This window comes from Mesorhizobium sp. CNPSo 4661 (assembly GCF_057784215.1).
In genome coordinates this window covers 1-184,982 of sequence record NZ_JBWGIO010000016.1, presented here as the reverse complement: position 1 = coordinate 184,982, position 184,982 = coordinate 1, and the positions used below count along the sequence as shown (strand labels likewise).

At 62.1% G+C, this 184,982-nt stretch carries 236 protein-coding genes, 4 tRNA genes and 1 pseudogene; 144 read left to right on the top strand and 97 right to left on the bottom strand.

Annotated elements, in window-relative coordinates:
* Nucleotides 1–317 precede the first annotated feature (317 nt).
* Together AC0YKC_RS24550 and AC0YKC_RS24545 are read right to left on the bottom strand one after the other, a co-directional pair.
* Nucleotides 318–992, bottom strand: a complete 675-nt coding sequence (locus AC0YKC_RS24550) for an HAD family hydrolase (RefSeq protein ID WP_488512927.1) — start codon at nt 990–992, stop codon at nt 318–320.
* Nucleotides 993–1,081: 89 nt separating this feature from the next.
* The gene (locus tag AC0YKC_RS24545) at nt 1,082–1,723 is read right to left on the bottom strand and encodes a hypothetical protein (RefSeq protein ID WP_488512926.1); all 642 of its coding nucleotides are present in this window, start codon (nt 1,721–1,723) and stop codon (nt 1,082–1,084) included.
* A 189-nt stretch (nt 1,724–1,912) separates the two neighbouring features.
* Here AC0YKC_RS24545 and AC0YKC_RS24540 point away from each other — a divergent pair, with 189 nt between their 5' ends.
* Genes AC0YKC_RS24540 through ptsP form a run of 5 tightly spaced genes read left to right on the top strand, consistent with a single transcriptional unit; the run spans nt 1,913 to nt 6,625 of the window.
* Nucleotides 1,913–2,350: a transcriptional regulator GutM gene (locus AC0YKC_RS24540; RefSeq protein ID WP_488512925.1), complete on the top strand. Its 438-nt coding sequence runs from the start codon at nt 1,913–1,915 to the stop codon at nt 2,348–2,350.
* A 52-nt stretch (nt 2,351–2,402) separates the two neighbouring features.
* Nucleotides 2,403–3,170 (top strand): PTS glucitol/sorbitol transporter subunit IIC, encoded by a 768-nt coding sequence (gene srlA, locus AC0YKC_RS24535; RefSeq protein ID WP_320298072.1) that lies wholly within the window; start codon nt 2,403–2,405, stop codon nt 3,168–3,170.
* A gap of 15 nt (nt 3,171–3,185) precedes the next feature.
* Complete coding sequence (srlE, locus tag AC0YKC_RS24530) at nt 3,186–4,190, top strand: PTS glucitol/sorbitol transporter subunit IIB (RefSeq protein WP_320298071.1); 1,005 nt, start codon at nt 3,186–3,188, stop codon at nt 4,188–4,190.
* Nucleotides 4,191–4,217: 27 nt separating this feature from the next.
* Complete coding sequence (locus tag AC0YKC_RS24525; protein ID WP_320298070.1) at nt 4,218–4,598, top strand: PTS glucitol/sorbitol transporter subunit IIA; 381 nt, start codon at nt 4,218–4,220, stop codon at nt 4,596–4,598.
* A gap of 47 nt (nt 4,599–4,645) precedes the next feature.
* Nucleotides 4,646–6,625: a phosphoenolpyruvate--protein phosphotransferase gene (ptsP, locus tag AC0YKC_RS24520; protein ID WP_488512924.1), complete on the top strand. Its 1,980-nt coding sequence runs from the start codon at nt 4,646–4,648 to the stop codon at nt 6,623–6,625.
* 18 nt (nt 6,626–6,643) lie between these two features.
* On the opposite strand, the gene AC0YKC_RS24515 is transcribed toward ptsP, so the two are convergent.
* Entirely contained in the window at nt 6,644–7,426 is a 783-nt protein-coding gene (locus tag AC0YKC_RS24515; RefSeq protein WP_488512923.1) for a hypothetical protein, read from the bottom strand.
* A gap of 152 nt (nt 7,427–7,578) precedes the next feature.
* On the opposite strand from AC0YKC_RS24515, the gene AC0YKC_RS24510 reads away from it, so the two are divergent.
* Nucleotides 7,579–8,589, top strand: a complete 1,011-nt coding sequence (locus tag AC0YKC_RS24510) for a sugar-binding transcriptional regulator (RefSeq protein WP_488512922.1) — start codon at nt 7,579–7,581, stop codon at nt 8,587–8,589.
* Nucleotides 8,590–9,006: 417 nt separating this feature from the next.
* On the opposite strand, the gene AC0YKC_RS24505 is transcribed toward AC0YKC_RS24510, so the two are convergent.
* On the bottom strand, nt 9,007–10,248 hold the full coding sequence (locus tag AC0YKC_RS24505) for an FAD-dependent oxidoreductase (protein WP_320298066.1): 1,242 nt from the start codon (nt 10,246–10,248) through the stop codon (nt 9,007–9,009).
* Nucleotides 10,249–10,404: 156 nt separating this feature from the next.
* Between AC0YKC_RS24505 and AC0YKC_RS24500 the strand changes: the two are divergent.
* The 14 genes and pseudogenes from AC0YKC_RS24500 to AC0YKC_RS24435 all read left to right on the top strand — a co-directional run.
* Nucleotides 10,405–10,602, top strand: a pseudogene (locus tag AC0YKC_RS24500) (sugar-binding domain-containing protein); the annotation flags it as partial.
* Nucleotides 10,603–10,880: 278 nt separating this feature from the next.
* Nucleotides 10,881–12,185: a tyrosine-type recombinase/integrase gene (locus tag AC0YKC_RS24495; RefSeq protein WP_488512921.1), complete on the top strand. Its 1,305-nt coding sequence runs from the start codon at nt 10,881–10,883 to the stop codon at nt 12,183–12,185.
* Nucleotides 12,182–12,874, top strand: a complete 693-nt coding sequence (locus AC0YKC_RS24490) for a hypothetical protein (protein WP_488512920.1) — start codon at nt 12,182–12,184, stop codon at nt 12,872–12,874. Before AC0YKC_RS24495 ends, AC0YKC_RS24490 begins: the two co-directional genes overlap by 4 nt.
* A gap of 133 nt (nt 12,875–13,007) precedes the next feature.
* Complete coding sequence (locus AC0YKC_RS24485; RefSeq protein ID WP_488512919.1) at nt 13,008–13,199, top strand: DNA-binding protein; 192 nt, start codon at nt 13,008–13,010, stop codon at nt 13,197–13,199.
* A complete protein-coding gene (locus AC0YKC_RS24480) occupies nt 13,196–13,393 on the top strand; it encodes a hypothetical protein (RefSeq protein ID WP_488512918.1) in 198 nt (65 codons plus the stop codon). The genes AC0YKC_RS24485 and AC0YKC_RS24480 overlap by 4 nt, the downstream gene beginning before the upstream one ends.
* On the top strand, nt 13,390–14,139 hold the full coding sequence (locus AC0YKC_RS24475; RefSeq protein ID WP_488512917.1) for a hypothetical protein: 750 nt from the start codon (nt 13,390–13,392) through the stop codon (nt 14,137–14,139). Before AC0YKC_RS24480 ends, AC0YKC_RS24475 begins: the two co-directional genes overlap by 4 nt.
* Nucleotides 14,136–14,315, top strand: coding sequence for a hypothetical protein (locus tag AC0YKC_RS24470; protein ID WP_488512916.1), 180 nt, complete (start codon nt 14,136–14,138; stop codon nt 14,313–14,315). Before AC0YKC_RS24475 ends, AC0YKC_RS24470 begins: the two co-directional genes overlap by 4 nt.
* A complete protein-coding gene (locus tag AC0YKC_RS24465) occupies nt 14,312–14,521 on the top strand; it encodes a hypothetical protein (protein ID WP_488512915.1) in 210 nt (69 codons plus the stop codon). The genes AC0YKC_RS24470 and AC0YKC_RS24465 overlap by 4 nt, the downstream gene beginning before the upstream one ends.
* Before the next feature lie 640 nt (nt 14,522–15,161).
* A complete protein-coding gene (locus AC0YKC_RS24460) occupies nt 15,162–15,479 on the top strand; it encodes a hypothetical protein (RefSeq protein WP_488512914.1) in 318 nt (105 codons plus the stop codon).
* Nucleotides 15,480–15,576: 97 nt separating this feature from the next.
* Nucleotides 15,577–16,497 (top strand): hypothetical protein, encoded by a 921-nt coding sequence (locus AC0YKC_RS24455; RefSeq protein WP_488512913.1) that lies wholly within the window; start codon nt 15,577–15,579, stop codon nt 16,495–16,497.
* A 562-nt stretch (nt 16,498–17,059) separates the two neighbouring features.
* Complete coding sequence (locus AC0YKC_RS24450; protein WP_488512912.1) at nt 17,060–17,536, top strand: hypothetical protein; 477 nt, start codon at nt 17,060–17,062, stop codon at nt 17,534–17,536.
* Nucleotides 17,537–17,539: 3 nt separating this feature from the next.
* Entirely contained in the window at nt 17,540–17,935 is a 396-nt protein-coding gene (locus AC0YKC_RS24445) for a hypothetical protein (protein WP_488512911.1), read from the top strand.
* 4 nt (nt 17,936–17,939) lie between these two features.
* Nucleotides 17,940–20,897 (top strand): phage tail tape measure protein, encoded by a 2,958-nt coding sequence (locus tag AC0YKC_RS24440; RefSeq protein ID WP_488512909.1) that lies wholly within the window; start codon nt 17,940–17,942, stop codon nt 20,895–20,897.
* Nucleotides 20,894–21,214 (top strand): hypothetical protein, encoded by a 321-nt coding sequence (locus tag AC0YKC_RS24435; protein ID WP_488512908.1) that lies wholly within the window; start codon nt 20,894–20,896, stop codon nt 21,212–21,214. Before AC0YKC_RS24440 ends, AC0YKC_RS24435 begins: the two co-directional genes overlap by 4 nt.
* Nucleotides 21,215–21,269: 55 nt before the next feature.
* Here AC0YKC_RS24435 and AC0YKC_RS24430 read toward each other — a convergent pair whose 3' ends face one another.
* From AC0YKC_RS24430 to AC0YKC_RS24410, 5 genes are all read right to left on the bottom strand, one after another.
* Nucleotides 21,270–21,719, bottom strand: a complete 450-nt coding sequence (locus tag AC0YKC_RS24430) for a hypothetical protein (protein WP_488512907.1) — start codon at nt 21,717–21,719, stop codon at nt 21,270–21,272.
* A 75-nt stretch (nt 21,720–21,794) separates the two neighbouring features.
* Nucleotides 21,795–22,046 (bottom strand): hypothetical protein, encoded by a 252-nt coding sequence (locus AC0YKC_RS24425; RefSeq protein ID WP_488512906.1) that lies wholly within the window; start codon nt 22,044–22,046, stop codon nt 21,795–21,797.
* Nucleotides 22,047–22,215: 169 nt separating this feature from the next.
* Nucleotides 22,216–22,443: a hypothetical protein gene (locus AC0YKC_RS24420; protein ID WP_488512905.1), complete on the bottom strand. Its 228-nt coding sequence runs from the start codon at nt 22,441–22,443 to the stop codon at nt 22,216–22,218.
* A complete protein-coding gene (locus AC0YKC_RS24415; protein WP_488512904.1) occupies nt 22,440–22,745 on the bottom strand; it encodes a hypothetical protein in 306 nt (101 codons plus the stop codon). The genes AC0YKC_RS24420 and AC0YKC_RS24415 overlap by 4 nt, the downstream gene beginning before the upstream one ends.
* 38 nt (nt 22,746–22,783) lie before the next feature.
* Nucleotides 22,784–23,281 (bottom strand): hypothetical protein, encoded by a 498-nt coding sequence (locus AC0YKC_RS24410; protein ID WP_488512903.1) that lies wholly within the window; start codon nt 23,279–23,281, stop codon nt 22,784–22,786.
* A 298-nt stretch (nt 23,282–23,579) separates the two neighbouring features.
* Between AC0YKC_RS24410 and AC0YKC_RS24405 the strand changes: the two genes are divergently transcribed.
* Nucleotides 23,580–23,777, top strand: coding sequence for a DUF6894 family protein (locus AC0YKC_RS24405; RefSeq protein ID WP_488512902.1), 198 nt, complete (start codon nt 23,580–23,582; stop codon nt 23,775–23,777).
* Between the two features lie 43 nt (nt 23,778–23,820).
* Here the strand turns inward: AC0YKC_RS24405 and AC0YKC_RS24400 are convergent, their stop codons facing one another.
* Nucleotides 23,821–24,102, bottom strand: a complete 282-nt coding sequence (locus AC0YKC_RS24400) for a hypothetical protein (RefSeq protein WP_488512901.1) — start codon at nt 24,100–24,102, stop codon at nt 23,821–23,823.
* A 232-nt stretch (nt 24,103–24,334) separates the two neighbouring features.
* Between AC0YKC_RS24400 and AC0YKC_RS24395 the strand changes: the two genes are divergently transcribed.
* Nucleotides 24,335–24,517: a hypothetical protein gene (locus AC0YKC_RS24395; RefSeq protein ID WP_488512900.1), complete on the top strand. Its 183-nt coding sequence runs from the start codon at nt 24,335–24,337 to the stop codon at nt 24,515–24,517.
* 331 nt (nt 24,518–24,848) lie between these two features.
* On the opposite strand, the gene AC0YKC_RS24390 is transcribed toward AC0YKC_RS24395, so the two are convergent.
* Nucleotides 24,849–25,178 (bottom strand): hypothetical protein, encoded by a 330-nt coding sequence (locus AC0YKC_RS24390; protein WP_488512899.1) that lies wholly within the window; start codon nt 25,176–25,178, stop codon nt 24,849–24,851.
* A gap of 435 nt (nt 25,179–25,613) precedes the next feature.
* Nucleotides 25,614–25,928, bottom strand: a complete 315-nt coding sequence (locus AC0YKC_RS24385) for a hypothetical protein (protein ID WP_488512898.1) — start codon at nt 25,926–25,928, stop codon at nt 25,614–25,616.
* Between the two features lie 90 nt (nt 25,929–26,018).
* On the opposite strand from AC0YKC_RS24385, the gene AC0YKC_RS24380 reads away from it, so the two are divergent.
* The 3 genes from AC0YKC_RS24380 (at nt 26,019) to AC0YKC_RS24370 (ending at nt 28,224) form a co-directional block, all read left to right on the top strand.
* Nucleotides 26,019–26,321: a hypothetical protein gene (locus AC0YKC_RS24380; protein ID WP_488512897.1), complete on the top strand. Its 303-nt coding sequence runs from the start codon at nt 26,019–26,021 to the stop codon at nt 26,319–26,321.
* A 124-nt stretch (nt 26,322–26,445) separates the two neighbouring features.
* Nucleotides 26,446–26,727: a hypothetical protein gene (locus AC0YKC_RS24375; RefSeq protein WP_488512896.1), complete on the top strand. Its 282-nt coding sequence runs from the start codon at nt 26,446–26,448 to the stop codon at nt 26,725–26,727.
* Between the two features lie 996 nt (nt 26,728–27,723).
* Entirely contained in the window at nt 27,724–28,224 is a 501-nt protein-coding gene (locus tag AC0YKC_RS24370; RefSeq protein WP_488512895.1) for a DUF3102 domain-containing protein, read from the top strand.
* Between the two features lie 455 nt (nt 28,225–28,679).
* Here the strand turns inward: AC0YKC_RS24370 and AC0YKC_RS24365 are convergent, their stop codons facing one another.
* Together AC0YKC_RS24365 and AC0YKC_RS24360 are read right to left on the bottom strand one after the other, a co-directional pair.
* Nucleotides 28,680–28,850: a hypothetical protein gene (locus AC0YKC_RS24365; protein ID WP_488512894.1), complete on the bottom strand. Its 171-nt coding sequence runs from the start codon at nt 28,848–28,850 to the stop codon at nt 28,680–28,682.
* Nucleotides 28,851–29,134: 284 nt separating this feature from the next.
* Entirely contained in the window at nt 29,135–29,338 is a 204-nt protein-coding gene (locus AC0YKC_RS24360; protein WP_488512931.1) for a helix-turn-helix domain-containing protein, read from the bottom strand.
* A gap of 218 nt (nt 29,339–29,556) precedes the next feature.
* On the opposite strand from AC0YKC_RS24360, the gene AC0YKC_RS24355 reads away from it, so the two are divergent.
* Entirely contained in the window at nt 29,557–30,354 is a 798-nt protein-coding gene (locus tag AC0YKC_RS24355; RefSeq protein WP_488512893.1) for a hypothetical protein, read from the top strand.
* Nucleotides 30,355–30,411: 57 nt separating this feature from the next.
* Here AC0YKC_RS24355 and AC0YKC_RS24350 read toward each other — a convergent pair whose 3' ends face one another.
* The 3 genes from AC0YKC_RS24350 to AC0YKC_RS24340 all read right to left on the bottom strand — a co-directional run bounded on the left by AC0YKC_RS24350 (nt 30,412) and on the right by AC0YKC_RS24340 (nt 31,770).
* Nucleotides 30,412–30,942 carry a hypothetical protein gene (locus tag AC0YKC_RS24350; RefSeq protein ID WP_488512892.1) on the bottom strand — a complete coding sequence of 177 codons (531 nt, stop codon included), beginning with the start codon at nt 30,940–30,942 and terminating at the stop codon, nt 30,412–30,414.
* A 16-nt stretch (nt 30,943–30,958) separates the two neighbouring features.
* On the bottom strand, nt 30,959–31,579 hold the full coding sequence (locus AC0YKC_RS24345) for a hypothetical protein (RefSeq protein ID WP_488512891.1): 621 nt from the start codon (nt 31,577–31,579) through the stop codon (nt 30,959–30,961).
* 114 nt (nt 31,580–31,693) lie between these two features.
* Nucleotides 31,694–31,770, bottom strand: a tRNA-Pro gene (locus tag AC0YKC_RS24340).
* A gap of 148 nt (nt 31,771–31,918) precedes the next feature.
* On the opposite strand from AC0YKC_RS24340, the gene AC0YKC_RS24335 reads away from it, so the two are divergent.
* The 6 genes from AC0YKC_RS24335 to AC0YKC_RS24310 all read left to right on the top strand — a co-directional run bounded on the left by AC0YKC_RS24335 (nt 31,919) and on the right by AC0YKC_RS24310 (nt 39,037).
* Nucleotides 31,919–33,133, top strand: a complete 1,215-nt coding sequence (locus AC0YKC_RS24335) for a YcaO-like family protein (RefSeq protein ID WP_488512890.1) — start codon at nt 31,919–31,921, stop codon at nt 33,131–33,133.
* Nucleotides 33,130–34,452: a TfuA-like protein gene (locus tag AC0YKC_RS24330; protein ID WP_488512889.1), complete on the top strand. Its 1,323-nt coding sequence runs from the start codon at nt 33,130–33,132 to the stop codon at nt 34,450–34,452. The genes AC0YKC_RS24335 and AC0YKC_RS24330 overlap by 4 nt, the downstream gene beginning before the upstream one ends.
* Before the next feature lie 68 nt (nt 34,453–34,520).
* Nucleotides 34,521–35,909: a gluzincin family metallopeptidase gene (locus tag AC0YKC_RS24325; protein WP_488512888.1), complete on the top strand. Its 1,389-nt coding sequence runs from the start codon at nt 34,521–34,523 to the stop codon at nt 35,907–35,909.
* Nucleotides 35,910–35,931: 22 nt separating this feature from the next.
* The gene (locus tag AC0YKC_RS24320; RefSeq protein WP_320298062.1) at nt 35,932–36,114 is read left to right on the top strand and encodes a hypothetical protein; all 183 of its coding nucleotides are present in this window, start codon (nt 35,932–35,934) and stop codon (nt 36,112–36,114) included.
* Nucleotides 36,115–36,175: 61 nt separating this feature from the next.
* Nucleotides 36,176–37,021, top strand: a complete 846-nt coding sequence (locus AC0YKC_RS24315) for a hypothetical protein (protein WP_320298061.1) — start codon at nt 36,176–36,178, stop codon at nt 37,019–37,021.
* A gap of 249 nt (nt 37,022–37,270) precedes the next feature.
* Nucleotides 37,271–39,037 (top strand): tetratricopeptide repeat protein, encoded by a 1,767-nt coding sequence (locus AC0YKC_RS24310; RefSeq protein WP_488512887.1) that lies wholly within the window; start codon nt 37,271–37,273, stop codon nt 39,035–39,037.
* Here AC0YKC_RS24310 and AC0YKC_RS24305 read toward each other — a convergent pair.
* The 4 genes from AC0YKC_RS24305 to AC0YKC_RS24290 all read right to left on the bottom strand — a co-directional run bounded on the left by AC0YKC_RS24305 (nt 39,029) and on the right by AC0YKC_RS24290 (nt 43,663).
* A complete protein-coding gene (locus AC0YKC_RS24305) occupies nt 39,029–40,327 on the bottom strand; it encodes an O-antigen ligase family protein (protein WP_320298059.1) in 1,299 nt (432 codons plus the stop codon). The two genes, AC0YKC_RS24310 and AC0YKC_RS24305, sit on opposite strands and share 9 nt — an antisense overlap.
* Nucleotides 40,324–41,859, bottom strand: a complete 1,536-nt coding sequence (locus tag AC0YKC_RS24300; protein ID WP_488512886.1) for an undecaprenyl-phosphate glucose phosphotransferase — start codon at nt 41,857–41,859, stop codon at nt 40,324–40,326. The genes AC0YKC_RS24305 and AC0YKC_RS24300 overlap by 4 nt, the downstream gene beginning before the upstream one ends.
* Nucleotides 41,860–41,958: 99 nt before the next feature.
* Nucleotides 41,959–43,089 carry a glycosyltransferase gene (locus AC0YKC_RS24295; RefSeq protein WP_488512885.1) on the bottom strand — a complete coding sequence of 377 codons (1,131 nt, stop codon included), beginning with the start codon at nt 43,087–43,089 and terminating at the stop codon, nt 41,959–41,961.
* Nucleotides 43,090–43,099: 10 nt separating this feature from the next.
* Nucleotides 43,100–43,663: a polysaccharide biosynthesis/export family protein gene (locus AC0YKC_RS24290; protein ID WP_320298056.1), complete on the bottom strand. Its 564-nt coding sequence runs from the start codon at nt 43,661–43,663 to the stop codon at nt 43,100–43,102.
* Nucleotides 43,664–43,925: 262 nt separating this feature from the next.
* Between AC0YKC_RS24290 and AC0YKC_RS24285 the strand changes: the two genes are divergently transcribed.
* Entirely contained in the window at nt 43,926–46,166 is a 2,241-nt protein-coding gene (locus tag AC0YKC_RS24285; RefSeq protein ID WP_488512884.1) for a GumC family protein, read from the top strand.
* A 61-nt stretch (nt 46,167–46,227) separates the two neighbouring features.
* On the opposite strand, the gene AC0YKC_RS24280 is transcribed toward AC0YKC_RS24285, so the two are convergent.
* Entirely contained in the window at nt 46,228–47,457 is a 1,230-nt protein-coding gene (locus AC0YKC_RS24280) for a GNAT family N-acetyltransferase (protein ID WP_488512883.1), read from the bottom strand.
* 91 nt (nt 47,458–47,548) lie between these two features.
* Here AC0YKC_RS24280 and AC0YKC_RS24275 point away from each other — a divergent pair, with 91 nt between their 5' ends.
* Entirely contained in the window at nt 47,549–48,607 is a 1,059-nt protein-coding gene (locus AC0YKC_RS24275) for a polysaccharide deacetylase family protein (RefSeq protein WP_488512930.1), read from the top strand.
* Nucleotides 48,608–48,614: 7 nt separating this feature from the next.
* Here AC0YKC_RS24275 and AC0YKC_RS24270 read toward each other — a convergent pair whose 3' ends face one another.
* Nucleotides 48,615–48,830, bottom strand: coding sequence for a DUF2842 domain-containing protein (locus AC0YKC_RS24270; RefSeq protein WP_320298053.1), 216 nt, complete (start codon nt 48,828–48,830; stop codon nt 48,615–48,617).
* Between the two features lie 151 nt (nt 48,831–48,981).
* Here AC0YKC_RS24270 and AC0YKC_RS24265 point away from each other — a divergent pair, with 151 nt between their 5' ends.
* Nucleotides 48,982–50,073 (top strand): COX15/CtaA family protein, encoded by a 1,092-nt coding sequence (locus AC0YKC_RS24265; RefSeq protein ID WP_488512882.1) that lies wholly within the window; start codon nt 48,982–48,984, stop codon nt 50,071–50,073.
* On the opposite strand, the gene AC0YKC_RS24260 is transcribed toward AC0YKC_RS24265, so the two are convergent.
* Genes AC0YKC_RS24260 through speB form a run of 3 tightly spaced genes read right to left on the bottom strand, consistent with a single transcriptional unit; the run spans nt 50,063 to nt 52,866 of the window.
* Nucleotides 50,063–50,896: an aminoglycoside phosphotransferase family protein gene (locus AC0YKC_RS24260; RefSeq protein ID WP_320298051.1), complete on the bottom strand. Its 834-nt coding sequence runs from the start codon at nt 50,894–50,896 to the stop codon at nt 50,063–50,065. The two genes, AC0YKC_RS24265 and AC0YKC_RS24260, sit on opposite strands and share 11 nt — an antisense overlap.
* A gap of 6 nt (nt 50,897–50,902) precedes the next feature.
* A complete protein-coding gene (gene argC, locus AC0YKC_RS24255; protein WP_320298050.1) occupies nt 50,903–51,835 on the bottom strand; it encodes an N-acetyl-gamma-glutamyl-phosphate reductase in 933 nt (310 codons plus the stop codon).
* A 29-nt stretch (nt 51,836–51,864) separates the two neighbouring features.
* A complete protein-coding gene (gene speB, locus AC0YKC_RS24250; protein WP_488512881.1) occupies nt 51,865–52,866 on the bottom strand; it encodes an agmatinase in 1,002 nt (333 codons plus the stop codon).
* Nucleotides 52,867–52,991: 125 nt separating this feature from the next.
* Here speB and AC0YKC_RS24245 point away from each other — a divergent pair, with 125 nt between their 5' ends.
* Both AC0YKC_RS24245 and AC0YKC_RS24240 read left to right on the top strand, forming a co-directional pair.
* Nucleotides 52,992–54,206 carry an acyltransferase family protein gene (locus AC0YKC_RS24245; RefSeq protein WP_434722518.1) on the top strand — a complete coding sequence of 405 codons (1,215 nt, stop codon included), beginning with the start codon at nt 52,992–52,994 and terminating at the stop codon, nt 54,204–54,206.
* Between the two features lie 95 nt (nt 54,207–54,301).
* The gene (locus tag AC0YKC_RS24240) at nt 54,302–55,360 is read left to right on the top strand and encodes a glycerophosphodiester phosphodiesterase family protein (protein ID WP_488512880.1); all 1,059 of its coding nucleotides are present in this window, start codon (nt 54,302–54,304) and stop codon (nt 55,358–55,360) included.
* A gap of 49 nt (nt 55,361–55,409) precedes the next feature.
* On the opposite strand, the gene AC0YKC_RS24235 is transcribed toward AC0YKC_RS24240, so the two are convergent.
* Nucleotides 55,410–56,282 carry an aldo/keto reductase family oxidoreductase gene (locus tag AC0YKC_RS24235; RefSeq protein ID WP_434722519.1) on the bottom strand — a complete coding sequence of 291 codons (873 nt, stop codon included), beginning with the start codon at nt 56,280–56,282 and terminating at the stop codon, nt 55,410–55,412.
* Between the two features lie 95 nt (nt 56,283–56,377).
* Here AC0YKC_RS24235 and AC0YKC_RS24230 point away from each other — a divergent pair, with 95 nt between their 5' ends.
* Nucleotides 56,378–57,286 carry a LysR family transcriptional regulator gene (locus AC0YKC_RS24230; RefSeq protein WP_320298045.1) on the top strand — a complete coding sequence of 303 codons (909 nt, stop codon included), beginning with the start codon at nt 56,378–56,380 and terminating at the stop codon, nt 57,284–57,286.
* A 56-nt stretch (nt 57,287–57,342) separates the two neighbouring features.
* Here the strand turns inward: AC0YKC_RS24230 and rpsI are convergent, their stop codons facing one another.
* The 5 genes from rpsI to AC0YKC_RS24205 all read right to left on the bottom strand — a co-directional run bounded on the left by rpsI (nt 57,343) and on the right by AC0YKC_RS24205 (nt 59,654).
* Entirely contained in the window at nt 57,343–57,813 is a 471-nt protein-coding gene (gene rpsI / locus AC0YKC_RS24225) for a 30S ribosomal protein S9 (RefSeq protein ID WP_040983171.1), read from the bottom strand.
* Nucleotides 57,813–58,277 (bottom strand): 50S ribosomal protein L13, encoded by a 465-nt coding sequence (gene rplM / locus AC0YKC_RS24220; protein ID WP_040983169.1) that lies wholly within the window; start codon nt 58,275–58,277, stop codon nt 57,813–57,815. The genes rpsI and rplM overlap by 1 nt, the downstream gene beginning before the upstream one ends.
* A gap of 260 nt (nt 58,278–58,537) precedes the next feature.
* The gene (locus AC0YKC_RS24215; protein WP_488512879.1) at nt 58,538–58,936 is read right to left on the bottom strand and encodes a type II toxin-antitoxin system HicB family antitoxin; all 399 of its coding nucleotides are present in this window, start codon (nt 58,934–58,936) and stop codon (nt 58,538–58,540) included.
* Nucleotides 58,937–58,962: 26 nt separating this feature from the next.
* Nucleotides 58,963–59,154, bottom strand: coding sequence for a type II toxin-antitoxin system HicA family toxin (locus AC0YKC_RS24210; RefSeq protein ID WP_488512929.1), 192 nt, complete (start codon nt 59,152–59,154; stop codon nt 58,963–58,965).
* Nucleotides 59,155–59,198: 44 nt separating this feature from the next.
* Entirely contained in the window at nt 59,199–59,654 is a 456-nt protein-coding gene (locus AC0YKC_RS24205; RefSeq protein WP_488512878.1) for a PaaI family thioesterase, read from the bottom strand.
* Between the two features lie 136 nt (nt 59,655–59,790).
* Between AC0YKC_RS24205 and AC0YKC_RS24200 the strand changes: the two genes are divergently transcribed.
* The 5 genes from AC0YKC_RS24200 (at nt 59,791) to AC0YKC_RS24180 (ending at nt 63,743) form a co-directional block, all read left to right on the top strand.
* On the top strand, nt 59,791–60,612 hold the full coding sequence (locus AC0YKC_RS24200; protein ID WP_488512877.1) for an enoyl-CoA hydratase: 822 nt from the start codon (nt 59,791–59,793) through the stop codon (nt 60,610–60,612).
* Between the two features lie 44 nt (nt 60,613–60,656).
* Nucleotides 60,657–61,439 carry an AAA family ATPase gene (locus AC0YKC_RS24195; protein ID WP_488512876.1) on the top strand — a complete coding sequence of 261 codons (783 nt, stop codon included), beginning with the start codon at nt 60,657–60,659 and terminating at the stop codon, nt 61,437–61,439.
* On the top strand, nt 61,436–61,957 hold the full coding sequence (locus tag AC0YKC_RS24190) for a CoA-binding protein (RefSeq protein ID WP_488512875.1): 522 nt from the start codon (nt 61,436–61,438) through the stop codon (nt 61,955–61,957). The genes AC0YKC_RS24195 and AC0YKC_RS24190 overlap by 4 nt, the downstream gene beginning before the upstream one ends.
* A gap of 159 nt (nt 61,958–62,116) precedes the next feature.
* Nucleotides 62,117–63,397 carry an O-acetylhomoserine aminocarboxypropyltransferase gene (locus AC0YKC_RS24185; protein WP_488512874.1) on the top strand — a complete coding sequence of 427 codons (1,281 nt, stop codon included), beginning with the start codon at nt 62,117–62,119 and terminating at the stop codon, nt 63,395–63,397.
* A 1-nt stretch (nt 63,398) separates the two neighbouring features.
* Complete coding sequence (locus AC0YKC_RS24180) at nt 63,399–63,743, top strand: cupin domain-containing protein (RefSeq protein WP_488512873.1); 345 nt, start codon at nt 63,399–63,401, stop codon at nt 63,741–63,743.
* A 14-nt stretch (nt 63,744–63,757) separates the two neighbouring features.
* Here the strand turns inward: AC0YKC_RS24180 and AC0YKC_RS24175 are convergent, their stop codons facing one another.
* The 3 genes from AC0YKC_RS24175 to AC0YKC_RS24165 form a co-directional block, all read right to left on the bottom strand.
* Nucleotides 63,758–64,465 carry a transporter substrate-binding domain-containing protein gene (locus AC0YKC_RS24175; protein WP_488512872.1) on the bottom strand — a complete coding sequence of 236 codons (708 nt, stop codon included), beginning with the start codon at nt 64,463–64,465 and terminating at the stop codon, nt 63,758–63,760.
* A complete protein-coding gene (locus AC0YKC_RS24170) occupies nt 64,462–65,715 on the bottom strand; it encodes a cytochrome P450 (protein WP_320298037.1) in 1,254 nt (417 codons plus the stop codon). Before AC0YKC_RS24170 ends, AC0YKC_RS24175 begins: the two co-directional genes overlap by 4 nt.
* A gap of 127 nt (nt 65,716–65,842) precedes the next feature.
* Nucleotides 65,843–66,571, bottom strand: a complete 729-nt coding sequence (locus tag AC0YKC_RS24165) for a hypothetical protein (protein ID WP_488512871.1) — start codon at nt 66,569–66,571, stop codon at nt 65,843–65,845.
* A gap of 109 nt (nt 66,572–66,680) precedes the next feature.
* Between AC0YKC_RS24165 and AC0YKC_RS24160 the strand changes: the two genes are divergently transcribed.
* Both AC0YKC_RS24160 and AC0YKC_RS24155 read left to right on the top strand, forming a co-directional pair.
* A complete protein-coding gene (locus AC0YKC_RS24160; RefSeq protein WP_320298081.1) occupies nt 66,681–67,025 on the top strand; it encodes a DUF6949 family protein in 345 nt (114 codons plus the stop codon).
* A gap of 19 nt (nt 67,026–67,044) precedes the next feature.
* Nucleotides 67,045–67,572 (top strand): gamma carbonic anhydrase family protein, encoded by a 528-nt coding sequence (locus AC0YKC_RS24155; RefSeq protein WP_488512870.1) that lies wholly within the window; start codon nt 67,045–67,047, stop codon nt 67,570–67,572.
* 24 nt (nt 67,573–67,596) lie between these two features.
* Here the strand turns inward: AC0YKC_RS24155 and AC0YKC_RS24150 are convergent, their stop codons facing one another.
* The 4 genes from AC0YKC_RS24150 to AC0YKC_RS24135 form a co-directional block, all read right to left on the bottom strand.
* Entirely contained in the window at nt 67,597–68,175 is a 579-nt protein-coding gene (locus AC0YKC_RS24150) for an ankyrin repeat domain-containing protein (protein WP_488512869.1), read from the bottom strand.
* A gap of 201 nt (nt 68,176–68,376) precedes the next feature.
* Complete coding sequence (locus AC0YKC_RS24145; protein WP_488512868.1) at nt 68,377–68,982, bottom strand: transglutaminase-like cysteine peptidase; 606 nt, start codon at nt 68,980–68,982, stop codon at nt 68,377–68,379.
* A gap of 247 nt (nt 68,983–69,229) precedes the next feature.
* Nucleotides 69,230–69,847 (bottom strand): PilZ domain-containing protein, encoded by a 618-nt coding sequence (locus AC0YKC_RS24140; RefSeq protein WP_320298032.1) that lies wholly within the window; start codon nt 69,845–69,847, stop codon nt 69,230–69,232.
* A gap of 174 nt (nt 69,848–70,021) precedes the next feature.
* Nucleotides 70,022–70,660, bottom strand: a complete 639-nt coding sequence (locus AC0YKC_RS24135) for a PAS domain-containing protein (protein ID WP_488512867.1) — start codon at nt 70,658–70,660, stop codon at nt 70,022–70,024.
* 425 nt (nt 70,661–71,085) lie between these two features.
* Between AC0YKC_RS24135 and AC0YKC_RS24130 the strand changes: the two genes are divergently transcribed.
* Both AC0YKC_RS24130 and AC0YKC_RS24125 read left to right on the top strand, forming a co-directional pair.
* Nucleotides 71,086–71,823, top strand: coding sequence for a rhomboid family intramembrane serine protease (locus tag AC0YKC_RS24130; RefSeq protein WP_488512866.1), 738 nt, complete (start codon nt 71,086–71,088; stop codon nt 71,821–71,823).
* Between the two features lie 133 nt (nt 71,824–71,956).
* Nucleotides 71,957–72,388: a CBS domain-containing protein gene (locus AC0YKC_RS24125; protein ID WP_434722534.1), complete on the top strand. Its 432-nt coding sequence runs from the start codon at nt 71,957–71,959 to the stop codon at nt 72,386–72,388.
* 179 nt (nt 72,389–72,567) lie between these two features.
* On the opposite strand, the gene AC0YKC_RS24120 is transcribed toward AC0YKC_RS24125, so the two are convergent.
* Complete coding sequence (locus tag AC0YKC_RS24120) at nt 72,568–72,825, bottom strand: YjhX family toxin (protein WP_127305754.1); 258 nt, start codon at nt 72,823–72,825, stop codon at nt 72,568–72,570.
* 284 nt (nt 72,826–73,109) lie between these two features.
* Between AC0YKC_RS24120 and gatB the strand changes: the two genes are divergently transcribed.
* From gatB to AC0YKC_RS24105, 3 genes are all read left to right on the top strand, one after another.
* A complete protein-coding gene (gene gatB, locus AC0YKC_RS24115; RefSeq protein ID WP_434722536.1) occupies nt 73,110–74,609 on the top strand; it encodes an Asp-tRNA(Asn)/Glu-tRNA(Gln) amidotransferase subunit GatB in 1,500 nt (499 codons plus the stop codon).
* Nucleotides 74,610–74,613: 4 nt separating this feature from the next.
* On the top strand, nt 74,614–75,102 hold the full coding sequence (locus AC0YKC_RS24110) for a GNAT family N-acetyltransferase (protein WP_488512865.1): 489 nt from the start codon (nt 74,614–74,616) through the stop codon (nt 75,100–75,102).
* Nucleotides 75,103–75,229: 127 nt separating this feature from the next.
* Entirely contained in the window at nt 75,230–75,928 is a 699-nt protein-coding gene (locus tag AC0YKC_RS24105; RefSeq protein ID WP_140646928.1) for an AIM24 family protein, read from the top strand.
* A gap of 27 nt (nt 75,929–75,955) precedes the next feature.
* Here AC0YKC_RS24105 and panC read toward each other — a convergent pair whose 3' ends face one another.
* The gene (gene panC / locus AC0YKC_RS24100; RefSeq protein ID WP_488512864.1) at nt 75,956–76,807 is read right to left on the bottom strand and encodes a pantoate--beta-alanine ligase; all 852 of its coding nucleotides are present in this window, start codon (nt 76,805–76,807) and stop codon (nt 75,956–75,958) included.
* Nucleotides 76,804–77,643 carry a 3-methyl-2-oxobutanoate hydroxymethyltransferase gene (gene panB, locus AC0YKC_RS24095; protein ID WP_488512863.1) on the bottom strand — a complete coding sequence of 280 codons (840 nt, stop codon included), beginning with the start codon at nt 77,641–77,643 and terminating at the stop codon, nt 76,804–76,806. The genes panC and panB overlap by 4 nt, the downstream gene beginning before the upstream one ends.
* 321 nt (nt 77,644–77,964) lie before the next feature.
* Between panB and AC0YKC_RS24090 the strand changes: the two genes are divergently transcribed.
* The 3 genes from AC0YKC_RS24090 to AC0YKC_RS24080 all read left to right on the top strand — a co-directional run bounded on the left by AC0YKC_RS24090 (nt 77,965) and on the right by AC0YKC_RS24080 (nt 79,491).
* Nucleotides 77,965–78,363: an NADH:ubiquinone oxidoreductase subunit NDUFA12 gene (locus AC0YKC_RS24090; RefSeq protein WP_320298024.1), complete on the top strand. Its 399-nt coding sequence runs from the start codon at nt 77,965–77,967 to the stop codon at nt 78,361–78,363.
* Nucleotides 78,364–78,489: 126 nt separating this feature from the next.
* Nucleotides 78,490–79,041: a DUF2155 domain-containing protein gene (locus AC0YKC_RS24085; RefSeq protein WP_488512862.1), complete on the top strand. Its 552-nt coding sequence runs from the start codon at nt 78,490–78,492 to the stop codon at nt 79,039–79,041.
* Between the two features lie 60 nt (nt 79,042–79,101).
* Complete coding sequence (locus AC0YKC_RS24080; protein ID WP_320298022.1) at nt 79,102–79,491, top strand: hypothetical protein; 390 nt, start codon at nt 79,102–79,104, stop codon at nt 79,489–79,491.
* Here the strand turns inward: AC0YKC_RS24080 and aat are convergent.
* The 6 genes from aat to AC0YKC_RS24050 form a co-directional block, all read right to left on the bottom strand.
* Nucleotides 79,482–80,099, bottom strand: coding sequence for a leucyl/phenylalanyl-tRNA--protein transferase (gene aat, locus AC0YKC_RS24075; protein ID WP_140829649.1), 618 nt, complete (start codon nt 80,097–80,099; stop codon nt 79,482–79,484). The two genes, AC0YKC_RS24080 and aat, sit on opposite strands and share 10 nt — an antisense overlap.
* Nucleotides 80,100–80,111: 12 nt before the next feature.
* The gene (accC, locus tag AC0YKC_RS24070; RefSeq protein ID WP_320298021.1) at nt 80,112–81,455 is read right to left on the bottom strand and encodes an acetyl-CoA carboxylase biotin carboxylase subunit; all 1,344 of its coding nucleotides are present in this window, start codon (nt 81,453–81,455) and stop codon (nt 80,112–80,114) included.
* A gap of 16 nt (nt 81,456–81,471) precedes the next feature.
* Nucleotides 81,472–81,933, bottom strand: a complete 462-nt coding sequence (accB, locus tag AC0YKC_RS24065) for an acetyl-CoA carboxylase biotin carboxyl carrier protein (protein ID WP_320298020.1) — start codon at nt 81,931–81,933, stop codon at nt 81,472–81,474.
* A 26-nt stretch (nt 81,934–81,959) separates the two neighbouring features.
* Nucleotides 81,960–82,394 (bottom strand): type II 3-dehydroquinate dehydratase, encoded by a 435-nt coding sequence (gene aroQ, locus AC0YKC_RS24060; protein ID WP_140820230.1) that lies wholly within the window; start codon nt 82,392–82,394, stop codon nt 81,960–81,962.
* A gap of 132 nt (nt 82,395–82,526) precedes the next feature.
* Nucleotides 82,527–83,354 (bottom strand): DsbA family protein, encoded by an 828-nt coding sequence (locus tag AC0YKC_RS24055; RefSeq protein ID WP_320298018.1) that lies wholly within the window; start codon nt 83,352–83,354, stop codon nt 82,527–82,529.
* A gap of 58 nt (nt 83,355–83,412) precedes the next feature.
* Nucleotides 83,413–84,825 (bottom strand): M48 family metalloprotease, encoded by a 1,413-nt coding sequence (locus AC0YKC_RS24050; protein WP_320298017.1) that lies wholly within the window; start codon nt 84,823–84,825, stop codon nt 83,413–83,415.
* A 183-nt stretch (nt 84,826–85,008) separates the two neighbouring features.
* On the opposite strand from AC0YKC_RS24050, the gene AC0YKC_RS24045 reads away from it, so the two are divergent.
* Together AC0YKC_RS24045 and AC0YKC_RS24040 are read left to right on the top strand one after the other, a co-directional pair.
* Nucleotides 85,009–86,157 (top strand): pyridoxal phosphate-dependent aminotransferase, encoded by a 1,149-nt coding sequence (locus tag AC0YKC_RS24045; RefSeq protein WP_434722544.1) that lies wholly within the window; start codon nt 85,009–85,011, stop codon nt 86,155–86,157.
* A 5-nt stretch (nt 86,158–86,162) separates the two neighbouring features.
* Entirely contained in the window at nt 86,163–87,092 is a 930-nt protein-coding gene (locus AC0YKC_RS24040) for a glutaminase (protein ID WP_434722545.1), read from the top strand.
* Between the two features lie 67 nt (nt 87,093–87,159).
* Here AC0YKC_RS24040 and AC0YKC_RS24035 read toward each other — a convergent pair whose 3' ends face one another.
* Nucleotides 87,160–90,087 (bottom strand): Rne/Rng family ribonuclease, encoded by a 2,928-nt coding sequence (locus tag AC0YKC_RS24035; RefSeq protein ID WP_488512861.1) that lies wholly within the window; start codon nt 90,085–90,087, stop codon nt 87,160–87,162.
* A 647-nt stretch (nt 90,088–90,734) separates the two neighbouring features.
* On the opposite strand from AC0YKC_RS24035, the gene AC0YKC_RS24030 reads away from it, so the two are divergent.
* The 8 genes from AC0YKC_RS24030 to AC0YKC_RS23995 all read left to right on the top strand — a co-directional run bounded on the left by AC0YKC_RS24030 (nt 90,735) and on the right by AC0YKC_RS23995 (nt 99,209).
* Nucleotides 90,735–91,991, top strand: coding sequence for an N-acetylmuramoyl-L-alanine amidase (locus tag AC0YKC_RS24030; protein WP_320298013.1), 1,257 nt, complete (start codon nt 90,735–90,737; stop codon nt 91,989–91,991).
* A gap of 226 nt (nt 91,992–92,217) precedes the next feature.
* Nucleotides 92,218–94,674 (top strand): penicillin-binding protein 1A, encoded by a 2,457-nt coding sequence (locus AC0YKC_RS24025; protein WP_488512860.1) that lies wholly within the window; start codon nt 92,218–92,220, stop codon nt 94,672–94,674.
* 125 nt (nt 94,675–94,799) lie between these two features.
* Nucleotides 94,800–95,931, top strand: a protein-coding gene (gene prfB, locus AC0YKC_RS24020) for a peptide chain release factor 2 (RefSeq protein WP_488512859.1) whose coding sequence is annotated in 2 segments (ribosomal slippage) — nt 94,800–94,865 and nt 94,867–95,931 — 1,131 coding nt in all. Because the reading frame shifts where the segments join, the coding sequence is not laid out codon by codon here.
* A gap of 31 nt (nt 95,932–95,962) precedes the next feature.
* On the top strand, nt 95,963–96,367 hold the full coding sequence (locus AC0YKC_RS24015; protein WP_488512858.1) for a GFA family protein: 405 nt from the start codon (nt 95,963–95,965) through the stop codon (nt 96,365–96,367).
* A 295-nt stretch (nt 96,368–96,662) separates the two neighbouring features.
* Nucleotides 96,663–97,040 carry a hypothetical protein gene (locus AC0YKC_RS24010; protein ID WP_488512857.1) on the top strand — a complete coding sequence of 126 codons (378 nt, stop codon included), beginning with the start codon at nt 96,663–96,665 and terminating at the stop codon, nt 97,038–97,040.
* 152 nt (nt 97,041–97,192) lie between these two features.
* Entirely contained in the window at nt 97,193–97,561 is a 369-nt protein-coding gene (locus AC0YKC_RS24005; RefSeq protein WP_140829676.1) for a GFA family protein, read from the top strand.
* Between the two features lie 136 nt (nt 97,562–97,697).
* A complete protein-coding gene (locus AC0YKC_RS24000; RefSeq protein WP_320298008.1) occupies nt 97,698–98,348 on the top strand; it encodes a YiaD family glycine zipper/OmpA-like lipoprotein in 651 nt (216 codons plus the stop codon).
* A 252-nt stretch (nt 98,349–98,600) separates the two neighbouring features.
* The gene (locus tag AC0YKC_RS23995; protein WP_434722551.1) at nt 98,601–99,209 is read left to right on the top strand and encodes a hypothetical protein; all 609 of its coding nucleotides are present in this window, start codon (nt 98,601–98,603) and stop codon (nt 99,207–99,209) included.
* Nucleotides 99,210–99,285: 76 nt separating this feature from the next.
* Here the strand turns inward: AC0YKC_RS23995 and AC0YKC_RS23990 are convergent, their stop codons facing one another.
* The 7 genes from AC0YKC_RS23990 to AC0YKC_RS23960 all read right to left on the bottom strand — a co-directional run bounded on the left by AC0YKC_RS23990 (nt 99,286) and on the right by AC0YKC_RS23960 (nt 106,779).
* Nucleotides 99,286–100,839, bottom strand: a complete 1,554-nt coding sequence (locus tag AC0YKC_RS23990) for a DEAD/DEAH box helicase (RefSeq protein WP_434722552.1) — start codon at nt 100,837–100,839, stop codon at nt 99,286–99,288.
* A gap of 190 nt (nt 100,840–101,029) precedes the next feature.
* Nucleotides 101,030–101,803, bottom strand: coding sequence for an NAD kinase (locus AC0YKC_RS23985; RefSeq protein WP_320298005.1), 774 nt, complete (start codon nt 101,801–101,803; stop codon nt 101,030–101,032).
* Nucleotides 101,804–102,234: 431 nt separating this feature from the next.
* A complete protein-coding gene (locus tag AC0YKC_RS23980) occupies nt 102,235–102,993 on the bottom strand; it encodes an MBL fold metallo-hydrolase (RefSeq protein ID WP_488512856.1) in 759 nt (252 codons plus the stop codon).
* A gap of 3 nt (nt 102,994–102,996) precedes the next feature.
* Nucleotides 102,997–104,061: an ABC transporter ATP-binding protein gene (locus AC0YKC_RS23975; RefSeq protein ID WP_488512855.1), complete on the bottom strand. Its 1,065-nt coding sequence runs from the start codon at nt 104,059–104,061 to the stop codon at nt 102,997–102,999.
* Nucleotides 104,058–104,840: an ABC transporter permease gene (locus tag AC0YKC_RS23970; RefSeq protein ID WP_140829687.1), complete on the bottom strand. Its 783-nt coding sequence runs from the start codon at nt 104,838–104,840 to the stop codon at nt 104,058–104,060. The genes AC0YKC_RS23975 and AC0YKC_RS23970 overlap by 4 nt, the downstream gene beginning before the upstream one ends.
* 2 nt (nt 104,841–104,842) lie before the next feature.
* A complete protein-coding gene (locus AC0YKC_RS23965) occupies nt 104,843–105,688 on the bottom strand; it encodes an ABC transporter permease (RefSeq protein ID WP_488512854.1) in 846 nt (281 codons plus the stop codon).
* Nucleotides 105,689–105,696: 8 nt separating this feature from the next.
* A complete protein-coding gene (locus tag AC0YKC_RS23960) occupies nt 105,697–106,779 on the bottom strand; it encodes a polyamine ABC transporter substrate-binding protein (RefSeq protein WP_488512853.1) in 1,083 nt (360 codons plus the stop codon).
* Between the two features lie 93 nt (nt 106,780–106,872).
* Here AC0YKC_RS23960 and AC0YKC_RS23955 point away from each other — a divergent pair, with 93 nt between their 5' ends.
* Nucleotides 106,873–107,487, top strand: a complete 615-nt coding sequence (locus tag AC0YKC_RS23955) for a TetR/AcrR family transcriptional regulator (protein ID WP_320297999.1) — start codon at nt 106,873–106,875, stop codon at nt 107,485–107,487.
* 69 nt (nt 107,488–107,556) lie between these two features.
* Here the strand turns inward: AC0YKC_RS23955 and AC0YKC_RS23950 are convergent, their stop codons facing one another.
* From AC0YKC_RS23950 to AC0YKC_RS23940, 3 genes are all read right to left on the bottom strand, one after another.
* Nucleotides 107,557–107,982, bottom strand: a complete 426-nt coding sequence (locus AC0YKC_RS23950; protein WP_488512852.1) for a hypothetical protein — start codon at nt 107,980–107,982, stop codon at nt 107,557–107,559.
* Nucleotides 107,983–108,015: 33 nt separating this feature from the next.
* Nucleotides 108,016–108,783: a glycosyltransferase family 87 protein gene (locus AC0YKC_RS23945; protein WP_488512851.1), complete on the bottom strand. Its 768-nt coding sequence runs from the start codon at nt 108,781–108,783 to the stop codon at nt 108,016–108,018.
* A 182-nt stretch (nt 108,784–108,965) separates the two neighbouring features.
* Nucleotides 108,966–109,041 (bottom strand) — tRNA-Thr (locus tag AC0YKC_RS23940).
* 150 nt (nt 109,042–109,191) lie between these two features.
* On the opposite strand from AC0YKC_RS23940, the gene AC0YKC_RS23935 reads away from it, so the two are divergent.
* Both AC0YKC_RS23935 and AC0YKC_RS23930 read left to right on the top strand, forming a co-directional pair.
* Complete coding sequence (locus AC0YKC_RS23935; protein ID WP_278202583.1) at nt 109,192–109,359, top strand: hypothetical protein; 168 nt, start codon at nt 109,192–109,194, stop codon at nt 109,357–109,359.
* Nucleotides 109,360–109,650: 291 nt separating this feature from the next.
* On the top strand, nt 109,651–110,019 hold the full coding sequence (locus AC0YKC_RS23930) for a BA14K family protein (protein ID WP_320297997.1): 369 nt from the start codon (nt 109,651–109,653) through the stop codon (nt 110,017–110,019).
* Nucleotides 110,020–110,133: 114 nt separating this feature from the next.
* Here AC0YKC_RS23930 and AC0YKC_RS23925 read toward each other — a convergent pair whose 3' ends face one another.
* On the bottom strand, nt 110,134–110,598 hold the full coding sequence (locus tag AC0YKC_RS23925; RefSeq protein ID WP_488512850.1) for a hypothetical protein: 465 nt from the start codon (nt 110,596–110,598) through the stop codon (nt 110,134–110,136).
* 106 nt (nt 110,599–110,704) lie between these two features.
* Between AC0YKC_RS23925 and AC0YKC_RS23920 the strand changes: the two genes are divergently transcribed.
* Complete coding sequence (locus AC0YKC_RS23920) at nt 110,705–111,064, top strand: hypothetical protein (protein ID WP_320297995.1); 360 nt, start codon at nt 110,705–110,707, stop codon at nt 111,062–111,064.
* Here AC0YKC_RS23920 and bhcR read toward each other — a convergent pair.
* On the bottom strand, nt 111,061–111,882 hold the full coding sequence (gene bhcR, locus AC0YKC_RS23915; protein ID WP_434722564.1) for an HTH-type transcriptional regulator BhcR: 822 nt from the start codon (nt 111,880–111,882) through the stop codon (nt 111,061–111,063). The two genes, AC0YKC_RS23920 and bhcR, sit on opposite strands and share 4 nt — an antisense overlap.
* A 203-nt stretch (nt 111,883–112,085) precedes the next feature.
* Between bhcR and gcl the strand changes: the two genes are divergently transcribed.
* From gcl to AC0YKC_RS23900, 3 genes are all read left to right on the top strand, one after another.
* Entirely contained in the window at nt 112,086–113,867 is a 1,782-nt protein-coding gene (gene gcl, locus AC0YKC_RS23910; RefSeq protein ID WP_488512849.1) for a glyoxylate carboligase, read from the top strand.
* A 23-nt stretch (nt 113,868–113,890) separates the two neighbouring features.
* A complete protein-coding gene (gene otnI / locus AC0YKC_RS23905) occupies nt 113,891–114,688 on the top strand; it encodes a 2-oxo-tetronate isomerase (RefSeq protein ID WP_488512848.1) in 798 nt (265 codons plus the stop codon).
* A 111-nt stretch (nt 114,689–114,799) separates the two neighbouring features.
* A complete protein-coding gene (locus AC0YKC_RS23900; RefSeq protein WP_488512847.1) occupies nt 114,800–115,717 on the top strand; it encodes a 2-hydroxy-3-oxopropionate reductase in 918 nt (305 codons plus the stop codon).
* 117 nt (nt 115,718–115,834) lie between these two features.
* Here AC0YKC_RS23900 and rlmB read toward each other — a convergent pair whose 3' ends face one another.
* Nucleotides 115,835–116,692, bottom strand: a complete 858-nt coding sequence (gene rlmB / locus AC0YKC_RS23895; protein WP_320297990.1) for a 23S rRNA (guanosine(2251)-2'-O)-methyltransferase RlmB — start codon at nt 116,690–116,692, stop codon at nt 115,835–115,837.
* A 199-nt stretch (nt 116,693–116,891) separates the two neighbouring features.
* On the opposite strand from rlmB, the gene AC0YKC_RS23890 reads away from it, so the two are divergent.
* Together AC0YKC_RS23890 and AC0YKC_RS23885 are read left to right on the top strand one after the other, a co-directional pair.
* Nucleotides 116,892–116,976, top strand: a tRNA-Tyr gene (locus AC0YKC_RS23890).
* 87 nt (nt 116,977–117,063) lie between these two features.
* Nucleotides 117,064–117,137: transfer RNA gene (locus AC0YKC_RS23885), tRNA-Gly, on the top strand.
* Nucleotides 117,138–117,216: 79 nt separating this feature from the next.
* Here AC0YKC_RS23885 and AC0YKC_RS23880 read toward each other — a convergent pair.
* From AC0YKC_RS23880 to AC0YKC_RS23765, 24 genes are all read right to left on the bottom strand, one after another.
* The gene (locus AC0YKC_RS23880) at nt 117,217–118,224 is read right to left on the bottom strand and encodes a tyrosine-type recombinase/integrase (RefSeq protein ID WP_488512846.1); all 1,008 of its coding nucleotides are present in this window, start codon (nt 118,222–118,224) and stop codon (nt 117,217–117,219) included.
* Nucleotides 118,211–118,426 carry a hypothetical protein gene (locus AC0YKC_RS23875; RefSeq protein ID WP_488512845.1) on the bottom strand — a complete coding sequence of 72 codons (216 nt, stop codon included), beginning with the start codon at nt 118,424–118,426 and terminating at the stop codon, nt 118,211–118,213. The genes AC0YKC_RS23880 and AC0YKC_RS23875 overlap by 14 nt, the downstream gene beginning before the upstream one ends.
* Nucleotides 118,423–118,836 carry a hypothetical protein gene (locus tag AC0YKC_RS23870; protein ID WP_488512844.1) on the bottom strand — a complete coding sequence of 138 codons (414 nt, stop codon included), beginning with the start codon at nt 118,834–118,836 and terminating at the stop codon, nt 118,423–118,425. The genes AC0YKC_RS23875 and AC0YKC_RS23870 overlap by 4 nt, the downstream gene beginning before the upstream one ends.
* Nucleotides 118,833–119,069 carry a hypothetical protein gene (locus AC0YKC_RS23865; protein ID WP_488512843.1) on the bottom strand — a complete coding sequence of 79 codons (237 nt, stop codon included), beginning with the start codon at nt 119,067–119,069 and terminating at the stop codon, nt 118,833–118,835. The genes AC0YKC_RS23870 and AC0YKC_RS23865 overlap by 4 nt, the downstream gene beginning before the upstream one ends.
* Nucleotides 119,059–119,496 (bottom strand): hypothetical protein, encoded by a 438-nt coding sequence (locus AC0YKC_RS23860; RefSeq protein WP_488512842.1) that lies wholly within the window; start codon nt 119,494–119,496, stop codon nt 119,059–119,061. Before AC0YKC_RS23860 ends, AC0YKC_RS23865 begins: the two co-directional genes overlap by 11 nt.
* Nucleotides 119,489–119,716, bottom strand: coding sequence for a hypothetical protein (locus AC0YKC_RS23855; RefSeq protein ID WP_488512841.1), 228 nt, complete (start codon nt 119,714–119,716; stop codon nt 119,489–119,491). The genes AC0YKC_RS23860 and AC0YKC_RS23855 overlap by 8 nt, the downstream gene beginning before the upstream one ends.
* A complete protein-coding gene (locus AC0YKC_RS23850; RefSeq protein WP_488512840.1) occupies nt 119,713–120,249 on the bottom strand; it encodes a hypothetical protein in 537 nt (178 codons plus the stop codon). Before AC0YKC_RS23850 ends, AC0YKC_RS23855 begins: the two co-directional genes overlap by 4 nt.
* Nucleotides 120,250–120,342: 93 nt before the next feature.
* Complete coding sequence (locus tag AC0YKC_RS23845; RefSeq protein WP_488512839.1) at nt 120,343–120,915, bottom strand: hypothetical protein; 573 nt, start codon at nt 120,913–120,915, stop codon at nt 120,343–120,345.
* Nucleotides 120,912–121,601 carry a hypothetical protein gene (locus AC0YKC_RS23840; RefSeq protein WP_488512838.1) on the bottom strand — a complete coding sequence of 230 codons (690 nt, stop codon included), beginning with the start codon at nt 121,599–121,601 and terminating at the stop codon, nt 120,912–120,914. The genes AC0YKC_RS23845 and AC0YKC_RS23840 overlap by 4 nt, the downstream gene beginning before the upstream one ends.
* Nucleotides 121,598–122,431: a 5' nucleotidase, NT5C type gene (locus AC0YKC_RS23835; protein WP_488512837.1), complete on the bottom strand. Its 834-nt coding sequence runs from the start codon at nt 122,429–122,431 to the stop codon at nt 121,598–121,600. The genes AC0YKC_RS23840 and AC0YKC_RS23835 overlap by 4 nt, the downstream gene beginning before the upstream one ends.
* A 71-nt stretch (nt 122,432–122,502) precedes the next feature.
* Nucleotides 122,503–122,925 carry a hypothetical protein gene (locus tag AC0YKC_RS23830; protein WP_488512836.1) on the bottom strand — a complete coding sequence of 141 codons (423 nt, stop codon included), beginning with the start codon at nt 122,923–122,925 and terminating at the stop codon, nt 122,503–122,505.
* A gap of 23 nt (nt 122,926–122,948) precedes the next feature.
* Nucleotides 122,949–124,946 carry a DUF2135 domain-containing protein gene (locus tag AC0YKC_RS23825; protein WP_488512835.1) on the bottom strand — a complete coding sequence of 666 codons (1,998 nt, stop codon included), beginning with the start codon at nt 124,944–124,946 and terminating at the stop codon, nt 122,949–122,951.
* Nucleotides 124,943–125,173: an HTH domain-containing protein gene (locus AC0YKC_RS23820; protein ID WP_488512834.1), complete on the bottom strand. Its 231-nt coding sequence runs from the start codon at nt 125,171–125,173 to the stop codon at nt 124,943–124,945. The genes AC0YKC_RS23825 and AC0YKC_RS23820 overlap by 4 nt, the downstream gene beginning before the upstream one ends.
* Nucleotides 125,173–125,553, bottom strand: a complete 381-nt coding sequence (locus AC0YKC_RS23815; RefSeq protein WP_488512833.1) for a hypothetical protein — start codon at nt 125,551–125,553, stop codon at nt 125,173–125,175. Before AC0YKC_RS23815 ends, AC0YKC_RS23820 begins: the two co-directional genes overlap by 1 nt.
* Nucleotides 125,537–125,971, bottom strand: coding sequence for an HNH endonuclease (locus AC0YKC_RS23810; RefSeq protein WP_488512832.1), 435 nt, complete (start codon nt 125,969–125,971; stop codon nt 125,537–125,539). Before AC0YKC_RS23810 ends, AC0YKC_RS23815 begins: the two co-directional genes overlap by 17 nt.
* A complete protein-coding gene (locus tag AC0YKC_RS23805; protein ID WP_488512831.1) occupies nt 125,971–126,762 on the bottom strand; it encodes a recombination protein NinB in 792 nt (263 codons plus the stop codon). Before AC0YKC_RS23805 ends, AC0YKC_RS23810 begins: the two co-directional genes overlap by 1 nt.
* A 2-nt stretch (nt 126,763–126,764) precedes the next feature.
* Nucleotides 126,765–127,421 (bottom strand): lambda exonuclease family protein, encoded by a 657-nt coding sequence (locus AC0YKC_RS23800; RefSeq protein WP_488512830.1) that lies wholly within the window; start codon nt 127,419–127,421, stop codon nt 126,765–126,767.
* Nucleotides 127,421–128,239: an ERF family protein gene (locus tag AC0YKC_RS23795; RefSeq protein WP_488512829.1), complete on the bottom strand. Its 819-nt coding sequence runs from the start codon at nt 128,237–128,239 to the stop codon at nt 127,421–127,423. The genes AC0YKC_RS23800 and AC0YKC_RS23795 overlap by 1 nt, the downstream gene beginning before the upstream one ends.
* Before the next feature lie 186 nt (nt 128,240–128,425).
* Nucleotides 128,426–128,680 (bottom strand): hypothetical protein, encoded by a 255-nt coding sequence (locus AC0YKC_RS23790; protein WP_488512828.1) that lies wholly within the window; start codon nt 128,678–128,680, stop codon nt 128,426–128,428.
* Nucleotides 128,680–129,090, bottom strand: a complete 411-nt coding sequence (locus tag AC0YKC_RS23785) for a hypothetical protein (protein ID WP_488512827.1) — start codon at nt 129,088–129,090, stop codon at nt 128,680–128,682. The genes AC0YKC_RS23790 and AC0YKC_RS23785 overlap by 1 nt, the downstream gene beginning before the upstream one ends.
* Entirely contained in the window at nt 129,087–129,653 is a 567-nt protein-coding gene (locus AC0YKC_RS23780; RefSeq protein ID WP_488512826.1) for a hypothetical protein, read from the bottom strand. Before AC0YKC_RS23780 ends, AC0YKC_RS23785 begins: the two co-directional genes overlap by 4 nt.
* Before the next feature lie 26 nt (nt 129,654–129,679).
* On the bottom strand, nt 129,680–129,922 hold the full coding sequence (locus tag AC0YKC_RS23775) for a hypothetical protein (protein WP_488512825.1): 243 nt from the start codon (nt 129,920–129,922) through the stop codon (nt 129,680–129,682).
* Between the two features lie 4 nt (nt 129,923–129,926).
* Nucleotides 129,927–130,133 (bottom strand): hypothetical protein, encoded by a 207-nt coding sequence (locus AC0YKC_RS23770; protein ID WP_488512824.1) that lies wholly within the window; start codon nt 130,131–130,133, stop codon nt 129,927–129,929.
* 52 nt (nt 130,134–130,185) lie between these two features.
* Nucleotides 130,186–130,377 carry a Lar family restriction alleviation protein gene (locus AC0YKC_RS23765; RefSeq protein ID WP_488512823.1) on the bottom strand — a complete coding sequence of 64 codons (192 nt, stop codon included), beginning with the start codon at nt 130,375–130,377 and terminating at the stop codon, nt 130,186–130,188.
* Between the two features lie 148 nt (nt 130,378–130,525).
* Between AC0YKC_RS23765 and AC0YKC_RS23760 the strand changes: the two genes are divergently transcribed.
* Nucleotides 130,526–130,987, top strand: a complete 462-nt coding sequence (locus tag AC0YKC_RS23760) for a hypothetical protein (protein ID WP_488512822.1) — start codon at nt 130,526–130,528, stop codon at nt 130,985–130,987.
* Nucleotides 130,988–131,130: 143 nt separating this feature from the next.
* On the opposite strand, the gene AC0YKC_RS23755 is transcribed toward AC0YKC_RS23760, so the two are convergent.
* On the bottom strand, nt 131,131–131,784 hold the full coding sequence (locus AC0YKC_RS23755; protein WP_488512821.1) for a LexA family protein: 654 nt from the start codon (nt 131,782–131,784) through the stop codon (nt 131,131–131,133).
* A 156-nt stretch (nt 131,785–131,940) separates the two neighbouring features.
* Between AC0YKC_RS23755 and AC0YKC_RS23750 the strand changes: the two genes are divergently transcribed.
* From AC0YKC_RS23750 to AC0YKC_RS23635, 24 genes are all read left to right on the top strand, one after another.
* On the top strand, nt 131,941–132,102 hold the full coding sequence (locus AC0YKC_RS23750) for a hypothetical protein (RefSeq protein ID WP_488512820.1): 162 nt from the start codon (nt 131,941–131,943) through the stop codon (nt 132,100–132,102).
* A gap of 20 nt (nt 132,103–132,122) precedes the next feature.
* Entirely contained in the window at nt 132,123–132,290 is a 168-nt protein-coding gene (locus AC0YKC_RS23745) for a hypothetical protein (protein ID WP_488512819.1), read from the top strand.
* Nucleotides 132,287–132,655 carry a hypothetical protein gene (locus AC0YKC_RS23740; protein WP_488512818.1) on the top strand — a complete coding sequence of 123 codons (369 nt, stop codon included), beginning with the start codon at nt 132,287–132,289 and terminating at the stop codon, nt 132,653–132,655. Before AC0YKC_RS23745 ends, AC0YKC_RS23740 begins: the two co-directional genes overlap by 4 nt.
* Before the next feature lie 82 nt (nt 132,656–132,737).
* Nucleotides 132,738–132,875 (top strand): hypothetical protein, encoded by a 138-nt coding sequence (locus tag AC0YKC_RS23735; protein WP_488512817.1) that lies wholly within the window; start codon nt 132,738–132,740, stop codon nt 132,873–132,875.
* Between the two features lie 121 nt (nt 132,876–132,996).
* Complete coding sequence (locus AC0YKC_RS23730; RefSeq protein ID WP_488512816.1) at nt 132,997–133,254, top strand: hypothetical protein; 258 nt, start codon at nt 132,997–132,999, stop codon at nt 133,252–133,254.
* Nucleotides 133,251–133,421 (top strand): hypothetical protein, encoded by a 171-nt coding sequence (locus tag AC0YKC_RS23725; RefSeq protein ID WP_488512815.1) that lies wholly within the window; start codon nt 133,251–133,253, stop codon nt 133,419–133,421. The genes AC0YKC_RS23730 and AC0YKC_RS23725 overlap by 4 nt, the downstream gene beginning before the upstream one ends.
* A gap of 253 nt (nt 133,422–133,674) precedes the next feature.
* A complete protein-coding gene (locus AC0YKC_RS23720) occupies nt 133,675–134,019 on the top strand; it encodes a hypothetical protein (RefSeq protein ID WP_488512814.1) in 345 nt (114 codons plus the stop codon).
* Nucleotides 134,020–134,046: 27 nt separating this feature from the next.
* Nucleotides 134,047–134,292 carry an acyl carrier protein gene (gene acpP / locus AC0YKC_RS23715; protein WP_488512813.1) on the top strand — a complete coding sequence of 82 codons (246 nt, stop codon included), beginning with the start codon at nt 134,047–134,049 and terminating at the stop codon, nt 134,290–134,292.
* The gene (locus tag AC0YKC_RS23710) at nt 134,289–134,585 is read left to right on the top strand and encodes a hypothetical protein (RefSeq protein ID WP_488512812.1); all 297 of its coding nucleotides are present in this window, start codon (nt 134,289–134,291) and stop codon (nt 134,583–134,585) included. The genes acpP and AC0YKC_RS23710 overlap by 4 nt, the downstream gene beginning before the upstream one ends.
* Nucleotides 134,585–135,526, top strand: coding sequence for a DNA cytosine methyltransferase (locus AC0YKC_RS23705; protein ID WP_488512811.1), 942 nt, complete (start codon nt 134,585–134,587; stop codon nt 135,524–135,526). The genes AC0YKC_RS23710 and AC0YKC_RS23705 overlap by 1 nt, the downstream gene beginning before the upstream one ends.
* 23 nt (nt 135,527–135,549) lie before the next feature.
* Nucleotides 135,550–136,155: a ribosome modulation factor gene (locus tag AC0YKC_RS23700; protein WP_488512810.1), complete on the top strand. Its 606-nt coding sequence runs from the start codon at nt 135,550–135,552 to the stop codon at nt 136,153–136,155.
* Nucleotides 136,156–136,158: 3 nt separating this feature from the next.
* Entirely contained in the window at nt 136,159–136,752 is a 594-nt protein-coding gene (locus AC0YKC_RS23695; protein ID WP_488512809.1) for a hypothetical protein, read from the top strand.
* A complete protein-coding gene (locus AC0YKC_RS23690; protein WP_488512808.1) occupies nt 136,749–138,266 on the top strand; it encodes a DnaB-like helicase C-terminal domain-containing protein in 1,518 nt (505 codons plus the stop codon). Before AC0YKC_RS23695 ends, AC0YKC_RS23690 begins: the two co-directional genes overlap by 4 nt.
* Nucleotides 138,266–138,439: an NrdR family transcriptional regulator gene (locus tag AC0YKC_RS23685; protein ID WP_488512807.1), complete on the top strand. Its 174-nt coding sequence runs from the start codon at nt 138,266–138,268 to the stop codon at nt 138,437–138,439. The genes AC0YKC_RS23690 and AC0YKC_RS23685 overlap by 1 nt, the downstream gene beginning before the upstream one ends.
* On the top strand, nt 138,436–138,777 hold the full coding sequence (locus AC0YKC_RS23680) for a hypothetical protein (protein WP_488512806.1): 342 nt from the start codon (nt 138,436–138,438) through the stop codon (nt 138,775–138,777). The genes AC0YKC_RS23685 and AC0YKC_RS23680 overlap by 4 nt, the downstream gene beginning before the upstream one ends.
* Nucleotides 138,777–139,112, top strand: a complete 336-nt coding sequence (locus AC0YKC_RS23675; RefSeq protein WP_488512805.1) for a hypothetical protein — start codon at nt 138,777–138,779, stop codon at nt 139,110–139,112. Before AC0YKC_RS23680 ends, AC0YKC_RS23675 begins: the two co-directional genes overlap by 1 nt.
* The gene (locus AC0YKC_RS23670) at nt 139,112–139,594 is read left to right on the top strand and encodes a hypothetical protein (RefSeq protein WP_488512804.1); all 483 of its coding nucleotides are present in this window, start codon (nt 139,112–139,114) and stop codon (nt 139,592–139,594) included. The genes AC0YKC_RS23675 and AC0YKC_RS23670 overlap by 1 nt, the downstream gene beginning before the upstream one ends.
* On the top strand, nt 139,591–139,734 hold the full coding sequence (locus AC0YKC_RS23665) for a hypothetical protein (protein WP_488512803.1): 144 nt from the start codon (nt 139,591–139,593) through the stop codon (nt 139,732–139,734). Before AC0YKC_RS23670 ends, AC0YKC_RS23665 begins: the two co-directional genes overlap by 4 nt.
* Nucleotides 139,731–140,186: a hypothetical protein gene (locus AC0YKC_RS23660; RefSeq protein ID WP_488512802.1), complete on the top strand. Its 456-nt coding sequence runs from the start codon at nt 139,731–139,733 to the stop codon at nt 140,184–140,186. Before AC0YKC_RS23665 ends, AC0YKC_RS23660 begins: the two co-directional genes overlap by 4 nt.
* Complete coding sequence (locus AC0YKC_RS23655) at nt 140,183–140,761, top strand: hypothetical protein (RefSeq protein WP_488512801.1); 579 nt, start codon at nt 140,183–140,185, stop codon at nt 140,759–140,761. The genes AC0YKC_RS23660 and AC0YKC_RS23655 overlap by 4 nt, the downstream gene beginning before the upstream one ends.
* Nucleotides 140,749–141,450, top strand: a complete 702-nt coding sequence (locus tag AC0YKC_RS23650) for a hypothetical protein (RefSeq protein WP_488512800.1) — start codon at nt 140,749–140,751, stop codon at nt 141,448–141,450. Before AC0YKC_RS23655 ends, AC0YKC_RS23650 begins: the two co-directional genes overlap by 13 nt.
* On the top strand, nt 141,447–141,677 hold the full coding sequence (locus AC0YKC_RS23645; RefSeq protein ID WP_488512799.1) for a hypothetical protein: 231 nt from the start codon (nt 141,447–141,449) through the stop codon (nt 141,675–141,677). Before AC0YKC_RS23650 ends, AC0YKC_RS23645 begins: the two co-directional genes overlap by 4 nt.
* 112 nt (nt 141,678–141,789) lie before the next feature.
* Complete coding sequence (locus AC0YKC_RS23640; RefSeq protein ID WP_488512798.1) at nt 141,790–142,017, top strand: hypothetical protein; 228 nt, start codon at nt 141,790–141,792, stop codon at nt 142,015–142,017.
* A complete protein-coding gene (locus AC0YKC_RS23635) occupies nt 142,017–142,139 on the top strand; it encodes a hypothetical protein (protein WP_488512797.1) in 123 nt (40 codons plus the stop codon). The genes AC0YKC_RS23640 and AC0YKC_RS23635 overlap by 1 nt, the downstream gene beginning before the upstream one ends.
* Nucleotides 142,140–142,207: 68 nt before the next feature.
* On the opposite strand, the gene AC0YKC_RS23630 is transcribed toward AC0YKC_RS23635, so the two are convergent.
* Nucleotides 142,208–142,447, bottom strand: a complete 240-nt coding sequence (locus AC0YKC_RS23630) for a BrnA antitoxin family protein (protein WP_488512796.1) — start codon at nt 142,445–142,447, stop codon at nt 142,208–142,210.
* A gap of 200 nt (nt 142,448–142,647) precedes the next feature.
* Here AC0YKC_RS23630 and AC0YKC_RS23625 point away from each other — a divergent pair, with 200 nt between their 5' ends.
* The 30 genes from AC0YKC_RS23625 (at nt 142,648) to AC0YKC_RS23480 (ending at nt 164,403) form a co-directional block, all read left to right on the top strand.
* Nucleotides 142,648–142,908 carry a hypothetical protein gene (locus AC0YKC_RS23625; protein ID WP_488512795.1) on the top strand — a complete coding sequence of 87 codons (261 nt, stop codon included), beginning with the start codon at nt 142,648–142,650 and terminating at the stop codon, nt 142,906–142,908.
* Between the two features lie 216 nt (nt 142,909–143,124).
* Nucleotides 143,125–144,360: a phage terminase large subunit gene (gene terL / locus AC0YKC_RS23620; RefSeq protein ID WP_488512794.1), complete on the top strand. Its 1,236-nt coding sequence runs from the start codon at nt 143,125–143,127 to the stop codon at nt 144,358–144,360.
* Complete coding sequence (locus tag AC0YKC_RS23615) at nt 144,353–145,801, top strand: phage portal protein family protein (protein ID WP_488512793.1); 1,449 nt, start codon at nt 144,353–144,355, stop codon at nt 145,799–145,801. The genes terL and AC0YKC_RS23615 overlap by 8 nt, the downstream gene beginning before the upstream one ends.
* A gap of 3 nt (nt 145,802–145,804) precedes the next feature.
* On the top strand, nt 145,805–146,734 hold the full coding sequence (locus AC0YKC_RS23610; protein WP_488512792.1) for a hypothetical protein: 930 nt from the start codon (nt 145,805–145,807) through the stop codon (nt 146,732–146,734).
* Complete coding sequence (locus AC0YKC_RS23605; RefSeq protein ID WP_488512791.1) at nt 146,731–147,669, top strand: hypothetical protein; 939 nt, start codon at nt 146,731–146,733, stop codon at nt 147,667–147,669. Before AC0YKC_RS23610 ends, AC0YKC_RS23605 begins: the two co-directional genes overlap by 4 nt.
* Nucleotides 147,670–147,672: 3 nt before the next feature.
* Nucleotides 147,673–149,400 carry a hypothetical protein gene (locus tag AC0YKC_RS23600; RefSeq protein ID WP_488512790.1) on the top strand — a complete coding sequence of 576 codons (1,728 nt, stop codon included), beginning with the start codon at nt 147,673–147,675 and terminating at the stop codon, nt 149,398–149,400.
* A gap of 215 nt (nt 149,401–149,615) precedes the next feature.
* Nucleotides 149,616–149,900, top strand: a complete 285-nt coding sequence (locus AC0YKC_RS23595) for a phage fiber-tail adaptor protein (protein WP_488512789.1) — start codon at nt 149,616–149,618, stop codon at nt 149,898–149,900.
* Between the two features lies 1 nt (nt 149,901).
* Nucleotides 149,902–150,402 carry a DnaT-like ssDNA-binding protein gene (locus AC0YKC_RS23590; protein WP_488512788.1) on the top strand — a complete coding sequence of 167 codons (501 nt, stop codon included), beginning with the start codon at nt 149,902–149,904 and terminating at the stop codon, nt 150,400–150,402.
* Nucleotides 150,402–150,722, top strand: a complete 321-nt coding sequence (locus tag AC0YKC_RS23585) for a hypothetical protein (protein WP_488512787.1) — start codon at nt 150,402–150,404, stop codon at nt 150,720–150,722. Before AC0YKC_RS23590 ends, AC0YKC_RS23585 begins: the two co-directional genes overlap by 1 nt.
* Entirely contained in the window at nt 150,723–151,712 is a 990-nt protein-coding gene (locus tag AC0YKC_RS23580; RefSeq protein WP_488512786.1) for a phage minor head protein, read from the top strand. It abuts the gene before it with no gap.
* Nucleotides 151,709–152,563 (top strand): XkdF-like putative serine protease domain-containing protein, encoded by an 855-nt coding sequence (locus AC0YKC_RS23575; RefSeq protein ID WP_488512785.1) that lies wholly within the window; start codon nt 151,709–151,711, stop codon nt 152,561–152,563. The genes AC0YKC_RS23580 and AC0YKC_RS23575 overlap by 4 nt, the downstream gene beginning before the upstream one ends.
* Entirely contained in the window at nt 152,563–152,910 is a 348-nt protein-coding gene (locus tag AC0YKC_RS23570) for a hypothetical protein (protein ID WP_488512784.1), read from the top strand. Before AC0YKC_RS23575 ends, AC0YKC_RS23570 begins: the two co-directional genes overlap by 1 nt.
* 11 nt (nt 152,911–152,921) lie before the next feature.
* Nucleotides 152,922–154,214: a hypothetical protein gene (locus tag AC0YKC_RS23565; RefSeq protein ID WP_488512783.1), complete on the top strand. Its 1,293-nt coding sequence runs from the start codon at nt 152,922–152,924 to the stop codon at nt 154,212–154,214.
* Nucleotides 154,215–154,274: 60 nt separating this feature from the next.
* On the top strand, nt 154,275–154,631 hold the full coding sequence (locus tag AC0YKC_RS23560; protein WP_488512782.1) for a capsid cement protein: 357 nt from the start codon (nt 154,275–154,277) through the stop codon (nt 154,629–154,631).
* A 67-nt stretch (nt 154,632–154,698) separates the two neighbouring features.
* Nucleotides 154,699–155,721, top strand: a complete 1,023-nt coding sequence (locus AC0YKC_RS23555; RefSeq protein WP_488512781.1) for a hypothetical protein — start codon at nt 154,699–154,701, stop codon at nt 155,719–155,721.
* Nucleotides 155,722–155,751: 30 nt separating this feature from the next.
* A complete protein-coding gene (locus tag AC0YKC_RS23550; protein WP_488512780.1) occupies nt 155,752–156,057 on the top strand; it encodes a hypothetical protein in 306 nt (101 codons plus the stop codon).
* Between the two features lie 64 nt (nt 156,058–156,121).
* On the top strand, nt 156,122–156,703 hold the full coding sequence (locus tag AC0YKC_RS23545; protein ID WP_488512779.1) for a hypothetical protein: 582 nt from the start codon (nt 156,122–156,124) through the stop codon (nt 156,701–156,703).
* The gene (locus tag AC0YKC_RS23540; protein ID WP_488512778.1) at nt 156,700–157,431 is read left to right on the top strand and encodes a hypothetical protein; all 732 of its coding nucleotides are present in this window, start codon (nt 156,700–156,702) and stop codon (nt 157,429–157,431) included. The genes AC0YKC_RS23545 and AC0YKC_RS23540 overlap by 4 nt, the downstream gene beginning before the upstream one ends.
* 20 nt (nt 157,432–157,451) lie before the next feature.
* A complete protein-coding gene (locus tag AC0YKC_RS23535; RefSeq protein WP_488512777.1) occupies nt 157,452–158,792 on the top strand; it encodes a glycosyltransferase family 9 protein in 1,341 nt (446 codons plus the stop codon).
* Nucleotides 158,789–159,346: a class I SAM-dependent methyltransferase gene (locus AC0YKC_RS23530; RefSeq protein WP_488512776.1), complete on the top strand. Its 558-nt coding sequence runs from the start codon at nt 158,789–158,791 to the stop codon at nt 159,344–159,346. The genes AC0YKC_RS23535 and AC0YKC_RS23530 overlap by 4 nt, the downstream gene beginning before the upstream one ends.
* 79 nt (nt 159,347–159,425) lie before the next feature.
* On the top strand, nt 159,426–160,328 hold the full coding sequence (locus AC0YKC_RS23525) for an LEM-3-like GIY-YIG domain-containing protein (protein ID WP_488512775.1): 903 nt from the start codon (nt 159,426–159,428) through the stop codon (nt 160,326–160,328).
* 56 nt (nt 160,329–160,384) lie between these two features.
* Nucleotides 160,385–160,951 (top strand): hypothetical protein, encoded by a 567-nt coding sequence (locus AC0YKC_RS23520; protein ID WP_488512774.1) that lies wholly within the window; start codon nt 160,385–160,387, stop codon nt 160,949–160,951.
* Nucleotides 160,948–161,751: a hypothetical protein gene (locus AC0YKC_RS23515; RefSeq protein ID WP_488512773.1), complete on the top strand. Its 804-nt coding sequence runs from the start codon at nt 160,948–160,950 to the stop codon at nt 161,749–161,751. The genes AC0YKC_RS23520 and AC0YKC_RS23515 overlap by 4 nt, the downstream gene beginning before the upstream one ends.
* Nucleotides 161,751–162,110, top strand: a complete 360-nt coding sequence (locus tag AC0YKC_RS23510; protein ID WP_488512772.1) for a hypothetical protein — start codon at nt 161,751–161,753, stop codon at nt 162,108–162,110. The genes AC0YKC_RS23515 and AC0YKC_RS23510 overlap by 1 nt, the downstream gene beginning before the upstream one ends.
* Nucleotides 162,107–162,355: a hypothetical protein gene (locus tag AC0YKC_RS23505; protein WP_488512771.1), complete on the top strand. Its 249-nt coding sequence runs from the start codon at nt 162,107–162,109 to the stop codon at nt 162,353–162,355. Before AC0YKC_RS23510 ends, AC0YKC_RS23505 begins: the two co-directional genes overlap by 4 nt.
* A 2-nt stretch (nt 162,356–162,357) precedes the next feature.
* A complete protein-coding gene (locus tag AC0YKC_RS23500) occupies nt 162,358–162,744 on the top strand; it encodes an HK97-gp10 family putative phage morphogenesis protein (RefSeq protein WP_488512928.1) in 387 nt (128 codons plus the stop codon).
* A gap of 1 nt (nt 162,745) precedes the next feature.
* Nucleotides 162,746–163,177, top strand: a complete 432-nt coding sequence (locus tag AC0YKC_RS23495; protein WP_488512770.1) for a hypothetical protein — start codon at nt 162,746–162,748, stop codon at nt 163,175–163,177.
* A gap of 118 nt (nt 163,178–163,295) precedes the next feature.
* On the top strand, nt 163,296–163,763 hold the full coding sequence (locus AC0YKC_RS23490; RefSeq protein WP_488512769.1) for a hypothetical protein: 468 nt from the start codon (nt 163,296–163,298) through the stop codon (nt 163,761–163,763).
* 44 nt (nt 163,764–163,807) lie between these two features.
* Nucleotides 163,808–164,170: a hypothetical protein gene (locus AC0YKC_RS23485; protein ID WP_488512768.1), complete on the top strand. Its 363-nt coding sequence runs from the start codon at nt 163,808–163,810 to the stop codon at nt 164,168–164,170.
* Between the two features lie 71 nt (nt 164,171–164,241).
* A complete protein-coding gene (locus AC0YKC_RS23480; RefSeq protein WP_488512767.1) occupies nt 164,242–164,403 on the top strand; it encodes a hypothetical protein in 162 nt (53 codons plus the stop codon).
* On the opposite strand, the gene AC0YKC_RS23475 is transcribed toward AC0YKC_RS23480, so the two are convergent.
* A complete protein-coding gene (locus AC0YKC_RS23475; RefSeq protein ID WP_488512766.1) occupies nt 164,400–164,804 on the bottom strand; it encodes a TM2 domain-containing protein in 405 nt (134 codons plus the stop codon). The two genes, AC0YKC_RS23480 and AC0YKC_RS23475, sit on opposite strands and share 4 nt — an antisense overlap.
* A gap of 59 nt (nt 164,805–164,863) precedes the next feature.
* On the opposite strand from AC0YKC_RS23475, the gene AC0YKC_RS23470 reads away from it, so the two are divergent.
* Genes AC0YKC_RS23470 through AC0YKC_RS23445 form a run of 6 tightly spaced genes read left to right on the top strand, consistent with a single transcriptional unit; the run spans nt 164,864 to nt 174,499 of the window.
* Nucleotides 164,864–168,481 carry a hypothetical protein gene (locus AC0YKC_RS23470; protein WP_488512765.1) on the top strand — a complete coding sequence of 1,206 codons (3,618 nt, stop codon included), beginning with the start codon at nt 164,864–164,866 and terminating at the stop codon, nt 168,479–168,481.
* A complete protein-coding gene (locus AC0YKC_RS23465) occupies nt 168,471–169,085 on the top strand; it encodes a DUF2460 domain-containing protein (RefSeq protein ID WP_488512764.1) in 615 nt (204 codons plus the stop codon). Before AC0YKC_RS23470 ends, AC0YKC_RS23465 begins: the two co-directional genes overlap by 11 nt.
* Nucleotides 169,082–169,921: a baseplate hub domain-containing protein gene (locus tag AC0YKC_RS23460; RefSeq protein ID WP_488512763.1), complete on the top strand. Its 840-nt coding sequence runs from the start codon at nt 169,082–169,084 to the stop codon at nt 169,919–169,921. Before AC0YKC_RS23465 ends, AC0YKC_RS23460 begins: the two co-directional genes overlap by 4 nt.
* Nucleotides 169,921–173,427, top strand: a complete 3,507-nt coding sequence (locus AC0YKC_RS23455) for a phage tail protein (RefSeq protein WP_488512762.1) — start codon at nt 169,921–169,923, stop codon at nt 173,425–173,427. Before AC0YKC_RS23460 ends, AC0YKC_RS23455 begins: the two co-directional genes overlap by 1 nt.
* A gap of 2 nt (nt 173,428–173,429) precedes the next feature.
* Nucleotides 173,430–173,858, top strand: coding sequence for a hypothetical protein (locus AC0YKC_RS23450; protein WP_488512761.1), 429 nt, complete (start codon nt 173,430–173,432; stop codon nt 173,856–173,858).
* A gap of 59 nt (nt 173,859–173,917) precedes the next feature.
* Nucleotides 173,918–174,499 carry a hypothetical protein gene (locus AC0YKC_RS23445; RefSeq protein ID WP_488512760.1) on the top strand — a complete coding sequence of 194 codons (582 nt, stop codon included), beginning with the start codon at nt 173,918–173,920 and terminating at the stop codon, nt 174,497–174,499.
* On the opposite strand, the gene AC0YKC_RS23440 is transcribed toward AC0YKC_RS23445, so the two are convergent.
* Entirely contained in the window at nt 174,496–175,998 is a 1,503-nt protein-coding gene (locus AC0YKC_RS23440; protein ID WP_488512759.1) for a TadE/TadG family type IV pilus assembly protein, read from the bottom strand. The genes AC0YKC_RS23445 and AC0YKC_RS23440 overlap by 4 nt on opposite strands.
* A 142-nt stretch (nt 175,999–176,140) precedes the next feature.
* Between AC0YKC_RS23440 and AC0YKC_RS23435 the strand changes: the two genes are divergently transcribed.
* The 8 genes from AC0YKC_RS23435 (at nt 176,141) to AC0YKC_RS23400 (ending at nt 179,500) form a co-directional block, all read left to right on the top strand.
* Entirely contained in the window at nt 176,141–176,632 is a 492-nt protein-coding gene (locus AC0YKC_RS23435) for a carboxypeptidase (RefSeq protein ID WP_488512758.1), read from the top strand.
* Nucleotides 176,632–176,970 (top strand): hypothetical protein, encoded by a 339-nt coding sequence (locus AC0YKC_RS23430; RefSeq protein ID WP_488512757.1) that lies wholly within the window; start codon nt 176,632–176,634, stop codon nt 176,968–176,970. Before AC0YKC_RS23435 ends, AC0YKC_RS23430 begins: the two co-directional genes overlap by 1 nt.
* Before the next feature lie 233 nt (nt 176,971–177,203).
* A complete protein-coding gene (locus AC0YKC_RS23425; RefSeq protein ID WP_488512756.1) occupies nt 177,204–177,491 on the top strand; it encodes a hypothetical protein in 288 nt (95 codons plus the stop codon).
* A complete protein-coding gene (locus AC0YKC_RS23420; protein ID WP_488512755.1) occupies nt 177,488–177,874 on the top strand; it encodes a hypothetical protein in 387 nt (128 codons plus the stop codon). Before AC0YKC_RS23425 ends, AC0YKC_RS23420 begins: the two co-directional genes overlap by 4 nt.
* Before the next feature lie 248 nt (nt 177,875–178,122).
* Nucleotides 178,123–178,272, top strand: coding sequence for a hypothetical protein (locus AC0YKC_RS23415; RefSeq protein WP_488512754.1), 150 nt, complete (start codon nt 178,123–178,125; stop codon nt 178,270–178,272).
* Between the two features lie 47 nt (nt 178,273–178,319).
* Nucleotides 178,320–178,964, top strand: a complete 645-nt coding sequence (locus tag AC0YKC_RS23410; RefSeq protein WP_488512753.1) for a hypothetical protein — start codon at nt 178,320–178,322, stop codon at nt 178,962–178,964.
* A gap of 99 nt (nt 178,965–179,063) precedes the next feature.
* Nucleotides 179,064–179,249, top strand: coding sequence for a hypothetical protein (locus AC0YKC_RS23405; RefSeq protein WP_488512752.1), 186 nt, complete (start codon nt 179,064–179,066; stop codon nt 179,247–179,249).
* Nucleotides 179,246–179,500, top strand: coding sequence for a hypothetical protein (locus AC0YKC_RS23400; RefSeq protein ID WP_488512751.1), 255 nt, complete (start codon nt 179,246–179,248; stop codon nt 179,498–179,500). Before AC0YKC_RS23405 ends, AC0YKC_RS23400 begins: the two co-directional genes overlap by 4 nt.
* Here AC0YKC_RS23400 and AC0YKC_RS23395 read toward each other — a convergent pair.
* The 6 genes from AC0YKC_RS23395 to AC0YKC_RS23370 all read right to left on the bottom strand — a co-directional run bounded on the left by AC0YKC_RS23395 (nt 179,490) and on the right by AC0YKC_RS23370 (nt 182,389).
* Nucleotides 179,490–180,272 carry a tRNA(His) guanylyltransferase Thg1 family protein gene (locus AC0YKC_RS23395; protein ID WP_488512750.1) on the bottom strand — a complete coding sequence of 261 codons (783 nt, stop codon included), beginning with the start codon at nt 180,270–180,272 and terminating at the stop codon, nt 179,490–179,492. The two genes, AC0YKC_RS23400 and AC0YKC_RS23395, sit on opposite strands and share 11 nt — an antisense overlap.
* 116 nt (nt 180,273–180,388) lie before the next feature.
* Nucleotides 180,389–180,613, bottom strand: a complete 225-nt coding sequence (locus AC0YKC_RS23390; protein WP_488512749.1) for a hypothetical protein — start codon at nt 180,611–180,613, stop codon at nt 180,389–180,391.
* Nucleotides 180,614–180,631: 18 nt separating this feature from the next.
* A complete protein-coding gene (locus tag AC0YKC_RS23385; protein ID WP_488512748.1) occupies nt 180,632–180,898 on the bottom strand; it encodes a hypothetical protein in 267 nt (88 codons plus the stop codon).
* A gap of 3 nt (nt 180,899–180,901) precedes the next feature.
* On the bottom strand, nt 180,902–181,147 hold the full coding sequence (locus tag AC0YKC_RS23380; protein ID WP_488512747.1) for a hypothetical protein: 246 nt from the start codon (nt 181,145–181,147) through the stop codon (nt 180,902–180,904).
* A gap of 34 nt (nt 181,148–181,181) precedes the next feature.
* Nucleotides 181,182–181,751 carry a GIY-YIG nuclease family protein gene (locus AC0YKC_RS23375; RefSeq protein WP_488512746.1) on the bottom strand — a complete coding sequence of 190 codons (570 nt, stop codon included), beginning with the start codon at nt 181,749–181,751 and terminating at the stop codon, nt 181,182–181,184.
* 182 nt (nt 181,752–181,933) lie between these two features.
* Nucleotides 181,934–182,389: a YidB family protein gene (locus AC0YKC_RS23370; protein ID WP_320297989.1), complete on the bottom strand. Its 456-nt coding sequence runs from the start codon at nt 182,387–182,389 to the stop codon at nt 181,934–181,936.
* A gap of 128 nt (nt 182,390–182,517) precedes the next feature.
* Here AC0YKC_RS23370 and AC0YKC_RS23365 point away from each other — a divergent pair, with 128 nt between their 5' ends.
* Both AC0YKC_RS23365 and AC0YKC_RS23360 read left to right on the top strand, forming a co-directional pair.
* Complete coding sequence (locus tag AC0YKC_RS23365) at nt 182,518–182,775, top strand: GlsB/YeaQ/YmgE family stress response membrane protein (protein ID WP_320297988.1); 258 nt, start codon at nt 182,518–182,520, stop codon at nt 182,773–182,775.
* A gap of 35 nt (nt 182,776–182,810) precedes the next feature.
* On the top strand, nt 182,811–183,707 hold the full coding sequence (locus AC0YKC_RS23360; protein ID WP_488512745.1) for a sulfotransferase family 2 domain-containing protein: 897 nt from the start codon (nt 182,811–182,813) through the stop codon (nt 183,705–183,707).
* Between the two features lie 11 nt (nt 183,708–183,718).
* On the opposite strand, the gene AC0YKC_RS23355 is transcribed toward AC0YKC_RS23360, so the two are convergent.
* The gene (locus AC0YKC_RS23355) at nt 183,719–184,606 is read right to left on the bottom strand and encodes a DMT family transporter (protein ID WP_488512744.1); all 888 of its coding nucleotides are present in this window, start codon (nt 184,604–184,606) and stop codon (nt 183,719–183,721) included.
* A gap of 227 nt (nt 184,607–184,833) precedes the next feature.
* On the opposite strand from AC0YKC_RS23355, the gene AC0YKC_RS23350 reads away from it, so the two are divergent.
* On the top strand, nt 184,834–184,982 hold a 149-nt coding region (locus AC0YKC_RS23350), incomplete at its 3' end, for a GTP-binding protein (RefSeq protein WP_232375805.1).

Genomic DNA, 184,982 nt, shown 5'->3' with positions numbered 1-184,982 from the left:
TTCAACCTTGACCGCCGCGACAACCCGCTCGCGCAAATCCATCGAATATCCAGCCATCGATGCTGGCCTCCTGCCCAGCATCGATGTTGAATCAGATCATTGCTGATTTGGGAATCCAACGACTCCTACAAATCTCATCCCGCTCTAGAGCATGATCCCGAAAAGTGGGAACCGGTTTTCGGAAAGGATCATGCTCCAACAAACATGATCCCGAAAAGTGGGAACCGGTTTTCGGAGAAGATCATGCTCCAACAAACATGATCCCGAAAAGTGGGAACCGGTTTTCGGGGAAGATCATGCTCCAACAACAAGTTAGCTCAGGCCGGCACGCCAAGCCCCGCCAATTGCCGCCCGACTTCGTGCCAGTCGGCGCAGACGAAATCGGCGCCGGCCGCCTTCAGCCGTGCGCCGTGCTCGGGGTAAGTGTGACCGCCGCCAGTATAGCCGATCGCGATCATGCCGGCCGCCACCGCGCCCTGGATGCCGAAGGGAGAATCCTCGATGACGATGCAATCGGCCGGCTTTGCGCCCATCTTTTCGGCGGCGTAGAGGAAGATGTCCGGCGCCGGCTTGCCGTTCTTCACCATCGATGAGGAGAAGATCGCCTCGCCGAAGAAGCGCGACAGCCCGGTCACCGACAGGCTGTGGTTGATGCGTTCGACCGAGGATGACGAGGCGACGCAGCGGTCGCCGGCAAGCGCGCTGAGGAACGGCGCGATCCCCGGCGTCGGCTTCAGTTCCTCGGAAAACAGCAGCTTGGTCTCGGCCCAGATGTCGCCGTCAGCGGCGGATGGGAATTGATGGCCGGTCAGTTCCTTGATTTTGACGATGATGTCGGACTGCTTCATGCCGATGCATTGGGCGATGATGCCGCCATGGACGCCGGGCATGCCGTGCTTCTCATAGACGCGCTCATAGGCCTTGGCGGCCAGCGGCTCGCTGTCGACGAGAACGCCGTCGCAATCGAAAATCATCAGTCTAGGTTGCGCCACGCGCTTCTCCCGGCTCCTGTGCCAATGCGCACATCGCTATCGATAAAAAGTCAGATGTTCAATAGCAGGGCGGCTAGGTCCCCAACGCTTCAAAGCTGGCGCAGCGCCTCGCTGACCGGCGTGGATCCAAGCGCGCGCTGCATGGCCTGGCGCGACTGCGCGCGGTCGGGCGTGATCCAGTTGGGCTCGGCGCCGAGGAAGCGGTCGAGGAAGGCCACGGCATAGGCGGGAATTTCCGTGGCGTTCTCGCGGTAGGACCACCAGATGCGCAGGTCGTCGGCGCATTTGTCGATGCTGGGCGCCGTGCCGAATTCCTGCTCGTGCACGGCCAGGATCGCCGACACGCAGTAGTTGGTATAGAGGAAACCTTCCGGCCAGAAGCGCACGATTTCCGCCGTGCCGGCATTGGCCTCCGTCTCGATCATTTCGGTGAGGCCGGAAATCTCGCGCGCCGGTGCCTGCCGGATCAGCTCGCGCAGCACCAGCCCGGCGGCGAAGACGATGAAGTCCGCGCGGTCTATCGCCGCGAATCGCTTCTGCGCTTCCATGACTTCGATCCAGTCGAGGAAGGCGCGTGTCAGCTTGGCCTCGTCGATCTCGAAACGAACGCCGAACGTCTCGGACACCACCTTCGCGCTGCTGCGGAAGGTGGCGCGAAACCAGCGCAGCTGCCGCAGCCGGTGACGAAGGTCCGGCATAAGCGCGAGTTCGTGCCTGAAAGGCAGATCCATGTCTCATATCCCGTTTGGCGACAGGCTAGCACAGGCGCTGCCGATGCCGAAATCGGCCAGCCGCCTGTGGAGCGTTATGGCGGCTAATATAATACATGTTGACATTCGAGGAAACAAATGTTCTCACTTTCGGGTCATCTCGCCTCCGTCCAATATGTGCCGGAGAAAGAGACTCGGGAGGAAACCGAAATGGCGATCTGGCAGTGGGCGCTGCTTCTGCTTTTTGTTGTCTGGGCGCTGCAATCGCTCGGTGTCTGGCTGCAGATGCGGCATTATTCGGACGTCTTCAAAGGTGTCACCGGAGAGTTCGAGGACGGCTTCGTCGGCGCGGGCAATTTCCGCGGACGGCTGGCCAAGGGCACGATTGCGCTCGTCGTCGTGACGCCGGATCTCATCGTGCGCCGCATGATGGTCATGAGCGGACGCTCGGTGCTGACCAAGTTCAAGCGACATGAAGAATTCGAGGGCATCCCCCTCGATCGACTCCGGTCCAACCCTGCGATCATGGGGGAGGGGGAACCCGGTGTGGCCGAGGCCGTGAAACGGGCGATCGAGCAGATCGACCGCGCGCGGTCGGAGCCGGGGAAGAAGCCGGGCCTGTCCGGCTTGAACGTAGCAAGGGCTTAAACGACACCGGCGGCCGGCTGGGAATGACCGGCAGGGGTCATAAGGAGGAGAAATGTCTGTAATTACATTATTGGCGCAGCATGCCGACCTGGCGGTGCACAACCTGCATGTGGCAGGCACCATGGTCTCGGACGCTGCCTGGCACGGCAAGCTCGGCGTCGGGCATGCCACCGATCATCTCGTGGTCCTCGCGCAGGCGACGACCGACAGCGCGCCGGTCACCGCCGACCAGCTGAAGGAACAGCTGAAGAACGTGCAGCAGGAAGAGCAGCTCGGCTGGCTGACCGCGATCGGCAAGTATTTCATCGGCATCTTCCAGAAGGGCGGCGAGGTGTTCGCCGGCTTCGTCACCGGCATCATTCCGACGCTGGTGGTGCTGATGACCGCCTTCTATGCCGTCACCGAACTGGTCGGCGAAGAGCGCGTCCACGGCCTGGCGCGCGGCGCCGGCCGCATCGCCCTGACCCGCTATACCGTGCTGCCGGTCCTGTCGGTGTTCTTCCTCACCAACCCGATGGCATACACCTTCGGCTCCTTCCTGGAAGAAAAGCACAAGCCTGCCTTCTACGACGCGGCAGTGTCCTATGTGCATCCGCCGCTCGGCCTGTTCCCGCACATCAATCCCGGCGAATATTTCGTGTGGGGCGGCATGCTGGTCGCGCTGCTCGACCTCGAGAAGCGGGGCGTCATCGCCAACGGCTATCACGTCAAGGTGGCCATCTGGTACGCCATCGTCGGCCTCGTCGTCATCCTGCTGAAGGGCATCCTGACCGAGCGCATCACGGCCATCATGGCACGCCGCCAGGGCGTCGAGCTCTAAGGGCGGGAGGACACCATGGCCAAGACATACAAGGCAGTAAAGATTTCGAAGGGGTCCACCGGTTGGGGCGGCCCACTGGTCATCGAACCGACCGAACAGCGCAGCAAGGTCGTGTCGGTAACCGGCGGCGGCATCCATCCAGTGGCGCAGCTCATCGCCGACATGACCGGCGCCGAGGCCGTCGACGGGTTCAAGGCGCCGCCGATCGAAAGCGAGATGGCGGTCGTCGTCGTCGACTGCGGCGGCACCGCGCGCTGCGGCGTCTATCCGCGCAAGCGCATCCCGACCGTCAACCTGACGCCGGTCGGCCAGGCGGGTCCGCTCGCCCAGTTCATCACGGAAGACATCTACGTTTCGGGCGTGAAGCCGGCCAACGTCACGATGGCGGACGGATCCGAAGCGGTCACCACTGCGGGGGGAGCAGCATCGATGAGTTCAAACAACAACACTGCATCCAGGGCGGCCGAGCCGCTGCCGAGCGAAGGCGGGATGATCGGCCTGATCAGCTCGATCGGCCGTGTCATGGGCCGTGTCGTCGGCATCTTCTTCAACTCCGGCCGCCGCACCATCGATCAGGTGATCCGCAACGTGCTGCCCTTCATGGCCTTCGTGACCATGCTGATCGGCCTCATCCTCTATACCGGCATCGGTGACGTGCTGGCACAACCGATGGGTCCGCTGGCCAACAACATCGTCGGCCTGCTGGTCATCTCGGCCATCTGTGGCCTGCCGTTCCTGTCGCCCATCCTGGGACCAGGCGCGGTCATCGCGCAGGTCATCGGCGTTGCCATCATCGGCCCGCAGATCGCCAACGGCACCATCTCGCCCGCAATGGCTCTGCCGGCGCTGTTTGCCTACAACACCCAGGTCGGCTGCGACTTCGTTCCCGTCGGTCTGGCGCTCGGTGAGGCCAAGCCGAAGACGATCGAGATCGGCGTGCCGGCGGTGCTCATCAGCCGCCAGATCATGGGTCCCGTCTCCGTGCTGATCGCATGGGTCGTCTCCCTGATCGTGTTCTAAGCCATCAAAAGTATCGAGGTTCGCCATATGTCGGTTCTTCTCAAGACACGGGTCACAGCAATAGGACCCGAAGTGGCGGACCTCGCCGAGGGCGGCGTGGTCATCCTGTTCGCGGATGGCTCGCCTCCCGAGCTGGCCGAGGTTTCCGTGCTTCACCTGACAGAGCAGGAGCCTAGTGAAGACGCGCCGCAAAAGGGCGCATCGATCACCCTCGGACCAGTGTCAGCGACGATAACGGCGGTCGGCTCCACCGCATGGAGCAAGGTCCGCGAGATGGGCCATGTCGTGATCTCCTTCAACGGAGCGACCGAGGCCGAAAGGCCGGGCGAGGTTTGCGCATCCGAAGTCGATACCGGAGCGCTTGTGGCCGCCCTTACACCGGGCGCTGTCATCACCATCGCCGCCTGATAATATCCGCGCTGTCTGTCGACGGCGCCCAAACCTAGAGTATTGCCATGGAACGCTCGACCATCGTCAGAGTGCACGAAGGTTTGCACGCCCGTCCCGCGACTCGGTTCGTGAAGCTCGCCAAGGCTTTCGAGTCCGATGTAGAGCTGGTCAAGGACGGCAAGGCGGTCAGCGCCAAGAGCTCGGTCAAGCTGATGCTATTGGCGGTCAAGGAGAACCAGGAAGTCACCGTGCGCGCCAATGGCGCCGACGCCATCGAAGCGATCGAGGCGCTGATAGGCTATCTGGAGAACCCGCGCGCCGGCCTCGACGATGAGGGCGACGCGGGCGAGGGTGGCCCGCAAGCAGCCGCGCCTGCGCCGGAGGCGACGCTCGTGGCAGCCGCGCCGACGGATGGAACACCCAAGCTCCAAGGTGTTGCCGCCAGCGAGGGCGTGGCGATCGGGCCGGCCTTTGCGCATTTTCCGCCGGAGATCGAGGGGCCGGGCAGGCGCCTGCAGGCCGACGAGATCGAAGGTGAGCTCCAGCGCTTCCGCGGCGCTGTCGCCAGCGTCCAGGCGCGCATGGACCGCACGCTAGCCGAGAACAATCTCTCCGCCGGCGACCGTGGCATTGTCGCGGCCCTGCGCGACATCGCCGCCGACGACAGCCTTACCGGCGAGGTCGAAAGGCTGATCCGTGGCGGTGACGACGCGGTCTCGGCGGTCATCGCGGCCGCGGCCACCATCGCCGCCGATTTCAGCGCGGTCGACGATCACTATCTCAACGCCCGGGCCGACGACGTCCATGCCGTCGGCCGGCAGATCTGCCTGGTGCTGCTCGGCCAGGACGAGGTCAGCCTGGAGACCATCCCGCAGGGCGCGATCCTGATCGCCGACGACATCGGCGCCTGGGATCTGGCGCGCGCGCCGCTGAAGCGCATCGGCGGCGTGATCTGCGGCCATGGCGGCGCCACCTCGCACATTGCCATCATTGCCCGCTCGCACGGCATCCCGGCGGTACTGGGTCTCGGCGACAAGGTCAACGAGTTACGCACCGCCAAGGAAGTGGCGATCGACGGTAATGCCGGGCATGTGATCGTCGATCCGGACGAGGCCGCGCGGGCAGACTTCACCCGCCGCGTCGAGGCTGCGGCGCAGGAGCGCGCCGGCCTCAAAGTGTTCAAGGGCGTGACCCCGAAACGCGCCGACGGCACGGTGATCGAGGTCGCGGCCAATATCGGCTCGCTGGAGGAGATCGAGGCGGCGCAGGAAGCCGGCGCCATGGGCGTCGGCCTGTTCCGCACCGAGCTGCTCTTCATGCGCCACATGCATCTGCCGTCGGAGGACATGCAGGCCGAGACCTACAGCGCCTTGGCCAAGGCGTTTGCGCCGCATCCGGTCATCGTGCGCACGCTCGACATCGGCGGCGACAAGCCGATCGCCGGCATCGAATTTCCCGACGAGGAAAATCCCTTCCTCGGCTGGCGCGGCATCCGCATGTGCCTCGACCGTCCCGACATTTTCAAAAAGCAGTTGCGGGCGCTGCTGCGCGCCGCCGTCCATGGCAACATCAAGGTGATGCTGCCGATGGTTTCGGAAATCGCCGAAGTGACGCGCACGCGCGCGCTGGTCGATGAATGCGCGTCCGAATTGAAGGCCGAAGGCGTGCCGCATGCAAGTTTTGACCTCGGCGTGATGATCGAGACGCCAGCCGCCGTGCTGATCGCGCCGGCGTTGGCAAAAGAAGTGGCGTTCTTCTCGATCGGCACCAACGACCTCACCCAGTACATCATGGCCGCCGACCGCCTCAATCCGACGGTCGCCAAGCTCAATGACGTCACCAATCCTGCGGTGATGTCGGCGATCGAGCTGACGGCCAAGGCGGGTGTCGCCGCTGGCATCATGGTGGGCATGTGCGGCGAGGCCGCCGGCCGTCCGGACCTGATCCCGGCCTTCGTCGGGATGGGCCTGACCGAGCTCAGCATGAGCCCTGCCTCGATCCAGCGCGCCAAGAAAACCATCGCGACCATGGTGGCCGAACGATAGCGGATTCCCTCGCGGCGGTTACGTCAGATGCGCAAGCAGGGTGGCGAGAACCGGCGTCAGTTCCTGGACGGCATTGGTCTGGGCGCAGGCCTGCCGGATGCGATCCTCCCGCACTTCGGCGGCCAGCACCGCGATCTCGAGAATGTCGGGCTCGGGCGCGCCGTCCGCCTTGGTCGCCAGTCCACAGGCAAGCACCACCGGCGCAAGGCATCTGATGTCGAGAGACCGGTCGCCGGCGATCGCCGGACCTGTCCCGACCTCGCCAGGCTGGACCGGACGGTGGTTGAGGCATTCGACGAGCAGAGCCGCGCAAGCCGCGGCGACCTGATCCGTGGATGCCGCGTCCGCCGTCGCGCCGGCCAGAAGATCCGCGTGACGCTTGCGCATCGCGGCGTGCACGGCCGAAAAGCTCGCCTCGTGAACGCGCGGATTGTCGATGCCGTAACCGGCGAGAACCGCGCGGGTCAGATAATACATGTCACGCCTGAACTGACGTTCGCCGCCGATCTGCCGGTCTTCATCGCCTTGCGGGAAATAAGCCCGCAGGCTTTTTACGGTCGTGCCGTCGACCTTGAGCGGCCGGGAATGCGGAACGAAGGATTCGGCGATCGTCAGCGCCTCGTCGACGGCGCTCGCGGCATGACCAAGCAGGCTGCGGCCCGGAAAGGGCGGCCAATTACCGGCGATATCGCGCAACGGATCGCCGGCGCTGTCGTGGCGGTTTTGGCGGATCGCGTCGCGCAACTCCCGAAGCCGATCCTTCAGGTTGGCGCGGACATCTTCGGAAATTTGTCGCAACATCGCCAATTGCCTCGAAATGCTGAAGCCGATCACGGCTTGGGGCGCCAGTCGCCCTCTCTAGATTGTTCGTCTCGATTGGTAGATCAATAGGCGATATTTAACCAGCATGCAGAATCGGCGAGGCAGCATCATCGCCGGACTTGGAGGGGAAATTGGGCAGGCGGCGGCAGGGCGAATCCGAAAACGGCAGGGCGGCTGAAGCCTCCGAGCAGGTCGTCAGCGAAAGCCGGACCGACCGTCTCAGGATCCGCGCCGCCTGGATGTATTTCGTCGAGCAGATGACGCAAAACGAGATAGCCGACGTGCTCGGCGTCGGTCGCGTCACCATCGTGCGCATGCTTGCCGAGGCGCGGGCGCGCAACGAGGTGAAGATCACTATCGAAAGCGAGCTTTTGGAGATCGTGCGGCTGGAGCGGGCGCTGGAGAAAACCTTCGGGCTGCAGCAGGCGCTGGTCGCGCCGCTCACCGACCCCAACGCCGATCCGATCCCGGCAATCGCCGCCAAGACCGGCATGTTCCTGTCCGACGCGATGAAATCGGGCATGCGGGTCGGCGTCGGCTGGGGTGTCACGCTGTTCCACACCTTGCCCTTCATCAGCGCCAAATCGCTGGCCGATTTCAGCGTGATCTCGCTGCTTGGCGGCGTCGGCGTCGCGCGGCGGGTCAACCCGGCCGAGTTCGCCTGGCGCTTCGCCCAGATCTTCCAGGGTGACGGCTATCTGATGCCGACGCCGGCCGTCGTCGACAGCGTCGAGACCAAGATCGCGCTGGTAGAGCGTTGCGGCCTGCAGGAGATCTTCGAGATGGCCGACGCGCTCGATGCCGTCCTGCTGAGCGTCGGCGGCATCGCTTCGGCCACCACCTTCTCGCGCGGCGGCTTCCTCAAGGAAGCGGACCGCGAGGCCCTGCTGGCGCGCGGCGCCGTCGGCGACCTTCTGTTCCATTTCTACGACCGCAATGGCGATCTGGTCGACCATCCCGTCAACAGCCACGTGATGTCGGTCGATGTCGATCGCCTGCGCAAGGCGCCGATCCGCATCCTCACCTCCGGCGGCGCCGAGAAGACCGAGGCGCTGCTCGGCGCCATGAGCCTGATAGCGCCGACCATCCTGATCACCGACGAGGAAAGCGCGAGGCGCATGCTGGCCGCGCATGAGGCTTAGCCAGCGAGCATAGATTCGCCGCGGACGGTTCGTGCTGCCTTCGCGCGGGATTTCGAGGATATAGATGGTCGGAGTGGCCGGATTCGAGCTTCATCCGGAGTCCGGATTCGTGACTCCTCGGTGGGAGGCCGCCTAAAGCATGTCTCCCGAAAGTGGGCCCGGTTTCGGGACAAAGACATGCTTAAAATCAAACACTTAAAGCAGGTCGCGTGAATCCTTTTTCACGCGACCTGCTTTAAGGATTCCCGCTTGGGGCATTTTCGGGGCTTTAGACCCACAGGGGATCAGGCATAGGTTCCGCAAACTCGCCAGTCACTTGGGTTCGACGAAGGCATAGTGCCGGGTCGTTACCTCTCCCCTGTCGACACGCCGCGGATGAACGCCGTCGCACTCAAGTGGCTGACATGCGGCCCAATCTCATATCTCCCCGAAGTAGCGGGCGCGGGCATGATCGTCTGACGGAGCTTCGGGGCCTAAGCCCAATGCATCCGGAATGCGTGAGGAATCGCGGGCAAAGAGCGCGAAGGCGTGGTCGCGCCGCCGGTCAGCCGCATCTCCGCGTTCGAACAGTAGCGTGGTTTGCATCTCCTCCAATCGTCGCATCCTGCCGTAAAAATCATCGTGGTCGCTCGCGTATGCCTCCGCGGCCAATCGCCAATCGGAACTCTCCAGCAATCGGTCTCTCAGCAGCCGAACGTCCCGAAGCGTCCGCGACAGGCCCCTGCCCCAGGCGGGGTCGGTAGCAGCCGCCGCATCACCGATGAGGACGACGCCATCTCGATAAGGGCTGCCGACCCATCGATGCGAACCGTCGAAACTGGCGAATGGACCTGCCTGCCTTGCTCCGTCGAACCAATGGCTGGGTGCCCCCACCTCCTGAAGTTGCCGTATCATCTCCTCAACAGAATGGCGACCTGACAGGCGCTTCGGCAGGACATCTTTGTGGTAGACGAGATAGACGCGATTGCGCTTGGGCGCGATGCGCATCGCGATCACCATGCGCCCGCCCTTGGGGTCATAGAAGAGATTGACCGTGTTTGCCGGTGTCCGCGCCTCGTCGGCGAGGAACTCCGAATAGTTGATGTCACCCTCCATGATCATGCCCGCCGTGAACAGCTGGCACTCGTCGTGCCGCACCTCGAAGCCGAGAAGCGAGCGCAGCCGTGAATCTCGGCCGTCCGCTAGAACGACCAGGCGGGCAGAGAGTCCTCTGATGTCGTCGCCTATGTGGACCCGTGGCACCTCTCCAGAAGTCACACCAGACGCCAAATGTCCGCGCCTGACCTCGGCTCCGAGCGCCTCGGCTTGCTTCAAGAGAACCGCTTGCATTTCCGAATGGGGAAACGTCATGCAGCAGGTGGCAGCCGGGGTCGTCGCGCGCAGATCCCGAATCGCAGGTGGCGAGCCATTGGTAAATGTCGAAAAGTAGGCTGTCTCGATGGCGCAGTCCTTAAGAAGCAGATCGTAAATACCCAAGCCCTTCGCCTCGAGGCTGCCCCATGGCATGAGGACTTCGCCGCGAATGCGGTCCCTGAACTCCTCTTGCTGCTCGAGAATGAGGGTTCGGATGCCGCGGCCCGCAAGGGCGATGGCCAGCGACGAACCTGCAAGCCCGCCACCAACGACGATCAGATCGTAGTCAGCACCGCCGTTTGACAATAGAGTCCCGCTGGTTTTCCCGTGTGACGTGGCTCGCAGTCGATGAATATTTGTATTTTCTAATATAATGAGCTTACATCGGTCTTAAGTCAAATCCCGGGACTTGGTGCGGTGGCTGTTGCTGATTGGCACGGAGCCGCTTCATTGCCGGCGCCGTTGGTCGACCATCCCGTCAACAGCCATGTGATGTCGGTCGATGTCGATCGCCTGCGCAAGGCGCCGATCCGCATCCTCACCTCCGGCGGCGCCGAGAAGACCGAGGCGTTGCTCGGCGCCATGAACCTGATCGCGCCGACCATCCTGATCACCGACGAGGAAAGCGCGAGGCGCATGCTGGCCGGGCACGCAGGTTAGGCAGCGGGCATAAATTCGCCGCGCACGCTTCGTGATGCCTTCGCGGGGGATTTCAAGGATTTAATGGTCGGAGTGGCCGGATTCGAACCGACGACCCCTTGACCCCCAGTCAAAAATCTCGGCCTAACGCCGCCTCACAAGTCAAAACGTTCACGCCTGCCAGACCCCTTGGTTTTCCTAGAAAGTGAGCCTATGTTAGGATGTGTTGATAACATAGGGTAACGGGCCATAACGCGTCCATTCTGTTACCCCGGTGTTACCCAGACAGGGGAAAGCAGATGGCAAAGGCATTGACGGGCGCGACGCTCACCAAGCTGAAGGCGGACCCGGAGAAGCGTCTGGAGATCCCGGATGCGGTACTTCCTGGCCTGTTTTTCATCGTGCAGCCGACGGGCCGGAAGGCTTGGGCACTGCGCTACAGACACCGAGGCAAGCCGCGGAAACTGACCCTCGGCAACTATTTGGCCGGGAGCGACGAGAAGAAGGCCGGCGAGGAACTGAAGAAGATCCGCCTTGATGCCAGCGGGACGCTCGAACGAATCCGCGCGGGCGCCGATCCAGCGGCCGAGAAGCAGGAAACCCGAAAGGCCGCAAAGGCCGAGGCCGAAGACCAGTCGCTCCTGTTCAAGAACGTCGTGGCGGACTTCATCGACAAATACCACCGGCACAAGAAAAAGAACCGCTATGCCGATTGGGTCGAAACTCTGTTCGCGAACCATGTGACGCCGAAGTGGGGCGTCAAGCACATTTCGGAAATCACAGACACCGACGTCCGCAACCTCATCAACAAGATCGACGCGGCCGGCAAGCATGTGATGGCCAATCGGGTCTTCACCGCGTTGAGCACGTTCTTCGACTGGTGCGCAAAGCCGAAGAACGGAATTCCCGTCACGGCTTCACCGATGGAAGGAATGGAGAAGTCCTACGACGAGACGCCGCGCGATCGTGTCCTGACCGACGATGAAATCAGATGGTTCTGGCACGCCGCGACGAAGCACGGCCAGCCGTTCGGCCATATGTTCAAGGTGCTGCTCTTGACCGGCCAACGCCGCACCGAAGTCGCCGCCATGACTACGAAAGAGGTCGACGGCAACGACTGGGTTATCCCTGGATCTCGGACGAAGAACGGACGCGACAACGTGGTGCCGATCTCGACCGCAGTCCAAGAGGTTCTTGACGATATGAAGGCTATTCGGACCAAGGCCGGCTACGTCTTCACCACCACCGGCGATACCTACGCAACGGGGTGGTCGCGCGCTACGAAGGCCATCGCCAAGTCGATGCTGGAAATCGCCCAGGAAGAAACCAGCGACCCGGAATTCAAGATCGAACACTGGACCCTTCACGATCTACGCCGGACAGCTGCCAGCGGCATGGCACGGCTGCGCATCCGGCCTCACGTGATTGAAGCCGTGCTCAATCATTCGAGCGGCATCATCCGCGGCATCGCAGCCATCTACAACCGCTACGACTACTACGAGGAGAAACAGGCCGCTCTGGATGCGTGGGGCAGATACGTCGAGGAATTGGTCACTGGCAAAGCGGCTGGCAATGTCGTGCCGATGAAGGCGGTGTCCAAATGAGGCGCGATAGGTTCGCCGAAAAGGACGTCGCGGCGCTTCGCCAAATGCTGGAGCAGAACGGGTTCGAGCCGGAGGAAGGGTGGATCGAGGTTCGTCTGCAGGACATGGCATTCAGGTTCGACGAGGATTTGAAAAGGCGCGACATTGATACGCTTGCGGCAAGGATTGCCGCCGCCCGTTCAGAGCTTGATGGAATAACCAGCACCATCAAGTTCCTCGACCGGTGGGTGCATGAGCTCACAGCGGAAAAGATCAACAAAGAAGCGCCGTTCGTATACGGGGCCTGGGACGAACCGCGGCATGGGCCAACCACGGCCGAGGAAGTCGCGGCGTACATCGTGCCGGCCGACTTTACGGCGGAGGAGATAAGCTCAACCAGGCGTGTCCTTGAACAACTCGCAATGTACGCAGCGTCGGTCCATGGCTATCACGTGGGAAACCGTTCGATGAGCCCGAACCGCAACGAGCGGCCGGAGATCGATGGCCTTGTGAGAGGCCTCGCAAAGCTATGGTGCGCGGCGTTCAAGATCCCTGTGGGACACATCAAAATCTCGGAGAGCACCGGCAGTCCGGCGGCCAATTTCATTGAGGCTGGCGTGGAGATATTCCTAGGAAAGTCGCTTTCCCGCAAATCGATCGTGACGCGTGTATGTGCCTATCGTGACGAGGAAAAGAACAAACTATCCTGATTTGCCGCCCGGTTTTGTTTTTAAAATGGGATGAAGGTTTGCTCGCGAAATAATCTCTCAAAGGGGCATATTCTCGCGAGTCCCGATCCATATACTGAGAGGCCTAACGTTAATAACGGAAGGCCACTTTCCAATGTCAACCGAGGTCTACATTCCCGCACCGAAGGTGCTGGACCGATATCATATTAGCGATATGAGCCTTCACCGGTGGCTCAAAAATCCGGAACTCAATTTCCCCCGGCCGATCGTAATCAACCGTCGGCGCTACTTCCTCGAAGCCGATCTCGTCGCCTGGGAGCGCGCCCGTGCTGCGAAGGCAGCATGACCGCCCTCGATCACTCCCCGCCAGAGCACGAGCACTCGGCCATCGTCGACCAGGCGATCGAGTTCTATGTCGCCAACTACGGCAACATCGAGCGGCCGATCGTGCCGGCGCTACAGCGCCGATTTGGCCTCACGCCTCACCAGGCCGTTGTCGTGATCCGCGAAACCACGTTGCGGAGGGCACGCGCGGCATGAGCGATGACGACGACGAAAAACCGAAAGCGGCTTCGCTCGCCAGTCGGAAATTCGACTTCGAGGACATGATCAACGCCGATCCGAAATGTCCGATCGCGGCATTGAAAATCGTTCGCGCCTACCTTCGGTTCATATCCGATTTCGAGAAGGATTCCGCCTACGTGTCGATCATCGATCTTCAGGTGGCAACCGGTCTTAGCACGCGCGCCATCATCGACAATCGCAACGCGCTGGTGGCGCTTGGCTACTTCGAAGTCGACAGCAAGACAGGCGCCGGCGCCGTCCGCTACAAGTTGAAATTTGCCCGCGAGAATATGGTCCTAGACCACATGATTATCGCTCGGGAAACGCTTAGGCGGATCGATGCCGAGCGGAAAGAACGGCAACGGGAGAAGCGTCAGGCGGCATCTTCTGTGATTGAGCCAAATACAGGCCCTGACACCGCGCGGGCCTGTAATTCGCGCAGGGGCGTGATTGAGCCAAATGCAGGCAACTACCTAGAATATAACCTAGAAGGTATTAGCTCTGAAGAAGGGAAAGACCTTTCAAGGGTTGGCTCTGCCCACTCCCCTGATGATGTTCCATACCCTGTTCCCGACAACGAGGACGATGCGGCCGCGATCCTGGAAAGGCTCCGAGCCGGCCGGAAGCTGTCGCCTGGCGTGATGCAGGTGTTCCGTCGCCGCATGATGGAAGGCACTTTAACGCCTGCCATGGTCGAAGCGCAGATGAGGTTCGTCGCATGAGCACGCGCAAGAAAACTCATCCCGACCAACTCGACCTATTCGCCTGGGCGGCCGCTCGACCGACGGCCAAGGTCATCAGCGCTATCCCCGGTATCGCCAAGCGGATGTGGCGTGAGCGGCATATGGTCCAGCCGAACAATCCACCGCACGTCGTACCGATGCGGAGGCGCGCATGAGCCCGGCCGCCTACCGCTCCGCCGCGACATGGATAGACCAGGCTCTCGGATGCCTTGCCGAGGCGGTAGAGAGGATGCCCGAGCCGCAGTTCCTCGCCGAGCACCAGGCAGCGCATAACGCACCGCGGACGCCGTCGGGCGATCTGGTGGCAGGCGTGCTTGAGCGCGAATGGTGGCGCAGATTTCCCTGCGGGCGCGACGAATGAGCGCCGCGTTACATGTTGCTGCAGGGGCGGATCGGCGGCTTCGGCTTGAACGGAACTGTTTGGCGCCTGAGAGGAACGTCGGCGAGCGACGTTCGGATCGGCTTGACGGTAGCGGTGGTGGACTGAGCGGCGGCCGCACGCCTAGCGAGCAGCGCCGCCGACATTTTGGCGAGCTTCGATTTCATATCCAAAGGACGGAACTCCTCCCAAGAGACATCCAGCCTTTCGCCTCTACCACAACCGCCGACGCGCCCACATTAAGCTTTGACGTGTGGGGAGGAATATATCGATTAACCCGACCATCAGACCGGGACCGACCTTGCGCCGCGAGCTCGTCAATGCGCGGTTGTCGGCGGCACGATCTTCAGCAGCCGGCGCCTGGCAGCCTTCGCTCTCGCCTGGCCGGCTCGTATTCGGCTGCAGAGGGCAAGGCTAACAGCGAGACCGTGGTCCTCGTCGAGCAGATCTGTGGCCTGTTTCAAGGAGCGCTCGGCACGCTTCGCGCGTCGCCTTGCGGCTGCCATCTCCAAGACCGTAAGCTCAAACATTGTTCGGCATCCTTTCGGGTTGCCGTCCCTTCCCGAAATCAATGGGCACCATCATTTTTTGTTCCTGCGACGGAACGTCCGGGGAGGTGCGCATGACCTCCGCTCCCGATCCGCAACTCGAGGCTTACATCGCCACGGCAGAAGCGGCCTTGGCCGATCTGCGCCGGTACATCGGCCAGCAGCCGAGGCCCCAGACGGCGACGCCAGCGCCGATATCAGCCGAGCCGGAAAGGAGAGTCGACCTGATCGGGATAGAGTGGTTCGAGACTGCGGCCGCGGCGCAGCGTTTTGGCAAATCAAAAGAACTGATCCTGTCCTGGTGCCAGCGATACGACGGCTTCGGTTGGAAACATGGGGGTCGCTGGCTTGTCTCCGTCACCAAGATGCAGGCGCGGCTCGGCATCGACTGATCTTGTCGTGTTTGTCGTGTTTGTCGTGTTTTGCACTCTTCGGTTGTCGTGTTTCGCCCGCCATCCTCTGGTCATAAACCCGACCCGGAGACCGACTGTGAACATCCAGACCATCGTCAAATCGCTGCGCGGCCAGGCGAACACGGTCGACCAGCTGCAGCAGACGCTCGACCAGATCGATATTCCCGGATTGGAAGCCGCTGCAGAGAAACTTGAGGCCGAACGGCGCCGCGTGCTGCTCGACGGCAGCGACAAGGATCTCGAAGCGATCGAGGCGAAGATCGCAAGTGCCAACCGTGACGTCGAGCGCGCCTATGCCGCTCAAGCCGAACTCACCAAGCGGATCGAGATTGCCAAGGCTGCCGCCACTGAAAGCGAACTGCGGGCGCGCTACGACGAGGCCAAGGCAAAGTCGGACGCTGCCGCAAAGATGCTGCGCAAGGAATACCCTGAACTCGCCAAGCGCCTGGTCGGACTGATCCGCATCCTCGCCGAGGCCGATGTCGCCGTCGAAGAGGCCAACAGGCAGTTGCCGGCCGACGTGCCTCCGCTGCTCCCGGCAGAGATCGAGGTCCGCCGGCGCCCTGGTTCAGAGGAGAAGACGATCAGCGAGGAGGAGGTGGCGCTCTGGACCCATGCCGGCAGTTGGACTCTCTTCGCCGAGGACAGGCAGTCAGAAGCAGATGCTCGCGCTAAGGAATACGCCTCCAATTACAGCGGCATGCCGCCCAACGGTGTCATCCAGGTGGGCAACAGTCGCGTAGTGAAGCGCCGCTTCATCCGCAGAACCTACATCCCTCGTGGCATGGCACTGCCACAGCCGCCGCTCGCCTCAATCGAACTGCCCGGCCTCGTCGGTGGCGATCCTCCTTTCTGGGATCAGTCTCGCGTCGGCGTCCACAGCTCGCGCTCCATACTGGCGCGATTGCAGGAGCTTGCGGCACTCAAGCCGGTGCCGCCTGCAGAAGCTGCCCAGCCTGTCGTGCAGTTGCTTCCTCTCGAAGAGGCCGCCGCATAATGAATACGCTGACCAACCCCGCGTTGGCTGGCGTCGCTCCCCGGAAGGCCAAGCGGGCGCGCGGTCTCCGGGGGGCAATCAATCCTTTGGCTGCCGATGACATACCCGGCACCCACCCCCGCGTAAGGTTCCTCACCCAGCGCGGCGGACGGATACGGGGCGGCGCAGCCCGCTCAACGCGTGTTTTTCCGACTTCGAAAATTCCACTTTCCTTTCCATTTGGCGGGTCCGATCCACTCGCTCACCAATTGCCAAGCCCTCCTGCTGTCGGGGTAGTGGCAAAGAGCCAGCGGACTTCTCAGCGGTGGTCCGCCGGCTCAACAGATTTCACCAAAGGCGCGGTCGCGGTGTTCCTTTCCCGCATCTCGCCGCGACCAGGGTTGACTGAAGCAGCCTTGGTCTCCGAGCGGGTCGGGCACTGGAGGGTCCGGCCCGCCCATCGTCCCGGCCGACGGCAATCACCGGGTCCTTGGAAAACCGCTCTGACCATGCGGGGCGGCTGTGCGCATGCCTCTCCTAGAGACAGAAATTTGCATCGTGCTCCACCACAGGAGGCCCCGACGTGGCAATGACGCGGCAGCTTTTCTCAATTTCAGGCCTCGCGGTCGAGCTTGATCGTGACAGGCGCACCATCGCCAAGGCACTTGAGCGGGTGCCGGCCGAAGGCACCGTCTCTGGCGGACACCAGGCCTGGTATCTGTCCACGGCCATTCGCGCAATGAAGAGTGGCCGCGGCGACGTTTCCACGCTCGACCACTATCTCGACCGGCTGGTTGATTGGGAGGAGCTTTCGGCACGGGAGCCTGTCGATCTGCCGATCGACGAGGCGAGCGCTGCATTCAGCATCCCGCGCGAAACGCTGCTCACCTGGCTTCGTTGCGGCATGCCCTATGCCGGCGCTGCGGGTGACTTCACCACCGGCAACGGATTCGTGCTGCGGTCGAAGTGGCTTTTCGACTGGCAAATTTCTCTCACCGTCATCGCCTCGGCCGCTGGCTGGCCGCCGGCCGCGCGCACCCTCAAGATTCCGGAGGCTTGAACCATGACTACCCCCGCCAACTTCCCCGTTCACTGGCGCCAGGCTCTGGCCACCGGCGATGCTTCCGGTTTCCGGGATCCGTCCGACATGGTCTCATTCTTCCATCAGGCAAGGCGCGTCACCGCGCTTTATTCGGAGGAAGAGAGGAATTACCTCGACCTCGCCGATCGGCATCCCCAGCAGTACGAAGCTGGGCTGGCCATAGCGCGCGCCGAAGATCGAGCGAAGCGCGACGCCGAGGCGCCAAAGGACGCCACCTTCAACGATGGGCCTGCGGCGCCATTCCAGGAAACTAGGTCCAGCGGCGCTGCCTCATGGGATCGAGTGATTGCCAAGGCCAACCGCGACTTCGCTGCAATGGCTCCAGCGATCTACGCTAGGCGCAACCGGAGGGCATGAACCCATGGCCGAACGCAACGCAATTGCCGTCCTGATCAAGCTGCTCGGCGGCGAAGCCATGACTGCCGAACTTGAAAAGCTTGGCAAAACCGGTGAAGCGGCTATGGCCAGCATCGAGGAGTCGGCCAGGAAGGTCCAGTTCGCTGGCATAGGCGAGAACGTCGCCAACGTGATCGCGCAGGCCGAACTCGTCGCCAAGCGCTCGATTATCGCCTTCACGGTGCTGAAGGGTGCCGCTGACGCCGTTGGAGCCAGCCTGTTCTTCCTCGCTAAATCCGGCGCCGAAGCCGCTGATGCTGCCGGCAAAGCCGCTCAAGCCGCGGGCCTATCGGCAAAAAGCTATCAAGAATGGGCGTTTGCGGCAGATTCCGTCGGCGTCAGCCAGGCGCAGGTCAGCACCGCGCTCAACACCTTCAACAAACAGGTCATCAAGACAGCGGACGAAACCAGCAAGGCCGGCAAGGCCGGCGCGCAGATGGGGCGCGATATCCAGCAGGGCATCGGTTTCACGGTCGAAAGCTTCAAGGATCTCAATGTCGAGGTGACGCGCTTCGGCGACAACGTGAAAGGCTCCGGCGACAAGGCCAAGGCCGGCGCGGCAAAAGCTAAAACCGGCTTCGATGAACTCGGAATCGCGGTCAAGAACTCCGACGGCACGCTAAAGACTAATGAGCAGCTGCTGATCGAGGTCGCAAACGCCTTCCAGAAATTGCCGGACGGCGCGCTCAAGTCGCAGATCGCCCTGAAGCTGTTTGGTCTGGAAGGCGCGAAGCTTATCCCGCTGCTCGATCAGGGCGCGGCCGGGATTGATGAATTCAAGGCCAAGGCGGCGGAGCTCGGCATCGTCTTCACCGACGACCAGATCAGGCAGGCGGCCAAGTTCAACGACGCGCTCAACGAATTGCAGAAGGCCATTGGTGGCGTTCTGCGTGGCATCGGTTTGATCTTCGTTCCAGCTTTCGCGACCGGGGCCAACGCCTTCCGTGATTTGATCTTGCGTAACCGTGCCGTCGTTCTCGACTTCGCCAACAATGCCTTGGCGCGTGCGAAAGTGATCATCGCTGATTTCTTCGCCGCGCTGTCAGGCCGCGACTCCGACGTCACCTCAAATCGCTGGATCCTCACTTTGCGAGACGGCATTGTCGGCTTTGGCCAAGACGTCAGTCGGGTCATCACCGGCTTGGTCATCCCGGCGATCGAGAAGATCAAAGCCGGCACCGACCTGGCGGCCAAGGGTATCAACGCGCTCAGCGGTGCCGGCCTCACCGGCGGCGAGCTTCTGATAACGTTCGCCATCGCTCGCGCTGCCGGCGCCATCCAGCTGATTATCCAGTCTGGCGCTGTTGCCATCAAAACGCTGTCGGCGTTGAGCACATTCCTGCTCGCCAATCCGTGGGTTGCCGCCATAACCGCGGTTGCGGCAGGTATCACGCTCTGGGCCACGCGCACTGACGCAGCTACGGCGGCTCTACAGCGGCATGAAGGCCTGGTTGAGGGTGTGGCTGGCGCCTATGCGAAGGCCGGAAACAACGTCAAGAACATGACTGATGAGATCAAAAATGGTCTCCTCATTCAGGAGCGAGCAGCCCTTCAGGATCTCGTCCCGGCGTTCGAAGCCGAGCTTAAGCGACTGCGCGACCTGGCAGCAGCACCGGCGAAGGAAAATCCATTCTCGCAAGCGCTCCGCGACTTCGCCGCGGGCGGTTCGCTCGATGATTATCTGAAGGCGGTCAAGGCCATCGGCGCAGCCAATCCCGAGCTCAACGCGGCCGCCGATGCCTTTGTGCACCTCACCGACAAAGCCACCGAACTGGAAACGAAAATCAGGCCCGCATCCGATTTCGTCGATCTTCTGACCGGGAAGATCAGCGATGCGACGTTTCAGGCGCGACAGGCAGGCGCAGGGTTCCAGGCGCTCGGTGCAGACGCCGAAGCCGGCTTGAGCAAGGCTGGCGCTACCGCTGACACGACGAAGGGCAAAGTCGAGGCCTTAGGCCAGACCATCACAGTGTTCCGTGGTGGTGCCAACGGGATATCGAAGGAAGTCTTCGACGTGGTCAACGGCGTCGCGCAACGTGCCGACCAGGGCAAGCAGGCGGTCGACGGTCTTTCCCGATCTGTCGACGAGACCAGCAAGTCGGTGGACGGCGTTAGCAGCGAGATCACCAACTCGATCGGCACCATCGCGCCGGCGGCGCAGCAAGCCGCCGACGGCTTCAATAGCTCCCTCGGCAGTCTCGACGCTGGGGCGGCCAAGGCAGCTGCCGAGGCCATCGTTGCACCGTTCAACGTGCTACCGGGGCAGTTCTCGACGATCCTTGGCGGCATTCGCGCGCTACTGCAGGGCGGCTTCTCGGGCCTTCAGGCGGTTGTCTCGAGCTTGGCTAGTCAGATCGAGTCCGCCATCAGCCAGATTCTTGCATCCCTGCGCGCCGCGGCCGATGCAGCGGCACAGTTGCGCTCGCAAGCGAACGGCTCGACGGCAGCCGATTCCGGTGGATCGCATGGCGGATTCAAAGACGGTGGCATGATCCGCGGCGCCGGCGGGCCGAAGACCGATAGCATTCTGGCCTGGGTTTCGAGCGGTGAATTCATAAACCAGGCCGCATCTGTGGCCTACTATGGTCCCGACATATTCCATGCTCTGAACAATATGCTGCTGCCGCGCGATTTCCTGAAAGGGCTTCGCGGATTCAGCCTCGGCGGCGTCGTCGACAACTTCAGCCGCTCGATGGCAATCCCGCGCTTTGCGGCTGGCGGGCTGGCAACGGCAAGCCTCGCGCCTGCTTCACCCTTCGGCGGCGCGGAGAAACTGGTGCGCGTGCAGCTGCAGTACGGGGTCAGCGCGGATGAGGTTGTGGAGATGATCGCGGCCGACAACAGCGGCCTCATGAAGCTTCAGAGGTACGCACTCAATCATGCGCGCACCAGCGCAGGGCGCTCTCCCAGGAGGGGTACATGATCAATATGCCCAACTTCGACCCGAACACGATCCCGCAGCTCGGCGACCCTCAGAATCCCCGCGTGAAGGCAAATCAGGCCGAGTTCCAAGAGCAGTTCGGCGACTTCAAGAGCCGCCACATAATGGGCTTTCGCATGGGGCCGGCGCCGAAAGGCGAGTGGGTCGGGATACGGTTCGACATGGAAGACGGCTCGACCGTCGACGTGTCGGTGCCGTTCACGCTGTGGCAGCAGTTCGGCAACGAATGGGTGCTGGCGATGATGTCGGCGGCCGAGCTGGTGGAAGCGGCCTATGGCAAACCCGGGGGCAAGGCATGATGCCCTTGCTCGCCTTCCTCGCCTCATGCGCCGTCGTCGCGGCGCTGCTGCTGCATTAGCGACGTCGAGCGAGCGGCGATGGCGGTACAGCGGTTCCGGTGATCTTGCCGTATACAGCACAACCGCCGAAAACGATCACTAGCGCGACAGGGCAGCACACTATGAAGAAGGTGCCCAAACCCAGCGACAGATGCATAAGCAGGATTCCATAGCCAGCTAGCGTCAGCACCAAGCAGGCGACGAACACCCCCAAGACCACAGGCGCCCCGTACTTGACCATGTTGAGCGTCTTAGAGGCCGGATGCGCGATTGCGTATACGCTTAGCATCAACGGCACCACCATCGAGAAGCAGACGATGGCCCAAAGGACGTAATTATCGAACGTCGCGCTTGTGTAGGCGGTCAAAATTCCCGCCAAGCTGGCGCCCGCCAAGCCAAGTGTCATGGACTGTTCAATATCCCAGGTGGCGGCTGCCTCCGCTTCGGTTTGAAAGTCGCTGCTCATTGGAAACCCCACATCTTAATCCCTAACCCGTTTTACCCGTTGAGGCATAGAGAAAATGGGCAGCAGCAGGCCGCGTTAGCCTGGCGGCGGGCCGCAAACAGCCATGAACGCGAGTGCGCCCTTCGCATCCATGGTCTTCTCCGCCAGCACGCTTTGGTTCGCAGCCGACACGGTGTCGATATTCTTCTGCAGCCGATCGGTTATCGGATGCATCTTGTCGGCGCCCCCAAGCTGCTCCAACTCGAATTTAAGCGTGGCGAGGTCCAGCAAGGCGAGTTGGATGTCTTTGAGCGCTTCGTGGGCGCGCTTCAAGGCCGTGGTGCTCACGACAAGCTCCGAACGGATGCTCTCGCACTGCTCTCGCGAAATCTCCATTGCTTGGGCGCCGCTTACCGCACCAACAAACATCGCGAAAGCTGCGGCAGCCCTCGATGCTAACATCCTGAAATCCCCAATTGCCGGGCCGCTGCACATCTCATCGCGACGCCGCATCCTTTCAATGAAAGACCGCGTTATTGCAGGTTGCGGTGATTGTGCCGTCGCCAAGACGGCGTGCGTCGACAACTGTGGGCAGGCATCTGACGGGGAAATTGTTCTGGATGACTTGCTGCGCGACCTCGGCCGGTTCCCCGTCGGGCGCGCGGCTGAACTGCGCATAGGCAACCGACGACGTCATCAGCGCAACACTGATGGTGGCACCTATCCTTCGGCCGATCGCGTTCATTGGCCTCCTGGACGGCTCTCAGCGGAACGTTTGCCGCATCGAGAATTGTCGGTTGCCCGGCTTTCATCAGTAGGACAACTGCCTGTGTAGCCGCCACCGCCGCCGCCCGACTTGTATTGCTGGATAACAGCAACGCTCCGGGCTCCATCGCCTTCGATATGGGTGTTGTTGCTGTTCGGATTGAAAGGGGCGACGGTCTGCAAAAGCTGGTTGGTGTGGTTAGCGTCACCCGCGGCAAGCGTCGTCGTGTCGTAGTTGTTGAGATAGTCAGCCGCGCAACCGCTCAGCGTCAGGGCGATCACAAGGCATAGGCTAATCCCTCGTTGCATCAGGTCGACCCTCAACTCGACGGATTCATGCCGACTGCCCTCAGCTTCGCGCCGAGTTGCGCGCGAGTGGCGCAAGCACCCTTGTCGCCAGCGATGCACTTCTTGTTTGCGTCGGACCAATCCAGCAGAGCCGTGTTGATCCAACTGCCAGGCGCCCGCGCGATGCCGTAGGGCGTTGGCGATTTGCCGGCGGCTTCCGCAGCCACAGCCGCCGCGCCCTGACCACGCGGCGCTCGTTTCCATCCATTCAGGATGAGGCAGTTTTTCATGTATTGATCTTCAAGGGCCAAGTTGCCAAGCGCATTGCCGATGCCGGCGCCCGCAACAAAGCCAGGCGACCCGATAGCAAGATAGCCTTGGTCAACTGAGCCCTTTTGCATCTCGCATTGAGCATGAGCGACGTCGAAACTCGGCCCGTACCCAATCTGAACGTAGTCTGCTTGATTGCTTGTTTGACAGCCGCACAGCGCGGCAGTGGCACACAGTGCCATCAACGCCTTTACTCTCATACCCCCAGCCCTCCCACGGCTTGGGGTTAAGCATCTCTTAAAGTGAATATTTGCGCAAGGGGGAGCGTATTTCTCGGTAATCGCCGCTGCGTTTCGGCAAGACCAAGTCGTCGACCAGATATAGGCCGCTATTACTTTTCTCATCTACGTGGCTTTGTCGGCCAGCGGCATCTTCTCCTTCGGCGCCACATGGCCGGTGACGAGCCGCACGGGACTGCGCTTGGTACTTAGTCAAGCATCTTCTAATGGACGCGATTTTTTGGAATAAAACCTTTTGCGAGGTGCTATTGTCACTTGCATGCCTCGCTTTTTCTTCGATCTATCGCATGGCGGTGATGTCTATCACGATGCACGTGGGGACAGCTTCAAAAGCTCTGTGGAAGCCAATGCACGGGCACTCCGCATCCTCCGCAGTTTCCCGAGCAGCGGGCACGATCTAACCTGTACGATCCGCGACGCTTTCGGCCACTCGGTCGCAAAAGTTAGCATCAAATAAGGCATTTCGGGCCTGGCGCCTCTCACGGCAGGCGAATGAAGCTTTATGGAACGTCCGGCAGCACGTAGCTGGTGACCAACCGCACTACATCGATGTCCACCGTCACCGGCGGGGATAGGTTCACCGTCACAGTATTCTCGTCGACCCGCAGGACATCACCGGTGAGTTCAATCGGCTGGCCTTTCTTCAGCGTCGATGTCCGGTCAACTATTGAATGTGGAAACCCATAGTTCGGGATCGAGACGCTGACCCTGTCTTCGGTGACGCGCTTGCGCACCGTCGCGGTGATCGCCACCTCGTCGCCGACCTTAATGCCCTTCGCCATGCGATGATTCTGCCGTGGTCTGGGGCTTAGTCAAGCAGTTGCTAATTTATGTGGGATGCTGCCGGAACCAAATCTAACAGTCGCCGTTTTTTGGCCTAGCCGGGGATGCCCGTCCCGAAATCCTATCGGCTTCCCGGTGTGTCAAAGGCCCGCTGCTAACGCCTGGCAGCGGGCTTTTGTTCTGCGACGGGCTTTCTTATCGGAACCCAGCGTTTGTGCTATGATTCGCCTCATGGGAAAGAAGGCGAAACAGAAGGCTCGGCAGGCGATTGAAGCCCCGTTGGAAGCCGACCTTGAAACGGAAGCCGCCTACTATGCTCGCAAGGTCGGCATTACCGTATTCGAGGCCGCCAAGATCATTCGGGAAGCCCGCGCGCCGAAGCTCTCGATTGTCCGCAAGGACAAGGCCAGGTAGATCATCAGCGTTCGCCGATAGCCCGCCGCTGGCGTGCCCCCACGCCTAGCGGCGGGGTGTAAGCCCTTGGCAAGCGATCTGCGATTTGCCACGAGTGCCGCGGCGCCGGTCGAGACGACCGGCGGCCGACGCATACAGTTGGGGGGGCGGTTGGGTACATGAAAACGTCGGCCGCCGTCTTTGGGCGGGGGCGCGGTTGGAACGCCTCATGCTGCCGGCAGAGATGGCGCTTGCCAGTCTCAACGTTTCGTTTGGAGCACTTGTCGAGGCTGCTAAAGAGAGAGCCGCCAGCGCATCGTGACCCGTGAGGGGACCAACGTCTCCGCGCTACCTAATTTCCCTTATGAGCGGCCGGTCTGCCCCTGCGGTCTGATCCCGGCAAGATATTGTCGCCTACTAGCTGATCGTCATGTGATAGCTTGGGCGGCCTGAAGTGGCCGGTTGCGCCGATCTCACCCAGCCATTCCTCATAACCAGAATTCATCTTGGCTTTCAGGTGCTCTGGGTCGGTCACTCCGGACTGAAACAACCCCATGAGCCGCCGCCCGAAATGTGCTCTGGCCGGGTGCCATTCCGGAATACCCGCTTCGTCGCAATAGGCATTAAGTACCTTGGCGAGCATAGATAGCTGTTCGGAATCGATTGATGTTTTGGGCAACATTCGCTTCTCCCATGGAGGGCGAAAGCGTGATCTACTCTTCCAAGCGCCCGTTGCCTTGCCAGATCGAGCGACGAAACAACCGTACTCTTTCGAACAGGATTAGCGAGTCAATTCGACGGGAACCGGTGACAAGCAAGGTGCGTTGTGCGGCCTAAAAGGAGGTCGGCTTTAGTAGGCGACGCGAAAGCGAAAGCACACACCGAGACCGAGATGCCCGTTCGCACCTTCCCAGCGATAGTAAACTGGGCCACACAGAAAACGGGCTGCCGGCACCGATACCCCGTTGACGCGCGTCCATTGTCGCTATTGCGCCCGACGCGGCGAGCAGTATCAGCCAGACCGCCATGAAGCCCCAGGACGCGCGTTCTTGCTTACTGCGGTGGCGGCCCGCACACGTTTATAAACGCAAGAGCGCCTTCTGCATCCATTTTGCAATTACGTTGCCTTGTCTACCAGAGGCGTTTTCCGCTTCGGCGGCACATAGCGCGTGACCAGGCGCGCGGTGTTGGCATCGACGGTGACTGGAATGCCAAGGTTGATTGTGACCTTTCCCGCCTCATGATCGACATGAGTGACGTCGCCGACAAGCTCGATCGGCTGGCCCTGCTTCACCTTTGTCGTTCGGTCGACGATCGAATGCGGCTGGCCATAGGATTGTATGGACACGCTCACCCGATCTTCGGTGACGCGTCTGCGCACCTTGGCTGTAATGGCGACTTCATCGCCAATGTTAAATGAGCCCTTCGCCATAGGAGGAGTCTGGCGCTGCAACCGGCTTAGTCAAGCGGTTGCTAATGTAGTTATGGTCTGCCAGCATCCGCATGCTAAATCTAAGCGGACATGAAGCTGCTTTTGATCGCGCTCATTGTCGCTCACAGCTGGTATACCGGCTACCATGATCCGGTCACCGGCTATGAATGCTGTGACGACAAGAAAGATTGTGGTGTCATCAATCCGCGCTTTGTCGAGCCGCTGCCTGGCGGTGGGTTCAATGTCCGCACGGGATCGGGGCCTAAAAACCGATATTTCATCCCCAAGAACCGCGTCATCGAGAGTGAAGACAGCCAGTATCACATCTGCTTGTCCCCGCCGTTTTCGTATATCCGTTGCTTCTTTGCACCCCGCACAGAGGCGAGGCGATGAACTTTCTTAGGCGTGAGAGCGCGCCAAGCGCGGCATCGAAAGATTTTCGTGACGAATCGGCTTGAAGGCAGACGCAGGCACCAATAGATCAACCACGGATGGGGCGACCTCTTTGGAGATCGCCATGGGCAAGGAATATCCGTTTTCAGAAGGCACGCTCGGCGGCAAGCTCAAGGCAGGCACAGGCTTGTCCGTGTACTGCCTCGGCTGCCGGCGCCGCGCGGTACTTGATGTCGCCGAGCTGGTCAAGCGGTTCGGGCCGGATCAGCCCTGCCTCCACTGGGACTTGCTCAAGATCATCTATTGCCACGAATGCCGCGGCGCCGGCCGAGACGATCGGAACCTGCAGTTCACCAACCACGCGATGACGCCAGAGCAGCGCGAGGGCTGGACACCCTGTCCCTGACGCGGGAGCGGCCCGGCAGGCTGGCGGGTGTAGGCCAGCAAATGCCGGGCCTAACCGGCAGGAGACTCGGGGGACGAGAGACGGCGCCGGCTGACCCTGAATATACACCCCCTGCCGAGATGATCGGCACCATCCATAAGGATGACGGTGGGAGTAGGGCGTTATGGTCTGAGCGCGACAGCCGTGACCCTGGATGCGCCCGATAAGCGGAAGGGCTGGACGCCATGGCCCATCAGATGGGCGCCAATCGTAAGTGATCTGTCGGACCAATGCCTTTGATGTTTGCGACCTCAGTCACCGGCTCAGGTTCTGGCGTATCCAAGGACCGAGGCGCAGAATGACCAGCGCGGTGCGTTGGGGCAGGCCCGTTGCCGAAGCGGCTTTGCGGCAACGGGCCTTCCGGCCGCTAGTGCTCATCTTCCTCAGCTTGGTCCGTAGAGGCGGCCCGACAGTTCCGCAAGTTGGGGTGCGTTGGGTTGAACCGCCGGGCCTAACCGACTCGGTAGGGGAGAGTCGGCTGGAGCGGAGGTTACATTAGCGAGGCTGCATGAATATCACGGTTCATTACGTTCCACCGGTTTCGCTGAAACTCGCCGGGCGAGGCCCCCAACAACTGCCTCGAGCCCGACGAGCTGCCGGGGATCAACCCGGCAATCATGCCCTTGCAAGGCCGATGCCAGCGCTGCCGTCCTTAAATGATACAGCTTGCCGATAAACGCCAATTCACGCCTGAGAAGCGGCGGGGCTGGATGTAACCTTTCAGCAACCGGAGTACATTAGTATCCACTAATGCGCTTCACCATGATGCTCTTCTGCTGGGTCGCATTCTTTGGCTGGGATCTCGCGGCCAATCATGGTGCATTTGTCGAAGCGGTTGGCACCCGCATTTTTCATTTATTCCATCTGATAGGGCTCGTTTGAGGCACCATTGTCAGGGCCTTGCCTATAAGCCGCGACTTATGCAATATCCGCCTCGTTCTCCAAGCGAGGCGCGGCATGCTGGCACGAACTCCCTTCACCGAAGTCGAGATCGAGGGCGTCGGCACCTATCGCCTGCCCAATGACTGGCAGTACATGCGGCTTCGGCGCCTCAAGGGCTATGCCAGGCACATCGCAATGCTGGCTTTTGGATGCGGGATGACGGTCCAGCAATTCCAGAAGCTCCCGATCGAGAAGCAGCAGGAGGTGCATCGCGCCTACCTCACCCTGACGTCGCCAAGCTTCGGCCAGCCCAAGCCCGAGCCCGTCGATCCCAATGTGATGGTCCTACCGAAGGGACACTGGTCGGCCGAGTTCAAGCTCAAGGTCGGGTGCTGGCTGATGCACAACAAGGAAACGCTCCCGCACGGCCATTTCGGACCGTGGCTGGATAAGCAGAACGGGCTTTCCCGCGGCATGGCTTCGCAGTGCATGGCGCTGGCGAGGGACTATGCGGCGGATAGGGCCAGCGCGGCCACAGGGACGCGCCAGGAAGCGATCGGCACTCCGGCGCTGTAGGATGGTGGCGACGGGAAGCGTGCGGTGTTCGCTACAGAACCGGGCGGCCTGGCCTCCTCGGTTCCGGCAAGCTGTCACACGGATTTGCGGCCAATGCGGCGAAGCGCAAATCTCTTAGGCATAGGGACGACTTCATCTCACTTGCCCGTATCTCAATGTGATCATCATCAGCGGTCGCTCGGCTTTTCTTCGCGGCAAGCAGATAGTCGGCTCTGTTCGTTCGATAGTCTTCTTTTTTCGCAGACATCGTTTCCTCCCGGAAATTCGTAGGCGTTGCCCTCCTTTGGCCTAGCGGGGGGACACTAACTGCCGATGCGTCGCACGAGTCCACCAATTGGGGATTGTGTAGAACGATATATCCCAGTGTCACCGGGCCACAGGCAGGCGCCAGAGCGGGGGAGAGGTTGCGGCGGTGTAGGAGAGCGGCGAGAGCAAACGCGCGCTAGCGGGCCTGCTTACGGTTCCGGATCGTCCCTCGGCTCTTTAGCGTGAGGGCCGAATTTGGCCTTGAACATCGCAGCCAGTTCTTCCGGCTTTTTCCTTTTTGATTTCGGGCCAAGCACATCGACAAGCGCTTTACGAGCGCTATCTCGAATCGACCTTTCGGCGGCGGTCAAACGCTTCATTTCAACAATCTCCCCCTAAGCCGGCAAAGCATTGCGCACCTGCAGCGGACGCGCAAGCGGGCTCCCGGAAGCGGGTTGACGATTTCAGCAGGGGCAGCGGGGATCGATCCTGCTATAATCCCCTATGGCCGTTCGAATAGCGGTTGTCCTGGCGCTTCTTTTCGCCTTCGCTTACGGATTCGCAAAACTCGTGGAACGTTATGGCGGCGTTGGCGGTAGACCCTCTCCATGTGCGGAATGGTCAAACCCGAATTGCGCAGAGCCGAACGCACCGCCTCCGAAGCCTAAGCCTTCCTGAGCCTCACCCCGGCGCCGCCGCCGTTCTCGGGGATGAACTCGACGCCGGCCGCTTCGAGGGCGGCGCGCAGCGAAGCGACGGTCGATTGCTTTGCATCTGAACCGTTTTCGATACGCGTCACCGTGTTAGCGGTCACGCCTGCCTTTTCGGCAAGATCCCTGACTCCCCAGCCAAGAGCCGCCCGAGCCATCCGCATTTGAACTGGCGTCATTTGTACATTGTACCTATGCAAGTTGACGGAAAGTCGTTTAGTCGCTATCTGTTGGTACGTTGTACACTTAGATAGCTACAGGAGCAACCAATGCCGAACACCCATGTTCCGGCAGCTGGCGGAGCTATGCCCGCTGCCAAGATAGCCATCGTCGGAAGGTTTTCCGGCCACATCCTGCTTGTCCAGCGGAGGCCGTCATGACCTTCGCCGCGGATCCCGAAACCCTGCTTGTGCCGCTCACCAATCGGAAGACGATCGCCGATTCGATAGAACGCCTGATCGACATGCTCGACGCCATGTCGCCGGATCCAGACCTCGAGGACGGCGCCGACGATGAACCATGGCTGGGCAGGCCGGAGCAAGGCGCCGCCGCTCCTGCGTGCTTCAACCCCGACGTTCGCGGAAATCCCCACGACGACCGGGAAGACGAAAACGAGCACGGCGGCGACATCAACGACGAGCCCCAGGCCGGCGGTAGCGGCGGCACGTGGGAAGGCGACGACGAGCATTCCCTGGGCTGGTCCGAGGACGCCTCGCTCACCGGCGACCTCAAATGCTACGGCAGTCAGGGCGATCTCGAGCCGGAGCTCGGCTGGACCGAGCACGTAAACCAAGCAAGCCTGTCGCGCTTCGCTCGGCCGGTTCCGTGGGCGGTAGAGGATGGCGAGCCATACCTTGGATGGCGGGAGAAGACCGGCTTCGGAGTCGTCGGCCAACAGAACTTCGATGACCGCGAGCATGATGACGAACGCGAGCCGAACGGGGACGAGGGCGACACGAGCTACACCGACGACGAGCCCTATGGCTCAATAGGCGGCGGCGACGGTTCCGGCGCCGCCTTGGCCTCAAGGCTGCTGGAGAAGGCCAGACGCCTTCGGAGCGGCGAAATCGTGAGGGAGGTCAGCCCGATGGTCGTGCCGCAGATCGATCCGAGGAAGTTCGATCCCGACAGGCTCGACGCCCGCGCGCACTACTGGGCGGCAAAGGGATTCTGATAAGCGCCAACGTTGGCGGATTTGGCCCGGCTGCTATGTGGCCGGGCTCTCAATCTGTTAGCTGCTGCCTTTTAGACGCTTAGCCATCTTTTCATGCTCGGGACTTAGTTGCATTCCGTATCTTGCACGGAGCTTGGACGCGATCTCCAACGCCCGACGGCCTAGCATTCTCGTAGAATCATCGAAATCGAACGGGTTGCCCTCGAAAGTGCGCGCGTAGGCTGCTTCTGATTCCGCGATCTTGCTGGACGTCATGAAGGACATGATCTCGTCCGCCAAAGTTGGATCCAACGAGCGCCAATCAATGTCATCCGGAATGACAGGTGCCGGTGGAAGTGATTCCGAGTAGGCCTCCTCGACCATTTGGAAATGCCCCTCGCTCATATTGGCGTTGTTCCAGCAATCGGCGGCATAATGCTCAAAAGCGACCGCGCACCGCATGGCGCCGTACCTCGCCGACCGCCTTTCAGCCCAACTTTCCTTCACAAAATCGGCCGCCCATCCGGCCAAAGCCGAAATCAACCCAGTCGCAATGATCGCTAGTACGATGTCTTTGCTCGTCCAAACCGCCTCTGGAGCTGCCGGCATCGGAACGCTGCCCCTCTCAATATTTCTCGAATGTTGGATTGTAAAAACGATCTGCAAGCTCTTCGAGCGTTTCCATCACTTCGCGAATAGCCCTGGGAGCCGCGTCTTGCGACGACATCTCAGCCAGCTTGAAGCGACCGACTTGGAGTTCGATGATGATACGCGCGATAACCGCCATGAATGCCCGCATCCGATCAAGGGCATAGTCCTCAGCCCAAAAGTCCGAGAAGTCTTTCCTGCGCAGTTCGCCATGCCATTGAGGGTTCCTGTTGAAGACGACCGTATTGCCTGCCTTCGCCGGCAGGCCGTGAACGATGTCGTTTCTTACCTCAAAGGCAAGACGAGCGGCCTTGCACCAGGTCTCTAGGAAATGACGCTCATTGACCGACGTCAATGTCGCCGCGTGCCGCTCGAGCATCCCGATCATATCGGTGATTTTCATTAGATCCGTTTTGGGCCGGACGCCTTTGTAGGGAATCTTGAGCGCGTGCCAGATGTAGCGTTCGATGTGATACTCGATTGCCGAACCGAAGGTTACGATCGCCGCGATCTTTGCGCCTATTTCCGGCGATATGCCTTGCATCTCCTGCAATCGATCGGGTTGGCCATACTGCTCGTAGATTGGTGGCTTGATCATCGTGTGGCCATCTGCCGATGGTGGCGGGCTTTCGTTACCCAGAACGTTACCCAGAACGATTTTTTAGAAGATTTTCAGAGATCGGACTTTGGGGGTAAGTCCTTGTTTTTATAATGGTCGGAGTGGCCGGATTCGAACCGACGACCCCTTGACCCCCAGTCAAGTGCGCTACCGGGCTGCGCTACACTCCGGACCGCGCAAAGCCCTATATTCTCAAAGGTTGGAGTGCAAGGGCCAGTCGGGCAAAATCCTCGAAATTGTAGACCGACCCGCGAGACCTGCCCTGTTGGGCGTCGGTGGAAATCGGTAAGCTTTCCTGATCTCTCGGAGAAAACCTCAGTGTCGTTGGCGAATGGCGCCGTACCGGGAATTCCTGATCGCGCAGACGGCGCTCAGAGCGTGATTGCTCGGTTTCGCCCGCACTGGGCGCGGATGGGGATTACCAGGGTCGCCAATGTGACCGGGCTTGATCGCATAGGCATACCGGTGGTGATGGTGTGCCGCCCCAACGCCCGATCGCTGGCTGTTTCACAAGGCAAGGGCATCGACCTGGAATCGGCAACGGCTTCGGGCCTTATGGAAGCGGCGGAACTTTACCATGCGGAGCACATCGAGCGCCCGCTGAAACTCGGCAGCATGGCTGAGCTCTCCCAATCGCATCGGTTCGCCGAGATTGGGAGGCTGGCTCGCATCACCGGCAGGGCATTCACGAAGGACATTGTGACGCTGTGGATTGAAGGCCAGGAGATGATCTCCGGCGGGAAGCGCTGGCTGCCATACGAGTCGGTGCGGGCCAACTTCACTGTGCCACCGCCCCCTGGAAGCGGCTTCTTCGATTGCAGCAGCAATGGGCTCGCCTCTGGAAATACAGCCGATGAAGCGATCCACCACGGGGTTTGCGAAATCATCGAACGCGACGCGACTGCCTTGTGGAACCGGATACCGTCCGCCAGCCGCCGGCGCACCGGCGTCGACCTCGGCAGTGCGCCGGACGGCCCGTGTCGCGAAGTGTTGAAGAAACTGGAAGGCGCGGACTTCGACGTCGCGGCGTGGGAAACGACCTCCGACATCGGCGTGCCGGCCTTTTTCTGCCTGATCGCGGATCGCCGGGACCGCAACAGCCACTACGGCATAGGCGCGGCAGCGCACCCGCTGCCGGAGACCGCCTTGCTGAAGGCGCTTATCGAGGCCGCTCAGGTGCGAACGACCTACGTATCGGCGGCACGAGACGATCTGACCGCCGAGGAATATAGCGAAGCCTACCGGGACAAACGCCGCCGGCAGGCAGAGCGATTGCTGGCCGAACGATCCAGCACGAGGCGACTTGGCTCTGCCGCGGAGAGAGCTGCACACGGGATTGCCCGCAATGTGGCCTGGCTGGTCGAAAGGCTGCAGGCGGCAGGCGTAAGCGAGATCATCGCCGTCGATCTGTCCAAGGAGGATATCGGGCTGCCTGTGGTTCGCGTTGTGATACCTGGCCTCGAAGGCCCCGACGACCATGACGCCTATATGCCGGGCGAGCGAGCCCGCCGAATGTCGGATGGCGGACCGTGAATCCGATCGTCTTTTGCGGCCCAAGCCTGCGCGCGCATGACATCGCGTCTTACGACGGATTCGAATTCCGCCCTCCCGTGCGACAGGGAGATCTTTATGCCGCCACGCGCGACTGCCCCAGGGCAATCGGCGTCATCGACGGTTATTTCGACGGTCAGCCGGCTGTCTTGCACAAGGAGATACTTTGGGCCTTGACGCAAGGGATCGCCATATTCGGCGCGTCCAGCATGGGCGCGCTCCGCGCCGCAGAATTGCACTCGTTCGGCATGCGCGGCGTCGGGCGTATTTTCGAAGCCTATCGCGACGGCGAGCTCACCGACGACGACGAGGTCGCGCTCATTCATGGTCCGCCGGAGACCGGCTACATCCATCTGAGCGAGCCGATGGTCAATATCCGCGCGACGCTCGAGCAGGCGGTTGCAGAAGGTATCATCGACAGACCGACAGGGGCGCGCCTTGCGGCTTCGTCAAAGGCACGCTTCTACCGGGAAAGAACCTGGCCCGACGTGCTGGCGGACATCGGCGATCACCGTACGGAGCAGGAATTGGCGACCTGGCTGCGAACGGGCAAGGTCGACAGGAAGCGCCAAGACGGGCTGGAGCTGCTGAAGGAGATGGACGCATTTATCCGCAGTGGGGCTGCGCAGGGGCCTCCCGACTTCCATTTCGAATGGACGGAGAATTGGCACAATGCGTCCTGGCGCAACGAAACCGCGCAGCCGGGCGGAACGGCTGAAGAGGGTGCCATTCTCGATGAGCTTCGGTTGCGTGGCGACTATGCGCAATTGCGCCGCGAGGCGCTGCTTCGTCTGCTGGCCCGCGGCGAGCAGGCGGCACCGGATCGCCAGGCGGTCAAGCGTGCCATGGGCGATTTTCGCTCGCGGCGCGGGCTTATGCGGCAGACGGACGTCGTCGACTGGGCGCGCGACAATGGAATGGATCTTCCCGGTCTTGATCGCATGATCGAGGATGATGCGGCCGTCGAGACGCTCGCACGAGATCGCGATGCCGAACTGCACCGAGCCATCCTAGACAGACTGCGCGAACTGGGTCTCTACCCCGACTATCGAGACAAGGCTCTGGCCAGGCAGCGGGCACCGTCGCTGTCCGCGCCGGTGCCGCGTGCCCTGCTCGCAGCCTGGTTTTTCGAGAAACGACTCGGCCGCGCCGTGCCTCGAGACATTGACGACTATGCCATCTCCATCGGATTGCCTGGCATCGAGGAATTCTACGACCTGCTGGCGCATGAGTATGCTTTCATGGTCGGCCGCGGCTCGTCCGATGACTCTGGCCTGACCGATGAAAACGGGCTAACTTGAAACCGCATTCGCCGACGATATCGCAGCCAGTTTGACGTGCATGCCTTTGTCCATGCGAGGGGACAAGCGTGACATCTGGAGAGGAAGGCTCTGTATTCAAGAACGGGACGCGCTTCCGGCTATTCGCCCAGGCGCCGTTCCTGGAAGCTTTTCGTCGGCCCGAAATCGTGCTCGTGTCGTCGCCGGCGGGGTCGGTCGGCCCTGGCCCGGGCGACGGGCGCATGTATGTCGTCGACCCTATTGGCAAGGCGTTTGCCTACGGTCTTGCGGAAAATGTCCGCGGCGACCCGCTCTATCTGACGCCGCCTTGGCGTGGCGACGTCTTTCCCCCGGCGTTTCCCGATCTCGACGGGCATTTCGATCACATCGGCCCGGACGATCCGACATTCGAGGCGGCGCATCTGTTCGGCTCGGTGCGTTTCACGCTGGACGTGTGGGAGAAATATTTCGGCCATCCCATCAGATGGCATTTCCGGCGCGACCTCGACCGCCTGGAACTGGTGATACAGCGCAATCTGCACGAAAACGCCTTCATGGGTTACGGCTTTCTGGAGGTCGGCATCCACGAGACGCCGGATGGCCAGGTGGAGCCGTTCACCCTCAACTTCGACGTTGTCGCCCACGAGGTCGGCCACTGCGTCATCTATTCCATCATCGGCGTGCCCGACCTCGGGACGGCCAGCGCGGAATATTACGGCTTTCACGAATCCTCGGCCGACCTCGCTGCGCTCATCACCGCCCTGCATTTCGATTCAGTCATAGATGAGCTGTTGGAAACCAGTCACGGCAATCTCTACACGCACAATCTCGTCAACCGCATCGCCGAGTTATCCTCCAACAGCCAGATCAGGCTCGCGGCCAACCCGCTGTCGATGCTGGATTTCGTCCAGGGCTGGAGCGACGAGCATGCTCTCGCCCAGCCGCTCACTGGCGCGATGTTCGACATTTTTGTCGACCTTTTCCACGAAGAGCTGGTCGCGAGGGGTCTGATCACCCAAAGCCAGGAAGATCTGTCCGACCGGCTGGAGGACAGTCCCGACTATTTTCGCGCCATCCAGCCGATGTTCGACGAAGCCTATGCGGCGTCGCCTTTGGCGTTTCGCGAAGCACTGGTCGCCTCGCGCGACGAGCTCGGCATGCTTCTCGCCGAAACCTGGCGGCGGCTTTCGCCGGACGATCTCAGCTACGCGGAAGTCGGATACACGTTGCGCGCCGTTGACAGGCTGATGACAGGCGGACGCTGGCGCACGATCATCGACGTCAACCTCAACCGTCGCGCGATCGGTTTTGTAAGCGCCGGCCCCAAGATCAAGCCGTTTGGGCCCAAAAGCCACTTCGGTTTGCCGAGGGTGTTCGTGCCGGCACGTCATGGCGCTTGTTGTGCACGGCATCTGCGTGTTGCGAGACAGACGGGAACGCGAGACAGACTGGCAAGAAGCAGGGCCGGCGTTCTTTGAGTCAGATGAGGAGGAATGCTCAATGCCTTACGTCGTGACGGAAATCATGGACGACATTGAATTGTTGCAGGCTCATGTAGACAGCATATCCAAAAAGCGAGGCAGGATCGTAAGCGTATTATGGCGTGAAAGCGATCGCACTTATGTTGTGACGCATGAGGTGGAAGGGACTGAGAAACAAAATAGAAGCCAAAAGGCCGCATGATGCCAAGAAATCATACTGTTTGACACTAGATATATGATCCAGGAACCGGAGGGTTGCGGCTATGGTAGAGAGCCTTCTTAGCGTGTCGGGTATTAATCTATTCGGCCATTTTGTAATCGATCTGCAGGTTGTGAACCCACTTCTGAATCCTATCGTGGCGCAGGTGGCGACCGCCAAGAACATACCGGCATTGACTGGCAACAAGGTCGTGAATGGTGTGCGTCTGGCGGATAAGAGCAAGATTGTTGTCTGGAAACAGAAGGTCCTGGATCAGATCGGCGTGTACACGGTAGGCGGCGCTGACGGTCGGTGGACCAAGGATGACACGCCGGCCGGTGCAATAATCCAGGTGACCGGCGGGAATAGCTTCGTCGGCTATTTCATGAAGCTTGAGGGCGGGTTCGAATTCATCGGGCGCCGCCCGGGCGCCGCAAACCGAAGCGGGAAGAACAGGCTCCTTGAGGACCAACTGCAAAACGGCAGGTTTGCAAGGATATATGGCTTCAGTTTTGAGGGCAGCTACTACGACCTGCCAAGGCCCATAATATTCCTTGTGCACGGTGATGGAGAACTCGTCGCGGAGGATCTCGGCACGTTCAGTCCCGCCCGTTCACCCAGTCCGACCGGACTGACGGGCCTCGCGGCAGCCGACTTCGATTTCGCCGATGGCTTGCGCGTCTGGTCCTACGACAAGGCCGACTACACAGTCCGCATGGATGTCGAGACAGGCATGTTCGAGGATGTGCTGCTTGCAGCGACACTCGGCGGCGGCGGACCGGGCGGCATGGACAGTGCCGGCATGAGCGCGCGCGGAATGAGTGCAAGGGGAATGAGCGCGCGTGGCATGAGCGCAAGGGGAATGAGCGCGCGCGGCATGAGCGCCCGCGGCGGTGGCAACAGCGATTGACCTGCATGCAATGAGTGCCTGACGGGGCGGGGCTTCTTCACGATGCCGAGGGTTGGCCGCGGCTAGCGATCAACCAGGCGGAGCTTTTCCACTCCCAGATCGCGCGCGCGTTGCATTAGAAGCAGCTAATTCCTTTAAATCTCAGCAATATTCCTTTGAGCACGTCCTTCTTTCTCGGCTGCTGTTAGCGATTTCAGCGTGCTATGCTGCAGTGCCCGGTGGTTGCTGGGAACGCCGGCGGGAAGAGCAATGGTCACAAGCCGATTCGAGCTGCTTAATCGAAAGCTGTCGGCGATCGTCTATGCGGACGTGCACGGCTACAGCCGCCTTATGGATCAGGATGAGGCAGGGACGGTTGTCCGCCTGACCCAATCGCTCAGCTTCATCCGCGGCCTGGTTGGCGATTATGGCGGTTCAGTTGTCGATACTGCCGGCGACGGCGTGGTGGCTTTGTTCCCTAGCCCGACCCTGGCATTGCATTTCGCGGTCGAGATGCAGCGGGAACTGTCCAACGAGACCGTGTGGTCAGGCGGCGAGGATCCCATCGCCTACCGGATCGGCATTAACGTTGGAGACACGATCGCAAGCGATGGTGAGATCTATGGCCACAGCATCAATTTGGCCGCTCGAATCCAGTCGCTGGCGGAGCCGCGCGGCATATGCATCGCCGAATCCGTTCGCCAATTCGTTCGCGGTGAGGCGGAGTGTTCGTTCCGGTCGCTGGGCAAGCAAAAGCTGAAGAACATTGCTGAAGAGGTCGAGGTCTTCGCGGTCGACTTCGAATTGGCACATGCGGAGCCAAGGGAGTCGGCGCCACACTTTGTCCCTGCGACTGAGCGTTTCGTGCCGGAGAGTTCACTGGCGGTCTTGCCGCTTGAGAACGTTTCGGGTGACCCAGCGGACCTTCATTTGTGCCAGGGTGTCGTCGCGGACCTCATTTCCAACCTGTGCCGGTTCCGTAACTTGATGGTGATTGCTCGGCACTCGACATTGGCCGTCGTCACGCAGACACGATCGCTGCGCGAGATCGCCAATCAACTGGGTGTTCGCTATCTCCTGACGGGAAGCCTGCGCCGTGCGGGCACTCGTCTCCGGGTTGCGATGGACCTGGTTGAGGCGCAAACCGAGCATACAATCTGGTCGGAACGCTACGACGGTAGCATTGAGGATATCTTCGCCTTCCAGGACGACGTTACCGCGACGACCGCTTCGCGGCTGGCCGTGCATATCGACATGGCTGAGAGACGGCGGCTGATGTCGCAAAATCATCCCAACATTCATGCCTACGGCATGATCCTGCGCGGGCAGGATCTCAGCTTCCGCTTCCGACCGGAGAGCAATTGGCATGCCAGGCGGCTTTATGAGCAGGCGAGGAATCTCGATCCTCGCTATGCCCGCAGCTATGCAGCGCTGTCACGGACGTTCAACGTCGAATGGCGCTATGCGTGGACCAATGATCCGGAAGCTGCGCTGAACGAGGCGTTGAAGCTCGCGAGTCTGGCCGTGCTGCACGATGACCTCGATGCACGCGGTTACTCGGAGATGGGCCTGGCCCACCTCTACAAGAAAGAGCACGATCCAGCGATCGCCGCCTACGAACGTGCTCTGCAGCTCAATCCCAACGACGCCGACCTGCTGGCCGAGATGGGCGACTGCCTTGTCTATGTTCGGCAGGCGGAGCGGTCCGTGAAGCTGCTGGAGCGGGCGATGCGGCTGAACCCTTACTACCCCGACGCTTATCTTTGGTATCTGGGCGACGCCTATTTTCAGCTGGGCGAATATGAAAAAACGATAGAGACGCTGCAAAAGATGCGGGATGGCTCCGAGAGCCATCGGCTTATGGCGGCGAGCCATGCCTATCTCGGGAACACCCAGGAAGCGGAAAGGCATGCCCGTGCGCTGCTGGAGGTGCACCCGAATTTCACCACCGAGCAATGGCGGAAAGTTCCTCCGCACAAATATCCCGAGGACACTGAGCTGCTTGTCGATGGCCTGCGCAAAGCAGGGTTAAAATAGCGCGGCGACAGGAGCGTGCCGCGCGATAGACGCCGCGGCCGCTGCCGGAACGGGAACTCGCGCCAGCCTCAATTCCCGTTGGTGCCGATACTCCAGAGCGATGGCGCCCCAGACCAGCCCGAGCAGCAGGTAGAGATGGCGCCAGTGGTCGATGTCGATGAAGGTGCCTAGCCCGATATTGCCGAGATAGGCGACATAGGCGCAAAGCAGATAGGGCTGCCATGGCCGGTCGCGCAACAGGATGCGGAAGCCGGCGCCGATCGTCCAGAGCGTCAGCGTCAGGAACGAGACGAAGCCAAGCCAGCCGTAATCCATCAGCGCCTTCAGCCAGATGTCGTGCGTGTCCTCGCCGTAGATCGTGCCGAAAACCAGCGGACCGATGCCGAACGGGTGTTCCATCGCCAGCTGGAAGCCGATCGCGTAGCGGGCGAAGCGACCGAGCCGTGCCGAGTCGTAGCTCTGCTCGAGCTGCGCGCGCTGGGTGAACATATCCGACACGCCGGGCAGTTGCAGGATGACCAGGAAGGCGATGATCAGCAGCGCCACGGCCGCGATCGTCATCACCACGACCCGCAACCGGAACTTGCCGCTGGCGCTCTGCAGGAAGAGGCACGCGGTGAGCAGCACCGCCGACACCGCGAACATGCCCCAGGCGCCGCGCGAGAAGGAGAAGAAGATGCCGGCGGTGATGATGAGCAGCGGCAAGGCGAGCAGCGGCATGCGCGACACCGGGCCGGTCAAGAGCAGGTAGAGCAGGTAAGTGCCGGGCAGCACCAGGAACGGCCCGAACACGTTCGGGTCCTGGAAGGCGCCGGCGGCTCGGTCGTATTTGGTGAACATTTCCGCGCCGGGAAAGGCATGGAAATAACCGGCGATGCCAAGCAGCGACGTCGCCACCGCCGATACGACATAGGCGATGAAGATCAGCCGGTAGAGGCTCGGTTGAACCGAGGTCACCGAGGCAAAGAACACCGCGCTGAAGGCGAGAAACAGCGAGACGGCGAGATAGAGCGGCGTGTTGGCGAGATCCGCCATCTGCGTCATGGCAATCATGCCGCCGATGTTCATCGCCACCAGCAGCACCAGCAGCGGAACGATCGCGCGCGAGATTCGAAGACCGAAGAGCGCCCAGACCGCGATCAGCCCGGCCATGTAGATTTCGTAAGGCGCGGGTTCACTGATGACGAAGCCGGAGAGCAGGATGCCGATGCCGATCGCGGCCGACGCGATCAGAGAAATCAGCTTGGCGTTGACCGCTGACGCCGGCAACTCATGGGCGATGGCGCTCAATAGGCATTTTCCGTGTTGAGCAGGCGGATCGGCGTGAGGAACAGGATGCGCAGGTCGAACAGCATCGACCAGTTCTCGATGTAATAGAGGTCGTATTCGGTGCGCATGCGGATCTTTTCGTTGGTGTCCATCTCGCCGCGCCAGCCGTTGATCTGCGCCCAGCCGGTGACGCCGGGCTTGACCTTGTGGCGGGCGAAGTAGCCGTCGACCACCTCGTTGTAGAGCAGATTGTGCGACTGCGCGGCGATGGCATGCGGGCGCGGCCCGACCAGCGACAGCGAGCCGAGCAACGAATTGAAGAACTGCGGCAGCTCGTCGATCGAGGTCTTGCGGATGAAGCGGCCGACACGGGTGACGCGCGGATCGTTCTTGGTCACCGTCTGCTTGGCGGTCGGATCCGACCGGTCGGCATACATCGAGCGGAACTTGTAGACCTCGATGATCTCGTTGTTGAAGCCGTGCCGCTTCTGCTTGAACAGCACCGGGCCCTTGCTGTCGAGCTTGATGGCGATCGCGGTGGCGAGCATCACCGGCGAAAAGAGGATGATGCCGACGAGCGAGAAGACGATGTCGAAGGCGCGCTTGGCGACCGAATCCCAGTCGTTGATCGGCTTGTCGAAGATGTCGAGCATCGGCACCGAGCCGATATAGGAGTAGGCGCGCGGCCGGAACTGTAGCGCGTTGGAATGCGCCGAAAGCCGGATGTCGACCGGCAGCACCCAGAGTTTCTTCAGAAGCTGCAAGACGCGCGATTCGGCGGTCAGCGGCAGCGACACGATCAGCATGTCGATGCGAGCGATGCGGGCGAATTCGATGAGCTCCGAGATCGTGCCGAGCTTGGGATAGCCGGCGACGATCGGCGGCGAGCGCTTGTCGTTGCGGTCGTCGAAGATGCCGCAGATGCGGATGTCGTTGTAGGGCTGCTTCTCGACCGAGCGTATCAGTTGTTCGGCCGCCTTGCCGCCGCCGACTATCAAGGCGCGGCGCTCCATCCGGCCGTCGCGCGCCCAGCGCCGGATCAGGCTGGACATCACGAGTCTCAGGCCGAAGATCAACACGAAGCCGACCGCGAACCAGGTGCCGAACAGCAGGCGCGAATAGTCTTCCGACGCCTTGATGGCGAAGGCGGTGAGCGCCATCAGCGCGAAGCTGCCGGCCCAGACCAGCAGCACGCGGCCGAAATTGGCGAGCGGGCGCATCAGCGCCGCGATCTGATAGCAGTCGGTCACGTCGAGCAGCACCACGGCCAGGAACGACGTCGCCGCGATCGCCAGCGGATATTGCCAGGCCAGATAGTTGAAGAAACCGACATAGTAGAAATAGACGCCGAGACCCGACAGGAACAGCATGGCGAACTCGACCATGCGCAGCACGCCGCTGACCATGATCGGCGACATGGTATCGCGCCGGTATTGCGAGGCGACCTGGCGCGCCACATCATTGATGCCGCCAGGCTTTTCGCTTCCGGCGGGAGCGTCGTAGTTGCGCACCGCATCTATGGAAAAGCGGTGCGCGGGGTCGATTTCATTCATGGGAACTGTCCGCGAGCTTCGCGCAACTGCATAGCAAAAGAGAGCTAAGAAAGCCTTGAAACAACCGGTGGTTTTGGAGCCGTTCGGGCGGCCGCAAGCCTATCTGTTCAGCGCGGAGAAATAGGCCTTCTCGATTTCGGCCGCCATCACATCGGCTCCGAAGCGGGCTTTGAGCTCGTCCGTCTGCGGCATCTGTCCGCGATAGGCGTCGAAATCGCCGAGCGCCGTCTGCATCTTGGCCGCGAGTTGCGAGGGGTCGGGGCGGATCAGGGCAGGGGAGTTTTCGCCGAAGATTTCCGGAATGCCGCCGACCGCGGTCGCGATCATCGGCATGCCGGCAGCGAGAGCCTCGAGCACGATGTAGGGCATCGCCTCCGCGCGAGACGGCACGACGATCGACTCGGCCAGCGCGAAAGCGTCTCTTGCCGGCATGGGCGGCAGGAATCGGACGTGGTTTTTGAGGCCGAGCCGCTCGACCTGCGCATGGTAGCGCGGCAGGTCGTCGCCGTCGCCGACCATCACGGCGCTCAGCGGACGGCCCGACTCGCTGCCGGCCAAAGCCAGCGAATCGATGAAGATATCGGGACCTTTCAGGTCGCGCATCATGCCGATGTACAGGAAATCTGCGGCATTCGCCGCGGTCGCCACCGGTTCGAATTCGGCGGCGCGCAGGCCGTTATAGACCAGCCGGTTGGGTATGGGCGGCTCGCCGACCTTGCGGCGATAGGTTTTGCGCTCGTAGTCGGAAACGAACAGCAGGCAGTCGGTGAAGCGCGCCATGAAGCGCTCCAGGCCGAAGAACAGTTTTCCTGTCGCCGTCGTCTCGTCATAGTGGAGGGAGCCGCCATGCGGCGAATAGAGGCGGGCAACGCGAAACCTTGATACCCGCAACAATGAGCCGAACAGCCGGGCATAGGCGCCACCCTTGGCGCCATGTCCGTGCAGCACGTCCGGCCGCAATTCCTGGATGATTCGATAGGTGCGCCAGGCCGAGGCGAGGTCGCCCGGCCCGACATGCCGTTGCATCGGCGTGCGATGGATGCCAAGCGCGAGGCTGTCCTTCATCGCCTCGAACAAGCGTTCCTCATAGTCGCCGCCGGTGGTCGAGTCGCAGACGATTCCCACCGCGTGGCCGGCGGCGACCTGCGCCTCGGCCAGGTCGCGCACGTGCCGGAAGATTCCTCCGACAGGTGAGCGAAAGCAGTGGACGATCCTGAGGTTCACCGCCACGACGGGTTTTTCAGAACAGGCGTTCGCGAACGTAGATGGTGTCGCCGGGCAGGAGCGGATCGGATGTCAGCACCCGTCCGGTCATCACCTTGCCGTTGATGTCGCGGGTGATGTCGACGCTCCCCTGATTGGCGCGCGGCGTGAAGCCGCCGGCGATGGCGACCGCCTTTTGCACCGTGAGTCCCGGCACATAGGAATACTGGCCGGCAGCGCCCACTTCGCCCATGACGAAGATCGGCCGGTAGCGGTCGATCTCGACCGAGACGTCGGGATCGCGCAGATAGCCTTGGCGCAGCTTGTCGGCGATCTCCTTTTCCAACTGCTGCGCGGTGTGGCCGCGCGCCGGCACCGAGCCGACCAGCGGGAAGGAGAGATAGCCGGACTGGTCGACGCTGTAGGTGTTGGTCAATCCATCTTGCTCGAACACCGTGACACGGACGCGGTCGCCGGCGCCGAGCCGATAGGGCTGGTCGAGCACTTCATGGAAGGCGGCGGGTGTCGGGCGGTAGCTCGAGCAGCCGGTGAGCAGCGACAGGGCAAGCAAAGCGCGAAAGAGGGAAGCATTGCTTTTCATGACCGGCCAGGAACCTTCATCGCTCTTGCCGCAAGTCGCGGCCAACCCCAGGAAAGTGCGACCGTTATCATCCTGTTAGGGTTAATGGGCGGTAAAGGAGCGTGCTGCGGGAGAGCGGAGATCGGCAAAAAGCCCAATTGTTCTATTGCTTTCGCCCAATCTTCTTTGAGTGCTCTCTAATAAGCATCCATTCTGATCTTAACGGGTGAGTTACCATAGTTGTTTACGGTCCGTCCTCGACTCAAAGTTCGGAGCAGGATGCATGTCCGTTCAGTCCGCGGCCGCAGACGTCGATGTCGATCTGAGACAGCTCTTCGCCAGTCTGGCGAGGAACTGGGTGCGCATTGTCTTCGTGACGCTTCTGGTCACCGGGCTGGCCTTTGCCTTCGCCTGGCTCGCGACGCCCTATTACAAGGCGACAGCCAAGCTGGAGATCGGCTCGCGCGAATCGGAATACACCCGGCCGCCAGGCACCAACGATGACGAAAAGCCGATTCTCGACGAGCAGGGCGTCGCGACCCAGGTCCAGATCATTTCCTCGCCCGACATCCTCAAGCAGGTGGCGACCAAGCTCAACCTGGACAAGCTGCCGGAGTTCGACGAAACGCTGAAGATGTCGACGCTCGGGCGCATGCTCGTTCTTGTCGGCTTGAAAAGCGATCCCTTCGATATTCCGCCGGAAGAGCGCGTGCTGAATGCCATGCACGACAAGCTCAACGTCTACGCCGTTGAGAAGACGCGCGCGATCGCCATCGAGTTCGCCTCGAAGGATCCCAAGCTTGCCGCCGACATCGCGAACGGCATCGCCAACGCCTATATCGCCTCGAAGGGCGACGCCAAGCTCGAATCGAATGCCGCCGCTACCGACTTCCTGGCGCCGGAAATCGCGGACCTGCAGAATCGCGTCAAGGACGCCGAGGCCAAGGTCGCGGCGTTCCGCGCCCAGTCCGACCTTTTGATGGGTGGCAACAATGCGGTGCTTCCGACCCAGCAGCTCGCCGAACTGTCGAGCGAGTTGTCGCGCGTGCGCGCCAGCCGCGCCGCCGCCGAAGCGAGCGCCGAAAGCGTGCGCCGGGCGCTGCAGAATGGCGGTTCGCTGGACAGCGTGCCGGAAGTCCTGTCTTCCGATCTGATCCAGCGCCTGCGTGAGCGCCAGGTGGAACTCAGGGCTAATATCGCCGACCTTTCCACGACCCTGCTGGACAACCACCCGCGCATCCGGGCGCTGAAGTCGCAACTGGCCGATCTCGACGGCCAGATTGGCAACGAGGCGCAAAAGATCATCCGTGGCCTGGCCGCCCAGGCCCAGACGGCCAAGGCCCGCGAGGATCAGCTGGTCGCGGACGTCAACACGCTGAAAGCCGCGTCGGCCCGCGCCGGCGAGCAGCAGGTGCAGCTGGACGCCTTGCAGCGCGACGCGAATGTTCAGCGCCAACAGCTTGAATCCTATATGACAAGCTACAATGCGGTGGCCTCGCGCAAGGATCGCAAATACTCGCCTGTCGCGGCGAGCCTGATTGCCAGCGCCCAGGTGCCGTCCCAGCCCTATTTCCCGAAGATTGGGCCGATCACCGGTGCCGCCGCCGCCGCTTCGCTGCTGCTGATGGCGATCGGCACGCTGCTTGGCGAGCTGTTCTCGGGCCGCGCCATGCGTCCGGCCGCCGGTGCTCGCTTTACCGATATCGAGCAGGTGGCGATGCCCGTGGCCAGGGTGGAACCGACGGTCGTTGAGGCTCACGACGGAGGTCGGGCCTTTGCGCCTTACGAGGAAGCCGCGGCGGGGCATTCGATTGCGGAATCGGAACTCCCGAGGCCGGCCGAGCGCGAGCTGGCGGAGGCTCGCGCTGCGGCTGTCAAGCAGGCTGGGCCAAGCGAATCGACCCCGGAACCAAGGCAATCCAGGCTCGGCGAGATCGATGTCGACAAGGCCGCGGAGAAGCTGATCGCTTCCGGCGCCGCGCGCGCGATCTTCGTGTCGCCGGAGGGCGACGAGGCGGCCGCGTCCGCCGTGCTCGTGGCGCGCGAAGTATCCGATGCCGGTCTGCGTGTGCTGCTGCTCGATCTCACCGCATCGGGCGCGGCGTCGCTGCCGATGCTGGACACGAGCCTGTTCCCCGGCATCACCAATCTGCTTGCGTCCGAAGCGCAGTTCAGCGACGTCATCCATCCCGATCTCTATTCGGATGCGCATGTCATTCCGGTCGGCACCGCCGACCCTGTCCGCGCCATGCGCGCCGCCGACCGGCTGCCGATCATCATGCAGTCGCTCACCACGGCCTATGATCTCGTCGTGGTCGAGTGCGGCCCGGCCGACGCGCAAGGCATTGGCCGCCTGGTCGGCGACGGGACCGAAGTCTTCCTGTCGATGCTGGAGGCCGACGACCAGGTGACGCAGGCCGCGGTGAAGCTGATCGAGAACGGCTACCCCAACTTGACGCTGGTCACGCCGGTCGGCCACGAACCGCCGGGAACCCCGGTGCCGGGACGCCGCTCGGCGGCTTGAACGCCGCGCGAAAACGCGACGGGGTGTCGAAGCAACCGTGCGTCCGATTAAAGCGTGGTGATCAGTTATCGTCTTCGGCTGGAACGGGCGCGGCCTGACCGGCCGCCTTGCGGCGCAGCATCTTGGTCAGCTTCCAGACCGTCGGATTGTTCTTGATGAAGGCCTTGGCGCGCGCGCCTTGCCGCATCGTCGTCGCCAATGCGCGGCCTTTCAGCGTCAACGGCGCAAGCACCTCGAAATGCTGGATCTCGATATCGCACCAGAGCCGTTTGTAAGGCTCGTCGCCGACCGAGAAGTCATACACCTCGAAGCCGAGCTCGGAGGCTTCCTGGATGTTGTCGAAGAACAGGAAATCGCCGGGGCTGGCGAAGGCGAGGTCGTCCTCGGCGATGGCGCCGAACTCGCAGATCAGCCGCTTGCCAGAGCGGCTGGAGCCAGTGACCGCACGCAGTTTTCCCGCCACGTCCAGGCCGTGCAGCAGGAAGGAGGGATTTTCCTCGCTCAGCGCATCGGTAAACAGCGCCCGGAAGAAGTCGCGCACTTGCCTGTCGCCGAAGACATCGGCGATGCCCATCTTGGCGAAGCGTACTTCCTTCATATCGAGGAAGGCGTCGAGCAGCCTGTCGACCTCCTCGCTGGTGCCTGCCTCGATCCGGCGGAAGGGGCCGACAGCCTCGAACTTGCGTGTCTGCGAGCGGTGCTTCTTGCGCTTGCGCTTACCGCTCGCGCGCGACAAGAGCGCGTCGAACCCGCCGTCGAGGTCGACCGCGAGCGCGAGGTTCGGACTTGGAAAGCCGGGCAGCGCGGCGAGCGGGTTGGCAACGCCATCGAGGTCGGGCAGCAGCCTTTCCAGCGAGATCAGGTCGATGTCCGGCCGCGTTTGCACGATCGCCTTGAACGCCGAGCGGATCGCCTGGCCGTCGATAGCAGGCAGGAAACGTGGATCGGCGGCGGCGAAATTGCCGTTGGCGTGGCGCCCGCCGGCGAAACGGGCAACTTTGAACGGGCCGCGTCTTACGATCTCCAGGGCCAGGGATAGCGCCGGGCGGCCATCGCAGGCCAGCGTCGCAAAAACCATGTCGGCGCCGGTTGCGGTCGCCCAGTTGCCCACCCAGGATGCGCTTTGCGCCGGCGCGAACAGCGCCGAGGTGCAGAATTGAACATAGTCGGCAAGCCCGGCGCCGTCCCTTGCGGTCGCAGTCCACCGACCCTGATCGGCTCGCATGGCGCGCGCGGAAATCTCATTGGTCGCGACCCGGTTGCCGTCAAATGACGCGGTGGCGTCAACCATACCTCAATCCTTAAGACGTATTGGTTCCGGCTTGGGGGTTCGCATAGGCGCAATTCGTGCTTGCATGAGCCTAGGCGCAAAAGGTGAAGGAATGATCGACGGGGGCGAGGCAATCCGGAAACTGGCGTTGAACCTTGCCCGCTACTCCGGTCTCGCGCCTCTGGCGCGGCCGTTTGTTGGCGGCATCGGCGCTATCCTGATGCTGCACCGTGTCACCGCGACGCCGGAAAAGCCGAACAGCGTCAATCGGCACCTGAACATCGCTCCGGCCTTCCTCGACAGGCTGATCGCTGACATGAAGGGGCGGGGTTATACCTTTGTTTCCCTTGATGAAGCGATCGAACGCATCAAGACGGGCGGCAAGGGCCGCCAGTTCGCCACGATCACCGCCGACGACGCCTATCGCGACAACATGACCGAGGCGCTTCCGGTGCTGCAAAAGCACGCCGCGCCGATCACCATCTATGTCGCCCCCGGCTTGATCGACGGCGCCGTCGATCTCTGGTGGGACGTGATCGAGGACATTGTCGACACCAGTTCGCGCCTGACGCTGACCAGGGCGGGCAAGCCGACGCTGATCGATTGCTCGACGCCAGGCAGGAAGATCCAAGCCATTGCCCGGCTGAACGCCTGGCTGACCCTGGAAGTCTCCGAGGAAAAGCAGGGAGCCGCGCTGCGCGAGCTAGCCCGTTCGAACGGGCTCGAATTCGGCTCGGGCCGCCCATGCGCCTTGATGAATTGGGATGAACTTCGCAGCATGGCAGCGCACCCGCTGGTGACCATCGGCGCGCACACCATCAACCATCGGAACTTGAAGCGACTGTCCGAAGCCGATGCGCGCCATGAGATCGGCGACGTCCGCCGCATCCTTAAGGAAAGGCTCGGCGAGGAGCCGCGTCATCTGGCTTACCCGTATGGCTATGCGAGCGCCGTCGGCTGCCGCGAGGTGGGCTTCGCCCGCGACGCAGGCTATGCCTCGGCGGTGACCACGCGGCATGGTGTGCTGCGCGCCGAGCATGCCGGCTTCCTGCACGCGCTGCCGCGCATCTCCGTCAATGGCCGCTATCAGAGCGTGGCGCATATCCGCACGATGCTGTCCGGCATCACGACGCCGCTCGCCAATGCGGGCAAGATGGTGGTGACCATCTAAGGCTGCGTCAGCCCTTCGGGCCGGGCTCTAGTATCAGCCATTTGATGATGCCCATGGCAGGCAGCACCCACAACAGGCCGCTGAACAGGAAGAACAACAGATGCGCGACAGGGCCGTATTCGGCGAGCCTGGTGACCGCGACGGCCGACGCGATCAGCGCGTAGATGATGACCAGCGCCACCAGCAATATGGTTCCGATCAGCTTTTTCAGGCGAATGGGCATGTCGAGGTTCCGTTGACCCGCTTCGCTTAGGCCGAATGAAGAGGGCGCGCAACCGTCGCGGCCCGGCGCGACGGCGTGCCGCGCTGTCCAGTCTTGCCAGTTGGGCGACCTTGGTCCACCAATCGCGCGTTTCAACCGCCGGGAAAGCGAAATGGCTGCCATCACCGCCACGGCCCCCTATGCCGCACGCGACCGCGACCTGCATAACCGCGCCCTGCTGCGCGGCTGGCTCTACGCCGTGCTGCTTGTGCTGTTCGCTCTGGTGCTGGTCGGCGGTTCCACGCGTCTCACCGGCTCGGGGCTGTCTATCACTGAGTGGCAGCCGATACACGGCGTCATCCCGCCGCTCAACGACGCCGAATGGCAGGAAGAGTTCCAGCGTTACCAGCAGATCCCGCAATATACCGAGATCAACAAGGGTATGAGCGTCGACGACTTCAAGTCGATCTTCTGGTGGGAGTGGGCGCACCGCATCCTGGCGCGCAGCGTCGGCGTCGTCTTTGCCTTGCCGCTGCTGTTCTTCTGGGCGACACGCCGCATCGAACGCGGCCTCGGGCTGAAGCTCGTCGGCATCCTGGCGCTCGGCGGGTTGCAAGGCGCCATCGGCTGGTGGATGGTGGCTTCCGGCCTGGCGGACCGCGTCTCGGTCAGTCAATACCGGCTGGCGACACACCTGACGCTTGCCGCGCTCATCTTCACAGCCACCATGGTGGTCGCGCGCGGGCTGGCGCCGCATTCGGAGCCCGCCGCCGACCGGCCGACGCAGCGGCTTGCCGGCTTCATCGTGCTTTTGGCGCTGGTCCAGATCTATCTTGGCGGATTGGTCGCCGGGCTCCACGCGGGGCTTAGCTACAACACATGGCCGCTGATGGACGGAAAGCTGATCCCGTCCGACCTGCTTCTCCTGAAACCCGCCTGGCTGAACTTCTTCGAAAATCCGAAAACGGTTCAGTTCGTCCACCGGCTCGGCGCCTATACGGTCCTTGTCGTGGCGCTCTGGCACATGATCGCGACGTGGCGGCGCCAGCCCGGCACCACCCATGCCCGCCGGGCCACGCTTCTGTTCGCGCTGGTGGTCGTCCAGGCCTCGATCGGCATCGGCACGCTCTTGATGCAGGTGCCGCTGCACATGGCGTTGACGCATCAGGCGATCGCGCTTGTGTTGCTCGGCTTCGCTGCCGCGCACTGGCGCGGCACCAAGGGCGCCTATCCGCTTCCGACCGAAATTGCCGTCAGAGGCTGAGGCGAACCTTTCGAACTGCTTCAGCGACGGCTAGCTCGCGTTTTTCGTCGACCGCGTTCTTGTCCTCGCGATGCCAAGCGGCCGACAGGCAGCCATAGGCGATCGCATGGTCGAGGATGGCGCGTGGCGACTGTCCGAGCGTCTTTCCAAACACGTCGGCCATATGCGCGATCCGGCGCGGATCGAGGCAGAGGTCGTCGCGGTCGAGCGGGTTGTAGAAGATGTTCGCCGCGTCGAAGCCGGGATCGCCGAGCACGCCCTTTGGGTCGATCGCCAGCCAGCCGCGCGGCCCGAACAGGATGTTGTCGTGGTGCAGGTCGCCATGCAGCGGGCGCACGGCATGCGGGTCGGCAAGCAACCGCTCGGCTATATTGGCAGCGTCGACATAGAGGCTGTGCCGCCCGGCTTCCTGATCGGTCTTGGCCGCTCGAAACAAGCTGACGTACCGTTCCCGCAAGGGCTGCAGGTCGGCCGGAGGCGTGTGCTCGGAGGGCGACAGCAGCTTCCCCATAATGTCGGCGGCAATCGCCGTCGCGACATCGTCGCCATATTCCGCAAGATGTTCGGAAAGCAGTCGGTCGCCGGCATATTCGAGCAGCATGCGATTGCCGTCACGGCCGAGCAGGCGCACGGCGCCTTCGCCGCCCCGCCAGGCAAGGTAATGCTCGCCGCGCAGCTCGTCGGCGACGTCGTCGAAGGGTTTCAGGTCCTTGACGATTGCCGGCGAACCATCCTCGCGCGTCACCTTCCAGATCCGGCTGGAAAACGTCTCTTCAATGAGTTCGGGAGCGCTGAGCTTCCAGCGCTCGGGAAACGCTTGCATTGCCGCTCAGTGCTTGATGCCGAGCATCAGGTCGAGGTTCTGCACCGCGGCGCCCGACGCGCCCTTGCCGAGATTGTCGTAGACGGCCATCAGCAGCGCCTGCGCCCGCTCGTCATTGGCGAACACGTAGACCTTCATCCGGTTGGTGCCGTTGTAGACCTCCGGGTCGATCTCCGGCATGCGCTCCATGTGCGTGTAGGGCGCGACCTCGACCACGCCGCCGTCGATCGACGCATAGTGATCGGCGATCGCCGCATGAAGCTCAGCCCCTGTCGGGACGCGGTCGAGACCGCCGAGCTGCAGCGGCACCACGGTGATCATGCCTTGCGCGAAATTGCCCACTGCCGGCTGCATGATCGGGTCGTGCGACAGCTTCGCGTAGGTGCGGAGCTCCGGCACGTGCTTGTGCTGCAGCGTCAGCCCGTAGGGCAGGAATTCGGGTGCGTCCTCGCCCTTGCCGACATAATCCTCGATCATCGGCCGGCCACCGCCGGAATAGCCGGAGATGCCGTTGACGGTGACCGGGAAGTCGGCAGGCAGCAGGCCGGCCGCAACCAGCGGCCGCAGCGTCGCGATCGGCCCTTGCGGCCAGCAGCCGGGATTGGCGATGCGCTTCGCGCTGGCTATCTTCTTCGCCTGGTCCTTGTCCATTTCGGCGAAGCCATATTCCCAGCCCTCCGCCACGCGATGCGCGGTCGAGGCGTCAATCACCTTCGTGGTGTCGTTCGTGATCAGCGACACGCTTTCCTTGGCCGCCGCATCCGGCAGGCAAAGGATCGCGACATCGGCCGCGTTGAGGAACTCGGCGCGGGCGGCGGCCTCTTTGCGGCGCTCCGTCGGGATGGAGATGATCTCCAGGTCGCCGCGGTCGGCCAGCAGCGCCCTGATCTGCAGGCCCGTCGTGCCGTGTTCGCCGTCAATGAAGATTTTCGGTTTCATCGCTTGCCTAATTCCCTGCGATTCCAATGTCATATGCCGTTGGCATGATTTATTGCAGCATGATTGCCGTTGCTCAGTTCGTCGAGCCGTGCCTTTCGCTCCGCCAGCAGGCCGAGATAATGCATGGCGATGATCGATCCGGCGATCGCCGTTATATCGGCATGATCATAGGCCGGCGCAACCTCGACGACGTCGGCGCCGACGATGTCGATCTGGCCGAGCTGGCGCAGCGTCGACAGCATCTTGGCCGAAGACGGGCCGCCTGCCACCGGCGTGCCGGTGCCGGGCGCGAAAGCCGGATCGAGGCAGTCGATATCGAAGGTGAGATAGGTCTTCTTGCCGCCGGTGCGCTCGACGATCGCGTAGGCGATGTCGGAGGCGCGCATTTCCTCGACCTCGTGGCCATAGAGGATTTTTATGCCGAACGTGTCCGGCGCATGGGTGCGGATGCCGATCTGGATCGAGCGATCGGGGTCGATGATGCCTTCATTCACCGCGCGGGCGACGAAGGAGCCATGGTCGATGCGCTTGCCGTCGTCCGGCCAGGTGTCCTGGTGCGCGTCGAACTGCACCAGCGCCATCGGCCCGTGGATCGCGGCATGCGCCTTGAGCAGCGGCCAGGTGACGAAATGGTCGCCGCCGAGCGTCAAAAGGAACGCGCCTGATTTCAGGATCTTGGCCGCCTCGCGCTCGATCGTGCCGGGGGTCTTCTGGTGATTGCCGCTGTCGAGCAGGCAATCGCCATAGTCCACTACTGAAAGGTGCTCGAACAGGTCGCGCGAGAACGGGTACTGCGGGTCGTTGTCGAGGATCGCAGAGGCGCGGCGAATAGCCTGCGGCCCGAAGCGGGCGCCGGGCCGGTTGGTGACGGCGGCGTCGAAGGGAATGCCCCACACGACGGCGTCCGCGCCCTTCACGTCCTTCGCGTATTTGCGCCGCATGAACGACAGCGCGCCGGCATAGGTCGGCTCGAGCGACGCGCCCGTTTTGGAACGGGCGGTGAAGGCGTGGTCGATCTCATTGTTCGCCATTAGGAATCCTCGGTTTTCATCGGGGCAGCCACAACTACAGAACCGGCACGCAACATGCCAGTCACAGCTTGCGGAATGGAAGCGGCGCTCGGCGAGTGCCACGCCAACACAGGATCTGTATCATTATGGCTGAGACGGCTCTGCTCAATCTTGCGTCCGCACCCACGGCGACCCGTGTCGGCACGACCGCCGGCGAGCGCTTCCTGGTGCTGGATTCCTGGCGCGGCATCTGCGCGCTGCTGGTGGCGCTGTTCCACTTCCCGACGACCTCGATGATTTCGCAGAGCGCCTTTGTCGGGGGCTCCTACCTGTTCGTCGATTTCTTCTTCGTGCTGTCCGGCTTCGTCATCGCCAGCGCCTACGGCAGTCGCTTGAACAAGGAGGACGACCTTGCCCGCTTCGCGCTGGTGCGCTTCGGCCGCATCTATCCGTTGCATCTCCTGATGCTTGCCGCTTTCGCAGGCTTCGAGGCGCTCCGGCTCGTGCTGCCGGCACTGCACGGAACCGGTCCCGCGCCCTTCACCGCCGGTTTCGACCTGAAAAGCCTCATCGCCAACCTCTTCCTTGTGCAGGGCATGGGCGTCGAGGATCATCTGAGCTGGAACGCGCCGAGCTGGAGCATCTCGGCCGAGTTCTTCACCTATCTGCTTTTTGCCGCCGTCGTCTTCACCACCGGCCAGCGCGCCTGGATATGGTTCGTCGCCGCCGCGGTGACGGCGCCCCTTTTCCTGCTTGCGGTCTCGACGCGTCATATGGACGTGTCCTTCGATTTCGGCTTCATCCGCTGCCTTTACGGCTTCTCGCTCGGTGCGTTGCTTGCCTGGTTTCAGCACGATTCCATTGCAGAGGCGCGACAGGCGCTGAGCGGCGGGGCAGGGCGCCTCGCCTGGACGCTGGCCGAACTGGCGATGATCGCGGGGATCGCCTTGTTCGTCTCCACTGCCGGCACCAACGACCTTGGCATTGCGGCGCCGGTCGTCTTCGCGCTGGCGCTTTATCTTTTTGCCCATGAAGGCGGCTTGGTCAGCGCCGTGCTGCGCAGCCGGCCGATGCTGCTGCTCGGCTCGCTCTCCTATTCGATCTACATGGTCCACATCTTCGTCCAGGCGCGCATGATCAATGTCGGCGGCCTGATCGAACGCAAGCTCGGGCTCGGCATCGTCGGCGACCTGATGCTGCGCGGCGACCATGCGACCGGCTTCGGCGCCGGCTCGCCCTGGATCGGCTTCGCGGCCCTGATCGCCATGTTGATCGCGGTCATCGTCGCGTCGTGGTTCACCTGGCGCTTCGTCGAAATGCCTGCGCTTGCCTGGTTCCGCCGCCTTTCCAGGCGGATTTGACGAACTTTGATGCGAAACAGCTAGCCGGCTTCGTTCACCGCCCTGTCATGGGCATCGCTTAACCGGGTCGCGACCCGGAACGGAGCGATTCCCCGATGCGAACACTCTGGATGAGCCTTGCCTTTTCCGCCGCCCTTGCCACCATTGCCGGACAAAGCTTAGCCGGCGAGACGCGCGCTGCCCAAATCCTCGACCGCTTCGAGCATGCCAACCAGTGGCGCGATCATGTGATGATCGCTGCGCACCGGGCCGGCAGCATGCAGGCCGGCAAGACGCTTTACGCAGAGAATTCGCTTGCCGCGGTCGAAGGCTCGATCGCGATCGGCGCCGAGATCGTCGAGGTCGACGTCCGGCGCGCGAAAGACGGCGAATTCGTCATCATGCATGACAGCTGGCTCGACCGCACGACCACCTGCACTGGCGAGGTGGTGAAATACACGCTTGCCGAGCTGAAGAAATGCCGGCTGGTCATCGAGGGCACGGGCGTCGTCACCAACGAGACGGTGTCGACGCTGCGCGAGATGCTGCTGACGACCAGGGACAGGATCCTGATCAACCTCGACAACAAGCTGGAGGTGACCGACCTGCCGGGCATGATCGCCGAGGCGCGCGATCTCGGCATGGCCGATCAGGTCATCGTCAAGGAGAACCTCTGGAACCGGCAGCGCATCGATGCCGCGAGCGCAGCACTTGCCAAGGCCGGCGGCGGCTTCCAGTTCATGCCGATCCTCGCCGACGACGCCGTCCACGATGCGGGCTTCGCCGGCGAGGTCGACAAGGCTTTCGCGCCCCGCGCCATCGAATTGATCAATTGGCGCAACGGCGCCGAGACGCTGACGTCGACCGGCGGCCCGCTGTTCAGCAACCATATGCGGGCGGAAGCGGCCAGAGGCGACTGGCATCTCTGGGCCGACACTTACGCCATCGTCAACAAGCCGGGTGGATTCCTCGCCGGCGGCCGCGGCGACGAGCTCGCCGTCGCCGCCAGCCTGCCGCGCGAAGCCTGGGGCTTTTGGGTCGACCGCGGCGCGACGATCATCCAGACGGATGAGCCGAAAGCGGCGATCGAGTGGCTGGCGAGCAATGGTTTTCGCGTGCCTTACACGACGGACATCAAGCAGGCCGAGCCGGCGCATACCGCAAGCATTAATTAGAGTGCGGCGCTGGAACTGCGATCTCCCCCCTTGTGGGGAGATCACCCAATCACGCCGCCTTCGCGACCCCATCCAACTCGTTCAGCACATCCCCCGACAGCTCCAACTCCGCAGCCGCAAGATTCTCCCGCAAATGCCCGACCGACGATGTGCCCGGGATCAGCAGGATGTTCGGCGAGCGCTGCAGCAGCCACGCCAGCGCCACCTGCATCGGCGTCGCGCCAAGCCGTTCGGCGACACCGGATAACGTCGACGATTGCAGCGGGCTGAAGCCGCCGAGCGGAAAGAACGGCACATAGGCGATGCCATCGCGCGCTAGTTCGTCGATCAGCGCGTCGTCGTCGCGATGCGCCAGATTGTACTGGTTCTGCACGCAGACAATGTCGCAGATCTTGCGGCCTTCCGCGATCTGGGCGCGGGTGACGTTGCTTAGGCCGATATGGCGCACCAGGCCTTTGCGCTGAAGCTCGGCTAGCTTGGTGACTTGCGCCTCGATGGAGCCCTCCGCTGGACCATGCACCCCGAACATGATGCGCAGATTGACGACGTCCATCACCTCGAGGCCAAGATTGCGAAGATTGTCGTGTACGGCCTGTTCGAGCTCATCGGCTGTGAAGGCCGGCAGCCAGGAGGCGTCTTCGCCACGACGGGCGCCGATCTTGGTGACGATGGTGAGATCGTCGGGATAGGGCGATAGCGCCTCGCGGATCAGCTTGTTGGTGACGTACGGCCCGTAATAGTCACTGGTGTCGATATGATTCACGCCTTGCGCCACCGCCTCGCGCAGCACCGCGATCGCCGCGTCATGGTCCTTCGGCGGACCGAACACGCCTTTGCCAGCAAGCTGCATGGCGCCATAGCCGATGCGATGAACCGTGCGGTTGCCGAGTTTATAGGTGCCGGATTTGTCTACGCTGGACATTGCAGTTCTCCTTCGTTGTCGGTGAGGGAGATAGGACATAGCTGCTGTCCCGATAACCGGATATAATTGGCACAGCTTGTACGGAATTTAGAACAATGGCGGCTGACCTCAACGATCTTCAGGCGTTCATGGCCGTGGCGCGCGCCGGCGGTTTTCGCGAAGGAGCCCGTGTGACGGCGGGCAGTGCGTCCGCGCTCAGCGAAGCCATCCGCCGTCTGGAAACGCAGCTTGGTGTCAGGCTCTTCAACCGCACCACGCGCAGCGTCGCTTTGACCGAGGCTGGTGCCGGCCTGCTGGCGCGGCTCGGCCCCGCATTGGGCGAGGTGGAAGCCGCACTCGATGTGGTGAACGGCTTTCGCGACCGGCCCGCCGGAACCTTGCGGCTCAACGTGCCGATAAGCGCCTCGCGGCTGGTGCTGCCAAGAATCGTTCCGGGATTTCTGGCGGCCTATCCTGCCATTCGCCTGGAGGTGATTGCCGAGGAGAACTTTGTCGATCTGCTGGTGGCGGGCTGCGATGCCGGCATCCGCTATGACGAGCGGCTGGAGCAGGACATGATCGCCGTGCCGATCGGGCCGCGCACGCAGCGCTTCACGACCTCCGCCGCGCCGGCCTACCTTGATCGGTACGGTCGGCCGCAGCATCCCCGTGACCTGCTTGGCCATGCCTGTGTGCGCGGCCGCTTCCCGAGCGGAGTCATGACGCCCTGGGAGTTCGAGCGGGATGGTGAGGTGGTGCGAGTCGATCCCACGGGACCATTGGTCGTCAGCATCGGTGGAGGCGTCGATCTCGCCGTCGATGCGGCGATCGCCGGCGTCGGCATCCTTTGGCTCTTCGAGGACTGGGTGCGCCCATATTTCGAGAGCGGCGTGCTGGAGCCGGTACTGGAGCCGTGGTGGCAAAACTTCTCGGGGCCGTTCCTCTATTATCCCGGCCGCCGTCTGGTACCGGCGCCGCTGCGTGCCTTCATCGACTACATCAAATCGACGGCCGGGCACTGGTAATGGAAACAAAAAGGCCGCCCGGAGGCGGCCTTTCGAAAGCTTGGAACCCGTAAAGCTTAGCGCTTGGAGAACTGGAAGCTGCGGCGGGCCTTCGCCTTGCCGTACTTCTTGCGTTCGACCACGCGGCTGTCGCGGGTCAGGAAGCCGCCCTTCTTGAGCACCGAGCGCAGGCCCGGCTCATAGTAGGTCAGCGCCTTGGAGATGCCGTGACGCACCGCACCCGCCTGGCCCGAGAGGCCGCCGCCGATGACGGTGGCGACGATGTCGTACTGGCCGGCGCGGTTGGCCGCGACGATCGGCTGGTTGAGGATCATCTGCAGCACGGGACGCGCGAAATAGCTCGCGAATTCCTTGTCGTTGACGGTGATCTTGCCGGAGCCCGGCTTCACCCAGACGCGCGCGATGGCGTTCTTGCGCTTGCCGGTGGCGTAGGCGCGGCCCGACTTGTCGAGCTTCTGGACATGCACGGGCGCGGCCGGCTGCGCGGCGACGGTGCCGAGTTCTGCGAGCGAGGAAAGCTCAGCCATTACGAAGCCCTCTTGTTCTTGGAGTTCAGCTTGGCCACGTCGAGCGTGACGGGCTGCTGGGCGGTGTGCGGATGCTCGGCGCCAGCGTAGACGCGGAGATTCTTCATCTGGCGGCGGCCAAGCGGGCCGCGCGGGATCATGCGCTCGACGGCCTTCTCGACGACGCGCTCGGGGAACCGGCCCTCGAGCAGCTGGCGCGCGGTGCGCTCCTTGATGCCGCCGGGATGGCCGGTGTGCCAGTAGTAGACCTTGTCGGTGTACTTCTTGCCGGTGAACACCACCTTGTCGGCATTGATGACGATGACGTTGTCGCCATCATCGACATGCGGGGTGAAGGTGGGCTTGTGCTTGCCGCGCAGATGGTTGGCGATGACGGTGGCCAGACGACCGACGACGAGACCTTCGGCGTCGATCAGCACCCACTTCTTCACCACATCCGCAGGCTTCTGCGAAAAGGTAGCCATGGTTTTGCTCTCACGTTGACCTTTCCAATCAGGAAAGGCGTTTCTTGTTGCTTGGATTGACGGAAGAGCCGGAGCCGACCCGCCAATAACAAAACGGCGGCCTTTGCGGGCCGCTGCTTCGGGTCGGCTTATAGGCGAGGGCGCTTAACGCGTCAAGGCGATCAAAAACCAGCCGGGCGGATAAAATGATGCAAAAACAATGGTTTGGTAAGGTGGTATTATTTTACCACAAGTGTGGCCGGCGCTAATCCGCTCGGGGGCTAGTGCTTAGCTTCGATTTCCTTGCGGGCTGCGCTTGAGAGAAACGCCGATCTGGTAATGCCGCGCTGACGCGCGGCGGCATCGATCGCGCGCAAGACACCGCGTTCGAATGTCACGTTCGCCCTCACCACGGCGCTATCATTATCGATCAGCGGCACCGAGACCAGATAGGCGCCTTCGGACAGCGCGGCGCGGATTTCGGGAAGCGAGACAATAGCCTCGTGGCTGGATGGCTCAGGAACAGACATATCCTCGGCCCAAAGCTGCAGGGCCTCGACCGCATTTGGCACGATATCTTCCGGTGCGTCCGCAGCTGAAAAGCAGCCCGGAATGTCGGGGAAGCGAACACCAAACGCGCTGTCGGCATCCTTCTCAACCAGCGCGAAGTAGTTCTTCATTGCAGTCTCCTGATTGCACGCGTGATTTAAATCGCTCGAATCCAGCCTGCCTGCTTGGCGATCGCGCGAGCGGTGCCGACTGGCAGATCTTTCTCCGGGTGCGGAACGACAAGCACAATGGTGCCTTTGCGGAATTTGTGATGCGAGCCCCGAACCGAGACCAATTCAAAGCCGTCGTCCCTCAGCCGTTTTATGATGCGGCGACTGTCACGCTCGATCAAATGCCACCTATGCGTATATATATACACATCACATTGAGGTATCAAGCTGGGGAGGACTTTCGCGGAATCGAATAGGTGCCGGTGGCATGCGCGACGGTGTGCCCGTCCGGGCCGGCGACAATGTCGATATCGAACACCATCAGGCTTTTGCCGAGCTTCAGGATGCGGCAATGGCCGTCGATCGGACCGGCCCCTGCCTTGCGCATGAAGTTGATGTCGAGGTTGACCGTCACCGATAGCGCGTCCGGTCCGGCATGGCTGAGCACGCAGACGTAACCGCCGATGTCGGCCAGGGTGAACAGCGACGGACCGGACACCGTGCCGCCGGGGCGCAAATGCCGCTCGTCGGCGTTGAGCCGCACCGTGCAGCCGCCTGGAAACACGTCGATCGCCTCGTAGGAGGTGAAATTGTCGTTGAGCTGCGGATAGACGCTTGCCATCAGCGCATTGACTTCCGCCGCGGTGAGCACTGGCTTCACATTGCTTTGGGCTGGCATCGGCGCGTCCTATATGAATGAGCAGCTCCGGGCGGTGCGCCTGGACCAAACGGTGCGACGGAGAAAACACGTCTCGCGGCTGTTCTTCAACCGGCAGCGTGCTAGTTCTGTTGCTCCATAAGCACGAGGATTAGAAGTGGCCGAAGTCGTCGCCATCAAGCCCGCCGTCGCTGACGGCCCCGTTCTTGTCAGCCAGGACAAGGGCATCTTGCGCCTCACGCTGGCCAGCCCGCCGGCCAATGCGCTGTCGCTGGCGACGATGGCGGCGCTGCAGGCCGAGTTCGATCGCGTCAGGGCCGACAGATCCGTGCGCGTCATCATCCTCGCGGCGTCGGGAAAAGTGTTCTGCGCCGGTCACGACCTCAAGGAAATGACGGCGCATCGCGCCGAAGCGGACCGCGGCAAGGCCTTTTTCGAAAAGACCTTCGCGGCCTGCGCAACCTTGATGCAAACGATCGTGCGCCACCCGAAGCCGGTGATCGCCGAGGTCGACGGTCTCGCCACCGCCGCCGGCCTGCAACTGGTCGCCAGCTGCGACCTTGCCATTGCCTCGCACGAGGCGAGTTTCTGCACGCCTGGCGTCAACATCGGCCTGTTCTGCTCGACGCCGATGGTGGCGCTGTCGCGCAACGTCTCGCGCAAGCAGGCGATGGAAATGCTGCTCACCGGCGAGACGATCGACGCCGCGACCGCCAAGGAATTCGGCCTGATCAACCGCATCGTGCCGCGCGAATATCTGAATCAGGTTGTCAACAAATACGCGCAAACCATTGCATCCAAATCCTCTTTGGTGGTCAAGACCGGCAAGGAAGCATTCTACGCCCAGGCCGAGATGGGGCTGGCCGACGCCTATGCCCATACCGGCCGCGTGATGGTCGAGAACATGCTGGCGCGAGATGCGGAGGAAGGCATCGGCGCCTTCATCGGCAAGCGCAAGCCCGAATGGACCGACGAGTAGCCAACTTGAATGGAGCCGTGCCAATCAATCGCTGAAGGTTCGACGTGGCTGCCCGCAAGCAACTGACGCGGCTGAAAACGCCTTATCTCAAGCGCATCCTGCTTGAGCCATCGCGCGTCACGGATTGGGAAAAATATCCCTGGAACCTGCCGATCTTCCACGGCCGCGAATTCGAGTTTGAATTCACGAGCGCCATCACCATCATTGTCGGCGAGAACGGCACCGGCAAATCGACGCTGCTGGAAGCGATCGGCGCGTTGGCTGGTTACGACGAAGCCGGCGGTGGCAAGGGCTACCGCCCGGTCGACCATTCCATTGCGATCGACAAAAGCGGCGCGTCCCTTGCCGACACGCTGCGCGGCCATTGGCTGCCGAAGGTCACCGCCGGTTGGTTCTTCCGGGCTGAATCCTTCTATTCCGTCGCACGCTATCTCGACCGGGCGGCTCTCGAAGATCCGTTCAAGCCACCGCCGCCCGATTTCCTCTCCTGGTCGCATGGCGAGGGCTTTATCCGTTTCTTCGAGGAGCGTTGCCGCCGGCAAGGCATCTATATCCTCGACGAGCCCGAAAGCGCGCTGTCGCCCACGCGCCAGATCGAACTCTTGAAACTGCTCCGGCGCATGGAGCAGTCGGGCAGCGCGCAGGTGATCATGGCCACGCACTCGCCTTTGTTGATGGCTTGTCCGAACGCGCGGCTCTTCCGCGTCAGGCGCTCCGGGCTGGACCTCGTCGATTTTCAGGACACCGATCATTTTCGCATGATGCGCGACTTCTGCAGCGATCCGGCTGCCTTTCTCGCCGAAGCGCTGTATGAGGACGAACCATGAACCACGATACCTACGACAACAGCTATATCGCCGGCATCCTGAATTCGGTGAAGACGATCGCCATGGTCGGCGCTTCGCCCAACGATGTGCGGCCAAGCTACTTCGTGCTGAAATATCTTTTGGCCAAGGGCTTTTCGGTAGTGCCGATCAATCCCGGTCATGCCGGCAAGCAGATCCTCGGACAGACGGTTTATGCCAGCCTCGCCGACCTGCCGCTGCCGGTCGACATGGTGGACATCTTTCGCGCTTCCTCAGCGGTGCCGGGCATCGTCGACCAGGTGCTGAAGCTTGACCCGCTGCCCAAGGTCGTCTGGATGCAACTTGGCGTGCGCCACGACGAGGCGGCGGCCCGTGCCGAAGCCGCCGGCATCAAGGTGGTGATGAACCGCTGCCCGAAGATCGAATACGGCAAGCTGTCCGGCGAGATCGGATGGACCGGGGTCAACTCCGGCGTGCTCTCATCGAAAAAACCCTTGATGCGCCAGGGGTTTCAGAGCTTCGGCGTAAGGCAGAAATAGGCGCGCGGTAATTCGCGCAAAATTATTCCGGGAAGAATTGGATTTTTCCTGGCGTTCGTCGCAGATCGCACGCCGAAAGGTATTTTCTTCTTTGCATTCCCATTCGGGCTTCGGCATGAATGCCCGGCGATTTTCGAAAGATTTGAGAGGGAGGTTTCGATGACCCGTACGCCTGGTTTCAACACGCTCGCTGTTCATGCCGGCGCAAAGCCCGATCCGGCAACCGGCGCACGCGCCACGCCGATCTACCAGACCACCTCCTTTGTCTTCGACGATGCCGACCATGCCGCCTCGCTGTTCGGGCTGAAGGCCTTCGGCAACATCTACACCCGCATCATGAATCCGACGCAGGCGGTTCTCGAGGAACGCGTCGCGGCACTGGAAGGCGGCACGGCGGCGCTCGCCGTCGCCTCGGGCCACGCCGCCCAGGTCATCGTCTTCCACAATCTGATGCAGCCGGGTGACAACTTCGTCGCCGCCAACAAGCTCTATGGCGGTTCGATCAACCAGTTCGGCCATGCCTTCAAGAATTTCGGCTGGGAAGTTCGCTGGGCCGAAGCAAACGATCCGGCGACTTTCGAAAGCCAGATCGACGACAGGACCAAGGCGATCTTCATCGAGAGCCTTGCCAACCCCGGCGGCGTCTTCGTCGATATCGAGAAGATCGGCGACATCGCCCGCAAGCACGGCCTGCCGTTGATCGTCGACAACACGTTGGCCTCGCCCTATCTGGTCCGGCCGATCGAGCACGGCGCCGATATCGTCGTGCATTCGCTGACCAAGTTCATCGGCGGCCATGGCAATTCCATCGGCGGCGTCATCGTCGATGGTGGCACCTTCGACTGGTCGAAGTCCGGCAAATACCCGATGCTGTCGGAGCCGCGGCCCGAATATGGCGGCCTCGTCCTGCACGAGACCTTCGGCAATTTCGCCTTCGCCATTGCCGCGCGCGTGCTCGGCCTGCGAGACATCGGCCCGGCGATCTCGCCGTTCAACGCCTTCCTGATCCTGACCGGCTTGGAAACACTGCCGCTGCGCATGCAGCGCCATTGTGACAACGCGGTGAGCATCGCGGCTTGGCTTTCGAACCATCCGAAAGTCGCGTGGGTGAACTATCCCGGACTGCCGAGCGACAAGAACAATGCCTTGCAGAAGAAGTACTCGCCGCAAGGCGCCGGCGCTGTGTTCACCTTCGGCCTCAAGGGCGGCTACGAAGCCGGCATCAAATTCGTCGAGGCGCTGGAGCTGTTCTCGCATCTCGCCAATGTCGGTGACACCAAGTCGCTGGTCATCCATCCGGCTTCGACCACGCACCGCCAGCTGTCCGACGAGCAGAAGGTCAAGGCCGGCGCCGGGCCGGACACGGTGCGGCTGTCGATCGGCATCGAAGACGTCAACGACATCGTCGCCGATCTCGAGCAAGCGCTCGGCAAGGTCTGATATGTCGGCCTTCCTTGCGGTCAATGTCGACAGCGTCGAACCGGAGGCCGGCGCGCCGGCCCCGGATCGCGTGCTGTCGGGCGATCCGAAATTCCGCACCTGGAATGTCGAGGAGCGCGACGGCGGCCTCTATGCCGGCATCTGGGAAGCGACGCCGGGCAAGTGGCGCATCGTCTATGACGAATGGGAATTCTGCCACATCCTGTCCGGCGTCTCGGTGATCGCCGAGGACGGCGGCGAGGCTCGCACCGTGCGCGCCGGCGACAGTTTCTTGCTGAGGCCGGGCTTCAAGGGCACGTGGGAGGTGCTGGAGACGACGCGCAAGGAATATGTGATCCGGCTTTGACGGCTTCGGCCGGCTCACAGCAGTCGGTCGACATCGTCGTCGGAAAAACCATATTCGCTCATCATCTTCCGGTGCCAGGGACCGCCGAGTAGATCGCTCAGGCATCGATCGATCCGCTGGCGCAGCGCACCACTGCTTCTGGCCAACGCGAACGCACCGGCGGCGGGCAGTTTCTCGGATGCCGGAACGTCGACTACGTCGAGCCGCGCATCGGGTCGCCGGGCGATGTAGCCGCGATGCGCCATGGCGACGCTGGCATAAGCCTGCACCGCGCCCTTTGCCACGGCCTCCGCTGCCTGCGCCTGCGTTGCGAATATCCTGACCCGATCGGGCGGAACGCCGTTCTGCAAAGCGGTTTGATGCTGGATCTGATCCGCTATTACGGCAAGTATCGCTGAAGGGTGCCGGGCGAGGGAGCGGTAGCCCTTCAGCCCTAACGGATTGTCCTTGGCGACCATCAGTCCGTCAGGCAACGACCAAATCGGCCGTGTAAAGTCCACGAGCCTTTTGCGCTCGTCCGAGACGAACAGACCTGTCGTCATGTCCCAGCGACCGTCGGCCACTCCGGGCAGCAGTTCGGCGAACTCCGCCTCGATCGGCGAGAAGTCCCCCAGGTCGAGCATCTGGCAAATTTTCGAGGCGAGCTTTGTATCGCAGCCATCGACCCTGCCGGAAGCATCGGTGAAGCAGAAGGGAGGTTCCTGCAGGAACGCGTATCTCATTTCGTGGTTTCTCGAAGAGCAACCCTCAGTCTCTCCAGCCCATGGAAATGATAGGTGTCGCGGAAACGCGGCGCTTCTGCCAGGCGCAGATCCGGCAGTCTGTCGAACAGCGTCTTCAGCGACACCTGCAGCTCCAGCCTGGCCAGCGGTGCGCCGATGCAGAAATGGATGCCGGCGCCGAAGGAGACATTCTTCTGGTCCGCGCGGGCCGGATTGAAGGTTTCGGGCTCGGCAAAGGCCAACGGGTCGTGATTGGCCATGCCGAGCAGGAGCGCGACCATCTCGCCGGGCTTGACCAGGATACCCGGCGAAACTTCGATCTCCTCATAGGCATAGCGCAGGAACATATGCAGCGGCGCGTCGAAGCGCAGGCATTCTTCGACCGCCGCGACATTGGCCTCGGGTGTCGCAAAGAAGCGGCGCGGATCGCCGCCTTGCGCCAGGATCGAGCGCACCGCATTGCCGGTCTGGTGCACGGTCGCTTCATGGCCGGCATTGAGAAGCAGGATGGCCGAGGAAACCAGCTCGTCCTCGGAAAGCTTCTGGCCGTTGTCCTGTGCCTCGATCAGCAGCGAAAGCAGGTCGTCGCCCGGCTTCTTGCGCCGCTCGGCCACGTAGCCGCGTAGGAAAGCCTCGAAATCTCGCGCGGCGCGGTTGGCCGTGTCCTCGGTCTCGCGCGTGCGGCCATGCATATACATGGCGACCATCCGATGCGACCAGTCGAGCAGTTGCGGCCCCATCTCGACCGGAACGCCGAGCATTTCGGCGATGATCGTGATCGGCAAGGGCGAGGCGTAAGCGGGCAGAAGGTCGACGCCGTTTGGCTCGAAGCGGTCGATCAATTCGTTGGCCAGCACCTCGATGCGCGGCCTGAGCCGCTCGACCTGGCGCGAGACGAAGGCGCGGTTGACCAGCGTTCTGAGCCGCGTATGCACCGGCGGCTCGAGCTCCAGCATGGAATTGGCCTCGATCGCGTCGAAGGCCGCAAGATGCGAACGGTCGTCACCAACGCCGCGGCTGTCGGGAATCCCGGCCGGATTCTGGCGACCGAAACGGCGGTCGCGCAGCAGGCGGTTGACGTCATCGAAGCCGCCGAAACACCAGAAGCCGTAGTCTTCCCAGAAGAACGCGTTGGCAGCGTCATGCAGGAAGGCATAGGCCTCATAGGGGCTCTGGACGAAGGCCGGCTCATGCGGGTCGAGACGCAGGTGGCGGCTGGTCTGGTCGAAGGCGAGATAGGCTGGCATCATGCTGGATCATTACCGCGCCTTGTCAGGCCGATGCTAGACCATGTCTTGGCGCCCGCAACTCAGAAGCGTTGAGCCAGGCCGCAGCCTTGCGCGGGTTCGACACACCATCACGCGGACGACCCAACCGTTAATGCCCTGTCTTCAGGATGCCTGCGACCTTGGTGGCGATCGCCGCGTCGAGCGCCGGCCAATCCGCCAGCAACTCGCGCGGAAAACGATAGGTCAGGCTGAGGTCGTCACCGACCTGGATGTCGCGCTCGCAGGGCGCCAGCGATTCCTCCGCGCTCGGACCGCTGAGGCAGCGGGCGACGAACGGGTCCTTGCCGGGGCGTTCGGCGACGGCCAGCACCTCGTTGAGATAGCCTGATTTTTCCGTAAAGGCGTAAACCGTCGTGCCGCCTGGGCCGGGCGTGCCCGGCTTTTCGATCAGCGCGCTGTAGATCGGCGCGAAGCGGCCGCTCATGTCGCGCGACATCATCCGCGGCTCGAATGACAGGAAAATGATCTTCCTGGTCGTCGTGTGGTTGAAGTCGTCGCGCGCGGCCGTGCTGTAGCCGTCCATTTCGGGATAGCGCAGATAGAGGTCGAGCCGCGAGGCGATGCCGTCGCGCCTCGCCTGGTCGAAGCGGATGAAGTTTGCCGGCACGCTGATCAGATTGTTGCCCATGACGACCTGACGCACCGTCGCGTCATCCGTATAGCCAGCCATGGCGATCGACCGTCCAAGCCATTTGCCGCCGACGCTGATGGCCACCGAAAGCAGCGCCAGCGCCGCGAAGACGTAGAAGACCCGCCTCATCAAGGTCGAATCGACGACCGCGAAGTCCGGGCTCTCGGCGACATTTGCCTGTCTCATTGCTCTTTCCCGATCCGCCTGCCTGTCCTTCGGCGGCACAGCCTACGCGGCACGGCTCTTGCAGCGCGTTGGCACGACTGTGCGTTTTCATGGTAAATGGTTGGTAAACATGGGTCCCGTTGTGCTTGTTCTTTACGCTTTTGCGGTTGGTCTCACGGCCTGCGGGCTGTCCGGATCTGTCATGGAACTGCTGTCGGGCCGGCGCCTGGCCTTTGCCGAACCCTATGTTTCGCCTGTTCATATCCTGCGTTCGCTGGCGGCAACGGCTTGCGCCGGGCCGTTCATGCTCACCAACGAGGCTTTGGCCGCCCGCCGCGAAGGCCGCATCGGCACGATGGCGCTGTTGTCCTGCGGTTGCACGGCCATCGCCTGGGCGCTGGCGCTCGGCGTCGTGCTCATCGCCATTGCATCCTGGGCGACGGCCAACCTAGGGTCTTTCGAATTCGCTGGTTGAGACGAATCGGAGACGAAAAATGCCGGTCTATGCGATCGATGAGAAGGCGCCTGAGTTCGAGGACGCCGGTACGAACTGGATCGCACCGGACGCGACGCTGATCGGCAACATCACGATTGGCCGCAATGTCGGCTTCTGGTTCGGCGTCGTTATTCGCGGCGATGGCGAGCTCATTGCGATCGGCGCCGACACCAATGTGCAGGAACATACGATCATGCACACCGATCCCGGCTTTCCGCTGACCATCGGCGAAGGCTGCACGATCGGCCACAGGGCGCTGCTGCATGGCTGCACTGTCGGCGACAACAGCCTCATCGGCATGGGCGCCATCGTGCTCAACGGCGCCAGGATCGGCAACAACTCGCTGGTCGGCGCCGGCGCCCTGGTGACCGAAAACAAGGTTTTCCCGGACAATTCGCTGATCGTCGGTTCGCCCGCCAAGGTGATAAGGACGCTGGACGAAGCGGCGATCGAGAGGCTGCGCGTCTCGGCCGCGCATTACGTGGCCAACGCAAAACGCTTCAAGGCCAAGCTGAAGCCAGTGTGACGGCGGCAGCAACTCCGCGCGACCTCATCCGGGGCGACTGTTCATCGCTTCGCGCAGCAGAAAAGCGCCGGCCTCGAAACCAGCCCCTTCCGCGCCTTCCAGCGCTGTTTCGTAGTCGTCGATGCGAGTCCTCAGCAAAGGGTCCGCGCCCGCGAGCAGCAGCAGATGGATCGCCCCGGCATCACGCCGGGACACCGCATGGTGCAGGGGCGTCCAGTCGTTCACGCCGCGCATATCCGGGTCTGCGCCATGCCCAAGCAGGATATGGATGACGTCCAGCCTGTCCGGCCGCTCCGTCGACAGCGCCGCGATGATCGAAGGAAACCCGGCAGGATCTTCATAATTCGGGTTCGAGCCGGCATCGAGCAAGGCGGTGATGAACGTGGCCGGGCTCCAGTAGATGGCATATTCCAGCGGATGACCAAGGCCGAGCTCGAACGGCATCCGCTCGTCGAACCAGCGTGTCGAGCCGCCAAGCGCTTTGCCAAGCCCCTCGAAGTCGCCCGCCTTGAAGGCGCCGTCTATAGCCATGAACAGCCGATGTCTGGCGCCGCAATCCTCAGGGAGTTCCAGCATCGCCTTGATCCGCAATGAACGAGGCATTCTGCTCCCATCCGCCTCGCTCGAAAAGGGCGCACCGGCGCCGCGTCGACAGGCGCGGCCCAAAATAGCGGAGCCGGCCCCGGGGACAGGGGCCGGCTCCTAAAACCCGGTCGTTGGGGACGGGGAGGGTGGGGACTCGACCGGGCTTTCTCCTTGGGTATGTCGCCGCGTCACGGCGACGTACCCGATAGCTTTGGCGCTCTAGCGGACGCTGGCGACGGCGTCCTCGCGGCCGTCGTTGATCGTCTCCCAAACGCCCGAATTCTCCGTCGATTGACGCTTGAGGTAGGTGTAGACCGTGTCGTTCCAGGCGAGCACTTTCGGCTCGAGATTGTCGAGAATGAATTCGCCGAGGCTGGTGCGCACCGTGAGCACCGCATGGCCGTCGCCATTCGGCTGGCGCACCACCGTCATCAAAAGATTGCCGGCCGGCACGCCGACGGCCATCAACTCGCGGCGCTTCTCCAGCGCGTAGTCCTCGCAGTCGCCATAGCCGTTGTCGGGATAGGCCCAGTATTCCTCGACACCGTAGATCTCCATATCGGTGCGCGGCTTGACCCGGACGTTGACCGAATTGTTGACGTTGACGATCGTCGCCCACAGCTTGCGCGTCAGCTCGACCGGCGGACCCTTCGGCGTCCGTTGGTTGCATTCGACCGGAATGCGCTGGCAGAAATCGTAGTGGCCGACCGGCTGGGTGGTGCGGCCATCCGTATGCATGAAAGCCGGTCCTGCGCTTGCCGTGCCCCACGCGGAAAGCTGCATCGCCATTGCCAAGAGCAACAGCTTGCCCCTCGTCATTTTCATTGTTGTAGTCTCCCCGTTCGAAGGAGACTGTGCCACGTTGGGATTTATTTGACGCAAAAACCCGAAGTAGATATTGAGTAAAACCTCAGTAGAATAAACATAAAATTTGAACTATCTCGATCTTGGATTGTTCAGGTTTTACCCGGTTCGCACGAGATCCTGGTGACGCGCCAGGCGGTGCCAAAGGCGGGCAACAAAAAACCGGCCGTTAACGGCCGGTTCGCTTCGCGCTTGCAGTACGGTCGCGTCAAGAGCGCGGCGCGTTGAATTCCTGATCGAGCGTTTCCGGCCGCTGGATGACCGCGAACTCGATGGCGACGCCGTCCTCGAAATGGCGCACCACCTGGCCGCGCATCGTGCCGAGCGTGACTTGGACGCCGATGGCCGGCTTGACGTCGATCTCGATCGCCGCGCCGGAGAGCGACAGGTCGATGATGCGGCACTGATACTGGCGCCCGTCGGTAAGCTGCAGGACGCTCATCGGATTACGCGGTGCCACGCGCTCGTGGCGGCGGTCCTCGGGCAGGTCGAGCTCATGCTTGTTGGCAAGCCAGGTGAGCTGCGCGGCAAGCTTGTCCTTCTTGCGATCCGAGGCGATGACGGTCATGGCGAAACCGTCCTGTGAGGTGCGCGTCACGATGCCTTCGACACGGCCGATATGGTCGATATAGGCGATCACCTTCTCGCCCGGCATGCCGATACGGTCGGTGCGCAACGCGACGTTGCCGGGCGACATGTCGATCACCTGGCATGGATGCTCGGTACGGTCTTCCAGCATGAAGCGCCCGTAAATCTTGACGCGGACACGCTGAAAGTTGCGCCGCTCAGCTCGTGACGGCGCATATTCTACCGCCGCTGACCTCATGACTGGCTACACCCTGTTGGCATTCCACGCGACGATGCGAGGAATTTCGCCCGAAAAACTACAGCAAAGCAGGTTAACAAACGGGAAAAATCGGCCGCAAAAGCCTGGGCCTGGAGGCTTGCGCGACGCAGAAAAATCAACCGCGAGCGAGGGGAAAATCCCGCGCGGCCAGGCTCACTCGTGACGTCCGCCGTCTAGGACGACGAGATGGCGGATGCGGCGCACGCGGCCGAGCGCCGAAATGGTCTCCGGAGGATCGAATTCCGCCGGAACGAGCGAGGGGACGTCGATCGCCGGACGGTTCTTCAGGAACATCGGCTCCTTGTCGGGATCTATCACCCGGATCGTATCGATGAGCGCATCGGCGAGCGGATCGGCGCCAAGCCAGAACGGCTTGTCGGCAGTGCTGATGATGCCGAGGCAGCGCGGGTTTTCGGCACCCCCGTCCAACGGCAGCGCCAGGAGCTCGAATTTGTGGGAACGGCCGTTGCGGCTGAACCCCTCATAGGTCATGAGCAGAACCGATTTCTGATTGAAAACGCCCTGCATGAGCCGCGATACAAGCCGCTGATCCTTCTCGCGCCAAAGCGAAGGGAAGGAGAATCCCTTGAGCTCTCGGCCATAGAAGGCGCAGAGCCGCGTGCCCGCGAGCCGGAACACCGCCTCGCCGCGCGTGTCGCGCTCCAGGATGAAGGTGTCGGCCAAAAGCGACTTGATGTCGGCCGGCTCCACCTCCGATCGTTTTGGGGCGAGGCGACCATCACGCAACCGGTTCCAATATTGGAACAGCGCGATTGATCCTTTTTCTTTCATGTCCATTCCGCTCCGCACAATCTGTCTTTTGATGTCCCATCGGCGAACAGACAGGGCGCCCTCCGATGACCTTCATGCGGTGCGGAGCAGGATGCGTGCCAGTATCGTTAACGTTTGTTCACGCCTCGGGATCGTTAAGGTTAACAAGTGGTTTACATTGCGCGCCGCCGAGGCCTATGGCACACCAAAACCACTCCAAAACGGTCGTTCCTGCAGCGATCGGCAGCACTTCAGTCACGAGTTTATGGGGAGCAGGGGACTCGACCGGCCGTTCAGGGAAATCCTGGACGGCCTTCTTTTTGATTCGCCCCCGTTCTGATTCGCTCCTTTTCCGATCTGGGCTGTGGCGATTAGCCGTTTGTGATTCGAAAGAGCGTGATCTACATGCTCGCCGAAAACCCTAAGCCCCAGACCCGCAAAGGCGCATGAGCGAGCCTGTAAGCCCCACTGAAACCGAACCGACGCCGGACGAGGCCCCCGAGCCGCGGCGCCGCGAACCCGTGTTCAACCTGCCGCCGGTGGTGCTCGCCGTGATCGGCATATGCGCGGCCGTGTATCTGCTGCAGCAATATGTGCTGAACGAAACGCAGCAAATGACGCTGCTCTATGACGGTGCCTTCATTCCGGTGCTGTACACGGGCCAGTACGGCTTCGACTGGTTCCTGTTCACGCGTCCGTTCACCTATGCGTTCATGCACGGGGGCTTTGCCCATATCGCCATCAACATGATCTGGCTTGCAGCCTTCGGCTCGCCGCTCGCCAATCGTCTCGGCGCGCTGCGTTTCGCGGTGTTCTATGCCGTGACCGGGCTGGCCGCGGTCGCTCTGTTCTGGGCGCTGCATCCCTATGGCGAGGCGCCGCTCGTCGGTGCCTCGGGCGCGATCTCCGGCATGATGGGCGCGGCCGCGCGCTATGGCTTCCGCGTCGACCGCTCGTCGGGCAGTGCGGCCTTCGCAGGTGAGCCGTTACCGATCGCATCCGTGCTGCGCTCGCGCGGCGTCATGACCTTTCTCGGCGTTTGGATGGTGATCAATCTTGCCACGGGCCTGCTTGGCTTCGCGCCGGGCATCGATGGTCAGATCGCGTGGGAAGCCCATATCGGCGGCTTCGTCGCCGGCTTTTTCGGACTGCGTTTTTTCGACCGTCCGCAGGCTGCCGCCTAGTCCTTAGGCGCACTTGAAATGCAGCCAATCACGGCGCACGATGTTCGCCAAGCACCCGGCGTCTTTCTGAGGGCGCCGGGGCTCAAAAGCCGGTCAGGGCGGGGAGCCGGCGTCAAAGGCAGTGGAGGACGCCATGACGGTTAAGGCAATTCTTGAAAGCAAAGGCCATGACGTGTTCACGCTCGGGCCCAATGAAAAACTCAGCGAGGCCATTCGCATGCTGGCCGAGCACAGGATCGGCGCGCTCGTCATCACCAATGGCGATCGCAAGATCGTCGGCATTCTGTCGGAGCGCGATATCGTCAGGGTGGTGGCCAGGGAAGGCGCTGCCGCGCTCGACATCGCCGTGCGCTCGGCGATGACGCCGAAGGTCAAGATCTGCAACGAAAACCATACGGTCAACGAGGTCATGGAGATCATGACGCGTGGCCGCTTCCGCCATCTGCCGGTGGAAAAGGGCGGCCAGCTCGACGGCATCGTCTCCATCGGCGACGTGGTCAAGCGCCGCATTGAGGATGTCGAGCGCGAAGCCGAAGAGATGAAGGCTTACATCGCGACGGCCTGAGCAATTCCAGGAAAACTGTGAGCGGTTAAGTTCGGCAGCTTCGCCGTAACCTTCCGTCTGGAATTGCGTAAAAACAAAGAGATAAGGCGTTTCGCCGTTTCCATGAAACGGTGAAACGCACTAGCAGGCAGGGCGAGGAAACCGCCGGCTGTTTCCAGCCGGCGGCGGTGCAACGCGTTCTATCGGTTGTCGAGCTCGGCGCGGACGAGTTGGAGCCCGCGTCGTGTGATGCGGTAAGGGCCGCCATCCGTCGAGGAAACCGCTTTCTTGCGCCTCAATTTTCGAAAGAGCTCCAGGTCGAAGCCCGGATAACGCCAGCCGTCGCGGGTCAGGCATTGGACCGAGGCGATCTTCCTACTCTCGTTCTTTTCGATTTCGATACGCCCGCCCTGCGCGAGCAGGTGCAGGATGCGCTGTTCGTTGCGCGATATGTCCATTGAAGAATTCCCGGGAAAAACAACAAAAGCCGCCGCCGCGAGACATCGCGGCACGGGGTTTCAGGTTTTGCTGCCCTGCCTCGCTTAAGAGGTCAGGGCTTCACCGGGACTGAGCGTAAGTGGACATCCACTCTCCATTGGGGTGGACGCTTCTTAGGCGAAAGCGCAGGAAAAGGCCAGCGGACGGCTTTGCGCTTGTCTCGCCGGGCGGTTTGCACTAGCGAAGTTGCTCGTCAAATTATCCGTTTGCGCATATTCGCGAATTCTAAGATACGCAGGCCTCCATGAGCATCATCGACACCCGCACCCCCGACGCGAAACGTCTGATCCCCGGCGCCACCGGCGACTGGGAAATCATCATCGGGCTCGAAGTGCATGCGCAAGTGATCTCGGAAGCCAAGCTCTTTTCCGGCGCGTCGACGTCGTTCGGCGCGGCGCCCAATGCCAATGTCAGCCTGGTCGACGCGGCGATGCCCGGCATGCTGCCGGTCATCAACGAGGAATGCGTCAAGCAGGCGATCCGCACCGGGCTGGGCCTGAAGGCCGCGATCAACCACAAGTCGGTCTTCGACCGGAAGAACTATTTCTATCCGGACTTGCCGCAGGGCTACCAGATCTCGCAGTTCAAGCAGCCGATCGTCGGCGAGGGCAAGGTGATCGTCTCGGTCGGCCCTGATCGCCAGGGCGAGTTCGAGGATATCGAGGTCGGCATCGAGCGCCTGCATCTGGAACAGGATGCCGGCAAGTCGATGCACGACCAGCACCCGACCATGTCCTATGTCGATCTCAACCGCTCCGGCGTGGCGCTGATGGAGATCGTCTCCAAGCCCGATATCCGTTCGGCCGACGAAGCCAAGGCCTATGTCACCAAGCTGCGCTCGATCATGCGCTATCTCGGCACCTGCGACGGCAATATGGACGAAGGCTCGCTGCGCGCCGACGTCAACGTCTCGGTGCGCCGTCCGGGCGGTGCCTTCGGCACGCGTTGCGAGATCAAGAACATGAACTCGATCCGCTTCATCGGCCAGGCCATTGAATATGAGGCGCGCCGCCAGATCGCCATTCTGGAGGACGGCGGCAAGATCGATCAGGAGACGCGCCTGTTCGACGCTGTCAAAGGTGAGACGCGTTCGATGCGTTCCAAGGAAGAGGCGCATGACTATCGCTATTTCCCGGATCCCGACCTTTTGCCGCTGGAGTTCGACCAGGCCTATGTCGATGCGCTCGCCACAAGCCTGCCGGAGCTGCCCGACGACAAGAAGGCTCGGCTGGTCGATGTGCTCGGCCTCTCGGCCTACGACGCCTCGGTCCTGGTTTCGGAAAAGCCGATCGCGGACTATTTCGAGAAGGTGGCTGCGGGCCGCGACGGCAAGCTCGCCGCCAACTGGGTCATCAACGATCTCCTGGGTCAGCTGAACAAAGCTGGCAAGGACATTGAAAATGCTCCGGTTTCGCCCGAGCAGCTCGGCGCCGTTCTCGATCTGATCAAGGAAGGCACGATCTCCGGCAAGATCGCCAAGGACCTGTTCGAGATCGTCTGGAACGAGGGCGGCGACCCGCGCCAGCTCGTCGAGAGTCGCGGCATGAAGCAGGTCACCGACACCGGCGCCATCGAGAAGGCGGTCGACGAGGTGATCGCCGCCAACCCGGACAAGGCCGAGCAGGCGCGCGCCAAGCCGACCATGGCCGGCTGGTTCGTCGGCCAGGTGATGAAGGCGACCGGCGGCAAGGCCAACCCGCAGGCGGTCAACGATCTCGTCAAGGCCAAGCTCGGCATCGAATAGGCCGATGTTCGTCCGCACCGCCAGCGAGCGCGACCTTGTTGCGGTGCGTGCGCTGCTGGTCGAGACGTGGCACGCGACCTACGACGCCATCTACGGCGCCGAACGGGTTGCGGCGATCACCGATGACTGGCATTCGATCGCCTCGCTCAAGGCGCGGCTTATGCGGCCGAATTCCGAGTTCCTGGTCGCCGACGATGGCAAGCGGCTCGGTGGCATGGCTTTCGCCGCCGCCACCACCGACCCGAAGATCGTGCTTCTGAACCAGCTCTACGTGCATCCGGCCTGCCAGGGGCAGGGGATTGGCCGGTTGCTGCTCGATGAGGTCGAGGCGAGCTTCCCGGAGATGCGCACGCTGCGCCTCGAGGTCGAGGAAGCGAACGCCGTGGCCATCGCCTTCTACGAGGCGAACGGGTTCAGGCATGCAGGCAGGACCGCGGATTGCGGCGGCGGTTCGGGGTGGCCCGCGCTCATCCTGGAGAAGCGGCTCGGCTAGATCGGCTGCGAGCATGCCTGGTCATCGCGCGGTTTTGATTTGATCGCGGCGATCCGCGCGATCAAGGCTGCTCGTCGCGGTCGCACCCTCCACAACGCAGAGGCGTCGCCCGCAATGGGGGATTGCCATGCCGAGCTTGCCGGAATTGATGCCGACCGAGGTGTCGGATGAGACTTTTGGCGGCGTGACCTATCACGTCGCGGGCGAACTGGTGCCGGTGCTGTCGGTCGATGTGACCAACATGCCGGTCTATTTCGAACACCACATCCTGCTCTGGAAGAACACCACCATCACCATCGGCCTGAAGTCGCTGAAGGGCGCGCTGAAGCGAATGATCGCCGGCATGCAGATCTTCGTCACCGAGGCGTCCGGGCCGGGCGTCATCGCCTTCAGCCGCGACGGGCCGGGCCATATCGTGCCGATCCATCTCCGGCGCGGCGAGGAGATCCAGGTGCGCGAACATCAGTTTCTGGCCGCGACCGCCAGCGTCGACTACACTTTCGAGCGCGTGCGCGGGCTGGGAACGATGCTGTTCGGCCAGAGCGGCTTCTTCATCGATCGCTTCCGTGGCGAGACCGGCGACGGCATCGTCTGGCTGCACGGCTACGGCAATGTCTTCGAAAAGGTGCTGGCGCCCGGCGAAACCATCGACATCGAGCCCGGCGGCTGGCTGTTCAAGGACGCTTCGGTGAAGATGGATACGAGGATAGACCGCCTTTCCAGCGGCTTCTTCGGCGCAGCCATGAATTTCGTCGTCAATCGCTTCACCGGGCCGGGCCGCGTCGGCATCCAGTCGATGTATCTGCATATGCCGTCGGAAGAGTAGGCGGCTCGATCAAACGAACTTGGCCGATCAGGCGGAAGCGATCTCCACATTGTCGATCAGTCGCGTCGTGCCGAGCCAGGCTGCCGCGAGCATGCGGCCGTCATGGCCTCGCCGCCAGGGTTCGAGCGTGACACTCGCGCGGGCGGCGACGTAGTCGACCTTTTGGAAGCCGGCGGAGACCAGGGCCTTCGCGGCGGCGGTGGTGGCGTCGGCTTCATCCGTGCCGGTCGAAAGCGCCGCCGCCGTACGGCGCAGGATCACGTTGAGCTTGCGCGCGATGTCGAGCTCGGCCTCGCCTAGATAGGCGTTGCGTGACGACATGGCGAGGCCGTGGGCGTCGCGCACCGTCGGCGCGCCGACGATCTCGACGGGCAGGTCGAGATCGCGGCAGAGCTGCCTGACGACGCAAAGCTGCTGGTAATCCTTCTCGCCGAACACGGCGCAATCGGGCGCCGCCTGCAGGAAGAGCTTGGCCACCACGGTCGCGACGCCGTCGAAGAAATTCGGCCTGAAGTCGGTCTCCAGGCCGCGGGAGGGGCCGCCGACAGAGATTTTCGTGGCGAAACCGGAGGGGTACATTTCGCCCACGCCTGGTGTGAAGGCGAGATGCGCGCCAGCGTCCCGCAACCGGTCAAGATCGCGCGCCAGCTGGCGCGGATATTTGTCGAGATCTTCCGTCGGCGCGAACTGCGTCGGATTGACGAAGATCGAGACGACACAGCGTTCGGCCCGTTCGAGCGCGATCCGGACCAGCGAGACATGGCCGTCATGCAGCGCGCCCATGGTCGGCACCATGGCCACCTTGAGGCCTGCCCGCCGCCAGTCCCGGACTTGCGCCCGAAGGGCGGTGACGCTGTCGACGACGATTGGCGCGTTCATGTCTTGTCCTTGCCGGAGGCCGTCTTGAAGACGTGGTCGGGGCCAGGGAAGGCGCGGCTGCGCACCTCGGCTGCGTAGCGCGCCGCCGCATCCGCTATCGCGCTGCGCAAGTTGGCGTATTCCTTGACGAATTTCGGCACGCGGTCGACGGTCATGCCGACCATGTCGTCGATCACCAGGATCTGGCCGTCGCAGTCGGCACTGGCGCCGATGCCGATGGTCGGTATGGAAATATGACGGGTGAGCTTCGCGGCCACGGTCTCCATCGTGCCCTCGATGACGACCGAGAAGGCGCCTGCTTCTTCCACCGCTTCGGCATCGCTGAGCAGCGCGGCGATGTTATCCTGCGTCCGGCCCTTGATCTTGTAGCCGCCGTCCTTCTCCACCGACTGCGGTTGCAGGCCGATATGGCCCATGACCGGTATTCCCTCTGCGACGATCGCAGCGATCCGGGAGGCCATGTCGACGCCGCCTTCGAGCTTCACGGCCTGGCAGCCTGTTTCCTTCACGATCCGCCTTGCCGACGCCACGGCTAGCTCCGGCGAGGCCTCATAGCTGCCCGCCGGCATGTCGACGACGACGCACGCCTTGACCGAGCCGCGCATCACGGCCTGGCCGTGCGCGATCATCATCTCCAGCGAGGCGCCGAGCGTCGTGGCGTGGCCATGCAGGACCATGGCGACGCTGTCGCCGACCAGCAGCAGATCGACATGTGGATCGAGCAGGCAGGCGACGGGATAGGTATAGGCGGTAAGGCAGACGATCGGCACGCCGCCCTTGCGGCGGCGAATGTCTTCGGCGCTGATCCGGCTATCGGCCGACGGATCCCGGGTCAATCGTCACCTCCCTAGAGCATGATGCCGAAAAGTGTGTAGCGGTTTTCGGACGACACCATGCTCTGGGGCGCGCCCGAAACGGGCGGGCCGAGCTTTAGAAAGACAGGTTACGCTTGGCAAGCCGCGTTGCCGCCGGCGACGCAACTGCATCGATTTAATGCATGTCGCCCAGAAGTGTGGAGCGATTCTGGGGCGACGACATGCATCAAGATAACGCACGAAGCATTTACGTTCGGGGCATGGCAAAACCCTTGCCTTCGCGGTGGCGTGACGCCATAAGCAGGGGGAAAAGGCGCAGCCGCTGCCGCCGCGAGGATCTGGATGAAAACTTTCCTGCTGCAGTTTTTCACCTGGTGGAACAGCCAGACGCTCGGCACCCGCTTCCACACCTGGCGCTTCGGCAAAAAGGTCGGCGAGGACGAAGCCGGCAACGTCTACTATGAGGGCGGCGTCGATTCGGAAGGCCGCACCCGCCGTTGGGTCATCTATCGCGACTATTCGGAAGCCTCGAAGATCCCGCCGGGCTGGCATGGCTGGATCCACCATCGCGTCGACACCGCGCCTTCGAGCGAGAGCTACAAGGCTCGCGAGTGGCAGAAGCAGCATCGGCCGAACCTGACCGGAACGCCCGGCGCCTATCGTCCGCAGGGTTCCATCCTGACCAACCAGCATCGCCCGCAGGTGACCGGCGACTACGACGCCTGGACGCCCGGATCGTAATCCGCGTCCACGACGCCGCTTCGGTCCTTTGTCGCCACAATTGGCGTTTAGCTGCTTGCTGATAGCGCAGCGTCGATTAGCCTTGGGCATTGAAGAATCACCCGGGCACAACCACCGGTATTTTGCATGAGCTCTTTCGGCCACATATCAAAGGCGCTGATCGCGGCGACGTCCATTCTGGTTACCGCGACAACGGTCTTCGCCGCGGCGCCGGCCGCGGCGCCCGCGGCCTCTGACCGCGTCACCAATGCGGTGGCCGAGTTCGCCGGCATTGACAAGATCACCGGTCGCATCATCGCCTTCGACGTCTATATCGACGAAACCGTGCAGTTCGGCGCTTTGCAGGTGACGCCTCGCGTCTGTTATTCGCGGCCGGATACGGAGCAGCCGAAGACCGATTCCTTCGTCGAGGTCGACGAGATCACGCTTGACCGCAAGATCCGCCGCATCTTCACCGGCTGGATGTTTGCCGAAAGCCCCGGCCTCAACGCCGTTGAGCACGCCGTGTATGACGTGTGGCTCAAGGGTTGCAAGCAGAAGTCGGACGTGCCGCCGCCGACTGCGGCCAAGGCCGACACGGCCAAGCCGAAGGACCAGGCCGCCAAGCCTAAGGCTGCGGCGCAGCCGGCCGACGCCGCGCCCGAGCCGGCTGACGAAGAGCCCTCCACCACCAACTGATATCGGAACCTGCCCGCCCTTGAGCCGTTCCAAATCGGCGAAGGCAAGGAGGATTCCGCGATGACCGCCAAACCGATTACGGCCAACAAGCAGGAGCTTCTCGATATCGAGAAGGGCTTTTGGTCAGGTGATTCCGCCTATTATGAAGCCAATGCCGACGTGGAGTGCCTGGTGGCGTTCCCGCGAATGGCGCAGGCGATGACCAACGCCGATCTGGCAAAGACCGCCGCCAAGCCCAACAAATGGCGCGACCTCGACATCAAGCTGAAGGGCATGGTCGAGCCGGGCAGCGATATCGTCATGCTCACTTACGAAGCGCACGCGACGCGGGAAAACGGCGAGCCCTATGCGGCGCTCGTCAGCACCGGTTATGTCCATCGCGCCGACGGATGGAAGATGATGTTCCATTCGCAAACGCCGATCGAGGCGGCAGAGCAAGCTCAAGGATAAAAGACGGCCTCGCCCTTCAGCGCTTCGGCGAGCAGCTTCTCATACTGGCCGCGCGGCACGTCGACGGCGCCGAAGCGCTTCAAATGCTCGGTGGTGAATTGCGTGTCGAGCAGCGCGAAGCCGCGCGCCTTCAGCCGCTCGACGAGATGGTAGAGACAAGTCTTCGACGCGTCGGTCTCCCTGGCGAACATGCTTTCGCCGAAGAACACACGTCCGAGCGAGACGCCGTAGAGGCCACCGACCAGCCGTTCCTCGCGCCACGCCTCGACCGAATGGCAGTGGCCAAGGCGATAGAGGTCGACATAGGCTTCGCGGATCGGCGCGTTGATCCAGGTCGAGCGGCGCTCCTCGCGCTTTTCGGCGCAGCCGTCGATTGTCGCCTCGAAATCGAAGTCGTAGCGTATCTCGAACGGATGCTTGCGGATCGTCTTCTTCAGGCTGCGCGGTGTGTGGAACCCGTCCAGCGGAATGATGCCGCGCGTTTCCGGCCGCACCCAGAACACTTCCGGGTCGTTGGCGCTCTCGGCCATTGGGAACACGCCAGAGGCGTAGGCCCTGAGCAGCAGGTCGGTCGGAATGCGATAGCCTGGCGCGTAGGGGCGAGTCATCGCATCCCCGTGCTATTCACCCTTGGCCAGGTATTTTTCCAGCCAGTGGATGTCGTAGTCGCCATTGGCGATGTCGGGATTGCCGACAAGGTCGCGGAACAGCGGCAGCGTCGTCTTGATGCCGTCGACGACGAATTCGTCGAGCGCGCGGCGCAGCCGCATCATGCATTCGACTCGGTTGCGGCCGTGCACGATGAGCTTGCCGATCAGGCTGTCGTAATAGGGCGGGATCTTGTAGCCGGAATAGACGCCGGAATCGACACGGATGCCGAGGCCGCCGGGCGTGTGGAAATGAGTGATCGTGCCGGGCGAGGGCGTGAAGGTGCGCGGATCTTCGGCGTTGATGCGGCACTCGATGGCATGGCCGTTGAACTTGATGTCCTCTTGCCTGACCGACAGTCCGCCGCCCGAGGCGACGCGGATCTGTTCGTGCACGAGGTCGATGCCGGTGATCGCTTCGGTCACCGGATGCTCGACCTGAAGACGCGTGTTCATCTCGATGAAATAGAACTCGCCATTCTCGTAGAGGAACTCGATCGTGCCGGCGCCCGAATAGCCGAGATCGGCGATGGCCTTGGCGCAGATGCCGCCGATGCGCGAACGCTCCTCGGCATTGAGCGCGGGGGAATTGGCTTCCTCCCAGACCTTTTGGTGCCGCCGCTGCAGCGAGCAGTCGCGCTCGCCGAAATGCACGCCGCGGCCGGCGCCGTCGCCGAACACCTGCACCTCGATATGGCGCGGCTTCTCCAGATATTTCTCGATATAGACGGCGTCGTCGCCGAACGCCGCGCCCGCTTCCGACTTGGCCGTCTGCAGGGCGACTTCGAGGTCCGCTTCGGTATGCGCCACCTTCATGCCGCGGCCGCCGCCGCCGGCGGAAGCCTTAATGATCACCGGATAGCCGATCTCGGCGGCGACGCGCCTGGCTTCCTTGTCGTCGCTGATCGCGCCGTCGGATCCCGGCACGACCGGAATGCCGAGCCGCTTTGCCGTGCGCTTGGCCTCGATCTTGTCGCCCATGATGCGGATATGGTCACCCGAGGGGCCGATGAAGGTGATGTTGTGGGCGGCCAGAATGTCGGCGAACTTGGCATTCTCCGACAGGAAGCCGTAGCCAGGATGCACGGCGTCGGCGCCGGTGATCTCGCAGGCGGCGACGATCTGGTGGATGTTGAGATAGCTTTCGCGCGAGGGCGGCGGGCCGATGCAGACGCTCTCGTCGGCAAGCCGGACATGCATGGCGTCGGAATCCGCGGTCGAGTGGACCACCACCGTCTGGATGCCGAGCTCCTTGCAGGCGCGCAGCACCCTCAGAGCGATTTCGCCGCGATTGGCGATGAGGATCTTCTGGAACATCTGGCTGTTCCCGGCCCTACTCAAGAACCACCAGCGGCATGCCGTATTCGACCGGCTGGGCATCCTCGATGAGAATCGCCGTCACCGTGCCGGCGCGCGGCGAGGGTATCTGGTTCATCGTCTTCATCGCTTCGATGATGAGCAGCGTCTGGCCTTCCTTGACCTTCTGGCCGACTTCGATGAACGCCTTGGCGTCGGGCGAGGGCGCCAGATAGGCGGTGCCGACCATCGGCGAGGGCACCGCGTTCTTGGACACGTCGGCGGCAACGGCTGCAGTTGCGGGCTGAGCCGCCACCGCGGCAACAGGAGCAACCGCGCTATGCGGCGCGGCGACGGCATGCACGGCCTGCGCCTGGCGCGAGACGCGCACCTTGAGGTCGCCGAGTTCGACCTCGATCTCGGTCAAGTTGGTGTCGTTCAGAATGCCCGCCAGATCGCGGATCAGCTGCTGGTCAACACCGGTCTTTTTTATCGACATTTTCGAGCCTTCTGTTTGGGGGCCGGTCACAGGCGAGCAGCCAGTGCCTGCAGCGCGAGCGTGTAGCCGAGGGGCCCGAACCCGCAGATCATGCCGACAGCGACCGGCGCGACCATGGAGACGTGGCGGAAGGGCTCCCGCGCGTGGATGTTGGAAAGATGGACTTCCGCGACCGGCAGCGGTGCTGCGGCGCGGATGGCGTCGTGAATGGCGATCGACGTGTGGCTGTAGGCGCCCGGATTGATGACGATGCCTGCCGCCTTCTCGCCGGCTTCCTGGATCCAGTCGACCAGGTCGCCCTCATGATTGGATTGGCGAAAATCGATCTCGAGCCCGAGCGCGGCGCCGGCCGCCTTGCAGTCCTCTGCGATGGCCGCAAGTGTCTTGCCGCCATAAATCCCCGGCTCGCGCTTGCCGAGCGCATTGAGGTTGGGACCGTTGAGGACGAAAATCGTTTTCAATATGCCGACCTTGTTCTGCGCCGACCCCAAGCCGGCGCACTGGGCCTCTATAATGGGCATAACCGCCCGCGAAAAGAGCGCAAGTGCGTTCTTTCGCTGTCCACAACGGCCGGCTTCTGCACGCGCACGCGCTTACAGCGCGCTCTTGGCCTCTTCGATCTTTTCCGCCAGAACCTGCTGGCCGAGCGCTCCGAAGATCACCTCGTTACCAACCACATAGGACGGCGTGCCGGTGATCGACAGTTTCGTCGCAAGGTCATAGGTGCGCGAAAGCGTTTCGGCGATGCGCGGGTCCTTCATCTTCTCGCGCAGCGTCGCCTCGTCGGCGCCGAGCGAAAGCGCCACCTTGATGGCGGTCGCTTCGGTGGCGCGGCCCTGGCCGCCGAGCAGCGCGGTGTGGAACTCGCCGTATTTCTCCGGATGCATCAGGTGGAACGCCATGGAGACGACGCTGGCCTTCTGCGAATCCGGGCTGAGGATCGGGAACTCCTTAAGCACGAAGCGCAGATCCGAGTCGGACTTGGTCAATGCCTTCATGTCCTCGATGGCGCGTTTGCAGAAGCCGCAATTGTAATCGTAGAACTCGACGATCGTGACCTTGCCCTTCGGGTTGCCGACGACGCCGTCGAAGGTGGAGTTGAAGATCTCGTCCTTGGAGTTCTTGATCACGCCGAGCGCCGCGAGCCGCTGCTCTTCCTTCTGCTTGGCCTCGAGCGCGTCCTGCACCTCGAGCAGAACTTCCGGGTTCTTCAAGAGATAATCGCGGATGATGCCTTCGACCTCCTTGCGATCGATCTTGGTGTCGGCAGCGGCCTTGGTGTCGGTGGAGGACGTAACCTGGGCGACTTGCACGGTGTCGGCCCTCGCGGCTTGCGGGTTTCCCGCCACGAAGCCGAAGGCCAGCATGCCGAGCGCCACCGCCAGACCGCCAGCACTGCCAAGCAGGATTGCCTTGTTCATATCGTCGTTCCTTTTGCCCATTCCGGTCCGCCTTGGTCGCCGCCAACGCCCGGGAGGTTCATTTGAGTTTGTTCGATGGCGTGTAGTTTACAATATCCTGCGCGCGGACCCAGCGGGGTTCGCCGCGCTTCAATTTCTGTTGAGCGCGCATGGCGAAGATCTTAGCGTTTTTGTAGTCGCCCGCATAATAGTGGCCCTCGGCGGTGGCAAGATCGGCGGCCGGAATGTCGCCGAGTTCGCCATAAGCCTGCGCCAGAAAGCGGTAAGCGTCGGCATTCTCCCTTTCCCGCGCGACCCCATTGTTGAGCTGGGTCACCGCCTTCTGGATCGAATCGGGCGTTCCCACCGCCATTAGCGCCTGGCCGAGCGAGACCAACAGCAATCCGGAGCGCGCCGGATCGAGGCTGACCGCCTTGGCATAGGCGTCCGCCGCGTCCTTCGGTTTGTTGGCCTTCATCAGGATATCGCCGCGCAATTCCTGGAAATAGGGGTTCTTCGGTTGTTCCTTGATCAGCGCCGCCGTCTTGGTGAGCGCCGCGCCGGGATTGCCGAATAGATAGGTCTGCTGCGCATCGCCATAGCGCGAGGCGAGGCTGGCCGGGTTCTTGCGCATCAGCCGCGCGACGGCCGCCTGGCCCTGCATATAGGCGGCGATCTTGATGCGCATCATGTCGTGCCGCTGCTGCAAGGCAGGCGGGTCGACAACGTTGACGAACGGGCTCTGCTTGACGAGCACTTCCAGGTTGGCGATGCGCTCCTGCGGCATCGGATGGCTGATCCGGTAGGGGTCGACCTGGGTGCCGGCGAGCGAGAGCGCGCTCTGGAAGCGGCCGAAGGTCTTCAGCATGCCCATGCCGGACTGGCCGGTGGCGTTGAGATAGGTGATCGCCGAACGGTCGGCGGTGATCTCTTCGGTGCGCTGATAGGCAAGGATCGAGCGCTGCGCCATCTCGCCGCCGCCCGCGGCGACGCCCATGCCGGCGCCGGCAAGGCCACGGCTGTTGGTGGTGGCGCCGGCAACCATGGCGCCGGCGCCAAGCAGGGTGGCGATGATGGCCATGGTCTTGGCGCGGTCGAGCTGGTCGCGCAATTTCTGCTGGTGGCCGCCGGCAATATGGCCGGCCTCGTGCGCGATGACGCCGATGATCTCGTTCGGCGTTTCGGCAGTCACCAGCGCGCCGGTGTTGATGAACAGTCGCCGCCCGGTGACGAAGGCGTTGAAACTCTGGTCGTTGACCAGAACGATGTCGATGCCGTCATTGGCGAGCCCCGCGGCCTTGAAGATCGGCCGGGCATAGTCGCGCACCAGCGCCTCGATCTCGGCATCGCGCACCACCGGCACGCCTTGCGCGAAGGCGCTGACCGAGCTCGAGACCGCAACCGCGGCGGCCAGCATAAGGGTCGCGAAGCCGCGCGCGGTTCGGCTGAGGGAGGTCGATTCGCCAATCGATGGTCGGGGTCGGCTCAACATAAGGTCCACTGGTAGACGAGCGGGCGAAAGATGAAAAGTCGGCGCCGGTAACTTCCTGCGCGCTTGTGATCCCCACATCAATCGGGCATTTGTGCGGCGCCGTCCTCGAACCGGGGCGGTTCACGGGCAAATCCGCGACGGTTTCCCCTCGGATTTCGTCGCAGGGCAGTTGGAAGAGGTCAAATGGTCGTTTCGCTTTCGCGCCGAGGGGAAGTCGAGCCGTTCCACGCCATGGACATCCTGGCCGAAGCCAACCGGCTGAAGGCCACCGGCGTGCCTGTGGTGTCGATGGCCGTCGGCCAGCCGTCGGATCCCGCGCCGGTCGGCGTCCGCGAGGCGGCGGCCGCGGCGCTCAGGCATGGCCGCATCGGCTACACCGACGCCTTGGGTCTCGCCGATCTGCGCAAGGCGATCGCGGCGCATTATGGCGAGCATTACGGGATCGACGTCGCGCCGTCGCGCATTGCCGTCACGACCGGCTCATCGGCCGCCTTCAATCTCGCTTTCCTGGCGATGTTCGACCCGGGCGACCGTGTCGCCATCGCCGCACCCGGCTATCCGGCCTACCGCAACATCATGGCCGCGCTCGGCATCGAGATCGTCGAGATCGAGCTCGGCGCGGATGCCTATCTGCATGCCGAGCATCTCAAGGCCACGCATCGCGAGAAGCCGCTGAAGGGGGTGCTGTTTGCCAGCCCCGCCAATCCGACCGGCGCGGTGATCCCGGCGGAGGAACTCGCGACGCTGGTGGAGACGGCCGAGGAACTTGGCATCGCCGTGATCTCCGACGAAATCTATCACCGGCTGGCCTACGCTGCGCCCGATGTCACCGCGCTGACGCATGGCGCCGGCGTGACCGTGGTCAATTCCTTCTCGAAATACTATTGCATGACCGGCTGGCGCATCGGCTGGATGGTGCTGCCGGAAGAGCTGGTGCGGCCGGTCGAGCGTGTCGCCCAGAGCCTCTATATCTCGCCGCCGGAACTGTCGCAGATCGCGGCGATCGAGGCGTTCAAGGCGACGCAGGAGCTGGAAAAGGTGAAGGCGCGCTATGCCTGGAACCGTGACCTCCTGATGAAGCGCCTGCCGGAACTCGGCTTCGCGCTCGCCGCGCCGATGGATGGCGCCTTCTATGCCTTCTGCGATGTCACCCGCCACACCAATGACAGCATGGCTTTCGCGCGCAAAATGCTGGCCGAGGCGCATGTCGCGGCGACGCCCGGCCGTGATTTCGACCCGCTGCAGGGCCATCGCACCATGCGCTTTTCCTATGCCGGCAGCCATGACGACATGGTCGAGGCGCTGGGGCGCATTGAACGCTGGTTGAAATAGAAGCCATGCCGGAACTCGAGCAAGCACTGGCCGAAGTGGCCGCCGAGATGGCTGAGCGCACCGATCGCGGCGCGGTGGCCACCTACATCCCGCAGCTCGGCAAGGTCGATCCGAAGAAATTCGGCATCGCCGCCGTGACCAATGACGGCCGCGTCATCCTTGCCGGCGAAGCCGATCAGCCCTTTTCGATCCAGAGCGTGTCGAAAGTCTTCACGCTCACGCTGGCGCTGGGCAAGGTCGGCGATGCGCTATGGCATCGCGTCGGCCGCGAGCCGTCCGGCAACCCGTTCAACTCCATCGTCCAGCTCGAGCATGAGAATGGCATTCCGCGCAATCCGTTCATCAATGCCGGCGCCATCGTCGTCTCCGACGTCCTGCTCGCGGGCCACCAGCCGCGCGAGGCGATCGGCGAGATCCTGCGTTTCATCCAGTTCCTTGCCGATGACGAGACGATCATCATCGATCGTGAGGTCGCGGCATCCGAGCGGGCCACCGGCTACCGCAACTTCGCCCTGGCCAACTACATGAAATCCTTCGGCAATCTCCATCACGAACCGGAGCTGGCGCTGGGGGTCTATTTCCACCATTGCGCGATCGCCATGAGCTGCCGCCAGCTCGCCATGGCCGGCCGGTTCCTCGCCAATGGCGGCCGGAACCCGGCGACCGGACATTCGGTCGTGTCGACTGAGCGGGCGCGCCGCATCGGCGCCCTGATGCTGACCTGCGGCCACTATGACGGTTCCGGCGATTTCGCCTTCCGCGTAGGCATACCAGGCAAAAGCGGTGTCGGCGGCGGCATTCTCGGCATCGTGCCTGGGGTAGCTTCGCTGGCGGTCTGGTCGCCCGGCCTCAACGAGAACGGCAACTCCAAGCTCGGCTCCATCGCGCTGGAGAAGCTTGCCCGGATGATGAACTGGTCGATCTTCGCGCCGTAAATGAAAAATCCCGCGCCGAGAGTGGCGCGGGATTCCTTTAAAAGATCAACTTAACAGCCTGAAAGGTTTAGAAAAAACCCTTGCGCTGCCACCAGCCGGCGCGCTTCGGTTTGTCTTCGGCCTTGGCCTCGCCGGACACGTTCGAGGAGACGACGGGTACAACCGGCGCGTCGACCGACTGCGGCTTGCGGCGCGTCGGATGCGCACTGGCGGCAGGCTCGGCCTCCGCTGGAGCGGCAGGCGCCGGCTCGGGCGGGGCGGCCACGGGCGCGACCTGGGCCTCGGCAACAGGCTCCGACACCGTCTCGGCCACGGTTTCCTCGGCCACCTTCTTTGCTCGCGAACGGCGGGGCTTCTTCGGCTTCTCGGCCACCTCGGCGTCATCATTGGCGGCCGCTGGAGCAGCAGGCTGTTCGGGCGCGGCTGCCACGACCGGCTCGCCGGCGGCATCCTCGCTTTCCGCCACTTCGTCCTCGGTGTCGCCGACAGTCTCGCCGGCAACCGCCTCCGAAGCCTCGTCCTCGCGGCGGCTGCGCTTGCCGCCGCGCTTGCCGCGCCGCCGCTTCTTGGCCGAACCGTCCTCGGTTGCCGCCGCGGCTTCATCGCCGGCGGTCACGTCCTGAGCCGCTTCTTCGATCGCATCCGTGGCATCGTCGGTTGCTTCGCCCGCTTCCGCCGGTGCCACAGCGTCGCCGGTCTGCTCACGGTCGCGATCCCTGCCGCCACGCCGCCGGCGGCGCTTGCGGCGCCTGCGACCATCGCCGTCCTCGGACCGCTGCTGGTGCTGACCCTGCTGCTGCGGCTGGCGCGGCTGTTCGGCCTGCACCGAAACCTCTTCTTCCTCTTCCTCGATGACGATCTCGTCCTCGGGCTCTTCCGGCTCGACATAGGCCGGCAGGCTGCGCACCTCGACAAAGCCTTCCGGCTTTTCGGCAACGGCGCCGCGGAAGATCGCGTAGTGCTGGGTGCCGAGCGTCTCGTCGGCCTCGATCGTGATCGTCAGGCCGAAGCGGGCTTCGAGCTCCACCAGATTGGCGCGCTTGTGGTTGAGCACATAAAGCGCGGTCACGGCGGGCGTACGCACGATGATGTGGCTGCGCGAATCCTTGAGCAGGAATTCCTCGATCGCCCGCACCACCATCAGCGCCACGGAGGAGTCGGAGCGCACATGGCCGGTGCCGCCGCAATGCGGGCAGGGCTTCATGGTCGATTCCAGCACGCTGGCGCGGATGCGCTGGCGCGACATCTCCATCAGGCCGAAATGCGAGATGCGGCCGACCTGGATACGGGCGCGGTCGTTCTTGAGGTGATCCTTCAGCCGCTTCTCGACGGAGCGGTTGTTGCGGTTCTCCTCCATGTCGATGAAGTCGATGACGATGAGGCCGGCAAGGTCGCGCAGCCTCAGTTGCCGCGCGACTTCCTCGGCCGCTTCCAGATTGGTGTGGAGCGCGGTCTCCTCGATCGAATGCTCCTTGGTGGAGCGGCCGGAGTTGACGTCGATCGAAACCAGCGCCTCTGTCTGGTTGATGATGATGTAGCCGCCGCTCTTCAACGTCACCTGCGGCTGCAGCATGCGGTCGAGCTGCGCCTCGATGCCGTTGCGCACGAAGATCGGCGTGGTGTCGCGGAACGGCTGAACCACCTTGGCGTGGCTCGGCATCAGCATGCGCATGAAGTCCTTGGCCTCGCGGTAGCCGTCTTCGCCGGAAACCAGGATTTCGTCGATGTCCTTGTTGTACAGGTCGCGCACCGAGCGCTTGATCAGGCTGCCTTCCTCGTAGACCAGGGCAGGGGCCGAGGACTGCAGCGTCAGGTTGCGGACGTTTTCCCAAAGCCGCATCAGGTATTCGTAGTCGCGCTTGATTTCGGCCTTGGTGCGGCTTTCGCCGGCGGTGCGCAGGATGACGCCCATGCCCTGCGGCACTTCAAGATCGGCCACGACCTCCTTCAGGCGCTTGCGGTCCTGTGCGTTGGTGATCTTGCGCGATATGCCGCCGCCGCGCGCCGTGTTCGGCATCAGCACCGAATAGCGGCCGGCAAGCGAGAGGTACGTGGTGAGCGCCGCGCCCTTGTTGCCGCGCTCTTCCTTGACCACCTGCACCAAAAGGATCTGGCGGCGCTTGATGACTTCCTGGATCTTGTACTGGCGTCGCACCGGCTTGCGGCGGTTGCGGATTTCCTCGAGCGCATCTTCGGCGCCGACCGATTCGACCTCGTGCTCGTCCGAATGCGAGGACGAGACCTCCTCCAGCATGCCGCGATCATTGTCGCTGGCGGCGGCCTCGCCGCTCTGCTCGGGCTGGTCCGTCTGCGGGACCGCTTCGGAAATCACGTCGGCTTCGACGTTAGCCGCGATCGAGGTGGGGCCGCCTTCCGATGGCTTCCCATCATCGTCGTCGGCTGATTCTTCAGCCGTTTCCAGTGCGGCGCCGACGGCCTCGGAGGTCGTTTCCGCGTTTTCCGCTTGGACATCGTCGGTCTCGCCGCCGGCATCCTCGCTTCCGACAGCCTCGGCAGCGGTTTCCTCGGTCGCTATGGCCTCTGCCGGGCTTTCCCCGCTTTCCGGGGAAGCAGCGACTTCGGCATCGTGCTTGTGCTCACCGCGGTCGCGGTTCTTGCCGCCGCGCCGCCGGCTGCGTCGGCCACCGCGATCGCGCGCCTGCTGCTCTTCGCCGTTCTCGGCCTCCTCGTCGTCTTCGTCTTCGGCTTCCTGCGCCTCGGCGCGCAGCAGGGCCTGACGGTCGGCGACCGGGATCTGGTAATAATCGGGATGAATTTCGCTGAAGGCGAGAAAACCGTGACGGTTGCCGCCATACTCGACAAAGGCTGCCTGGAGGGAAGGTTCGACGCGCGTTACGCGGGCGAGGTAGATGTTTCCTTTGAGCTGCTTCTTGTCCTGGGATTCAAAGTCGAATTCTTCGATGCGGTTACCGCGAACGACAACAACGCGTGTTTCCTCCGGGTGGGAGGCGTCTATCAGCATCTTGTTGGGCATTATTTTGTTTCCTGCCGGCAGCCGACGGCCGCAGCTGGCGTGGCAATGCCCGCCGCTGTGCGCCTGTATCTGTGTGCATGCCGGATAATTGAACGTCCGCCGGCCGCCGCTTGAGCGCAATGGCGGTGCCGCCCGCAGCCATTGTGGCGCGGTTTGATGCGGACCTTTCCATGATTGCGCTTGAAGCCATCGGCACCCAGCAGAACCTTTTGAACCAAAGCCCGGGTTGAGCCGGACCAGCTTGTTTGCTCACGAAGAGCCGGCGCGGGGGCAACCCGGCCGTTTTCCTCACGCAAGCGATTCCCCCGCCACGAGGGCACGCTTGCGAAATTCGTCGCGACCACCTGAGCCTGGAAGGGTAACGGAGCCGCCTTTGCATCCGACCTGTGGCAGGAAACTGCTGAGGCGAGCGGTTCCAGGATTGCAGTGATCCAACGTCGCTTTTATGATTTGGCGGGATGGAAGGCAACCCCGATTTCGGATGCCGGCAAAAAGCGCTTCCGCTGGGGAAGGTGTCTTTCGTCGCGCTCTCTGAAAGGCTTGGTTAACCTTCTCTGAATACCAATCGTTAATCGGGTTGGTGGCCTGACAGGCACTTTGCAAGAAGGTTGGGCGCAATGCGTCAAACCGGGAGCGACGGATAAGAGATGGGACCGGCGGGCGCCGCAGACAAGAGGAGTGGGGCCGGCGGGCATTTCCCGCGCCTGGCCTGGGCCGCCTTGCTGCTGGCTGTGTTGTTCTGCCTCACTGCCGGCGCGCATGCCGACGACCTGCTTGGCGCGACCGGCTACAAGATGGCCGGCGACGCCACGAAGATGCGCATCGTCGTGAATTTCGACCGCGAGCCGGACGTCAAATGGTTCCTGCTGCGCGGCCCCAATCGCCTGGTCGTCGACCTGCCTCGCACGCGATTCGCCGTCGACGCCAAGGATGTGAAGCCGCGCGGCCTTGTGCGGGCTGTTCGCTACGGCGATCAGGGACATGGCTCGCGCCTGATCCTTACCGGCAAGGGCCCTTTCGTCGTCGACAAGCTCGACGTGCTCAAGAATGACGACGGCAGCGGCTACCGCATCGCCATCGATATGTCGGCCGCCTCCGAGCGGGAGTTCGACGAAGCTCTCGCCAATCAGTCGCTGACCACCGGCTCGACGGTTTCGACCGAAAAGGGCGAGCGGGTCGGCACCGGGCCGGTCTCGGCGCCCGGCCATCGCTTCACGGTGGTTATCGATCCCGGCCATGGCGGCGTCGATGGCGGCGCAGAAAGCTCCGCCGGCACGATCGAGAAGGACGTCACGCTCGCTTTTGCCGAGGAGCTGCGCGACAAGCTGGCCGCGGCCGGCAAATACGATGTCTTCATGACACGCGACAACGACGTGTACCTGGCGCTGGACGAACGCGTGCGCATCGCGCGCCAGCACGAGGCCGATCTCCTGATCTCCATCCATGCCGATACGATCGCCGTCAAAGGCCTTCGCGGCGCCACGGTCTACACGCTCTCGGACAAGGCCTCCGATCCGGAAGCCCAGGCGCTCGCCGATCGCGAGAACCTGTCCGACCAGTTCGCCGGAATGAAGATCGAGGACGACAACAAGGAAGTCACCGACATCCTGATCGACCTGATCCGCCGTGAAACGCATGGTTTCTCGATGAGCTTCGCCCACACGCTGGTCGGCCAGTTGTCGACCAGCGTCGGCCTTATCAACAATCCGCAGCGCTCGGCCGGCTTCAGGGTGCTCAAGGCCCCGGACGTGCCGTCCGTCCTGGTCGAGCTCGGCTACCTCTCCAACGTCAAGGATGAGGCGCAGTTGCTCAACGCCGACTGGCGCGGCAAGGCGGCGCAAAGCATAACCAACGCGGTCGCCCTGTTTGCCGCCGCGAAGGCCGGAACCGCGACGGGCGGCTGACCCGCACCCGCCCACAACCGTCGGACGTCTACAACCGCAAGCAGCGTTGCATGACGACAACACCCGGCGTTATTATTCGGCAACCGAGTCCTCAAATTTCGCGCTGCCGTATTTTGTCCACATGGTCGCGACATGGGTTTTTGATTGCGGATTGGGACCGCTCCGGGAAGCTTGCGCGGCAGGCGGCTTCGTTTAGGAAAATCCCGAACCTCGGACTGGAGCGGGCATGATTCGTCTCATCGGCTATTTCTTTGGCGTCGGCACGACGCTGGCGCTGCTGGTGGCTGCTGGTATCGCTATTTATATCAGCCATGTGGCGAAGGACCTGCCCGACTACGAGGTTCTGGCCAAGTATGAGCCGCCGGTGACGACGCGCATCCATGCCTCCGACGGCGCCCTGATGGCCGAATATGCGCGCGAGCGGCGTCTCTACCTGCCGATCCAGGCCATCCCGGACCGCGTCAAGGCTGCTTTCATGTCGGCCGAGGACAAGAACTTCTACAACCATCCCGGCATCGACATCACCGGCCTCGGCCGCGCCATAATCGTCAACCTGCAGAATTTCGGTTCCGGCCGGCGGCAGGTCGGCGCCTCGACCATCACCCAGCAGGTGGCGAAGAACTTCCTGCTCACCTCCGACCAGACCTATGAGCGCAAGATCAAGGAGATGATCCTGGCCTTCCGCATCGAGCAGGCCTATTCCAAGGACCGCATCCTCGAGCTCTATCTCAACGAAATCTTCTTCGGCTTCGGCGCCTATGGCGTCGCCGGCGCCGCGCTCACCTATTTCGACAAGTCGGTCAACGAGTTGACGGTTGCGGAGGCCGCCTATCTCGCCTCGCTGCCGAAGGGCCCGAACAACTACCATCCCTTCAAGCATGCCGACCGCGCAATCGAGCGCCGCAATTGGGTCATCGACCAGATGGTCGAGAATGGCTATGTCACCCGCGAGGAAGGCGACAAGGCCAAGGCCGAGCCGCTCGGCGTCAAGCCCCGCCGCAATGGCTCGTATCTGTTCGCCGGCGAGTATTTCACCGAGGAAGTCCGCCGCCAGATTATCGCCCGCTATGGCGAGAACGCGCTTTACGAGGGCGGCCTGTCGGTGCGCACGACGCTCGATCCGAATGTCCAGCTCATCGCCCGCAAGTCGTTGCAGAACGGCCTGCTCAAATACGACATGCTGCGCGGCTATCGCGGACCGGTGACGCATATCGACGTCTCCGGCGACTGGGGCGTGCCGCTCGGCAATGTGAAGGGTCTCGAGGATGTTCCGGAATGGACGCTGGCCGTCGTGCTCGACAGTTCGGCGAGTGGCCTGACCATCGGCATCCAGCCGACGCGGCAGGTTTCCGGCGATCTGGTCAAGGAGCGCGTCCAGGGCACCGTCAGCAAGGAAGACATGGGCTTCGCCATGCGCCACTTCGTCAACGGCAAGTCCGTCAGGGCGAAGTCCCCGGCGGAAGTGCTGGAACCCGGCGACGTGATCTTCGTGCAGAAGAATGACGGCTCCGACAATACCTACATGCTGCGCCAGGTGCCGGAGGTCGAGGGCGGCCTTGTCGCCATGGATCCGCACACCGGCCGCGTGCTCGCCATGGTCGGCGGCTTCTCCTACGCGCAGTCGGAATTCAACCGCGCCACCCAGGCGATGCGCCAGCCCGGTTCCTCGTTCAAGCCGATCGTCTATTCGGCGGCGCTCGACAACGGCTACACGCCGGCCTCGGTGATCATGGACGGCCCGATCACCATCCAGAGCGGCAACACCACCTGGACGCCGAAGAATTATGACGGCACGGTCGCGGGGCCGGCAACCTTGCGCTCCGGTATCGAGAAGTCGCGAAACCTGATGACCGTGCGACTCGCCAACGACATGGGCATGAAGCTGGTCGTGGAATATGCCGAGCGCTTCGGCGTCTACGATCATCTGGCGCCCTATCTGCCGATGGCGCTGGGTTCCGGCGAAACGACCGTCATGCGCATGGTTTCGGCCTATTCGATCATGGCCAATGGCGGCAAGTCGATCAAACCGTCGCTGATCGACCGCATCCAGGACCGCTACGGCAAGACGGTGTTCAAACAGGACGAGCGCGGCTGCGAGGGCTGCAACGCCGCCGAATGGAAGAACCAGCCCGAGCCGGAGCTGGTCGACAACTCCGAGCAGGTGCTCGACCCGATGACCGCCTACCAGATCACCTCGATGATGGAGGGCGTCGTGCAGCGCGGTACCGGCGCCACCATCGGCGAGCTTGGTCGTCACATCGCCGGCAAGACCGGCACGACCAATGACGAGAAGGACGCCTGGTTCATCGGCTTCACGCCAAACCTCGTCGTCGGTCTCTACATGGGCTACGACACGCCGCGCGGCCTCGGCAAGGGCGCCACGGGTGGCGGTCTCGCCGCCCCGATCTTCAAGGATTTCATGCGCGTGGCGCTTGACGGCAAGCCGAACACTGACTTCCAGGTTCCGGACGGCATGAAGCTCATCGCCATCAACCGGAAGACCGGCATGCGCGCCGCCGAAGGCGATCCCAACACCATCGTTGAAGCGTTCAAGCCCGGCACCGGCCCGGCCGACAGCTACTGGGTGATCGGCATGGGCGCCGATGGCTCGAACGGCTCGGGCGGGGCGCTGTCGCCGCAGGCCAACCAGGCCATCCAGGACGGCGGCGGCGGGCTTTACTGACGTCGAAATGCTTCTCGAATGGGTCGGCCCGCCGCCGGCCCATTTCGCTTTACAGGCGGCGATGCCGTGCCTATGTATCGCGCCTATTCCAAAAAACCGAAAAGAACAGGACCGGACGAAGAGCCATGCGCGCGGAAACGCTCAACATTGTCGACGAGATCAGGCAGGCGATAACCCTGCTGAGGAGGCATCTTTGACTGGGATCAGGCTGTAAAGCGGCTTGAATACCTGAATTCGCGCGCAGAGGATTCCAGTCTCTGGAATGATCCGATCGAAGCGCAGAAGCTGATGCGCGAGCGCCAGGAGCTTGAGGACGGCATCGCCGCCGTCAAGGGGATGACCCAGGCTCTGGAAGACAATATCGGCCTGATCGAGCTCGGCGAGGAAGAGGGCGACGACGGCATCGTCGCCGAAGCGGAGGCGGCGTTGCGTTCGATGCAGGGCGAGGCGAAGGCCCGCCAGGTCGAGACGCTGCTCTCGGGCGAGGCCGACGCCAACGACACCTATCTCGAAATCCATGCCGGCGCCGGTGGCACCGAGAGCCAGGACTGGGCCTCGATGCTCCTGCGCATGTACACGCGCTGGGCCGAGCGCCGCCGCTTCAAGGTCGAGGTGCTGGAAGTCCATGACGGCGAAGAAGCGGGCATCAAGTCCGCCACCGTGCTGATCAAGGGTCACAACGCCTATGGCTGGCTGAAGACGGAATCCGGCGTCCATCGCCTGGTGCGTATTTCGCCCTATGACAGCAATGCGCGCCGCCACACGTCGTTCTCCAGTATCTGGGTCTATCCTGTCGTCGACGACAAGATAGAGATCGACGTTTCGGAATCCGATGTCCGCATCGATACCTATCGTTCATCCGGCTCGGGCGGGCAGCACGTCAACACCACGGATTCGGCTGTGCGCATCACCCATATCGCCACCGGCATCGCGGTCGCCTGCCAGGCGGAGCGTTCGCAGCACAAGAACAAGGCCAAGGCCTGGGAAATGCTGCGCTCGCGCCTCTACGAGGAAGAGCTGAAGAAGCGCGAAGCGGTCGCCAATGCGACCGAGGCCTCCAAGAGCGATATCGGCTGGGGCCACCAGATCCGCTCCTATGTGCTGCAGCCCTATCAGTTGGTGAAGGATCTGCGCACCGGCGTCGAGAGCACTTCGCCGTCGAGCGTGCTCGACGGCGATCTCGACGAGTTCATGGAAGCATCGCTGTCGCACCGCATCGAAGGTGGCGCGGGCGAAGCGGTGGCGGACCTCGACTAGTGCATATGCGTTGCGGGAGCGGAGGAAGCCGGTGTCTCGAACACTAGCGGGAAAATGCTTCTGCGGCGCAGTCCACTATGAGGTTGCGGACGAATTTGTTTACGCGGCGAACTGCCATTGCTCGAACTGCCGGCGCACGACCGGGTCGGCGTTCAAGCCCTTCGCCGGCATCGAGCGCGAAAAGTTCCGTCTCGTCGCGGGCGATGACAGGCTGCTGATCTTCGGCGACGAGAGCGGCCACGACGCGCATTGCGGGCGATGCGGCTCGCTCATCTATTCGTTGGTCCGCGACGGCGCCTATGTGCATGTCGCCATGGGCACGCTGGTCGACGATCCGACCATACGGCCGACCGCGCACATCTTTGTCGGGTCGAAGGCGAAGTGGTTCACAATCACGGACGACCTGCCGCAGTATGATGGGCATGTTCCCGGCTGAAACGTCTGGAACCAGCTTGAGCCGAATCCCGTTGTCCGGCACCGGTTCCGTGCGGCTAACCGGTCGTTAACCAAGCCGGCGCACGTTTCTGAATGGCAGAGGCTGGCGGGAATTGTCGCATCGCCGTTGCAAGCGGTTGCTTGCGCCAGTCGAGGAATCAGCCCAGCTTTCGTGCTGGGGTTAAAAGCATTTATGGCCGGATGCGGCATATCTGCGACCGACGATCCGGCCACTGGGAAGACACGTTCCGGGAACGGGCAAGCGAAAACGCTTGATGCTCGAAAGGAATGTTTCGATGTCTGCTGCCATATCAAGATCGGCCCAAGCCGTTCGACCGGCTGGCCGACTTTTGTTCTCCCTGTTCGCTGTTGGAGCTATCTCGGTGCTGGCGCCGCCGGCCGTCGCGCACGACGCCCAAGCCACGGCGGTGATGCCGCAAGGCTGGAAATATCCCTTTGCCTGCTGTGCCAACTTCGATTGCAAGGAGGTGCCGCAGTCTTCGATCAGCGAGCGGCCCGAAGGCTATGTCATAAAAGGCACGGGCGAGGTGGTGGCCTATAGCGACAAGCGGGTCAAGAATTCGCCCGACGGCGAGTACCACTGGTGCGCGCATCAGGCAGGGCTCGACGCCGGCAAGACCATCTGCCTGTTCGTGCCGCCGCCCTCTTACTAGACCTCGCGAGCCAAACGCGAGGCGCGAGAGGGCTTCGAGCGCGCCAGCATGTCTGCCGAAGCTGCTGACAGACGGTTGTCAGGATCACTTCTTTATGTTGCCCTGCTGCCAGTGGAATCCGGGGTGGCGGCGGGCAATTGAGAGGTGAGGTGATGACCATCAAGGGAAGCTGCCACTGCAAGGCGACAACCTTCGAGGTTGCCGAGGCGCCGCGGACGGTGACGCAATGCACATGCTCGTTCTGCTCGAAGCGGGGGTCGTTATGGGCATACTATGTGCCGTCGCAATTCAAGCTCACGAGCCCGCCCGAGAATGTCTCCTTCTATCGCTGGGGCTCGAAGACCGTAAAGCACGGTTTCTGCGCCACTTGCGGCTGTGGCACCTTCACCGAAACGCCCGATTGGTCGACCGGAAAGCCGGACTTCGACAACCCGAAGATCAGCGTCAATTCGCGCCTGTTCGACGATTTCGACCTGGATAAGGTCGAGGTGGTGGTCATCGACGGCAAGAATCTGTGGTAGACGCGAAGCGGGAACGGCCGCCGAGCTTCGCAGGCCGCACTCCCGTTCCGTTTTTCGCCGCATTTCATGCTACAAGGCTGCGGAAGGGCTGATTTGGCACGGCCGAAAGGCCGTGAATTGGAGAGGGACCAATCTCATGAAGAAGACTGTGCTCGTCGCCGTGGCGACGGCTCTACTGGTGAGCGCCTGCACCACCACCGATCCGTATACCGGCGACCAGAAGGTCTCCAACACGGCGGCCGGTGCCGGCCTTGGCGCGCTGGCGGGCGCCAGCCTCGGTCTGCTGGCCGGCGGCAATGACCGCCGCAACGCGTTGATCGGCGCCGGCATCGGCGCGCTCGCCGGCGGCGCGATCGGCGCGACGATGGACCAGAACGAGGCCGAGCTTCGCCGTCAGTTGCAGGGCACCGGCGTCAGCGTTACCCGCAGCGGCGACCAGATTATCCTCAACATGCCGTCCGATATCACCTTCAACGTCGACCAGGACGCGGTGAAGCCGGGCTTCTATCCGGTGCTGAATTCGGTCGCGCTGGTGCTGAAGAAGTTCCGCCAGACCACGGTGGACGTTTTCGGCCATACCGACTCGACCGGCGGCGATCAGCACAATTTCGACCTGTCGCAGCGTCGCGCGCTTGCAGTCGCCAATTACCTGTCCGGCCAGGGCGTCGATCAGCGCCGCTTCGCAGTCACCGGCTTCGGCAAGACGCGCCCGATCGCATCCAACGCGACGGCCGCTGGCCGCGAACAGAACCGGCGCGTCGAAATCCAGCTGTCGCCGCTCACGTAAGACGAACCGCGCCGGCAGCATAAGTCCATCAATAAAAAACGGCCCCGCATGGGGCCGTTTTTTATTGGCTCGGGCCAGGGATGGGTCGAAAGTCTTAGGACATTAGCTTTTTCTAATTGATACTTTTCTAGAACCGGTGAAAGGACTACCATCTTCGTGTTCCAGAGGGGATGGGGTGGTCAATCGGCCGCGCAATCAACATCTGCCGCCCCGGTCTTGCACGGCCAGATCAAGGGAATCTGGGAGGAATTCATGACAAGAACAGCTCGTTTGGGGCGCTGCGGCGTCCTTGTTTTGACTGGCCTTTTGGGCGCATGGCTTGGAGCCGCCACGGCCCAGGCCGAGGACGCCAACAAGGCCGACATCGAGGCCTTGAAGAAGTCGCTGGCCAAGTATGAAGACTACACGGCAGCCGTCCGCGACCTCTATTTGTCGACGGTCGGCTGCGTCCACTATAGCGGCGAGAAGATAGACGGCGCCATGTACTATCCGAAGGGCGCGATGGGCATCCATTTCGTCAACGTCCCGAGCATCGGCAAGCCGCTCGATCCGATGAAGCCCAATGTCCTGATCTACGAGCCAACCAAGAAAGGTCTGAAACTGGTCGGCGTGGAATGGCTGGTGCCGTTGACGCCGGACGTGAAGGAAGCTCCGAAGCTGTTCGGCCAGAAATTCATGGGGCCGATGGAAGGACACTACCCGCTCATCCCGAGGGAGTTTGTCCACTACGACCTGCATGCCTGGCTGTTCAGGGACAATCCGAACGGCATGTTCACCCCGACGAACCCGAAGGTGACATGCAACAAGGCCGACTTCCCGATGCTGGAGAAGCCGACCAAGATGATGCCTGGGCCGATGTAGGGCAGGGCGAGCAAACGGTACAAAAACGAAACGGCCCCGATCGGGGCCGTTTCATTCTGCCGTAGCGGTCCGGAACTCAGACCTTCGCGACGATCCGCATGAAGGCCGGCACGTCGTCGCCGAAGCCGACGGTTGCGTCGTCTTCTTCCTGACGATGGCGGCCGGGGCGGTCGCGCTGCGGACGGGCGTCGCCGCGCTGCTCGTGATGGTTGCCCGAACCCTTGCGCTCGTTGTCGGAACGAATCGCGTCCTTGCGGGCGCGGCGTTCGGCGATATCGGCCACTTCGGCGACAGGCTGCTCTTCGCGCGCCGCATCGGGCGTCTCGTCGCGCTTGGCGTGACGGTCCTTCTTGCGCTCGCCGCGTTCCTTGCGATCGTCCTTGCGGTCCTCGTCCTTGCGGCCGGCCCGACGCGGCGCGCCGCGGCCGCGCCGCGGCTGCTCCTCGCCCTCGCTTTCGGTCACGGTCGACAGGTCGCCGTCATGCCACTCGATCTTGGTGCCGATCAGCCTTTCGATGGCATCGACGTATTTCGTGTCCGAGCGCGTCGCGATGGTGAAGGATTTTCCGGAGCGGCCGGCGCGGCCGGTGCGGCCGATGCGGTGGACATAATCCTCCGCGTGGATCGGCACGTCGTAGTTGAAGACGTGGCTGACATCGGGAATGTCGAGGCCGCGCGCGGCGACGTCGGACGCAACCAGATAACGCAACTTGCCGTCGCGGAAGTTGGCGAGCATCTGCATGCGCGCCCGCTGATCCATGTCGCCATGCAGCGCGCCCGCATCGAAATCATATTTCAGCAACGAGCGGAAAAGCTCCGACACCTCGATCTTGCGGTTGCAGAAGATGATGGCGTTCTTCAGCTCGGCGTCTTCGGCCTTCATGAGATTGCGCAGCGTCTCGCGCTTGTCCCAGGGTTTTGAGCCCGACTTGACCAGCCGCTGGATGATGTTGGTTGCGGCGGATGCGGCCTTGGAAACCTCGACGCGAACCGGCGCGTGCAGGAATTTTTCGGTGAGCTTGGTGATCTCCGGCGGCATCGTCGCCGAGAAGAACAAAGTCTGGCGCGTGAACGGGATCATCTCGCAGATGCGTTCGATATCCGGGATGAAGCCCATGTCGAGCATGCGGTCGGCCTCGTCGATGACGAGGATCTCGACGCCGTTGAGCAACAGCTTGCCGCGCTCGCGGTGGTCGAGCAAGCGGCCGGGCGTTGCGATCAATACGTCGGCGCCACGCTCGAGCTTCTTGTCCTGTTCGTCGAAGGAGACGCCGCCGATCAAAAGCGCGATGTTGAGCTTATGGTTCTTGCCGTATTTGATGAAGTTCTCCTCGACCTGCGCGGCCAGCTCACGGGTCGGTTCGAGGATCAGCGTGCGCGGCATGCGGGCCCGCGCTCGGCCCTTTTCCAGGCGCGTCAGCATCGGCAGCACAAAGGAAGCGGTCTTGCCGGTGCCGGTCTGGGCGATACCCAGCACGTCCTTGCCGAGCAGCGCATGCGGGATGGCGCCGGCCTGGATCGGCGTCGGCTGGGTATAACCGGCATCGGTGACTGCGGAGAGGACCTTCGGCGACAGGCCGAGGTCCGAGAATGTCAATGCTTCTTGAGCGATCGTGGTGTCTGAGGACAAGTGTTTGTTGTCTTTATTGGTTGGGAAAATCGCGACACAGGAGCCGCGACAGGCGCCGCGCGCCTGCAAGATCGGTGTTGCAGTTAGGCGCAAGTCCTCGATTTGTCAACAGAAACGGACGGAAATACAGCGATTGTGAAGACGTAACCTTAATCGCGATGCTTAATCGAAACAGTATCGCCGCGCCGGCTCAGTAGCGGAACTGCTCGGCAAGGATACGCTCGTTCCATGAATGGTTCGGATCGAACAGCAAAGTTGCCGTCGCCGTCGGCGATTCCCGCACGGTGATGGAGGCCACCGCCTTGACCTCGGTGTGGTCGGCCGCGGCATTCACCGGGCGCTTTTCGGCTTCCAGGATGTCGAAGCGTATGGTCGCTTTGTTGGACAGCAGCGCTCCGCGCCAGCGGCGCGGCCGGAAAGGGCTCACTGGCGTCAGCGCCAAGAGCGGCGCATCAAGCGGCAGGATCGGCCCATGCGCCGACAGATTGTAGGCGGTGGAGCCGGCGGGCGTGGCGATCATCACGCCATCGCAATTCAGCTCCTCCAGCCGCACCTGTCCGTCGACGGTGATACGGATCTTCGCCGTCTGGTAGGACTGGCGCCACAGCGCCACCTCGTTGATGGCCGGCGCCGAAACGGATTCGCCGTCATGTGTCACAGCGACCATTTCCAGCGGGCGGATCGTCTCGGCGACCGCGGCGGCGATGCGCTCCTCGAGGCCGCCGGCGCGATATTCGTTCATCAGGAAGCCGATGGTGCCACGGTTCATGCCGTAGACCTTCTTGCCCGTGCTCATCGTGTCGCGCAGCGTCTGCAGGAGAAAGCCGTCGCCGCCAAGCGCAATGATGATCTCGGCCTCCGCGACTGGCACCTGCCCGTAGCGCGCCGACAGGCTTTCCAGCGCGGCGCGGGCGTCGTCGGTATCGGAAGAAACGAAGGCGAAACGGCTGGCGGCTTTGCTCATGGCTCCCGGAGGGCGACCGTCTGAAGGGCCGCGCCGGCGACGGCGTAGCATGCGCCGCCCATATCTGTGAAGGGCGCGGCGCTGGCCGGTGGGTTACACCCCAGCAATCGCGCTTCGTGACAGTCGCGACATGAATGTGATGGCTGCTATGGTTAAGACGAAGCTTAAACACTCGTAAAGCCGGATCGTTCATGTTAGCCGACAGGAGATGGGTTGGCGGGGGCTGGCCAGTCGAGAGACCTGTCTATTGCCGGTAACGCGTCTGATCATAGTCTTCCTGATGATGGGAAGTTTCGCGCTCATGTTCGCCGAATTGGTGCGCCATTCGGAAGAGATGAGCCAGCGGCCGCAGCCAACGGCTTCCCGTTGCGGCGACGCTACGGGAACACCTTGTCCGCAAAGGGCGCTGTAAGCTTCGCTTCCCGGATCGCTCAGCCACCCTGCAGGTGGCAGCCGGCCTTGCGTTTGCCCGCGACATACTCGTCGATGAGTTGCCGGTAGCGCACCTTGCCGAAGCTCGGAAAATGGCCGCCATGTACGACCGAGACGTCGAGGTCGCGCATGGCGAGCAGCGTCCCGACGTAGTCCTCGATATCGGAGTGATAGACGTCGTCGATCAGCGGCCCGTCATAGACGATGTCGCCCGACAGCAGGATGCCGGTCTTCCTCTCATAAAGCGCGATGCCGCCGGGCGAATGTCCCGGTGTGTGGATGACCTCGAAGGCGCGGTCGCCGAGATCGACGACATCGCCGTGCTCGAGCAGCCGGGCCGCCGGCGCGGGCAGGATGCGGTAGCGTGCCGTATCCCAGCCTTCTGGCGCGCCATCGAACATCTCCTCATTGGCGTAACGGTCAGCGACCGTCCATTCGTTGCGGGGATCGGCGAGGATTTGCGCTTCGGCGGTATGCACGCAGCGGTCCGGGAATTCGTGATGGCAGCCGATATGGTCGAAATGCGTGTGGCTGGCGACGCAGGTGAGCCTGCGCTCGCTGACCAGCGGCACGTGGTGCCGCAGGCTGAAATGGCCGAGGCCGGTGTCGAACAACAGGTCGCGGTCGCGCCCGCGCACATGCCAGATGTTGCAGCGGAAGAACGGCTTTATCCAGGGCTCGTGGATGAGCGTGATGTCGTCGCCCATGCGGATGGTTTCGTACCAGTCCGCAGCGCCGATGACCGGAAGCATGCCCATGGATCAGTCCGCCAGCAGGATGATGTCTTGAGCGTTGCATGAAACCGGGACCGTGTCGCCTGCCTGGACGGTGGCGGAAGCGGGAGCCTTGGCAATGAACTGCAATGCCGGGTCCTGCATCGAGATGGCGAGCACGCGCTTGAAGCTGCCCTGGAAGACGACATCGCCCACCTTGGCCATGCCCAGCGCGACATCGCCTTTCGCGTCGCCGAGAACGAGATGCTCCGGCCGGATCGCGAGCGCGAGAGCGGTGCCGGCAGGCGAAGCGCCGGGCAGTGAAATCGACCCCACCGCCGTCGAGGCCGTGACGATCCCGTTCCTCGCCTCGGCCACTGTGCCGGCAAGGATGGTGCTTTCACCCATGAAGGTGGCGGAAAAGCGCGTTGCCGGCCGCGCATAGACCCGCTCGGGCGGGCCCTCGTCCTCGATGCGGCCGTCATTCATCACCACGTAATGGTCGGCCAGCGCCATCGCTTCTTCCTGGTCGTGGGTGACATGGATGAAGGCGGTGCCGACGCGCTTCTGGATCGCCTTCAACTCGTCCTGCATCTGCCGCCGCAGCTTGAGATCCAGCGCGCCGAGCGGCTCGTCGAGCAAAAGCACCGCGGGCTCGATGACCAGCGCGCGGGCGAGCGCCACGCGCTGGCGCTGGCCACCGGAAAGCTGATGCGGCTTCTTGTCGAAGGCGGTGGCCAGTCCGACGAGGGCCAGCGCATCGCGCGCCTTCGCCGCCCGCGTCGCGCCATCGACGCCCTGCATGCGCAGCCCGAAGCCGACATTGCCGCCGACGCTCATATGCGGAAACAGCGCATAGTCCTGGAACACGGTCGTCGTCGGGCGCTTGGCCGGCGGCACGGCCGTGCAATCCTGGCCACGAATGAAGACCTTGCCTTCGCTTGGATTGACGAAGCCGCCGAGGATCGAAAGCAGGGTCGTCTTGCCGGAGCCCGAGGGGCCAAGCAGGATCGTGTAGCTGCCTGGTTCGATCGCCAGCGAAACGTTCTTCAGCACCGGAAGTTGGCCGAAGCGGTGCGAGACGCTGCGGATATCGACCAAGGGTGCGCTCATGCCGGCTTTCTCCGCAACAGCGTCAGTTCGAAAAACACCACCAGGACGATGGAGACGGCAAAGACCAGCGAGCCGACGGCATTGGTCTTGGGGTTGAGGCCGGAGCGCAGCAGGTTCCAGATCTCCACTGGCAGCGTCGTCTCGAAACGGGTGAGCAGGAAGGAGATGACGAACTCGTCCCAGGAAAACGTCATCGACAGGAAGAAACCGGCGAAGATCGCCGGCGCCATCACCGGCACGGTGATCATCAAAAGCACCTTCCATTCGGCGGCGCCCAGGTCGCGCGCGGCGCGCTCTATGTTGATCTGGTGATCGCCCATCTGGCTGTAGATGATGGCGAAGCAGAGCGGCAGGTTGATCACGACATGGCCGATGCCGGCCGCAAGCAGCGATTTCGGCACGCCGGCCCAGTTGAACAGCACCAGCAGGCCCATGCCAATGATCAGATAGCTGACGGTGAGCGGCAGCGTGATCAGCCCGCGCAGGATGGCCGAGCCCGGCAGCACGAAGCGCGCGAAGCCCCAGGCCGAGAGGAAGCCGAGCGTGACCGAAGCAAGCGAGGAGAGCACCGCCACCAGCAGCGAGTTGACCAGCGCCGAGGTCAGCCGCGCATCGGAGAGCACCGCCTGGTACCAGCGCAGGGACGGACCGGTGAAGGGCGGGATCGGGAAGGAGGTGGCCTGCAGCGAAAACAGCACCAGAACGACCACCGGCAGGAAGATGAAACCGTAGACGGCGATGGCATAGACCCAGGCGGCGAGGCGGACGGCGGCGCGCATGGTCAGGCCCGCTCGATCTTCAGCCAGCGGGCGCAGGCGAGATAGGCGATGGTGACGACGGCCATCAGGATGATCGACAGCGCTGAGGCCAGCGGGAAATCGCCGCGGCGGCCGATCTGCATCATGACGAGCTGAGGCATGACCAGCTCGTTGTTGCCGCCCAGGATCTGCGGCGTGATGTAGTCGCCGATGCAAAGCACGAAAGTGAGGAAGGCGCCGACCATGATGCCGGGCAAAGTCAGCGGCAGCACGACATGCAGGAAGGTGCGCACTGGCCCGGCGCCGAGATCGGCGGCAGCCTTGCGGTAGCTCGGGCTGAGCTGCTTGAGGTTGGCGAAGATGGTCAGCGTCAAAAGCATGACGAAGAAGTGCACGAAGCCGGTGACGGTGGCGAAACGCGTGTTGGCGAGCTGCAGCGGCTCGCCGATCAGGCCGACGCCGGTCAGCGCCCGGTTGATGACGCCGTTCTGCGCCAGCACCAGCAGCCAGGAATAGGAGCGTACGACATAGGAGGTCCAGAACGGCAGCACGGCCAGCATCAGCGCCAGCCGCTGCCAGCGTTCCGGCACCATCTCGGCAAGGATCCAGGCAAAGGGATAGGCAAGCAGGATCGAAACCACGGTGACGATCGCCGTGACCTCCAGCGAGTTGACCATCGCCCGCCAATAGGACGGGTCGGTGAAGAACTGGCTGTAATTGGCTAAAGTGAAGCCGCCGCCTTCATGCGCCGTGAGGCTGGAAAACCCCATGGCGATGAAGGGCAGCACGAAGAATGCACACGTCCATGCCAGCGCCGGCGTGACCAGCGCCCAGGGCAGGGCACGCGACTTGTTTCCCGCGAACGCCATCGGCCGATTTACTGCGCCTGCAGCATCTCGGTCCACATGTCCTGCATCTTCTTGTCGAGATCGGCATTCGGCGCCGGATAGGCTTGGGCGCGGGCGAGGAAGCCGGGCTGCTCGTCGAAGCGCAGGATCTTCTTCTGCTCATCGCTCAGCGCTGCCTTTTTGTTCGCTGGCATGCCCCAGTAGCAGGACGAGGTGGCAAGCCGCGCCTGGCCCTCCGGGCTCATGATGTACTGGATGAATTTCAGCGCCATGTCCTTGTTCTTGGAATCCTTGAACATGGCGAGCGACTGCGACCACAACACCGCGCCTTCCTTCGGGATCGAGAAGTCGAGCGCCGGGTTTTCCTTGGCAAGACCGGCCGTCACCCATTCGCCGCCGCCGACCAGTATGTCGACCTCGCCGGTGGCCAGAGCGGTCTGGCTGGCCGTGACCTCGCCGACCAGCTTGGCGTTGGCCTTCATCTTGAGGAGTTCGGCCTTGAGAGCGGGCAGGTCGGCCTCGGTGAGGTCGGCCGTCTTCTTGCCTATCGCGAGCGCCGCCATGCCGATCACCGGCAGGTAATAGTCGTAGATCGCGACCTTGCCCTTGTATTTGTCGCTGGTGAGCGAGGCCAGCGACTGCATGTCGGCCGGATCGACCTTGGTCTTGTTGAAGCCGATCGTGTTGTAACCGAACTTCTCGGTGATGCCGTAGCGCTTGCCGTCGACGATTGTGGACTTGTCCATCTTCACTTCCGGGAAGAGGTCGGCGAAGGGCAGCCTGTCCTCGGGCAACGGCTCGAACAGGCCTTTCTCGACGCCGCGCGGCACGTCGATGCTGTCGATCACCATCACGTCCCAGTCACCAGGCTGCGACTGCTCGACGATGGCGAGGCCTGCGCCCGTGCCTTCGAATTCCTTGACGTTGACCTTGACGTCGTTGGCCTTCTCGAAAGGTTCGAGCAGCGCCGGATCTGCATGGTCGCACCAGATCAGCGCGTTGAGATCGGCAGCCTGGGCGCCGCCCGCCGCGAGCAGCAATGCGGCCGCCGCGCAGGCGGATGCGAGGTTGGACTTCAGGGTGGAAAGCGGAGTCCGGGCATTGATGGTCATCGAGTGTTCTCCCTGCCTTGCTGGCTTGTTGGAAGAAAAGTTGAACCAATTCTAAAATTGAGTCAATTATGATTTTGTGGCAGGGAGGCCGATATGAGCGGATTGCGCGAACGACAGAAGGCGGACCGGCACCGCCGCATCATCGATGCGGCGACGGCGCTGTTCCGCGAGGCCGGCTATGAAGGCGCCAAGATCGAGGCGATCGCCGCGCAAGCGGAAGTCTCGATCGGCACCATCTACAATTACTACCAGAACAAGGGCGACATCCTCGGCGCCATCGTCTCGCTGGAAGTCAACGAGGTGCTGAATGCCGGGCGAGGGGTGGTCGCCAGCCCGCCGGCCAATGTCGGCGACGCGCTGGACACGCTGATCGGCATCTATATCGAGCACTCGCTGAATTATCTCAGCAAGGAGATGTGGCGCCAGGCGATGGCGATCTCGACGCAATTGCCCGACAGCCCCTTCGGCCAGGCCTACACCGCGCTCGACCGAGACCTGACCGAGCAGATAAGCGCGCTGATCGCGCGCCTGCAGCACATCGGCCTAGTGCGCCCGGACATCGACGGCCCGGCGGTAGGCGAGCTGATCTTCAACAACATGAACATGATGTTCATCGAGTTCGTGAAACGCGACGAGGCGAAGATACCGGAGCTGCGCGCGGCGATCCGAAGGCAGAACAGGGTGCTGGTGGCGGCGATTGGAGTGTAAATGCCTTGCCCCTGACGGAAGCGGCCCGGCCGTATAGCTGGACAAGCCGAATCCTTGGCGAAAGTAGGATCAGCGTGGCATCGACGGCAATACACCGGTCGTCGCGACAAGGTCCTGTCTCGCGTTCGGCCATGTGCGGCGGAAGATCATTGCCATGAAGACGATCATCGCGATCTGTCCGACAGGAATGAAAGTCGTCATGGTCAGGTCGCGGGCCAACAACGGTGTGGCCCAGACCACCGCAAGGATCGTTTTCTCCCAAGGCGCAAAACCTGTTTCCAATCCATGGGCGATAAAGAAAGCCAGCGCCGGCCCGAGCAGCATCATGTCGTAATCCAGCGCATAGGGTGTCGACAGAAGAGCGCCGGTCATCAAGGCGGCCGCCGCCAGCCGCCGGTCGACGCGGGCGAACCACATCCAGGCGACCATCGCGGCACAGCCCAAGGTGGAAACAGCCTGCACGCCATAAGCGAGCGGAATCGAGCCGCCCCACATGCGCACCGCTGAGAAAACCGTTTGAATCTTATACTAGCCGGTTGCGCCTTGTTCGGAAATGACGACGCGCGAGAAATGCATCATGTCGAAGAAACCGCGCCAGGTTTCCCAGCCGAAGGCCCACGCCGTTCCCAGTGTCATCGCGACAATCGTTGCGCCCGCGGCAACGATCGCGCGCCAGTAGCCACCAGCCAGAAGCGCGATGGGAATGAGCAAACCAAACTGCGGTTTGTAGGCAAGCAAGCCGAACAGGATCCCGGCCACGACCGGCCGTCGCTCCAGCGCCAACAATGCCAGAGCCATCAAGCCGGCACTGAGGAAGCCGTTGTGTCCATGACCGATATTGACGAAGACCGCGGGAAAAGCCGCCGCCACCAACAGGCAGCCCTGGATGGGCGCAATGCGACGTACCGCCACCAGATAGAGCAGCAAGGTCGATGCCTGCCACAACAGCAGCGACAAGGCATAGGGGAGCAGGGCGAAGACCGCCGCGACGACCAGGAAGTAAGGTGGATAGCCCCAGTGAAAGAAGCCCGACGTCGGCGAGAAATAGTCTTGCTGCCGACGTTGGTGCGCCACGTTGTCGAAGGGTTCTTCCGGATGGCCTTCAAGCACGAAGCGCCCCGCCGTCCAGACTTGCGAATAGTCAGTACCCAAGGGACGATCAAAACGATCGACGCGCCCGTTCGAAGTCGCAAATAGGAAGACCATCAACAGGACGTAAAAGGTCAGCAAAGTGACGGAGATCATACGGACCCGTTCCCGGGTCAGCCAATCGCCAGTGCGCAGATATCCGAGCATGATCTGGGTCCAGCGTCGGCACCGCCGACAGCCAAGACTGCACCGTTTTGCCTAAGATTCTGTTGACGGGTCAAACTCGCGGGAAGCCCCGCTGCGCTTCTGCGCCAAAATGGCGCGCGGCATCGACTGGGTCATTTGCGCTCGCCGGAACAAGAGTTTTCTCGGGGCGAACGGGCGCAGGATGGTGCCCCCGGCAGGGATCGAACCCGCGACCTTCGGTTTACAAAACCGCTGCTCTACCAGCTGAGCTACAAGGGCACGGCGCTCCGGTAGCACATTTCGTGCGCCAGTAAAGACAAAACTCCGTTTTGGGTTGCTAATGGACCGCAGCCGAGCCGGCATCCTGAAAATCCGTGCGCCGCTTCCTACATCTCATACAGGTGCAATCGCATCGAACGGGGTGCCGCCATGATCAGATTCGTCATCATCCTGCCGCTCATCGTCGTAACCTGGCTTCTGCTGGTGAAGGCCGTCAGCGATCTCAAGAAGGCCAATATCGACTGGACCGGCGTCGCCACCTTCGTCGGCTTCATCGTGCTGGCCTTCTGGCTGCGCCATGTCACGGGAATGGGGTGAAGGGAGTGAGTAGGGAGTAGTCGGTAGTGAGTAGGATAGCCAACTACTCACTACCGACTACTCCCTCGAAACCCTCGAACCTTTTGCCGTTTCGCCACCGATCTCCATCATCATCATCATGGCAGGGTGGTCATCATCCTTTGACGCCTAAACCTGTTGCTTTCGAAGGGCGGCCTCGGCCGCCCTTTTCATTTATTACGCAACCTGGCCGATGGCCGACCGGCAACAGCCGCCGGCTGCTCCGGAAAAAATCAAAAAATCTTCGAACCTTTTTGCGCGTCGACGCGACCCATGTTCAAGAGGCGGATGGTTCGCCTCTCCAACGAAATCAAGGAGATCGTCATGTTCAAGCGCACCATCGTTTCGGGCCTCATCGCCACCACCGTCGCAGCCGGCTCGCTCGTCGGCACGGTCCAGCCTTCGGCGGCTCACAACCATCACAACCGCGAACTCGGCATCGGCATCGCCGCGGGCGTCGGCGGCTTCGTCCTCGGCAGCATGCTTGCCCAGCAGCAGCCCCGCACCGTCTATGTCGAGGAAGACGGCGGCTATGAGGGTTCCTGGCACGTCCGCCGCTGCATGGCCCGCTACGGCAGCTACGATCCGGATTCGAACACCTACATCGGCTATGACGGCTACCCGCACTATTGCCATCTGTAAGAGAAGGCGGGCCAGGAAAGAGGGGCTGCACGCGGCCCCTTTTCTTGCGTTTGAGCGTTAGACGCTAGCCTGATTGGGTCGATTTGAAGCGGACTACTTTCCTGCCTCGCCGACTTAGGAATTGGGCTTCAGCTCCGGCATCGCCAATCCCGCCGCCTTGCAGGCGCCGCTGACCGAGGCGTCGTTTATCGCGACGAGTTCGAAGCTGTTCCCGGTATCGGGATAGATCTTGCCGATGAAAGGCTCGTTGCCGCCGGGAGAGCCCTTGTCGTCCACATAGCCGCACACCACGATTTCGTGGCGGCCGTTCAAACTGCGCTCGCCGGCAAGCATCGTTCCAAATTTGGCGGAGATGGGGTTTTTCAAATGCTGGCGGACGCCGGCGGTGATGATCTCTTCCATTGCCAACGAGATCGGAACGGGGTCGACCAGCGGGTTGCCGCTGGGGCCAGCTATGGGCTCGACCGGCGCCGGTGCCGCCGCCACGCATCCGCAAAGCGAAGCGGCGGATAGGAGGTAAACTGTTTTCCGCATCGGTGCCCTTTCGCATGCATCCCGACGCTCCGGCAAGACGTTCAAGCCCGGCGGTCCGGCCTGGCTAACGCCTGGAGCTCCTGCCAAGCAACCAGCGATGTACAGCGATTTTGCAAACGATTAGTCTGGCTTTGGCGCCAAGGAGGGTGGCATGGACCAGCAGGATCCCAAGGAAGAACGGGTCGAACCGGTTTTCCGCAACGGCACCATCACCATCGTCGGCATCCTGCTTGCGTTTTCGCTAGGCTTCATCACGCATTGGGCGGCCAACCCGATCCCCTGGCAGACCTACCATCTGATTGCCGTCCTGCCGATCTTGGTCGGTATTGCGCTGCAGATCCGGGCGCTTGCCATTCTGCTCGACATCAAATCCCTCCAGCGAAGCATTCATGACCGCGCCAGTCGGATATTCATCGCCGGCCTCATCTTGGCGGCCTGTGGCGTTGGGCTGGCCATCCTGCTCGATTTCTTCGACATATCGGCTAAGAGCGCCTTGCCGGGCGCGTCCTAATACGCTTTCACGCCCCCGATCATCTTGGTCACCTCGACCGCCGCTTCACGTACCAGCGGACCGATCTCGGCCAGCCGCTCGGGCGTGACCCGCACCGTCGGGCCGGACACCGAAACGCCGCCGATCGGCTCGCCATATTCGTTGAAGATGGCGGCGGCAACGCAGCGCATGCCCGGGTGGCGTTCCTCGTCGTCGACCGACCAGCCGCGGCGCTTGATGGTCGCAAGGTCGTGCGCCAGCGCCGAGATGTCGGAGAGCGTCTTGTCGGTGTAGCGCTGCAGGCCTGCCTTGCGCAGGATGGCCGCGACCCGTTCCGGCTCGAGATGCGCCAGCACCGCCTTGCCGATGCCGGAAGCATGGAAGGGGCTGCGCGTGCCCGGCCGGAAGAAGGCGCGGATCGCCTGATGTGTCTCGACCTGGCTGACGAAGACGACGCAATCGTCCTCGGCGACACCCAGATTGGCGGTTTCGCCGGTCTTTTCCATCAGCTCCTGCATGACGATGCGGGCGCGGTCGACGAGCTTGCGCCGGCGCAGGAAGGCCGCGCCCATGCGGTAGGTCTCGACGCCGACCGACCAGAGCTGGTCGGTTGTGTCGAATTCGACCATGCCGTGGTTCTCCAGCGTCGTCAGCATGCGATAGGCGGTGGAGGCGGCAATGCCGCTTTGCGCCGCGATTTCGCTGAGCGACAGGCCGCTGGCCTCGGCGACAATCGCGAGGATCCGCAGCGCCCGGTCGAGCGACTGCACCGACGCTGCTTCGGATGGACCGTTGAAGGCGCGCGGCCGGCCGCGCTGGCGTTTTTCCGTCGTTTCCATGGGCGGCATTCTCGCCGATTTGACGCTGGATGCAATGAAAAAGTTTTTCAGTGGTTGTCGCTGCGGGTTTTCTGGAAAACGAAAAATGAAATTAAATCAGGTAGTAATCGGTGTTTTCTAGAAATGAAAAAATATTCTGAAAAAATTGAAAAATCAAAAGCGCGCTGTCACTATCAAGCCAACCAACGAAATGGAGGCTTGTCATGGCCAGGATGCGCGCTGTCGACGCAGCGGTTCTCGTTCTCGAAAAGGAAGGCATCACCAATGCCTTCGGCGTGCCCGGTGCTGCGATCAACCCGCTCTATTCGGCGCTGAAGGCCCGCGGCACCATCCGCCACGTGCTCGCCCGCCATGTCGAGGGCGCCTCGCACATGGCCGAAGGCTATACGCGGGCCAAAGCCGGCAATATCGGGCTCTGCATCGGCACTTCCGGTCCGGCCGGCACCGACATGATCACCGGCCTCTACTCGGCTTCAGCGGACTCCATCCCGATCCTCTGCATCACCGGGCAGGCGCCGCGCGCGCGCCTCAACAAGGAAGATTTCCAGGCCGTCGACATCGCTTCGATCGCGGCACCCGTCGCCAAATGGGCCGTCACCGTCATGGAGCCCTATCTGGTGCCGATGACGCTGCAGAAGGCGTTCCATCTGATGCGCTCCTCGCGGCCGGGCCCGGTGCTGGTCGACCTGCCGCTCGACGTGCAACTCGCCGAGATCGAATTCGATATCGACGCCTACGAGCCGCTCGCTCCCTTCAAGCCGGCAATCACGCGCGCCCAGGCCGAGAAGGCCCTCGCAATGCTCAACGAAGCGGAAAAGCCGCTGATCGTCGCCGGCGGCGGCATCATCAACGCCGATGCTTCCGACCTTTTGATCGAGTTCGCCGAAGTCACCGGCGTGCCGGTCATCCCGACGCTGATGGGCTGGGGCTCGATTCCCGACGACCACCGGCTGATGGCCGGCATGTGCGGCCTGCAGACCTCGCACCGCTACGGCAATGCGACGATGCTGGCATCCGACTTCGTCTTCGGTATCGGCAACCGCTGGGCCAACCGCCACACCGGCTCGGTCGATGTCTACACCAAGGGCAAGAAGTTCATCCACGTCGACATCGAGCCCACCCAGATCGGCCGCGTCTTCGCGCCGGATCTCGGCCTCGTCTCGGATGCGGGGGCGGCGCTGAAGATCCTGCTCGACGTCGCCACCGAATGGCGCACGGCCGGCAAGCTGCGCGACTGGTCGGGCTGGGCCAAGGAGTGCCAGCAGCGCAAGAAGACGATGAAGCGAAAGACGCATTTCGAGCAGGTGCCGCTTAAGCCGCAGCGCGTCTATGAGGAGATGAACAAGGCCTTTGCCCGCGACACCACCTATGTCACCACGATCGGCCTGTCGCAGATCGCCGGCGCGCAGTTCCTGCATGTCTACAAGCCGCGCAACTGGATCAATTGCGGCCAGGCCGGCCCGCTCGGCTGGACGCTGCCGGCGGCGCTCGGCGTGCGCGCGGCCGATCCGGATCGCGACATCGTCGCGCTTTCCGGCGATTACGACTTCCAGTTCATGATCGAGGAGCTGGCTGTCGGCGCGCAGCACAAGCTGCCTTACATCCACGTCGTGGTGAACAACGCCTATCTCGGCCTGATCCGCCAGGCGCAGCGTGGTTTTTCGATGGACTACGAGGTGAGCCTCGCCTTCGAGAACGTCAACCGCGCAGGCGACCCGGAGGCGGGCTACGGCGTCGATCACGTCGCGGTCGCCGAGGCGATGGGCTGCAAGGCGGTCCGCGTGAGGAAGCCCGAGGAATTCGCCGGCGCCTTCAAGGAGGCGCAGCGGCTGATGAAGGAGCACCAGGTCCCGGTCGTCCTCGAATTCATCCTCGAGCGCGTCACCAACATTTCCATGGGCACGGAAATCGACAAGATCACGGAATTCGAAGATCTTGCCGAAAGCCATGAGGATGCTCCTACAGCTATAGTGATGTTGGATTAAGCTGAGCGGAAAAGGAGAAAAAAATGCCGCGTTTTTCAGCCAATCTTTCGATGCTCTTCGGCGAGCACGACTTCCTCGATCGTTTCGATGCCGCCGCCCGCACGGGCTTCAAGGGCGTCGAATATATCGGCCCCTATGACCATGCGCCTGACGTCGTCGCCGCGCGCCTGAAGAAGAACGGCCTCAGCCAGGTTCTCTTCAACCTGCCGGCCGGCGACTGGGCGAAGGGCGAGCGCGGCATCGCCGTGCTGCCGGAGCGCGTGCCGGAATTCCGCCAGGGCGTCGCCAAGGCGATCACCTACGCCCATGCGCTGGGCTGCGAGCAGATCAATTGCCTAGCCGGCATCGCGCCGCAGGGTGCCGACCGCGTGGTGCTGGAGAATGTCTTTGCCGACAATCTCGCCTTCGCGGCCGAGAAGCTGGAACAGGCCGGCATCAGGCTGCTGATCGAGCCGATCAACACCCGCGACATCCCCGGCTTCTTCCTGAATTATTCCGACCAGGCGCTGGCGCTGATCGACCGCATCGGCTCGAAGAACGTGTTCCTGCAATATGACATCTACCACATGCAGATCATGGAGGGGGATCTCGCCCGGACCATCGAGGCGAACCTGCCCCGCATCGCGCATATCCAGCTTGCGGACAATCCCGGCCGTCACGAGCCGGGGACGGGCGAGATCAATTACCCCTTCCTCTACGACCACATCGACAGTCTCGGCTATTCCGGTTGGATCGGCGCCGAATACAAGCCGAAAGCCGGCACTGAGGCAGGGTTGGGCTGGTTCAGCGAATTCGCCGGGCGGGGGAGTGCGGCAGCTTAAGAGCCGGCGTCGAAGCTGCCAATCTCCCCCCCCCAAGAGGGGGAGATGGCCGGCAGGCCAGAGAGGGGCGCGAAGGAACGCAGCCTCAACAAATACTGACGGAGCAAATCAATGGAAACCATCGGTTTCATCGGCCTCGGCATCATGGGCGCGCCAATGGCGGGGCATCTTCTCGACGCGGGCTATCACGTCATCGCCAGCGATCACCGCTCGAAGCCGCCGGCCGATCTCATTGCCAAGGGCCTGAAGACCACCACTGGCCACGACGCCGTGGCCAAGGCCGCCGACATCATCATCACCATGGTCCCGGATACTCCGCAGGTGGCCGACGTGCTGTTCGGCGAGAACGGCGTCGCCGCTGGCCTGTCCAAGGGCAAGCTCGTCATCGACATGAGCTCGATCTCGCCGATCGCGACCAAGGAATTCGCCCAAAAAATCAACGATCTCGGCTGCGACTATCTCGACGCGCCGGTGTCGGGCGGCGAGGTCGGCGCCAAGGCAGCATCGCTCACCATCATGGTCGGCGGCGAGGACAAGGCCTTCGAGCGCGCCAGGCCGGTGTTCGAGAAGATGGGCAAGAACATCACTCTGGTCGGCCCGAACGGCGTCGGCCAGACCACCAAGGTCGCCAACCAGATCGTCGTGGCGCTGACAATCGAAGCCGTCGGCGAAGCGCTGGTGTTCGCCTCGAAGGCCGGCGCCGACCCCGCCAAGGTCCGTCAGGCGCTGATGGGCGGGCTCGCAGCTTCGCGCATCCTCGAAGTGCATGGCGAGCGCATGGTCAAGCGCACCTTCGCGCCGGGCTTCCGCATCGAACTGCACCAGAAGGACCTTAACCTGGCGCTTGAGGGCGCCAAGGCGCTTGGCGTGTCGCTGCCCAACACGTCGACCACGCAGCAACTGTTCAATTCCTGCGCCGCCAATGGCGGCGGCAAGGAGGACCACTCGGCGCTGGTCAGGGCGCTGGAGCGGATGGCGGCGCATGAGGTAGGTGGGGAGGCAGCGCAAACCAAAGGCAAGGCAGCTTAGGTCAGGAGAGGGCGGCTCAACGTTCCCACGCCGCCTGCTCTTTTCCTGTCAGAGAACGGGTTCCTGCGTCATCGCTGGAACCCGTTTTCGCTTCGATGCCCAGGCACGGATCTGGGCTCAGCGCTTCAGGAATGCGTTTGCCGCGTAGAGGCTCACCGCCGCCGCATTCGACACGTTGAGCGAGTGGATCGCGCCGGGCATGTCGAGGCGGGCCAGCGCGGTTACCGTCTCGCGGGTTTTCTGACGCAGGCCCTTGCCTTCAGCGCCCAGCACCAGCGCGATTTTATCGCCGTCGAAGGTTTTTTCGAGCTCCGCCTGCCCTTCGGAATCGAGCCCGATGGTCTGGAAGCCGGCCTCGTGCAACTGCTCCAGCGCATCGGCGAGGTTCTTCACTTCGATCTGATCGATATGTTCTAGCGCGCCCGAGGCGGATTTTGCCAGCACACCCGATTCCTGCGGACTATGGCGGGCGGTCGTGATCAGCGCGCCGGCGCCGAAAGCGACCGCGGAGCGCAGGATCGCGCCGACATTGTGCGGGTCCGTCACCTGGTCGAGCACCAGAACCAACCTGGTGTCGCCGAGCGCGTCGAGACGCTTCGGCTTGAGCGGCTCGGCCTCGATCAGCACGCCTTGATGCACGGCGTCCGATCCGGTGATCCTGTCGATGTCCTTCGGCTCGACCAGTTCTGCCTTGAAGGGCAGGGCGGCAAGGTCGGTTATCGCCAGCCGCTCGGCGGCGTTGCGGGTCACCAGCATCTTTCTGATCTTGCGGCGCGGATTGTCGAGCGCGGCCCGCACGGTATGCAGGCCGTAAAGCCGCACCAGTCCGTCGGTGGGTGCTTCGCCCGGCGGCACCGGCTGGCGCGGCCGGAATACCGGCGCGCCGCCCGCCTTCTGATCGCGATGCGCACGCCTAAGCTTGGCGTAATGGGTGTCCTTGCGTGTGCCGGGCTTGTTGCTTTTATCGTCGCTCATGGCGGCCTCTATAGCCGTCTCGTCCGGCTAAGGATATGGGCTGTGGAAATGAATGCCGGACATCCTCGAAAAACCCTCGCCGCGCCGGTTGACACCCACCGGCCTTGCCGCCATAAGGCGCTTCGCTGATTTCGGAGAAGATCTAACTCGGGCTCCGGATTGGTGAAAATGCCTCGTTGCATGGCTCCGGCGGCAGACTGGAGAGGTGCCCGAGTGGTTAAAGGGGACGGACTGTAAATCCGTTGGCTTAGCCTACGTTGGTTCGAATCCAACCCTCTCCACCACTGCCGGCCCGGAAGCCCTGAACGAACAAGTCTCGGACCGAAAGTGCATGGCGCTTTTCGGGTGAATCCGGTACTTCAGTGTAAGGCGCGGGTATAGCTCAGTGGTAGAGCAGCAGCCTTCCAAGCTGAATATGCGGGTTCGATTCCCGCTACCCGCTCCACCTTGCGCCACAAGGCCTTGCGGCCCATCAGACAAAGGCGAAAACAGGACAGTTTTACAGCTAGTTTTACAGGCTGCGTTCACTTTCTGGCCTCATTGAGCTTGCGAATCCGGTCCTTGATCGCGGCTTGGCGATCGACATAGCGGCGGATGATCTTCCGCACGCTCTCCTCCTCCCAACCCATAATCTCGCCTATCTCGCGCTCGCTCAGACCGGCCAGATAGAATTTTGTCGCGGCCGTTCCGCGCAGGTCGTGGAAGTGCAGGTCGATGCCGCCAGGCCATGCCTTGGCTTTCGCCTTCGTGTAGGAGGCACCAAAGCCCGACCATGGCCGATCCTTGCTGTTCGTCAGGATGACGGGCGATTTGCGCGGAATGCGCGCCAGAACGTCGCGGAGGGCATCATAGAGCGGGATGATCGATTCGCTCTTGGTCTTGCTGGTCTTGACGATGATGGCGTCCTCGCCGACGTGCGACCAGGACAAGCGCAGCAGATCGCCGAGACGCAGGCCGGTGTGCGCCGCCAGATCGACGGCATGGGCGATCTCGGGCGAGCATGTCTTTTTCAGGTGCGCGATGTCGGTGTCCGTCCAGATGATCTCGGCGCGCGAGCCGCTATAGACCTGCCGGATGCCTTCGCACGGGTTCGACGGGATCTTGCCCAGCGGATCGACGCAATAGGCGAGGACGCGGGATAGCACCTGCATGCCGTAGTCGGCAGTGCGCGGCTTGTCGGCGAACTTAGCGCGCCATTTGATGATCAGCGGCCTTATCTTCTCTGAGCGGCCGAACTGCGCGATGCTTAGATCACCAAAGTGATCGTTGATTTTGTCGAGCCAGCGCGACCAGTTGCGCCGCGTGCTGTCCGCCAACTTCTGATAGTCCTGGCTGGCTTTGTAGAGGTACACGGCCGATTTGAATTTCTTCTGGTCAGGCGCTCTATGGTTCGCCACGGCCTCATTGTAGGCGGCCTGGAACGCTGGCGTTCCCGGTTCGCCCTTGACTGCCGGCCCACCACGCCAAGCGTAGTAGTAGGTGCGGCCCTTGGCCTTGACGACGTGCAGGCCCTTCAACTCAACCATCACCATGTTTCGCCTCGAATGCTGCCAATTCAGCATCGAGGTCATCGATTTCGTAGGCGTCAATCCGCCCCTGTGTCTGTGCATCACCCTTGGGGACAAGTCGGATAACCACGTCGCCTATCTTGACTTCCGCAATGCAGCCGGCCGCGGCGGCGCCCTTGGCGAGCGCCGTGACCTGTTTCTGCTTGAGCGGAAGCGCGCGGCTCACGACGGCTTCTCCCCTGTGTTGGTGGGGGGCGAGTTCCAGCCAGGCTTGCAATTCCAGCCGTCGGTGTATGGACACGCCATGCCGTGCGGGCAGGTGGCATCTCGCATCGGGCAGACCCTGATGGTGAACGTATCGGTTGGTGCACGAGGCGCGGATGCATCCGGAGCCGGGTTTCCCCATCCGATGGAGGTCTCAGCATCGCCATAGATCGTCAGAGGCGGTCTCTCCACGCGCCGCATGATTGGCTTTCCGTAACCAGCGGCCTCAAGGTCCGCGATGCGCTTGTCTCGCTCCGCCAGAGATGCGCGGAGGGCGGCGATTTCGTTGGCGGCGCGCATGCACCAATCGAGCGCCTCGATCCACGTGGCAAACCGACGGGTGTTCAGTTCTTCGATCAGGTCGTCGCTCATTCGCCGTCCTTCTGCTTCGATGAGGAGAGGGCGCGAGCCGCAATGTCTTGAAATTTACAGCAAAGCCGCTCTTGGTTGAGCTTGGTGTGGACCTCGGCTTCATCCCGGATCGCCACCAGCGCCTTCTCCATGGTGGCGATACGGTCGGCTGGAACGACGGCGTAGCCCTCAAAGACAAGCTGCATGATCCCATCGTCGCCGATGATTTGTTCAGGTGTGCGGTCAGCGCTCATGGTTCGGCTCCTGTGAGAGGAAGTCACGGGCCGCGCGGAAGTCGCCCTCTGTTAGGGTCGGATGCGACGGATTCGCTATATCGTGGAAGCGAGCCGGATGCTCATTGGGTACTTCGAGGAAACCGCTTCCGTCGCCGCCACTCGCATTGTCCGCGAACGGCTTCAGCAACCGCTTGGCCTCGGCAAGGGATGCGCGGGCATCATCACGTTCACGACGGAGTTCCTTTTCGGTGCCGACCAACCTAAGTTCATCACGTTCGCTCTCCGCCTTCTCCCGCGCTTCACGCTCTTGGGAGAGGGATGTGCGGAGGGATGCGATTTCGTCGGCGGCTTCACGCTGGATAGCAGGAGGCGACTTGTCCACCATCTTGCCGAAGCGATGCAATTGCCGGCGCGGCGTCGTCAGCCGTTCGATCAGGTCAGCCATTGGTGCGCTCCTGAAGAGCGGCGCGGCCGGCTTCGGTTAGGCGATACTGCGTCACTGGCTCGATAAGCCCTTTGCACACCAAGTCATCGAATGCTGAGCGAATACCCACAGTCCACGGATAGTCCGGCCTATCACTTGCGAACGTCTCGCGACCTCGAACGGGGTAGCTGTCGAAATCGATCACGTCGAGAATTACGCGCTCTTGCTTCGTCAGTTTCATCGCGTCTGCTCCCTCTTTGCTGCGAGGGAGAGGGAGGCGCGAAGGTTATCGACAAGCTCGTTGAGATAGTCAGCGGACTCAGTGCAGTCGGTAACGACGGCGCTCCATGCAAAATTCACAAGCGCTTCGGCGGCCTCCCGTACCCCCGCATCGGCGACAGTGGGGCGGGCGTAGAGCGCCATCACCTCATAGTTCGGGGATCGTCTGGCCGTTACATCCTCCCCGGCAGGATATGCGTCCATCCATAGCGGGCCGTGCTTCGGGTGGATTGGCACGAAGGCAACCGCTTCCCCCTCGACAGCGTTTTGGGACGCGAGGGCGGCGACGGCGGCAGTAAGCGCTTTGCCGGTATCGTTGAGGGATTGCCAGCGGCGAATGGCCTCCATGCCGAGCGCGTCATTCGGCATCTTGGAAATAGGCGCTTCGAAGAATGTCAGCGAATTATATCCGCTCTGCTCACCAAGGCGCTTGACCGCCAGCATGTAACTGTTAGCGGCGTCCACCAATGCTTTCACTGCTTCAGCGCCAGTCATCATAATCCTCCGGTCGGTGGATGAAAATTGGTGCGAGGACGTAGACGAAGCCGGCAATCTCAAAGACGGCCAGCGTCCAACCGATGATGTCGATCATTCGACACTCCTATCGGCGATAGCAGCGATCAATTGATCGTGGGTTTCCTTGGAAAGAACCTCCTCGCCGCGACCGGTCGCATCGTGATAAATCAAGATGTCATCGTAGACAGCCTTGAGCGCCTGCCGCATCATCTCCCCATCCACCGCCGTTGCCTTAACTGGCGGGGAGGATTGGAGGGCGGACCTGATCCGGGCTTCGAAGTCGGCCTGCGCTGCGGCTTTGGCAGCTAGACGGTTAGCGGCCTCCGCCCAACGCGAGCCGTTTGCCCACAGAAACCATCCGTCGCTGCTGCACACATACTTTCCGAACGGCGTCTGCGCATTGATCGTGCCGATGGCCGTGCTGTCGTCGGTATCATCACCTTCGCGCCACTCAAGCGCCTTCACCCCCACCGGCACTTCGGGAAGGGCGGCGAGGGCCTTGGAAAAGGCCTCGGCTATGCAGACGACGAGATCGTTCGGGATAGGCGTACCGTCGATCCGCTTGAACCATTTGGCATTGTGCGGCTTTGCGGCCCAGGCATCGAACCCGGCCTGTGCGGTTTTCAGGCTCTCCACGAAATTCATTTCATTTCCTCGTAATCGAGATAGTAGCCCTTGCCGCAGATGGCACAGCGGTAGCGCTCGCCCTCCATGCCGCCGCCGACCTCCTTCATGTTTGGGCAATCGAGGGAGGTTGGCCGCTCAATCCCGCAGGGGAGCGCCTTCGCTGCCACAGGCAACGCCGATCCGACTGGCTTCGTGGCTTGCTTGGCCCGGATCTTCTCAACCATTGTCCAGATGCGCGCTAATTCGGTTTCGCCGGCCTCGTGCATGTCGATTTCGTGAGCGAGGCAGTAGGCGGCCAGTGTGATCATGACCCCGCCGGCTTCCTGGAACGGTTCGCCCGGTTCGCGCCCCCACACATAGTCGCGTAAGGCCAGCACGCGCGCCGGGTCGTAGCCGCCCGATTGGAGCAGTTCGAAGACCTCTTCGACGAGCCTATCTCCGCGCTCGACGCGGTCCGCACTGATCTCCGGACCGAAACATTCCATCATCCACGGCTGAACCCGCGCCTGAAGGCTCTCGCCGTTGGCGTATGGCACGATAACCCACGCATCCTCGTCGCCGGCATGAACGGCTTCAGCATCTTCGCGCCGGGCGTAGCGCGTGGCCTTGTCCCGGTCCTCAGTCCATTCGGGACCGAGATCAGTCCAGCAGCGCCAGCGCGTCTCTCCGGCGCTTCCTACGATCCAGCCATGCGCCTCGCTCATGACGCCCTCCGCACGGTGTAGGGGCCATCGGTCTGGGCACGCCACCAGCCGCGGAAATTATCCGTGTCGGCAGGCTCGCAGACCATAAGCAGGCTCGGCGCTAGCGGTCCGCCGAAATGAAGCAACTCCAGATAGATGTCCGCGCCGTCAGCTATGGCCTGGCGCTGGCTATCGGTGAGACCGAACCGGGAGATGGCGCTCGTCCCCCTGCGACCCGGCAAGGTGCGGAGCGGTCGATATTGCGGCTGGTCCTTCGCGTATACGGTCTCGAATTGCTCAAGGCCGGGAATGACGGGGCCGTGGAACGGGTCCAGGATGTCGAAGGCGGTGCGTTTCTCCCTCGTCGGCGCCGCAAGCATCGAGCGAAGCGCGGCGATCGAGCTCTCGGCATCGGTATGCAGGATGAATTTGCCGCCCGCGTCCTCCCATAGACCCCGGTATTTCGGCCAGTCGTCGATCAGGATATCGCCCGGCCGGCAATAGTCGCGCTTGTCCTTCGACATGCAGGTGATCATCGGAACGCCGGGGAAATGCTCCGCGGCCCATGCGATCTTCTGCGCCTCGGCCCAGCCGCCCTGCGGGCAACCGGTGAGGATAATCGGCCGAAGATGGGCGACAGACTCGTAGAGCTGGCGGGCGTCCGGCATCAGCGGCAGGTGACGGTAAAAGTCCTTCGCTTCCTCCCGGATATTCCGCCAGAACGTGGAGGTGCCGTTGTGCTCTTCGAAAACGCGCGGCGGATGGCCGAACTGCGCTTCAAAGGCGGTGTCGAAATCGGCCAGAACGCCGTCGCAGTCGAGGAAAAGCTGTATCTTGGGTGTCTCAGTCATGGATGCGTCCAGCGGTGTTGGAGGTTTATGGTGGGAAGCGCGACGACATTGCCGCCGCGCTCGCTGATCGATCAGCGATTGCCGTCGATCTTCTCGAGTTCCTTGAGGATGTCCTCGCGCGACATGGTCTGAAGCGCCTGTTCATCCTTCGAGGCGAGGGCATCGACCAGCTTGCGGCGCTGTTCGGAACGGACCGCCGCCGACTTCGCATCCTCGGCCGCCTTCACCTTCACCGCGATGATGTGCTTGACGATGTCGAGCTTGGTCTCAAGGTCGCCTTTGCGAGGATCGGGCTTGACGGCCACGAAGGATTCCTCGGTCACGCTCTTGAGCTCGACGTTGATGCCGCGTGCGATGGTGTCGAGATCAGCCTTCACGTCGCGCGTCGGCGACGAGATGATCAGAGGCAGGTCCCAAAGCTGCTCAGCCGTGAGATCGCCCTTCACGGACGGAAAGCGGAATTTCTTGCGGGACGCGATTTCAAAAATGCTCATTACCAGTTTCTCCGTTGGTTTGATCAGAAGGTGATGTGGAAAGCATTGTGGAGGCGCTCGCCCTTGACCACGACGGTCGCTTCGTCGTGACGGGTCGATGAGAAGCCGACGCCTGACAGCTGGTCGGGCACGGACGGGGCCTTGGACCTGGCGCCCAGTACTTCGAAGACCTTCCGGTGATGGTCGAGCGAGCCTTTCAAGAACTCGTTGTAGATGCCGCGCGCCGGCTGTGGGTTGATGCAGTCCTTCAGGATGAAGAACCAGTGCTTGTTGCCGATCTCCTGGCCGTCCCAATGGTTGGGGCTCGCCATCAGCGTGTTGACCGGAACCAGCGTCTCGGTCTTGACGCCCCACTTTTCCTGCGATTGTGACCCGGCTACGAGGTCAGGAGAGGCGACGATGTCGACGCGCTCGCCGCCGCCGCTCACCTTCAAAACCAGCGCCCCAACGTCGCCGCGCGCCGGAACCGCCTTCGGATAGGCATATTGCAGGATCCTGCCGGCATACTCGACCTCGAGTTCGAAGCCGACATCGACAGTTTCGCGCTTGGTGAAGTTGTTGACCCAGACCCGATATTCGCCGTCGGCAAGACGGCCAACCCAGCAGACATTCTCGACGGCATCGCGCACGGCGTTGCTGACGTTCATGTCCACGTCGAGCTTGCCGCTTTTGTTGGCATAGAAAATGTGGTTGCCGGTCGGTTCCAGCACATGAAGGTCGAGATCGTCCGTATTGAACCATCCGAGCGAGACGCGTAGGCGAGCGTTCACATTGCCGCCGGCTCGCTTGACGCGCTGCTTTATGGAATCTGCAGCATCGCCATCGTAGGACCAGGCGAAGCAGTTATCCCATTTGAACAGGTTGCCGGCGTCTGCGTGGACAGGCGCGGTCAGGCTCATGAAGTTGGCAAGGTGCTTCGCTTCCAGCTTCAGGTCGATGCTCGAAGCCTGCGGAACGATGCGCGAAAGGAAATCGTCCATCGAAATGAGCTCGGCGCCCCTGATGTCGATCGGCTGCGGCTTGACGCTCTCCATGAGCAAACCAGCCAAGCCGTCCCTCATCTTGCCCTTCACCGAATTGTCGACGAACAGAACATTGTTGACCGACACGTCGGAAAGACGGGCGAGGCGGCGCTCGACCGCAGTCTCAAGGCCGAGGTCCTTCAGCGAGGCGAGCGCGGCATCGATCATCTTCGGGGTGATCAAGGCGGTCGGCCGCTTGTAATTCATCGGCGCCACCTTGGTTTCGAAGGACCGCACGGCGCGGTCGAGATCCTCGCCGGCCGACAGGTCGACAACAAGCGTGCCAATCACAGTGTTACGGAACAGGGCGGAGCGGTTGCCGATATTGCTCCAAAGGAAGATATCCTTGGCCGCCTGAGCGCCGCCGCGAGGATATGCCTGATGCAGGTCGCGAAACTCGGTGACGGCGCGCTTGAATTCAGCACCGCGGTAGAGCCCATTCTCGTTGATCAGGTCGAGAACGGTTTCGATCGCATCCGCGGTCAATTCCTCAAGGCCACGGCGGAACACGCCAACGGCCGTAGTGACCTCGCCGCGCGCAGCTTCGGGCGTGTTCGACCAGTTGCGCCCGGGCACATCACAGAAGAAATGGTGCCATTTCCGGGGCGCGTTCGCGCCGTCCTTCATTTCAAGCGTGTGCTGCGCGCCGAACTTGCCTTCCTTGGTGCGGAAAATGCTCGTGATCGGCAGTGATCGAACGTGCTGATCGAGCGCCTGTGCGACGACATCGTATGGCGCAGGAAGATCGGCCACATCCCAGACCGTGGAAATGCTGCCGCCCTTCAGCGACACGACATGCCCGATATTGCGAATGAAGTTCTTGCAGCACGAGCAATCATGCTCGGTGCGCGCGCGAAAAATCGGATTGGTGCCGGCGGGGAACGCGGCAAGGTAGACGTCGAAGAGGTCGGCGCCGTCGACGACATAGAGTTCGTCGGTGCCCATGGCGCGAAAGCGCCCTTCAATCGCCTTGGCGAATATGTGGAATTCGTCGTTCATATTGCTTGTTTCCTGTGGTTGAAATCTTCCGGCCGGCGGCGCAGCAAGTAGCCGATGCCGGCCTCTGACAGGATGGGGGCGCCGGCGGCGCGCAGCTGGCCGATGTAGCGATAAATCGTTCGTTCGCAGACGCCGACGCGGCTGGCCAACTTGTCGGCGGTCGTGACCTCATGGTCACTCAGCGCGGCAAGGACCTCGTCTTTCTTGGCTTCGCGGAGGCTGGCCATCAGTACGGCCTCCCGTCGTCGGTGAAGAATTCCTCCCTGTCGTCATCCGCACCGTCGGGCCGATCAGGCGGCGCGATGTAGCGCTGCGCGGGCACATACGGCCGGTTGATGCGCATGACGCTGGCTTCGTCGGTGAGCGTGAAGCTGAACAGGGACGCACCGCCGTACCAATGCGTGGTCCAGGATTCGACGCCGCCGACCTCTGCCGGCTTGCCCTCAGCCTGAATTATCGCGATCGACGGGACGTCGATGCGCAGCATCTTGGCGCCGAAGCGTTCTTCCTCGCGCGCCCGACCGGCATGACGGCGATGGCCGAATATCTCGACGATCGCCCATTCGAAGCCGTCGTCGAGCGGCTCAGTCTCAGTAGCGGTTTCCATCGTTACCTCGCGTCTTTGCGGATGGGATTTCAATGAACATGGCCTTCGGCGGCAGGCTCTTGGTGAGAGCCGCGCGGGGTTCTTTCGGGCGGGAGGGGATTTTCACCTTCGACCGCATTTTCATGCCGTTGGCGCGGTCGTATTGCCGCTTGGCCTTGGCGATCTTCGCGACATCCTTGTTCGTCTTGCCGCCCTTGCCGCGGTGGCAGCAGCCTTTGCCGAGCAACTGGCCTTCGGCGATCGTGATTTTCTTCTGCTTGTCGACCTCTGGGCGAAGCGCCTCAGGAATGATGTGATCGATCTCGAAATCGCCCAGCTTCAGGGCCAGGCGACATTTCTCGCACCGGATCACGCCGTCGATCTTGGCGCGCTCGACGATCTGCTCTCGCTGGTTTCGGGTGAACTCGCGGCGCGACATCAGAGCAACCCTTCGAGGTATCGCCGCGCCGCAGCAGCCCGCAGTTCACCCTTCAAAACCTTGTTTGCCGTGTCCGTGCAGGCTTTGACGAAATCCAGATGGGTCGGGAGCGAGAGCTTCCAGGCATCTTTCGCGAACACGATGGTGCCCTGACGATCCTTGGCATTCGGAAGGGTAGGGTCGGTCGCGGCGTGCAGGAACTTATCGATGCACTCGAGCTTCTTGGCGCGCAGATCGTAGGCCGGCGCCGCGGCATCACCATGATCCGCTTCAATGGCGCCGGCCTCCTGGTCCGCCGCTTCAGCGGGTTCGATAGGGGCGGCAGCGACGTCGGGGGTGTTGGGACGGGGGGCATCGCCGTCGCTGCCTTCCGACGTGGTGGCGCCGGATTGGGGTTCTTGTTCGCCAAGCTCAACGCCATGCTCGGCGCCGAACTTGTAGATGAGCTCGATCAGGTCCGACATTTCCTCTTTCGAAAGATCCGATGAGGACGTGCTCAGATTGACGAAGCCGGTGTTGTCGATGTTGGGAACGATCCGAAGTTCTTCGTTCTTGGCGCGGCGGAGCGCATCAAGGAACTGCAGTTTCCAGTCATCGGGCGTCAGATGTCGGCCGTGCCACTTCAGCGACACGGAGATCTTGGTCAGCAACACCCACATGAGCGAGTTCTGGTCGTCCGTCCGCTTCGGCGCCTTGAACTCGACGCGCGTTCCATGCTTTAGCGACCAAGCCCAATCAGCGGCCTTGCGGCGCTGGAATTCGGTATCCAATACGATGAGCGCGCGCGACATGATCAGCCCGCCATCGCCAAGAGTTCGCCAGGCTCGACTGATTCCGGCTCGTACTTAGAGCGGAGGCGATGAACCGTCAGACGAAGCTCATTGAGGAAGTCTGTGACGTCGGCCTCAAGCGAGGCAATCATCGCGTCATCGCGCAGCACTCGCTTGATGAAGGTGCTCATCGTCGCCGGCATACGAGGGTCGAAGGAAACGAAGTCGCACCAGGCCCGCCCGGTGCAGGCAAGTTGCCACTGGATTTGCGTGACGTACTTGCCGGCTACGGAGCCCGCCAGGAGCGTTTCGATGTGGGTTGCGGTGTTTGGGCACTTGATCTCGACAAGCCCGTCAGCGCCCACGTATCCGTCGGGGCTGGCCCCTGTATCTGCGATCGAGCGGTGCGGCACGAAACTTGCCGGCTCGACCGTGTTGTTCGTGAAGAACTCATAGGTCTTGCGCGCCTCCGGCTCCATGTCGGTGCCCCACTGCATCGCTGCATTGGTGAAGCTCTCGGCCACATTTCCAGTCAGGCGCTCGGCAACGAGCTGTGCCATGTAGTTGGCGCGGCTGGCTCCCCATCCGGTCTTGGTGCGGGCGATGACATCGGCAACGCGCGATGCCGTCACCTTGCCGCAGCGCTCCGCGAACCATTCAATGCTGCCTTGCTCGATCATCACGCCACCCGACGCTTCTTGGCCTCGAGCGACTTGATCACCCGCTCATATTGCGACGCGGCAAGCTCGGGGACGGAATCGACCCTCATCAGTTCACAGAACTTCGGAATGTCGGTGCCAGTCTCCTCGCACAGATCACGAATGGTCTTCGCCTGCTCGGCAGTGATAGGGCCGTCGTCTTCGGCATCACCGGAGCGGCGGGCGTCGTCATCCTCGGCCGCGGCAAGTCCAAGCGCTGCCTTCAGCGTCATCCGTTGCAGATAGGTCAACGTCGATCCGACTTGCTGCAGGGCGTTCTTCTTGCCGCTTTCATCGCGCGGACCGACAAGCGTGTTCTCCTCGAAATAGCCCATGCGGTGCGAGACGATGCACGTCACGCTGATCGGCTCATTCGCGGCAGAGCTTGTGCGGAAGCGATAGGACAGGCCGTGTTTGCCCAGGATCGGGTTCACCGTGCGGGCGATCTCGGCCAGGTCCTCGTGCCGGTAATGCGTCCTGCCGGCGCTCGACGTGAAATCGACCGTGCGGTTTTTGCTGATGACCGGGATCTCGGCTTTAGCCGCCGACATGGCTTCGTCAAACGCCTTGCGGGCCTGCGACGCCTCCCAGCGCTCTTGAAGCGCTAGAAGCCGTTCCAGCGTCTCCGGCGTGGCATTGCTGGACAGCGCCCGGTCGATCATGTCCATGGGCGTGACGGAACCCGGTGCCTGTCGTGCCGCCATCGCCCGCCCGGTCTGCTCGACAACTGCCGTGGTGACCTGGCCGATGGACTGTATGCCGTCGGTGTCCGCGTCGATGGTTTTCGTGGTCGTGTTCATGCTGCGTCCTTTCGTGTGGCAAGAGCTAACTCACGCTCGCGGAGAAGCCGGCGAAGTTCGGTCGGGATTGATGAGGCAAGTAGGATCTCGATGGCGGCCATCTGCTCGTGACGGTCGGGCTGCCAGAGTTCGCGGCTCGGCACGTCCGCCAGCGCAGTTGCCTGCTCGTACATGTCCGTGATGTGGTCAGAAGGGAATGCCATCGTCTTCGACCTTGGCCGTGTCTTGGTTTTTCGGTTTGGCTAGTTTCACCGTCTCAGGCGGCTTGATTGGGCTGATGACCGCATCGACGGCAGCAAGGACGATGAAAGCTTGCCCTGGGTTCTTCCGGCTAAGGCGTTCGGCCTCGGCACGCGCCGCTGCCTTTGACCCGTGCTTATAGATTGGGCCACCGCGAGACTGGCACCACACCATCCAGAATTTCGTGATCGGTTCTTCCATCACACTCCCCTCAGCCCTGCGATCTGGCGATCGATCCGCGCCTTGCGGGTCACGGCGTCCATGTGCGCCGGGGCGTAGTCGAGAAGGTCGCGCTCGGCTTCGAGCCTGGCGATTGCGCGCGCCTTTGCGGCCGGCGTCATCTCAAGCAGCGAGGCGATGTTCTGCTGGCTGCGCGCTTCGGCTTCTGCCTGCATTTCCCGATGCATCCGCACATGGTCTGCACAGGCGATCAGCGCGCCGTTGAAATTCCAGTGCTGCGACATGAAGCCGATCCAGGCGATGAAGCCCTTGGGCGCCCTGGTGATGGTGCGAGAGGTAGGCAGGCCATCGACGGAGACGACTTCCCATCCGTCATCGATCTGTATCCAGGCGGCGCCGATGTCATCGTTGGCGAGGTGATGCGCGGTCATGGCTGGGTGCCTTCGGCTTTGGCGGCATCGGCAGCGCGCCACTGCTCAAGCTCGTGCTCAGCTTCACGCAGAAGCCGTCGCGCCTCTGGAAGGTCTCGGTGCTCCATCGCGTAGTATTTCTTGACGAGCAGTTCCAACTGCGCTTCGAGATCAGCAATGCGCGCGTCGGTGATTAGATCGCGATGGGCCTCAACGATCTTGCGGCGCAGCTCGACCGGAGTGGATTCGTGAAGCCGCGACGAGTGGTTGAACCACGGCTGGAAGTCGCGCCCGTCGTAATAGGCCTCTGGCCTCAACGCGAGTTTCCGGCGCGCCTCGCGCTCGTTGCCGGCCAGGATAGCCTCGATGCAAGCCGACGCTGTTGACGAAACATGATCCGCAAGCCACTGCGCCATGTTCTTCTTGATATCGTAGAACACGACCTCGCTGATCTCGTCGGCGATCTGGCGAGCCTGCTTCTCAAGCTTCTTCATGTCAGCATCGGCCATCACGACATCCAGCGCCTCACGGATGCTGTCGCGGGTGTCTCGAATGATATCGGTTGTCGCGGTAGCTTCGCTCATCGTGTCGTCCTCACCGTGCGGTGCTGTTAGGATGTGGCTTTGGCGAGGTCTGCGCAGGCCTTCTGCCAGTCGCGCTCCGTCCGCTCTTTGTCGGCAAGGATGCTGGCAGGACACCACGAATTGCGGCCATACTCCCAAGCGGCGCGCAGCATCGCCTGTATCTCGGGGGCAGCGCTGGCTGGCGCCTCGCGACACGCAGGATAGAAGCCGTCACAGTTGCAATAGCGCTCCGGATGCTTCTCGCAGGGCTTGAAAACTTGCGGTTCCATTCGGTCACTCTCCCGCATGCGGTGGTTGTTGGGTGGGGTGGAGGGCGGCGCGACGGGCGCATTCCCTCGCGCCTTGATGCGGAAGGGCGGACGTTCGCCGGTATCGCGTGGGACGATTGGAGCCGTACAGATCGCGTTTCGCCATGATCCGCTCGCGGTGGCTCATGAATGCGAACTTGGCCGGTAGCTTGAAAAATGCGTCGCTGTTCATTCTACTCTCCTTGCTGACCATCGGCCCGAGGGCGATGCGTGGGGTGATGGGGTCAATGCTTTCCATCGCCGTCGCTCTTGCGCTCGACGCGGGCGTTCCAGGCGTCAGCCGCCTCGTCCTCGCTGTACCTAGCTGGCCCGTCGGCGTGGCATGTTTCGCAGACCACGAAATAGATGCTGACGAACAAGCTCACGTGGGTTTTGCGTGAACCGCAGAAGGGGCAAGGATTGAGGTGCTTTGGCATCGGGCTCGTCTCGCTTTCTTGAGACATACCCTAATACGGAAAAAAACGCAGCGCAAGCGGAAAAGCGGAAAAATACGAAAATAGGTTTTGAGAATGCGGAAAACTACGCTACAAGTTGCGCACTGCGAAACGCAACAAGGCTCTCCGAATGTCCCAGGATTTTACCAAGGTCTCGCCAGCGGTTTGGCGCTCACGGCGCTTCATCGCGCTCGATGACGCAGGCAAAATCCTCTACCTGTATTTCCTGACATGCGAGCATCAGAACAGCACAGGATGTTTTCGGTTGCCGGACGCTTATGCCAGTTCGGACCTCGGGTGGCCTGTGGAAAAATATCGGGAGAACAGGACCGCTCTTGTCGCGGCCGATCTCGTCGCGATCGATGAGCAGGATTCGATCGTCTACGTCTGCCGATGGTTCAAGCATTGCCCGCCGACGAACGCGAACCACGCCAAGGGCATCATGAAGCAGATATCGAAAATCGATAGCGACATCTTGAGGGAGAGGGTTGAGGTGGAGTTCGCCCAGGCTGATGCTGAGCGGGCGCAACGCGAGCAAATGTCCGCAATGAGTAGGCGTCCGATGAACGGTTTTCCCGCCTCTCGGGCATAGACCCTATCGAGAGGGTATCGAAAGGGTATGCAAACCCTATCGAAACAACAAGAACAAGAACTAGATTAAGAACTAGAACAAGAGACAGAACGAGATTCAGAACCAGATCGAGATTGAGAACCAGATGCGCTCGATCGCGCTTTTCAGAATTTCAGGGGGTTGTAGACGCTGAGCACAATGCCGCGGACAAACACCTCAAGCCCCTCATGGCCGTTCAACGATATCGCCTTGTAGACAGGATTCGAGCTGCGCGGGATGAGTTTGATCCCGCCATTTTCAAAAGCCACTTCCTTTAGCGTCGTCTCTGATTTTCCGTGCTCCATGCTTTCGACGTGGGCGATCATTCCAGCTTTCAACTGAAGTCCGCTCTCTCCAAAGTCGACGCAGATCACAAAGGATCCGTCCGGCGCCTCTTGGTCCATGCTGTCGCCTGAGACTGCAAGGGCATATTGGCGGGCGTATGGGAATCGGTGATCGCGCGCGACGGGTATCACCCCCTGGTCGTCGTGCTCGAGCATGTAAGTTTCGATCCAAGCTCCAGCCCTTATCGTTCCGACAACAGGCATAGCTGGCAAATCATTTCTGATTGGCAGTTCGCCGGTGGTTAACGTTTTGCTGACTGGCCCAATCTTCTGGGTGATCTTCATGAGGTCGTCAGCCTTCAGGCTGCGCTTCCTGCCAACCAGGTAATCGCGGATGTAGTCCTTGTCACGGCCGATGGCGAGCGCCAGCGCGGCCGGCGTTGTTCCCGCCTGCTCGATAGCCTCCGCGAGCATTTCCGGACTGATGCTTACCATGTACGGAATTTACCTTTTACGTAGAATTGGCGCTATGCGTAAAAATTCGCTTGCGAAGTGCGTAGAAATCCGTATCTTGCAGGCATGGAACAAGAGCTTCGCAACCGACTTTTCGAAACCGCTGAACGGCTGACGGCTCTCACTGGGCTGTCCGAGATGGCAATCGGCCAGAAGGCGATCAACGACAACACGTTCTTCAAGCGCGTCCGCGACAACGGCGCCGGCTTTACCGTGAAGACGTTCGATCGGCTCATGGGCTGGATGGAACAGGCGCTCGCCGAGGCTGAGGCCGAAAAGTCGCGCGAGGATGCAGCGTGAGCAAGCGGCAAGACAAGCGCATGAAGCGCAATGCCGCCAAAGCGCCGCGCTGGGTGCGCGACATCGCAGCAGCGAAGTTTGATCCGGACGGCAAGCGCAAACATCGCGAGGCAAAACTCGGCACGTTCGGCGCAGCCTCCGATGTCCGTCACATCGATCCTCGCGAATACGACGGCGGCGCAGCATGAGTGCGCTCTGGTCCACCGACATCAAATCCGCCCCTCACGGCCGCTACGAGATCAAGCAGCGCCGTGAAGGTGTCGACATACGGGTCTTCGTTCCCGAACGCGTCATCCTGACAACGAAGTGCGGGAAGGTGACGATCTCGCACTACCAGCCGGAAGTGAAGCGGTGGGACATGCTGGCCGACGGCGAATTGCCGGTCGCGTGGATGCCCTACGAGCCCGGGCAGAAGCTTCCCGACTATCCCCATTCGTTGCTTTCGGCGCCGGGGGCAATGAATAGCCCGGCGAGGACGACCTCCTCCCCGTCCTCGTCGGGCACCAATCACGCCGACACCATAACCATGATCCACCAGGATATCAGGACATGAGCTACGTCCTCGCCTACATCGCCATTTCATCGCTGTTCACCATCTTCATCACGGCGCCTGCCTGTGGGATCGGGAGCCGGTCATGACTGCCCCGCTCGTCGCCATCATCATCCTGCTCGACATTGCGGCACTCCTGGCCGTTGCTCTCTACGCAATCGAGCGCCGGAACAAGGCCATCCGGGTCCAGGAAAACGCGCGCGATCAAGGGCTGTACGAGTGAGCCCGATCATCATCCCGACCCAAGACGGTACTTGGCTTGCGCGCTGCCCGCGCACCGGAGCGCATGCGACCGGATCGACGCGGGAAGATGCCGCGCGGCGGCTGGCGGAGGCGAGGGGCAGATGATGGCGACGCCGAATTATTCGCTGAGCGCAAAGGATCGGCTCTGGCGGGTGCTGGAGGCGCATGAGGGGCATTGGACGACCGTCGAGGACTTGATGTTCGAAGCGGGTTTCGTGCCCATTCAGAGCAACCCGCTCACGCCTTACACGTCGTTTTACTTCAACCTCTGCCAAATCGAGGATGCAGCGCAATCAGGCGGATATCAGATCGGTCGGCAAGGCGGATATGTTGCTATGTGCCGAAAGGCGGTCGCATGACCTACCTCGCCGTCATCGCCTCATTCGCGCTGGGCATGGCCCTAGAGCGGGCCAGATCGCGCTATCGCGTCTCGAAGCGAAAGGCCCAGGCGGACGAGCTTCGCTTCCTTCTCGCCTTCACCATTCCGCACTCCGTTGAAGACGCTGCGCGTCGGTCGGGGTGCTGATGCAAAAACGTCGTCATCATTTGCCGGCCGCGGTCGGCCAAGATTTCGAAAAAGGTCAAGTTGCGCGCTCGTCTGTCCCTGGAAGTTCAAGCGATCGCGCATCTTTTTCCTCTTTCATTCCGGCTTTTGATTTTTCGCCGATCTACCCGGTCGGCTTAGTCGCTCACTCTGACGGACACAGAGTACGCGAAGGAAAACAGTCATGTCCGACACGAGACGGGTTAGGTTCGACCCAAGACGGGGCATTAGTGCCATGAGTACGGCAGCATCGGAGGCCTTCGGCTTCCTCAACAGACTGACCCAGCGCCAGTATCGAGGCTGGGGAGACACGGCAACGGCGGCTCGAGATCGGGCCGCTAGGGATGCAGGCATCACGCCGGCGCAGGCCGAGCGTGTCTGGAAACGGTGGCAACGGATGGCGAGCGTCGACGGCGACGTCTACCGCGCGCTCCGCAACAGGTACGAGGAACTTTGCCTGGCCAACGAACAAGCAGCCGCCGCGTACCGCGCGGAACGGCTCCAACTGAAAGCGGAACGATATGCGGTGGTTGAAGGGAAGGCTCGCCAGAGCCTGGGAGAGGGTGCTGCTCGCGATTGAGCGGCTGCGGCGCAGGGGACGAGGGAAATGAGGGCGGGCACCACATTCGACAGGCTAAAATCCTGCATCATCGATGAAATCCAAGGCGATCCGGCGAAGGTCACGCCCGAGGCTTCGCTCATCGACGACCTTGGCTGCGACAGTCTCGACCTGATCAGCATCGTCATGTCGATTGAGCGGGAGTTCGGCATCGAGATCATGGATGCGGAGGCTGAGACCGTGCTGACAGTCGGCGAGGCGGTGAAGCTGGTCGAGCGAAAGATGGCAACATGAGAACGCTCGCTGCTCTCCTGCTCACCACTGTAGCCGCCGCGGCGCATCAGGCGCCGACGGGATGGCAATACCCCTTCGCTTGCTGCGCCAATTTTGATTGTGAGGAAGTCCCCGACGCCTCGATCATCGAAGGCGCCCGCGGCTACGAAATCCGCAAGACGGGCGAGATCATCCCCATGAGCGACAAACGCGTGCGGCAGTCGCCGGATGGCAGGTTCCATCTCTGCGCGCATCAAGCCGGATTGGATGCAGGCAAGACGATCTGCCTGTTCGTGCCACCGAGGGAATTTTAATGCCGAGGCTGAAGGTCCTCGACCTTTTCAGCGCTGCTGCTGGCGGTTGGTCGCTAGGCATGCATCGGGCCGGTTTCCAGACGATCGCCGCATGCGAGGTGGTTGATTGGCGTCGCGCACTCTACGCCCAAAACAATCCAGGGGTGATGATCTACGATGATGTTTGCACCCTCACAGCAGATCGAATTGTTTCCGACATCGGATGTCTTCCCGACATCGTTGTCGGAAGTCCGCCATGCCAGGACATCAGTTCAGCCAACACCAAAGGCAAAGGCGTCGACGGCGAGAAATCCAGCCTCTATTTCGAAGCAGTCAGAATTATCGGAGAGGTACGCCCTCGTTGGTTTGCTCTTGAGAACAGCGATCGCGTCCGAATTAGAGGATATGACCGGATCGCGGCAGCGTTGGAAGCATTCAACTACCAGTGCTGGCCGCTCGTGGTGGGCGTTGGAAATGCCGGCGGTTCCCATCAGCGCAAACGATCCTGGGTCATTGGCTTGGACGCCGACGCCTCGTTCTCACAAGGGCGGGTTGCCAGACAGCCACGGATGGACGCCGACGCCGACAGCGCAAAACAGCAAATCGGGGGGGCTGGACCTCGGCGGGGGCGGCTCTGGGGCTCGGAAGCGGGTCGAGGAATTGGCGATCCTGTGGGCCCCAACACCAACGGCAACGAACTACGGGTCGAACATAGCTCTGGGGCCGGATGGGAAGCGGACGGGAAAGAAGAGATCGTCGCTGGGCTCGCTCGCGTCTTCCGTGGGCCTGTCGGGTCGGCAGACCTTGGCAGCCATCTACGAGCATATGATGGGCTTCCCGGTGGGCTGGCTGAGCAATGCCGCGAGTCTTACGGAGATGCCGTCAGCCCCCAAATCACGGAAGCGATCGGCCGCGCAATCTTGAAAACAGAAGCGGCGATGGCCGCGGTCTGCACAGCCTGAATTTTCAACGAGGAGGCAAGAGCATGGCAAAGAAGGCACAACAGGAAGCGCAGGCACCCGAGACGCAAGCGCAGACAGGCCATAACAGCGGCGAACTGACGCCGGCGGAGAAGTCAGCACTCCGCATGCATCACATTCGTCAGCTTCTCGGCATTGCCGATCGGCTGAAACCGATCATGGAGGAGCGCAAGAAGGCGAGGGCATTAGCCAAGGCCGACGGGTTCAAGCTTTCCGAGATCGACGCCGGCATTCGCCTGGCAACCATGGATGACCAGAACATCTTCGTCGAGGAGATCAAGGAACTGATCGAAATCGCGAAGGCGTTCAATGCTCTACCGCCAGGCGAGCAGGGTGATCTGTTCCCCGACCGCCGGCCGGTCGACGAGCGCGCCTTCGACGAAGGCAAGGTCGCTGGTCTGGCGGGGAAAGACCCTTCACCGCCATACGGCGCCGACAGCGAGCAGGGCCAGAAATGGATGGCAGGGTGGCACGAAGGTCAGCGCATCATGCGCGAAGACCTGTTGTCGGCGATGGAGAAGCGGAACGCTGCACGCGACGAACTGATCAAGGGTGCCGAGCCGGAAGATCCCGACTTCGAAAACGAGGAAGACAAGAAGGCGGCCGCCTGACCGATGCACGTCCTGACCATCGATCCATCGACCAGTTGCGGCTGGTGTTTCCAGAGGGATGGGGAAACCTCCATCCTTTTCGGAACGTGGAAGCTTGGCGAGGGCTTAAGCCCCGGCCGCTATTTCCTGAACCTCTACAAGCGCATCAGCGACTTTCGTAAGGAACAGGGGATCGAAGAAGACGACCTTCAGATCGTCATCGAAAACAATTCCCTGAACGCGGTCGGCAGCGCCGAGACCAAGCATCTGGCGGAATCCTGGGTCGGGATCATCGAAATCTATTGCGAGGCGAAAGGTCTTCGCCCGCCGGTCGCTGTCGGTGTCAATTCTTGGCGATCGGCCTTCATCGGTCGCTCCATGGCGCCGAAGGAAGTGACCGACAAGACCGAGCGTCGGAAGTGGATCAAGGCCGAGACCATGCGCGCCTGCAAGCAGCGCAATCTCAACGTCACCGACGACAATCAGGCCGACGCCATCGGGATCATGTTCTGGTTCCTGCATGACGGCCATCACGTCCAGGAACAGCGCCGCGCCAATCGCAAAGCCAAATCCAAGGCCAAGCGCGCGCAGATGAAGCTTTTCAGGAATGCAGCATGAGCGAACCTGATTACCAGGCGTTCAACCGGGAATGGCAGCGCGACGGCAGGCGCGAGGCGCCGAACAATGTCGAGCTCGAGCAATTGTTTCTTGGGGCTCTGTTCCTGAACAACGAGGTCATGCACTTGGCCGAGTTTCTGACCGCGGCACATTTCTATGAACCCTTGCACAAGCGGATATTCGAGACAGCATCCGAGCTCATCCGAATGGGCAAGCCGGCAAACCCGGTCACCGTCAAGACCTTCCTCCCGGCCAGCGAAAAGCTTGGCGACATGACGGTCGGGCAGTATCTGGTGGGCCTGATCAATGAGGCGGCCAGCGTGGTGATGGCACCCGACTATGCGAGGACCATCGTAGACCTCGCGACACGCCGGTCGTTGATCAGCATCGGCGAGACCATGATCCAGACCGCTTATGACGCGCCGGTCGAGACGGCTCCCGAGGCGATCGGCGACAAGGCAATCGAACAGATCGCGGAAGCCTGCACCAGCAACCAGGAAACGCTTGGCGCCGTCAGTTTCGGAGCGGCGCTGACATCGGCCATAGACCTCGCCAATGCAGCCTATGCGTCTGATGGAGTGAAGAAGGGTGGCATAGGCTATCGAGTGAAGCCGCTGGAGCGCCTGATCGGGCCGCTGTTCGGCGGGCAGCTCATCATTCTCGGCGGCGCCACCAAGCAGGGCAAGAGTGCTCTGGTAGGGCAGATCGCCATCGGCGCGGCCCTGGAGGGCTTCCCGGTCGATTTCTACTCCGGGGAAATGACGGCCGAGGAACTGGCCATGCGCGAAATATCCAGGCGCATCGGCGTCCCGGTTCGAAAGCAGAAGCGCGGCGAACTGACCGAGGCGCAATTCGAGCAGATGATCGAGGTCCAGCGCTCGCTCAAGGATACCCCGATCATCATCCAAAATCGCCGGCTGACCCTGCCGCAACTCAAGGACCGATGGCGGCGCATGGTGAGAAAGCGCGGGAAGTCCGTCCTGATCCTCGACCACATCGGGCTGCTCGATCGCGACAGGCTCACCCAGAAGATGAGCGCATGGGAGTTCGGCGAGGAGGTCACCCGGGAATTGAAGGCGACGGCCCGGGATCTTGATTGCCCGGTCATTGCCTGTGGTCAGTTGAAGAAGAACACCTTTGCGGCTGACCTCAAAGGCCCGCTCACGGAAAAGGTGCTCAACCAGATCATCCAGCGCAAGCCGCGGTATGCCGATCTGATAGGAGCTGTTGAGCGTGATGCCGATCATGTGGTGATCCCGTTCCGGCCTGAAGTCTTCCTTCTCGAGCAAGAGCCGACGCCAGGCAGCGACCTCTACGGCGTCTGGGAGTGCAAGGTGAACGAATGGCGCGGCAAGGCGCAGCTTGTGCTTGCCCTGTCCCGTGAAATGCACTGGCCGGCTCACGTCAACGTTGGCTGGGACGGTGCCAGCACGACATTCTTTGAGATCGGAGGGGCAGGCGAGATGGATTCCTTGCCTGACCGGTTCGCCGAAAATCCGATGAGGCTGTTCTGATGAAAACTCGAAACGGTCTCCACTGCCCCCGCTGCCAATCGACAACACTGCGCATCATGGACACCCGCAAGGTTGATCACACCATCAGGCGCAAGCGTGAGTGTCATCACTGCGGGGCTCAGTTCTACACGACAGAGGCCGTGCAGACAGGGAAGAAGGAGGTTGCGGCATGAACGATTTCCTCCCGGACTATCGCGCAGTTCCAACATCGAAAGGCTGGCGGCCGTCGGTCTGCCGCTTTGTCGGAGAGCGCGAGAAGCTGGTGCCGTATCCAGGCGGACCCCGATATTTTGCGACCAAGGACGAAGCAGTCGCCGCGGCCAAGGAATATATGCGGCAATCGCTCAACCCCCCGATCCGCGCTGAGAAATCCGAAGCCGACACTCTCGGCCGGGCGCAATGGCATATCGAGCGCGCCCAACGCGCGGCCGAGCAGCAGGAGCAAGCGCTGGGCGGCATCATCGTGAAGGGCAGGGCAGTGAAGATCGAGCGCATAAAGGCGAGGGTCTGATGTTCCACGTTGGGCAAAAGGTCGTTTGCGTCGGCGACTATACAAGCGCGGCATCGTCGTGGTGGGCGCAAAATTTGTGTCTGGAAATGCCCGTAAAAGGCAACGTGTACACCATCCGCCGCAACGTCCACAGACCAAGCAAGGATGCAGAGTACGGTGTGCTCCTCGTCGAAATCGTCAACATGCCGACCACCTTGGATAATGAGAATCAGGGAGGCTACGTGGTCAAAGACGGCAGGGAACGCGTGGACGAGATGGCGTTCGACAGCCGCGACTTTCGACCCCTCATAACGATCGAAAAGTTCCAGGCTGTTGAGAAAAAGGAGTCCGCGTAATGTTCGTCGCAGTTGCCACCCGTACCATGCAGGGCGCCGCACGCAGAGCCAAGGAGCGCGAGCAAGGCGCGCCGGCCATCATGGAGCCGCCGCCGCAACGCCGCGCGCTGGCGGCCTCGCCTGTGGCAAGCAACGTGGTCCGCTTCCGTAGGCCGACCATCGTCCACGAGACATCCTGGCGGATGCCACCATCAGACCAGTTCAGCCGGGCCAAGCATCTGGCGTTCCTGGCATCGCTCCACATCGCCACAACCACACCGGCGGCAGTCCTGATCAGCCGTGTTGCGGCCTGGCACGGCTTTACGGCGGATGAGATGATCGCGTCGCACGGCCCGCGCATCCGGATCGAGGCGCGCATCGACTGCATCATTGCCGTGAAGGAGGCCTATCCCATCCTATCTCTGTTCCGGCTGGGCCAGATATTCGGCGGCCGAGACCACGCCACGATCCTGCACTATTTGCGGAAGCGAGGGCTGAAATGAGTTTTCTCATCATTCCGCTCTTTGTCGGCCAGATCAACGTCAAGTGGGCGAAGGATGCGCTGTTTTCCGAGCGTGAAGGACTCGTGCCGGCCATGCGCATTGGCTGCGTGCTGTTCACATGGAGAATGTGGAAAGCATGATCGATCCGCGCGTCCAAGCCCTCTGCAGCGAGTTCGGGATCGAGGTGATCCCAGCCAATCGCTATCCAGACATCGGGCAGACGCGCGCCGTGGCATCGATCCAGCGCATCATCGAACGGTTCGGCGAGCACCATGCGCGCGCCGTCATGCGGACTCTTGCGGAAACTGCTAACAATAAGACCTTACTTGACGAATCCGGACTATGGGCTGCCTCTGACCTGTTGCGGGCCTATGCTCGCATCTATCAGGAGCGGCCAACGGACTGGTTTGAGGTCTGGGACGCGGCACCGGTGGGTGAGCTGCAGTTTGTAGCCCAGCAATTGCGCGGCTTCGTCAAGATCAGGCCGGCACTGGCCGGCATGGTGCAGGAGCGGCTATATAAGCGTTTCGGGAAATGGGCGGATCAGCCTGATTTGCTGGATGATCGCCGCATAGTAGGATATGGCGCATGAGACTTTGCACAATCGAAGCGTGCGGCAATCGCCACCATATCAGAGGCTACTGCATCGCCCATTACGCGAGATGGAAACGGCACGGCGATCCTTTGGCCGGTCGCGTGGCCGATGGCGTAATTGAGGCCTATTACCAGTCGGTGGTGAAGACGTGGGACAACCCCACTGACTGCCTGATTTGGCCCTACCTTCGCTATCCGTCTGGCTATGCCCGAATGTGGCACGATGGCAAATCATGCGTAGTCCACAGCCGTTTGTGCGAGGAGACGCACGGCCCAGCGCCAACACCCAAGCATGAGACGGCGCATGGGTGCGGAAAAGGGTTTGACGCCTGTGTAAATCGCCATCATTTGCGCTGGGCAACCCGCAAGGAAAATTGTCACGACAAGATCGCTCACGGCACGGCCCAGCGCGGCGAGCGCATCGGGACTTCGAAGCTGACCGAGGATCAAGTGCGCCGAATCCGATCTCTGCGAGGCGTCATGAAGCAGGCAGACGTCGGCGATATGTTCAGCGTGAGCCAATATGCAGTTTGGGCGATACAATCAGGAAAGGCTTGGGCATGGCTGAAATGACGGACGTTGGAACGATAGCGGAGAAGTTCATCCGCGCCGCCGAGATCGAGCGCGCCAGCCACGAGCATGTCGGGCCGGCACCCCTCCGCGCGCAACAGCTCGCCTATGTCCATACCTATTCCGACAAGCTTGGGTGGCGCAAAGAGGTCGGCGACAAGCTCGACCCCAAGGCCGACCCCCTGGCAGACGAACGCAAAGCCTTCTGGGAGCGCATCGGCATCATGCCGACGGCGCAGGAGCTATCCGAACTCGAGGCGCTGCATGAATGGCTGATTTCGGTTGGCAACGATAGCGAGCGCCGTGCACTCCTCGCATGGGCTCGATCCAAGGTCGGGGGCAAATCATTTCGGCGCTGGTGCTTCAAGGTCGAGGGCATCCATCCCAACACCGGCCGCGCAAGAAAAGATCGCGCTTTGGCGCAAATTTCGGCCATTCTGGTTCGCAACGCATCGCAGCATAGCGGATCGGCCCAAATCAGGCTGTTGCAAGACCACCCTCAAATCAGCGATGTTTCCGATATAACGGGCGATGACATTGGCGAGCGGGATTGCCTCAATTCCTGGATTGCCGACGGCGCCTTCGCCAAAATACTTTCCTCCGAACACGACGACTTTAGCTGGGCGCAGAAGCGGAACCAACTCCGCCGCCAGCGGGAGCAGCAGCGCAGGAAGCAGCAGGTGGCAGCATGAGCGCCACTGAAGTCTGCCGCCGCTGCGGGAAGCCAATTGGCTGGAAGGTCGACGGCATAGACTGCGACGGTGGTGAAGAATACGTCACTGATGGGTATTTTCAGGATCAAGGCATTGCGCTGCCGCGCCTCTGGTTCCACCACCAGTGCGAAGACCAGAAGCCGCTCAAACGCCATTTGCTGCCATGGGTCTCAATCCTTGCGCAGCGCAGGAAGCAGGCGGCGTGATGGGGCGTGAACACAAACAAGGGCTGACGCTGGTCCTGTGCTCGGTCCTGCTCACGATCGCAGTGTTGGCGCTGAACCATTATGCGACGCTGCATATTTGCGGGGCGGCGTGATGGGCGAGAAGGCAGTATATCTCGGCAAGGCGCGCGTCTCATTCGGTGGTCGTGACATAGGCCAAGCAAGCCTGTCGATGCCAAGCGACGAACCCGCGCTCGCACCCTATCCAGGCGAGATCACCATCAGTGGCACGCTCGAGATGGACAAGGGAGATCGTCGCAACCTGTTGGTCTGGTGGCTGATGTTCAGCGCACTCGCTACCGCAAGCAGGATACTCGACTGATGGACAAGCAGGACGACATCCTCATCGTCCTTCGCGGCATCGAGCGGCACCTAGCCAAGATGGCCGCCATGCAGTCGGTGCAGATCGAACTGGCTGGCATGCTGGCCAAGGCCTCTGCCTGACGTGGATGCTGAGCGCCTTGATGCCGAGTTGAAGAGAGCGATGAAGCGGATCACAACCGAGCGCCGGCCTAAACCTTCGCAGCCATCAGCACATCGTTGATACGGCTCTGCCAACCTGCACCTGTCGACTTGAACTTGGCTATCACGGCGGGATCGAGGCGCAGCGTCACGACGACCTTGCCGGACTTCGGCCGGCCACGACCTTTCGGAGTTTCAATGCTCGGCTTCACCGGCGCGGCGCGCGCGGCAATCGGCGTTGCCTTGGCCGGCTGGATCGACTGTTCATTCGCGGCAAACCTGATGGCCATGGCCGTCCTCTCTGAATTTCGTAAATACGATAATCCGCGCCGGTAATTTCGTAAATACGAAACTAAAATAGGTTGCGGATAGTATGGCCCGACCAAAGGGAAGCCCAAAACTCGGCGGGCGGCGAAAAGGCACGCCAAACAAGGCCACCGCCAAGCGCGAGCGCGAGATCGCAAAGTCTGGTCTCACCCCGCTTGAATACATGCTCAAGGTCATGCGCAATCCGAAAGCCTCGGATGATCGGCGCGACGACATGGCGAAGGCGGCGGCTCCCTATGTGCATCCGAAGCTCGCCTCCATGCAGCACACCGGACGCGATGGTGGGCCGATCCAAACCGTCGATCTTTCAAAGCTGAGTGGCGATGCCCTCGACCAACTCGAATCTATCTTCGGTCCGCTTGCCGGTGGACCCGGCGACGATGATGCGTCTGCTGAGGGCGGAAAGGGCGCGGCGAGAGGCTGAGGCCGAGCGCGATCGCATAGCCCGGGATGCGGAAAAGATCAGGGCTCGCTGCCAGTCGCTCTCTGGCTTCATGAAGGAAGCCTGGCACGTCCTCGAGCCCCGTGCACCGCTGATCTGAACTGGCATCTCGACGCCATCTGTGACCATCTGGAGGCGGTCACCGCCGGCAAGATCAACCGGCTGCTGATGAACGTGCCGCCAGGTTCGACCAAATCGTTGACGACGTCCGTCATCTGGCAGGCATGGGAGTGGACATTCCCGCATCTCAGATCGATGCGATACCTGACCACGGCCTTCAATGACGGTCCGGTCACCCGAGACACGCGCAAATGCCGCGATCTGATCCGATCGGAGTGGTATCAGTCGCTATGGCCGGAAGTGGTGCTGTCCAGGGCCGGCGAAACCAGTTTTGCCAACACGGCGACGGGAACGCGTGAGGGAGTGGCCTTCGGCTCGCTGACCTCGCAACGCGGCGACCGCCTTATCATCGACGACCCGCATTCGACCGAGACGGCGGAAAGCTCGGCGGAACGCCAGGCCACGACCCGGAAGTTTCGAGAGGGTGCCACGGATCGCATCAACGATCTGGAGAAGTCGGCGATCGTGGTAATCATGCAGCGCCTGCACGAGGACGACGTCTCAGGCACGATCCTGAAGCTCGGGATGGAATACACGCATCTCTGCCTGCCGATGGAATTCGAGCCGGAGCGGGCGAGGGTCAATGGCCTCGGCTTTGCCGATCCTCGCCGAAACGATGGGGATTTGCTCGATCCTGTCCGGTTCTCGCGCGACACGGTCGAGAAGATGAAGCGCGACAAGGGCTCTTATGCCTATGCCGGGCAGTACCAACAGCGGCCAACGCCGCGCGAAGGCGGCCTGTTCAAGCTGGAATGGTTCGAAGGCAAGATCATTGCCGCGGTGCCGGCCGGAACGAGATGGGTCAGGCATTGGGACTTGGCCGCCACGAAGAAGATCACTGCGGCGCGCACCGCCGGCGTCAAGCTTGGTCGCACACCGGATGGCCGGTTCATCGTCGGCCACGTGATCAAGGACCAGGTCGAAGGCAACGCGGTCCGCTCGATGATCAAGGCGCAGGCCGAGCTCGACGGCAAAAGCGTCGAAATCAGCCTGCCACAGGATCCGGGCCAGGCCGGCAAGGTGCAGGCAAAGGATTTTATCTCAATGCTGGCCGGCTACGTGGTCAGGGCCGAGCCGGAGACCGGCGACAAGGTAACGCGCGCCGAACCGTTTTCGGCACAGTGCGAGGCCGGCAACGTCTATCTGGTCGCTGGCGATTGGAATGCGAGCTACATCGAAGAACTCTGCCTGTTTCCGGGCGGCAGCTTCAAGGATCAGGTGGATGCGTCATCGGGCGCATTCGGCAGGCTGGTCGGTCAAAACGGCAATTTTAACAACCTTGCGGGCGGCGCGGAGATCATAACCATTGGCTAATCCGCTCGCCGGGCTCGGGCGCCGTATGTTCGGTGCCGCGCCCACGACATCAGTCTCGCCGACAAAGGAGGTCGGCGTTTCGGGGACCGCCATTTTTGGTGGCTTCATCCAGGTTGTCGAGCAGAACTCTAAGCTTGTCGGCTTCAATCGCTACAAACTCACCTCCGACATTTTCGTCAACACATCGATTGTCGCCTCTGGCGTGAGGCATTTCCTCGACCTGGTGGCCAAGCCGAAATGGACGGTTGATCCCGTCGATGACACTCCTCAAGCGAAGGAGATGGCAGAGTTCGCGGAATCGTGCCTTTACGACACCAACGTTTCCTGGTCGCGCATCGTGCGCAAGGCGGCCGAGTTCCGGTTTCATGGCTTCGGCCTGCAGGAATGGACGGCCAAGGCCCGAGATGACGGCCGCATTGGTTTCGAGAGCATTGAAGCGCGGCCGCAGCATACCATCTGGCGCTGGGAAGTGGATGACCAGGGCAACATCATCGGCATGTATCAGCGCAATCCGCTGAACGGTCAAGAAATCTTCCTGCCCAGGCAGAAGATCATCTATCTGGTCGACGACACCATGACCGACAGCCCGGAAGGGATCGGCATCCTGCGCCATCTGGTCGAACCGGCCGAGCGCCTGAAGGAATATCTCTCCTTCGAGGGCAGCGGGTTTGAAACCGATCTCCGCGGCATTCCGATGGCGCGGGCCCCGCTCTCGGACCTCAATGCGCAGGTGAAGGCCGGCGCGATGACGGAGGATGAGCGGACAAAGTTCCTCCATCCGTTCAGGGACTTCATCAACAACCATATCCGTTCGAAAAAGAGTGGGCTGCTGATCGATTCCAAGCCCTATTATTCGCAGGGCAACGATCCGTCGCCATCGGCCACGCATCAGACCGACGTCGAACTGCTGAATGGAGGAGCCGCCGCCTTCGCTGAGATCGGCAAGGCAATCGAGCGCCTCAATCACGAGATGGCGGTCATCCTCGGCGTCGAGGGCATGCTGCTCGGCGGTGGTGGTCAGGCATCCGGCTCACGCGCCTTGGGAGCCGACAAGAGCGAGCACCTCTATACGGTGGTCAATTCGGCGCTGGGCGAAATCAGCCAGGCCATGGACCGGGATTTCCTTGGGCCTCTGTGGATGCTCAATGGGCTGGACGACAAGCTCAAGCCGTCGCTTTCGGCCGAGGATGTCCAGTTCAAGGATGTGACGCAGATCACGTCGGCGCTTCAGCAAATGGCATTGGCCGGCGCTGTTCTTTCGCCAGACGATCCGGCGATCGACGATGTGCGCGGTCTCCTGGGTATTTCGTCGGCGCCGTTGCCCGATCCTTCAATGATGGGCGTCCGCAAGCCGGCGCAGCCTTCGAAGCCCGGCGAAATTCCCGGCACTGATCCGGCGCAGCCGAACGACAAGCCTGCCACCAAGCGGCGCAAGAGGTGATCTGTGCCGGTTGATATCCAGTCCTTCACCTCCGGCTCCGGCAATTGGACCAAGCCGTCTGGTGCGACCACGGTGCGCGTCATCCTGGTCGGCGCTGGTGGTTCCGGAGGTGGGGGAGAGACAGCGGCTTCGGGCACAGGTGTGTCTGGTGGCGGAGGCGGTGGCGGGGCTGGACGCCATGAAATGGTGTTCGATGCTGCCGAACTCGGCTCGACCGAACCTTATGCAGTTGGTGCGGGCTCTTCTGGCGGCTCTGCGGGCACCGGATCTGGTGGCGGGACTGGCACTGGCGGCGGTAATTCGACCTTTGGCGGCAACGTCGTCACGGTCCAAACAGCCTATGGCGGCGGCGGCGGCAGCGGTGGCGCAGGAGCCGCAACAAATTCTGCAGGAGGCGGCGGCGCGGGCATGGCCGGTGCAGGCGGCAGCACATCGTCCAACATTGGTGGCGCAGCCGGGGCAAACGGTGGCGCGGCGGGCGGCAGCAACGGCAATGTAGGGACTGCGAACTCATCCATCGGTGGCGGCGGCGGCGGGGGCGATGGCGGCAACGGACAGGCCGGCGCCGTAGGCGGCCAGGCGCTAATGGGCGGTGGCGGCGGCGGTGCTGGTGGCGGGAAGACAACCGGGCCTGCATACAATGCAGGTGGCAATGGCGGCGCGGCAAGCGGCGGAACGGTTCCTGGCGGCCTTGGCGCGGCCTCTGGTGTTGCGGGATCGAATGGCCTTACCGATACGCTCGGCTGGCCAGGCTCGGGTGGCGGTGGCGGTGGTGCAAGTGCCACAACGGCAGGCGCAGGCGGCAATGGCGGCTTTCCCGGGGGTGGCGGGGGTGGCGGAGGCTCTTCGATAACCGGAGGCACGGCGGGCGCGGGTGGTGCGGGAGCCAACGGCATTGTCGTGGTGATCACTGACCTGGTGAGCGTGCTATGACGGCTGCTCCGATCAAGTTCGAGCGCTTCACATCGGGATCTGGCGCGACCTGGACCAAGGAATCGTGGGCAAAGATTGTCCGTGTCATCCTCATTGGTGGCGGTGGCCCTGGCGGTGGTGGCGGTCGCTATGCTGCGGCCACGTCCTCAAGCGGTGGGGCGGGTGGCGGTGGTGGAGCGATCCTCGACCGCATCTATTCAGCCGACCAATTAGCATCGACCGAGACCTACACGGTAGGCGCGGCAGTTACCGGTGGCGCGGGTGCGACGGCCGACACGAACGCCGGTGGCGTTGGCGCAAGCGCTGGCAACAACACGACATTCACCATCAATGGCGTCACGGTCACTGCCTATGGTGGTGGTCGAGGCGTCGGTGGAACTACGGGATTTGCGGCAGCAGGCGGTGGCGGCGCGGGCCTGGAGAGTGCTGGCGGCAATGGTAGCGGGAGCACGGTCGGAACTGCCGGCGCCAATGGCGGCGCGGCTGGAGCCGCAGCCAATACCGGGTTCTTCGGTGGCGCTGGTGGCGCCAATGGCGTGAATTCTAATGCCACGCCTACGGCTGGGCCTTCCGCGGTGCGCGGTGGCGGCGGTGGCGGCGCAGGCTGCGGCAAAGGCAGTTCGGTTTATGGCACAGGCTCGGCCGGTGGCATAGCGCGCGACCAGGCCGGCGGCGCGCACGGCACCGGCGGATCTCGTGGCTGGGGCTATCCGGGCTCTGGCGGTGGCGGCGGCAATTCCAGTGCGACTGCACCGGAAAACGGTGGCGACGGTGGAGCACCGGGTGGCGGTGGTGGCGGCGGCGGCACGACCGTGAACGGCGTCAATGCCGGCAATGGTGGCGCCGGAGCCCGCGGGGAAATCATCGTGATCAGCTATGGCGACGCCTCGGCGGCCGGCGGCCATATCGCCACGCGCCAGCAATTGGGGATGTAGACCATGCGCCGTTTGCCCCAATCCACCGCCTACACGGTGATGCTGAAGCTGTTCCTGTCGAGCGATCATGTCTCGCCGGCAACCGGCAAGACCGTCGCCATCAAGATCAGCAAGGCCGGTGGCGCCTTCGCCGACCCGAATGCCGGCGCCTCGAACGCGACGGAAGTCTCGAACGGCTGGTACAAGTTCGCGCTCGACACGACCGATACCGGCACGCTCGGCGACCTGGTGGTGCGCGGCACGGCGACGAGCTGCGACGATGCCGAGCAGGTCTGTCAGGTGGTCAGCGCCACAACGGGCGGCGCCACCAATCTCGACGCGGCGGTCTCGGCCGTGAAATCCAAGACCGATAGTCTCACCTTCACTGTCGCCGGAATGGTCGACAGCAATGTGGTGGACTGGAAGGGCGCGACGGCTCCCGCGATGACGGGTGACGCCTATGCCCGCCTTGGTGCACCGGCTGGCGCCTCCGTCAGCGCTGATGTGGCAGCGGTCAAGGCTGTACTTCCGTCGGCGCTTGTCTCCGGCCGTATCGACGCCAGCGTAGGCGCTTACCAGACCGGCATGACGCCTTTGCAGCCGGCGACCGCAGGCCGCACGCTGGTTGTCGACGCCGCCGGCCTTGCCGATGCCAATATGGTCAAGCTTGGGCCGACGGGCGCCGGCACGGCACAGACGGCCAGGGATATCGGTGCAAGCGTGTTGCTCTCTGCCGGCACCGGAACCGGTCAGCTCGATTTCACCTCTGGCGTGGTCAAGGCCAATCTGGCGCAAATCCTTGGCACGGCGCTCACCGAAACGGCTGGCCAGATCGCGGCCGGCTTCAAGAAATTCTTCAACATTGCCGCGCCGGCGGCGACCATGGACCATCTGGTGCTGGTCGATACGGTCACCACCTACACCGGGAACACACCGCAGACCGGCGACGCCTATGCTCGCATCGGTGCAGCAGGTGCTGGCCTCACGGCTCTCGGCGACACGCGCATCGCGCACCTCGACGCCGATGTCTCGACGCGCTCGACCTATGCCGGAGCCGACACGGCAGGCACCACGACGCTGCTTTCGCGCCTCACCAGCACGCGAGCGGGCCTGCTCGACCATCTCGATGCGGACATTTCCAGCCGCATGGCGACGTTCAGCTATACCGCGCCGCTGGACGCGGCCGGCACGCGCACCGCGCTCGGACTGGCCTCCGCCAACCTCGACACGCAGATCGCCACGCTGTCCACCAGCACAGAGATCACCAGCCTGCAAAGCCACGGCGATGGCGCCTGGGCGACGGCAACCGGCTTCTCGACATTGGATGCCACGGCGGTAGAGAACGCTGTCTGGGATGCCACGGCAGGGAGCCACGTCGTAAGCGGTTCGTTCGGCGCCGAGGTCAACGACATGAATTCGGCCACCGGCACGATCGAGGGCCGTATCGGAACGCCTGCCTTCGGTGATCTGGCAGGTGACATCGCGCATGCACAGGGTGTCATCGACGGCATCAATGGGATCACGTCGACGCTGGTAATGACCACTGGAAAACTGTGGGTGCTGAACGAAAGCGGCAACCCGCTGGCCGACGCTGCAAGTCTCGCAACGACGGATGGCAAGGTCGACGCCATCAAAGGGCAGACCGACCAGATCGGCTTTACTGGCAGTCTCGTCAATTCGAATATTGCCGCGGTCAATGGAACGCAGGTCACCGGAACAGGCACGGCGCCCGATGAGTGGGGGCCAGCTTAAATGGCCGGCTCTTGGGGAAATAGCTGGGGCGCGTCCTGGGGCTCGTCGTGGAACCGAACGCCGATTGTTCTGGTGTTCCCGACCGAGGAAGGCTTCTTCGCCGCGGTTGACGCCGCACAGCGGACGGCCTCAGTCGATGCCACTTCCCGAACTGCGACGGTCGATGCCGTGAACCGTACAGCAACCGTCAACGCAGTCTCAAGGATGGCCACGTCATGACCTGGGGACCGAAAGACCCGGATGCCATCAGGGACTTCGGCATCGACTGGACGCCCGATCTCGGCACCAAGACGATCACGGCATCCACGTGGCTGCTTAATGGCGCGGCCTGGACCGGAACGGACCTGGTGAAAGTGGCGAGTTCATTCACCGACACCAACACCACGGTTCGGATATCGGGCGGTACCGTCGGCACCTCCTATGAGGTGACCAATCATATCGTCATGTCGGACGGCGAAGAAGATGACTTCTCGCAAAAGCTGAAGATCAAGGAACGCTGACATGGCGAGCGTCGACATCGGGTCAGACACCTATACCAGTTATGCCGATCTCGACACGGCGGATACCTATTTGGCCGCTTCAGTCACGGTCGCTGGATGGGCCGATGCCTCGGACGACACCAAGGGCAAAGGCCTTGTCTCGGCCACGCGCCTGCTTGACCGGCAATCGTGGGCCGATGGCTACACGACCTTCGATGAACGCGTCGCAGTCCCCGCCATCGTCGACGCATGCTGCGAACTCGCCGGCATGTTCATCGACGGCTCAACCGATCCGCTGACCTCGAGAACGACGGTGCAGACCACGCAATCGCTCAAGGCTGGATCGGTGCAGATCACCTATTTCAGGATCGATCCGAACCTTGCGGCACGGTTCCCGACGATCATCCAGGAACTGGTCGGCCCATATCTGGGCGGCAGCGGAAACACGGTGGCAACCGCGTATGCCGGCGGCACGGATGTGTGCTCCGGCTTTGAGACCTACGATCTGATCCGGGGGATTTGATGGCTATCGTGAAACAAGAGCCCAATGACCAGTTCCAGATCGGCGATGAGGTTCTCTACACGCCCGAGAACGTCATTACGACGGTGACGGGTTATGTGTGGCACGAGCAGATGGGATCGCTGGCGCGCATCGCACTATACACACTGGCCTGCGGGATCAGTGCTCCAAAGGACGCCTTGATGGCGCACATCAGTGATCGACCATTCGCTACAGGCGGCATCGTTTATCCGATGGGCATCGACCGCCGACCTGCGCCGGTCGATGCGATCGGCAAGGACAGGATGCCAAGCTACCCTCTTAAGGGCCATAGGCTCGGCTAAATGCTCGCCATCATCCGCAAGGATGCGCTCGCCGACGAAAAGGCGAGGCTCGAGCAACTCCTTGCCAAGATGGAGAAGCGCGTCGCCGATGCGTTTCGCCAGTTCATCGCCGACACGACATCTGAGGAAACGGTCAAGTACGTCATCCAACTGGTCGACCAGGGGCGCATAAACGACGCGCTTGCGGTGATCGACCAGCGGGTGGGCACTCTGGCCGGATCGATCACCAGCGTGTTCCAGGACGCCGCCACGGCCGAAGCGGTGGCATTGGCGCAGCAGGTGGTGGGTACGGTTCCAATCTCGATCACCTTCGATCCGACCAACCCGCGCGCCGCGGCATTGATGCAGCAGGAACGATTGGAGTTCATCCGCGAGTTTTCAGATGAGCAGAGGACTATCGTCCGCGACATCATCGCGAATGGATTGCAGACCGGCGAGGGGATGCGCCAGATCGCCGCCGACTTCCGTGCCTCGATCGGATTGGCGCAGTCGCAGCTCGATATGGTCGAAAACTACCGGCGCCTGCTGGAACAGGGCAGCGCCGACGCATTGCAGCGTGCCTTGCGCGATCGCCGGTTCGATGGTTCCGTGCAGCGCGCAGTGGATGGTGACAAGCCTCTGTCGAACGATCAGATCGACAAGATGGTGGATCGCTACCGGCAGCGGATGCTGGCCTACCGGGCAGAGAACATCGCGAGGTCTGAAGCAGGCAGGGCGCTATCGCTCGGTCGCGACGAGGCCATGCAGCAGAACATCGATAGCGGCGCGATCAACCGCGACCTGATCGACCAGAAATGGGCAACCATCCTCGATGGCCGCGAGCGTCCGAGCCATGAGGCAATGGACGGCCAGGTGCAGCCATGGGGCAAACCCTTCGTGAGCGGTGCAGGTTATCAACTTCGCTATCCGCATGACCCATTCGCGCCGGCCAGCGAAACCATCGGCTGCCGGTGTTCGAAGCTCTTTGTGATCAGGAAGCAACCGAGATGAGCGAACCGGATTCCGGCGATGTCCACGTCCCGGGCGTCGAATGGCCGAAAGGCAAGAAGAAGCCAAAGAAGGCCGACGACCTGATGAAGGATGATCAGCGCAAGCTCGAGCCGCTGGACTCCAAGCGTTCGAAAACGCCGTTCGCCTATGAGGGCAATGTGCTCGGGACACTCAGAGAGGATCAGGTGCCGCGGTTCTTCGGCACCCTCACAGACAGCGCCGACCTGCCGGCCAAGACGGTTAATCTTTCCGACCTGAACGCACTGCAGAACCGCGTCGACACTGGCAAGGTCAAGGCCATCGCCGAAAATGGCGCCGGATCGAAACTTCCGGTGGTCATCCAGCATGACGGCAAGAAATGGATCGCCGACGGTCACCATCGTCTCGCTGCTGCCTGGCTGAACGGCGAACAGAGCGCAAAGGTCCGGTTCAAGAACCTGGAACCCGAGGTCAACACCATGAAATTCGACATCTCGACCCAGGTCTGCAAGGTCGACGACGGCCTCGGCCTGGTGATGGGCTTCGCCATTGTCTGCAAGCAGGATGGCGAGGACTATTTCGATGTCCAGGGTGATCATATCCCGGAAGACGCCATGCTCGGTGCCGCCGTCGATTTTATGCAGAACAGCCGCGTCGCCAAGGAAATGCACGCCGGGGATTCGAAGGGCTCCGTTCTGTTCGCCTTCCCGCTGACCAGCGAGATCGCCAAAAGCTTCGGCATCGAGACCAAGACCACCGGCCTGATGATCGCGATGAAGCCGGACAATGCCGACATGCTGGCCAAGTTCAAGTCGGGCGAACTGACCGGGTTTTCCATCGGCGGCCGGCGCATCACGGACGAGGCCGCCTGATGCGGTATTTCGGTCTGATGGCGGCGGCCCCTGTCAAGTGGCTGCTGTTCACCGAGCTTGAAGTCAAGCGCCAGATAGAAGCCTTCGCTGCCGACATGGGCCGTCCGGTGGTCGATGTCGCCGGGCCGCCGTCGGCCGAGGAGATCATCGCGCAGCGCATCAACCCGCGCAAGCCGATCGAACTGCCCACGATCCGCCTGCATCTGCGCAAGGTCAAGCATCACCTGACCGGCGAGGATGGCATTGAGGTCAAGTGCAGCGATGCGCATATGGATCTGATCGTCCAATGGGCGCGGCAGAGCCACATGCGCAAGGCGCTCGCCGCCAATGCGCTGCCGGCGCAGTAAGGAGAACCAGAATGGCCACCAAGCGGATCATGAGATCCTTCAAGATCGATGAGATCAGCGGTGTCGACCGCCCGGCACAGGTTCACGCCAAGGTCGCGATCATGAAACGCGATTTCAGCGCCGACGAGCGCCAGGCCATGGCCGACAAGGGCGAGGCGATGGCGGATGGCAGTTATCCCATCGCTAATGTCTCCGATCTGGAGAACGCCATCCAGGCTTTCGGCCGCGCCAAGGATAAGCCGGCCGTCAAGAGCCACATCAAGCGGCGCGCGAAGGCGTTGGGCGCCGAGGACAAACTGCCGGAATCCTGGTCTTCAGCGGCAGTCGCCAAGTCGATTTACGGTGCCATCAGCGGCAATGACCAGCCGACCGGCGCGCAGTCCTTCGCCGATCTGATCGCGGCGCAGGAAGAGCAGCAGCGCCAGTGCGATGTCAGCCAGGAGCTCTGGCCCTATTTCGACGCGCTGACCAATTCGATCCGCTCCATCGTGGCCGACATCACCATGGACGAGCCCGGCAAGATCAATGCCATCCGCCAATCCATCGACCAGTTCACGACAGCGGTGACGGATGCCGTCCCCGATGCCGAGGAAGAAGTCGAGAAGTTCTTCGCTGACCCCGCCGCAAGCGGGGTTTTTCTTGCCGGCAAGCCCGCCGGCGATCTCGTCGACAAAGGAGTGAACCACATGTCCGACGACACCAAGAAGGTCGCCGACCTCGAAAAGGCGGTTGCCGATCTCACCAAGTCCCTGACCGACACCACCAAGGCCAAGGACGAAGCCGAAGCCAAGGTCGATGCCCTGACCAAGGCGGCCGACATCGCCAAGAACGACGAAGTGCTGAAGGTCGGCGAGACCGAAGTGCGCAAGTCGGCCGTCGGCGAGGCATCCTTCGCGTTCATGAAGGCGCAGCAGGCCGAAATCGCCAAAGCCCGCGACGAAGCCGACATGGAGCGCCTGCAGAAGCGCGCCGAGACCGAAATCGGCCATCTGCCTGGCGAAGCCATTGCCAAGGCCAAGGTGCTCAAGGCGATCAGCGGTATGGGCGAGGAGGATCGCAAGGTGCTCGACACCATGCTCAAGGCCGGCGAGGCAGCACTTGCCAAGGGCTTCACCAAGTTCGGCGTGATCTCGGGCGGCGCCAATGCCGATGACCCAGAGGCCAAGCTGCAGGCCCTCGCCAAGGCCAAGGCCGAGAAGGACAACGTACCTTTCGCCAAGGCCTATACCGCCGTCCTCGAAACGGAGGAAGGCCAGCGCCTCTACAATGAAAGCCGCGCTGACCGCAACAAGTCCGTAGCTTGATCGGGCGCCGGCATCCAGCCGGCTCTCTTCCCCTCAACTTGAAATCAAGGAGATACTGACATGGCGACAGAAAACGCCCTGCAGACGCGCTCTTATCCGGCAGGTTCCGATCTGTCGGCGAGCCAGTACTGCTTCGTGAAGATCACCGGTGGCCAGCTTGCCGTGGCCGATGCCGGTAGCAGCGATGCCGTTGGCATCCTGCAGGACAAGCCGGCGGCTGCTGGCCGGGCAGGCAGCTTTGCCTATGGCGGCACGTCCAAGGTGCTGGCCGGAGGCACGTTCTCGGCCGGTGACGCAATCACCAGCGACAGTTCAGGCCGAGCCGTTTCCGTCCAGAGCGGCGACGACACGCTGGGCCACGCCATGGCCGACGGTTCGTCTGGCGTCATCACCTCCGTTCTGCTCGACCGCGGTTAAGCGGCCGGGCATTCCCCTCACACCAGCGCCGTCGTGAGACGCCGCAGTCCTTCAAAAGGAGATTACCATGCCTAATCCTACGGCGGGCGACGTCCACGTAAACGTGCCCCTCACCAACATCTCGATCGCCTATATGCAGGACGCTGCCGGCTTCGTCGCCGACAAGGTGTTCCCCAACATTCCGGTGATGAAACAGTCGGATCGGTACTTCCGCTATGACCGTTCCGACTTCTGGCGCAACCAGTATGAAAAGCGCGCACCGGGCACGGAATCGGCCGGCGGCGGCTGGAAGATCGACTCCACGCCGACCTATTTCGCCAATGTCTGGGCGCTGCACAAGGACATCGACGACCAGATCCGTTCAAATGCCGACAACCCGCTGAACATGGACCGCGATGCCACTCTGTGGCTCTCGCAACAGGCCATGATCGCCCGGGAAGTCACATGGGCGGCGAACTACTTCACCACCGGCATCTGGTCTGGCGTCACCGGCTCGACCGGCACCGACATCACCGGCGTCGGATCAAGCCCGTCGACCAACCAGGTGCTGCAGTGGGACGATTCGGCATCCACCCCGATCCAGGACGTCAAGGCCAATTCGGACCTGATCGCCCTGCTGACCGGCATGCGTCCAAACACCCTGACGCTGGGCCGCCAGGTCTGGACCAAGGTGTCGGATCACCCGGAACTGATCGACCGCATCAAGTATACGTCGGGCAACACCAACCCGGCGATCGTCTCCAAGCAGGCGGCGGCGGCGCTGTTCGAACTCGAGCAGATCCTCGTCATGGACGGCATCCAGGCGACTTCGGCCGAAAATCCGGCCTTCGAAACCTCGAAGACCACGTCGTTCATCGCCGGCAAGAATGCGCTTCTGTCTTATGCCCCGGCATCGGCCAGTTTGATGCAGCCTTCGGCAGGTTACACCTTCTCCTGGACGGGGCTCATGGGCGCGGGCGCCGGTGGCCAGCGCATCAAGACGTTCCGCATTGAACGTCTGGAGTCGGATCGTGTCGAAGGGCAGATGGCTTACGATCAGAAAATCGTCAGCTCCGACTGCGGCATCTTCTTCACCTCCATCGTTGCCTGATCAGACCGAGCCAACAAGGAATAGCAAAACATGGCTCGCTCATTGATCTGGCAGGACAAGTTCGACCGCGGCAATGACTTCGTCGTGCTGCGGCCGGTCAAGGTGCATGGGATCATTCTGACGCCGGGCGATCCATTCGACAAGACCACCGTGACGACACGAACGCTGCGGCAGTTGTTCGACCAGCGAAAGATCAACATTGCCCAGGTCGCCAATGATCAGGACATGATCGTCAAGCATATCGGGCGCGGCAAGTTCGGCGTGTTCAAGAATGGTGAGCGGCTGACCATTGAACCGATGACCCGCGAAGAGGCGGAAGCCTTTGCTAGGGGTTAAGTTTGGCCGGATCACCGGTGATTGGTCCGATCGACCCGTTGCGCTGGTGGCGTGTGGCCCTTCCATGGCTGGCTTTGATCTGGAAAGGCTTCGCGGCCTTTGCCGGGTGATTGCGGTCAAGGAAATGGTGTTCGAAATGCCATGGGCGGATGAAGGCTTCGGCCTCGATCTGTCGTGGATGACGAAGGCCAGGCGGCAACGGGAACTGGACGCCTGCAAGGTTCCGCTGGTGCTGGCGATTTCCGACGAGGGCGGCATGGTGCTCGATCTGCCAGCCGCGCGGCCGGGGATCACCTATGTCGAGCGCAAGCGCGGCGATCAACTCAGTGACGATCCAAGCCTGATCTATTCCGGCGGGACATCGGGCTTCGGCGCCCTGAACCTGCCCTATTTGCGCAAGGCGAGGACCGTTTTCCTGTTCGGCTATGACTATGCGACGCTGAACGGCATTCAGTACCGCGACGCAAGCCGCTACCCGAACGCCCAGAAGCACGGGCATTGGGAGGCCTGGGCGCGCAAGTTCAATTTTATCGCCAAGCAGGCTTCAGAGGCCGGCATGTTCGTCACCAATGTCGGGCTGGGCAGCGCGATCACGGCGTTCCCCAAGGTTTCACATGAGACAGCGCTGGAGATGCTCCGCCAATGAAGATCTGGGGCAATCCTGGCCAGAAGCAATCGATCTGGATCGGCTTCGATCCGCGTGAGGCGGATGCCTTCGCCGTGGCCAAGCATTCGATCAGGCGGCATCTGAATGTGCCGATCCCGGTGCGCGGCGTGGTGCTGACTGACCTCAGGACCGGAGGCCTCTACAACAGGCCTACGAGCCGCAGGGAGGGGCGTTTGTGGGACGACATATCCGGGGCACCGATGGCGACCGAATTCGCCTGTAGCCGCTTCCTAGTGCCACGGCTGGCGCAATCAGGCTGGGCGCTGTTCATGGACTGCGACATGCTGGTGCGCACCGACCTGCAAAAGCTGTTCAGCCTCGCCGATCCCGACAAGGCGGTGATGGTGGTCAAGCATAACCACAAGCCGAAAGAGCGCGTGAAGATGGATGGGCAGGCCCAGACCGTCTATCCGCGCAAGAACTGGAGCTCGGTGATCCTGTTCAATTGCGACCATCCGGCCAACCAGGCATTGACACCAGAACTGGTCAATTCTGTTCCGGGGCGTGATCTGCATGCCTTCTGCTGGCTCAAAGATGACCAGATCGGCGGCATGCATCCGCGCTGGAACTGGTTGGTTGGCCACTCCGATCCGATGATCGATCCGGCGATCGTGCACTTTACCGATGGCATCCCGACGATGGCCGGGTATGAAGACTGCGCCTATGCCGATGAGTGGAGGGCAGAGCTCGAGCGCTGGGCTGCCTGATGGGCCTCGGCGATCAACTGATGGCCACAGGCCTTGCGCGCGGCGCCCATGCGCGCGGCAAGCGCATTGCCTTCGGCGATGGCAGGAACATACTCTGGGACAACAACAGCGCGGCGATCTTCCGCGGCAACCCGAACATCGCGCGGCCCGGCAGCGAGCGCGATCCCGATATCGAATGGCTGCCGTATTACAAGGGCCACCGAATTTATAACCGGCTCGGCGACCGCAAATGGATATGGAACCTCGATTTCCATGCCACGCCGGGTGAAGTCTTTTTCGATGATGTCGAGAAGGAAGCCGGTCTTCGTCATGGGGCTGGCTTCGTCCTCATCGAGGCCAATGTCGAGGCCAAGAAATCTGTCGCGCCGAACAAGGATTGGGGTCGAGCGAACTACCAGAAGGTCGCCGATCTCCTGGTAGACGAGGGATATCGCGTCGCGCAGTTCACCTATCCGGGCGGCGGCGTTCCTCTTGCCGGGATCGAGATCATCAAGACGACATCATTCCGCGATGCGATGTCGATCTTGGCCAATGCGGCGCTCTACATCGGGCCGGAGGGTGGCCTGCATCATGCGGCGGCCGCAGTCGGCATTCCCGGCGTTGTCCTGTTCGGCGGGTTCATCCCGCCTTCGGTCACGGGCTACGACACGCATACCAACCTGACGGGCGGCGCAACGGCCTGTGGCTCGCTCACGCCCTGCCAGCACTGCAAGAACGCGATGCAGGCAATCTCCGTCGAAGACGTCTGCAAAGCAGCATTGGAAAGGCTTCCTATGGTCGACAAGCATACACCGGCCGACGCGGATTACGTTGTCCAGCGCCGCGTCGCCGGCTACCACGATTTCCGCATGGATGGCATGTCCGACCTGGTTCTCAGGGCTGAAGGCAAGTCCGTCTTCGACATCGGCTGCAACAGGGGCATGGTCGGCTTCGAATTCGCCTGCAATGGCGCAACGATGGTGCATGGTTGCGACATCTATGAAAAGGGCATCATGGCGGCGCGCGAGGTATTCGCCGATCTGCGCAAGGTCGACAGCCGTTTCGAGGTTATCGACCTGACCGGCGGCCCGGCGGCCTTGAAGCGATTTGGGGCCAAAAAGTACGATATCACGCTCTGCCTTGCGACCTATCACAAGCTGAAGCGGGTGATGCCGCCGGAGGACTTGACGGCGCTGATGCAGCATTTCGGCGAGCGCACCAAGGGCTATTTCGCCTGGCGCGGGACGTCGGACAAGCATGACGAGAACGAGCAGGAAATCGCCAATCTGGATCGCGATCTGGGCGCGGTCGGACTGAAGCGCATCCACACCTCCTACATCTCGGCCGAGCTCGGCGCCGCAGCGATCTGGGTGCGTCCATGACCATGCTTCAGGTGGATGCCGAGATTGACGCGCTGGCCGATGTCTTCGTTGCGGAGGGCGTCAGGTCATTCCTCGAGATCGGATCGAAGTTCGGCGGCTCGCTGATGCGGATTGCATCCAAGTTGCCAGTCGGTTCGCGCATCGTCTCGGTCGATCTGCCGAAGGGAACGAAAGCCTGGGTGCAGAGCGAGATCGACCTGAAGGCCACAATCGCCACACTCCAGACGCATGGCTATGACGCGCATCTGATCTGGGGCGATTCCACGGCGCCGGAAGTCATTGAACAGGTTCGTGCTCTTGGTCCCTTTGACTGTTGTTTCTTGGATGGAAATCACACTCGTCCTTTTGTTGAAAAGGATTTCGCCAACTACGCGCCAATGTCCAAAATCATGGCCTTCCACGACATATCTTGGCGCCGCGCGCCAGACTGGGTTGGCACTCGAATTGACGTTCCGGAATTTTGGGATGAGGTAAAAAAGAACTACCGACACCAAGAGTTTCGCCTGTGTCCAACAGGTAAAAATAACGGAATTGGAGTGCTTTGGACGCGGTAAAATGCTATGGAATTAGCGGGTTGACGAGTGCTGCTAACACTGCGCCAACCCTGACCGGTCACGAACAATGGAGGTTCGAGTGGCTAAAAGCATCGTATTCGAAAAGCCGCGTGGTGCCTACGTCTACTGCATCTTGGTCGATGGCGTTGAACGCTACATCGGAAAGGGCAGGGGAACCCGAGCTATCCAGCATCTTTGGAACTCAGCTTCCACCATTCGCCGCCGCGATAGGGGCGAGAAGGTCAAGGTAAGCAAATTTCAAAACCTCCTTGTCGCCGCCATTCGGCGCGGATCAGTGGCTAGTATTTCGATCATTGTCGAAGGCTTAAGTGACGAAGAAGCTTACGCCAGAGAGATCGAGGAAATTTCTCTGCGGGACAGAGGTAGCCTTTGGAATCAAATGCCGGGAGGCAGAGGCTTCACCAGCAAGCAGGCTCAAGAGCAATGGACTGAAGAGCGTCGGCTCCTAATGTCAGCAATGAGCCTAAAACATTGGGACAACGAAGGACGCAGGCAGCGCCAATCAGACTGGGCTAAGCGGATCAATAATACGCGATGGGCCGAAGGGTCAGATGGGCGCCGAGAGCAAAGCGAAAAGGCAAAAGCCAGAACAAGGACACCTGAAGGTCGCGCATTGCAGGCGAAAAAAGCCAAGTCAATGTGGACGGAAGAGTTTAGGCGCAAGCGTAGCGCTGAAGCCTCTGAGCAGAACCGACAACAATGGGGAACCGAAAAACGGCGCGCACAAGCCAGTGCGTCAGGCAAGGCGCGTTGGAAGAATGGTGACTTAAGGCGCATCCTACCCGCAGCCATGAAGAATAAATGGGCTGATCCTGAATGGAGATCGGCAATGCTAGCTGTTCTCCAAGACCCGGAAGTCAGGCGGCGGAATTCTGAAGCCCTTAAGGCGAAATGGGCCGATCCCGCATATCGTGAACGTGTGCTGGCGGCACGAAAGGCTAGAAATTGCTCCACGTCATGACCTGGGTCTGGGGATCGAAATACGGCCCGGACTATATCGCCAAGCTTGCCGCCGGCGTGGCGCGCAACCTGACCGAGCCGCATGAGTTCCGCATTTTCACGCCATTGCCGGAAGACATGCACCTGACGGAGGTCAAGGGCTGCTTCGCCAGGCTCCGCGCGTTCGATCCAGCATGGCAGGCATCGCAAGGAATTGAGCCGGGCGACAGGATCGTCTGCCTCGACCTGGACCTGATCGTCACCGGGTCGCTCAACGGGCTGTTTGATCGGGAGGAACCATTCGCTATCCTGCAGGGCGTCAACACATCGAACCCGTGTCCGTTCAATGGTTCGCTGTGGATGCTTGAGGCTGGCTACCGCCCGGATGTCTGGCATGAGTTCTCACCGGAGCTTGCTGCCAAGGTGCCGTTCTACGAGTTCCCAGACGATCAGGCGTGGTTCGCGGACATGCTGCCCGATGCCGGTTCCTTCGGCCCAGAGGACGGCGTGTATGCGTTTCAGAAGCGCGGCTGGCCCAAGGGCGAGCAATTGCCGAAAGGCGCCAGGATCGTCTGCTTCCCCGGCTGGCGCGATCCGTCGCAATACACCCGGCTCGATTGGGTCGCGGATAACTGGCGCGCATGATCGATCCCGCATCGGTGGCCCTGTTCATTCCCGGCCATCTGAAAGCATTCAAGCTCGACCTGTTCAAGCGAATAGGAGCAACCATTGAACGGCTTGGTGGCAGGACGGTATCGGCCGATTTCCGAGAGTTGGCCGAGTTGGCCGACGACATCATTCCGATCATCGGTTGCACACCAGAACTTCGTCCGCTCATTGAGGGATGGAGGCTACGCCGGCGCCTGTGGATTTACTGGGATCGTGGGTATGCCAGGCGCGTCTTCGCCACCGATCTGCCAACCGGAGAAAACGGCGGCTTCTACCGGTGGCACGTCGGCTCCTTCCAGCTTCAGGCAGTCCGGCCTGCCCCAGATGATCGCTGGAAAGCGCTGAAAACCGAAGTCTGGCCATGGGCGCGCACCGGCCGCCATATCGTCGTTGCTGAACCATCGCCGACCTATGAGCGGTTCCACGGCATCGAAGGCTGGACGGACCGCACCATTGCTGCACTGAAAGGGTTGACCGATCGGCCCATCGTGCGGCGCAACAAGGAAATGCAGCGCTTCGGCCGCAAACTGCACGATGATCTGAAAGGTGCCCATTGCCTTATCACTCACGGCTCAAACGCCGCGGTCGAAGCGGTGATCATGGGTTGCCCGGTGTTCGTGCATCCAGATAGCGCGGCCGCATTGGTCGGCCGCTGTGATATCGGACGCATTGAGGAACCGATCTACCCCGATCGGCAGCCGTGGCTCAATGCGCTGGCCTACTCTCAATGGAATGAGAGCGAGCTCGTCGACGGAACGCTCTGGAGGATGCTCTGATGGGTTTGCTCGACGGCGCGATCAAGCAGGCGATCGCCGACGGCTTCCGCGGCAAGCTGCTCAAGGGCACGCTGCGCAAGGTCACGGCCACGGGGCGCGCCACCAACGGCGATCCGATCACCACCACGGCCGATTATGCCTGCCAGGGTTTTCGCGAGGCCTACAGCGCGTTCTTCCGCGCGCAGTCGGGCATCCCAGACGACGATGTCCAGATCGTGCTCATCGCCGGCCTGACGGGCGCCGTGCCAGTTGCGGGCGACAAGATCAATCTCGCCGGCGGCTGGTGGCAGGTGCGCAAGGTCGATATCGACCCGGCCGGCGCCACACATTCGTGTCAATGCTTCGGAGTGCCGGCATGAGAGTTTCCGCTGACGTAGACGATCCGGGCTATGCCACATGGATCGAGATTCCGAGCCGGTTCGAGGTGAAGATATTTCTCGACGGCGTCGAACAGCACAAGGTCGTGACCGCCGATGACGCAGAGGGATCGGTTCGCCGCTGCGTGCTGAATGAGGCGGGCGAGGTCCAGATCGATCCGAACAAGCCGGACTACATCTGGGAAGAGGTTGCTCACGGCGTCGTTCGCATCGAGGTGCCGTCTTGAGCGTGAAATGGGAAGGCTCGGCCGTACTCGCGAAAGTCCGCGCCGCAACGCTTACGGGCGTCACGCGCGGCACCGAGACCATCCGAGAGGAAGCAACCAAGCTCATGCAGGACTCGCCACGCTCGGGCCGCGTCTATGGCAGGCACAAGGCATCCGGCCCGGGCGAGCCGCCGGCACCCGACACCGGCAACCTGATCCGCAACATCCAGACCAGCGTCGATGCGCAAAAGCTCACCGGCAACGTCAACTTCGGCACGAAGTACGCGCGACCGCTCGAATACGGCACGTTCAAGATGGCGCCGCGCCCCTTCGCCAGGCCGGCCGTCGAGAACAAGAAGGAAGCGATCCGCGCCGACATCGCCGACGAGATTTCGGGAGCCCTGAAATAGAATGGGCGTCGATCTCTCCGAACCGCTCTATGCCGCGCTCACCGGCGTCAGCGACGGCATCGACGGGCTTGCGACCTACGAGGGTGAGCCAGCCGTCTTTACCCGCCGTCCGGTGCCGATCGAGTGCGGCTTTCCGATGATCATCACTGCCGGCGACGTCACGCATGGCGACGAGGATTTCATCGACGCCGAGATGGCCATGATCGTCCGCGACATCGCGGTCTACGGCAACAAGCACAACGACTATCGCACCGTCGAGACCATCGCGCTCGAGGTCCGCGACCTGTTCCACCGCAAGCGTGAGAGTCTGATCGTTCCAGGCTGGAACGTCGTCGACATCCGCTGCAAGGGGCCTGTGCCGACCGCTGATGACGACGACCAGACCATCGGCCGCGTCGTCTCGCTCCAGATCCGGCTCACCCGAGCATCCTGAATACCTGCCCCGGCAGGTTGGCCCGATCGCGCCTTGGGCAAGCGCTCATGCAGCCTCGAGAGAGGCCGCGTCCCCGTGTCCCGCGCCGTGAGGCGCCAGATCAGAAGGAGCCTACTCTATGGCAATCTTTGCGATGGCCGGCAGCAAGATCTACATCGGCACCACCGCTGCCGCCGATGACGAAACCGAGTTCGCCGCCGATTCCTGGACCGAAATCAAGCCGGCCGAGACCATCGGCGATTTCGGCGACACCGCGACCGACGTCAAGTTCCTGGGCATCGGCGACAGCCGCGCCCAGCACCTCAAGGGCTCGAAGGACGCCGGCACGATCCAGCTGACCTGCGGCCGCGACGACACCGACGGCGGCCAGATCGCCTGCGTCGCCGCCTTCGCCAGCCCGCTCGACTACAATTTCAAGATCGAGTGGAACAACGCCGCGACCACCATGGGCACCAAGGGCGTCACCTACTTCCGCGGCAAGGTGATGTCGAAGAAGCTTGTCAACGGCACCGGCCCGGACAACGTGCTCAAGCGCCAGTTCGACATCGGCATCAACACCGACCAGATCGAGGTCGAGCCGACCTGATCTTTTCCAACTCCACCAACAAGCAATAGCAACATAGGTGAACAATGACCAAGACCACTGCTTCGGACGTGAAGAAAGCCCGCGTCGTCATCGAGATCGACGGCGAGGAACACACGCTCATCCCATCGCCCGAGGCGATCATCAATCTCTCAAGCGCCTATGATGGCTTCGCACCTCTGATCGCGGCGATCGGCAGGCTCAATCTGAAGGCGGTCGCCGACACGATCTGCGCCGGTCTCAGCTTCGAAGGCGCGAAAGCGCGCGAAATGGCGAAGCAGATCGCGATGCATGGCGTGCTTGAACTCTCTCCAAAGGCGGCGGAGTTCGCGTCGATCCTGGCGAACGGCGGCCGGCCGCTCACGCCTGACGCTGCCGACAAGCAGGAGGGCGGCAAAGGCCCTTTGTAACCGTCGAAAGTCTGGCCGACGAATTGGTCCGGCTAGCGATGGGGCGGCTGTTCTGGTCATTTGACCGGGCAATGAAAGCCGACTGCCTCGCCATCGATCTTGCGCTTGACGGTCAGGCCGATTTCCTGCGCGGCCTGTTCGGCTCCAAGGAAAAGGCGGACGCGGCGCCAGATCCAGCGACCTTGCCGCCGATCACGCAGGGAGCGTTCCGCATGCTGACGAAGAAGGCCTAGCGGCCAACCCGCTGCGTCATGAACCGCTCGCGGTCCGCCTTCGACCATTTGCTGGTATCGACGGGGATTTCCGCCACGCTCGAAATCTGCGAGTCGACGGTCAGACGGCGCCGCGTCTCGTCCTTCTGCTTCTGGACCAAGCCAGGAATCAGGAAGGCATCGACGATCGCCCATATCGCCAGGATCACCAGCAACACGCTGCCGATGACGATCGGCGTCGTCAGGATGCCAACCACCAGCAAGGCAAGCATCGCAAGGCCGCTCGACTTCTGCCCGAGATAGAAGCGGTGCGCCCCGGCGCCGCCAAGAAACAGCCAGAGCAGATAAGCAACGCCAACGGATTTCGCTTCGTTGGCGACGCGCTGCTCGATCAGAATTTGTTCCTGCGTGGTCAGGCCCATGACGATCCCCCTTCGATCGCCGGGACTGTAACGCACGCCATCCCCGAGGAAAATACCCCATGGAAACGGCCGGCTCGGTCCAGATCGATATCGCCGGCAATCTTGCGCCGTTCGAGGCCGCGCTGGCGAAGGCGCGCCAGATGGCGGACCTATTCGATCAGCAGGTTTCCAAAAAGCTCGGCAACACGGGTGCTTCCGAGGCCGGGCTGGCGAAAATTGCCGGCCTGATCGAACAGACCAACGCACTGCTGATGAAGATGACCGGCACGGTCACCACGGCCGATGCGTCGATGAACAAGTTCGCGGTCGACGCGGAGAAAGCGGCCGGTGCCGTCGACGATGTGAAATCGAGCGCATCCGCGGCCGCGCCCGCCGTCGGAAAACTGTCCAGCGAAGCCAGTTCAGCCGCGGCCGCCATCCAGCGCGCCACGCAGGCCAACCAGCAGTTCACGGCTTCAAACCGCAGCCTTGCGGCGGCCTCGAATTTGAAACTCGCCGATGGCACGGCCGCTTCCACGGAAGAGATGCAGGCCTTCGCCGTGGCGCTCGACGATATCCGAGCCAAATATAACCCGCTATTCGCCACCATCCGGCAGTATCTCTCCTATAAGGACGAGGTTCGCGTCGCGACTAGGCTCGGAGCGCTATCGGAAGATGAGGCGAGCGCCGCCATTTCCCGAAGCCGCCAGGAGACGCTTGCCGCGATCGGCGTCATCAAGGGCCATACCGACGCGCTCAATCGCCATGGCGGCGCTGCGGGTCTCAGCACCAACCAAATGATGGCGCTCTCGCATGCAGTGCGAAGCTTCACCGAGCAGATCGCCATGGGAGCTTCGCCGCTCCAGGCCTTCACCGCCCAAATGAACCACCTCAGCTTTGTCGCATCCGGCCCGGGCGGCATCGGTGGCGCGCTCAGCGGCATCGGCAACATGGCGCTCGGTCTCGTCACGCGCTTTGCGCGTGTCGGTGCTGCCGTGGCCGGCGTTGCCATCGGCTTCGAATACCTTCGCGACCAGGCAGCGCAGACCGAGAGGCGCACGGTTGGTTTCGGCGAGACCGCGGTCGCGATCTTCCAGACCATCCGCGACGATATCCGAAACTCGGCTCTTGGCACCGTGTTCGGCATGATCGCCGACGGCGCGATCTATGCCTTCAAGAAACTCGGCTCGGCCGCGGTCGACATCGCCGAGCTGGTGATCAACTCCTTCCATGCCGCCTTCGTCGACATCAAGCTGATCTGGGACGCGCTGCCGGCATCTTTCGCCATCACCTTCACCGCCGCGGCGAACTTCGGCATCGACACGCTGAACTCGCTGGTCAAGAAGTCGTCGGACGCCGTCGACGAGATCATCACGATCTTCAACAAGCTCGGCGCCAACATCCCGCTCTTGAACGCCAGCGCGGAAACGATCCCGCCCATCGACGACAAGGCGTATGTAGCCAGCCTCGACAAGCTGGTCTCGGACCGCAACGCCAGGATCAAGGAGATCATGTCCTCGACGCCGATCCGGGATTTCGGCCAGCAGGTGATCGACCGGATCGAGACCAACCATGCGCTGGAAGGGCTCAACGCGCTTGCCAATGTCGATTTCGGCAAGTCGATCGGCGGGGCCACGGGTCTAGGCAACGCCGTCGGCGGCATCGGCTCCAATGCCAGCGGCGTTACCGTCACCATCGGCGGCATGGCGCAACAGGTGATCAATGTCACCAAGGCCTTCGAAGACGCCAAGCGCGCGCAGCTCGGTCAACTGGTCTCAGCGCAGCAGAACCTGATCCAGATGAAGCAGGAGGTCGCCGATCTCCAGCAAACCCTTGCTGCGGCTGGCCAAAAGTCGGTTTCCGACGTTTTCGGATCGTTCTTCAGCAACACGGCCGGCGCGCGCCAGGCCATCGCCGACGCAGCATCGAACATCGACAACCTGTTCAAGAAGTGGGACGCAGGTCGCGAGACGACGAAGGCGCTAAACACGGACATCGAGGCGATCCGCCAGACGCTTCTCGCCATGGGCGGCGACCCGAAGGCGATCAACGCCTTCATCGACTCAGTGGTTAACGGCCAGTTGCAGGTCCGCCAGTTGAACTCCAACGTCAAGGACCTCTCGACCAGCATTCGGACAATACCCAACCGCACCGTCACCATCACGGTCAAGACCCAGCAGGTCGGCTCGGGCACGCAATCGCTATACGATCTGGGCGGCGGAAGCACCGTTGGCGTCACGCGCTATGGCGCTGGCGATCAGTCTGGCCCGTCCATGACCGCCTATGAGGTCGCGGCGAGCGGCTACGGCAGCATGGGTGGATCTGGGTCGCCTGGCACTTCGACCGTCAATGTCACGCGCTTTTCGAGCGCGGTTCTTGCGGCGGGCGCAGCAATTCGCGCCGATGCCCGGCAGACAGCTGGTGCCTTTAGCGCTGTCGGCACGGCGGCGGGCGATGCCGCGAGCCAGGGCATGGGCGTCATCAAGTCTCTCTCGGACAGCGCCCAATCGTCGATCCAGCAGGTCTATGGCGTCGCCGCCTCCATTGATAGTCTGCACGACAAGACGGTCACGATTCACGTCAGGACGGTGCAGGACCACGCCGTAGGCCTCAGCGCGTCGGTCGAGCAGTCCAGCCAGTTGCAGGATGCGATGGCTGCGGTAAGCAACGTGTTTCAATCGTCGCCGCTGTTCAACAGCGACTACCAGGTGCCGCAGAGTGTGATCGATGCCACTCGGAGCGCCGCATCAGGCGCCACCGACTATGCGGGCCGGATCGCGGCGAGCGGTCGCCAGTCCACGAACATCATCGACCTGACCAACGATTCCGAAACCGCGATCGCCGGATCGTTTGCCACAGGCGGCATGATCCATCCCGGCGACACCCAGCAGGTCTCGTTCTTTAAGAGCCCTGACGAAACGGTCGGCATCTTCACGCCGGGCCAGATGCAGGCGCTTGCCGATCCGCAGTCGGGCTTCACCGGCACTCAGCCCACGGCGAACGACAATCGCGCCTGGACTGTGCTGATGAATGTCGAGGCGAACACGCGCAAGTCCGCGCAGATCCTAGATGAGATCAAGACCAGCATGGCCGCCAGTTCATCGGCGCTCAGCAGTGGGTACTCCTCCTCCTCTTCTGGCGGGTCATCGACAACCGGCGTCGACAAATCGGCATGGGACACCGCCTTCAATGCCGCCTTCAAGACGGCGCAGGCGAACTATCAGGCTGCGCGGTCCGTTGGTGGTGGCGATGGCATCGTGCCTTTCGCGCAAGGCCTGGTGGCGACACCATTCCAGATCGCCTTGAACGCCGCCAAGCTGGCGACGGGACAGGGCGGAGTGCAATCAGTTGGGTTCGCCGGCGCCACCTCCTATGAGCGTGACATGGCGAGGCAGAATGCCCAGACCTATGGCTTCGCCGGCGGCGGCATGATCGCGCCCGGCGACACGCAGCAGGTCAAGTTCTTCAAATCGCCCGAAGAAACGGTGGCGATCTTCACGCCGCAGCAGATGCAGGCGCTGCAGGGCGCCAACCAGAACGGCCAAGGGGGCGCGGCGGCGGATCAGCGGCCGATCGTCTTCAACATGCCGATCAGCGTAACGGGCGGCGGCCAGGTCTCCAACGACAGCATCGCCGAAATGAAACGCCAGTTCGCCCTTCAGCTTCGCGAAGGCTTGAGGTCCATCAATGGTCGATAACCTCATCATGCCGGAGAAGGTCTCCGTCGGCTTCAAGGGCGGCCCGACCTTCTCGACCGACAAGGTCAGGTCGGTTGCCCAGCAGACGCGCCGTTTCCAAAATCAGGAGATCGCGGTCCACAAATACTCGTGGAATCTTCAAAATGCGGACAATGAGCCGACGGTCGCGCTAATCGACTGGCTGAGGGGGCTGTTCTTCGATCGCCGCGGCGACCTCAAGACCTTCCTGATGAAGGATTGGGCCGACTATAAGCTTGTGGCGGAAACGATCTTCGTCGGCGATGGTGTCGCCAATAGCTGCCAGATCACAAAGACCTATACCGCAGGCTTCAATCCATACGTGCGCGTGATCAGACACATTAAACCGGGCACGCTGGAGGTGTTCCGGGATGGCGTTCCCCAGACCACAAGTGGCGACTGGGCGGTCAATTCTACCGGCCTGATCACGTTCCCCGGCATCCTGCCGGTCGGCCAGGTCGTCACCGTCAATGGCGAATTCTATGTGCCCGTCAACTTTGAGGGAGATGCGTTCAACGCTTCGCTGCCCGAGCAGAACGAATACATCGTCAATGTCGATCTTCAGGCGATCGAGGACGTTCCATGAGCAGGGATTGGTCGCCGACGCTTGTCTCCGAGCTTTCGAGATCAGGAGTTGCGCGTTGCTTCCTGCTTGAACTGGTGAGCCCGATCAAGGGGACAGTTCGCATGACGGATGCCGATGTCGCCAAGACCGTATCGGGCAACATCTTCGTCAAGTCGCCAGGCTTTACCGTCACCAAATGGACCGTGGCCAATGGCGGACGCCCCGCTGGCATCGATTTGACGCTGCCCTTCGATGATATAGGGCCGCTGCTTGCCGACGACATCAAGCGCGGTGCCTGGCGCGGTGCGACGATCACATGCTGGGTTGCGCGGTCCGCCGATCCAGCGGACCGTGAAATCATCGTCGGCGGTTTCATCGGCCAGACGCAGTTCACCGACCGCCTCACCGGCTCGATCGAGATCACGACCAAGGCCGACGCTCTCGCGGATATCTTCCTCTTTACCATCCAGCCGATGTGCTCATTCAAGTTCGGCGGTCCGGAATGCGGAGTGACGCCACGAACGGTCAGCGCAATTGTCGCAACGGTCACCGATACCGGGAAATTCACCATCACGGTCACCAATCCCGACAGCCTCGATTTCACCCACGGCACGATCGCCTTCACGTCGGGCGCGAATGCTGGATACGACGACTGGGCTCGTAACTGGACTTCCGGCACCTCCTTGGTCGAACTCGTGAACGGAACGCCCTATGACATCCAAGTCGGAGACACCTTGACCATCGCTGAGGGTTGCGACTTGACGCGCTCGGGCGCTCATGGGTGCAAGTATCATAACAACCTCAATCGGTTCCCTGGCCAGGATTACACCCCGGCCGAAGTGCAGAGCGCCGCCTGATGGTATGGTTCGCAACGCCGGGGCTTGGCAGCGGAGCAACGCTGCATCTTGGGCCGACCAACCAGGATGCGACGAAGCAGCCTGATCCGGTATCGGCAACCTCGCCATATTCCTTCACATCGGTGCTCGGGCGCCAGATCCCCATCGTCATCGGCACGGGAAAGGTCGACGGCAATCCGGTCATCGGTGGCTCGTTAACGACGCGCGTCATAACTGGGTATACGCAATATCCTCACACGGCGGCGGGTGCTCTTGCCGCAGGCGGCTCGGGCTTCGATACCGCGCTCGACAGTTTCCCGCCGGGCAGCAAATTCACCACGGGCGATGCTTTCAGTCCAACCGTCGATGTCCCGGTATATGGCACGTCGCAAGGCGCGCAGCTCGGCTATCTGCTTGCTTATGATCCGTTCAATCTGGGCTATATCCTGGTCCGCCTCGAGGTCAACGACGAGGTAGTCTATGACGCTGAAAACGGCATAGGAGCAACCACCGCCTTCCGCTTCTATGGCGGGCAGCACACCGCGATCGATCCAATCGCCAAGGCCGCTATCGGCGCGAATGCGGGCGCCTGGCAGAACTTCGCCATGGTCTATCTCGACGGCTTCGCGGCCACAAGCCCACCGACCGTCAAGGCCGTCATCTCGAATGCGTCGACCGTGGCAGGCGGCACGGCGCCGATCGTCTGGACCGGCACGGTGCCCGTCACCTTCGCCGACATCAGCGGCTGGTATGAGGCCTATGATCCGACCGACAACGTCATCTATCATCTGCTGACCTCGCAGGACATTCCGGGACTCACCTCGGTCAATCTGGCGGTGCTCGATACCCAGACCCTGACCGAGCGCTACCGCGTGCCGCTGGCGAATTCGGACATCTATGCTGTTCCGGACCCATCGACGAACGTCCTGCAGCGCCCGCTCATCAGCGCGATCAGGGGCACGGGCCATGTCCTGATCCGCTTCTGCACGGACAGCACGACCGGCTTCAGCCGGATCTACAATGCGACCACCGGCGAGATCGTCGCCGAATATGCCGAGCCCGACACCTCGACCACGCTCTATTGGGTAGCCGGGCAGGCTTTCGGCTCGCAATACATCTTCATCGGCTGGAACAGGTTCTTCTCGGGCGACCAGCACATCCATTTCGCCGTGGCCGACATCTCGGGCGGTTCGCTCACCGTCACCGAGAGCAGCGTCCCTTTCCGCGAGCCTGCCGTCTGGGGCCGGCGCATCAACGGAACGGCTTCGTTCTTCTCGTGCTCGACCACGGTCGGCGAGGTCTATGAACTGATCTATGACGGCTCAAGCTGGTCGTCGAATCTTGTCTATACCGACGCTGGCACCGTGCACGGCCTGCGTTTCGATCCGAAGACGGGATATCTGATCCTTTGCTCTGAAGTTTCGGGCAGCTTCTTTCTGCGCTATGTCAATCCCGACGATGGCTCGATCATCACCAGCTTCTCCACCTCGGGCAAGCAACTGGAATCGAACTCCTTCGGCGGCGTGGGCGGTTTCGAACGCTTCTGGTCGCAGCCTGGCTTTGCGTTGTGGGTGCAGACAAACGGCGCGTCGGAGGTGATCTACCTGCTCGATATCGTCGCGCAGACCCTTTCGATCTGGACCGGTTCCATTCCGCACGGCACGCGCTGGACGGGCGCCATCTTCGACCAGACCCGCAACGTCTATTATGCCTTCTACGGTGATGATCACTGGACGCAATACGCGCTGCCGAGCGCGATTCCGGGATCGATCTCTCTCCAGAGCCTCATCACCAAGACGATGTTCCTCGCCGGTTATTCGTCGGGAGAACTGACCTTCGACGGCTTCACGGGCCTGACCGCCTACGGCTTCGTCATCGACCAGGACACCAATGTCCGCACGGTGCTGCAGTCGATCGCCGACATCTATACCTTTTCCTTCGCCGACACTGGCAGCGGCTTCTATTTCAAGAAGCCGGGCCGCGACGATGATTTCTCTCTGGACGACACGCTCACCACGGCCGACATCGTGTTTGTCGATCAGGATGGTTCGGTCAAGAGCCAGGACGACGCCTCGATCCGCACGGTGTCCAGGGTCGAGCTGCAATACATCTCGAAGAACCAGGGCTATAATTCGCGCCCTGCATCCTTTTCGATGCCGGCGATCAACAATTCGAAGCGAACCGAACGCTACTCGACGCCGCTGGTTCTTACCGACCACAACGCGCAGACCTTTCCTACGGAGAAATTCTTCGACCTCCAGGCCAAGCGCCGCAACCATACGTTTTCGGTAACCGGGAAACCGACCTATCTACCCGGCGACGTGATCGCGGTCCCGTCGGGTGATATCGTCTACACGGTCCAGATCGACAGCATTAGCATGGACCGAAATTTTACGGCCGAAATCGCGGCGCTCGACTTCCAGACCAAAGTCTCGACCACTGTCACCTCTGTCACGGCGCCTGACATCACCCCGGTCAGTCAGGCCACGCAATACATCCATCTCGATATCCCGCTGATCAACTATGCCGACGACCTGAACGGGGTGGCGCTCTGCCAATATGGCATCCTGGCGGGGAGGGGGCAGGCGAACTGGTCCGGCGGCGTCCTTCTCATGGGCGCAACCGCCGATGCTCTGACGCAGGCCTTCACGCAGGCGCCGCATCAAGGCGTTGTGGGCGTGTGCCTCAATGTCCTGGCAAACCCGCTCGATCCGTTCGGAACCGGCGATACCTCGACGGTCACCATCCGGCGCACGGCCGGCAGCACGTCGCTTCTCGTCGATCACACCGAGGCGGAAGTCCTTGCCGGAGCAAACCTTGCCTTCATCGGCAAGGCGGGCCGCTGGGAGGGCATCGGCTACAAGACGGTCGTCGACAACGGCGACGGCACGTTCACGCTCTCCGGGCTAGCTGTGCGTGGCTACAGAGGGTCTGAAGTCAACTGCGCCCTGCACGAGGTCGGCGACATCTTCGTCATGATCGATCCGTCCTGGGTCGGCATCATGGCGCTGCCGCTCGCGGATTTGAACGCGACGGAATATTTCGAGGCGGTCGGCACAGGCCAAAGCCCGGCCGGCGGGGTGATCACGCCACAGGTGATCCGCGGCATTGCCGAAAAGCCCTATGCCTCCCGCAACCTCGATGCCGCAGTGGTGACCGACGGCATCGAGATCACCTGGGACTATCGATCGAGGCTTGCGGCCGGGCTCAACCCGGCGAATTTCGGTGAGGCGTCCCTTGCTTTCGAGATCGATATCCTCGAGCCGGTGACGGACGGCTATTCGGTCGTCCGCACGCTGACCGCGACGACCAATTCGAAGCTCTACACCAACGCCGACATTGCCAGCGACTTCGGCTCGGTGCCGGATGAACTGACCTTCGACGTCTACATGATGAGCGCCACGACCGGCATTGGCCGCGGCTACCGCGCGCGCCGGCATGTCATCTTGGAAGGCGGCTTCGTGCCGTCGTTCGATTCTGATGTCTGGTCTTTCGACAGCACCGACGTTTCATTTGATCAGGAATAGCCATGGCACAGCAAACGATCTCTCTCGGTTCGTCGCCAAACGACGGAACCGGCACGAAGGCGCGCGGCGGCGGCGACATGATCAACGGCATGTTCGGCGAACTCTATGCCTTCTATACCAAGACGCCGATCAATGCGCAGACCGGCACGAGCTACACGCCGGTTCTGGGCGATGCCGGCAAGCTGATCACGCTCGACAATGCCGGCGCGATCGCCGTCACCATCCCGGCCAACGCCAGCGTTGCCTATGATGTTGGCGCGTCGCTCAAGTTTGCCGGCATCGGCGCGGGCGCCGTCACTATCACCGGAGACACGGGCGTATCGATCAATGGATCGAGCGGTGGGTCAGTTGTGCTCGACGGTCAATGGGCAGGCGTCGAACTCACAAAGCTCGGCACCAATTCCTGGCTCGCGGTGGGCAAGCTCGCATGACCTGGTTTGGTGCCTGGGCAGCACAGGGCGGCAGCGCGCCGCCGCCTATCGAAGGCACGGTGATCAACTTCCTGACGGAATCCTACACGGTCAACAGCGTCACAGTCACGGCGGGGGATGTCGTCGCCAATCCGGAACTGATCACCGCCGATGGCCTGATCATCACCGAGGATGTGGTCGATATCATCGGCGATCTGCTCACGCTTCTTCTGACCGCGAATTACACGCTTGTGCTCGCATGGGATCATCTCACATACACCGGCAATATTGTCCCGCTGGCAATCATCGATCCCGATACCAGCGACGATGGCCTGATCATAAAGCGGCAAAGCTCCGGCGAATTCATGAACGTGTCCGATTTCTCGGGAGCGCACTTCCGTGGCGCCGTCGATAGCTCGGCTGCCGTCGGCGACAACGGCCACAAGATCGCAGTGACGCGTACCAACGCCAAGCTGAAATTCTCGGTCGATGGCCGATCAGTCGTCACCTACTCCGGAGATCCCGATACATTTTCGATCGCGCCCACGACTGCGGCATTCGGCGGCACATCTGGCGGCTTTGCCTTCGCCGAAACGCGCATTCAATCGCTCACGGTGCTCGACCCGCAAGACGATAGCCTGCTGCCCGGCTTAAGCACCTAGCGGTAGAGCTGCGCCTCGTTCCTGAACGCCTTGTCGACGGTGAAATTGTCGGCGAATGCGCCGTCGACATCGACGATCTCCAGGCTGATCGGCTTTTCGGCGGCGTTGGGATCCTCCGGATCCTTGGTGTTGTCCTGCTTCTGAACCGGGGTGTTGACGAAGATGCTGACATAGCCGTCCGGCTTGATGGCGATATGGCCGTTGATCTTGGCCTGATTGGCGATGCAATTGACGATCGCCATGTTTAGGAGCCGGCGGTCAGGATCAGGCGTCGGCGTAGTGCCCTTGAAGCAGGACGGATTGCCGGTTTCCTTCGTCGGCGCCAACGACTTGTCGCCGACGAGACCATTCGCGATCTCGTATTTGTAAACGTCATACCGCGATGCCGGAGCAGTCTTGGAGCCGGTCGGGTTCGTTGCGCTCGGGACATTTGGATAGGGCTTCCCGTGATTGATAGTCCAGTAGTTGCTCCAGAAGTTCTGCGCGGTAATCGGGTCGGACATACCCTTGGCACTATTGTAGTTGTTTCCGGGCGGAAGGGGCAGCGCCGTGTTGTCGGTCACCGGGTCATACTTGCTGCAGCCGGTCTTCTGGCCTTTGCGGACATTGCTGGCAGGCCGGTAGTTCCAATCCTTGTTGTTCTTGTTGAGCGATCCACTGTAGAGGTCAAAGCGTGTATTCAGTCCCGTGTTTACCTGCCCGAGTGTGACGCCGGTCTTCGTGGTGAGAGAATCGCGACTGTAGCAGGTGCCAGCGGTGCCTATGGCAATGGCATCGCGCAATGACGTCAGGTTGTTGTTGATCAGGCCGAAATTGCCCGGGCCAGGATTAGAATCCACCTTCAGGATGCGGAACTCCCGGCCATAGGTGGCGCCGGAGGCAAACGCTTGCTGGATTGTCTGACTGGTTCCCGGTGTCGTCGTCTCGAACGGGTTGCACATGAAGAGCGGCACGGTTTCGCAGATCGACTGGACGAAGCCGGCGACCGCCTGGGGCCGGATTGACATGGTGTTGCTGCCGCTGATGAAGGTCGCCGGGAATATGGTTTCGAAAGAGCCGGCGCCGGATGAGTTCAACGTCACTTCGGCGAATGACACGGCTGTCGGATCGGTGCTTGCCCATGTGACGCCATTGGCATCGACGCCGGCCGCGCTCAAGGCCGTGTCATCGCTGGCGGGAATGCCGGTCAGATAAGTCACGGTGAAGTCCGCCGGAACGATCGTGTGGGAGCCAGCGGTGGAAAACAACGTGTCGTTGGCGACCAAGGTAGCGACTGCATGGTTCGCACGCGTAATCGAATCCGCGCGGCCATCCAGTTCAGCCGCTGCCGCGATGGCAATGGCATCGACGCCTTTCTGCAGATCGGCGTGCAGGCCGTTGGCGCGGCTCATGTCGATCGCCAATAGGGCAAAACCGACAAGCACCGGCAACATAATGGTCACCATGATCATCGCGATGCCGCGCTGATCTCTCCAGAAATTCCGCAACACGCGAAGCATCGCGACGCCCCTCTATAGCTCAATATGCCGCAGCTATTTCCCCGTGCCTCAAGCATAGGCGCGCAACCTGTGAGCGGCAAGACCTCCATTAGCGGTTGGTTAAAACCGCTGGAAATCAGCAATTTATTTAAGGAACGAGACCATGGACCTTTCCCTGGGCTGCACCCGCATGCTTATCGATGAATGCAAGGCGCAAGGCCTGCTGCGCAACCAGTGCGCCTATGTGCTGGCGACGGCGTTCTGGGAGACCGCGCACACCATGCGACCCGTCGTCGAGGCCTATTGGCTCTCGGAAACCTGGCGCCAGAACAATCTGCGCTATTACCCCTGGTATGGCCGCGGATTCGTCCAACTGACCTGGCAGGCAAATTACCAGCGCGCGGCGCGCGAGCTCGGCATTGCCTGTGATCGGGACCCGACGCTGGCGCTGGACCCGACCAATGCCGCGAAGATTGCAGTCACCGGCATGCGCGAAGGCTGGTTCACCGGCCGCAAGCTTGCGGACTACATCGATCTGCAGCATTCCGATTTCGTCGATGCTCGCCGGATCATCAATGGCACGGACCGCGCGCAGGAGATCGCCGTGCTGGCCGAGCACTACGACGACGACCTCAAAGCGGAATGGGTCGACTGATGAACCCGCGCAGCGCGGCGCGCAATGCGTTCCGCTCATCCTGGACGATGCGCCGGCGGATCATCATCGCTGTGCTCGTCTGGTGTGGCGTGATGGTCACCTATCTCGCCATCCTTGGCCGGCCGATCCAGCTTTCCGAGACTGCAGTGAATGGTCTTCTGCTGCTCATGGCTTCCGTGATCGGCTCCTATGTCTTCGGCGCTGTCTGGGACGACAAGGGCGGGCTATCCAACATCGGCGGCGGTGGCGGCATGCAAGAGACCTATCAGCGCACCGTCGTCCCACCTGAAATGCCGACCGGTCCGGCGATGCCCGAACCTCCGGAGGATCACCGCTGATGGAAGGCCGAATAGAACTCGCTATGGCCATCTGGGTATCCGTGCGGCCTTTTGCATTGGCTTCTGCCGCCGGCGCGCTGATCGGGCTGCTTTTCTATAGCGTGGTGTGGGCATGAGCGACGAGCCCGAGAAGCGCAATAAGGTCAGCTATGTCGGCGTGCCGGCGGTCTTCAAGCTCGAGTCTCGCCTGCAAGCACCTCAACGACGCCTATGGCGGCTTCGGCTGCTATGTCGTGGGCAGCGCCTTGGAGAGGCCGGACTGGCGCGATGTAGATGTCGTCCTGATCCTCGAGGACAAGGCTTTCCTGCGCGAATTTCCTGGTGTGCAGGACGTCAAGACCGGCAACTTCGAATTCGATACCAAGTGGCTATTGATCACCGTCGCCATATCCGCGTGGCTGAAGGAGCAGACTGGCCTGCCGATCGACTTCAAGATCCAGTCGCAGACCTTCGCAAATGAGCGGCACCCCGGAACGCGACACCCTCACGGTCTCCGCTTCGCGAAAAGGCGTCGGAAATGATCCAGGCTCGTCTCATCATCCTCGGCGTCGTCGTCATCGCCTTCATGGGCCTTGGCCTCGTCGCCTATCACTACAAGGTTTCGGCTCGAGACGCGCTGGTCGCGCGCGATGCTGCCATCCGCGATCGCGATCTCGCCGTGACCACGAACAAGAACAACGAAGCGGCCCGGCTCAAGGCCGAAGCCGACGCGGCCAGGGCCGACAAGCTGGTCTCCGAGCTTCAGGACCAGATCGACACCGCGAACCAATCAACGCTGGATATGGCAACGAAGCTTTCCGATTTGAGGGCGCACAATGCGACGGTCAACGATTTTCTCAACACTCCTATTCCTGCTGATTTGCTCAGCCTGTACGACAAATCCAAAACCGCAGGTCATCACTGAGCTAAGGCCCGTCGAACGGCATATCCCGGCCGCGCTGAAGCGCAAATGCCAGAAGATATGGACGAAGCAGGGTGCTGTTGCCGGCGATCGTCTGCGCGGCGCCAAATCCGCCGGCGACTTGCTCGACCGCGGCGATGTCAATGAGGCTGGGCTGATCAAATGCTCGGCTCGGGTGGACAAGATCATCGAATGGGACAACCGGGCGCCCGCCTCATTGCCCTGACACTCAACCTGAAAGGAGAACTCCAATGCTGACCCGCTTCGACGCCCTCCTCATCCTCCTGATCGTCTATTTCGGCGACAAGCTTGCGGGCTCACGCCTGCCGCAGCCGGCCCTCAACATCGCGATCGTCATCATCCTGATCGTGCTCCTGCTGCTCGGCATCGTGAGATACTGAGCGGCATGCAATTCACATAGCAGTGCATGGGCATGGGGCAGTGAAGAATGGCAGATGACATGGCAAACGGTGACGAGACCGCGCGACACTACCTTGACCCGTTTCAAGCGGCGATGGGCGAGCGCGTCACGAATATGGGCCGCCGCATCAACGACGTCGAAGTCGAGATGCGGGCAGGCTTCCACCAGCTCACCAACTCGCTAAACTCGTCGACGAACGAGACGCGGGCCGCGATTGCGGCGCTATCGACAAACTTGGCTGAGCGGGCAAAACCACAATGGCAGGCGTTGTCGGTCATGCTGGCCTTCGCGGCGATCCTAGGCGGGCTGGCCTATATGCCGATTCGAGAGGCGACGACGGATTTGAAAGCGGCGGTCTCAACCTTGGCAGCGAACACCGTCAGCCGGGAAGAAATGGACTGGCGCACTGACCGCGGCAAGGAAGACCGGGCTCGCACCGATCAGGCCGTTGTCGATCTGCGCGCGACCACCGTCTCCCGCAACGAATGGATGGAACGCAACCACGCAAGAGACCAGGAGCTGCTTGACCTCAACCGTCGCGTCGATGAGCTGCGTCAGGATGTCGGCTCTGTCTATGGAACGCGCGACGTCATCCAGGACATGAAGAAAGAGATTGAAAACCTTCGGCAGCGCCTTGCCAATTGGCGGCAGCAGCAAACTACGCCTCCCTGATCCTCCCGAGCGCCGCCATACGCTTGCCTAGCCCGCGTGTCTCCTTCGGGGGATGCGCGGGCCTTTTCGCGTTTCAGGAGCCGCGCTATATCGGCTCGCATGAGCGAACCAGGCACGATCTACCAGGTCTCCATCGTCGAGAAGCGGCCGGACGGCCGGAACGACATCCGCATCCTTCTCAGGACGAAGGACCGTGACGAGGCGAATTTCCTGGTCGGCTCGCTGGAGCAAGATGGGCAGACCTGCAAGCTTGAAGTCATCCCTCCGGGCAGGGGCGATCTGTGAGTACCATCCAGGAGCGCATCGACCGCGGCGAGCGCATCATGGCGCACTGCAATGAGCCGACATGCTACAGCCCAAGCCGCGAGCTCGATCTCGATGCGCTGAAGGCCAAGCTCGGGCCGGATCATGGCGCCATGCACGATAGCCTGGTCCCGCTGCTCAAATGCTCCGTCTGCGGCTCGAAGAACGTCGGCATCACCATTCATGTGGACCAGCGGCCGACTGGCGATCTGACGAGCCCGCTTAAGCGGTAGCGGGGAGCAGCAACGCGCTCTTGTCGTCGGCGCCGCGCAGGTCGGGCATCGGCACATCAACGACATCGGTGCGCTCAATCGGTCCCGTGGGTCGGTATTGCTCAGGAATGCGAGCCAACTCCTGTTCAGTCATCTCGCGAACGGTCGTCACCCGCTTGATCAGCGTTCCTCGCCGGAAGAATGACGGCAGAGCTTCGAAGTCGACACCGGCCGAGGCTAGCATAGCCAACTGATTGTCTGCATGCTTCTGGTGCAGGGCCTTGGCCGAGAAGTGGCAACGAGCCACCATCTGGATGGCGTTCTTCCTGGCATCCATCTCGCGCCAATAGATGGCCTTGCCGGCATCCTCTTTGCTCAATGCGAAAGCGCGCGAATCGAACTCGGGAAACTGTCGGTCGATGAACTCTTCGAGGCCGGCCCACATCGCTGCCTTGAAGAAAAAGTGCGTGGCCTTCGACGCGGTGCGACTTGCCAGCTTCTGAAACTTGCCGCCATAGACGAGTTCACTCTGCGGCGCATCTTCCCAGAGCACCAGCGATATCTCATCGGACTGGGTATACCCAAGCGCGGCGCCGAACTCCGTCACAAGGCCTTTCGTGGCCTCAATCATCGCCGCCGACATGCGCGGATCAAACGGGCGCTCCATCCCCTTGGTGAACTTGGAAAAGCGGTTGCCGTCGATTCGGATATAGACGGTCTGTCCAGACTGCGCGCGCCGACCGGTCTCGACGCCTTCAAGCGCCTTCAGATAATCGCCAAGCGTGTCGGCCATATCGTTCTCCTACCAGTTAATTCCTAAAACCCCCATCCATCCCAGCACTGCCACACCAGCCCCTACGAGCAAGTAGAGCCAGAGCAGGGCGATGATGTGGCTGGCGCGGCGCTGGATCATGCGGTTCGAATCCCCGGCAATGGTCGCGGCGGGCGCGTCTCCCAAAACGGTTTCTTCAAATCCTTCGATGAAAACCAGATAGCGGTTTCCGTGCCATCGTCATGATAGAAGATCAGGAACCAGCGGTTCTTGTCCATGTGCTCCAGGTGCGCGCCGCGCGATGAGACGATCTCATCAAGCCGGCCGTCCACGAAGTCCACGCGGTCAACGATCTCGCTCATGCATCTTCTCCTTGGATATCAGGACTGGCGGATTGCCTCAGCGATGTCGCGGCGAAGATTGCCCATGAAGCTTGTGAGCGCCCAATCGCGACCTACGCTGCCTATCGCCTCGACCAACTTCGCATCCCGCTCTTTCTGCGCTAGGCGCTCGGATAGGAGGGCTTGGGCGATGTCACGTATCGAATCTTGCCGAACGTCGCCAGCCTCTCGGCAATTGCACAGGAGCGTGTCCAGCGTCTTCTCTGCCGTCTTCATGATGTCGTCGGGTATCTCCGGCACGTCCATGTGTTACTCCTCTGTGGGGGAAGGGGGCTCGGGAAGCGGCCGCCAGTGCGTCGGATTTTCATATGATCGATGCTGGTGCTGGTAGAGGCCGATCCAGTCTTGGCGCTCATGCCCCCACCAATCGGTCACGTCGCCCCAATGACAATCCGCTACGCGCTCATAGGCATCGAGCGTTCCTTTGCGCTTCGCCCAGAGGTCGATGGTCGTTCCGTCAATTGGCGCTGTCTCGATCGGCCGCCAGTCGCTCATCCTATTCTCCTGTCGCTATTGCCGGCGAGGGGGATCATGCTGTCACCGAGAGGAAAGCGGCGAGCGCCCCTTCCAGCCGGAACCATTCACCTTGCTGCCGGTAGTTGGCAAAGTGCGCGTGGAAATAGCGTTCCGTCTGGTCTGATCCGGGGATGACCTTGATCACCTCTGCCGGCCCAGGGCATGCGGTCTGGATGGAATTGAGGCGCTTCCCGACATCCGACGAAAAGCCTATCTTCACGACATCGTTCATGCGCATGAAATAGACGAAGCCGGGGCGCCCGATCGTCAACGAATAGGTCGGCAGGTTCTTGACCATCGCGTTGGCGACAAATGGAATCGGCTTGCCACGGCAGGCTGCGTCATAAGCCTTGTTGAAGGCTTGCCGGCCTACGATGTCTGGGTCCGGCAACCGAATGCGCTGGCCGTGGTTCTCCCGTCTGAAATAGTACACCTTCTTGCCGTGCCTGGTGGTCTCTTGACGGATATATCGCTGCTTACGGATGGCGCGCTCGGGGAGGTCTCCCCGCTGCTTAATCTCGGCAATTCGCTGCTCGGCATAGCTGCTCATCGGTTTTACGGGCCCATTGGTTTCATTGAACATTTTCGGGTCCAATGTAGGCTAGTTTTGCAGCTAAAGCTATTGAAAAGCTTGAATCTTTCCAGCCTTCCAAGCTGAATATGCGGGTTCGATTCCCGCTACCCGCTCCAGATTTCCTGCCCTGCCATGCGCATAAAAAGCGCCGCGCGCCGTAGCGCGCAGCGCATTGCCTTTCTTCCAACCGCTTAGCTGTTGAAGGCCGAAGCGACCTGATGGTTCTGCGGGATCTGGCCGTTCGGCGTCAGCTTGTCGACGATACCGGGCAGCGCCGTGGAGAGCTGCTGCAGCAATTCCTGCTCGTTCATGCCGGTGCGCTGCGCGATCTCGCGGATCACCGCCGGGCCGAGCGCCGAGCCGAGATCGCCTGGGTTGATTGACTGGTTCTGGCCGGTGCCGACCCAGGAGTCGGCGACGTTGCCATGGCCGGCATCCTTCAGCTTGTCGAGCAGTCCGCCGAGACCGCCAAGCAGGCCGCCATCGGCGGACGTGTCGGTTCCGGCAGGCGTCGGCGCCGGCGCTTGCGGCGCGGCCGCCTCTTCGCCTCTGCCGCTCAGCATCTTGCCGACCAGCAGCGCGCCGAGCGCGATCATCAGGGGTTTGGTGATATTGCCGCCCGGAACGGCGTTGTCGAAAAGGCCCATCGTGGATCTCCTTGTCCAGCCAAGTCCGCCCCGCCTCAGAATGGCGCAAACGGAACGAATTTCAAGCTGTCTTGAGCTTTTGACAATCATGTGACCATGATGGCGCGGCGGGGAAACTGGAGGGAATTATGGGCATCATCAGCTGGATTATTCTGGGCCTTATCGCCGGCTTCATCGGCAGCAAGATCGTCAACAAGACCGGCGAGGGCATGATCATGGATATCGTGCTCGGCATTGTCGGAGCCATCGTTGGCGGACTGATCTTCAGCGCCTTCGGCTCGGCGGGTGTCACCGGCCTCAATATCTGGAGCCTTATCGTGGCCGTGATCGGCTCGATCGTCGTGCTCTGGGCCTATCACCAGATCTCCGGCAAGCGCACGCTGTAAGGAACCAATGCGCGGCAGCTGAAAGGCTGCCGCCGATGGACTTGTCTAGGGCCGGCCGCGCGGGCGCGCCGTGGCCGGCTGGTTTGCTTTGGATCGTCAGGCGGGGCAGTTCGGCAATGGCGGTGCAGATCGAAGGGCTTGCCGTTACCTACTATCCAATCCCGAAAAGCGGCACCAGCAGCATCAAATACGCGCTCATGGCGCTCGGCGACAAATATGCCGCGCCTGCCGCGGATCCGGACAACGAGGTCCACAGTCACCTGGCGACGAATTGGGTCGACCCCTTCGCGCCGGTCTATGATGGGATGGGCGGCAAGTTCACCATCGTCCGCGACCCGCTTGAGCGGCTTCTATCCGCCTATTCCAGCAGGATACTGGACGCCAACGTCCTGACCCGGCCCTCGGCAAAGGCTGAAATGCTCGCGAGCTTCGGGCTACCGTCCGATCCGGATCTCGATACTTTTGTCCTGAATGTCGAAAAATACAGCGCATGCTCGTGGGAGATCCAGTTCCATATCGCCTCGCCCCGCTGTTTTGTCGGCTCCAGCCTGTTTCTGTTCGAGCATGTCTTCAGGTTCGAGGAGATGGACAAGGTTGCGGATTTCCTGTCCTCCGTCAGCGGCAAAACAGTCGGCATGCCTCGATTGCAGACGGCCAGACACAAGGTCAGCCCGTCGGATCTGTCACCGGCCGCTCTGGCGAAGGCCATGCGCTTCTGCCGCTACGACTATGGCTTCCTGGTCGATTACTACGATTCGGCAAGATGGGGCGGCATTCCCGATGGCGATCCCGCCGAAACCTCCACGCTGCATGTCAAGGGCGATCCCACGGCGCTGCGCGACGGCCGCCTCGTCTATCCGCGAACGCTGCGCAACTTCGTTGATTTCTTGGTGCAGCGCCCGCTTAAGAGTACGGTAAAGCGCGTTGGGTGATGCGGTAACGGCTAGGCAACCATGGCCAGTCGGCGCTTGCGTTCGTCGAGCGAGACGATCGCCAGGCCGCTGGCCATGACCAAAAGGATGCCGCAGACGGCGAGCGCGTTGGGGAACTGCCCGAACACCAGCAAGCCCGAAATGACAGCCCAGACGGTGAAGCAGTAATAGAAGGGCGCGACCGCGCTTGTCGGGCCTACCCGGTAGGCCATGAAGATGAAGAAATGGCCGAAGATCAGGAACAGGCCCGCTCCGGCGATAAGCAACAGATGACGTCCTTCCGGCATCACCCATTGCTCGGACACGAGATGCGCCGCACCTGAGCCGACCAGCACCACCACGACAGCCGAGATGGCGACGATCATGCCGGGCACCTCGGCGCCCACCTTGCGGCCGGCAAGGTCGCGCACCGCCGCGAAGGCGGCGTTGCCGAGCGCCAGCAGCGCATAGACCGAAATACCTTGCATGGTCGGCTGCGCCACCATCAGCGCTCCGACAAAGCCAAGGCCGATCAGCGCCATGCGCGTGGCGCCGATCCTTTCGCCGAACAGCATTGAGGAGCCGACCAGCACGATGAGCGGCGTGACCTGGCCGAGCGCGGTGGAATCCGCGATCTGCATGTTGGCCAGGGCGACGACATAGCAAAGGATTGCCAGGAGCTCGAACAGGTTGCGGCACAGCACCTTGCGCTCGAAGAGCAGGGGGATCTGCCTCGCATAGCGCAGCATCAGAAGCAGCGGTACGCCCCACAACGTGGCGGCAGCACCCCGCAACAGGAGCACTTCATAAGGCGGCAGCCCGGCGGTCGCGAGCTTCATCATCGTGTCGTTGATGAGGTAGGACCCCGTCGAGACGATCATGAACAGCGGACCGCGGATATTGGATGGAATGAACTGCATTTGGCGAACAAGATCAGAGCGGCGCGGCGGCGGCAATGGGCCAGCCCGGAGCCTTTGATTTTACGCACGGCACCCCTATATCCGCGCCATATCCCCCTGAAATCGACCATTGGTTCGGGTCGGCGGGAATCCGCTCGGCCACAAGGCACTTGTGTTTTTCGGCCGTTGTCGCTAATCGCCCCGCATTCGACTGAACTGAAGGTCAAGGCCGTCCAAGGAAAGAGACTATGGCAAAAGGTAAATTCGAGCGCACCAAGCCGCATGTGAACATTGGCACGATCGGTCACGTCGATCATGGCAAGACGTCGCTGACGGCGGCGATCACGAAGTATTTTGGCGAATACAAGCGCTATGACCAGATCGACGCGGCGCCGGA

Excerpts from the sequence above, each read along its gene's own strand:
- AC0YKC_RS24030 (WP_320298013.1), top strand. The coding sequence starts at position 90,735 with ATGGGACCGGCGGGCGCCGCAGACAAGAGGAGTGGGGCCGGCGGGCAT.
- AC0YKC_RS24515 (WP_488512923.1), bottom strand. The coding sequence starts at position 7,426 with ATGTTGCGACAAATTTCCGAAGATGTCCGCGCCAACCTGAAGGATCGG.
- AC0YKC_RS24205 (WP_488512878.1), bottom strand. The coding sequence starts at position 59,654 with ATGCCAGCCCAAAGCAATGTGAAGCCAGTGCTCACCGCGGCGGAAGTC.
- AC0YKC_RS23470 (WP_488512765.1), top strand. The coding sequence starts at position 164,864 with ATGGAAACGGCCGGCTCGGTCCAGATCGATATCGCCGGCAATCTTGCG.
- AC0YKC_RS23695 (WP_488512809.1), top strand. The coding sequence starts at position 136,159 with ATGCACGTCCTGACCATCGATCCATCGACCAGTTGCGGCTGGTGTTTC.
- AC0YKC_RS23710 (WP_488512812.1), top strand. The coding sequence starts at position 134,289 with ATGAGAACGCTCGCTGCTCTCCTGCTCACCACTGTAGCCGCCGCGGCG.
- AC0YKC_RS23835 (WP_488512837.1), bottom strand. The coding sequence starts at position 122,431 with ATGACTGAGACACCCAAGATACAGCTTTTCCTCGACTGCGACGGCGTT.
- AC0YKC_RS24240 (WP_488512880.1), top strand. The coding sequence starts at position 54,302 with ATGCGAACACTCTGGATGAGCCTTGCCTTTTCCGCCGCCCTTGCCACC.
- AC0YKC_RS23560 (WP_488512782.1), top strand. The coding sequence starts at position 154,275 with ATGGCGACAGAAAACGCCCTGCAGACGCGCTCTTATCCGGCAGGTTCC.
- AC0YKC_RS24420 (WP_488512905.1), bottom strand. The coding sequence starts at position 22,443 with ATGAACGCGATCGGCCGAAGGATAGGTGCCACCATCAGTGTTGCGCTG.
- AC0YKC_RS24040 (WP_434722545.1), top strand. The coding sequence starts at position 86,163 with ATGCCGGAACTCGAGCAAGCACTGGCCGAAGTGGCCGCCGAGATGGCT.
- AC0YKC_RS23635 (WP_488512797.1), top strand. The coding sequence starts at position 142,017 with ATGGACAAGCAGGACGACATCCTCATCGTCCTTCGCGGCATCGAGCGG.
- AC0YKC_RS23390 (WP_488512749.1), bottom strand. The coding sequence starts at position 180,613 with ATGAGCGAGATCGTTGACCGCGTGGACTTCGTGGACGGCCGGCTTGAT.
- AC0YKC_RS23545 (WP_488512779.1), top strand. The coding sequence starts at position 156,122 with ATGGCTGGCTTTGATCTGGAAAGGCTTCGCGGCCTTTGCCGGGTGATT.
- AC0YKC_RS24360 (WP_488512931.1), bottom strand. The coding sequence starts at position 29,338 with ATGGCTCGGGCGGCTCTTGGCTGGGGAGTCAGGGATCTTGCCGAAAAG.
- AC0YKC_RS23765 (WP_488512823.1), bottom strand. The coding sequence starts at position 130,377 with ATGCCAAAGCACCTCAATCCTTGCCCCTTCTGCGGTTCACGCAAAACC.
- AC0YKC_RS23485 (WP_488512768.1), top strand. The coding sequence starts at position 163,808 with ATGACCAAGACCACTGCTTCGGACGTGAAGAAAGCCCGCGTCGTCATC.
- AC0YKC_RS24245 (WP_434722518.1), top strand. The coding sequence starts at position 52,992 with ATGGCTGAGACGGCTCTGCTCAATCTTGCGTCCGCACCCACGGCGACC.
- AC0YKC_RS23455 (WP_488512762.1), top strand. The coding sequence starts at position 169,921 with ATGGTATGGTTCGCAACGCCGGGGCTTGGCAGCGGAGCAACGCTGCAT.
- AC0YKC_RS23685 (WP_488512807.1), top strand. The coding sequence starts at position 138,266 with ATGAAAACTCGAAACGGTCTCCACTGCCCCCGCTGCCAATCGACAACA.
- AC0YKC_RS23625 (WP_488512795.1), top strand. The coding sequence starts at position 142,648 with ATGCTCAAGGTCATGCGCAATCCGAAAGCCTCGGATGATCGGCGCGAC.
- AC0YKC_RS23900 (WP_488512847.1), top strand. The coding sequence starts at position 114,800 with ATGGAAACCATCGGTTTCATCGGCCTCGGCATCATGGGCGCGCCAATG.
- speB (WP_488512881.1), bottom strand. The coding sequence starts at position 52,866 with ATGGCGAACAATGAGATCGACCACGCCTTCACCGCCCGTTCCAAAACG.
- AC0YKC_RS24440 (WP_488512909.1), top strand. The coding sequence starts at position 17,940 with ATGGCCGAACGCAACGCAATTGCCGTCCTGATCAAGCTGCTCGGCGGC.
- AC0YKC_RS24270 (WP_320298053.1), bottom strand. The coding sequence starts at position 48,830 with ATGCCCATTCGCCTGAAAAAGCTGATCGGAACCATATTGCTGGTGGCG.
- AC0YKC_RS23665 (WP_488512803.1), top strand. The coding sequence starts at position 139,591 with ATGAGTTTTCTCATCATTCCGCTCTTTGTCGGCCAGATCAACGTCAAG.
- AC0YKC_RS23465 (WP_488512764.1), top strand. The coding sequence starts at position 168,471 with ATGGTCGATAACCTCATCATGCCGGAGAAGGTCTCCGTCGGCTTCAAG.
- AC0YKC_RS24430 (WP_488512907.1), bottom strand. The coding sequence starts at position 21,719 with ATGAGCAGCGACTTTCAAACCGAAGCGGAGGCAGCCGCCACCTGGGAT.
- AC0YKC_RS23640 (WP_488512798.1), top strand. The coding sequence starts at position 141,790 with ATGGGCGAGAAGGCAGTATATCTCGGCAAGGCGCGCGTCTCATTCGGT.
- argC (WP_320298050.1), bottom strand. The coding sequence starts at position 51,835 with ATGAAACCGAAAATCTTCATTGACGGCGAACACGGCACGACGGGCCTG.
- AC0YKC_RS23865 (WP_488512843.1), bottom strand. The coding sequence starts at position 119,069 with ATGAGCGCTGACCGCACACCTGAACAAATCATCGGCGACGATGGGATC.
- AC0YKC_RS23880 (WP_488512846.1), bottom strand. The coding sequence starts at position 118,224 with ATGGTGATGGTTGAGTTGAAGGGCCTGCACGTCGTCAAGGCCAAGGGC.
- AC0YKC_RS24155 (WP_488512870.1), top strand. The coding sequence starts at position 67,045 with ATGCCGGTCTATGCGATCGATGAGAAGGCGCCTGAGTTCGAGGACGCC.
- AC0YKC_RS24405 (WP_488512902.1), top strand. The coding sequence starts at position 23,580 with ATGCCTCGCTTTTTCTTCGATCTATCGCATGGCGGTGATGTCTATCAC.
- AC0YKC_RS23645 (WP_488512799.1), top strand. The coding sequence starts at position 141,447 with ATGAGCGCCACTGAAGTCTGCCGCCGCTGCGGGAAGCCAATTGGCTGG.
- AC0YKC_RS24480 (WP_488512918.1), top strand. The coding sequence starts at position 13,196 with ATGACCGCCCTCGATCACTCCCCGCCAGAGCACGAGCACTCGGCCATC.
- AC0YKC_RS23755 (WP_488512821.1), bottom strand. The coding sequence starts at position 131,784 with ATGGTAAGCATCAGTCCGGAAATGCTCGCGGAGGCTATCGAGCAGGCG.
- AC0YKC_RS24370 (WP_488512895.1), top strand. The coding sequence starts at position 27,724 with ATGCTGGCACGAACTCCCTTCACCGAAGTCGAGATCGAGGGCGTCGGC.
- AC0YKC_RS24410 (WP_488512903.1), bottom strand. The coding sequence starts at position 23,281 with ATGAGAGTAAAGGCGTTGATGGCACTGTGTGCCACTGCCGCGCTGTGC.
- AC0YKC_RS23480 (WP_488512767.1), top strand. The coding sequence starts at position 164,242 with ATGAAAGCCGACTGCCTCGCCATCGATCTTGCGCTTGACGGTCAGGCC.
- AC0YKC_RS23810 (WP_488512832.1), bottom strand. The coding sequence starts at position 125,971 with ATGTCGCGCCGCGAGTTCACCCGAAACCAGCGAGAGCAGATCGTCGAG.
- AC0YKC_RS23600 (WP_488512790.1), top strand. The coding sequence starts at position 147,673 with ATGCGCCGTTTGCCCCAATCCACCGCCTACACGGTGATGCTGAAGCTG.
- AC0YKC_RS23950 (WP_488512852.1), bottom strand. The coding sequence starts at position 107,982 with ATGTGGGGCGGCTCGATTCCGCTCGCTTATGGCGTGCAGGCTGTTTCC.
- ptsP (WP_488512924.1), top strand. The coding sequence starts at position 4,646 with ATGGAACGCTCGACCATCGTCAGAGTGCACGAAGGTTTGCACGCCCGT.
- AC0YKC_RS24355 (WP_488512893.1), top strand. The coding sequence starts at position 29,557 with ATGACCTTCGCCGCGGATCCCGAAACCCTGCTTGTGCCGCTCACCAAT.
- AC0YKC_RS24365 (WP_488512894.1), bottom strand. The coding sequence starts at position 28,850 with ATGAAGCGTTTGACCGCCGCCGAAAGGTCGATTCGAGATAGCGCTCGT.
- AC0YKC_RS24540 (WP_488512925.1), top strand. The coding sequence starts at position 1,913 with ATGGCGATCTGGCAGTGGGCGCTGCTTCTGCTTTTTGTTGTCTGGGCG.
- AC0YKC_RS24435 (WP_488512908.1), top strand. The coding sequence starts at position 20,894 with ATGATCAATATGCCCAACTTCGACCCGAACACGATCCCGCAGCTCGGC.
- AC0YKC_RS23365 (WP_320297988.1), top strand. The coding sequence starts at position 182,518 with ATGGGCATCATCAGCTGGATTATTCTGGGCCTTATCGCCGGCTTCATC.
- AC0YKC_RS23995 (WP_434722551.1), top strand. The coding sequence starts at position 98,601 with ATGACAAGAACAGCTCGTTTGGGGCGCTGCGGCGTCCTTGTTTTGACT.
- otnI (WP_488512848.1), top strand. The coding sequence starts at position 113,891 with ATGCCGCGTTTTTCAGCCAATCTTTCGATGCTCTTCGGCGAGCACGAC.
- AC0YKC_RS24460 (WP_488512914.1), top strand. The coding sequence starts at position 15,162 with ATGACCTCCGCTCCCGATCCGCAACTCGAGGCTTACATCGCCACGGCA.
- AC0YKC_RS23535 (WP_488512777.1), top strand. The coding sequence starts at position 157,452 with ATGGCCACAGGCCTTGCGCGCGGCGCCCATGCGCGCGGCAAGCGCATT.
- AC0YKC_RS23820 (WP_488512834.1), bottom strand. The coding sequence starts at position 125,173 with ATGGCCAGCCTCCGCGAAGCCAAGAAAGACGAGGTCCTTGCCGCGCTG.
- AC0YKC_RS24170 (WP_320298037.1), bottom strand. The coding sequence starts at position 65,715 with ATGATGCCAGCCTATCTCGCCTTCGACCAGACCAGCCGCCACCTGCGT.
- AC0YKC_RS24135 (WP_488512867.1), bottom strand. The coding sequence starts at position 70,660 with ATGAAAGAAAAAGGATCAATCGCGCTGTTCCAATATTGGAACCGGTTG.
- AC0YKC_RS24090 (WP_320298024.1), top strand. The coding sequence starts at position 77,965 with ATGAAAACTTTCCTGCTGCAGTTTTTCACCTGGTGGAACAGCCAGACG.
- AC0YKC_RS24315 (WP_320298061.1), top strand. The coding sequence starts at position 36,176 with ATGGTAGAGAGCCTTCTTAGCGTGTCGGGTATTAATCTATTCGGCCAT.
- AC0YKC_RS24280 (WP_488512883.1), bottom strand. The coding sequence starts at position 47,457 with ATGGTTGACGCCACCGCGTCATTTGACGGCAACCGGGTCGCGACCAAT.
- accC (WP_320298021.1), bottom strand. The coding sequence starts at position 81,455 with ATGTTCCAGAAGATCCTCATCGCCAATCGCGGCGAAATCGCTCTGAGG.
- AC0YKC_RS23745 (WP_488512819.1), top strand. The coding sequence starts at position 132,123 with ATGAAGCGCAATGCCGCCAAAGCGCCGCGCTGGGTGCGCGACATCGCA.
- AC0YKC_RS23385 (WP_488512748.1), bottom strand. The coding sequence starts at position 180,898 with ATGGACGTGCCGGAGATACCCGACGACATCATGAAGACGGCAGAGAAG.
- AC0YKC_RS23845 (WP_488512839.1), bottom strand. The coding sequence starts at position 120,915 with ATGAATTTCGTGGAGAGCCTGAAAACCGCACAGGCCGGGTTCGATGCC.
- AC0YKC_RS23515 (WP_488512773.1), top strand. The coding sequence starts at position 160,948 with ATGATCGATCCCGCATCGGTGGCCCTGTTCATTCCCGGCCATCTGAAA.
- AC0YKC_RS24470 (WP_488512916.1), top strand. The coding sequence starts at position 14,136 with ATGAGCACGCGCAAGAAAACTCATCCCGACCAACTCGACCTATTCGCC.
- AC0YKC_RS24025 (WP_488512860.1), top strand. The coding sequence starts at position 92,218 with ATGATTCGTCTCATCGGCTATTTCTTTGGCGTCGGCACGACGCTGGCG.
- AC0YKC_RS24080 (WP_320298022.1), top strand. The coding sequence starts at position 79,102 with ATGACCGCCAAACCGATTACGGCCAACAAGCAGGAGCTTCTCGATATC.
- AC0YKC_RS23675 (WP_488512805.1), top strand. The coding sequence starts at position 138,777 with ATGTTCCACGTTGGGCAAAAGGTCGTTTGCGTCGGCGACTATACAAGC.
- AC0YKC_RS23720 (WP_488512814.1), top strand. The coding sequence starts at position 133,675 with ATGAGTACGGCAGCATCGGAGGCCTTCGGCTTCCTCAACAGACTGACC.
- AC0YKC_RS23920 (WP_320297995.1), top strand. The coding sequence starts at position 110,705 with ATGGACCAGCAGGATCCCAAGGAAGAACGGGTCGAACCGGTTTTCCGC.
- AC0YKC_RS23550 (WP_488512780.1), top strand. The coding sequence starts at position 155,752 with ATGGCTCGCTCATTGATCTGGCAGGACAAGTTCGACCGCGGCAATGAC.
- AC0YKC_RS24175 (WP_488512872.1), bottom strand. The coding sequence starts at position 64,465 with ATGAGATACGCGTTCCTGCAGGAACCTCCCTTCTGCTTCACCGATGCT.
- AC0YKC_RS24265 (WP_488512882.1), top strand. The coding sequence starts at position 48,982 with ATGGCTGCCATCACCGCCACGGCCCCCTATGCCGCACGCGACCGCGAC.
- AC0YKC_RS23930 (WP_320297997.1), top strand. The coding sequence starts at position 109,651 with ATGTTCAAGAGGCGGATGGTTCGCCTCTCCAACGAAATCAAGGAGATC.
- AC0YKC_RS23690 (WP_488512808.1), top strand. The coding sequence starts at position 136,749 with ATGAGCGAACCTGATTACCAGGCGTTCAACCGGGAATGGCAGCGCGAC.
- AC0YKC_RS23405 (WP_488512752.1), top strand. The coding sequence starts at position 179,064 with ATGAGCGAACCAGGCACGATCTACCAGGTCTCCATCGTCGAGAAGCGG.
- AC0YKC_RS24385 (WP_488512898.1), bottom strand. The coding sequence starts at position 25,928 with ATGGCGAAGGGCTCATTTAACATTGGCGATGAAGTCGCCATTACAGCC.
- AC0YKC_RS23435 (WP_488512758.1), top strand. The coding sequence starts at position 176,141 with ATGGACCTTTCCCTGGGCTGCACCCGCATGCTTATCGATGAATGCAAG.
- AC0YKC_RS23970 (WP_140829687.1), bottom strand. The coding sequence starts at position 104,840 with ATGCGCGCCGCCGTCCGCCTCGCCGCCTGGGTCTATGCCATCGCCGTC.
- AC0YKC_RS23725 (WP_488512815.1), top strand. The coding sequence starts at position 133,251 with ATGACCTACCTCGCCGTCATCGCCTCATTCGCGCTGGGCATGGCCCTA.
- AC0YKC_RS23380 (WP_488512747.1), bottom strand. The coding sequence starts at position 181,147 with ATGAGCGACTGGCGGCCGATCGAGACAGCGCCAATTGACGGAACGACC.
- AC0YKC_RS23430 (WP_488512757.1), top strand. The coding sequence starts at position 176,632 with ATGAACCCGCGCAGCGCGGCGCGCAATGCGTTCCGCTCATCCTGGACG.
- AC0YKC_RS24445 (WP_488512911.1), top strand. The coding sequence starts at position 17,540 with ATGACTACCCCCGCCAACTTCCCCGTTCACTGGCGCCAGGCTCTGGCC.
- AC0YKC_RS24400 (WP_488512901.1), bottom strand. The coding sequence starts at position 24,102 with ATGGCGAAGGGCATTAAGGTCGGCGACGAGGTGGCGATCACCGCGACG.
- AC0YKC_RS24300 (WP_488512886.1), bottom strand. The coding sequence starts at position 41,859 with ATGAATGAAATCGACCCCGCGCACCGCTTTTCCATAGATGCGGTGCGC.
- AC0YKC_RS23450 (WP_488512761.1), top strand. The coding sequence starts at position 173,430 with ATGGCACAGCAAACGATCTCTCTCGGTTCGTCGCCAAACGACGGAACC.
- AC0YKC_RS23415 (WP_488512754.1), top strand. The coding sequence starts at position 178,123 with ATGCTGACCCGCTTCGACGCCCTCCTCATCCTCCTGATCGTCTATTTC.
- AC0YKC_RS24215 (WP_488512879.1), bottom strand. The coding sequence starts at position 58,936 with ATGAAGAACTACTTCGCGCTGGTTGAGAAGGATGCCGACAGCGCGTTT.
- AC0YKC_RS23770 (WP_488512824.1), bottom strand. The coding sequence starts at position 130,133 with ATGAACAGCGACGCATTTTTCAAGCTACCGGCCAAGTTCGCATTCATG.
- AC0YKC_RS23505 (WP_488512771.1), top strand. The coding sequence starts at position 162,107 with ATGAGAGTTTCCGCTGACGTAGACGATCCGGGCTATGCCACATGGATC.
- rlmB (WP_320297990.1), bottom strand. The coding sequence starts at position 116,692 with ATGAGCGACGATAAAAGCAACAAGCCCGGCACACGCAAGGACACCCAT.
- AC0YKC_RS23375 (WP_488512746.1), bottom strand. The coding sequence starts at position 181,751 with ATGTTCAATGAAACCAATGGGCCCGTAAAACCGATGAGCAGCTATGCC.
- AC0YKC_RS24085 (WP_488512862.1), top strand. The coding sequence starts at position 78,490 with ATGAGCTCTTTCGGCCACATATCAAAGGCGCTGATCGCGGCGACGTCC.
- AC0YKC_RS23850 (WP_488512840.1), bottom strand. The coding sequence starts at position 120,249 with ATGACTGGCGCTGAAGCAGTGAAAGCATTGGTGGACGCCGCTAACAGT.
- AC0YKC_RS23825 (WP_488512835.1), bottom strand. The coding sequence starts at position 124,946 with ATGAACGACGAATTCCACATATTCGCCAAGGCGATTGAAGGGCGCTTT.
- AC0YKC_RS23705 (WP_488512811.1), top strand. The coding sequence starts at position 134,585 with ATGCCGAGGCTGAAGGTCCTCGACCTTTTCAGCGCTGCTGCTGGCGGT.
- AC0YKC_RS23815 (WP_488512833.1), bottom strand. The coding sequence starts at position 125,553 with ATGGAAACCGCTACTGAGACTGAGCCGCTCGACGACGGCTTCGAATGG.
- AC0YKC_RS24005 (WP_140829676.1), top strand. The coding sequence starts at position 97,193 with ATGACCATCAAGGGAAGCTGCCACTGCAAGGCGACAACCTTCGAGGTT.
- AC0YKC_RS23655 (WP_488512801.1), top strand. The coding sequence starts at position 140,183 with ATGAGACTTTGCACAATCGAAGCGTGCGGCAATCGCCACCATATCAGA.
- AC0YKC_RS23590 (WP_488512788.1), top strand. The coding sequence starts at position 149,902 with ATGGCGAGCGTCGACATCGGGTCAGACACCTATACCAGTTATGCCGAT.
- srlA (WP_320298072.1), top strand. The coding sequence starts at position 2,403 with ATGTCTGTAATTACATTATTGGCGCAGCATGCCGACCTGGCGGTGCAC.
- AC0YKC_RS23575 (WP_488512785.1), top strand. The coding sequence starts at position 151,709 with ATGAGCGAACCGGATTCCGGCGATGTCCACGTCCCGGGCGTCGAATGG.
- AC0YKC_RS23790 (WP_488512828.1), bottom strand. The coding sequence starts at position 128,680 with ATGGAAGAACCGATCACGAAATTCTGGATGGTGTGGTGCCAGTCTCGC.
- AC0YKC_RS24260 (WP_320298051.1), bottom strand. The coding sequence starts at position 50,896 with ATGCAAGCGTTTCCCGAGCGCTGGAAGCTCAGCGCTCCCGAACTCATT.
- AC0YKC_RS24150 (WP_488512869.1), bottom strand. The coding sequence starts at position 68,175 with ATGCCTCGTTCATTGCGGATCAAGGCGATGCTGGAACTCCCTGAGGAT.
- AC0YKC_RS23580 (WP_488512786.1), top strand. The coding sequence starts at position 150,723 with ATGCTCGCCATCATCCGCAAGGATGCGCTCGCCGACGAAAAGGCGAGG.
- AC0YKC_RS24050 (WP_320298017.1), bottom strand. The coding sequence starts at position 84,825 with ATGTTGAGCCGACCCCGACCATCGATTGGCGAATCGACCTCCCTCAGC.
- AC0YKC_RS23975 (WP_488512855.1), bottom strand. The coding sequence starts at position 104,061 with ATGAGCGCACCCTTGGTCGATATCCGCAGCGTCTCGCACCGCTTCGGC.
- AC0YKC_RS23795 (WP_488512829.1), bottom strand. The coding sequence starts at position 128,239 with ATGAACACGACCACGAAAACCATCGACGCGGACACCGACGGCATACAG.
- AC0YKC_RS23840 (WP_488512838.1), bottom strand. The coding sequence starts at position 121,601 with ATGAGCGAGGCGCATGGCTGGATCGTAGGAAGCGCCGGAGAGACGCGC.
- AC0YKC_RS23650 (WP_488512800.1), top strand. The coding sequence starts at position 140,749 with ATGGCTGAAATGACGGACGTTGGAACGATAGCGGAGAAGTTCATCCGC.
- AC0YKC_RS23595 (WP_488512789.1), top strand. The coding sequence starts at position 149,616 with ATGACCTGGGGACCGAAAGACCCGGATGCCATCAGGGACTTCGGCATC.
- AC0YKC_RS23555 (WP_488512781.1), top strand. The coding sequence starts at position 154,699 with ATGCCTAATCCTACGGCGGGCGACGTCCACGTAAACGTGCCCCTCACC.
- AC0YKC_RS23785 (WP_488512827.1), bottom strand. The coding sequence starts at position 129,090 with ATGACCGCGCATCACCTCGCCAACGATGACATCGGCGCCGCCTGGATA.
- AC0YKC_RS24490 (WP_488512920.1), top strand. The coding sequence starts at position 12,182 with ATGAGGCGCGATAGGTTCGCCGAAAAGGACGTCGCGGCGCTTCGCCAA.
- rpsI (WP_040983171.1), bottom strand. The coding sequence starts at position 57,813 with ATGGCTGAGCTTTCCTCGCTCGCAGAACTCGGCACCGTCGCCGCGCAG.
- AC0YKC_RS24230 (WP_320298045.1), top strand. The coding sequence starts at position 56,378 with ATGGCGGCTGACCTCAACGATCTTCAGGCGTTCATGGCCGTGGCGCGC.
- AC0YKC_RS24465 (WP_488512915.1), top strand. The coding sequence starts at position 14,312 with ATGAGCCCGGCCGCCTACCGCTCCGCCGCGACATGGATAGACCAGGCT.
- AC0YKC_RS23410 (WP_488512753.1), top strand. The coding sequence starts at position 178,320 with ATGGCAGATGACATGGCAAACGGTGACGAGACCGCGCGACACTACCTT.
- AC0YKC_RS24105 (WP_140646928.1), top strand. The coding sequence starts at position 75,230 with ATGCCGAGCTTGCCGGAATTGATGCCGACCGAGGTGTCGGATGAGACT.
- AC0YKC_RS23370 (WP_320297989.1), bottom strand. The coding sequence starts at position 182,389 with ATGGGCCTTTTCGACAACGCCGTTCCGGGCGGCAATATCACCAAACCC.
- acpP (WP_488512813.1), top strand. The coding sequence starts at position 134,047 with ATGAGGGCGGGCACCACATTCGACAGGCTAAAATCCTGCATCATCGAT.
- AC0YKC_RS23670 (WP_488512804.1), top strand. The coding sequence starts at position 139,112 with ATGTTCGTCGCAGTTGCCACCCGTACCATGCAGGGCGCCGCACGCAGA.
- AC0YKC_RS24035 (WP_488512861.1), bottom strand. The coding sequence starts at position 90,087 with ATGCCCAACAAGATGCTGATAGACGCCTCCCACCCGGAGGAAACACGC.
- gcl (WP_488512849.1), top strand. The coding sequence starts at position 112,086 with ATGGCCAGGATGCGCGCTGTCGACGCAGCGGTTCTCGTTCTCGAAAAG.
- AC0YKC_RS23735 (WP_488512817.1), top strand. The coding sequence starts at position 132,738 with ATGACTGCCCCGCTCGTCGCCATCATCATCCTGCTCGACATTGCGGCA.
- bhcR (WP_434722564.1), bottom strand. The coding sequence starts at position 111,882 with ATGGAAACGACGGAAAAACGCCAGCGCGGCCGGCCGCGCGCCTTCAAC.
- AC0YKC_RS23490 (WP_488512769.1), top strand. The coding sequence starts at position 163,296 with ATGGCAATCTTTGCGATGGCCGGCAGCAAGATCTACATCGGCACCACC.
- AC0YKC_RS23630 (WP_488512796.1), bottom strand. The coding sequence starts at position 142,447 with ATGGCCATCAGGTTTGCCGCGAATGAACAGTCGATCCAGCCGGCCAAG.
- AC0YKC_RS23420 (WP_488512755.1), top strand. The coding sequence starts at position 177,488 with ATGATCCAGGCTCGTCTCATCATCCTCGGCGTCGTCGTCATCGCCTTC.
- AC0YKC_RS24525 (WP_320298070.1), top strand. The coding sequence starts at position 4,218 with ATGTCGGTTCTTCTCAAGACACGGGTCACAGCAATAGGACCCGAAGTG.
- AC0YKC_RS24145 (WP_488512868.1), bottom strand. The coding sequence starts at position 68,982 with ATGAAAATGACGAGGGGCAAGCTGTTGCTCTTGGCAATGGCGATGCAG.
- AC0YKC_RS23955 (WP_320297999.1), top strand. The coding sequence starts at position 106,873 with ATGAGCGGATTGCGCGAACGACAGAAGGCGGACCGGCACCGCCGCATC.
- AC0YKC_RS24120 (WP_127305754.1), bottom strand. The coding sequence starts at position 72,825 with ATGGACATATCGCGCAACGAACAGCGCATCCTGCACCTGCTCGCGCAG.
- AC0YKC_RS23440 (WP_488512759.1), bottom strand. The coding sequence starts at position 175,998 with ATGCTTCGCGTGTTGCGGAATTTCTGGAGAGATCAGCGCGGCATCGCG.
- AC0YKC_RS24190 (WP_488512875.1), top strand. The coding sequence starts at position 61,436 with ATGAACCACGATACCTACGACAACAGCTATATCGCCGGCATCCTGAAT.
- AC0YKC_RS24495 (WP_488512921.1), top strand. The coding sequence starts at position 10,881 with ATGGCAAAGGCATTGACGGGCGCGACGCTCACCAAGCTGAAGGCGGAC.
- AC0YKC_RS24165 (WP_488512871.1), bottom strand. The coding sequence starts at position 66,571 with ATGAGACAGGCAAATGTCGCCGAGAGCCCGGACTTCGCGGTCGTCGAT.
- AC0YKC_RS23495 (WP_488512770.1), top strand. The coding sequence starts at position 162,746 with ATGGGCGTCGATCTCTCCGAACCGCTCTATGCCGCGCTCACCGGCGTC.
- AC0YKC_RS23680 (WP_488512806.1), top strand. The coding sequence starts at position 138,436 with ATGAACGATTTCCTCCCGGACTATCGCGCAGTTCCAACATCGAAAGGC.
- AC0YKC_RS23870 (WP_488512844.1), bottom strand. The coding sequence starts at position 118,836 with ATGAGCGACGACCTGATCGAAGAACTGAACACCCGTCGGTTTGCCACG.
- AC0YKC_RS23700 (WP_488512810.1), top strand. The coding sequence starts at position 135,550 with ATGGCAAAGAAGGCACAACAGGAAGCGCAGGCACCCGAGACGCAAGCG.
- AC0YKC_RS23660 (WP_488512802.1), top strand. The coding sequence starts at position 139,731 with ATGATCGATCCGCGCGTCCAAGCCCTCTGCAGCGAGTTCGGGATCGAG.
- AC0YKC_RS23805 (WP_488512831.1), bottom strand. The coding sequence starts at position 126,762 with ATGTCGCGCGCGCTCATCGTATTGGATACCGAATTCCAGCGCCGCAAG.
- AC0YKC_RS24475 (WP_488512917.1), top strand. The coding sequence starts at position 13,390 with ATGAGCGATGACGACGACGAAAAACCGAAAGCGGCTTCGCTCGCCAGT.
- AC0YKC_RS23540 (WP_488512778.1), top strand. The coding sequence starts at position 156,700 with ATGAAGATCTGGGGCAATCCTGGCCAGAAGCAATCGATCTGGATCGGC.
- AC0YKC_RS24350 (WP_488512892.1), bottom strand. The coding sequence starts at position 30,942 with ATGCCGGCAGCTCCAGAGGCGGTTTGGACGAGCAAAGACATCGTACTA.
- AC0YKC_RS23945 (WP_488512851.1), bottom strand. The coding sequence starts at position 108,783 with ATGCTCGGATATCTGCGCACTGGCGATTGGCTGACCCGGGAACGGGTC.
- aat (WP_140829649.1), bottom strand. The coding sequence starts at position 80,099 with ATGACTCGCCCCTACGCGCCAGGCTATCGCATTCCGACCGACCTGCTG.
- AC0YKC_RS24130 (WP_488512866.1), top strand. The coding sequence starts at position 71,086 with ATGAGCGAGCCTGTAAGCCCCACTGAAACCGAACCGACGCCGGACGAG.
- panC (WP_488512864.1), bottom strand. The coding sequence starts at position 76,807 with ATGAACGCGCCAATCGTCGTCGACAGCGTCACCGCCCTTCGGGCGCAA.
- AC0YKC_RS24345 (WP_488512891.1), bottom strand. The coding sequence starts at position 31,579 with ATGATCAAGCCACCAATCTACGAGCAGTATGGCCAACCCGATCGATTG.
- AC0YKC_RS24010 (WP_488512857.1), top strand. The coding sequence starts at position 96,663 with ATGTCTGCTGCCATATCAAGATCGGCCCAAGCCGTTCGACCGGCTGGC.
- AC0YKC_RS23565 (WP_488512783.1), top strand. The coding sequence starts at position 152,922 with ATGGCCACCAAGCGGATCATGAGATCCTTCAAGATCGATGAGATCAGC.
- AC0YKC_RS23760 (WP_488512822.1), top strand. The coding sequence starts at position 130,526 with ATGTCCCAGGATTTTACCAAGGTCTCGCCAGCGGTTTGGCGCTCACGG.
- AC0YKC_RS24055 (WP_320298018.1), bottom strand. The coding sequence starts at position 83,354 with ATGAACAAGGCAATCCTGCTTGGCAGTGCTGGCGGTCTGGCGGTGGCG.
- AC0YKC_RS23800 (WP_488512830.1), bottom strand. The coding sequence starts at position 127,421 with ATGATCGAGCAAGGCAGCATTGAATGGTTCGCGGAGCGCTGCGGCAAG.
- AC0YKC_RS24110 (WP_488512865.1), top strand. The coding sequence starts at position 74,614 with ATGTTCGTCCGCACCGCCAGCGAGCGCGACCTTGTTGCGGTGCGTGCG.
- AC0YKC_RS23355 (WP_488512744.1), bottom strand. The coding sequence starts at position 184,606 with ATGCAGTTCATTCCATCCAATATCCGCGGTCCGCTGTTCATGATCGTC.
- AC0YKC_RS23985 (WP_320298005.1), bottom strand. The coding sequence starts at position 101,803 with ATGAGCAAAGCCGCCAGCCGTTTCGCCTTCGTTTCTTCCGATACCGAC.
- AC0YKC_RS23775 (WP_488512825.1), bottom strand. The coding sequence starts at position 129,922 with ATGGAACCGCAAGTTTTCAAGCCCTGCGAGAAGCATCCGGAGCGCTAT.
- AC0YKC_RS24485 (WP_488512919.1), top strand. The coding sequence starts at position 13,008 with ATGTCAACCGAGGTCTACATTCCCGCACCGAAGGTGCTGGACCGATAT.
- AC0YKC_RS23960 (WP_488512853.1), bottom strand. The coding sequence starts at position 106,779 with ATGACCATCAATGCCCGGACTCCGCTTTCCACCCTGAAGTCCAACCTC.
- AC0YKC_RS24320 (WP_320298062.1), top strand. The coding sequence starts at position 35,932 with ATGCCTTACGTCGTGACGGAAATCATGGACGACATTGAATTGTTGCAG.
- AC0YKC_RS23475 (WP_488512766.1), bottom strand. The coding sequence starts at position 164,804 with ATGGGCCTGACCACGCAGGAACAAATTCTGATCGAGCAGCGCGTCGCC.
- AC0YKC_RS24380 (WP_488512897.1), top strand. The coding sequence starts at position 26,019 with ATGAAGCTGCTTTTGATCGCGCTCATTGTCGCTCACAGCTGGTATACC.
- accB (WP_320298020.1), bottom strand. The coding sequence starts at position 81,933 with ATGTCGATAAAAAAGACCGGTGTTGACCAGCAGCTGATCCGCGATCTG.
- AC0YKC_RS24545 (WP_488512926.1), bottom strand. The coding sequence starts at position 1,723 with ATGGATCTGCCTTTCAGGCACGAACTCGCGCTTATGCCGGACCTTCGT.
- AC0YKC_RS23780 (WP_488512826.1), bottom strand. The coding sequence starts at position 129,653 with ATGAGCGAAGCTACCGCGACAACCGATATCATTCGAGACACCCGCGAC.
- AC0YKC_RS23830 (WP_488512836.1), bottom strand. The coding sequence starts at position 122,925 with ATGAGCATTTTTGAAATCGCGTCCCGCAAGAAATTCCGCTTTCCGTCC.
- AC0YKC_RS24125 (WP_434722534.1), top strand. The coding sequence starts at position 71,957 with ATGACGGTTAAGGCAATTCTTGAAAGCAAAGGCCATGACGTGTTCACG.
- AC0YKC_RS23585 (WP_488512787.1), top strand. The coding sequence starts at position 150,402 with ATGGCTATCGTGAAACAAGAGCCCAATGACCAGTTCCAGATCGGCGAT.
- AC0YKC_RS23730 (WP_488512816.1), top strand. The coding sequence starts at position 132,997 with ATGATGGCGACGCCGAATTATTCGCTGAGCGCAAAGGATCGGCTCTGG.
- AC0YKC_RS24235 (WP_434722519.1), bottom strand. The coding sequence starts at position 56,282 with ATGTCCAGCGTAGACAAATCCGGCACCTATAAACTCGGCAACCGCACG.
- AC0YKC_RS23605 (WP_488512791.1), top strand. The coding sequence starts at position 146,731 with ATGACGGCTGCTCCGATCAAGTTCGAGCGCTTCACATCGGGATCTGGC.
- srlE (WP_320298071.1), top strand. The coding sequence starts at position 3,186 with ATGGCCAAGACATACAAGGCAGTAAAGATTTCGAAGGGGTCCACCGGT.
- AC0YKC_RS24180 (WP_488512873.1), top strand. The coding sequence starts at position 63,399 with ATGTCGGCCTTCCTTGCGGTCAATGTCGACAGCGTCGAACCGGAGGCC.
- AC0YKC_RS24395 (WP_488512900.1), top strand. The coding sequence starts at position 24,335 with ATGGGAAAGAAGGCGAAACAGAAGGCTCGGCAGGCGATTGAAGCCCCG.
- AC0YKC_RS24045 (WP_434722544.1), top strand. The coding sequence starts at position 85,009 with ATGGTCGTTTCGCTTTCGCGCCGAGGGGAAGTCGAGCCGTTCCACGCC.
- AC0YKC_RS23530 (WP_488512776.1), top strand. The coding sequence starts at position 158,789 with ATGACCATGCTTCAGGTGGATGCCGAGATTGACGCGCTGGCCGATGTC.
- AC0YKC_RS24185 (WP_488512874.1), top strand. The coding sequence starts at position 62,117 with ATGACCCGTACGCCTGGTTTCAACACGCTCGCTGTTCATGCCGGCGCA.
- AC0YKC_RS23360 (WP_488512745.1), top strand. The coding sequence starts at position 182,811 with ATGGACTTGTCTAGGGCCGGCCGCGCGGGCGCGCCGTGGCCGGCTGGT.
- AC0YKC_RS23965 (WP_488512854.1), bottom strand. The coding sequence starts at position 105,688 with ATGGCGTTCGCGGGAAACAAGTCGCGTGCCCTGCCCTGGGCGCTGGTC.
- AC0YKC_RS24285 (WP_488512884.1), top strand. The coding sequence starts at position 43,926 with ATGTCCGTTCAGTCCGCGGCCGCAGACGTCGATGTCGATCTGAGACAG.
- gatB (WP_434722536.1), top strand. The coding sequence starts at position 73,110 with ATGAGCATCATCGACACCCGCACCCCCGACGCGAAACGTCTGATCCCC.
- AC0YKC_RS24290 (WP_320298056.1), bottom strand. The coding sequence starts at position 43,663 with ATGAAAAGCAATGCTTCCCTCTTTCGCGCTTTGCTTGCCCTGTCGCTG.
- AC0YKC_RS23935 (WP_278202583.1), top strand. The coding sequence starts at position 109,192 with ATGATCAGATTCGTCATCATCCTGCCGCTCATCGTCGTAACCTGGCTT.
- AC0YKC_RS23980 (WP_488512856.1), bottom strand. The coding sequence starts at position 102,993 with ATGGGCATGCTTCCGGTCATCGGCGCTGCGGACTGGTACGAAACCATC.
- AC0YKC_RS23395 (WP_488512750.1), bottom strand. The coding sequence starts at position 180,272 with ATGGCCGACACGCTTGGCGATTATCTGAAGGCGCTTGAAGGCGTCGAG.
- AC0YKC_RS24140 (WP_320298032.1), bottom strand. The coding sequence starts at position 69,847 with ATGAGGTCAGCGGCGGTAGAATATGCGCCGTCACGAGCTGAGCGGCGC.
- AC0YKC_RS23750 (WP_488512820.1), top strand. The coding sequence starts at position 131,941 with ATGGCAATCGGCCAGAAGGCGATCAACGACAACACGTTCTTCAAGCGC.
- AC0YKC_RS23860 (WP_488512842.1), bottom strand. The coding sequence starts at position 119,496 with ATGGCTGACCTGATCGAACGGCTGACGACGCCGCGCCGGCAATTGCAT.
- AC0YKC_RS23855 (WP_488512841.1), bottom strand. The coding sequence starts at position 119,716 with ATGAAACTGACGAAGCAAGAGCGCGTAATTCTCGACGTGATCGATTTC.
- rplM (WP_040983169.1), bottom strand. The coding sequence starts at position 58,277 with ATGGCTACCTTTTCGCAGAAGCCTGCGGATGTGGTGAAGAAGTGGGTG.
- AC0YKC_RS23740 (WP_488512818.1), top strand. The coding sequence starts at position 132,287 with ATGAGTGCGCTCTGGTCCACCGACATCAAATCCGCCCCTCACGGCCGC.
- AC0YKC_RS24160 (WP_320298081.1), top strand. The coding sequence starts at position 66,681 with ATGGGTCCCGTTGTGCTTGTTCTTTACGCTTTTGCGGTTGGTCTCACG.
- AC0YKC_RS24375 (WP_488512896.1), top strand. The coding sequence starts at position 26,446 with ATGGGCAAGGAATATCCGTTTTCAGAAGGCACGCTCGGCGGCAAGCTC.
- AC0YKC_RS23510 (WP_488512772.1), top strand. The coding sequence starts at position 161,751 with ATGGGTTTGCTCGACGGCGCGATCAAGCAGGCGATCGCCGACGGCTTC.
- AC0YKC_RS24310 (WP_488512887.1), top strand. The coding sequence starts at position 37,271 with ATGGTCACAAGCCGATTCGAGCTGCTTAATCGAAAGCTGTCGGCGATC.
- AC0YKC_RS24390 (WP_488512899.1), bottom strand. The coding sequence starts at position 25,178 with ATGTTGCCCAAAACATCAATCGATTCCGAACAGCTATCTATGCTCGCC.
- AC0YKC_RS23460 (WP_488512763.1), top strand. The coding sequence starts at position 169,082 with ATGAGCAGGGATTGGTCGCCGACGCTTGTCTCCGAGCTTTCGAGATCA.
- AC0YKC_RS24000 (WP_320298008.1), top strand. The coding sequence starts at position 97,698 with ATGAAGAAGACTGTGCTCGTCGCCGTGGCGACGGCTCTACTGGTGAGC.
- AC0YKC_RS24275 (WP_488512930.1), top strand. The coding sequence starts at position 47,549 with ATGATCGACGGGGGCGAGGCAATCCGGAAACTGGCGTTGAACCTTGCC.
- AC0YKC_RS23570 (WP_488512784.1), top strand. The coding sequence starts at position 152,563 with ATGCGGTATTTCGGTCTGATGGCGGCGGCCCCTGTCAAGTGGCTGCTG.